Source organism: Streptococcus sp. LQJ-218 (genome assembly GCF_003428885.1).
Taxonomy (GTDB): domain Bacteria; phylum Bacillota; class Bacilli; order Lactobacillales; family Streptococcaceae; genus Streptococcus.
Window position 1 is genome coordinate 1 of sequence record NZ_QQRU01000003.1, and the last position, 230,686, is coordinate 230,686.

Sequence of the window (230,686 nt, forward strand, 5' to 3'; positions counted from 1 at the left end):
TTAACCAATTGGAACAAGCCATTGTAGACTATATTGATTACTACAACAATAAGCGAATTAAGGTAAAACTAAAAGGACTCAGTCCTGTGCAATACAGAACTAAATCCTTTGAATAAATTAATTGTCTAACTTTTGGGGGTCAGTACAAAGTATGCTAAGGTAAAAAATGCTCATCATAATAGGAACACCAAGAATAGTCTTTTCATGATAAAAAATCGTCAAATAGGCTGAAAAGACAACGCCAAGGACAAAACTACTAAGCAGGCTTACAAAGATAATCCCTTCACGTAAAAAAGGAGTGTGCTTAGTCCGGAAATAATCTCCAAAAGCCAGCATGGTCCGTTTGATATTCCCTGTCATAAATGCATTATTGTAGGCAATACCCGACACTTCTCCAAAAGCGGTTGTCACTAGTCCCATACAGAAAGCCAAGGGTGGTACTAGATAGATATTATCTACAGTTTTCGGCATAAATCCAATAACTATTGATAGGATTGCCAAAGGAATCAGTGACAAAATCGGTTTTTTCACAATTCTCAATTTTTCCTTATAAACAGTTAATAAAAAGACCCCCATCATAAAAGCTAGCAAGGTCATTACTTTCGCACTAGCATCTGACACATTGTGTTGAATCAGACCTACTGAAAGAAAGACGACATTCCCAGTTTGTCCAGCTACAAGAGTATTCCCTCGCACAATAAACGTATAGGCATCTACATAACCTGCACAAAAAGTCAAAAAAAGCGCTAGCCTCTTAGACTGACGTGATATTTTTCTGATAGGTAATAACCTCATTTTCCCTCCCATTTCATTTACTCATCTCATTATTGTACCACTTTCATTGGAAAAGACCTAGTAGCTTATTTGAAATTTTTTACCCTCTGTTGGATAGTCCCGTCTATCTATGTTATAATGAAAGAAGGATTTGAAATCGGAAAAGGAGTAACTATGCTTAAATTAGGTGTCATCGGAACAGGGGCTATCAGCCACCACTTCATAGAAGCAGCTCATTCCAGTGAAGAATACAAGCTGGTCGCAGTCTATTCTAGAAAACTAGAAACTGCGGCAACCTTTGCTTCTCGCTATCAGAATATCCAACTCTTTGATCAAGCAGAGGACTTCTTCAAGAGCTCCTTTGATGTGGTCTACATTGCCAGTCCAAACTCCTTGCATTTTGCTCAGGCAAAAGCTGCCTTGTCTGCAGGTAAACACGTCATTCTTGAAAAGCCAGCTGTCACTCAGCCACAAGAATGGCTAGATTTAGTTCAAACAGCTAAGAAAAATCACTGTTTTATCTTCGAAGCAGCTCGCAATTACCACGAGGAAGCTTTTACTACTATCAAAAACTTTTTAGCAGACAAACAAATTTTGGGAGCAGATTTCAACTATGCCAAGTATTCTTCCAAGATGCCTGACTTGTTGGCGGGACAGACTCCTAATGTCTTTTCAGACCGTTTTGCTGGCGGAGCACTTATGGACTTGGGGATTTATCCTCTCTACGCTGCCGTTCGTCTTTTTGGAAAAGCTCAAGACGCGGCCTACCTGGCTCAACAGCTTGACAATAGCATTGACCTAAATGGAGATGGAATCCTCTTCTACCCTGACTTTCAAGTTCATATCAAGGCTGGAAAAAACATCACTTCCAACCTTCCTTGCGAGATTTATACGACAGATGGAACTTTGACGCTCAACACAATTGAGCATGTTCGCTCGGCTATTTTTACCGACCACCAAGGAAATCAAGTCCAGCTCCCTATCCAACAGGCTCCTCATACGATGACTGAGGAAGTTGCTGCATTTGCACACATGATCCAGCAACCAGATCTGAATCTCTACCAAACTTGGCTGGAAGATGCAAGTTCAGTTCATGAGCTACTATATACCATGCGCCAGACTGCTGGCATTAGATTTGAGGCAGAAAAATGAAAACAAAACTACCGACTGAATGGCAAGAACTGAGTGATCAACTCGGTTTCCAAGAATTTACCCCCATTCAAACTCAACTATTTGAACCACTTCTTGCTGGAGAAAACCTCCTAGGAGTGAGCCCAACAGGAACTGGTAAGACCCTAGCTTACCTTCTACCAAGTCTTCTCAGACTACAAAAGAAAAAAGCCCAACAACTCTTGATCCTAGCACCAAATACAGAACTTGCTGGACAGATTTTTGAAGTGTGTAAAACATGGGCTGACGCTATCGGCTTGACTGCCCAACTCTTCTTATCAGGTTCGAGTCAGAAACGCCAGATTGAACGCCTAAAAAAAGGACCAGAAATTCTGATTGGAACTCCTGGCCGTATCTTTGAACTAATTAAATTGAAAAAAATCAAGATGATGAATGTGGAAACCATCATCCTAGATGAATTCGACCAATTGCTAGATGATTCTCAGATTCACTTTGTTGAGAAAATCACTCACTACGCACCGCGTGACCACCAACTCGTCTACATGAGTGCGACGACCAAGTTTGACCAAAAGAAGATTGCGCCTAACACACGTACCATTAATCTCTCTGACCAAAAATTGGACAACATCCAACATTTCTATATGCAGGTAGATCACCGTCATCGTGTTGATATGCTACGAAAACTGGCTCATGTTGAGGATTTCCGCGGTTTGGTCTTCTTTAACAGCCTGTCAGACCTTGGAAGTGCAGAAGAAAAATTACAGTATCGGGATATCTTGGCTGTTTCTTTAGCTAGTGATGTTAATGTTAAATTTAGAAAAATCATCTTAGAAAAGTTTAAAGACAAGCAGCTAACCCTACTTCTTGCAACAGACCTTCTGGCTCGTGGGATTGATATCGATAGCCTAGAATGCGTCATAAACTTTGATATCCCAAGAGATATCGAAGCCTACACTCATCGTGCTGGCCGTACTGGTCGTATGGGTAAGGAAGGTTATGTTATTACTTTCATCACTCATCCAGAAGAAATCAAAAAACTTAAAAAGTTTACAAGTGTGCGAGAAATTGTTCTAAAAAATCAAGAACTCTATATCAAATAAAGTCCCCTTTACTCTATGCACATCGAGTGTATAGAGCTTTTTTGTGTACAATTCTCCAATTTTATACTCAATGAAAATCAAAGAGAAAACTAGGAAGCTAGCCGTAGGTTTCTCAAAGCACTGCTTTGAGGTTGTAGATAAGACTGACGAAGTCAGCTCAAAACACTGTTTTGAAGCTATGGATAGAACTGACGGAGTCAGTAACCCTATCTACGGCAAGGTAACGCTGATGTGGGTTGAAGAGATTTTCGAAGAGTATTAGTTCAATATCCAAAAAAAGAACCTTGCATAGCAAGATTCTTTTAGTGTCTGACTTAAATAATTGTTCTTCTGGGAACTAAATCGAATTAAGCTTCGATTTCTGTAACCATACCTGAACCAACAGTACGTCCACCCTCACGGATAGAGAATGTAGTACCTTGTTCTACGGCGATTGGGTGAATCAACTCAACGTCGATTGTCACGTTATCACCAGGCATTACCATTTCAGTACCTGCTGGAAGTTCGATTGAACCTGTAACGTCAGTAGTACGGAAGTAGAATTGTGGACGGTAGTTGTTGAAGAATGGAGTGTGACGTCCACCTTCTTCTTTAGTAAGGATGTAGACTTCACCTTTAAATTTAGTGTGTGGGTTGATTGAACCTGGTTTAGCGATAACTTGTCCACGTTCGATTTCATCACGTTGAACACCACGAAGAAGGACACCTACGTTATCTCCAGCAAGACCTTCGTCAAGTTGTTTACGGAACATTTCAACACCAGTAACAACTGCTTTTTGAGTTTCTTCTTTGATACCAACGATTTCGATTTCGTCATTGACTTTAACGATACCACGGTCGATACGTCCTGAAGCAACTGTACCACGTCCAGTGATTGAGAATACGTCTTCGACTGGAAGAAGTAATGGTTTGTCAGTGTCACGTTCTGGTTCTGGGATGTACTCATCAACTGTGTTCATCAATTCCATAACGATGTCTTCGTATTTAGTGTCACCTTCAAGAGCTTTAAGAGCTGAACCTTGGATAACTGGAAGATCGTCACCTGGGAAGTCGTATTCTGACAATAGGTCACGGATTTCCATTTCAACCAATTCAAGCAATTCTTCGTCGTCAACCAAGTCAACTTTGTTCATGAATACGATAAGGTGTTTAACACCAACCTGACGTGAAAGAAGGATGTGCTCACGAGTTTGTGGCATTGGTCCGTCAGTTGAAGCTACTACAAGGATAGCTCCGTCCATTTGAGCGGCACCAGTGATCATGTTTTTAACGTAGTCCGCGTGTCCTGGAGCGTCGATGTGAGCGTAGTGACGTTTTTCAGTTTCGTACTCAACGTGCGCAGTGTTGATTGTGATACCGCGTTCGCGTTCTTCTGGAGCAGCATCGATAGACGCATAGTCTTTAGGTTGGTTAACAGCTGAAGGCAAGCGACGTGCCAAAACAGTTGTGATAGCTGCTGTCAAAGTAGTTTTACCGTGGTCAACGTGTCCGATAGTACCAATGTTAACGTGTGGTTTACTACGATCGTATTTTTCTTTTGCCATTTGAGTAAAAGCCTCCAATAAAATATATTTTATAGATAGACAGTAGGCAATACAGTCTAACTTTCCTTACTATTTTATCAAATTTCAGCTAAATTGCAAGTGTTTTACAAAGTTTTTGTGAATTATTCTTAATCTGCTAATCTAAACGACTCTTCTACTCCTATCACTTGACTAAAGAAAAAGAAAAATCAGGAATTTCCTGACTTTTACTTAGCTAATTCTCTTTCTCGTTCTTTCATTATTTTATGATTTTCATACAAACGTGATAAAAATTTAGAAATTTCTTTTAAGATAGAATAAGTTGGTACTGCGACAATCATACCAATGACACCATAGATATTACTTGATAACAAAAGTAATACTAAAATCGTAATTGGATGAACCTTCATCACTCCACCAACGATTCGAGGGTATAGGATGTTCCCATCTACTTGTTGAATAATTAGCATGTAAATAACTGCAATCAGCATTCTATGGGGGTCAGTAAAGACATTGGCGATAATCATCGGAATCAAACCAATACTTGGGCCTACATAAGGAATGAGATTGGCTAATCCTGAAAAGATAGCAAAGACCAAAGCGTATTTCAAACCGATTACACTATATCCGATAAAGGCCAAACAACCAATAATAATCGCATCAATTGCGACACCACTAATATATCGAGAGATTGTAGCATTCAAATTTTTTAAAAGACCTGTAATATGCAACTTATCTTGCTTTAAAACAGTACGTTCAAGCATCGGCAAGAATTTGTGACCATCTAACAAAAAATAAATTAAAAACACAGGGGTCATGATAATAATCAAAACAGTACTAAAGAGTGCAGATAAGACACTTCCGACACTATTCGTTACACTATTGAGGATATTCTGTAGAATATCTACATAGGAGAGATTTAATTCTTGAATAGTCGCTTGAATATCTAAATTTTGAAAGGCTGGATAAGTAGATAAATCCACAATCAAATCTTGCAAACGACTATAAATTGTCTGACTTGTTGCTATCAAACTGGTCAACTGATTAATCAAAATCGGTAAAAGATAGACTACCCCAATAACTAGCATCCCGACAAAGACGCACAAGGTTAGTAGAATACCAATGATACGGTTAATTTTGAAATACTTTTGTAAAAAATTTACAATTGGATTGGTCAAATAATATAAAAAACCACCTAAAAGAAAGGGAATCATTATAGTGTTTGCAACACTTACAAAAGGTGTAATAATCGCTCCCATCTCTCTCCATAAATAAAAGATAATGGTTAATAATAAAATCTCACTGGTCCAAAAAAATAATTTATTCTTACGAAACATGAGGTACCTCCATTCATCTATTTTACCACACTTTCAAAAAAGCTTCTTTCTTATATCATGAAACTGGGAATATTTTTTTCTTTATGATAGAATAAACTTACTATGAAAAAAATAATTTTAACTCTTTTAAGCCTTTCCGTTATTGGCTCAGCATCTACTGTTGCTGCTCAAGATTTTAATATTACTGCTAAACATGCAATTGCTGTTGAGGCAAATACTGGTAAAATTCTCTATGAGAAAGATGCAACCCAACCTGTTGAAATCGCGTCAATCACAAAATTGATTACGGTCTATCTTGTCTATGAAGCTTTGGAAAACGGAAGTATTACCCTATCCACTCCGGTAGATATCTCTGATTATCCATACAAATTAACGACAAATTCTGAAGCGAGTAACGTTCCTATGGAGGCTCGTAATTATACAGTCGAAGAGTTGCTTGAGGCAACCCTGGTATCTAGCGCCAACAGTGCGGCTATTGCACTAGCTGAGAAAATTGCAGGCTCAGAAAAAGACTTTGTAGACATGATGCGAGCAAAACTCTTGGAATGGGGAATTCAGGATGCTACTGTTGTCAATACGACAGGTCTGAACAATGAGACTCTTGGGGATAACATTTACCCGGGCTCAAAAAAAGATGATGAAAACAAGCTCAGTGCTTATGATGTTGCTATTGTTGCTCGCAACCTCATCAAAAAATACCCACAAGTCTTAGAAATCACGAAAAAACCATCTTCTACTTTTGCGGGAATGACAATCACTTCTACCAACTATATGTTAGAAGGCATGCCTGCTTATCGTGGTGGTTTTGATGGACTTAAGACAGGAACAACAGACAAAGCTGGAGAATCTTTTGTTGGTACTACTGTTGAAAAAGGGATGAGGGTTATTACAGTTGTTTTGAATGCAGATCATCAAGACAATAATCCTTACGCTCGCTTCACAGCTACGTCTTCACTAATGGATTATATCTCTTCTACATTCACACTTCGTAAAATCGTTCAGAAAGGCGATGCCTATCAAGATAGTAAAGCCCCTGTACAAGATGGAAAAGAAGATATGGTCACTGCCGTTGCCAAAGATGATATCAGTCTAATTGAACGTGTTGGAGGACAATCGTCCCAAACTATTCAATTCACACCTGATTCTAAGGCAATTCCAGCACCACTTGAAGCCGGAACTGTGGTTGGACATTTGACTTATGAAGACAATGATTTGATTGGTCAAGGTTACATCACTACAGAACGTCCTAGTTTTGAAATGGTAGCAGAAAAGAACGTTGAAAAAGCCTTCTTCTTAAAAGTTTGGTGGAATCAGTTTATCCGCTTCATCAACGAAAAATTATAAAAAAATCGCGATCTTAAACCGCGATTTTTTTTACAAGTTCATCTTCAAAGTCCTTGATTTTGAAGAAATCTAATACTCAATGGAAATCAAAGAACAAACTAGGAAGCTAGCCGTAGGTTGCTCAAAGCACCGCTTTGAGGTTGCAGATAAAGCTGACGTGGTTTGAAGAGATTTTCAAAGAGTTTAAAATCAAATTTTACCCGACTGATCCTTCCATCTCGTAGCTAATCAAGCGGTTCAGCTCAACAGCGTATTCCATTGGAAGTTCTTTGGTGAAGGGCTCCACAAATCCCATGACGATCATTTCAGTTGCTTCAGTCTCTGACAAACCACGGCTCATGAGGTAATAGAGTTGTTCTTCTGAAATCTTAGAAACCTTGGCTTCGTGTTCCAAAGCGACTTGTGAGTTATGAATTTCATTAAACGGAATAGTATCTGATGCTGACAAATCATCCATGATAATGGTATCACACTCGATGTGAGAAACAGATTTCTTAGAGTTTTTATTAAAGGTTACTTGTCCACGGTAGTCAACCTTACCACCGCCCTTAGCGATAGATTTAGAGACGATAGACGAGCTTGTATGTGGGGCGTTGTGGATCATCTTAGCACCAGTGTCCTGATGCTGTCCAGCATTGGCAAAGGCGATAGAAAGCATGGTACCACGCGCCCCTTCTCCATCTAAGTATACAGATGGATATTTCATAGTCGTTTTGGCACCCAAGTTCCCATCAATCCACTCAACAGTGGCATCCTTTTGAGCCTTGGCACGTTTTGTAACCAAGTTATAGACGTTATCTGACCAGTTTTGGATAGTCGTATAACGCATATAAGCTCCATCCAAAGCAAAGATTTCTACAATGGCGGCGTGCAAGCTGTTACTTGAATAAGTTGGCGCTGTACATCCTTCTACGTAGTGAACACTTGCTCCCTCATCAACGATGATCAAAGTACGTTCAAACTGTCCAGTATTTTCGTTATTGATACGGAAGTAGGTTTGAAGCGGAATATCTACCTTAACACCTTTTGGTACATAGATAAAGGTTCCACCAGACCATACTGCTGAGTTAAGGGCAGCCAACTTGTTATCCGTCGGCGGTACCAACTTAGCGAAGTATTGTTTAAACAAGTCTGGGTATTCCTTGAGGGCAGAATCCGTATCTGTAAAGATGATACCTAACTTCTCAAATTCTTCCTTCATGTTGTGGTAAACCACTTCTGACTCATACTGGGCAGAAGCTCCAGCTAGATAAGCACGTTCAGCTTCTGGAATCCCAATACGTTCAAAGGTTTCTTTGATTTTCTCAGGAACATCATCCCAAGAACGGGCTGGTTTATCAGATGGTTTTTGGTAGTAGATCAAGTCATCAAAGTCAATCTCTGACAAGTCTGCTCCCCAGGTTTGCATGGGCATTTTTTTGAAGGTTTCATAAGACTTCAAACGGAATTCTAGCATCCACTCTGGTTCTCCCTTGGCAGCTGATAGTTCACGAATGACATCTTCATTCAATCCTTTTCCTGTCGATAGGACAGGCTCTACATCATCATGGAAACCAAATTTATATTCACCAAGGTCAATTGGTTTTGGTTCTACTCTTTCTTCAGCCATAATATCCTTTCTTTCATTCTTCATTTCTACTAATTCATAAGACAAAAGAAACTTGTCTTACTTGTTTTCTTGATCTTCAATTGTTTTCTTTAGGGCATTCCAAGCTAGGGTTGCACACTTGATCCGTTGAGGGAATTTGGCAACACCTGACAAGAAGGCTGCGTCTCCAAGACTATCTTGTCTGTCATCTTTTTGCCCCTGAACCATTTCAGAAAAAATAGTCGCAAGCTCTAAGATTTCTTGCTTGGTTTTTCCTAAAACGGCATCTGTCATCATACTAGCAGAGGCAGTTGAAATCGTACAACCAGAGTTTAGAAAAGCAATATCTTCCAAACGATTCTCTGCATCAAACTTGACAGAGAGATTGATAACATCACCACAGGTTGGATTGTTAAGACTGATTTGTTCAGCATCTTCTAACTTCCCTTGGTGATGTGGATTTTTCGAATGGTCCGCTACCACTGCCATATAGAGGCTATCTAGTTTAGAAAGTGCCATTAAAAAACTCCTTTGTCTTTTGTAAGGCATCGACTAGCTTGTCGCAATCCGCCTTGGTATTGTAGATATAAAAACTTGCACGAGCTGTTGCTGGAACGTCCAAATACTGGAGCAAGGGTTGAGCGCAATGGTGACCGGCTCGAACAGCCACTCCTTCATAATCCAGAGCAGTCGCAAGATCGTGAGGATGAAGGTCACCTAGGTTAAAGGCAATGACACCTGAACGTTGAGCCAAGTCCTGCGAACCGTATATGGTCAATCCTTCAATGGCCTGTAATTTTGGATAGACGTATGCGATCAATTCCTGTTCATGGGATTCAATGACGTCCATGCCAATCTTTTCAAGATAATCCACTGCAGCAGCAAGTCCAATCGCACCTGCCATGTTGGGAGTTCCAGCCTCGAATTTCCAAGGCAATTCCTTCCAACTAGCAGATTTCTCATAGACGAAATCAATCATCTCACCACCAAATTCAACTGGTGACATTTGCTCCAGATATTTTTCTTTACCGTAAAGAACACCAATACCAGTCGGACCAGCCATCTTGTGACCTGAAAAAGCAAAGAAGTCCACATCCAAGTCCTGCACATCAATCTTCATATGAGGCGTAGACTGAGCACCATCCACCACCATGATAGCTCCCACTTCATGAGCCATTTGTGTGATTTCTTTGATTGGATTGACCACACCCAGAACATTTGAAGCGTGAGCTAGGGAAACAAATTTTACCTTGTCAGTTAATTTAGAACGCAAATCATCCATATCTAGAGCCCCATCCTTGAGATAGACATAGACAAGCTCTGCCCCGGTCTTACGACAAGCTTCTTGCCATGGAATAATATTGGAATGATGTTCCATGACTGAAATCAAGACCTGGTCATCTTCAGTCAGAATTTCCTCAGCGAAACGTGCCACCCAGTTAAGACTGGTTGTCGTTCCTCTAGTAAAGAGAACTTCCTTTGTAGACCCTGCATTGATAAACTTACGAATGGTGTCACGAGCGGCTTCATAAGATGCTGTCGCCCTTTCAGCCAAGGTATGAACACCTCGGTGAACATTGGCATTGTCCTGCTCATAATAGCGATTAATCGTTTCCAGAACTGCTAATGGTTTTTGTGTCGTCGCAGCATTGTCCAAATAGACCAATGGTTCATCGTTAACAATCTGGTCTAAAATTGGAAAATCCTTGCGAATCGCTTCTACATCTAACATAGGCTACCCCTTAGCGTTTTGACAATTTTTCTTCGATCGTCGCAATCATTTCATCACGAACTTCCTTGACTGGAATCTCAACGATAACGGAGCCAAGGAAACCGCGAACAACCAAGCGTTCTGCAGTTGCCTTATCCAAACCACGGCTCATGAGATAGTACATGTCTTCTGGGTCTACTTGACCGATAGAAGCTGCGTGTCCTGCAGTAACATCATTTTCATCAATCAAAAGAATTGGATTGGCGTCTGAACGTGCTTGGTCTGAAAGCATGAGAACACGACTTTCTTGTTGGGCATCTGCTCCCTTGGCACCCTTGATAATGTGGCCAATACCATTGAAGGTTAATGTTGCTTTTTCAAGGATAACCCCATGCTGAAGGATATTTCCGATTGAGTTGCAACCATAGTTAGTCACTCGAGTATCAATCCCTTGCACCTGACGGCCACTTGAAAGAGCTACGACTTTAAGGTCGGCATGGCTACCGTTACCAATCAAGTCGCTATCAAAATCCGCAACGACATTTCCTTCGTTCATAACACCGATTGCCCAGTCAATACTTGCATCGTTGCCTAATTTACCACGACGGCTAATGTAAGCAGTGACATTTTCACCTAGACGGTCGATCGCCGCAAACTTGACTTGAGCTCCAGAACGAGCGATAACTTCTACAGTGATATTAGCTGTTGCCTTTGCACTTCCTTCACCGCGTGACTCTAAACGCTCCAGATAACTAATCTTAGAATTTTTACCAGCGATAATCATAATGTGCTTGTTAAACGGCACATCGCTATCGCTGTCTTGGTAGAAAATTCCTTCGATTGGTTCTGTAATCTCAACATTATCAGGAATATAGAGAACAGCACCACTGTTAAAGTAAGCTGTGTGGTAGGCTGCCAACTTGTCATCGTCATACTTAACAGATGACATGAAGAATTCTTCAATCAGCTCTGGAATTTCTTCTAAAGCTGAATGGAAGTCTGTGAAGACAACACCCTGTTCAGCCAATTCAACTGGTGTTTGTGCAAAAACAGTTTGCGTTCCTACTTGCACCAACTTCAAGTGATTATCTAGAGCTGTGAAATCTGGAACATTTGCTGATGGCTCACTTTCTGTAATCGTTCCATCCCCTAGATTCCAACGGTGGAATTTGACACGCTCAATAACTGGTAATTCTAATCTCTCAATCTTATCAAAAGCTTTTTGACGGAGGTCTGCCAACCAGCTTGGTTCAGCGTGCATTTCTGAAAAAAGTTTAATAGTTTCTTTAGTCATTTACTTCTCCTAAAAGATACGAGGGAATTACAATTCTTCCTTGTAGTCATAGCCAAGTTCTTCAGCTAGTTTCGCGTATCCTTCACGTTCCAAGCGTGCAGCCAATTCTGGACCACCAGAAAGGACAACACGACCTTCCATCATAACGTGTACTACATCAGGTGTGATGTAGTTCAAAAGACGTTGGTAGTGAGTGATAATCATAGCACCAAAGCCTTTACCACGCATAGCATTAACACCTTTAGAAACAACTTTAAGAGCGTCAATATCAAGACCAGAGTCAATCTCATCAAGAAGAGCAAAAGTTGGTTCCAACATCAAAAGTTGAAGAATTTCGTTACGTTTTTTCTCACCACCAGAGAAACCTTCGTTGAGATAACGCTCTGCCATTTCTTCTTTCATGTTGAGCAATTCCATTTTCTCATCCAATTTAGTGATGAACTCACGTACTGAAATTTTTTCGTCATCTTCTTTACCAGCATTCATAGCTGCACGAAGAAATTCAGCATTTGTAATTCCAGGAATTTCTGATGGGTATTGCATAGCAAGGAAAAGTCCCATACGCGCACGCTCGTCAACTTCCAATTCAAGGATGTTTACGCCGTCAAACAAGACTTCTCCTTTGGTCACTTCATAGTTTGGATTTCCCATGATAGCGGCAGACAGAGTCGATTTACCAGTACCATTTGGTCCCATGATAGCGGCGATTTCCCCTGTTTTCAGGGTCAAATTAACCCCTTTTAAAATTTCTTTTCCTTCAATTTCAACGTGAAGATCTTTGATCTCTAATACTGACATGATAGTTCCTTTCTTTTTTAAGGCCTTTACAATGCTTACTAGAAACATATTAGTTGTCTCTAGAAAATACGATAATACTCAATGAAAATCAAAGAGCAAACTAGGAAGCTGGCCGTAGCTCACTCAAAACATAGTTTTGAAGTTGTAGATAAAACTGACGAAGTCAGCTCAAAACACTGTTTTGAGGTTGTAGATAAGACTGACAAAGTCAGTAACCATATATCTACGGCAAGGCGAAGCTGACGTGGTTTGAAGAGATTTTCGAAGAGTATAAAAGGTCAATAAATATACTTTTATAGTATAACAAAAAAAAGCCTAAAAGGCTTTGATTTTGTCTAGAAGCTGAGGACTAGTCTTTTCCTTTTAAATGCTGGTCAATGACATCTACAATCTTGCCCATCAAGTAACTAACTCGGAAATTTCTAAAGAGTAAAATAGCCCAAAAGGCTGCCATAATATAGCGACCAGTCATCCAGGCTTCATTGAAAAAATAGGTCTCAGCAGCTGTAAACAGCGCGATAATAATAAATTGTTGTCTATTCATAAACTTATTGTATCATGAAATCTTTCTTTAGTCTTCCTCTACCTTCACTTTATCAGCCAAAAATTCAAATCCTTCTGGAATCAGGCTTTCTTCTACTTCTTTTTCAGTTTGGGAGGATTTGGTTTTAGCTGAAAAGGCTGCGCGAACTTCTTTCCATTCCGCCATGGAAATAGCTAAAATCTCGGGTGAAAAACCTGCTGCCTGACTGAGGATATTGCCAAACATAGTGTTAAGATTGTCCCGTTTCATGGTTTGACCAGCATTGAAGTTAGACTCAAAAGCAAGAATAGCATGGTGTTCATTGGCCGCAACCGGTTGAGATCCGACTAGTAGAGCCTTGTCCGGCCCACCTAGACTTTCAATCACCTCTCCCCAGGCATTTTGTAAACGAATCAAATTTTGACGTGCTAAATCAGGATTTTCAACGGCCTCTTGTAGGATAGATTGCACTTTATTGCGATCCACGCGATAGACCGTCTTGCCTGCTACTGGGCGACTAGGCGCTGGATTAGTTGGCTTAGCTACAGTTCCTACATTTTCGAGTTCTTGTTTGAGACGCGCGACTTCCTGTCTCAGCGCAGATATTTCATGTTCAACTACCCCAGAAAGAGCTGGTTCAGGCTTAATATCTGCCAACCGAATGGTCATCATCTCAGCATAAATTTTGGGCTGCAAACTAGACTTAATATCTGCTAAACTGACTGTCGCCAAGCGAATCATTTCAAACAGATTTTCTTGAGGAAGTGCCAAATTTTCTACAAAGACTGGACTATGATGAGTGTTTTCTCCACCTGTTTGAACAATTAACAAATCTCTTAAATAGTGCAAAAGGTCGGTCACAAAACGAGTCATGCTCTTACCATTTTCAAAGAGAAGATTTAAGCATGCTAGGGCCTTTGGAGCATCCTGTTGAGACAAGGCAGCCACATAATCATCCAAGGCTGATAGGCTAATGGTGCCAGTAATTTCCTCAGAGATGGCATTCGTCAGTTCATTTCCTTGCGTCAAACTCAGGGCTTGATCTAAAATTGACAAGGCGTCTCGCATCCCACCTTCAGCCCGTCTGGCAATGATTTCCACAGCCTCTGGTTCAGAACTGATATTTTCTTTTTCTAAGATATAGCGAATATGTTCCTTAATATCCTGTGTCTTAATCGATTTAAACTCAAAACGTTGCACACGGGATAGAATAGTGGCAGGAATCTTGTGCAATTCAGTAGTTGCCAAAATAAAGACCACATTCTGTGTTGGTTCTTCCAGCGTCTTTAGGAGGGCATTAAAAGCCCCTGTAGACAGCATGTGAACCTCATCTATGATATAAACCTTATAACGAGCAAGGCTAGGCGCATAGGTAGATTTATCACGAATTTCACGGATTTCATCCACCCCGTTATTAGAGGCCGCATCCATTTCAATGACATCTTCTAAACTACCGTCCGTCACTGCTTGACAAATATAACAGTTATTACAAGGTTCCCCACCAACTTGATTTGGACAGTTCATAGCTTTGGCAAAAATCTTGGCTACACTGGTTTTTCCCGTTCCACGTGGACCAGAAAAAAGATAGGCATGACTTATTTTCTCTTGTTCTACTGCTTGTTTAAGAGTTTTAGCCACAACTTCCTGTCCAACCAACTGGGAAAAGTTTTGACTTCTATATTTTCGATAAAGTGCTTGATACATTAGGCTTTCTCCCCAAACATTGTAAAGTCCCATTCTGTCTTTTCAAGCAAAATAGCGACAAATTGTTCCAGATAATCTCGATCCATAGCATCATAATCATCAATTTCTGAAGAATCCAAATCTAGAACTCCAAGTAATTGACCATTCTTTATCATCGGCACAACAATTTCACTTTTAGCACTACTATCACAAGAAATATAGTTGGGATAAATTGTTACATCTCCAACAACAACAGTTTCCTGAAAGTGAGCTGCCTCACCACAAACACCTTTTCCTAGCGCAATACGGATACAAGAAACACCGCCTTGGAAAGGACCTAAAACCAATTCCTTTCCGTCAAACAAATAAAAGCCTGCAAAGACAGTATTGGAAAAGCGTGACTTTAGAAGAGCACTAGCGTTGGAAAGATTAGCCAAAACATTAGTTTCTCCTTCCAATAAAAAAGATAGCTCCTCATTTAACGTTTGATAACGTGATTGTTTTTCTGATTCTAACATAGAACTATTATATCAAAAAAAGACTTACAGACAAAAGAAAAATCCTTTGTTTTGTAAACAAAGGATTTTGTGAATTTTCAATTTGATTAAAGTTCGATATCACCGAACAAGTCAGCCATTGAGAATCCTGTTTGTGTTTCTGGAAGTTCGAAATCACGTCTTTCTTGACGTTTTGGACGACGTGGACGAGCAGCACGTTTTTCTTCTTTTTGTCCTTCTTCTTGAGCTGGACGCTCTTCAAGAGCTTTGATAGAAAGTGATACGCGCTCTGCATCTGCGTTAACATCAAGAACTTTAACTTTGACTTCTTGACCAACTTTAAGAGCTTCTTTTGGATTTTCAATACGTTTGTGTGAAATTTGTGATACGTGAACAAGTCCATCAATACCTGGCAATACTTCAACAAATGCACCGAAGTCAGTCAAACGTTTAACTGTTCCTTCAACTACATCACCTTTAGCTAATTTTTGCTCAACGCCATCCCATGGTCCAGGTGTCGTTGCTTTAAGTGAAAGTGATACACGTCCTTCTTCTTCGTTAAGATCAAGGATTTTCACTTCAATTTCTTCACCAACAGATACAACTGATTTTGGTGAAACATTACGTTCATGTGACAATTCAGTCAAGTGAACCAATCCATCAACACCACCAAGGTCGATGAAAGCACCGAAGCTTGTGATACGAGCAACTTTACCAGTTACTACATCACCAACAGCCAATTTACTGAATACTTCAGCGCGAGCTGCTGCAGTAGCTGCTTCAACAACTTCACGACGTGAAAGGATAAAGCGGTTTTCTTTAGGGTCAACTTCTTTAATTTTAGCATCAAATTCTTGACCTACAAAACGCTCAGTGTTACGTACGAAACGAGTATCCAACATTGAAGCTGGGATAAATCCACGAACACCTTCAAATTCTACTGAAAGTCCACCTTTAACGGCACGAGTTCCTTTAACAGTAACAACTTCTTCTTCACGACCAACAAGTTTGTCCCATGCTTTGCGAGCTTCAAGGCGTTTTTTAGATACAAGGTATGTAACTGTATCAGTATCTTTACCAACTACTTGACGAAGTACAAGAACATCCAATACTTCTCCTACTTTAACAAAGTCATTGATATCTGCATCGCGATCGTTTGTCAATTCGCGAAGAGTCAAGACACCTTCAACACCAGTTCCAGAGATTGCAACGTTAGCTTGAGTCGCATCAACTGTCAATACTTCAGCACTAACAACATCACCAGTCTCAACTTGGCTAACACTATTTAGCAAATCTTCAAATTCGTTCATCTAAAAAATCCTCCAACAATCAAGTTTTTCTTAAACTTGACATACTTATAATTTTTTTCCTAAGCACCCGCAAGAACATGTTCATAACGTTCACGTCTTTCAATTATAAAAATAAAATACCCTAAGATATTTTGCCTTTTATCTTGATCATTACCTAAGAACTGGGGTAGCTGGATTCGAACCAACGCATGAGGGAGTCAAAGTCCCTTGCCTTACCGCTTGGCTATACCCCATTGATGAAATGGAGAGAGAGGGATTCGAACCCCCGAACCCGAAGGAGCGGATTTACAGTCCGCCGCGTTTAGCCTCTTCGCTATCTCTCCTACAATCAACTTGAATCATTATATCATGAAAATTTCAAAAAAACAAGACTTATTTTGCTAAATTATAATTTTCAATCAAAATTTCCACAGCTTTTTCCAATTTTTTATAAAAACTATCGACATTCCCATTCTTTATGATGGCAAATTGTCCATCTAATTCGGCAATTTCCCCGATAACTTTTTTACCAATTGTCAAGGTATAGCCTTCGAAACTGTCTTTTCCTACATTAACCTTGGCATCTGCTACTTGAATTTCGATTTTTTTATCTTTCTTACTCATTTCATACCTCTCTTCACTTTTTCTATTTTACAAGAAAATCCTAAAACTAGCAAGAAAAAACTCTATATCAGGCTTCTCTGATATAGAGTTTTATATAAACAATCTCAATCGATTTAACATAGCTGGTAGTGAGTAAACAAGCATAATTGACTATTCTTTTTAGGTTATTAGTGAGTTGCACCACCTACTAACTGCAAATCCTTATCTTTGTAGTCTACAATAGCTTCAATAGCTACCTCTATGCCTCTTACAATATCACTTAGACTCATTCCTGCAGTATTCGGCTTATTTACTACTTGTTCCATCATATATGGAATATGCATGAAACCTGCTCTCATATTAGGGAATTTTTTATCTACTAAATAAAGAGCTTGGTACATCAAATGATTGCAAACAAAGGTTCCTGCACTGTTGGATACAAATGCCGGAAGTCCCTGTTTTTTGATAGCTTGTACCATCGCTTTGATAGGTAAACTACTAAAATAGGCCGATGCTCCATCAATACGAATCGGTGTATCAATTGGTTGATTGCCTTCGTTATCAGGTATGCGAGCATCATCTTGATTAATAGCCACGCGTTCAGGTGTTAAACCGGTCCTACCGCCTGCTTGTCCAATACAAAGTACAGCATCGGGTTGATATCGTAATATTTCTGCCTCTAAAACTTCTGACGACTTATAAAAAACTGTTGGAATTTCTACCCAGCGAACCTCAGCCCCATTAATCTCAGATGGTAATAATTTTACAGCCTCCAAAGCTGGATTAATCTTTTCACCTCCAAAAGGATTAAAACCTGTAACCAATATTTTCATTTTATTTTCCTTTACTAAAATGCGAGAAAGTACATTAAGAATATGTGAACAACAATCATTACTAGAGCAACACCTGCTTGAGCCTTTATAACGCCATTCTGATCTTTCATATCCATCAATGCTGCTGGTAGAGCGTTAAAATTAGCAGCCATTGGGGTCAGTAAGGTCCCACAATAACCTGCTGTCATGGCAAGAGCACCAGCCATAATTGGATTAGCTCCCAGAGCAAATACAAAGGGAACTCCAACACCTGCTGTAATAACGGTGAATGCTGCAAAAGCATTTCCCATAATCATTGTGAATAGAACCATTCCAAGAACATATGCCAAAACTCCTATAAAGCGACTATCTGAAGGAACAATACCGCTAATTAGATGAGAGATAACATCACCAACACCTGCTACAGTAAAAATAGCTCCCAAAGCCCCTAATAATTGGGGAACAATCCCACTTGTTGAAACTTGCTGAGTCATTCGATTATTTTCTGATAACAGACTCTTAGGGTGACTATTGGTAATCACAAGAACAGAAATCGTAGCAAACAAGGCGGCAATGCTAATCGAAATCTTGCTAAATTCTGGAATCATTTGCGCTAAGACCAACGCAAGTATTGCCATCAGCATAACTGGAATAAAAATTTTATTTTTCAATCTGTTAGATTCAATATTGGCTTTTATTTCATCTAAGGATGGCAAGGTTCCGACACGGACTTGCTTAAACAATGTTAACAGCGATAATAGGATTACAATAATACCAATACTCATATTTGGCATATAGGAACCACCTATAAACGTAATAGACAATAGAGTCCAAAATGCAGATGTTCCAAATCGAACTGGGTTTGTTTTATCTTTATAACTACAATAGGCTGTGTGGAGAAATTGACAACCAATCACAATATAGGTCAACTCTAATAGTTGATTTGCCAACTCTGTCATTTTTGTTCTCCTCCCCTAGTCTTTTCTGATGTCAATTTTTTATCAAATAAATAATTGTAAATCCCCACTACAATAAGTGCTATAACAGCAACAATAATAGATGCAGAAGCAATCCCTGCATAATTGCTTTCATAGCCTAACTGATCTAATGTTCCCCCTATCAATAAGACTCCCCCAGCACCTACAAACGTATTTTGAGCAAAGAAATTTCCAAAATTTTCATTCGCAGCCGCACGCGCTTTTATTGTCTCATCTTCAACCTCTGTTAACTTTCTACCTAATTGAGACTCTGCTGCTGCTTCTCCCATAGGTTGAACCAAAGGTCTGACAAACTGAGGATGTCCTCCTAGACGAATTGAAAAGAAACCAGCTAACTCTCGAATAAAGAAATAAACTGTATAGAAGTTTCCAACTGTCAGACCTTTAATCTTTCGAATCAAATCAATTGATCGTTGCTTGAGTCCAAAGGTTTCTGACAGCCCCACAAGAGGCAAGGTAACCATAAAAATCGTGAGCACTCGCTGATTGCTAAATTCTTTTCCCAAAATCTCCAAAAATTCAACGAGAGAAACACCTGAAACTAAAGCTGTAACCAAACCAGCTAAGACTACTGTTGCAATTGTATCAAATTTTAAAATAAAACCCACAACAATGATTGCTATTCCTATTAGTTTAATCCACTCCATATCAAACTCCTTTACACCCCAAATGACAGTATTTTTAAAATTTTATCAAGAGCAATACCATTCTTTATTTAATATGTTTTTCTAGTTCTTTTTGGTACTTACCATTTGATTCTAATTTGTCTTTTTGCCATTTTTTCAGTGCTTCTTCATATTCTTTTGTTGTAACGATATCTTTTTGCAATTTCATTCCTTTAAAGATATATGGGTCACCCTTAATACCAACTTGTGAGTATGGTTTTGAGAATGGCACTACATTACTTACAACTGGAGAACCACCAGATGAGGCTGTCGGCATCAATAATGAACTATCTGTCAACCAAGCTTGAGCCTTAGCATATTTTTCATAACGCTCTTCAAGATTCGTAGTTTCTGAGTCGGCTTCATCCAATAATTTCTTATACTGGTCTAAACCAAGTTGCGCTACAACATCCTTATCTTTCCCTTTAGTAATACCAAGGTGTTTCATAGCAGAACCTGATTTAGGATCCATGATATTCAAGTAAGATGCTGGGTCTTGATAACTTGGAGCCCATCCTGTACTGTTCAAATCATAGTCTTTTTGAGAAGGAACACGTGCTTGTGAAGTAATTGTTTCCTTTTCATTATCTGTCATCTGAAGAACGTCGATAACAACATTTTCAGCACCAAGAGTTGATTCAATTGACTGTTTGAAAGAATTGCTTTGTTGAACGGCGATGGTATCTGTTTGTTCAACTGGGACATCCAAGTGAATTGGGAAAGTTACTCCTTTAGATTCCAAGTCTTTTTTCGCTTTTTCAAAAGCAGCTTTAGCCTTGTCAGGGTTGTAGATAGAATCCTTACCATCAACTAGCTCCACGTCCTTCCATTGCTCACCATAGTTCACCAACTCTGCTTGAGCGATTTGACCAAAGTTCTTTCCACCTGCTTGCACAAAGTTGTCAGGAACGAGGCTGTTACGAATAATCTTATCCGCACCGTCTTCACCATTTAGCTGGGCAGCATAAGAATGGCGGTTGAAGGCAAAATTGATAGCCTGACGGAAGTCCTTATTAAGCATAGCTTCTTTTGTAGAAGTTTTTTGTTCTTCACTTGTTTTCGCAGTTTTATTGAATGACTGACGATTTACGTTAAAAGTGAAGTAATAGCTACTTGAGTCCTGTGGGCTATAAGTGATTTTATCTCCGTATTGTTCCAAAGTTGAAGCAAAGTTTGAGCTACTTGGGAAGAGGCGGGCTGTCGTATAGGCACCTGAAGAGAAACTACGAATCAAGGATTCTTGATCAGAACCATCGTAGTAAGTCAATTTAATCTTCTCAATTTTTACCTTTTCTTTATCCCAATAATTTGGATTTTTCTCGTATTCAATCAACGATTTAGACGTCAAGGTCTTCAAAATATAGGGACCATTGTAGAGAATTCCTGCTGGAGTAACTGCTCCATAATCTTTACCTGACGCCTTCAAAAACTCTTCATTCACAGGCAACATCGTTGCTGTTGTAACTTTAGAGTTCCAGAAGCTTTCTGGTTTGTTTAGGGTATATTCAACTGTATAATCGTCCAAGGCCTTGACACCAACTGTAGAGAAATCATTGGTCTCACCAGTCATATAAGCATCCAAGCCCTTGATTGAATTTTGGATGAGAGAAACACCGTCTGACTTGCCGTCAGCTACGTGTTTCAATCCTGTTACAAAGTCATGGGCTGTTACTTCTGCATATTCTTCACCTTCTGAAGTGTACCATTTAACCCCTTTACGAAGCTTATAGGTATAAGTCAAACCATCTTTTGAGACAGACCAATCTTCAGCTAAGGAAGGAATAACATTTCCGTATTGGTCGTTTTCCATCAAACCATCTACCACGTTTCCGATAATATCGGTTGTAGATGTACGAGTAGCTATGCTATAGTCCAAAGATGCTGGATCTACTGCATAGACATATGAAAATGTTGTCGGTGCATCTGCTTCTTTATCAGCTTTTCCACAAGCTACTAAAAGAGCTGTTGTACTCAGGACCACTCCTGCTGTTAAGAGCCACTTTTTCGATTTCATAAAAAATCTCCTTTAGTTAATTTTAATCTACTTTTACAATCCAACCTTCTGGCGCTTCAATATCGCCAAACTGAATTCCTGTCAATTCATCATAGAGTTTACGAGTCACAGGACCTACTTCTGTTTCACTATAGAACACATGGAAATCATCACCGTGTTGAATACCTCCAATTGGAGAAATAACCGCTGCGGTACCACAAGCACCTGCCTCTACAAAACGGTCAAGGTTATCAATCGGGACATCCCCCTCAATAGGAGTTAAGCCCAAGCGATGCTCTGCCAAATAAAGCAAAGAATACTTGGTAATAGATGGCAAGATAGATGGACTCAATGGTGTTACAAATTCATTATCAGCTGTAATTCCAAAGAAGTTAGCTGATCCGACTTCTTCAATCTTTGTATGAGTTGATGGGTCTAGATAGATAACATCTGAGAAATGACGTGACTTGGCTATTTTTCCTGGCAAGAGACTTGCAGCATAGTTTCCACCAACCTTAGCCGCACCTGTACCATTTGGCGCTGCACGGTCGTATTCATCCTGAATTAAGAAGTTAGTTGGGACTAAACCACCTTTAAAGTAATTTCCAACTGGCATAGCAAAGATGGTGAAAATGTACTCTTCTGCCGGTTTTACCCCGATAATATCTCCGACTCCAATCAAAAGAGGGCGAAGATATAAGGTTCCACCTGTTCCGTATGGAGGTACATATTCTTCATTGGCACGGACAACTGCCTTACAAGCTTCTACAAACATGTCTGTCGGAACTTGTGGCATCAAGAGACGATCACAGGTACGTTGTAGGCGTTTCGCATTTTCATCAGGACGGAACAGTTGAATACTGCCATCCTTAGTACGATAAGCTTTTAAACCTTCGAATGCTTGTTGACCATAGTGAAGACTTGGAGAAGACTCTGAAATATGCAAGGTTGCATCTTCTGTCAACTCTCCTTGATCCCATTGTCCATTTTTAAAATGAGCAATATAGCGATAAGGTAATTTCATATAGGAAAAACCGAGATTTTCCCAATCAATCGTTACTGTCATATTCCACTCCTTATTCTAAAAACCTATTTCTTTTATTCTACACTTTTTTTCTAAAATAGCAAGTATATTTTGTAATTTTCAGAAAATTTCTTCAATAAAAAAGAACCAGTTCTTAGAACTGATTCTTCATCTCACTTATTTAGCTTCCGTAAATACTTCTTTAAGATAAGCGTCAAAAACTTCTTCATCTGAAATTGTGTCAGAAATGAAGCTTCCGTTACTAGTCCGTTCTGACAGGTTCAAGTCTTGCAATCTGCTTTCATAGATTGTCCCTTTATTGGATTGAACAAGCAGCGTTTGGTCTTTCTCTTTCACTTCTGTCTTGAAGAGATCACCAACAAATCCTTGTTCTGCAACTGCTCCTGCTAAGAAGACACGATGCGGTTTGTTTTTCAACTCACGCAAGACTTGTAATCCTCGTTTGGCACGACTGGTTGCTGGAATGTCCTCACAAGAGACACGCTTCAAGCTTCCACGTTGGGTCAAGAGGTAGAAGGATGAGGTGTTACAGATAAAGGCGGATTGGAGGACATCATCTTCTTTCAAGTTCATAGCCTTGACACCCGCAGCCTTGGCACCGACAACCGGAACCTCTTCGATATTGAAACGAAGGGCATAGCCATTTTGGCTAATCAAGAGAACATCATCTAGTTTGATTGGAGCTACTGCTACAATCTGGTCTGTATCATCTTTGAGCTTAGCATACTTGACAGACTTAGACTTGTAGGTTCGCCATGGAGAGAATTCTTTGCGTTCTACCCGTTTAATGTGACCGAGACGAGTTGCAGCAAAGTAGGTTGTCGCATCATCAAACTCATCTACCACTTCTGCATAAAGGATTTCTTCGTTCGTTTCGAAGTTTGTAATAGTCTGGCTCAAATGCTCACCGATATCCTTCCAGCGAATATCTGCCAATTCATGGATTGGTCGATAAATGATATTTCCAAGAGTAGTGAACATCAAAAGATGCTGGGTTGTTTTAGTAGATTGTACAAAAATCAAACGATCATCATCACGTTTACCAATTTCTTCTAAGGTGGAAGCCGCAAAAGAACGTGGGCTGGTACGTTTGATATAGCCTGCCTTCGTCACGCTGACGTAAGTATCTTCTTCAGCGATAAGGCTAGCAGTATCAATCTCAATCACTTTTGCTGTATCTTCTAACGAACTTAAACGCGAAGTTGCAAACTTCTTCTTAACCTCACGAAGTTCTTTCTTCATAAGATTATACATAGTACGTTCATCACCGATAATCGCCGCCAGCATAGCAATTTTTTCACGAAGTTCTGCTTCCTCTTTCTGCAAGACAACCACATCGGTATTGGTCAAACGGTACAGTTGCAAGGTTACGATAGCCTCAGCCTGCTCTTCCGTAAAATCATAACTGACCTTGAGGTTTTCCTTGGCGTCAGCCTTATTCTCAGAAGCACGGATAAGGGCAATGACTTCATCTAAGATAGAGATGACACGAATCAAACCTTCCACGATATGGAGGCGTTTTTCAGCCTTTTCTTTATCAAAGCGAGAACGTGCTAAGATGACTTCACGACGGTGGGCAATATAGCTAGACAAGATTGGGACAATTCCAACCTGACGAGGTGTGAAATTGTCAATCGCCACCATGTTAAAGTTGTAGTTGATTTGTAGGTCGGTGTACTTAAGTAGATAGTTTAGAACCAGCTCGGTATTGGCGTCTTTCTTAAGTTCAATCGCAATGCGAAGACCATCACGGTCAGACTCATCCCGAACCTCAGCAATTCCAGCCACCTTATTATTGACACGAACATCATCAATTTTCTTGACTAGATTAGCCTTGTTGATTTCATAAGGAATCTCAGTGATAACGATTTGTTCCTTACCACCTTTTAGCTTTTCAATCTCAGTCTTGGAACGGACAACCACGCGCCCCTTACCAGTTTTATAAGCCTTTTTGATCTCATCACGGCCTTGGATAATCCCTCCAGTCGGGAAGTCTGGGCCAGGCAAGAATTCCATGAGCTTTTCCACCTTGGCAGTCGGATGATCAATCATATAGACTGTGGCATCGATAACTTCGGCCAGATTATGCGGAGGAATATCTGTGGCATAACCAGCCGAAATACCAGTCGAGCCATTGACCAAGAGGTTTGGAAATGCTGCTGGCAAGACAGTTGGCTCTTTCTCGGTATCGTCAAAGTTCCAAGCAAAGGGAACTGTCTTTTTTTCGATATCTTGAAGAAGGTAACCGGCAATCTCAGACAATCGTGCCTCCGTATAACGCATTGCCGCAGGCGGATCACCATCCATAGAACCATTGTTACCGTGCATTTCGACTAGAATCTCACGGTTCTTCCAGTCCTGAGACATACGAACCATGGCATCATAGATAGAACTGTCTCCATGTGGGTGGAAATTCCCCATGATATTCCCGACAGACTTGGCCGACTTACGGTAGCTCTTGTCAAAGGTATTGCCATCCTTATTCATCGAATAAAGAATACGACGTTGAACCGGCTTCAATCCATCACGAATATCTGGCAAAGCCCGGTCTTGAATAATGTATTTGGAGTAGCGACCAAAGCGCTCTCCCATAATGTCCTCCAGAGACATATTTTGAATGTTAGACATAGGATACTAAGCCCGTAAAATGAAAAGTGAAAATAGGAAATTCTTGTAGTGAACGATGCTCGCAAGAGAATTTATCTTTTTCACACAGCATTGAGGGCGTGTTCAACTCCTTTCAAAGAATGTAGAGTATGTAATGATAAAAGGATGTAGAAAGGATTAGTCCCATTTTTCAGTTACTATAAGTAACCAAACTACCCTTTCTGTAGTTTAAAGTACTTAAAATTTATTAATTCGGTTAGTATTAAGGAAATTTCACATAGCATTTAGGGCGTGTTCAACCCCTTTCGAAGAATGGAGAGTAAATATTATGGAAAAAGAAAAAATAGAGAGTAAGTGAGTTTCATCTAATTCCTGTATCGTCATTTTCACTTGAAGTGTCTACTTCACAAATCCTCGTTTATACTTGATATGACTGGCGATATTGCTATCTACATCTTTCCTATCCCAAAGTTGGAGTTCCCATGGGTAGTAAAAATTACTTTTATTTTTAAAATAGATATGAATACCGACATAGCCATCTTTATCACGTAAATACCAGTTTTTTAGTCCGTAAATCTCTTGCCAATCATCTAATTTATCCATGACTTGAGCTATCTCTTTGGAACTTAAAATCATACGAGCACCAAAAATATCATTAAGAATAGAATTCACAGGATAGCCCTCTTGACGCTCAGAAAAACGTGTAATTTTATCTAAAATAGACTCAGAAGTTTTGACACGATAAACATAAGCAATATCTTGGACATCCGCTTTCATCAGATAGTCATTAATTGACTCATGTAAATTCAGACGGTAGGCCAAAATCGCTTTAGTCGGAACTTTTGAAAAGGTATGCTTGAGATTGATTTTTTCCACCTTACCCGTTTCAAAATAATCTTTAGAATATTCTAGATGAATACGATTAATCTCTGTAATGAGGCGTTCCACTTTTTCAATCATGAGTCTTCTCCTCTCGCTTTTTCATTTTTCTAGTTATTCCCAAACTTCTTCACTCTTTCCTCAGCATACTCAATCATCTTCTCAGCCACTTCTTTATCGTAGTCAAACCCCATTTTTTGTGCAAGAGATTGAGCCTCTTGGTAGAAAAGTTGCATTGTAGCCAGTAAAGACTGAGTGATTCTCCCTATACTTGAAAAATCAAGGAGAGAGGAGAATGCCTCCCCATTCTCTATAGGTAAAGACTGGAAAAGATACTTGTAATTTTTACCGATGTCAACTGCTCCTCTATCACTTGCTACTTGCCAAGCTAAGACTTTTAGTAGCTCTTGCTGACAAATCCCATAAAGATGGTCGGTCGCGTAGATGAGCTGATTCCGACAAATCCCTTTGACAACGTAGGCCGACACCCACCAAAACTCATTACAGGCTTTTTCAAAATCGGTCTGACTAGCTAGATTCGTCCAGTAGCGCCTCGGACTAGGCGGATAAGATTCAAACAAACCTTTATCATCTTTCAAAACTGTATAATCAGCCTCACTATCCACCCACTCTTGAATTTGTTGTTTTGGACAGAGGGTTAGATCAATTCTATTTCCATCTTCAAAGAGCATGAGGTAGAGACGGCGATGTCCAAGAGTAACCTCTTGCTCAATGAGGCGTTTACCGAACTGGTCCAGCCAAGAAAGGTCATTCGTCAGATTATCAAAGTCGTCTACAACATAGACAACATCGTAATCTTGAAATTCATCTTGTGGTGCTTGTGAATTTGTCCGTGAACCAGACATAACGACGGCCTCGACTTGAAGCGTTTTTGCGGTTTTAAAAATTAAATCAAGTATTTCGGGTTCTGTTCTCATGTTTATCATTTCTTTGTTTATTATAAAAATGAATAAGGGATCTGATAGTAAAATTAAATATTGTCTATAATGTAGGATTTAAAATGTTTTGATAATTCCCACTTATAAAGAATTGATTGATAATAATCTAATTTATTGACTTAAATTAATCCTTGCGACCGTCGCCATTCATCATAGGATTCGATATCAGTATTTACCATTTTCATACACAATCCCATTACAGCCATATCATCAAAGTAGCCTGCTAACGGAATAAAATCTGGAATAATATCAATTGGGGAAAGGAAATAAATAAGTGCGCTTAAAACGGCTAAAATAGTTCCATAAGGAACCGTTGTGTATTTCCTTTGAACATAATGTTTCACTAAGGAAATCATGACTGGGATCATCGAAAATTTCTTTCCCACAAATGGCATATCGTTAATTTTTTGCTCCAAACGATACAAAAAATTATCTAATTCATCTTTATCATTTAATAAAGCTTCAGACTGCCCATATCCACTTTCAAGAGCTTCTTTTACTTGATCTTCAGACAGATTATTTGACATTGTTGTTCTCCTTTTTGGATCTTTTAAAATACTGTTGCTTCTTCCAGCGTAAACTTGACATTGTCCTCAATCCACTTACGTCGTGGTTCGACTTTATCTCCCATGAGGACATTGACGCGGCGTTCCGCGCGAGCTAGGTCTTCGATTGTGACACGGATGAGGGTACGCGTTTCTGGGTTCATAGTTGTTTCCCAGAGCTGGTCCGCATTCATCTCACCAAGCCCCTTGTAGCGTTGGAGGGTAGCGCCTTTACCGAACTGTTTGCGGAGTTCTTCTAATTCTCCGTCCGTCCAAGCGTAAGCCACGTCTTCTTTCTTGCCTTTTCCTTTGGACATCTTGTAAAGAGGTGGAAGGGCGATATAGACATGTCCTGCCTCGACTAGTGGACGCATGTAGCGATAAAAGAAGGTTAAGAGAAGTGTTTGGATGTGAGCACCGTCAGTATCCGCATCGGTCATGATAATGATCTTATCATAGTTAGCATCTTCAAGGGAGAAGTCTGCCCCAACACCCGCGCCAATAGTATAAATCATAGTATTGATTTCCTCATTTTTGAGGATATCTGCCATCTTAGCCTTGGCTGTATTGATCACCTTACCACGAAGAGGCAAAATAGCCTGAAACTTGCGGTCACGACCTTGTTTGGCAGATCCACCGGCAGAATCTCCCTCGACTAGATAGAGTTCATTCTTAGATGGATTCTTAGACTGAGCTGGGGTCAATTTCCCAGACAACAAGCCCTTGTCTTTTTTATTTTTCTTACCATTTCGACTCTCATCACGGGCCTTACGTGCTGCTTCGCGAGCATCACGGGCCTTGATAGCCTTGCGGATGAGGTTCGAAGCCAATTCTCCGTTTTCCATTAGGAAGAAAGTCAACTTATCAGTCACAATTCCATCCACAACTGGGCGAGCTAGTGGACTTCCTAGTTTGTCCTTGGTCTGGCCCTCAAACTGCAAATGTTCTTCAGGAACTAGAATAGAGAGGACAGCCGCTAGCCCCTCACGATAGTCTGACCCTTCAAGATTTTTATCTTTTTCCTTGAGAAGCCCCGTCTTGCGCGCATAGTCATTCATAACCTTGGTAATGGCTGACTTGAGTCCTGTCTCATGCGTTCCACCATCCTTGGTGCGAACGTTATTGACAAAGGACAAGATATTATCTGAAAATCCATCATTGTACTGGAGGGCCACTTCCACTTGGAAACTATTGTCTTCACCTTCAAAGTATAGAACTGGCGTCAAGGTTTCCTTGTCTTCGTTTAGATAAGAAACAAAGTCCTGTACCCCGTTCTCATAATGGAACTCGATTGCTTCATCTGTTCGCTTATCTGTCAAAGACAAGGTCACATTTTTCAGAAGAAATGCTGATTCATTAAGACGCTCTGAGATGGTAGTGTATTTAAAATCTGTCGTAGAAAAAATACTAGCATCAGGCATAAACGTAACCTTGGTACCTGTCTTATACTTGGGTGCTGTACCAATTTTCTTCAGGGTCGTGACAGGCTTGCCCCCATTTTCAAAACGTTGCTTGTAGATTGTACCATCACGGGTAATTTCTACTTCTAACCAGCTAGAAAGGGCATTAACAACGGAAGATCCTACCCCGTGAAGTCCACCTGATGTCTTGTATCCTCCTTGACCAAATTTCCCTCCGGCGTGAAGAATGGTAAAGATAACCTCAACTGTTGGGATTCCCATAGCGTGCATACCTGTCGGCATTCCACGTCCATGGTCTTGAACCGTTAAACTGCCGTCTTTATTGATAATTACATCGATACGATCACCAAATCCAGATAAGGCTTCATCGACTGCATTGTCCACGATTTCCCAAACGAGGTGATGGAGACCAGCACCATCAGTCGATCCGATATACATCCCTGGACGTTTTCGAACCGCATCCAACCCTTCTAGCACCTGAATGGCGTCATCATTATAATTGTTAATATTGATTTCCTTTTTTGACACAAGGAACCTCCTATTCGTTCATCTTTACTATTCTACAGGTTTTCCAAGGATTTTGCAAAATTTTTCTTTCTCCGGTGTGATAATTTCAGAAGAGATTCTCTGCCTTTCTTCTCCATTTCATGATATAATAGGAGTATGATTACAATAGTTTTATTAATCCTAGCCTATCTGCTGGGTTCGATTCCGTCTGGTCTCTGGATTGGACAAGTATTCTTTCAAATCAATCTGCGCGAGCATGGTTCTGGAAATACTGGAACAACCAATACCTTCCGCATTTTAGGTAAGAAAGCGGGCATGGCAACCTTTGTCATTGACTTTTTTAAAGGAACCCTAGCAACGCTTCTTCCGATTATGTTTCATCTGCAAGGCGTTTCGCCCCTCATCTTTGGACTTTTGGCTGTCGTTGGACATACCTTTCCTATCTTTGCAGGATTTAAAGGGGGCAAGGCTGTCGCAACTAGTGCTGGAGTAGTTTTCGGATTTGCGCCTGTCTTCTGCCTCTATCTAGCGATTGTTTTCTTTGGAACTCTTTATCTTGGTAGTATGATTTCACTGTCTAGTGTCACAGCATCTATCGCAGCCGTTATCGGGGTTTTATTCCTTCCACTTTTTGGTTTTATCCTAAACAGCTATGACCCTCTCTTCATTTTGATTATCCTAGCACTTGCTAGCTTGATTATCATTCGCCATAAGGACAATATCGCTCGTATCAAAAATAAAACCGAAAATTTGGTCCCTTGGGGATTGAACTTGACCCACCAACATCCTAAAAAATAAAACGCCAGTTCTGTACTGACGTTTTTTTGTATGCTTATTTTGATTTGATGTAGTTGATACCGTCTGCCTTAGGCGCAACTGCTTTTCCAAAGAAGGCTGCTAAGACAAGAATAGTCAAAACATAAGGAGCGATTTGAAGATAAACCGTAGGCACTCCTTGTAGGAACGGCAATTGAGAACCGATAACAGCCAAACTTTGTGAAAGTCCAAAGAAGAGGCTAGATAGCATGGCTCCGATTGGATTCCATTTTCCGAAGATCATCGCAGCAAGGGCGATAAAGCCAGGTCCAACAATAGTTGTCACTGAGAAGTTAACTGAGATGGATTGAGCATAAATCGCTCCGCCAATTCCACCTAGGAAACCTGAAATAATAACTCCTAAATATCTCATCTTGTAGACATTGATTCCCAAGGTATCCGCTGCTTGAGGATGTTCACCGACAGAGCGGAGACGAAGACCAAAGCGAGTCTTAAAGAGAATAAACCAAGCAAGAAATGAGAAGGCAATGGCCAGATAACCAAGTAGACTAGTTGACTTGAAGAAGATATCACCGATAACAGGGATATTAGCTAAAATAGGGAAATCAAAACGTCCAAATGTTTGCGTTAAGTTATCCGTTTGTCCCTTGTTATAAAGTACTTTCACCAAGAAAACAGCCAAGGCTGGTGCCATCAAGTTCAATACCGTACCGCTGACAACATGGTCTGCACGGAAATGAACTGTAGCCACTGCGTGAATGAGCGAGAAGATAGCTCCGACTAATCCTCCAACTAGTAGAGCTAACCAAGGAGTTGACGCTCCTAAATCTTGTGCAAATTCAAGGTTAAAGACAACTCCAGAAAAAGCACCCATAACCATAATTCCTTCAAGGCCTACGTTTACCACACCACCACGTTCAGAGAAAACTCCTCCGATACTTGTAAAGATGAGAGGTGCTGAGTAAATCAGCATAGAAGACACCAAGAGGGTGAGCAAGGTTGTAATAGACATCTTTACTTACCTCCTTTAACTTGTTTTTTGGGTTTGACAAAGCGTTCGATAAGGTAATGAACACTGACAAAGAAGATAATGGACGCTGTTACAATGCTGACAAGCTCAGACGGAACTTGAGCTGCGTTCATACCCGGCGCACCAACTTGGAGAACACCAAATAGGAAGGCTGCAAAGAGAATACCAATTGGTGAGTTGGCCGCAAGCAGGCTAACCGCCATCCCGTTAAATCCGATAGCTAATGACGATCCTTGAACATAGACGTTCTGGAAGGTTCCCAGACCTTCAACAGCTCCACCAAGGCCTGCCAAGGCACCTGAAATAATCATTGAGAGGATAATTGTTCGTTTTGCAGAAATACCAGCGTATTCTGAAGCATGTGGATTAAGACCAACTGCACGGATTTCAAAACCAAGGGTTGTTTTCTTGAGCATGAACCAAATGACTGCAACGGCAATGATGGCAAAGAAAATACCGATATTCATCCGCGAATTACCAGTCAACTCAGACAACCAAGGTGTCTGGTAGGTTGCATTAGCCCCAACACGAATGGTCGAATCTGTACTTTGCATGAAGTCTTTAGGGAAAGCATGGATAAAGGCATTTCCTACATACAAAACAATGTAGTTCATCATGATGGTTACGATAACCTCTGACGTCCCTAGATAGGCTCTCAGAATACCTGGAATCGCACCGACAATCCCACCAGCAATCAAGGCAATCGCGATGGTTGCTAGAATCATCAAGGGACGTGGCATATCTGGATGCGACAGGGCAAACCAACCACTGAGAATCCAACCTGCCAAAGCCTGACCAGGAAGTCCGACGTTAAAGAAACCAGCGCGACTGGCAACGGCAAAACCAAGACCAATCAAGATTAGAGGTCCCATAGCACGGAAGATTTCCCCAATCCCGCGTAGACTACCAAAAGCTGTATAGAACAATTCTTCGTAGCCCCAAATAGCGTCATAACCGAAGATCCACATGACAATAGCTCCGAGTAAAATTCCTAGGAAGACAGAAATCAAGGGAACCGAAATTTGTTGTAATTTTTTAGACATCACTCTTCTCCTTTCCCAAGTTTCCACCAGCCATCAAGACACCAAGTTCTTGTTTATTGGTTGTTTCTGGTGACACAATACCTTGAATCTTACCATCATGGATAACGGCAATACGGTCTGAGACGTTTAAAATCTCATCTAATTCAAAGCTGACAACAAGGACAGCCTTACCATTATCACGCTCTTCAATCAAGCGTTTGTGGATATATTCAATGGCACCGACATCCAACCCACGAGTTGGCTGGCTGACGATAAGGAGATCAGGATCTCGATCAATTTCACGAGCAATAATTGCTTTTTGTTGATTCCCTCCTGAGAGTGCCGCTGCAGGAACCAATTCACTGGCAGCACGAACATCAAATTCTTCCATTAGCTTTTTAGCATAAGAAGTAATATTTGAATAGTTCAAAATTCCATTTTTACTATGTGGTTCTTTGTAGTAGGTTTGAAGAGCAATATTTTCAGAAATCATCATTTCCAAAATTAAACCATCACGGTGACGGTCTTCTGGAACGTGCCCAACACTCAACTCTGTAATCTGACGTGGGTGCAAGCCTACAATTGAATCTCCTTTTAGTTCAATGCTACCAGATTCTACCTTGCGAAGACCTGTGATAGCTTGAATCAGTTCAGACTGACCATTCCCATCAATCCCTGCAATCCCAACAATCTCTCCAGCACGAACATCCAAGGACAGATTTTTCACAGCTGGGACACCGCGGTTTTCATTGACCACTAAGTCCTTGATAGACAAGACCACTTCTTTTGGCTGAGAAGCTTGTTTCTCTGTTTTAAAGGAAACAGAACGACCCACCATCATTTCTGCTAAATCAGCATTGGTAGCCCCTGCAATTTCGACGGTTTCAATTGATTTCCCACGACGGATAACTGTAACTCGGTCAGAAACTGCGCGAATCTCATCCAACTTGTGGGTAATCAAGATAATTGATTTTCCTTCTTTGACAAGATTTTTCAAAATAGTCATCAATTCATCAATTTCTGATGGAGTCAAGACAGCCGTCGGTTCGTCAAAGATCAGGATATCAGCCCCCCGATAAAGGGTTTTTAAAATTTCTACACGTTGTTGGGCCCCAACTGAGATGTCTGCCACCTTAGCAGAAGGATCAACAGCTAAGCCATAACGTTCAGAAAGAGCCTTGATTTCTTTGATAGCTCCAGCGATATCTAATACACCATTTTTAGTTAATTCACTACCTAAAATAATGTTTTCAGCCACTGTGAAAGCATCTACCAACATAAAATGTTGATGAACCATTCCGATTCCCAAGCTAGCTGCTTTAGATGGTGAGTCGAGATTGACAACTTGGCCGTTGACCACAATTTCACCACTGGTTGGTTCAAGAAGCCCTGCTAACATGTTCATTAGCGTGGACTTCCCAGCCCCATTTTCTCCTAAAAGTGCATGAATTTCACCTTTTCGTAAGTGTAAGTTGATTTTGTCGTTGGCAACAAATTCACCAAACACCTTGGTAATATCACGCATCTCAATGACATTTTCGTGTGCCATGTGCTCTTCCTTTCAGAGTCTTATTTTATTTCAATAAAACTTGCTAGTTTCTCTAGTAGCAAGCTTTACTGAGACAAAATGACTTTGTCTCAACTCTTAAAAAAGCGGCCCTTGGCCGCTTCCTAAGAAATGACTTCCATCCATTATTTTTCAGGAATTTTTACGCTTCCATCAAGGATTTTAGCTTTAGCATCCTCAACAGCTTTTTTACCTTCTTCTGAAAGGTTTGTTACTGCCAAGTCAACCCCTTTATCTTTCAATGAATAAACGATCACTTGACCGCCAGGGAATTCACCTTTTTCTGTCTTGTTAGCAATATCTTTTACAGTTGTACCGACTTGTTTCAAAGTAGATACAAGAACAAAGTTTGATTCTTTACCATCTTTAGAAGTGTATTTACCTTCTGCTTCTTGGTCACGGTCAACACCAATAACCCAAACTTTTTCATTTTCAGGACGGCTTTCGTTGAGTGATTTTGCTTCTGCAAAGACACCAGCACCTGTACCACCAGCTACTTGGTAAACAATATCTGCACCAGCTGCGTATTGCGCTGCTGCAATTGTTTTACCTTTAGCGGCATCACCGAATGAACCAGCGTAGTCAACTTGTACTTTGATAGATGGGTCTACTGACGCAACACCTGCCTTGAAACCAGCTTCAAAACGAGAGATAACTTCTGACTCCTGCCCACCTACAAAACCAACTTGTTTTGTCTTAGTTGTTTTAGCTGCAGCTACACCTGCAAGGTAACCTGACTCATTATCAGCAAAAGTTACGCTAACAACATTCTTTTGGTCTTTAATCACATCATCAATCAAGACATAGTTGATGTCAGTATGCTCTTTTGCTGCTTCTTCAACCGCATTGTGAAGAGCAAAACCAACACCGAAGATTAGGTTGTAACTTCCAGCCGCTTGTTGCAAGTTGTTAGCATAGTCAGCTTCACTTGTTGATTGGAAGTAAGTGAAACCTTTATCTTTTGAAAGATTATGTTCTTTACCCCAGTCTTGCAAACCTTCCCAAGCTGATTGGTTGAATGATTTGTCATCAACACCACCAGTATCAGTTACGATTGCTGCTTTTGTTTTCACATCAGAAGATGAAGCTGCGTTACGAGAAGAGCGATTACCACATGCAGCAAGTCCAACTGCTGCCACTGCAACTAGACCAAGGCCTAGCCATTGTTTCTTGTTCATTACTGAACCTCCTAAATAAGATGTGCAACGATGTTGCAAGTATGGATTGGTTGGTCACAAGGACCGTGCCACTCAGAGAGTGACTCAGACTAGTTTAAGTCTGTAAAAGAGTATGGAAGTAATTCCCCGACCGTCATCTCGACCGTCGATTTATCTTTTGCGACTAAGGTCACTTTTAGATCTTGTTCAAAAAATTCAGCCATCACTTGGCGACAAGCACCACATGGCGAGATTGGTTGTTCAGTCTGTCCATAGACAATCAATTCTGAAAACTCTCTTTGACCTTCGGAAACTGCTTTAAAAATCGCTGTGCGTTCTCCACAGTTGGTCAAAGAATAACTAGCATTCTCGATATTGACACCTGTATAAATACTACCATCTTTTGCGACTAGAACAGCTCCGACTGGAAAATGAGAATAGGGCACATAGGCATTCTTGCTGGTTTCAATTGCTAGTTCAATCAACTCAGTAGTCGCCATCTGCCAATTCTCCTTTTAAAATGGCTACCCCAGATGAAGTTCCGATACGGGTCGCACCTGCTTCTACAAAGGCAAGAGCATCTGCATAAGAACGAGCTCCACCTGCAGCCTTGACACCCATTTTAGGCCCAACTGTTTCACGCATTAATCTAACATCTGCTACCGTCGCACCACCAGTTGAAAAGCCAGTAGATGTTTTCACAAAATCAGCTCCAGCTTTTTGGGCTAATTGGCAAGCCACAACTTTTTCTTGGTCTGTTAGAAGGCAAGCTTCAATAATGACTTTCACTAACTTATCACCACTTGCTTCCACTACTGCTCGAATATCCGACTCAACCAAGGCTACATTGCCTGATTTGAGAGCCCCAACATTGATCACCATATCAATCTCATCGGCACCATTTTGGATAGCTTCTTTTGCTTCAAAAGCTTTCACAGAGGAAGTTGTTGCTCCCAAAGGGAAACCTACTACTGTGCAGACCTTTACATCTGTGCCTTCAAGTCCTTTTTTAGCATGTTCAACCCAGGTCGGATTAACGCAAACACTGGCAAAATCATACTCTTTAGCTTCAGATAACAAACAATCAATTTGATTTTCTGTCGCATCTTGTTTCAAAAGCGTATGATCAATATATTTATTTAATTTCATATTCGGATTCTCCTGCGGTTTATGAAATAATTTCTATAATTTCACGTAAACTTTGCACTCTATCATTTATTTTAACATATTTTTGAAAATCTGTAACTAGCTGAGGAGAAATTTTTCCATTTGTGTATACTTTTGCAACAATTTCTCCCTTTTGAACGGAGTCTCCAACCTTCTTTTCAAAAACAATTCCAGTTTCATAGTCCAAATCATCAGTCTTAACTGCACGACCAGCACCCAGTCTCATAGCAAAAAGCCCAAATTCCATAGCTGGAAGAGCTGAAATGACCCCCGTTTCCTGAGCAGGGATTTCCACCACATGGGCTACATCTACAGGGCGATAGAGGTCTTCCAAGTCTCCGCTTTGGGCTCGGACCATCTCCTCAAACTTAGCCAGCGCTTGACCATTTTCAAGATGTTGGCGAACTTCTTCAACTGTTTTATTTACATTTGCCAGAGAAAGCATAATCTGAGCCAATTCACAGATGAAGTGAGTAATATCCTGACGGCCTTGCCCTTGTAAAATCTCCAGTGCTTCAAGGATTTCCAGACGATTTCCAATTGCTCGTCCCAAGGGCTGGCTCATATCCGTAATAACTGCTACTGTCTTTCGGCCAACTGCCTTACCGAGTTCCACCATGGTTTGAGCCAACTCGCGTGCCTCATCAACCGTCTTCATGAAGGCACCCTCACCGACAGTCACGTCTAGCAAAATAGCATCCGCTCCTGCAGCAATTTTCTTGCTCATCACCGAACTTGCAATTAGGGGAATCGTGTCGACAGTTGCTGTTACGTCACGAAGGGCATAGAGAAGCTTGTCTGCTTTGACCAGCTGGTCTGATTGCCCGATGACAGATACACCAATATCCTGCACCTGACGAATAAAATCCTCTTGACTGCGCTCGACTTGATAGCCCTTAATGGACTCCAATTTATCGATTGTACCGCCTGTATGGCCGAGACCACGACCACTCATTTTGGCAACTGGAACTCCAAAACTCGCTACTAAAGGAGCTAAAATCAAAGTCACCTTATCACCAACACCACCTGTAGAATGCTTATCAACTTTAACGCCATCAATAGCGGATAAATCAAACTCTTGCCCCGTCTGAACCATCTTCATGGTCAAATCAGAGATTTCTCGAGTCGTCATTCCTTTGAAATAAACAGCCATAGCAAAGGCAGACATCTGATAATCGGGAACTGTTCCTGACACATAACCTTCAACTAACCATTCAATTTCACTCGAAGTCAGTTCTTGCCCGTCTCGTTTCTTTTGGATTAAATCAACTGCTCTCATTCGTTCACACTTCTAAGGATATAGTATCCCTTATCTTTTTTAACGACTTCACAATTGCCAAACACATCTTCCATCTTGGATTTGGCACTTGGAGCCCCTTGTTTTTTCTGGATAACGATTGTTAAATCTCCACCAGTTTCCAAGAAATCTTTACTTTTCACAATGATTTCATGAACCACTTGCTTGCCCGCACGGATAGGAGGATTGGAAATGACATGGTCAAATTTCCCTTCAACTTGTTCATAGATGTTGGACTGGAAAATCATCGCTTCTACTTTATTTCGTTCAGCATTTTGCCGCGCCAAATCCAAGGCACGATTATTGATATCGACCATGGTCGCCTGAACTCCATAAGCCTTAGCTAAGGACAAGCCCAAAGGTCCGTAACCACAGCCTACATCAAGGACAGTTTCTCCTTGATTGACCTCAAGACACTTGAGCAAGAGTTGACTTCCAAAGTCAACCATTTTCTTGCTAAAAACACCCGCATCCGTCAAAAAAGTCATTTTTTCTCCCAACAAGTCCACTCTCAACTCATGAATGTCGTGAGCAGCGTCAGGATTTTCTGCATAATACATTTTACTCATGAAACTATTTTACCATAATTTGCCTTAAATTGTAAATCGTTTACAAATGGATAATAAAACGAAAAAGACTGAAGAAAACTAGTCAAGAAGACCTTTTCTTCAATCTCTTTTAACACTTATAGATGAATGAAAAGCCATTTAGAACTAGAAATAGCATAATCAGGATATAACAAAAAGTTTATCATCTATAATCGGGCGTATTTATTATTACTATTGCTTAATCTTCAGATACTTAATTATCAACAAAATTCCCAACAAGATGTTTAGATAAAAGCCCAACTGATACGTTTTTGTCAGGATTTCCAAACTTGTCCAAAGTCGTATCAAATCTACTAGTGACATGCGGAAGAAATAACCCTCTGTCGCAATCCATAGGACTAAAAAGACATAACTACCAGCAGCAAGCCATTTCATCCACCGTTTTTTTAGGAAGAAAGCAAGCAAGAGCGAACAGATAAAAATAGCTGTTACAATAGCATGTTCCATTAAAAAAGTAAAACCGTAATAGATTTCCACAAAGCGTCTACCATTATTCGCATTGGCTCCTTTTATAAAAGGTAAAGCAAAACTTAAAATAAAACAGAGTTCCAATATGTAACGTTTCAAGGTTTTCATAGTACACCTCCTATAAGTTGTGAACTAAAAAGCCCCCTTTATTAGCTTATAAATCAGCAGAAACTATCTCCTATTTCATCTATAAATTGGTCAACCTCTATCTACCTCTATTATACTATATCAGCTTACTACCATCAAGAAACCGCTTTATTTTTTTAGCTTTTTATGGTAAGATAGACAAAATATCTAGGGGAAAACACATGACCAACGAATTTTTACATTTTGAAAAAATCAGCCGCCAAACTTGGCAATCTTTGCATCGCAAAACAACTCCTCCCTTGACCGAGGAAGAATTAGATTCAATTAAGAGTTTCAATGACCAGATTAGCCTACAAGATGTTACTGATATCTATCTGCCATTGGCAAATCTGATTCAGATTTACAAACGTTCCAAAGAAGACCTTGCCTTTTCAAAAGGAATTTTCCTTCAACGTGAAAGCAAATCCCAGCCTTTTATCATTGGGGTTTCTGGGAGTGTTGCCGTTGGTAAATCAACCACAAGTCGGCTCTTGCAAATTTTGCTTTCTCGTATCGTTCCTGGAGCAAGTGTTGAACTAGTTACTACGGATGGTTTTTTATACCCAAATAGTGTCTTAATTGAGCAAGATATTCTCAACCGCAAGGGTTTTCCTGAGAGCTACGACATGGAAGCTTTGCTCAATTTCCTAGACCAACTTAAAAATGGGCAGGATGTGGATATACCTGTTTATTCTCATGAAATCTATGATATCGTACCAGGTCAAAAACAACGAGTAGAAGCCGCTGATTTTGTCATTGTTGAAGGAATCAATGTCTTTCAAAATCCACAAAACGAACGTCTTTACATCACTGATTTCTTTGACTTTTCAATCTATGTCGATGCCGCAGTCGAGCATATTGAAAGCTGGTATTTGGATCGTTTCTTAAAACTTCTTAGTTTTGCTCAGGATGATCCAGGCAACTATTACTACCGTTTCACTCAACTTCCTCTTAATGAAGTGAAGGATTTTGCCCATCAAGTCTGGACCAGTATCAATCTCACAAATCTACAAAATTATATTGAACCGACCCGAAATCGTGCGGAAGTGATTCTGCATAAAACAAAGAACCATGAAATCGATGAAATTTACTTAAAAAAATAATTTTCCCTTGTCAAAACGTAAGTTTTCAGATATAATGGTATAGTTAGTAAAAATGGAGGTAAGAACATTGGCAAACATTAAATCAGCTATCAAACGCGCTGAATTGAACGTTAAACAAAACGAAAAGAACTCAGCTCAAAAATCAGCTATGCGTACTGCTATCAAAGCTTTTGAAGCAAACCCATCTGAAGAACTTTACCGTGCTGCCAGCTCAGCTATCGATAAAGCAGAAACTAAAGGTTTGATCCACAAAAACAAAGCTAGCCGTGATAAAGCACGTCTTGCAGCTAAACTTGGTTAATCATTAACTGCATACAAAATGAGCTCCTCGGAGCTTTTTTTGTGCACATTTTCCGGAGGTTATTATGAAAATAGCTATCATTGGATATTCTGGATCAGGAAAATCTACTCTGGCAGAAAAACTAGCTAGGCACTACTCTATCCCAAAACTTCATATAGATACTCTCCAATTTCAACCTGGTTGGCAAGACAGTGACCGTGACTGGATGCATAAGGAAATGAAGGATTTTTTATCCAGAAATGAAAATTGGGTAATCGATGGCAACTATTCTTGGTGTTGTTATGAGGAAAGAATGGACGAAGCTGACCAGATTATCTTTTTAAACTTCTCAGCTTGGACTTGTTTGCTAAGAGCCTTTAAGCGCTATTTAAAATACAGAGGCAAAGTGAGAGAAAGTATGGCTAAGGGATGCCCTGAGCAATTCAATTGGGAATTTATCCGTTGGATTCTCTGGGATGGTCGAACAAAAAATGCTAAGGATAGATACCAATACTTAAACAATACTTACTCAGAAAAGATGCATAATCTCCATTCTCAAGCAGAGATTGATTGTTTTTTGCAATCTTTAAAAATCTAAACAATATAGTAGCATTTCATTAAAATCAACATGTATTGATTGACTAAAAAAGAGAGTGGGACAGAAATCGGTAATTCGTTAGAATTCGATTTCGTCGTCCCACCTCCGCACAGTTGAGTAGGGCTGTAAAAGCTGATGAAATCAGCGTAGTAGAGCCCACTCAACCACTGCGTCTTGCTCGACAATTGAGAGGCTAGGACTTTTGTCCCAGCCTCTTTTCTGTTTCATTTTATTCAACAATTAAAAATAACTCGAGCAATTTATAAATCAAATTTGAGATTCCCCGATAAATAGAGAGAATCTTGTTTATAGTTTCTGAGTTCGTGATACAAAAAAACTGAAGGAAGTAAAATCCTACTTCTTTCAGTTTTTTATTGTCTCAATTTAGAAAAAACTTCTCCAATCTTACCTTCGATAACTAAATCAGCTTGACTGTCTTGAGGAGTGCTGGACTTGTTGATAAGGACAAGATTTGACCCTGAAAAATAATTGATTAGACTAGCTGCAGGATAAACAACTAAAGAAGTTCCAGCAATGATCAACAAATCTGCTTGCTGAATGGCTCGAGCTGCGCGACTAAATACATCCATATCTAGCGCTTCCTCATAAAGGGTTACGTCAGGTTTGACCACTTTTCCACAATCTAAGCAGTGGGGAACTGGACCTTCAAGTGCCAAAAAGGCAGTCAAATCATAAAAGCGATGACAGCCCAAACAATAATTACGATCTGCACTACCATGCAGTTTCAACACTTTCTGAGATCCTGCCATTTCATGGAGGCTATCGATATTTTGCGTCACAATCGCCATTAATTTACCTGTTTTTTCCAAATACGCTAGATAATCATGTGCTAAATTCGGCTTGGCATCTGGATAGACTAAATACTTTTTGTAGAAGTCAAAAAAATCCTCTGGATAGCGCTCAAACATAGTGCGTGAAACCAGTTGCTCGGCAGTAAAATGGCGCCCCAACTTCAGACTATAGACACCATCTGAACTACGAAAATCTGGAATATTAGACTCTGTAGAAACCCCTGCACCACCGAAAAAGACAATTTTCTGACTTTGATCAATAATACCTTGTAGTTGTTCAATTTTATCCATTTTGTACTCCTAGGAATTTTCAAGTTAAAAAGTTGAAAACCTTTGGCTACTGTCAACTGGGCTTTCAACTTTATTTGATTATGATTTAGATATTAAACTGACTAGTCTCGGTCCTTTGACACTATTAGGCTTTCTTCAATTTCTTTATTCTTACCTATTTCAGAATTGATTCATTGTTGGTGGTTATCATTTTGAGAACAAGAGAAATCATTCTGAATAGAGCCTACCTTTAGTCAGCTATCAATGTTTCTAGACCAACCTTCATCATATCAGTGAAGGTGTTTTGACGTTCTTCTGCAGTTGTATCTTCATCTGGATTAACCAAACTATCTGAAATAGTCATGATAGCAAGGGCGTCAACATGGTGTTGAGCTGCAAGGTAGTATAGGGCTGCCGCTTCCATTTCCACCGCTTTTACTCCCCACTTACCAAGCTCGATGTTCTTTTCAAAGTAGTTTGAATAGAAAACGTCTGATGACAAGACATTTCCTACGTGAGTAGTCATACCGAGATCTTTGGCAATATGGTAGGCCTTATCTAGCAAATCAAAGCTAGCAATTTGAGGAAAATCGTATTGAGGCCAGTCGTTGCGGATGATGTTTGAGTTGGTTGCAGCTGCTTGCGCCAAGACCAACTCACGAACGTGAACATCCTCATTCAAAGAGCCCGCAGTTCCAACACGAATCAATTTTTTCACGCCGTAATCGACAATCAATTCACGAGCATAGATAGAGATTGAGGGCATACCCATCCCTGTACCCATGACAGATACACGGTGACCCTTGTAAGTTCCAGTGTAACCAAACATGTTACGCACTTCGTTAAAGCAAACAGCATCTTCAAGAAAATTCTCAGCGATAAATTTCGCACGAAGAGGATCCCCAGGAAGAAGAATTTTATCAGCAATTTCACCCTGCTTAGCAGCAATATGGATAGACATAATATAAGATACCAAACCCGTCAAAAAGCGAAGGGAAAATAGGAGTTGAGTGCAGTGAGCGATGCTCGCTAGACCAACTATCTTTTTCCCACTGCTTTTAGGGTGGGTTCAATTCCTTTCTTTCTTAATTTTGATGATTTAGAGGAGAGCCGCCCGTATTCAGTTCGGTGAATACAGTTAACCCATCCTTTCTTTATTTTATGAAGATTAAAGAGCGACCAGAAAGAGACTGAAAATTAGAAATCTGACGAGAAATCCTGATTTCTTAGTCAAATTATCTATTTTCCGAGCTTTGCGCTCGTGTTCAAATCTGAACACACGCTCTACCTTTCTTTATTAAATGATATTGATTATAAATTTAAAATATATTTTTGATTAGAAAAATTAGAGTATTCTTATTAAGTTTCTTTTATCCTTGTCTTTGGTCGTAAGTATTTCTCCCAAGGGATTTGATCCAGTATTTTAGCACAACCAAATGCCAAGTAAGCAGTCACCAAAAGAAAAGGTATAGCCTCCAATGATTGACCAGTGAAACCCATTACCAATCCAGTTGCAGACAGGGGAGCCTTCAAGGTCACAGCTAAAAAACAAACCGAACCTAATAGTAAGACTGCTGGCTGGTTGCCACTACCTAAAATCATGGTCAAGAGTGCAGCTACTGCTATCCCCAAGGCAAAAGACGGTGTCAAGGTACCACCATAGGCACCTGCCCAAAGGGTGACTAAAACGACCAAGGCTTTCAAGACAAACAAGAGGATTACCATCTTGGCATTACTGCCGTTTAAAATCTCCTGAGCCATCATACGCCCATTTCCAAGTAGATGTGGAAAATAACTTGCCAATCCAGCAAGAAAAAGAAAAGCTGAGGGCAATGTGAGAAGTATTCGTTTATCTTTTATTCTTTTTGAAGATGCTTTTTTACTTAAGCGAGCAAAAAGCCAAGCGAGTGGAGTCAAGAAAAGAAGTAATAGAGGAACAAGCCAACTATCACCTAGTGACCAAGTCAGAGCTGGAAGCTGGTAGAGAGCATGATTTGAAACAACAAAGCCTGCTATAAAGGCTGATACATATGTAGTCAGACCGACCAAGAAAAAACGTTTGACAGATAAAGCAATTCCCAAGGTTTCAAAAACGAAAAACACACTCGTTAACGGAACCTGATAGACAGCCGCTAAACCCGCACCAGCTCCACAGGCAATGAAAAAAACTTGGTCCTTCACGGAGAGAGAAAAAATATTGGCAATAGGTCTTGCAAATAAAGCTCCAATCTCCCGTGGCGCAGCTTCCTTACCGATAGGTGTCCCTCCTCCAACCGCAATAATCTGCCAAATTGAATGAACTAGTTGTTTTAAAAAATGAAGTTTGTATTGTGATGTTTCATCCTTCATCTGCGCTTTGATGGAAAAAATCTTTGATTTTCTTTGTAAGAAATACCAGACCAAGGCAGAACTAACTCCCACGATGATTAAACTGATGCCTATCCGTGAGGAGGAAACTCCATCTGTCAAAAATCCACTATGATGCTCTGACTGACCAAAAGCTAGCCCTTCAACCAGCTCTAAAAGATAATGGAGCAAAATTCCGAATATACCTGAAACTAGTCCTATCATGATGACCGCTAGAACCAATTTGAGGTTATACGGTATTCTCTGAAGACTACTCCTCAACTCTTGTACCATGATTATAATTCAGCAAGAATAGCTTTAAGCAATCCTTTGAAGTCGCCTTTGACGCGCTCAGTTACTTCCACTACTTCTTCGTGGTTAAGTTCTTCTTGGAAACCAGCAGCATGATTAGTGATACATGAAATACCTAGTACTTTCAAGCCTGAGTGGGCTGCCACAATAACTTCAGGAACAGTGGACATACCAACTGCATCTGCTCCCAATGTCTTATAGGCACGAATCTCTGCTGGGGTTTCATAAGTCGGGCCTGTTACACCAATATAGACACCTTCATCCAGTTTAATGCCCAATTTGTCTGCTACTTGATGAGCAGTCTCACGGTATTCTGGAGTGTAAGCCTTAGACATATCAGGGAAGCGAGGACCAAACTCATCCAAGTTTTCACCCATCAATGGGTTTTGCCCTGTCATGTTGATATGGTCTGAGATAGCCATCAAAGTACCTGGGCCATAACCAATGCCACCAGCTGCATTGGTTACAATGACACCTTCACAGCCCAAAACTTTCATGACACGAACTGGGAATGTCACCACTTCAAGAGGATTTCCTTCGTAGAAGTGGAAACGCCCTTGAAGGGCCAATACTTTACGTCCTGCAAGCTCACCGTAAACTAATTTTCCCGCGTGACCGACAACAGTTGAACGTCCCCAGTTTGGAATTTCAGCGTAGTCTACAACAACTGGATTGTCGATTTCTTCAGCAAGTTCACCGAGTCCTGACCCAAGGATTAGACCAAACTCTGGCGCTTCTACTCCCTTGCTTCTCAAAAAAGCAGCAGTTTCATTGATTTTGTCTAAAAATGTCATTAGTTATCTCCTTCTTTATGTTTTAAAAATTGACTGATTTTGTCAAAGGTTTTGGCATTGCGAATCGTAATTTGGCGATAGAAAGGCATCTTTAGCAAGCGCTTGTGATAAGCTGTCTTAGAGTAGCTAGCTTCTGACAATTTACCCCAGAAAATACCAAGTTTTCCAAAATGAAGCACTTCATCGACCAGTTCCAAACTTTCAACTGTCTCAATGACTTGAGCCACATCCAATCCCTCAGTGTAAAAGAGAACATCCTTTCGTGCCAAATCTTTGGTCCACCAATCTGGCAGATTATTCAGCTCTTCTTCATAATCTTCCTGACTCAGCAAAGAAAAACTCTGAATAAATGGATAATGGACTTCAAAGAATACCTCTAACTTTTCAACCAATTGGGCTTTGGGAGCTGTCGAAGTAAAGAAAATGTTCCCACTGTTGATGTAGGTCTCAACATTTTCTAATCCCAACCCTGTCAGTTCTTGACGAAGTTGCGTCATGACTATCTTATTTTTCCCACCGACATTAATGCCCCTAACCAGTAAAGCATAGCGCGTCATCTTATACCAATTTATCTAAGAAACTTTCCCCAATCATGGCCGTTTCCACACCAAAGTTATCCGCAACTGTCGCTGAGATATCTGCAAAATGTCCAACTGGAATGACACCATTTCCCTTAAAGCTAGGGCTGTAGGCCAAAAGTGGAATGTATTCACGAGTATGGTCAGTTCCAGCATAGGTTGGGTCATTTCCATGGTCAGCAGTAATCATGAGTAGATCATCTTCTCTCATGGCTGCGATAATTTCAGGCAAGCGTTCATCAAACTCATGCAAACAATCACGGTAACCGTGAGCATTACGACGGTGGCCGTAAAGGGCATCAAAGTCCACCAAGTTTGTGAATGAGAATCCTTTTTCAAACTCAGCAAGGCCCATTGTCTTCAATAATGTATCAATTCCATGGCTATTTGACTTATTGTGTCCCATATCATGGTTGATCCCCGCACCGTTAAAGATATCGTTGATTTTACCAACAGCGTAAGTATCGATACCTGCTTCATTCAATTTATCAAGAACAGTTGGTGCAAATGGAGATACAGCCAAGTCACGACGGTTTGCTGTACGTGTGAAGTTTCCAGGTTCGCCGACATAAGGACGGGCAATGATACGACCAAGAAGAGCAGGACGCTCAAGGGTAATCGAACGCGCGTATTCACAGATACGGTAGAGTTCATCCAAAGGAATGATGTCTTCGTGGGCAGCAATCTGCAAAACAGGGTCAGCTGAGGTATAGATAATCAATTCGCCAGTTTCCATTTGACGAGGTCCAAAGTCATCTATTACAGCAGTTCCTGAGTAAGGTTTGTTGGCTTCACGAATGACCTTGCGTCCTGAAAATTCTTCGATTTTCGTCAAGATTTCTTCTGGGAATCCGTTCCAGAAAGTATCGAAAGGCTCTGTAATGTTGAGTCCCATGATTTCCCAGTGACCAGTCATGGTATCCTTACCTAGAGATACTTCTTCTAATTTTGTTGCATATCCAGTTGGATTGCTTTCTGCCGCTACAGTCTTCAAAGGAGTTTCGCGAGGAATATTTCCTAGACCGATTTTAGCCATGTTTGGGACATTCAAACCAGCTGTTTTTGAAATGTGTCCTAATGTGTCAGAAGCTCCATCTGGAACCCCTGCATTGACAAAGTTATTAGCATCTGGTGCTGCACCGATTCCTACAGAATCGAGTACCACCAAGTGAATACGATTAAATTTTGGCATAGTGTGTCTCCTTATTATGTTGATTAGTTTACTTTTGTTGAAGTTAAAATCTGAACCCCGTCTCGTCCAGCAACGATGACTTTATCCACCATTTGGTTGAATAGGCCGTGCTCTACGACGCCAACGATATGGTCCAATTCTTGTCCGAAAGTAATTGGATCTTCATTAACACCTAAATCAAGGTCAATAATGAAATTTTTCATATCCGTCACAAAGCGTAGGCCATCTTTTTCACGAAAACTTGGCTTATAGCCAGCTTTTTCAAAACGACGGAAAACCTGTTCTGCTCCGTATTGGACAACTTCGACAGGTAGTTTAAAAGCGCCCAGTTTCTCAACCATCTTGCTCTCATCTACCACCCAAATATACTGTTTAGTTGGTGTCGCAACTACTTTTTCCATTAGAAGGGCACCACCGCCTCCTTTGATACCATTAAACTGACGATCCACCTCATCAGCTCCATCAACCGTCACATCAACCTCATCCACCTCATCAATAGACTTAAGCGGTATATTCAATCCTTGTGCCTGATTCGTCGTTACACTAGAAGTCGTCACGGCTGTAATTTGAAGTCCTTCCTCCTTGATTCTACGACCGATTTCTTCTACGAAATAGTAGGCAGTCGAGCCTGTTCCCAGTCCTACAACCATTCCATCGGTTACGAACTCAGCAGCCTTGATGCCTGCTATTTTTTTCAGATTTTCCACTTAAACACCTCCAAACAAAATGCTACCTTTATTATACCATGTAAAGGCTTAATATTCATCTGAAAATTGAAACCGATAACCATTCTCGAAGAAATCTTACTCGGGTTGGTTTTTTAGCATAAAGGTGGTTAAATAGTTGAGTACAGAAATGAAGAAATAAGATGACCCCATTAGATTTGTTTAACCAAGTAAAAGAGCTAATCAAAACAAAAGATTTCGAAGCTGCAAAAACATTTGTTGCGGAAAATCAAGAACAGCTTGGAGAATACTTCTCTCAAGCTCAGCAGTTGATTTCTGGTTCTGAAGGTCTAGATGGCCTCGTTGGAAAGATTAAAGGATTTTTCTAAAAGATATAAAGGCGCCTGAAACTATCAGGTGCCTTTTTGAGATATTTTTTTCATTATTTTGGGCAGATAAGAGCTGATTTCCGTCGGCAAGACTACATAATGTTCTTGAGCTAGTTCTTGAGCAATAGCTGAATGAAGATGGGTTGCTACTGCCACACGCTCGTAGAGACTGACTTGTTTAAACTGGCTTACAAAGCCTGCAATCATTCCAGCCAGTGTATCTCCCATTCCCCCAGTCGCCTGATAGGGACCGCCAACCTGTAACTGGTAATAATCAGACTGGCCAGCTTGCCAAATACGAGTAGCTGGACCTTTCTCCACCAAAATTATTCCTTGAGGGAAGGAAGTTAGGGCACTAGCCGTTGCATCTTTGTTTTGTTTTTCAATCGTAATTCCAGATAACTTTTCCCATTCTTTTTGGTGTGGAGTTAGGATAAGCTGGTTAGATGGAAACGACAAACTTGTCTTAGCAAGAATGGTCAAGGCCCCTCCGTCTACAATCAAAACCTGATTCTTTTTTAAGCTAGCAAAGACCTGTTTGACTAGATTTTCTCCAAAAGCATCGTCTTGTAAACCAGGCCCCAGCAAGACAACTTCTGCCTTCTCCAATTGCTCTTTTAACAATTGCTGGTCTTGAAGAGAAAAGGCCATAGCCTCAGGTAAATGGCTGTGCAGAGCTGAGATATTTTCACTGTCTGTGCCAACGGTCACCAATCCTGCACCGCTTTTTACAGCTGCTAAAGCAGCCATGATAATAGCACCACCATAAGGATAAGTCCCACCCAGCAACAGCAGACGACCGTAATTTCCTTTATGACTGGTACGAGAACGTTCAATCATGACTTTTTCTAATAATACTTGATCAACCACTTTCATCGTTTTTCCCTCTCTCTTTTATTATACAACAAAAAAGAGGCGCAGACCTCCTTTTGTAATCTTACTTTTAAAATTTTCTATCCAATGTCCGAAGGGCTGCCTGATAGGTTTGCTCCATTAGCATGGTAATGGTCATAGGACCAACACCTCCAGGGACTGGCGTGATGTGACTAGCAAGTGGGGCAACTGCATCATAATCCACATCCCCACAGAGCTTACCATTTTCATCACGATTCATCCCAACATCAATGACTACCGCACCTGGTTTGACAAAGTCAGCAGTCACAAACTTGACGCGGCCAATTGCGACCACCAGAATATCTGCTTTAGCAGCTACCTTGGCAAGATTATGGGTGCGTGAGTGAGTCAAGGTCACTGTAGCATTCTTGGCTAAAAGAAGCTGGGCCATAGGTTTTCCAACGATATTGGAACGACCGATGACGACCGCATTTTTACCTTCCAAGTCAATCCCGTATTCATGGAACATTTCCATAATTCCTGCAGGTGTTGATGGAATCATGACTGGATGACCAGACCAGAGACGCCCCATGTTTAGAGGATGAAAACCATCTACGTCCTTTTCAGGATCAATAGCCAACAAAACCGCCTCTTCATCGATATGTTTTGGTAATGGTAACTGAACCAAGATCCCGTGCCAAGCTAGATCTTGATTGTATTTAGCAATCAAGTCTAACAATTCTGCTTGACTAATGGTCTCTGGAACTCGCACTACTTCACTACGGAAACCAGCCGCAAGGGCAGAACGTTCCTTATTTCGAACGTAGACTTGGCTAGCAGAGTTGTCCCCAACCAAAATCACTACCAAACCAGGTACTAGACCTGTCTCTTCTTTTAGTTTGGCAGTCTTTTCAGCCAACTGCCCCTGCAATTTGGCCGCTAAAGCTTTCCCATCAATAATCTGTGTCATATTACTTCTCTTTTCTTTCAAATATCTTCCATTATACCAAAAACTGCCAGCACCCTCTAACACTTCTTTCCTAGGCAACCCTATAGTTTCATACTATAAGAAAAAGCTCGGGTCGAGCTTTTCACTAATCTTATCTTAAAATTTTAAAATAGATTATAAAACCTTACTCAAGAAGTCCTTAGTCCGTTGTTCTTGGGTTTGTTCAAAAATCTGTTCCGGTGTTCCGTCTTCAACAACCACACCGTCTGCCATAAAGATAACACGATCTGCCACCTCACGAGCAAAGCCCATCTCATGTGTTACGATAACCATGGTCATTCCTGACTTGGCTAGGTCTTGCATAACTGCCAGCACCTCACCTACCATTTCAGGGTCCAGGGCTGAGGTCGGCTCGTCAAAGAGTAAAACATCAGGTTCCATAGCCAAACCACGCGCAATAGCAATCCGCTGTTGCTGGCCACCTGACAAACTCTGTGGATAAGCAGTTGCCTTATCAGGTAAACCAACTTTTTCCAAAAGTTCCTGAGCTCTCTTCTCAGCAACGGCCTTGCTTTCACCTTTGGTCTTGATAGGAGACAAGGTGATATTTTCCATCACAGTCATATTAGGAAAGAGATTGAATTGTTGAAAAACCATGCCCATCTTCTCACGCATGGCAAACAGGTCATTCTTCTTGTCTGTAATATCGACTCCCTCAAAGACAACCTTCCCCTTAGTCGCTTCTTCCAACAAATTCATAGAGCGAAGCAAGGTAGATTTCCCGCTCCCTGAAGGACCGATGATAACGACAACTTCTCCTCTTTTAATCTCAAGGTTGATACCCTTCAATACTTCATTCTTTCCAAATGATTTATATAAATTTTCAATTTTTATCAAGGTTTCCGTCATTATTTCTTATCTCCTTGTCCCATACGTTTTTCAAAAGCTTTCAAGGCCACTGTCAAAATAGAAGTCATAATCAAGTAGTAAAATGCAGCAAATAAAAGTGGTGTTAAAGGTAGATAGGTTGTTGTAGAAACTGTTGTAGCCCCATTCCACAACTCCATGACACCGATAGCTGACAAGAGGGAACTATCCTTGATAATAGTGATAAATTCGTTCCCCAATGCTGGCAAAATATTTTTGATAGCTTGTGGCAAAATCACGTAGCGCATCGCATTTTTAGGACGAATCCCTAGCGAGTAAGCCGCCTCTAGCTGACCTTTTGGAACCGCATTGATTCCAGCACGAACAGTCTCAGAAACATAAGCACCACTGTTCATAGAGATAATCAAGATCCCTGGAATCAAGCGAGAAAGATCAACACCCAAAATCCCAACCTGAATAGTCGGAGCATTGATATGCATAAGAGCAAAGGCAATCATAATCTGAACCATCATCGGTGTCCCGCGGAAAATCCAAACGTACAAGTTGGCGAGCCAAACAAGCGGTTTAAACTTTGAACGTTGCCCAAAAGCCAAGACAACACCTAAAATAGTTCCCAAAAAGACAACACAGATAGAAATGAGAACCGTCACAACAGCCCCATAGTTAAAATAAGGTAAATACTTAGGTAAAAAAGAAAAATTCATAGTCACACTGCTTTCTAAAATAGAATACTGTATGATTATAACATGGATTGAATTAAAATTCAAATATTTGGTTTAATTTATTCAAAAAATCTTAAAACTGGTAGAATTAGCGAGAAATCTTAGTTTTTTCTAGTCAAGTTGACCTCCTTTATGGTAAAATAGTAACGATAAGAAATGAAGGAGAATCAAAATGGAATCACATTTGGTTAGAATCATCAACCGCCTTGAAGCAATGGCAAAAGACGGAGGAAATTTAAAACGTAATTTTGAACGCGAAGGAGTTGTTGTTGCAGAAGTTGCATACAGCCGCGACGAAGAAAATGGCTCAATCTTTACCCTCCGTGATGTCGAGGCTCGCGAAACTTATACGTTTGACAGCATTGACTTGATTGCAATGGAGATTTACGAACTCCTTTACTAATACAAAACAAGCTGGGTTACACCCTGCATGTCTTACCAAAATCCTTTTTGTTTCACAAATAGGATTTTTTTATAGTTCAAATTCACAATGAATTTCATTGTAACAACTTCTCAAAGCTTCAATCTTTTTACTTGCTTTACACCTCAATCCTGTTATAATGAGAGTATAGAAATTTGACTATTTTTGACCTTTCGACAGGTCAGGCTAAAGAAAGAAATGAGGTAGATGTATGCTTTGTCAAAACTGTAAAATCAACGACTCAACAATTCATCTTTATACCAATCTCAATGGAAAGCAAAAACAAATTGACCTCTGTCAAAACTGCTATAAGATTATCAAAACAGATCCTAACAATAGCCTCTTTAAAGGTATAACGGATCTGAACAATCATGACTTTGATCCCTTTGGTGATTTCTTCAATGACCTAAACAATTTTAGACCTTCTAACAACACTCCTCCGACTCCCCCAACCCAATCAGGTGGAGGTTACGGTGGAAACGGCGGTTACGGTTCCAAAAATCGTGGACCTGCTCAGACTCCACCACCTAACCAAGAAAAAGGCCTGCTGGAAGAATTTGGTATCAACGTAACTGAAATTGCCCGTCGTGGAGATATTGACCCTGTTATTGGACGCGACGATGAAATTATCCGTGTCATCGAAATTCTAAATCGCAGAACCAAAAATAATCCTGTCCTTATCGGTGAACCAGGTGTCGGAAAAACTGCAGTTGTCGAAGGTCTAGCCCAGAAGATTGTCGATGGCGATGTTCCACACAAACTCCAAGGTAAACAAGTCATCCGTCTGGATGTGGTTAGCCTAGTACAAGGAACAGGTATCCGAGGACAATTTGAAGAACGCATGCAAAAACTCATGGAAGAAATTCGCAAACGTGAGGACATCATCCTCTTTATCGATGAAATCCATGAAATTGTCGGCGCGGGTTCTGCGGGCGATGGCAATATGGATGCTGGAAATATCCTCAAGCCAGCCCTTGCTCGTGGGGAACTGCAACTGGTCGGCGCTACTACCCTCAATGAGTATCGTATCATTGAAAAAGATGCTGCCCTAGAACGTCGTATGCAGCCTGTTAAGGTAGATGAACCAACTGTGGACGAAACAATTACTATCCTCAAAGGAATTCAAAAGAAATACGAAGATTACCACCACGTTCAATATACCGATGCTGCAATTGAAGCAGCGGCAATTCTTTCCAATCGTTACATCCAAGATCGCTTCTTACCTGACAAGGCCATTGACCTCCTAGATGAAGCTGGTTCTAAGATGAACTTGACCTTGAATTTTGTAGATCCTAAAGTAATTGATCAGCGCTTGATTGAGGCTGAAAATCTCAAATCTCAAGCTACACGAGAGGAGGATTTTGAGAAGGCCGCCTACTTCCGCGACCAAATTGCCAAGTATAAGGAAATGCAAAAGAAAAAGGTCACAGACCAAGATACTCCTATCATCAGCGAAAAAACCATTGAGCACATTATCGAGCAGAAAACAAACATCCCTGTTGGTGATTTAAAAGAGAAAGAACAATCCCAACTCATCCATCTAGCCGAAGACCTCAAGTCTCATGTTATTGGCCAGGATGATGCAGTTGATAAAATTGCAAAAGCTATTCGCCGTAATCGTGTTGGACTTGGTACGCCTAATCGTCCAATCGGAAGCTTCCTCTTTGTTGGGCCAACTGGTGTCGGTAAGACAGAACTTTCTAAACAACTAGCTATCGAACTTTTTGGTTCTGCTGACAGCATGATTCGCTTTGATATGAGTGAATATATGGAAAAACACAGTGTGGCTAAATTAGTCGGCGCCCCTCCAGGTTATGTCGGCTACGACGAGGCTGGGCAATTAACTGAGAAAGTCCGCCGTAATCCATATTCTCTTATTCTCTTGGATGAAGTAGAGAAAGCCCATCCAGATGTTATGCACATGTTCCTCCAGGTCTTGGACGATGGTCGTTTGACAGATGGACAAGGGCGCACCGTTAGCTTCAAAGACGCCATCATCATCATGACTTCAAATGCTGGAACTGGAAAAGCCGAAGCTAGCGTTGGATTTGGGGCTGCTAGAGAAGGACGTACCAACTCTGTTCTCGGTGAACTCGGTAACTTCTTTAGCCCAGAGTTTATGAATCGTTTTGATGGTATTATCGAATTTAAGGCTCTCAGCAAGGAGAACCTCCTTCAGATTGTCGAGCTTATGCTAGCAGATGTTAACAAACGCCTCTCTAACAACAATATTCATTTAGATGTAACAGAAAAGGTCAAAGAAAAATTGGTTGACCTTGGCTATGATCCAAAAATGGGTGCACGCCCACTTCGTCGGACTATTCAAGACTATATTGAGGATGCAATCACTGATTACTACCTTGAAAATCCAAGCGAAAAAGATCTAAAGGCAGTTATGACCAGCAAGGGAAGTATTCAAATCAAGTCTGCCAAAAAAGCTGAAGTAAAAACTTCTGAAAAAGAAGTATAAATCCTATAGAAAAGGAGTAGAAAATGAAAATTTTCTACTCCTTTTTACTAAAATAACAATAAGTTCTTGACAGCTCAGCCTTTGTCCATTAAGATAATAATAAAGATATTAGATAATGAGGAAAATGCAATGGCAACCCCAACTTTCGGAGAAAAAAAAGAGAATGTGACCTACCAGCACCGCTATGGTGTCTACGCAGTTATTCCTGATCCTGAAAAAAAACAAATAGTTTTAGTTCAAGCTCCCAATGGTGCCTGGTTCTTACCAGGTGGCGAAATTGAAGCAGGTGAAAATCATCAGGAAGCCCTAAAGCGTGAATTGATTGAAGAGCTTGGTTTCACAGCTAAAATTGGTATCTATTACGGGCAAGCTGACGAATATTTCTACTCTCGTCATCGTGACACCTACTATTACAATCCTGCCTACCTCTATGAAGCGACTTCTTTCAAAGAAGTGCAAAAACCACTAGAGGACTTTAATCATATCGCCTGGTTCCCTATTGACGAGGCTATTGAAAATCTCAAACGTGGTAGCCATAAATGGGCAATCCAATCTTGGAAAAAACAGCATAAGATTGACTAAATCATGCTACTTTATTCAAAAAGTGCTATAATAGAATTAGAAAATCGGAGGAAATGTTATGAAGCTTATCAATACAACAAACTCACACTCGCAACTTGTAAAAAGCCAGCTAGAAAGTACCGATGCAACCCTTGTTGAGGTCTATTCTGCGGGAAATACAGATGTTATTTTTACCCAAGCTCCGCTTCACTATGAAATCCTCATTTCAAACAAACATCGCGCTATTCGCGAACCTGAAATCGAAGCGATTCAAGAATTTTTCTTGAAACGTAAAATTGATAAGGACTCTATTGATGAGGCCAATATCAAAACCCTCTATTCAGAAAAATTAATTGGAATTTCGATTCCAACCAAATAAAATCTTAAAGAGATTAAAAAGTCTTTTGAACCTTATGGGACAAAATAGGTTTATTTTGATTTTTAAATCGTCTCTAATTTTTTATCTTGAAATTCTATCATACACGATTTTATAGATAACAAAGGAGACAAGCATGGGAGACATGATATATCAAGAGGCAAGACTTGAAGAATACGAAAACATTGGAAAACTACAAGCCAACTCCTTTCTTGACTCTCCCTTTTTAACGATTATAACTGATGTCTTAAAGAAATCTGATTATTACCCTGCTTTTGTAGAAACATAGAAAATTTTGCTCACTAGAGTCTACATTAAAAAGGGACATTGTTTAATTGCGTAACAAGAAGGGTAATGACTAGCAATTACCCTTTTGTAAGAAAAAGATTTCTGCATACTAACCTATTTACGAAATGGTGAGACAAATATTTTTCGCTACATTCAACCACGAAATCTTTTTAAATACTTTGATTTTATAAAACGTTCAAAAAAGCATTTAGAACAATCAGAAGAGTTTGGCCGGTATCTAATGACTTTAGCTGTTAATACAGCAAGTACGGGTCAGAACATAGGCAGAACTTTTCTGACACATGGGATTGAACCCTATGTCAAATCAAAAGGCTCTAAGCACTTGGTTTTCTTTACCTGAACAGCTAAAAATGCCTCATTCTACGAAAAAATGATGATGTCCTACTAGAGTTTATGGACATAGAATACGGTTCAAAATCAATTGCTAACTGGGAATTTTTTAAACAAGGAATAAATAAAAAAGATTTGGTTCTGCTTCTCTCAGAACCAAATCTTTTTTATTATGTTAGAAACGAATCGTTTCACGTGTTTTTTCGTATGAAGTGACAAAACGGTTGGTTACACCTGGTTCTGCAACTTCCAAAGCTTGCGAAATTTTATCAAATGAAGCATGATAATCAAATTCTTTTTCAAAAATTTCTAATGATTCATTAAAGGCTTCTTGAATTCGATCATCAAATGAGCGATAACGGTTCGAATACTGTAGCAATTGTTCTGTCAATGTTGCATATTGAACAATATTATAGGTTCCTTCTTCAAGTGCTTCCATATCACTTGTTGTAATTTCAAGCATACGGTTCACAACTTCGATATTGACCCGAGCTTCTTCTAGCTCAGCCATCAACTCTTCAGTATGGTTACTTGCTGTAAAGAACAACTGTAAGAAATTCTGAGGAATACCTGGAAGATTGCGTTTTTCCATATATCGCTTAATTGTATGAAGACGATTAACATAAACATTTGCTTTCTGACGAGCATTGATATCATCTTTTTCAATCTGAGCAAGACGTTGACTAACCGCAACTTGTTCATCTTCAATTTCCTTCAAAGTCGCTTGTAAGTTTTCCAAATGATCTTCAAGAAGTGAATAAGGTTCAGAATGTTCATCTTGTTCAGAAGTTAATTCCAATACCGATTCTTCTAAAGATTCTAACTCAGCTTGTAATCTATGAACATGACTAATATCCGTTTCAGATAGTAGATAATTGTTACTTAATCGTTGAAGATCTTCCACTAAAACAGCATTACTATCTTTCATGTGTTTCAAATATGTAGGAAGCGTTGCAACTAAGCCTTCTACTACTTTTTGAGCAGCGATTTCTCGTGTAAAGATATCATAGAGTGAATTAATTTCTTCTTGAACTTGAGTATTTTCATACTCAGCATTATCCAACTCTATTTGTGCAATATTTTCGTGGTTTTTCTTCAAAGCTTCATAAAGCAATTGGAATCGAGATTCAATATCCGTTTCAGCAAAATGATAGTTAGCCTCTAAAAGCTTACGATAACCGTCCTCCAAGTCTTCCAATTGATCAGGTAGTTCTTTAGATAATGTGTTTACAATCGCTGGCAAGCGGTCAACAATGTGACTCAAAGCCAAGATATGATTTTCAGCATTATCTAAAATCACAGCAGCTTCTACCGGGTCACCTGAAGTATTCAAAGTAACAAACTGAGAAAACTCTGATTGGATATTTTCCAATTGTTTTTCAATTTCAGATAAACCTTGACCATATTCTTCAGAATGATCAGCAACTCGATGTTGCAACTCTTCAAACAAGTCCAAGATATGAAGAACACGTCCACTATTTTTAGACTCTTGTTTCTCCAAATCTGCCAAAGCATTACGAATTGCCGCGAGATCTTCTTCAATCAAGCTAATTTGACTCTCGATTTGGTCAATTTTATGACTGGCTTTGAAAAAACGGAATGAATTGTTATAGCCTTCTGCCTCAAAAAGATTATTTTCGATATCTGCAAAAGAATTAAGAGATAGGTCAACCCATTTTTGGTTCCATTCGCGAAAAGTCACCTGACTTTGTCCAATCAAGTGCATGTTTTTTACAGCTTCGACTTCATCGTTTACTGGAAGATTGTACAGCTCTTCTTTTTTCTCTTCTAAAATTGCTAATTTACTTTCATTGCGTTTTCGTACGTAGATTGCGATAGCATAGGCAATCACTAAGAAAACTGCAACAGCAATTGCAAGATAAATTACTAGTGTACCAGACATATTAAACTCCTTTTTTACTTGAAACAATCGTAATGATTATATCATATTTTTTAGACCAAGGGAACTACTTCTCCCGATTTTTTAGACATCAAGTGTACTATAGACGGCATTTTCTTCGATAAACTCACGACGAGGCTCAACTCGATCCCCCATCAACATATCAAAGATTTTATCTGCTTCCGCAGCATCATCCACAGAAACTCTAGCCATTAAGCGGTGTTCTGGATCCATGGTTGTTTCCCATAACTGATGATCGTCCATTTCACCAAGACCTTTATACCGCTGAATAGTTGGTTTGGCACGACCTTCACTGTGGCGGGCTAAGGCTTCTTGAAGTTCAATTTCTTGATCTACTCCTGGCTGGATATATTCTTTAATCTCACTTCCAACCTTAACACCGTAGATTGGAGGTTGGGCGATATAAACATAGCCAGCTTCTAGGATTGGTTTCATATAACGATAAATCAAGGTTAAAAGAAGGGTACGAATGTGGGCTCCATCGACATCGGCATCGGTCATCAAAACGAGTTTTTGGTAACGAGCTTTTGAAACATCAAATTCTGCGCCAAATCCTGTTCCCATCGCTGTAAAAAGACTTCTAATTTCTTCATTAGCAAGAATCTTATCCATACTTGCCTTTTCAACATTCAAAATCTTTCCGCGAATTGGAAGGATAGCCTGGAACTCACGGTTACGACCAGATTTGGCTGATCCACCAGCTGAGTCTCCCTCGACGATGAAGAGTTCTGTTTCAGCAGGATTGTTAGAAGAACAGTCTGCTAGTTTCCCTGGAAGGTTGGAAATTTCCAAACCAGATTTTTTACGAGTGACTTCACGCGCACGCTTGGCAGCCACACGAGCCTTAGCTACCAAAATCCCTTTTTCCACGATACGTTTGGCAATCTGTGGATTTTCCATGAGGAAATCAGAGAAGGCATCACTGAAGAGGCGATTGGTTATCTTGACCACTTCACTATTCCCCAGTTTGGTTTTGGTTTGTCCTTCAAACTGTGGATTTGGGTGTTTAACTGAGATAACCGCAGTCAGTCCTTCACGGACATCTTCTCCTGTTAAGTTGTCTTCATTGTCTTTCAGTAACTTATTCTTACGAGCATAATCGTTGATCACACGTGTCAAGGCTGTACGGAAACCTTGTTCGTGCGTTCCACCTTCATGGGTGTGAATATTGTTTGCGAAACTCATGACATTTTCATGATAACCCGTTGTGTACTGCATAGCTACTTCAACTGTAATATCATCCATCTCACCGTCTGTATATATTGGTGTATCAAAGATTACATCCTTATTCTCGTTGATATACTCAACGTAACTAGCAATCCCACCTTCATAATGGTAATGTTTGGTTTGTTCCAAACCTTCACGCTTATCTGTGATGGAGATTCGAAGACCACGATTTAGAAAGGCCAACTCTTGAATCCGTTTATTTAATTTATCGAAATCAAATGTTGTTGTTTCAGTGAAAATTTCTGGATCCGGTGTGAAGTGAACTGTTGTTCCCGTTTGATCGGTATCTCCAATCACCTCAAGATCAGCAACAACATGACCACGACGGTATTCTTGGTAATGAATCTTACCATTTTTGTGGACATGAACGTCTAATTGAATGGAAAGAGCATTAACTACTGAAGACCCCACTCCGTGAAGACCACCTGAGACCTTATATCCACCACCGCCAAATTTTCCTCCAGCGTGAAGGACTGTAAAGACAGTTTCAACGGCAGGTCGACCTGTTTTTTCCTGAATATCGACTGGAATACCACGCCCATCATCGACAACAGTAATCGAATCATCTGGTTCAATGAAGACTTGAATATGGCTGGCAAATCCTGCCAATGCCTCGTCAATTGAATTATCAACAATTTCCCAGACTAGATGGTGAAGACCTTCTTTTGAGGTTGATCCGATATACATTCCTGGACGCATACGAACAGCCTCTAAGCCTTCTAAAACTTGAATTTGACTGGCATCATAATCTTGTGCCTGCAGATTTTTGATTTCTTCTGTCATCTTATTCCTTTTTCTTACATGTCTAATACTTGTCTTAAATTCACGATACTGGTAAACAAGTGGGTAGCTAGTCCTGCAGCTTGACCTGCTTCAATATCAATCAGTCGATCACCAATAACTATTCCTGAACTAATTTGATACTTTTCTCTTAAATAAATCATGGACTCAGGGTTTGGTTTTCTCTTAAAGCCTGAGCTAGAAGTCACCACTTCTGTAAAGTAGGCTGCTATAGAGGTTTTTTCTAAAATTTCCAAGACCTGATCATCTCGGTGAGAGACCAAAAAATGACGGCCACCTTGATTTGAAATATCTTTCAATAAATCAGAAACTCCATCAAACAAAATCGGATGTTCTAACTCTCTGGCTTCATTTTCCTTGTATTTTTCTAAAAAATGTTCTAAATTGGGAGCGAATGTCTCAATCGCAAAATCCGTAGAAACCTTTAAAGCCTGATAGACACTGTCATGGTCTTGTGTGATACCATACAGCGCTAAAGTTTCAACAAATGCAGCTGTTGAGGTTTCATAATTATCTAGTAAAGTTCCACCTAAATCCCAGATATAATCGTGATATTTCATAGCTTTCATTATACCATTTTTTCATTAAAAAAGCGATGATTTCCCTGAGTTTAGCACATAAAAAAACGAGAGTTTGACTCCCGTTTTACTGATTTTTACCAAAGACATCTCGATAAAGCATTCCTGTTCGTAAACTCTCTGCGTCTCCTTCTAATTGCTCCACCAGCTCGTAGGCAAAGGCAAGGGCTGTTGAGGGGCCACGACTGGTTGTCAAATGACCATCTACCACTACTGTTTCCTTAACGTAGTGACCATCAAGGATTTGCTCCTGAACGCCATCATAGCAAGTGTACTGCTTGTTTTTCAATAGCCCTGCTTGATTGAGGGCAATTGGTGCCGCACAAATGGCTGCTATTTTCTTCCCTTCTTGCTCGAAGCTTTGCAATTCTTGAATCAAGGCTTGATTGTCGCGCAAATGTGCAGAACCAGGCATCCCTCCAGGAAGGACAATCATATCATAATCTGATAAATCTCTATCAAAGACACGATCTGCTCTGACTTGAATTGCATGCGAACCCGTCACTTGCTCCTCAAAACCAATCATATCACAAGTGATATTGGCACGACGCAAGACATCGACAACTGTCAAAGCTTCAATTTCTTCAAAGCCCTGAGCTAACATAACTGCTACTTTAACCATGATTTTCTCCTTATTTGATTCGTTTTAATACTACTTTTTTCCGTTTGACAGGGACTTTTCCGCTCCTTTCTTCAGCTAGATTGGTCTGGTAACTCATTGATAAAAGTAAGCCAATGCCAATTAAGTTACTAATAATAGCCGACCCCCCTTGAGAAATGAAGGGCAATGGAATCCCGGTCAAAGGAAGTAAGCCTGTCACAGCACCGATATTCTCAAAGATATGGAAGAGTAACATCATAATCAAACCTGTGGAAATATAGGTGTAGAACTGATTATTGGATTTAAGAGTAATCTTTAACATACGATAAATCAGCATGAGATAAAGGGCGATAACAAGGACAGAACCAATAAAGCCAAAATCTTCTGCAATGACCGTGAAAATCATATCCGACTCTCGAACTGGAATAAGCAAATTAGAAGCATTAAATCCTTGACCAAACAAGCCACCACTCCCAATCGCGATTTGCCCTTGAGCCTGCTGGTAAGTAGTCGTTTGAGCAAAGTCAAATGGATTAAGCCAAGCCAAAATACGGTTGATTTGGTAGGTCGGCATTCCCAGTTGATGGAGAAAGGCACGACCGTCCTTGCTGATAAAAATAGCTAAGAAAGCAGCAATTCCTGTTACAGCAGTCACAAATACCGGGATAATAATTTTCCAAGAAACCCCCGATAATAAAACGATTCCTGAGAAAATAGCCACAAAAACCAAGGCCGTCCCTAAATCACTTTGAAGTGCCAAAAGAACTAGGACTGGAATGGTAAAGAGAATCATCCAAAAAATTAGCAAGAAGTCCAAGGAAACTGTACGTCTCCATTCCTTATGTTTTTTTGTAAACTGGACAATCACACGAGCTAGCATGAGAATATAGGATATCTTCATAAACTCTGACGGTTGAAACAAGGTGATTCCATTTACTGAAATCCAGTTTTTAGCACCCGTAGATGCAACTAAGCTTGGATTATAAAAGACAATAGGTAAGACCATAAGACCTAAACCTAAAATATATAGAAAGGGGGTCACCTTCCAAAGAAATTCAGTATTAAAGAGCATGACCACAAAACCAATCACAAGCCCCAAGGCAATCCATGCGACTTGCTGCCCTAAAATGGGCAAAATATTATTTGGATAATCATGACTAACGGCTATATAAATAGCCACCACGCCAATAACCAGTAGAAAAAATACTGGCAAGAGCAAACTATAATCGACTCTAGAGTCGAGAGAACGTTTCATATATACTAACCTTATACTTTCATACTATACTATTTATCAAACTTCATTTAAAAATGTATCAATAGCCTCATCAACTTCGGATTGAGAGACGGTTTTAACAGTCGCTTCTTTTGCTAGAGAAGTCACAATTTGTTTGCCATATCGCTTTCCGACAATCCTCCTATCCAAAATAAGAGTTAAGGTACGTTGGTGTTCCCGTCGCATACTTCTTCCCAAAGCTTGCTTTAAACGAATAATGGCCATTGGCAATTGATAATCATAAAAGGCATTTTTTCCTTCTTGATTCAGTTCCTGATTAATCTTTTTCGTCAAGGGCTCTTGAGGATTTTGGAAAGGAAGTCTTGGTATAACTTGAATCACAAAAGGATGACTTGAAAAATCCACTCCCTCCCAGAAACTTCCTGCACCAAGCAGAATTTGTTGTTCACCTTTTTCAAAGCGTTTCTTAAGCTGATAAACATCCCCATTTTTATACTGGGCTAAGTGACTTACAGGAAGCATATCTGAAACTGCTAGAAGCATGTCTTTAGCGGTAAAGAGAACTAAGATCGGTTGTTGGAAAGCTTGAACATCCATCAGCAAATTAGCTACCTCTTTGGCGTAAACTTCTAAGGAGGTTTCTGTCACCAGAGGAAAATCTTCGACTAAGATCACTTCTTGCTCCTGTTTTCCTCGAGCTTCAATCTTGACAAATTTGGCTTCAGGATAGCCTAGAAGGTCTGCCAAAGAAACTTTCTGACTAATCTCAAGAGTGGCTGACACTCCCAAAACTTGACATGAATTAGGTATTAAAGAAGATAGAAGAATACGACCTGATTTTGTAGAAGAAATCTGAATTTTCTTTTGACTCGTTTCAGTTGCTTCAAGCCAGTAATCTCGTTCAGCTGTAAAATAGCGAACCAGCTTCTCAAAGCCTCCTACTTCTAATTCTGAGAAGTACTGATGGAGATTGGCCAGAGAATCTAAGATAGTTTTCCTAGATTTTCCAGACTGAAATTGTTCTATCAAGTAGAGACACTCAAAGCGAATACTTTCTAGTATTCGTTGCTGAACCATATTTTGCTCCTCCAGTAAAGCCTTATCAAGCAAATCGATAATAGACTGGATATCGTGAGTCTCTTGAAGCAGATTTTCTAGAGCCAACAAAATCTTTTGAACTTCATCAATAATCAATAAACGGTCGCTGACAAATTCAGGATTATCTTCCAGTCTGGTTACAAGATAGGCATGATTGGTCACTAAAAGCTTGCAAGTTTGTGCCCTTTCTTGACTACGTTTCCAAAAATCTTCCGTCACAAATAAGCTTTCAGATGATAAATTCCCATCATGACGAAGGTCTTTTAGAAAATGTTGGTAACGGTAAAGTTGCCCGATTTCATCCAAATCTCCTGTCTCTGTCTCAGTCAGCCAGACCAAGAGTTGCATCTTAAAGCGTCTAAATAAACGATTTTCATCATTTTCCTGCAAGGAACGATAAAAGGAATCCAGCTTCAAATAATTTTGTGGTCCCTTTAAGCTATGAATATCTGTATGGAACACTTCCTTGAGACGTTTACCTTCTTCTTCCATGATTTGATTTTGAAGAATCTTTGTCGGAACACTAAGAACAATTTGACGCTCTTTGGCTTGAGATAAAGCGGGTAAGAGATAGCCATAGGTTTTTCCAATCCCTGTCGGCGCTTGAATCAGAGAGACAGGCTCATCTTTTAATAGCAAGCCAACCTCTTTAGCAAAACTTTCTTGTCGTTCCCTCGCTTCAAGATTCAACAAAGAAATATTTTTAGAAAAATCTTGCGATAGTTTTCGTGGCTCCAGGGGAGCTACAGTTTTCTTGAAATAGAGTCCTTGAACTTCTACCAAGTTTGGAGCACTCAGGATAGATTGACTGCTATAAATTTCTTCAATAACTAGGTAGGACTCATATAAGAGAGCGTCAGCCATTTCCAGCAAGCGTTCCAAGAGACCTTTCGGAAGCTGGGTCATCTTTTCTCGTAAAAAAAGAAGTAATTCTGCAGTAGCTTGGGCATCTGAAAGGGCTGTATGAGCGTGTTTTAGAGAAATTCCTAATTCTCGACACAATATCGGTAAGCTATATTTTTCCAGTTCAGGGAAAAATACCTGGGCCAATTCGACTGTGTCAACACGGGGATTTCTTAGCTCATAGCCTTCAAAAAATAAATTTTCGGCTAAGAGATTAGCATCAAACTGAACATTATGAGCTACAAAAATCCCATCCTCCAACAAGTCAAAAATTTTTCTAGCAACTTGCGAAAAATCAGGTGCTTGGGCCAGACGTTGGTCAGTTATCCCTGTCAATTCTTTAATATGAGCATCCAAAGGTTCGTGGGGATTGACATCCGTCGTATAGTGATCGACGATTTTTCCGTCCTCAATCACGACAATTCCCACTTGGATAATTTTAGCTTTACTACCTGTGCTAGTTGCCTCTAAATCAACCACAACATAGCGATTACCAATCGTTTTCATTATAAAGAATTATACCAAAAAAAGGGCCATTTGGCACCTACAAACATGGGATAATTTTCAAACTCAAAGAGATCACTTTTCTTAAAAACTCCATCAAACAGAGCATCCTAGCCTGATGATTTTTTAAAAAAGGTGAAGAAATAAGAAAAATTGAGAGAAGAAATGTCTGCACCTTCCTTCTCTCAACTATCCATTTACTTTATTTAACCATGTCAGGATCGTAGTCATAAAATCCTGTATCAAGGAAACGATTTTTAGGGTGTAATTTACGCACTTCTTCATCCAGCAAGAAGGCTTGGTCATGGCTAAAGTTACCCTCTTGAGTCAAGCTACGTGCTTGGATAAAGAGTTTTGCAATCTCAACAAAGTTCTGACCAGGAGTGTAGAGCCCTTCTAGTTTCCAGTGAGTAAAACCATGCTCTACTAATTCTGTCAATTTAGTCATCAAATCAAGGTCATTGTTGGCAAAGATGTGGGTACCATGATTGTCTTCAAAAATGGAATAGTGGCTCTCTGGGTCACTTGGCTCAGCCAAGAAGAGGTCACGCTTGCGCGTTTTTTCATCATCGATATGCGTAAAATTATAGTAGTTTTGCAAGAGCGGACGTTTGGAATGGTGAATAACACTAGCACCATACACCAAAACTTCAGCAGGAATTTCCAAAATCTCTGACATTTTGAAAAGTTCAGCTGATGGAATTTCACGCGCCAAAACAGCTTCAGACGCACCAGCCTTTTGTCCCCAGAAGTTAATCTGACGACTGCTAGTTACCATAGTCGAAGCATCATAGATGGTTTTAAAGGAATAACCATCGCGATTGACCACGTAAAAGACACCCGCATCTCCTACTGTAATATAGTCTGTTTTGATTTCTTCCAAGAAATCTAAGAAAGGCTTGATACGGTCCATCATATCTTGGTGCATGAGGGCATTGACTGCAACAATCAATTCCTTACCAGCGTCATGAACTAGCTTAGCGATTTCACGCAATTGGTCATGACTAAAGGTTGTTGGCAGACGAAGGCCAAAATCTTTCTCACCGACATAGATACGGTCTACGCCTGCTTCGAGAAGTTGTTTAACTTGTTCAATACTTTCAGCAGTTGCTGTAATGATAATCTTTTCCATAAGAAAAATTATACCATATTTCTCAAAAATCAGCTATGAATACTGGGAGTTTTCTAAAAAGTCAAAGTCATTTTTAAAGTTTATACTCAATGAAAATCAAAGAGCAAACTAGGAAGCTAACCGTAGGCTGCTCAAAATACTGTTTTGAGGTTGCAGATGGAAGTTGACGTAGTTTGAAGAGATTTTCGAAGAGTATTACAATCAAAAAGTGAACAGTAACCAGTACCGTTCACTTTATTTTATGCATGTGTTTTTTCAACTAGGTGGCCATCATTCATAACATAAACACGGTCAACCTTATCAAGAAGGCGTGTATCATGTGTAATCATGACAACTCCTCTACCTTGTTCGTGGGCAATAGCGGCCAACATCTCCGTTACTTGGTAGGCACGCTGGGTATCCAGACTAGCTGTTGGCTCGTCTGCAAGCACGATACTTGGATTGTTATAAAGTGCTCTAGCAATTGCAGCCCGTTGACGTTCTCCACCTGATAAAGACTTGGGATACTGATCTTGTACCTTTTCTAAATCCAACAAGTCAAATAACTCTTTTCGATCACTTTTACTCTTTTTTCCTTTGTCCAGTCTGTCAACCAAATCCAGCTGTTCCTTTACAGTAAGAAAAGGAATTAAGTTAGAAGCCTGAAGAATGAAGCCAAACTCTCTAAAACGGAGATCTGTTTTCTCCTTCTCCGTCAAACTTCCTGTTTCCTTCCCCTTTACCAAAATCTTTCCACTCGATGCTTCCTGAAGTTGTCCTAGAGTCGTTAGAAAGGTCGTCTTTCCAGATCCTGAAGGCCCAACGATAGCCACGAACTCTCCTGCATTTAGCTGAAAATTCGTCTCATGCAGGGCAACGACTTTCATCTTTCCTTCCCCGTAGGTTTTTGTCACTTGAGTCATTTCAATCAATGCTGTCATACTATTCTCCTTATCATTCTGCAATCGCAGTAATCGGGTCCACCTTTAGCAAGCGTGGAAGTGAAATGACACCACCTAGAAGGGCCATCAAGGAAATTATCAAGCTTAGGACAGAATAGGCTATCCAACTTGGGTAGAAAAAGAAGGTAGCTGGTAAGACTAAAATCACTCCACCAATAGCCAGCAAGGCTAAAGCAATCCCCATACCAGCTAGGAGGAAGATTTGACAAAACAGAGACCATACAATGGTTTTGATCTGTATTCCCTGAGCTCGCATTATTCCATAAAGTCCTAGTTTTTGGATGGTAATGATATAAACAAATATACCCACAATCAAGCCTGTAATGACAAACATAGCAAGAATCATTCCTGAAAATACATTAACCTGAGGTGTGTAACCAGGAATTTTCGATATCATTTTTGGAATAGAAATCTGTTTCAGTCCATCGCCAGCCACTTCTATATCATTTTTCAATACCAAGGCAGAGATGGAACGATTGGCTTTCAAGGTTCCTTGTAAGGTCCAATAAGTTGTCAGACTCGTAAAGACAACAGGCTCAGTGAAAAATTTATTTCCTTGAGTCAGGCCTACAATCTTGTAACCTGTCTCACTTCCATTCAGCTGAATGGCATCACCTAGCTTCATTCCATAATTCTCAAAGGACTGATCCACGACAACCTCATCATCTTCTTCGGGATAACGACCCTCCGTCAAACTAGGTGAGATAAAAGCGTTCCAGTCTTGAGCAAAGATAGAAACATTAACTTTTTCACTACCATCAACTAAATTGGTTACAGCGAACATATAGCCCAATGGAGCAGCCTCTTCTGAACTCTTATCCTTGTAGTCCTTTTCAGGAATAAAGGATGCTGTCAAGTTATCATTTGCGTAGTCAGATAAAACCACACCCGTCGCTTGCCAATTATCAATAGCAGCTCGGTTGTTTCGCACAAGACCAAGAGCTAAACTGGTCATAAAAAAGACCATGAAAGCGATAAGAAAAATGGTAGTTAAAATCAAACTATATCGAAGTTTGTTTTGTAATATTTCTTTGATAGCAAGATACATGCTTATCTCCTTTAACGTTTCCAAGAGGTATCAATCAGACACCCCACTACTATAAAAATAGGAGACAGAAAATCTGTCTCTGTATTCAAAACAAATCTCACTAATTACATTAAATAAAATCAAGAAAATAATGAAATAAATTTTCGTAAAAAAATCATTTAGTAGCTTTATTTCCTTGCGAATATAAGTAATTATGAATATTAATAAGTATTTGCTGTCCATCCATCTTATCATTTTCACATTATCGTGTCAAGAAAAGTTATTTTGAAAAGGGACCTTATTCTTTTTGTAACCTTTCTGTAATAATTCTCTGCTGAAAAAATGATAAAATAGGTATGTGCTGTTAAGGAGAGAATAATGCCCGTAAGAAAATTACAATCCTATGAGATAGACCATCAAGAAGAATTAAACCATCAGGTTCCTCGCTATCAAGCTTATACACCTGAAGAGCAATCTGATGCCAACCTCAAGGAAATCCTATTTTTTGTTAATATCGCTGTTTTTTGTATTTGTGTTGCTATCTTTAGTTTTATCTTTTTAGCATTAAAATTATCAACTGCTCTTGCCTTTGTTGCAGCAATCGGATCCAGTTTACTTGTCTTAAAAGTACAACGATCTATTATCAAACGAAAACGTAGAAGATAAATCCAAAATATCGCCCCAGCTGGAGCGATATTTTTATTTTTTCTTTTTAGATGGTGTCTGAATGGCAATCTTCACTTCAAAGATTGTTCCTTTTGGTTTGTTATCTTTAACAGTAATGCTTCCTTTTAAGGCATCTACAATTTGCTTAGCTAGGGATAAACCTAAACCAAAGCCACCTTTTTGACGGGTTCTAGCCTTATCCACTCGATAAAATCGATCAAAGATTTTCTTCTTATCTTCTGCGGAAATACCGACTCCATTATCAGAAACAAGTAAATACAGATTTCGATCAGTCGCTGAAATCATAAAATCAATTTCACCATCCTCCTCGGTATATTTGATAGCATTATCAAATAGGATGGTCATTAGTTGTTTTAAAAGAAGCTGATCTGTGACAATCGTTCGATGGATCCGATTTTCAAAACGGAAGACACGGTCATTTTCAGAAGCAATCATCTCATAGTTTGTGAAAGTCGTATTAAAAAAACTGGTTGGAACTTCTGCAAGTTCAGGCTTAATACCATCATCTCTACGAGCTAAATTCAACAAGTTTGTCGTCAAAAAACGCATATTTCGGACTTCTTCCAAACTAGACGCAATACTTTCACTTACATCCATAATGGTTGCTTCTGGCTTACGAAAAAGGGTCTCTAAGCGATTTTGCAGAACTGCAAGTGGGGTCCGTAACTCATGACTAGCATTTTCCACGAAAGACTGTTGCTTCTGCATGCTCTCAAGCAAAGGCCGAACACTGACTCTAGCTAGATAGAGACTGGCGAGCAAAGACAGAATCCAGAAACTAGCCATCACAATCACAATCAATTGCTCATGCTTTTGACTGGCTTGCTCCAACTGACTGGTATTAATCAAGACAGCTGCATACTTGATATTGGTTGAAACCGAACTAATATTGGTTTCCATCAAAATCATGCGATAAATTTCTTCTTGTCCATAGCTATTAAAAACTTGAATCTGATAGATATGTCCTAGTTCTTTTTTTTCTAACTTAATCTTATCCAATCCCAGAAATCGGTTTCCAGAAAGGAGTTGGGTAAAATTCTTATCAAAAAGAATAACCTCTGTATTGGAACTAACATTGGGTTTTACATCAGTCTTGCTAGTATCTGTAGCAGCATTCTCTAAATCTTTAATCTCTTCTGTTGCCCTATTTATAGCAAGCTGAATAACTGCTTGAGGATTTTCACTCAGTCCATGAAGCTTATCATCCACCGAAGTATAAAGACTCGAATGCATAACCTGTAAAATAATCAAGGTCATGGTAGAGAAAATCAGAGTGAAGACACCAAAGTTGCGGATAAAATAACTAAAGTCATCCGCATACCATGTTTTTTTTAATTTACTGAACATCTTTTAAAATATACCCAACACTACGCAAGGTTTGCAAATTCTCTGCAAAAGTGGTTCCTTTTAATTTCTTACGGACTTTTGAAACATAGACTTCGACAACTGAAATCGTTGTGTCACTATCAAATCCCCATAGACGATCAAAAATCTGAGTCTTAGGCAAAATAACATTTTGATTTTGAAGGAAATAAACTAGTAAATCGAACTCTTTCCCCAGCAATTCGACTGGAGTATCTTCGACTTTAACGGTATTGGTTGACAAATTAACTACAATATTTCCATAAGTCAAGGTGTTTTCATTAAATTTACCTGAACGTTTGAGAAGGGCTTGAATCCGCATTTTGAGTTCTTCTAGGTAGAAAGGTTTGGTCAGATAATCATCCGCTCCCAGTTCAAATCCATGTCCCTTGTCATCCAAACTTTCCTTGGCAGTCATGATCAGAACTGGAGTCGTAATTCCCTTTTCACGCAATTCTTTCAAGACTTGGAAGCCATTTTTTTCAGGCAACATCAAATCGAGCAAAATCAAGTCATAGACGCCACTCTCAGCTTCGTAGAGACCTTCTTCCCCATCAAATACCTGCATGACATCCGCAAAATCGTCTAAAAAGTCAAATACCGAATTTGACAGGCCTAGGTCATCCTCAACCAATAAGATTTTTATCATGAGAAACTCCTCCTTATTAAAACCATTATACCAAATTTGCCTTAAAAAAAACTCAACTCTCTGCATTTTACATGAGATAGCTGAGTTTTCTTTTATTTAGTCTTAATTATTTAGTTCCGTATTGAAGAACGACTGCTTCCACTGCAGCTTTTTCACGGTTAATCAAATCAACACGCGCTGCAATTTCCTTGATTCCCATACCGATGTTACGGCTAAGAGCAAGGTCAGAAAGTTGTGGTTCAAAGAATTCCTTGTACTCTGCCAAGCGTTGCTGAGTCTTAAATACATGGGCAGGAAGGATGACAAAACTATCAAAGCTCATATCTCCTCCAAGGGCTGCCTTAATCCAAGCCCAGTTTTCACGTGCCCAAGACCAAGCTGTTTCCTGAGTTGCTTGATGACCTAGGAATTGGTAATACCAAGCAGACAAGTCTTGTGGTTTAACCACAAATTTGTCCTTCCAAGAAGTAATCAAGGTTTGGATATTATCCGTATCTTTACTGTAGGCAAGAGCGGCTGCCAACTGGCGTTTAAAGACAGCATCTGTTGCGTGAGTATAAGTATCAAGATAAAGTGCTAACAAGTCTTTAGTCTCATGATGTTTCATTTCATTGATCAGGACTTGTGAGCGAATAGCTGCTGGAAGTCCTGCAAGATTCTCTTTGTGAGTTGCGAAGATTTGGCTAGCAACTTGACTAGCTTCTGCATCATTTGAGCGAATCATCATCGAAACAGCCAACTGACGAACCAACTCATCCTCATCTGATTCGCTATCTTTGGCTTCAAAACCAAGACGGTCATAGTTATGACGAGCCAATTTAGCAACCAAGGCTTTGAAGGCTCTTTCAGCATCTGTTCCTTCATCGATAAAGCGCTCAAGGGCAGAAATCACTTGAGAAACAGCTGAAACAACAAGGTAAGATTCTTCCTTAGCAAGTTTATCAAGGACTGGAAGCAAGTCTGCATAAGAAATGTGCCCTGCCTCAGCCAACAAACGACGTTCTTGAACAATTTGCAGTTTGCTTGTGTTATCAAGTGTCTCTAGATCAGCAAGAACAGCCTCTAACAAGTCTCCTTGATAGTCGGTAATATAGTGGGCTGTATTTTCAGTGTTGAGACGAAGAGCTCCATCATTTTCAGCAAGAAGGGCTGCGTAGCCTGGAATTTCAATACTTTCAGTTTCAAGTGTATCAGGCAAGCCTTTCCAGTTGTTATTGAGTGGCACAACCCAGAGACGGTTCTTATCTTCGTTCTCACCGATGAAGAATTGTTTTTGTGAAATCTTCAAGACATCATTTTCAACTTTGACAGTGAGGACTGGATAACCAGGTTGCTCCAACCAAGAATCCATGAAGGCTGCGACATCACGTCCAGACGCTTGACCAAGAGCATCCCAAAGGTCACGACCAATGGTATTTCCGTATTGGTGTTTTTCAAAGTAAGCATGTAAACCTTTAGCAAAATCAGCATCCCCTAACCAACGACGAAGCATGTGCATGAGGCGACTTCCTTTGGCATAGACGATAGCACCGTCAAAGAGCGTATTGATTTCATCTGGATGGTTAACTTCGACGTGAACAGATTGAACACCATCAGTCGCATCACGTTTTAAGGCAGACGGAACACCACCTGTTTGGAAATCTTCAAAGATATTCCAGCTTGGTTCAATAGCATCTACACAGACGTACTCCATCATGTTGGCGAAACTTTCATTAAGCCAGAGGTCATCCCACCATTTCATCGTTACCAGGTTACCAAACCATTGGTGAGCCAATTCATGAGCCACAACAAGGGCAACTTGTTGACGGCTAGCAAAGGTTGAGTTCTCATCCACAACCAAGTAAACTTCACGGTAGGTCACAAGACCCCAGTTTTCCATAGCACCAGCTGAGAAGTCAGGAAGGGCGATGTGGAGAGATTGAGGGATTGGGTACTTAACTCCGTAGTAATCTTCGTAAAATTCGATTGAGCGAACGGCGATATCCAAAGAGAAATCAAGATTAGATAGTGGATGAGCTTTGGTTGAGTATACTCCTACGAGGGTACCGTTTTTAGTTTTAGCCGTCACACCTTGCAAATCACCCGCAACAAAGGCCAACAAGTAAGAAGACATGCGAGGTGTTGTCTCAAACTTCCAGATACCTGTTTCCTTACGGTTTTCAACATCGATTTCAGGCATGTTTGACAAGGCCAATTCACCTTCTGCTTGGTCAAAACGTAGAGAGAGATCAAAAGTGGCTTTGGCTTCTGGCTCATCCACACATGGGAAGGCTTCACGCGCAAAATGGCTCTCAAATTGAGTTGACAAAACTTCCTTCTTGACTCCATCAACTGTGTAGTAAGAAGGGTAAATTCCTGTCATGTTGTCTGTGATTTTACCTGAGAAAGCGATAACCACTTCAACTTGACCTGCTTCCGCAAGTTCTAAATGAAGGGCTTCATTGTCATGATCGACTGTGAATGGACAAGCTGCCCCTGCAACTTCTACAGAAGCGATTTCTAAGTCCTTTTGGTGAAGGGAAATTCGGTCACTTTGAGCTTGACCAGTAATAGTTACTTTTCCTGAAAAAGTCTTGGTCTCACGACTCAAGTCTAAAAACAAATCATAATGTTCAGGAACAAATTGCTTAATAAAATGTTCAACTGCTTGCATAATTTTCTCCTATTCTAAATTTAAGAGCTAGAGCTCTTCTTCAAACAAACTTATTATATCATGTTTTGCTGGAGAAAAAAGGATTGGACGGCGATTTCCAAAACTTTCTTCCGTCTAACAGTCTACAGTGGGTAGACCTTGCGAAATTCTTCTAAAACAACCTTACTTTCAGGTGTAAAAGTCAGTCCTGCTTCTTTCAGCCACTCGGCGAAACACTCCTCATGAACCTGGCGCCAATAGGCTAAGGATTTGTCTCCCTCCCCTTCCTTATAGGCATGTTGAGCAGAAACTTGATTGAAGGGCTGGACAGAAACCTTTGTAATTTCGACAATACAGACAGCCTGATTTTGACTATCTAAAATGATGTCAAAAGTTCCTTCTTGCGGCAGGGGTTCATTATCAACTGCATAAAGATTATATGCTGATGCAGTTGCCGTCTTTTCGCCTCTTAAAACCAAATCTGCCAAGAAATCGGCATCTACTCCAAAAGCCCAGGCATCGATTTCATCTCCTATAGAGGGGGTAATTTTCTTGTATGCATTCCACATTTCCTGCGGTGTCATGGGTTGCTCCTTTGTAATTTTTTACTCTCTTCTTTTATGAGTTTGAGATGGTCTGGATGGTCAATTTCTAAATCAAAAATCTCTGGAATAGAACTATAGTGGATAATGCACTCAATTCCTACATGATTCATTTTTTGTATGAAAGAAAGATTCAGATAGCCTGCTACAGCAAAGTCAATCTTTTTCATCCTTGCTTTATCCTGCATCTGTCTCAGCATATCTAACATTATTGGACTTTCCATATCATGCCATTGACTGTTCCTCACAGTCGCAAAAACAAAAGAAGTCAAATCATTCATTCCAACTACAATCTTTGAAATGCCCGTTTCCAGCATCCTGTCTAGGTCAAAATAAGCTGACGGTAATTCGATCATCGTGCCGACTTTACCAGTAAAGCTATGCTGACGTAACACTGTAATAGCTCGTTTTAATTGGTCGGCATCATTTACAAAAGGAAAAATAACAGACAAATTGGGATTATTCTGATAAACATCTGTAACGACATTTGCCTCAGCTTGAAATTCATCTGGACACGCCAACAAACGCCTGATTCCTCTATAACCAAATAAGGGGTGGCGTTCATCAAGATACTCTTTAGTCCCATCCAGACTATTTGCTTCTGCATTTGTTAACTCTGAAAAGCGATACCAAACTTCTTCATCTGAGTACAAATGACAAATAGTGTCTAGATAATCTTTTACAAATTGCTGACAACTTGGTAATAGGATGTTTTGACTGAGCTCTCTCAACAAATATTCTCCACGAATCATTCCGACGTGGTGAAATAGTTGAGGGTAAACTTTTTCAATAATTTTTTCGCCACTAAGGGCTAGCTGGTTTTTCATAGCCATTCACCTCGTCTTAAAAGACACAACATAATATATTATCATTTTGTGCTTTCCTCTAGTTCAAAAGCTTCATAAGGTTCAACTAACTCATATCCTAAAAATTCTGCTACTTTTTTGGAAGCCTCGTTATGAGCATCCCAAAGTGGAAACATATCTCTATTTAAACTCTCTAGAATCATTGCAGCACCAAGCTTTTTAGCAAAGCCATTTCCTTGTTCGTTTGGTCTAGTTGCAACTTCCACTTCAACTGCTCCACGGTAAACTAACCCTGAGGAAATCCCAGCAATCAGTTCTTTATTTTTAAGAACCACAAAACCAAATCCACCTTTTAAAGAAAAATCCTGATAGGACTCAAAATCTCCCTTTAAATCTGGTGACCATTCCTCCTCAGAAAAGCAGTTATAAATATAATTATCAATAGGTACAATATTGTAACCTTCCTCTATATGAGTAACTAGATTATTTAAAAATTCAACTTGAAAATTTGCCTTATCTTTAAAAGAATAGCGAGTAAAAGAAATTAGCTCCACTTTCTGATGCAGAAAATCTTGCCAATTGGTTTTTTCTGAAATAATAATCTTATAATCTAAACCATATTTCCTAACAAAATCTTCCCAAAATCTGGAATCCAACTCCCCTGCTAGGAATAGAAAATTCCCAACATCATAAAAACTTGTTGTCCTATCACTGTTTCGGTAGACAGTTCCGATTTGAGATTTAAGACCATAGAGAACCATATTTTTCTTCCATGTTTTAAATAGTTCCATAATTCCCCTTCTTCACCTTCCAATTCATGTAAGAGGTCTTATCTAATTCTGGAAATCCTAGCAACTCTGCCTTGGCCTTCAATACTAAAGGCGAAGCATTGTCTGCAGTAATCTCTTCTAAATTCAACCAAAGTACATTTGCTGAATCATTACTTCCATCAAGAAGTTCTTGAGAAAGAGATTTTTGAAAGCGTTCGAAATCGAGCACCACATCATAAAAGGCCATGATATGATGTACTGCAAAGTCTTGTCCTTCTTTCTGAACCAGCACATCATAGATTCTAGGGTTTGAATAATCGCTAAGAGTATATCCTGTCTCTTCCAGAACTTCTCTCTTGAGGGTCTCTGTCAACCCTTCACCGAGTTCCTGACTACCACCCGGTAGATCAAAACGATGCTGATAATGGCCTCTCTTTTTTTTCAATGCAGAGTAACTTCCCATTTTCAAAGCAGACAGCGTAGACTCCAAAGTGTCTTTTGATTTCCATCAGATCCCCCTACTTCAAAGACCATCCACCGTCAATTGTCAAGATTTGCCCTTGCATAGCGCTTGCTTTCCCACTTGCTAGGAAAAGTGTGAAGTCTGCTATTTCCTCTGGCTCAAGCCAGCGTTTGATGGGTGTCTCGCTAGCCACCCAGTCTGCTAAGCCACCTGGTTCAAAATCTGCAGAGGTCATAGCTGTCTTGACAGCGCCAGGAGCAATGCCAAAGACCTGAATCCCAGCTTCTGCATAGTCTAGAGCCAACTGCTTGGTAAATCCAGCCAAGGCGTGCTTAGATGAGGTATAGGCGTGACCACCACCTCCTGCTAGATTTGAAGCAATAGAGCACATATTGATAATGATTCCCTTTTTATTTTCCAGCATTTGTGTCAAATAATACCGAGTCAACTCAACAGGAGTCACGTAGTTAATTTCAAAAATCTCTTGAATTTCCTGCGCCGTTTGTTCCAAAAGTGGTTTGTAATCATCCAAAACTCCAGCAGTATTGCACAAAACATCCACCTGATAACACCAGTCAAAAATAGGTTCCAAGTCCAAGGTTAAATCCCTCTGTAAAAAGTGGAAATCACCCTCTAAGAGTGGATTTTCATCTTGGTCAACTCCGTAAACTTCATAGCCCTCCTCTAAAAAGAGGCGAGCTTGAGCCAGACCAATCCCTGAACTCACTCCTGTAATGAGTACACGACTAGTCATGCACTTCTACCCAATCTGTCGCCAAAACATCACAAGGTGTCGGGCTCCACATGGAAAAACCTTCTCCTTCTCCAGATACGTTGATTAGGAAATAAGGTGTCACTTCAAGTGCAACCCCGTTTTGTTCAATGGTGTCAAAAAGCTGAACATAGTTTTCAGCTCCACCCCAGCCAGTACGCACATATTTCTTTTTCGCCTTTAGTCCAGGCAGAATTTCTTCAAATGTCATGGTTTTCTCCTTTTATATCGATAAATCTTCACTTCATTATAACAAAAAAACCGCTTTGCAACGGCTTTTTGACTGTGATTTATTTACATCTGCTTCTACTTACGGCAAATCATTCCCTGCAGCAAGATAAATTTCATACCATTCTTTTCGAGTTAGGTTAACATTACTTGCTTGGCTTGCTTCTATCAAATGTTTTGGATTAGTTGTGCCAACAATGGCCTGCATCTTAGCTGGATAGCGTAACACCCAAGCGATAGCAATAGCTGATGGGCTCAAACCGTATTTTAAAGCTAATCGATTTAGGACTTGGTTTAGTTGTTGGAACTTCTCATTGCCGACAAAATTCCCTTTGAAATATCCGAACTGCAAGACTGACCAGGCCTGAATAACCATGTCGTTTAATTTGCAGTATTCAAAGACGCTACCATCACGCAAAGCTGCCTTGTTCCCTTCCATATTGACATGAAATCCTGCTTCAAAACCAGGCGTGAAAGCTGCACTTAGTTGTAATTGATTGATAGCTAGAGACTGTTTGACTTCTTTCTTCAACAACTCCATCATCATAGGATTTTGGTTGGACACACCAAAATCTCGAACTTTGCCTGATGTGTGGAGAATGTCAAATGCATCTGCTACTTGGTCAGCTTCCATCAAAGCATCTGGACGGTGAAGAAGCAAGCTATCTAAATAGTCAACCTGCAATCTTTTTAAAATACCATCTACTGATTCTAGAATATACTCTTTTGAAAAATCAAAATAGGTAAATTCTTCAATGCGAATGCCACATTTGGACTGAATCCACATCTTTTCTCGCAAATCAGGGCGATTTTTTAGGACAAGACCTAACAGTTCTTCGCAACGACCGCGACCATATATATCAGCCAAGTCGAAGGCATTGATTCCTACAGATAGGGCTGTTTCTACAAGCTCTTCAACTTCTTTGACAGACTTGTCACTGATTCGCATCATGCCTAGAACGATTTCGGACAATTCTCTTTTCTCTTGACCAAGACTTATGTATCTCATCAAATTTTTCTCCTTTGATTCTACATTCTTCAATTAATTATAACAAAAAACCGCTTTGCAACGGCTTTTTGACTATATTTCACTCCATTTTATCTTCTTAAACCCACGGAACAAGAGAAAAATGCCAATAAAGAGAACAACTAAAGGAATGATTTTTGTAAGGAAAACATTTGAAATGCCCATCCACTCATTGTAACGGAGCAGAGAACCTACAATAAGGTGGGCAACAATCATACTGTTAAAGGGACGAAAAATCGGTTCTTTCCAATTCCAAATACTGATGACCAGCGAAATCGTAAAGACAAGGAAACTATCCCAGGGAGCCGGAAGATAAAATGCTCCTTCTTGTACAAAACTTCCTATTCCTACACATCCCAGAACAACTAACAGAACAAGAATCCCAACGACAATATAGGTACCAATTTTCATTTTAGGAGAATCTTGGACTAAGCTCCAACGTAAGATTGTAGTCACAAGTCCAAATCCAATCAGAAAAAGAAGAAGTTGTCCCAAAAACGTAAGCAAATTGACTGTTAAGAGAGGACCTTTAGAAAAATCACCTAGTAATTGATAGTAACGTAATACCGCTAGGACGAGAATTGGCGTCAAAAGGGACTCCTTGATAGAACTCCGTGGTGCTTCCTTGAGCATCTCTTTCATTAATTTTTTAGGATTCTTACCCAGATAATCCTCTGCACTCATGCCATCTCGTTCTGCTTCTGAGAAATCAAGCATCATCACATAAATCTGCTCTCTGAGATAGTCCTCATCATAGAGGAATCCAGCAAGATTAAAACTATCCCACAGTTCCTCAAAATACTGCTGATTCTCCTCAGAAAACTCATGTAGCAAAGCGCTTGTTTCTTTGTAATACTTCATTTTCTTCATGGTTTACCCTCCATTCTTAATCCCTTCTACTTTTTGACTCAAATCGTCCCATTGTTGCCAAAAGACTGAGACACGTTCTTCTCCTTCTTTGGTTAACGAAAAATACTTCCGATCTGGACCATCTGGCGACGGGCGCATGTCACCTCTTATCCATTGATTTTTTTCTAACTTTTGCAACAAAGGATAAATAGTTCCTGGAACGATAGTGTCAAATCCAGCCTCTCGCAAAGTCTGAATCAACTCATAACCATATCGCTCTTTTTGACCAATCATATCCAAGACACAACCTTCAAGAATACCTTTTAATAGCTGAGTTTCTTTCATCACTTCCCCCTTCTGTCTATTTTGTAATACCTACTAGTAGCTTCATCTATAATATACCACTTTCACACTAGTTTGTAAAGCATAATAGTCAAAATAAAATAAAAAAACAGAACTAGCATAAACTAGTCCTGTCTATTGTTACCCAATCACACTACCGTTTGGTACAGTTGGATCAACTGTGAGAAGGGTTAATTGTCCATCATGCTCAGCTGAGAGAATCATCCCTTGACTGACATATTTTTTCATCATCTTGCGTGGTTTGAGGTTGGCAACGATTTGGACTTTCTTGCCGACCAATTCTTGTTCATTTGGATAGTATTTTGCAATTCCTGAGAGGATTTGACGGTCTTGACCATCACCAGCATCCAAGCGGAATTGAAGCAACTTATCAGAACCTTCTACTTTAGAAACTTCTTTTACTTCAGCAACACGAATTTCAACCTTATCGAAGTCTTCAAACTTGATTTCTTCCTTGTTTAGTTTGAGTTCGACTTCATCTGGATTCCATTCTTTCTCGACAGCAGGCTTATTACCTTCCATTTGTTCCTTGATATAGGCGATTTCTTCTTCCATATCCAGACGTGGGAAGATTGGTGTTCCTTTAGCAACTACAGTTACACCTGCAGGTAAATCAGCTAAGCTCAAGTTTACAAGGCTAGAAACTTCTGCTAGACCAAGTTGTGTCAAGACTGCACGACTGGTTTCCATCATAAATGGCTCAATCAAGTGAGCTACGACACGTAGGCTAGCTGCCAAGTGGCTCATCACACTTGCCAATTGGTCACGGTGCGCTTCGTCCTTAGCAAGTACCCATGGAGCTGTCTCATCGATGTATTTATTGGTACGTGAGATAAGAGTCCAGACTGCCTCAAGTGCACGTGGATAGTCAACTGCTTCCATGTAGGTATTGTAGTCAGCGATTGATTGTTCTGCCACTTGAGCAAGTTCATTGTCAAAGTCTGTTACACCTTCTACATAGGCAGGGATTTGACCATCAAAATACTTGTTAATCATTGAAACCGTACGGTTGAGGAGGTTTCCAAGGTCATTTGCCAATTCATAGTTGATACGACCTACATAGTCCTCTGGAGTGAAGGTTCCGTCTGAACCAACTGGAAGGCTACGCATGAGGTAGTAACGAAGTGGATCTAGTCCAAAACGCTCTATCAACATTTCAGGATAGACAACGTTCCCTTTAGACTTAGACATCTTACCATCTTTCATGACAAACCAACCATGACCAATCAAACGTTCTGGCAACTTGATATCCAACATCATAAGAAGGATTGGCCAGTAGATGGAGTGGAAACGAAGGATGTCTTTTCCAACCATGTGGAAGACTGTTCCATTCCAGAACTTGTCAAAGTTAGCGTGATCCTCTTGACCGTAACCAAGAGCTGTCACATAATTTAGAAGGGCATCAAACCAAACGTAGACAACGTGTTTAGGATTTGATGGGACTGGTACACCCCAGGTAAAGGTTGTACGAGATACTGCTAAGTCTTCCAAGCCTGGCTCAATGAAGTTACGCAACATTTCATTGAGACGTCCATCTGGAGTGATGAAGTCAGGATGTGATTTGAAAAATTCGACCAAGCGGTCTTGGTATTTGCTGAGGCGAAGGAAGTAAGATTCTTCTGAGACCCATTCAACTTCGTGTCCTGATGGAGCGATACCACCCGTTACATTTCCAGCTTCATCGCGGAAAACTTCTGCAAGCTGGCTTTCTGTAAAGAATTCCTCATCTGAAACTGAGTACCAGCCAGAGTATTCACCTAGGTAGATGTCATCTTGAGCAAGCAAGCGTTCAAAAATTTGCGCTACCACTTTTTCATGGTAATCATCTGTAGTACGGATAAATTTATCATATGAGATATCCAGTAATTGCCAGAGTTCTTTAACTCCAACTGCCATCCCATCAACATAGGCTTGTGGTGTAATGCCTGCTTCTTCTGCTTTTTGCTGGATTTTTTGACCATGTTCATCAAGACCAGTTAAATAAAAGACATCGTAGCCCATCAGGCGTTTGTAGCGAGCTAGGACATCACAGGCAATAGTTGTGTAAGCAGAACCGATATGAAGTTTACCAGATGGATAGTAAATCGGTGTTGTAATATAAAAATTCTTTTCAGACATAATATTTCCTTTCCAGGCAAATGAAACCTGTTTTTCTAACACTTCATTATATCATATTTTAATGATTTTCGATAAGGAAATCCAACCAAAAACAAGATAGACAAGTGTCCATCTTGCTTATTCTATTCATAACGAAGGGCTTCGATTGGATCAAGCTTCGATGCCTTGTTGGCTGGCAAGACTCCAAAAATCATACCCACGCTAGCCGAAACTGCAAGACTAAATAGGGCAACTGGAATGGATACTCCAACTTCTATCCCCGCAATCAAACCTTGCAGTAACAAACCTGCTAAGGCAGTTATACCACTTGCAATTGTCAAACCAATTAATCCACCTAACAAGGTCAAAATCATAGATTCAATCAAAAACTGAATTAAAATATTGGCACGCGTTGCACCCAAAGCCTTACGGAGACCAATCTCACGAGTACGCTCTGTCACCGAAACCAGCATGATGTTCATAACACCAGTCCCTCCAACAAAAAGGGAAATTCCTGCAATGGCACTAATAATCGTAGTTATGAAGCCAAAGAGTTGTTGAACTTCTTGGAAGGCTTCAGTCGCATCTGCCACCTGATACTCCCCTTGCTGAAGACCAGCAATCTCGGTCATTTTTCTAGCTAATTCTGGTCCCACCGTTGGTGTCAAGCTGGTATCGTTAACACGGAAGACGATATCAGAAATTTCATCCATATTGAAGTTATTAGCAAGAGAAATATTAGTTGTAATCGGAAGTCCACCAATACCAAAAGTCTTGGCAGCCTTGGACTCGTCGCTAGTATAGACACCAATGACACGATAACTAAAGTCACCAACATCTATAATCTGGTTAACAGCTTCCTGAGCAGATCCAAACAGACTATTAGCAAGTTCTTGGTCTAATAAAATGACACTGGCTACATCTTTATAATCCTGAGCTATGAAACTGCGGCCTGCAACAATTTCATTGTTAACAGCCTTCATGTAGGTACTATTCCCACCTGTCAAGCTGGCGCGCTCCACTTTTTTATCTTTATAAGACAAGGTGGTATTTGTTGAGTTGGTTACATAGTAACTATCCACTCCCTTAAGCTTGGCAGCTTCCTTGACCCAGGATTCTTGTGGTTTTGGTGGTTCCACAGGAACGTCCTCTTCTTTCCCAGACACTGTCAAAGCTGATTGTTTTTGGGTAAAAGAGCCATCTTTACTTTTAATAGGTGAGAAAAAAACACGGATATTCTTCTGTGACTTGGTCATGTTTTTATTAATCTGACGAGACATGGAATCCCCCAGAGCCATAATCACAACAACCGATGATACACCAATGATAATCCCTATCATAGTGAGAAAAGAGCGCATCTTGTGTGCCATGATAGATGAAAAGGCAAATTTCAGATTCTGCATCTTAGCTTTCCCCCTTTTCTAACTGAGCACTATCAGACGAAATAACTCCATCTCGAATGACAATCTGGCGTTTAGCATAAGCAGCGATTTCTGGCTCATGCGTTACCATGATAATAGTTTTTCCTTCTTTGTTCAAGTCAACCAATAGTTGCATGATTTGATTACCTGTTTTGGTATCCAAGGCTCCTGTCGGTTCGTCCGCTAGAATGATAGAAGGATTGTTTACCAAGGCACGCGCAATGGCTACACGTTGCTTTTGACCACCAGATAATTCTGAAGGTAAATGGTGACTACGCTCAGTCAATTCAACCTTATCTAGATATTCCTCAGCTAACTTCCGACGTTTTGAAGCCGAAACTCCTGCGTAAATCAAGGGCAATTCTACATTTTGTAGAGCATTGAGTTTCGATAGAAGAAAGAACTGCTGAAAGACAAAACCGATTTGTTGGTTGCGGACCTTGGCTAGTTGTTTTTCGCCAAGTCCAGCTACTTCTTGGCCTTCAAGATAATACTCTCCACTGGTTGGTGTATCCAACATCCCAATCGTATTCATCAGAGTAGACTTACCAGAACCAGATGGTCCCATAATGGCGACAAACTCACCTTCTTGAACTTCTAAGTTAATATTTTTTAGGACTTGCAGTTCTTGGTCACCATTACGGTAGCTTCTGCAGATATTTTTTAGATTAATTAGTTTCTTCATCACCCTTCACCTCTTTTCCTTCCTCTAGAGAAGACGTTGGGTTACTGATGACCTTGACTCCATTTGTCAGACCTGAAGTGATTTCTTGGTTGTCTGCATCAGCATTTCCCAAACCAACTTCCACTTTCTTGGCCTTTTTCTGCTCGTCAAGTACCCAGACATAGTTCTTATCATTTTCAGTCACAACACTTGTTAGAGGAACCAAAATCGCTTTACTTTTATTTTTGACCTCAACACTTACTGAGAATCCTTGTTTCAAGTCACCAATTTCACTTGTAACATCAATGGTATATGGATATTTAGAACCAGAATTGCCAGCTGCTGCGGCAGCAGCTGCACTTGCTGCTTCGCCATTGGTTTTAGGGTAATCAGAAATATAGCTAATCTGACCTGTCCAGCTCTTATCTTGGTAAACTTTAGAAGTAAAAGTTACCTCTTGACCTACAGATAAGTTGGCAAGATTATATTCAGATAGTTCTCCCTTAACTTGCAAGTTTTCATTACTTACGACATGGACTACCACTTGGCTAGCTCCTGTTGGAGATTTAGAAACATTGTGATTGACTTCGACCACAGTTCCCTCTAGGGTACTGAGTACCGTCATGGCATCTAACTGACTCTGAGCTTTGTTCAATTGTGCTTCTGCATCTGCACGGGCATCACGGGCATCACCTAGTTGTGCATCAATAGATGAAACTGAATTGCCTGAGACTTGCGCTGTTGCACCTTCGCCTCCTGCTGGCGCTGGTAACTGTGGAGCTGAAGCTGAAGCGGCTTCATTTCGTGCTTGATTAAGTTCGTTGATATGACGGTCTGCCTTAGCTACTGCTCGGCTAGCTGAATCATAGGCCGCCTGGACTTCAGAACTACTGTACTTGACTAAGGCCTGCCCTTCGCTGACCTTATCACCCACAGAAACAAGGATTTCATCTAAATCTCCCTTGCTAGCATCAAAATAAACATACTGTTCATTTTTTGCCGTTACTGTCCCTGATAATAAAACAGAGGATGCCACGCTTCCTTCCTTAGCAACAACAAGATGAGTAGCTTCATCTTTTACAGCGCTCTGAGATGGTTGTCTAAAGAGCAAAATCCCTCCAGCCCCCAATACAACTACACTGGCAGCACCGATTGCTGCATACAATTGCCACTTTTTAGCTTTACGATTCTTCTTCATAATGAAACTCCTTTTTGATTTAAAGTCCTTAACAATATTATACAAAAATTACAAAATATAAACAATAACAGTTCAGAACAAAATAATGACATTTCAGGATTCAATAAATGTTCGGAATTTATTCCAACTATCATTGTACTAGTTATATAATACACTTTATTTTTTCTTTTTGCAAGCCTTTTCTTTAATTTTTTTGAACGTAGCAGATTTTTGCAATCAAATCAAAAAAAAGATAGAATATGACTATCAAAAAATGACACTCTACTATTTCAAAGAGTACAAAGGAGTTTACAATGAGAGAATATGATATCATTGCTATCGGTGGAGGTAGCGGAGGAATTGCTACCATGAACCGTGCTGGTGAACACGGAGCCAAAGCGGCCGTTATTGAGGAAAAGAAACTAGGTGGAACCTGTGTCAACGTCGGCTGTGTTCCTAAAAAAATCATGTGGTACGGAGCACAAATCGCTGAGACTTTCCATCAATTTGGAGAAGACTACGGTTTTAAAACTACTGATCTTAACTTTGACTTTGCAACCCTACGTCGCAATCGTGAAGCTTACATCGATCGCGCTCGTTCTTCTTATGATGGCAGTTTCAAACGCAACGGTGTAGACTTGATTGAAGGTCATGCTGAATTTGTAGATTCTCATACTGTCAGCGTAAATGGTGAACTGATTCGTGCTAAACATATCGTGATTGCGACTGGTGCCCATCCAAATATTCCAAATATTCCTGGTGCTGAACTAGGTGGCTCTTCTGATGATGTATTTGCTTGGGAAGAATTGCCTGAATCTGTAGCCATTCTTGGAGCAGGTTACATTGCTGTCGAATTGGCTGGAGTGCTCCATACCCTTGGTGTTCAGACAGATTTATTCGTCCGTCATGATCGTCCTTTACGTGGTTTTGATTCTTACATCATTGAAGGTTTAGTCAAGGAAATGGAAAGAACAAACTTACCACTTCATACTCACAAAGTCCCTGCCAAGTTAGAAAAAACTGCTGAGGGCATTACCATTCATTTTGAAGATGGTACTAGTCATACAGCTAGCCAAGTTATCTGGGCTACAGGCCGCCGTCCAAACCTTAAGGGCTTGCAACTTGAAAAAGCTGGAGTGACTCTGAATGAACGTGGCTTTATACAAGTAGATGAATACCAAAATACCGTTGTTGAGGGAATCTACGCTCTAGGTGATGTAACAGGTGAAAAAGAACTGACCCCAGTTGCTATTAAGGCTGGACGTACTTTGTCTGAACGTCTCTTTAACGGAAAAACAACTGCTAAAATGGACTACTCAACTATTCCAACCGTTGTCTTTTCACACCCTGCTATCGGAACGGTTGGTCTGACTGAGGAAGAAGCTACTAAACAGTATGGACAAGAAAACGTTAAAGTTTATACATCAAAATTTGCGTCTATGTATTCTGCAGTTACTAGTCACCGTCAAGAAGCTCGCTTTAAACTAGTTACAGCCGGTGCAGACGAAAAGGTAGTTGGCCTTCATGGTATCGGCTACGGCGTTGATGAAATGATTCAAGGTTTTGCTGTAGCAATCAAGATGGGAGCTACAAAAGCTGACTTTGATGCAACTGTGGCGATTCACCCAACTGCATCTGAAGAATTTGTAACTATGCGTTAATCGAAATAAAAGAAGCTGAGCAAAAAACACTTCTAAATATCAAAAAGCGAGTATTTCCGTAGTTGGAAATACTCGTTTTCTTATGTCCTATTTTTATAGTATGTTGAAATAAGATATGCAAAAATCAATTAACAAACCATAGCAAAATACAAGGATTATAATACAATCATTTATTCTTTTCTTTAAAAGATTCATATATTTTTTTATATAATTCTTTTATATCTTTTTTCTGAGAATTTAACTCTTCTTTACCGTAGTCAAAGTTTGCTACCACAAATCCCTCGCTATCATCAGAAAAAGTAAAAAATTCTATTTCAATTAGTTTATTATGCTTAGAGTCCTCTATAGTGTCTCCTAAACTATTATTGAATTTCTTCACTTCTTCTTCACGAACTCCGAACCCCGTAGCGGCTCCATTTGCAATGATGTTTGCAAATACTTCTTCTGAAGACGCTACTTCTTTCACAGTTATGAAGTATGTGGCCTCTTCTGTTTCTACTTGTCTCACTTTATTCCATTTTTCAGTATCACCAGAAGAAACCGTATAAACTGTTAACTCCAGTGTTGGTTTAATGGTATTTTCTTTTTTGATCATTTGTTTTCCAAAAAGGAAGATAGCAAGTAACCCAGCTACAAAAATCGAAGCAATATAAATTATCTTTTTCATACATTATCCCCTATATCTTTCATATCAATGATCACATCAACTTTGTTATAGACAGCTGGATCATGCGTCGCTATAATGACATATTTATCTTCAGCTATTTCATTCAATAATAAACGAATGATTTCTTTTCCAATCTTACCATCTAAAGCTCCTGTGGGCTCATCTGCTAAGATAATTTTACATGGTTTCATTAACATTCTGGCAATAGCTACACGTTGAGCCTGCCCTCCAGACAATTCATATATTTTTTGATGTAAATAGTCACTCGACAGTCCTACTTTTTCAAGTACATCAGTTATTATTTTTTTGTCTTTAGTGATAAGTTTCAGATTATCATATACTGTTTTGTTTTCGATTAAAGAATAATTCTGAAATACATATCCAACAGTATTTTTAAAGAAGGTTCTTTCTTTTATCTTCCAAATATCTTGTTTATCAACTAAAACATTCCCACTGTCAATTTTTTCTAATCTTCCTATAATATTAAGAAGGGTGCTTTTACCGGAGCCAGAACCTCCAATCAACGCATAGCTTTTTCCAGATTCAAATCTTAAATTTAAGTCTGTAAAGATCTTCTTTGAGCCGAAACTTTTTGAAACGTTCAAAAGGTCAATTGTCATGTTTCATCTCCTTTTAAAATTTTAGTGTAGCTTTCAGATAATTTTCTAAAACTCATGATTATTGACAACATCAAAACTAGCAGAGAAGCCGCTCCAATATATAGCAGCTCTATTTGACCTGTCATAAGAAATGTAAATAGGATAACCAGTGTAATTGTCATCATAAAATACTTGAGGCTTGAAATTGCTATAGATGTTTTTGACAGACCCAAAATGATTTTTTTCACATATTCATTCTGTTTTAGAGTAATATAAAGTTGGACATATTGATAAATGAGTATAAAGACAATACTGTAAATTATCTTTTGCAAGATTTGTGACAGTAGAATTTGGTGCTCTAAGGATCGGATCTTCAACTTCACAATTTGGTAAACATCTACTGGATTCATTGAAAAATTCGACTGGATAGCCATTTCATTTATTTTATTTACCGCCTCAGGACTAAAAAGAGATTTATATAGTATATTACTAGCCAAAGAAAACTTGTTATTTTCAATCATTTTGTCCGTATCTAACACAACAACTATATTATCTTTGCTATCTGCTAGACTTGGCAGCGGTAAAGTCTCTTTATTTTTATGATCGATATCAGCATCCTCATTGAAATAAAAAATTTTATCACCATCAGGAATTATTTGTACTGCAAGCTGTTCTTTTGTATAGTTTGTTCCAATAAATTGTTCTGCTACAACTGTATTCTCAATGGATTTCTGGTTTTCTTTCCATTTTTCAGGAATATAAATGGTTGCTATCTTATTATCTAAAAGATGATAGTTTGTTCCATTCACTTTATTTTGTAGGTTAGCACCTGTTTGATTAATATAAATCAACTCTTTATTTATTTCTGGATTCGTTATTCCGTCATTTTCTAATTGTTTAGAAAAGCCTTCTAAAGCATGAGAAGTTTTCATAAAATCTGGAACATATGCCGAAGATCGTTCTATATATAAAAAATCTAAGTTTTTTAAGGCAGCAGCTATCTGTAGATACTGACCATCCGAATCGCTTACTTCTCCATTTTTAGCAGAGTTATTTTCAATTCCAAGGAACTCAATCCTTCTCCAATCTTTTACTGTATCCCATGGTACTAAATTCTGTATCTGAATGTTAATACTGGATTGACTACTCTTTGTTTCTTGTAAAAAAATTCCTGAGATAAGGATGATAATCGAAATAATAGCAAGCCATACGACAAAAATAAGCTTGTTTTTTGCCTTGTTTTTGATAATTTCAATGGGCTTTTCAATCTGAATCGTCAACCAAAATAAAACAAAAGTAATAAGATCAATGATTTGAAATAGTATAAAATTCGTTAAAAGCAGAGAGAAAAATAACTTAGAACTATAAGTGAAGAAACCATTTCCCAAAAAAGAACTGTAAGAAATCATCAATAAAACCATCATAATCAGTTCAAAAATAAGTGAAATCACATAATCTCTTCTAAGGTCGTATACAGGCAATCCCAAAGAACGTCGTATCACTCCTTCTTTGATCTGTCTCGTCCTAACAACAAATAAAACAACTAATAAAGTTAAGTAAATGGAGCTCATTAACAGTATTCTTAAAGTTCCAGTGAATTGTAATATTCCTCCTATATACCAAGGATAAGCCATATAGACTGTTTGTAGCCCCGTCATAGTAAGTGGTTTCAAACTGTCTACATCCATTTTCCCAAGTGTGTAATACATCCCTACTATTGGTGCTGTCTTTAATTGTTCATTATTTACATCATCAAACTTTACATACTTCAACTGACCCGAACTCTGAACGATTGGTTTATAAATGGTAACCTTTTCCGTTTTTGATAAGTCACGAACCATTTCGTATATTTCGTTATTAGAAAGATTACTTTTCCCTTGAATAGAAAAAGCACCATCAATTGGTAAAGGTATGGGGATTTCGGTATCACTAATAGCGACCAAACCAATTGCAGCAATCAAACAAAAGAAGAATCCAATGATACATAATTTTAATTTCATAAGCAATTACCATATTACAAAAGACCCTATTTTATAATTGGGTCTCCTGTTTTCATAAATTATTTTTAAAATCTATAATAATCCCAATATGCATTTAAGCGAACATCGTTCCAAGATTTTCTTGCACTTGAATATGCCCATCCATAATCTTTTTTATCCTGAGCTTTAACTGTTCCCCAAAAATTCGTTACTGAAGATTTTGATCCAATATTATCTGGAGAACTAACAAAGTAATTCGAATAACCATAGTTATCATTTACACCATATTCCCATACATCAATAATGGGACTTGGAGCAGGGTGTGCCGTTACTACGTTAACGACACTAGCTGTAGTAGCAAATCCAAAACTGAAAAAACTTGCAACTAGAAAAACAGATGCTTTCTTATTAATTCTTTTTTTATTTTACTTCTCCTTGAATTTAAATATTTGATGAAGATTAAATAATAGTCCCTTTTTGGTCCCTCCATATTACTTTAATATGAATTGATTATATTTAGGTTTTTAATCGCCGTTATGGTATCTAGAGTCATTAAAATATCTCATAACTACCCCTCCTTTTGAAATTGAACATCTCTTATTGTATCCGCTTACAACTGTTATCATAACACTTATTTTTTAGTTTGTCAAGTATTTATAGTATATTTTTTATTGATAAAATGGGATTATCTATAAAGGCGATTTACAAATCAACAAAACAATTATCCAACTTAACCAGTCATCAAAATCGGCCGATACAGTTTTTGTTACCTTTGCTATAAAAATAGGTTGACAATAGTTACTCTACGAGTATAATAGTTACTATGAATTAAAAAAGAGGTTAACTATTATGAAAAAAGCACATATTTACGCTATCCCTGCTATTGGGGCTGCTCTCATTGCTGTTTTGGCACAAATCAGTCTTCCAATTGGACCTGTTCCCTTCACTCTGCAAAATTTTGCAATCGGCTTGATTGCTACTGTCTTTAGACCGAGAGAGGCTGTACTTTCTGTTGGTCTCTATCTTCTTCTAGGTGCTATCGGTCTTCCTGTCTTTGCAGGAGGTGGAGCTGGTTTTCAGGCTTTAGTTGGCCCTACTGCAGGCTATCTTTGGTTTTATCTCGTTTACTCTGGACTTACTTCCTCTCTAACCAACAGCAAGAGTGGTGTTGTCAAGATTTTTCTTGCAAACCTCTTGGGTGATGCCCTTGTCTTTGTCGGCGGAATTCTCAGCTTGCATTTTCTAGCTGGAATGGCATTTGAAAAAGCTCTTGTTGTGGGTGTTCTTCCCTTTATCATTCCAGACCTTGCTAAACTTCTGGTTATTAGTTTTATTGGCCGTTCGCTACTTCAACGCCTTAAAAATCAGGCTTACTTTGCTAACTAAAAAAGGATATCGAGTTGCATGACTCTGTATCCTTTTCTTTCATTTTGAAAACCTATACTCAATGAAAATCAAAGAGCAAACTAGGAAGCTAGCCGCAAGTGCTCAAAGCACTGCTTTGAGGTTGTAGATAAGACTGACGAAGTCAATCACATGTATAATCCATGGCGAAACTGACGTGGTTTGAAGAGATTTTCGAAGAGTATTAGTTGCCTTTAAAGGCATCTACCATCGTTTGAAATTCTTCATTGGAAAGAGTAATTCCCTTGCCCATCTTCGTATGGTCTGGGCTCCAAGCACGAATATCAAACTTTGCAGGGGCACCATTAAAGCTCACACGGTTGATTTCCTTTGTCCAACCTTTTTCGTTTTCAGAAAGAGTCAACAAATGCTCTTCGATTTCAAATGTAAATTCTGCCATTTTCTTCTCCTTTTTTAGCTTTCATTAGTTTATTCGTAAAATCTTGTAGATTTTAGGAAAATTTTATATAATATTGATATAAAAGAAGGGAGGCCAATATGAGACATAAATTCCAGCAAGTTCTCGATAAAATACATGACTTTTTAAATGGACATGAAGAACCTGACCAGACTGAAAGCAACTCCCTTACCGCTACTATTGAAGAGGCTATCCAGAAACAAACTGCTGTTCACCTTATCTTGTCTGAGACAAGTTTTACAGGTGACATCATCAAATACGATCAGCAGCGCCAACAAATTATCGTGAAAAATTTTGCTAAAAATGTGACCCGTATTATCCGCATAAGCGACATTCAACGTCTTCGTTTTGTCCCTTCAACCGTCCAAACAGCCCAAAAAAATAGATTTAAGAAAGAGTGAGATGTAGTTGCTTCATCCCACTCTTTTTTCTTAGCGAACTTGTTCAAAATGCAAATGAACGGCGATATGATCCCCATAACCACTTCTTTCCAAGTCACGTTGTAAACGATAGGAAATATAGTGTTCTGCAATGGTAATGTAACCTGCACCCAGTAAACGATGTTCAACCAAAGACTGAATCATGCTGATGGTAGCACGTTCTACCTTGGCTTCTTCCAAATCCAAAACCACTTTCTTAGTGACTTGTGCAAGGTTTTGACGCAAATCATCTGTCAATACATAGACAGTCTGGGCTGCCTTTAAGATAGCTTGATAAATCTTGTCTGGATTAAATTCAGCAATTTCTCCATCACGTTTGATTACTTGCATAGCTTTCTCCTTTATTCTTTGTTTTCTTTAATTTCTGCCAGCATTTTTTCTTCTTCTGCTGTCAGTTGATACTGTTCAAGCAAATCCGGTCTGCGCTCATAGGTTTTCTTTAAACTCTCATACAGGCGCCACTGACGAATTTTTTCATGGTGTCCGCTCATCAGTACATCTGGGACAACCATGCCTCGATAATCATAGGGACGTGTGTACTGAGGGTATTCGAGAAGGCCTGAAGAAAAACTATCATCTTGGTGGCTAGACTCCTTGCCAATCACTTCTGGTATCAAGCGTACCGTAGCATCTATCATGGTCATAGCCGCCAACTCTCCACCAGTCAAGACATAGTCGCCTAAGGAAATCTCATCTGTCACCAAGATCTTAATACGCTCGTCATACCCCTCGTAGTGCCCACAGATAAAGATCAGTTCTTCTTCTTTAGCCAAATCCTCAGCATAAGCCTGATCAAACTGCTTTCCAGCTGGGTCTAGGAGAATGACGCGCGGATTTTTCTTTTCAATAGCATCAAAGGCATCGAAAATGGGTTGGGCTCGGAGCAACATCCCCTGACCGCCTCCGTAGGGCTCATCGTCGACATGGCGGGCCTTTTCAGCATTTTCTCGAAAATTATGATACTGGATATCTAAGAGCCCTTTTTCTCGAGCCTTTCCAACGATTGAATGCTCTAACGGAGAGAACATCTCCGGAAAAAGGGTTAAAATATCAATCTTCATCGTCTAACCCTTCTAAGAGTTCTACATCGACCCGTTTATTAGGAATATCAACATTGACAACCACCGGTGGAATATAAGGCAATAACAAATCGCGCTTGCCTTTTCGCTTGACCACCCAGACATCGTTAGCACCTGGTTGCAGGATTTCTTTGATGGTTCCAAGCAAGTTATCATCTTCATAGACTTCCAAACCGATAATCTCGTGATAATAAAATTCACCATCGTCTAGGTCGTTCAAATATTCCTCAGCAACTTTGAGACTGTAACCTTTGTACTTTTCGATAGCGTTGATATGGTACATATCTTTGAATTTAATAATGTCAAAGTTCTTCTGTTTACGGTGGCTAGCGATGGTCACTGTTTGGACAAACTGATCTTTTTCATCAAACAAAGCCAGCTCAGTACCTTTTTTAAACCGTTCTTCTGCAAAATCCGTCACAGACAAGACTCGCATCTCACCCTGCAACCCCTGCGTATTGACGATTTTCCCAACATTAAAGTAGTTCATCTTGTCTCCTGTGTATGTTTCTATCTTTATTTTATCACGTTCCAGGGATTTTCACAAGTTGGAGGAAAATCAGTTATAATCCCAAAAGTGCTAGTAGTTTCCTCTTTAATGTCAATTTATATTTAAAAGAAGAAATATTTATATTCCCGTTATACATATTACTATAAAATGTATACTCCCCAATTTGACCCTGACTTGTCTTCCATTTCATCCTTAAACTAGGCATATTCTCAGGTAAATTTGTATGAATCAATAGACATGTATAATTCCTTAAATTTTTAACTGTATGCAGTTTATCATTAACAGCTAAACGATTACTTTTTGAATCATAGATTAAAGAATAAAATTCTATAATTTCAATATCAACTTCCTTTGGATAAAAAATCAAATGGTTATAATGTTTATCATTTTCATCATGTTTAAACTCATATATATGATGAAATCTCGTATGTAAGGAATCAAATTCGATTGGTATAATTACCTGAATTTCGATATTATTGATATAGGCCTTATTCTGAAAACTAATTTTTAAAATTACACCTATAAAAGTAGAAATCTGTAAAATTCGCAATAACCAATCAATGTACATTGCCCAATCTATATTTAAAATACAATCAATGTTCATTCTTTTCCAGTCCCCCTTTCAAAAATCCTTCCAACTCCCGATTATGCTATTACTTGATGGATGCTGTTTTACACTTCTCCACACAAAAAGCGAGACATTCGTCCCGCCCTTCTTATCTTTCGTCAATAACGATTCTTACTTTTTTGTCTTCAGTTGGGATAGAGTAGACAATCGTTCTTATCGCAGAAATAGTGCGACCCTTACGACCGATTACACGACCCACATCACTTTGATCAAGATCCAAATGATATTCCAAAAACTCTGGTGTATCTTCAATCTTGATAGTTAAGGCATCTGGTTGTGAAATCAAGGGTTTCACAATCGCAATAATGAGATTTTCAATCGTATCCATCTGTCAACCTACTTTAAACTTATTTTGAGAATTTAGAATCGTGGAATTTCTTCAATACGCCTTCTTTTGAAAGGATGTTACGTACTGTATCTGAAGGTTGAGCTCCATCAGCCAACCATGCAAGAACGCGGTCTTCTTTCAAAGTTACTTGGTTTTCAGCAACAAGTGGGTTGTAAGTTCCAACTGTTTCAATGAAACGTCCGTCACGTGGTGAACGTGAATCTGCTACGTTGATACGGTAGAAAGGTTTTTTCTTAGAACCCATACGAGTCAAACGGATTTTAACTGCCATTTTTAAAGTCTCTTTTCTTATTTTTTATTTCGGTGAAATAGCTGAGCTATTTAGCACATGTTCTATTATAGCAGATTTCTGACAGGTGTCAAGAAAAAAACTTGACAGACTATAAAATTTTTAAACCATTTAGGAATTTGTTAGAAGTAGGAAATAAATGTTTAAAAGAGGCTATCCGTGAACACTATTTTATACTCAATGAAAATCAAAGAGCAAAATAGGAAGCTAGCCGCAGGTTGCTCAAAACACTGTTTTGAGGTTGCAGATAGAACTGACGAAGTCAGTAACCATACACATACGACAAGGCAAAGCTAACGTAGTTTGAAGAGATTTTCGAAGAGTATTAGAAACATTTTATAAAGACCATCAACTCAAGTCCTTCATCTCACCTGAACGAGATTTGGATGCTTGGTTCCTAAATCCCAAGCCCGTTCTCAAGCGAAATATCAAGGATTTTAAGATCGATATCTACTAATTAATTTATAAAATATGAATTAATAGATTCTAAATAGGGGAATAATTTAGTTCTGTAAAAATTAACTTCTACACCTACAAAGCTTATTCTGACAGACTTTATAACAGTCTAAGAAAAAAAGTAGAGATTCATACAGCATCTAGGTTTTCCAAAAATTCTTTATCATCAAATATTATTAACAAAACTATCCAAACCAAATCCGATGCATTGCTTCAAAGAATACTTTAGTTGTTTGACTAGCGAGGGTTTTTATTAAAAATTTTTTTCAAATAATTACCACATTGACACATAAAATTCTTGCTTTCTAAATTTAAGTGTGATATATTTATAACATAACATTTAAATGTTATATATTTATAACACAAAAAGGAGTCTATCATGAAAAAAAGTCAAAAAATGCGTGGCCTCATTGCAATGATTGCCGTAGCTCTCTTTATTGATTTTATTGTTTTATTTGGTTCTAATCTTAGTTGGGGACCCAAGTTAGTTATTACTGGTATTTCAGTGCAAGGTCAAATTGTAGCTATTTGGAGCTGGCTACATATGAAACTATGGTCTCATAAAAGTCAGAAAGGTAAGGGAAAGATTATTTTTGACTTGTCTGCTAAGCTTTACACGATACTTTTGTTTGCAGCAAGCATTTTTTATACAGTAGGAATTTGGGTTGCGACCCCAAGCGAAAGTTCTGGTATTAAAGAATGGATTTTGGGAATGGGCCTCGTTATTGAAGTGATTGCATTTGGTTTTTTCTCTTTAAAAAATGTCAAGGAAACTCCGGACGAACGCTTTTATGCTAATTTAGCAAAGGCAGCTAGCTTGATGTTTGTTTTTATGCTAGGTGCACTGATGATCCTAGCAGTTAGCATTGGATATATAGGGTCTCTCACGCTTTACATGGGCCAGATCTTTATTAGCATAGCTGCCTTGATTTTAATCTTTGCGGTTGTCTATTTTATCTTGGAACGGAGAGGATAAGCATGGCCAAAGAAAGCAAGATTATTACTAATCTCAAATCTGTTCGTGAGTCCACAGGCATGACCCAGCAGGAGTTAGCCGACCTCATCGGCATGCGACGCGAGACAATTCTGCACTTGGAAAATAACCGTTACAATCCTTCGCTGGAAATGGCTCTTAAAATTGCTCAAGTTTTTAATCTGAAAGTAGAAGACCTCTTTGAACTCAGACAGAAAGAGGAAACGTAATTCTTTTCGAGACCTAGCATTCAGTTCATTGATTAATTAGGAATTGAATCCAAAAGAAAAAATCCTTTGAAAATGTGCTCTTTTAAAATATAGTAATTCTTTCGAATTAATGTTTACTAATTGTGATGCTTTACGAGCTTTCTTAAGATCTGGTTCCCTAAATACTTTGAGTACACTTATGGAATTGATGCCCCTAAGCATCTAAAAACTCTGGTGGAAAAAAGTTATGCTGGCATTGAAACGGCTTTTGATTCACTTGACCATCTGAATGCTACTATGAAAAAGAATATTCTGAAAAGCAAGGGAATTACAGGCCTTTCTAAAATGAAGATTGCAGATTTTGACCAAGCCCTTTATGACAACTTTTCAGAAGAGGAATTAGCTAGTCTCTTTTCGATTCGCGGTTATAAAATAACTCCCAAAGGAGAACAAGCTCTCAAGGAACATCAAGCAATCATTGACCGTCATCCAAAGAAAAATCTCTAATCAAGTGACTTTGGGGTTGATTTTCTCTAAAACTGTCTTGTCACTAATATTTGAAATCCCCTTCCTTTTAAGGTACAATGGTAGAAATGAATTTTTGAAAGGATTCCCATGAAAAAACTAGCAACACTTCTATTAATCTCAACTTTTGCCCTAGCTGGGTGTAGCAGCATCCAACGTAGTTTGCGTGGTGATGACTATGTAGATTCTAGCTTGGCCGCTGAGGAAAGCTCCAAAGCAGCTGCCCAATCTGCCAAGGATCTTAAAGACGCCTTGACAAATGAAAATGCCAATTTCCCACAACTATCTAAAGAAGTTGCTGAAGACGAGGCTGAAGTCATTCTCCACACAAGTCAAGGAGATATCCGCATCAAACTCTTTCCAAAGCTAGCCCCTCTTGCGGTTGAAAATTTCCTAACTCACGCTAAGGAAGGCTACTACAATGGCGTTCCCTTCCACCGAGTGATTGATGGCTTTATGGTTCAGACTGGTGATCCAAAAGGAGATGGTACAGGTGGCGAATCCATCTGGCACGATAAGGACAAGACTAAAGACCATGGAACTGGTTTCAAGAGCGAAATCTCTCCATATCTCTATAACATCCGTGGTGCTCTTTCTATGGCTAATACTGGTCAACCAAACACCAACGGTAGCCAGTTCTTCATCAACCAAAACTCAACAGATATTTCAGCTAAACTCCCTACAAGCAAGTATCCAAAGAAAATCATCGAAGCCTATAAAGAAGGAGGAAACCCTAGTCTAGATGGCAAACACCCTGTCTTTGGTCAAGTCATCGAGGGCATGGACGTTGTAGATAAGATTGCTAAAGCAGAAAAAGATGAGAAAGACAAACCAACTACTGCTATCACAATCGACAGCATCGAAGTGGTGAAAGACTAAGGTTTTATACTCAATGAAAATCAAAGAGCAAACTAGCCGCAGGTTGCTCAAAGCACTGCTTTGAGGTTGTAGATAAGACTGACGAAGTCAGTTACATATATCTACGGCAAGGCGACGTTGACGCAGTTTGAAGAGATTTTCGAAGAGTATTAAATCTTAAAAACCAAAGAAATACAGTATCCATATTCGGTACTGTATTTCTTTTACTCTCATTCTTAGGTTAGATTGTTAAAATCCCAGATTTGATCCATCCAGCCTTCATAGAAGTCTGGTTCGTGGCAGACCATAAGGATAGATCCTTTGTATTCTTTAAGAGCACGTTTGAGTTCATCCTTGGCATCCACATCCAAGTGGTTGGTCGGCTCGTCCAGCACTAAAACGTTGTTTTCACGATTCATTAAGAGACAGAAACGAACCTTGGCTTGTTCCCCACCTGACAAGACCTGAATTTGACTCTCGATATGCTTGGTTGTCAGACCACAGCGGGCAAGGGCTGCACGAACCTCTGCTTGGTTAAGTGCAGGAAAGGCATTCCAAACAGCCTCTAGTGGTGTTTGGCGATTACCGCCTTCTACTTCCTGTTCAAAATAACCGAGTTCTAGGTAGTCACCGCGTTCCACTTCCCCAGCGATTGGTGGAATAATGCCCAAGAGAGACTTCAAGAGAGTTGTTTTCCCGATACCATTGGCACCAATAATGGCAACCTTCTGATTGCGTTCAAAGGTAAGATTTAAAGGCTTGGTCAGAGGACGGTCATAACCAATTTGCAAATCCTTGGCTTGGAAGATAAAGCGCCCAGGTGTACGAGCCGGTTTGAAATCAAAGGATGGTTTTGGTTTCTCACTTTGCAGTTCGATAATATCCATCTTATCCAATTTCTTCTGACGAGACATGGCCATGTTTCGTGTTGCAACACGCGCCTTGTTTCGAGCCACAAAATCCTTGAGATCCGCAATTTCTTTTTGCTGACGTTCGTAGGCTGCCTCTAGCTGTGATTTCTTCATGGCATAGACTTCTTGGAACTGGTAGTAATCACCAGAATAACGTGTCAGCTGTTGATTCTCTACATGATAGACGATGTTGATAACGTCGTTCAGAAATGGAATATCGTGTGAAATAAGGACAAAGGCATTCTCATAGTTTTGGAGATAGCGCTTGAGCCAGTCAATGTGCTCGGCATCCAAGTAGTTGGTCGGCTCGTCCAAAAGCAAGATATCAGGCTTTTCAAGGAGGAGTTTAGCCAAAAGCACCTTGGTTCTTTGCCCACCAGACAAAGAAGTTACATCTGTATCCATGCCAAAGTCCATAACACCAAGGGCACGCGCTACTTCGTCAATCTTAGCATCCAAGGTATAGAAATCACGACTCTCCAAACGGTCTTGAAGTTCACCAACTTCTTCCATGAGAGCATCAACATCCGCTCCGTCTTCAGCCATTTCCATATAGAGGTCATTGATACGAGCTTCTGCTTTAAACAGCTCATCAAAAGCAGTACGGAGAACATCACGCACCGACTGCCCTTCAGCAAGAACAGAGTGCTGATCCAGATAACCTGCGGTTACATATTTAGACCACTCTACCTTCCCTTCATCTGGCAACATCTTACCAGTCACGATGCTCATAAAGGTTGATTTTCCTTCACCATTGGCACCGACCAGACCGATATGTTCTCCCTTGAGGAGACGGAAGGACACATCTTCAAAAATTGCACGGTCACCAAAACCGTGACTCAGATTTTTAACTTCTAAAATACTCATTTTAATTCCTTATCTTGTTTTTATGTAATCGTTTATAAAGTAGCCAAGCCAAATAGCCACCCAAGGTATTGGTCCACAAATCATCAATTTCAAAGACACGATTAAAATCAAAGAAAAAGTCCAAGACTAACTGCGTACACTCGATTCCAAGACTCACTAGAAAACTGAAAAAAATCACTTTTCTTGTTTTTCGCAAATTTGGAAGGAGATAAAGGAGTTGGAAAATCAGAGGAAAAAGCAAGAAAATATTTAGGATATTTTGTAGAAAAATCCAACATAATTGTCCAATGTCACTTACCTCACCCAGTTTCCAGAGAGAATTGAAAGGAGTCAAAAGAAAAACCAGGCGTCCAAGATGCTGAATACCTGGAGTTTCCACTCCCAGAGGAGATTGTTCTTGAGGAGTAAAGCAAAAGTAAATGATACAAATGCTATAGAAAATGACTCCCCAGACCAAAACATGATTATACGTTTTCTTCATCATTAAGGATTGACTGCTGCGACTGCTTTCTGGCGATCACGTTTCATTGTATTAGAACGCAATTGTCCACACGCTGCATCAATATCAGTACCATGCTCTTGACGAACCACACAGTTGACCCCTTTTTTCTTAAGCGTATCATAGAAGGCCAGGACGCGCTCTTTAGGACTACGGCTATATTGGTCATGCTCACTAACTGGGTTATAAGGAATCAAGTTTACATAAGACAATTTCTTAATGTTTTTGAGCAATTCAGCCAATTCTAAGGCTTGTTCTACACCGTCATTAACTTCATTTAGCATGATATACTCAAAAGTTACACGGCGATTGGTTGTTTCGATGTAGTACTCAATAGCAGCAAAGAGTTTTTCAATCGGAAAGGCACGGTTAATCTTCATGATGCTTGAACGTAATTCATTGTTAGGTGCGTGAAGGGAAACTGCAAGATTGACCTGAACCCCTTCATTAGCAAAATCACGAATTTTATGGGCCAAACCTGAGGTTGAAACCGTGATGTGACGAGCACCGATAGCCATTCCCTTGTCATCGTTGATAGTACGGACAAAATTCAAGACATTGTTGTAGTTATCAAATGGCTCACCAATTCCCATAACAACAATATGACTGACGCGTTCGTCCTGACCACGCTCATCAAAATACTTCTGAACCAACATGATTTGAGCTACGATTTCACCGTTATTGAGGTCACGTTGCTTCTTAATCAAACCAGAGGCACAGAAGGTACAACCGATATTACAGCCGACCTGAGTGGTTACACAGACAGACAAACCATAGTGCTGACGCATGAGTACTGTCTCAATCAACATACCATCTGGCAATTCAAAAAGATATTTGACTGTCCCATCAGCAGACTCTTGAACGATACGTTGTTTCAAGGGATTGACCACAAACTGGTCATTAAGCTTAGCAATCAAATCTTTTGATAGGTTAGTCATCTCTTCAAATGACTGGACACGCTTACGGTAGAGCCATTCCCAGATTTGATCTGCACGGAATTTCTTTTCTCCTTGCTCCAAAACCCATTCCTGCATGGTTTGACGTGTTAAACTATAAATTGACGGTTTCATTTCTTCTCCTTATTCTCTACTCACTTCTGACGAATGACAAAATGACGTTGTCCCTTGTCCTCTTTCTGAGAATGCTGGTCTTTCTGACGACGTCTATTTTTCTTATCTGCATTCGGTTTTCTCTTGTTTTGAGAAGGTTTCTTTCCTTTTTTAGAAGGTATTTCATCTTCCTTCTTACGCATTTTCTTGTCAAATGATGCTCGCTTAGGTGCTTCATTTTCTAAGACAAAATAGGCACAACCATAACTACAATACTCTAAAAGATAGTCTTGTAAACGACTGATTTTTTCAAGTTTTTCTTCTGTTCGGTTATCCTTGTAAAAACCTCGTAGGCGAAGCTGTTCGTTGCTCCAGTCTCCCACGATATAATCAAACTTGGTTAAGACTTCTGAAAAACGCTGATTAAAAGCCGTCACATCAAAGGCATCCTTGCTATTTTCCACCAAGGAAAAAGCTATCCCTTCCGTTTCGACCTTGTCCCCATGTAATTGGAACTCAGGACCAGGAAACTTGTTATAGTTGTATAATTCAGGTGCAATTTCTTTTCGCATAGATATCCTTTTTTCACGATTACTTAATACTTTATTATTCTACCATAATTTCTAACACTTAGCACGTTTCTCTTAAAAAATGAAAAAAGTCTGACGATTTTGTCAGACCATAATCATATAACCTAAAAAAGAGAAGAACAATTCTTCCCTCCAACTATCATTATTTAGCAGCTGCGTACAATTCATCTACTTTGTTCCAGTTGATTACTGAGAAGAAAGCTTTGATGTAGTCAGGACGCACGTTGCGGTATTTCACGTAGTAAGCATGTTCCCAAACGTCCAAGCCCAAGATTGGTTTTTTACCTTCTGAGATTGGTGTGTCTTGGTTTGCTGTCGAAGTTACTTCAAGTTTACCTTCTTTGTTGACAACCAACCATGCCCATCCTGAACCGAAACGAGTTGTTGCTGCTGCAGTGAAGGCTGCTTGGAATTCTTCAAATGAACCAAATGTTGCATCGATTGCTGCTGCAAGTTCTGCTGATGGAGCTGTTTTCTCAGGAGTCATCAATTCCCAGAAAAGAGCGTGGTTCAAATGTCCACCACCATTGTTAATAAGCGCTTGACGGATATCAGCAGGGATAGATTCTACGTCAGCAAGTAAAACTTCAAGGTCTTCACCAATTTCAGGGTGTTTTTCAAGAGCTGCATTGGCATTGTTGACATAAGTTTGATGGTGTTTGTCATGGTGCAAGTGCATTGTTTCCGCATCGATGTATGGTTCCAAAGCGTCGTATGCATATGGAAGATCTGGTAAGATAATAGCCATCTGTAATACCTCTTTTTCTTTCTATATGAAAATGATAACGCAAACATTCAGTTTTTTCAAGTTTTTTGCTTATAGATAAAGAAATCACTGAAATAATTTCTAATAAAACAAGCAAATCAGCAAGAAACCCACGAAAAGATCATCTTGACGCGGGTTGTAGTTTCAACAAATGTCAATTGACCTGGCTAGCAATCTGAAGGAGTGCCTTTTCAAAAAGGAAACCCTTTTCATAAAGACCTGTCTTAATCTGATAATCTGTCTCAATCAAATAGAAAATAGCTTGCTTCAAAAAGCTAAAGGAAAGTCCTCTTGAATCTCTCAGCGCAAACTTGATTTGATAGGGATTAGGATTGCGTCCGAGAAAACTTCCTAGACTACTTGCAATCTGCGATTCTGTTTGGCCAGATTCCGCCAAAATCTTCACCTGAGTAAAAGTCCGAAATTGCCCTAACATGACAGCTATGAGCTTAATTTCGTCTTCCCCTTGCAAGGTCAAGTCTCTAACCAATTCACGCGCGTGATCCATCTTTTTAGTCAGAATAAACTGAGTTAAATCAAAAATATTGTCCTGCAAGGTCTTAGGAATAGCGTTGACAATATCCTCTTCCTCGATAATAGAATCTGCCTTATAGGACTGTAAAAAAAGGAGATTTTTCTGGATTTCGCTAAATTGAAAACCAGATTTGATAAGGAGATTTTCAAAAGAATGATTGGCAAACTGCAGACCTTCTTTCTGACTCCACTTTTGGAAATACTGGCGCAGTTCTTGTTCTTTAGCTTCTACTGCATCAAAGACCTTGGCATCACGCTTCAGTAATTTAACCAATCGTCTTTTGCTATCCAGCTTTCCTTCTGCAAAGATTAACAACTTGGTTGTTGGGGAAGGATTGTCAAGGTATTCTTCAAACGACTTGAGCTCATCTTCTGTTAAAAAGCGCTTTTTAGCGGTCGTGATATCGACAAAATGATCCAATATCACGATTTTCTCATCCGCAAAGAAAGGAAGGCTGACCAACTCCAGTTCCACATCCTTGTATACTACTTCTTTCATATCAAAGTAGGAAAAGTTGAGGTCAGCAGAATCATAACCAACCTGCTTTAACACTTGACTCTTCATCACTTCAAACTGACCCTGATCTGTCCCTGTAAATAGGCTCAGACTCGGTAAATTTGATAAAGTCAACTTCTCACTTTCTTCAATAGCTAGCATCGTCACTCCTTTCTTCTGATTTTTTAATTCATTTAATCGATATAGCGCAATTTCCCACGGAAATCTTCTAGGGTCTCGTACCCTCTTTCTGCCATGATTGCTTTCAGTTCATTGGTAATGCGGTCAAAAGCACCAACTCCTTCTTTATGGAGGGTAGTTCCTACTTGCACCATACTGGCACCACATAGGATATGTTCAAAGGCATCACGACCAGTCAACACGCCACCAGTTCCGATAATTTGGATTTCTGGATTCAAGCGTTGATAAAAGGCATGAACATTAGCAAGGGCTGTTGGTTTGATGTATTCTCCACCGATTCCACCAAAGCCATTCTTAGGACGAATCACGACTGACTCATCTTCTATATAGAGACCATTTCCAATAGAGTTGACACAATTAACAAACTTGAGCGGATATTTGTTGAAAATAGCTGCTGCCTGGTCAAAGTGAACAATGTCAAAATATGGTGGAAGCTTAATTCCTAATGGTTTTGTAAAATACTCAAAGACTTCTGACAAGATACGGTCTGTTGTCTCAAAATCATAGGCAATCTGAGGTTTACCGGGAACATTTGGACAGGAGAGATTGAGTTCAGTTAGACCACGAAAATCACTCTCTTGAACCTTTTTCAAAATGGTATGAGTTTCCTCTGGAGACATGCCAACTAATGATAAAAAGAAGGTACGATTTGCTTCCTTTTCTTGTAACTCTAAAAGATAGTTTAAGTAATAATCTAAACCATTATTTGGTAGCCCCATAGAGTTGATAGAACCGAGTGGAACATCTTGATAACGTGGTTCCGGATTTCCCTGACGAAATTCCAAGGTTGCTGTTTTAGTGACAAAGGTTCCTGCTGCTGAGTTTTTGACACCTTCCAACTCCTCAACTGTCATACAAGCAACTCCTGCTGCATTCATCAAGCAATTGTCAAACTCAAAACCAGCAATCTGTGTTTTAGTTGATACCATGATTCTGTTCCTCCAGATTCCTTTTATTTTTAATATTATACCATACTTTGACTTTTGCCTTTCAATAAAAGCATTTCAATAGAAAATGTTCGTTATTTATCCATTTTCAGAAAATCTGAAAAACTAAATTGAAAGAATTTTTAGAAAATTTCTGTTTTTTCTTTACAGTAAAAAAAAATTCTGCTATAATGTCTCATGTAATAAAATATGACAACAAAAAGGAGAACGATATGACATCTGCTAAAGAATATATCCAAAGCGTGTTTGAAACTGTAAAAGCTCGTAACGGGCATGAGGCTGAATTTCTCCAGGCAGTTGAAGAATTCTTCAGCACTTTGGAGCCTGTCTTTGAAAAACACCCTGAGTATATTGAAGAAAATATCTTGGCACGTATCACAGAACCTGAGCGCGTGATTTCTTTCCGTGTTCCTTGGGTTGACCGTGATGGAAAAGTTCAAGTTAACCGCGGTTACCGTGTTCAATTCAACTCAGCTGTTGGACCATATAAAGGCGGACTTCGTTTCCACCCAACTGTAAACCAAGGGATCTTGAAATTCCTCGGATTCGAACAAATCTTTAAAAACGTTTTGACTGGACTTCCAATCGGTGGAGGTAAAGGTGGATCAGACTTTGATCCTAAAGGCAAAACTGATGCTGAAGTGATGCGCTTCTGCCAAAGCTTTATGACAGAATTGCAAAAATACATCGGACCATCTCTTGACGTACCTGCTGGTGATATCGGTGTTGGTGGACGTGAGATTGGCTACCTTTACGGTCAATACAAACGACTTAATCAATTTGACGCTGGTGTCTTGACTGGTAAACCTCTTGGATTTGGTGGTAGCTTGATCCGTCCAGAAGCAACTGGTTACGGTTTGGTTTACTACACAGAAGAAATGCTTAAAGCAAACGACAACAGCTTTGCTGGTAAGAAAGTTGTGATTTCAGGTTCTGGTAATGTAGCACAATACGCTCTTCAAAAAGCAACTGAACTTGGTGCAACTGTTATCTCTGTATCTGACTCAAACGGTTATGTCATCGATGAAAATGGTATCGACTTTGACCTTCTGACAGATGTTAAAGAAAAACGTCGCGCTCGTTTGACTGAGTACGCTGCAGAAAAAACAACAGCTACTTACTACGAAGGTTCTGTATGGACTTACACTGGAAACTACGATATTGCTCTTCCATGTGCGACTCAAAACGAGATCAACGGTGAAGCTGCGAAACGCTTGGTTGCTCAAGGAATTATCTGTGTATCTGAAGGAGCTAACATGCCTAGCGACCTTGAAGCTATCAAAGTCTACAAGGAAAATGGAATCCTATACGGACCTGCCAAAGCTGCCAATGCTGGTGGCGTAGCTGTATCAGCTCTTGAAATGAGCCAAAACAGCCTTCGCCTTTCATGGACACGCGAAGAGGTTGATGGACGTCTCAAAGACATCATGACTAACATCTTTAACACAGCTAAAACAACTGCAGAAACTTACGATCTTGATACTGACTACCTTGCAGGTGCAAATATTGCAGCCTTTGAAAACGTAGCAAACGCTATGATTGCACAAGGGATTGTTTAAGATCCATTTGCTTAATCCTCAATCGCTTCGATTGGGGATTTTTATGTTGAATTAAACAGTTGGAACATTATAGTAAACTGAACCAAAAATAGTACACAATGTGCTGTAATCTTCTTATGGAATATTCAATAGATTTTCGTAAAAAAGTTCTCGACTATTGTGAGCAAACAGGTAGTATAACAGAAGCATCACACGTTTTTCAAATCTCACGTAATACTATTTATGGCTGGTTATAAAAGAGAAAACCGGGGAGCTAAACCATCAAGTAAAAGGAATAAAACCAAGAAAGGTTGATAGAGATAGACTTAAAAACTATCTTACTGACAATTCAAACGCTAATTTAACTGAAATAGCTTCTGAATTTGGTTGTCACCCAACTACCATCCACTATGCTCTCAAAGCTATGGGATACACTCGAAAAAAAGAATCACACCTACTATGAACAAGACCCAGAAAAAGTAGCTTTATTTCTACAGAAGGAACTAGCAAGCATTGTCACTAAAAAATGCATCAGGTTATCCTGTGCATTTTTTTTACCAAAATAATCAATCTCCTTTATGACCTAATTCTTCTCTACAAGTTCTTTGGAGCAGAGCAACTGTAAGTATGAAAACCACACATAAAACCGAGATACTTCCCTCAACCCCAAAAACACCACCAGTCTATAAATCTTGACCCGTTAAATTTGTGCTAAATAAACTAAAAGGAACTTTTATCTCACTCATATCCATTCCTAGAGCAATACACGGTACGCTATTTCAAATAAAATGAAATCCACTGCTAAAAGAGAGATTTTTTGTAAAAACACTGAACAATGTAACAAATGAGATAATTGTGAAACCACCATTCAAAGCATGGCCAAATGTAAAGGTAAAAGCTAAGATTCCACTGATGATATACCAGTTAAAGTTTTTCAATAAAATCGTTAAAATTTGACCTCTGAATAATAATTCCTCTACGTAACTTTGTACAACAAATCCGATTATTACTAATAAACATACTGAAAAATTATGTATAAAATAATAGCTAGTATTTACTTTTATAATAAGAAGTAACAAATTTGAATATTGAAAAAAATATATCTAACAAAAGCGACCTAAAGTTCCCACAAATAGTAAGATAGAAAAAACCACTAATTATTTTACAGGAAATGGCATAGAGTAAAACCATAAAAGTTGCTCTTAATGATTCTCTACTTGCCTTTTTTTATAGGTGTATTCTTTATCAAATCATCTTTTTTAACTCTATCAATTAAAATACTAATTGTAAAACAAACTAAAACTACGACACATAAAGTCAGAAGTACTATAATTAAATTGTTTAATTGATATAGGTAAGCTACAAAATTCCCCATAATTGACACAATTATTATAGATACAATAATGGGAACATTAATTGATTGTGTCATTTGGCCTACTAGAATTGAAGTTAACACTACGATAAGTACAAAAAAGCCTGCAAACATAGCTACGAAGATAGCTTTTAACACATATACAAACAAGCCAATTGATAAAACACCAAGAGAGAGTCCTATAAAATAAAAAATAAGATTTTCAAGGAACAAAACAGGAACCAGACTTAATAAACAATGAATAGACAAAGAAATAACTTTACTTAGAAATATCTCAAATCTACCTCCTGGAAATAAAAAGATAATTTCCCTTGCATTTCCAATATAATCTTTTAATAACAAGCGATTTAGAATGACAACACCATAAATAGCAGCAACAGATACTGTTAATGTTGAAGCCAAAGTCATTATGCCTGCAGAGTCAGTTAAAATAGAGTTTTGATCAGATGACTCAAAATGTCCTACCAAACTGAAAAAAATCAAAGCTGATAAGTTGACTAATATATTTGTCCACATAATGCCCCTAAAATAACGACCATGGGTAGTGAACTCATAAATGATCTGTTCCTTCATACACCGTATTCCTCTTTTATTTTTCTATAGAATTGTTCAAAAGTTTCAAAACCTTGTCGCTTAATTTCTAAAACATCTGTATCCACTAAAATTTCTCCTTGCTGAATAAAAATAAGGCGATCGGTTATCTTCTCTAATTCAGCAAATGAATGGCTTGAAATAATAATCAACTTCTCTTGTTTTTTGAAATCCAGCAAAAGATGCTGAAGAAAAAGAATCCCATCTCTATCCAAACCATTAAATGGTTCATCTAGTATCAATATCTCTGGATTATGCAAACATGCTAAGGCAATATTAAGGCGTTGCTTCATACCTAAAGAAAATTTACAAATCATATCTCCTAAGTAAACATTTAGTCCAAATTTTTTTAGATAACTTTCAACATCCACAGATTGACAAGCATAATAACGTGTATGATTGTCAAAAACCTCTTTTACAGTATAAGCTCCAAAGCTATCTGGAAAAGGAAAGACAACACCGACTTTTTTAAGGAATTCGTTATAATTGAAAGAATTTACGATTTTATCGTCGAGAGCAACGGTTCCAGTAGGTTTACTTAATCCCAAAATACATCGGAATAGTGTTGTTTTTCCTGCACCATTATCTCCTATAAGACTATAGACTTGCCCATAGTTCAAGGAAAGGCAGACGTTATTTAATAGCATCTTGTTCTTTACAACTTTTGTTAAATTAGAAACTGTTAACTTACTCATAACTATTTCCTCCTAGATAATGTTATTAGTGATAAAAAAAATCCAAAGCAAGCCCAAACTATTAGTGTGGAAAAATTCTGGCTGTCAACATACTCTAGTCTAAAAATGGATGAACGGATTATCTGACTAGCTGGTACAAAAGGAAAATACTTATATAAAGTTATTGTCCATGAAGGTAGTCTATCTGTTGCATAGATAATTGGAGAAAACATCAATCCACCAATCATAATTAGCTGTGTTACTAAGGGAATAACATTTGTTGGTAGAATATAGGCAATCGCAAAACCAACTAATAACAAGGAAAAAATAATCAATAATACAGATAAGATTGAATTAATACCAATTGAAACATCTAAGCCAAAACCAAATTTGCTAATCAATACACTTGATAAGATTCCTGGTAGACATAATAATCCCCAAATTAATAAATCAGACAACAGTATCTCTACTCTCGAAACAGGCAATGTTTTCTGATATTCGTAAACACCATTTTGCTTAGCCTCACTAACAATTTGAGGTGCTAGCACACAAGTAACAGCAATCACATTTATAGCCATAGCTCCTGTACAAAGATAAGACCTCTCTGCTTGATTAGTTGAATTAGTAATGAATAGAAAACCATAAATGACAGCAAATGATAAAATGATTTGAACCACAACAAAGACTGGGATATAAAACCTGTGACGAAGTAAGCTCCATTTTACTAATCCAACGAATTTAGATAACCTTTTTTGACTATTATTCATTTATGTACTCCTCGTAGTCATCAGAGAGAGTTCTCAACTTTATCTCATAACTAACAATTCTATCTGTTTTCAGTAAATCAAAAATAACCGATATTACCTCTGTAAAACAATCTTCACTGACTGTAAAAATCAAACGTTTTTCAACATCATCATATTTCAAGTTATTATGATTCAAGAAATGAAAAAGTTCCTCTTTATTAACACCTGATAGCGATACTTGATGCTTTAACTGACGAGCATTTTTAGACTCTGATACAAGCACATCTCTTTTAATACGCCCTTTATCAAATAGTAAGTATCGATCAGCATACCTCCCTACCTCAAATAAATTATGACTGACAATGATAACTGTTGTTCCTAAATTTGCAAGAGAACGCAAGTAACGCCATATCAAAGTCCTTCTAAATGGATCAACATCATTAGTTGGCTCGTCCAGAACTAAAATAGATGGGATATCGACGACTGACATCGCAAAAGATGTTAATCGCTGAAGTCCACCTGAAAGCTTTTCGCCAGCTGTATGCTTCCATTGGTTAATCTCTAAGAAATCAATTAATTCTTTGGTACGACTTTCAACCGCTGAAGAATTCATTCCTTTTACAGCACCAATGCATTTAATTGCTTCCTGTACTGTGACTCCCTTAATGGGTACTTGAAACTGCGGCATGGAAGAAACAAGTTCTCTCGCTTTTCCAGGTTGTTTGGTTACATCTACTCCTTTAATATGTATTTTCCCCTCATCTGAGGCTACTGTGCCATTTATTTGATTCAGAAACGTACTCTTTCCAGCTCCGTTATGACCTACAATTGCAACGATCTGACTACTATAAAAAGTAATACTAATGTCATCTGTAACATTTTTTTGACCGTAAGACTTTTTCAAATGTCTTACAACAATAGTTTCTTGTTTCATGAATACCTCACAATCTGTGCTACAAAAAATAAAAGAAGTAATAATAGCAAGATAGTTATAATAGTGCTAAAAATACGACATGCTCTCCATACTATCTTTTCTTTATTTGTTAAAGAATCTCTATTATTATCAAAATTATTTTTCAAGAATGGATTATCAAATAACATATATATCAGTAATCGGCCATCAGTATGTTCTGTAAGTCGTAATTGCCACAATAATCTAAAAATCATAATATAAATGGATATTGTTATATATGGACTAAAAAAATAATCACTTATTAGGTAAAAACAAGACAAGATAATACTGTCAAACAATGGGCCTGCTAAAATAGCCATACTTCTTTCAAAAAGTGGCCAAAGCCAAACATGTGTCAAATCAACTATTGCTACTGATTTCTTCCAAGAAAAACGTAGAACTTTCCCTATATTTGTAACATTATTTGAAAACAAAATATGCATTCCTTCATGTATTATTGTGGTAAACAATGAGAAGAACACTCCAAATATTAGAAGCAAAATTTGGTTCTCTCTACCAAAATCATATTCAAGAAAAGGGAGTTTCGTTATACAAAATAAATTGTAAACTATAGCACCTCCTCCAAAAATGATTGCTAAAATTCTAAGAAAAAGTAAGTAGTTATTATCAGAATTCGGGATAGAGTTACCACTTTCAAAGAAATGATTCTCTTTCAATAATTCAAATAAAGGATCCCCGATTAATTGATGAGGTAACGATTCTATAATAGATTCATCCCATGTAATTTCATCAAAGACTAATAGTTTCGAGCCTGTTGAATAAAGTAAGTAATCATTTTTACGAGTTTTCTTAAAGTAAATTTCTTGATTGAGTGACTCTATAACAATTACTTCAGTATTATTTTTTGTCATAATACCTGAAAATTTCCCATTTTTTAGCATCCCCATTCCCACATGTTGGACAATCATCAGCGTATCTATCCCACGATGGGTGAGTAAACGAAGAGTCGTCCTCGTAGTTAATCTCATATTGTGTACTAAGGCTACTTGGTCTTGCATAGCCTGTCAGGACTCGAACTGCCTCATCAACAATAGCTGCCGTCAATTGAAAAATAGCTGGTGCATAGGCAATTGTCGGTGGATTAAAATCAATATTTCTAAATCCCACAAACTGTTCGACAAATTTATCATCATGCAAAGTATAATGGATATTCAAACAATCAAAGCATCCCGTCACTTTTGGAATGACAGAAAATACCCTACCTCGACTAACCTGCGACGCACCAAACACACAAGGCAAACCTGCTTTTATAATTGCTTGATTTACCGTTTTTTGTGCTTGGAAAGGCGGTTCGTCAATAACACAGATGACCAAATCAATACCTTCTGTAAATTCTAGTACATCTTCTGGTGTCTCAATTTTCTTGTTAAAACCTTCGACATTAATTGTAGAGTTCATTTCCCGTAATGCATTAACAGCTACATCTACTTTAAGTTTACCTAAATCAGACTCTCTATATAGCAATTGCCTACCCAAATTACTTCTTTCAACTCTATCATAGTCGACAACCCGTACTGTTTTTGGCCCTAATCCAGACAGTAGTGTCAAAATGTTCGATCCACCACCCCCAAGGCCAAGTAATAAAATCGAACTGGATCTGATTTTTTCTTGTATATCCATTGGGTTTCTGTCATATGGCATGTATCGACTGAAATACCTAATATTTGGATGGTAACGCTCATCCAAATATTCCAAGACTTTATTAGGTGTTTCTTCAATAAGATTCTCTGCACTAAGAATATCCAATCCATCTACGACATCTTCTGGAGTTAAATCTGGAAAAGTATTAATCATGTGCTTGACTATTTCAGCCATCTCTCTACCATCGAGAACCTTTACCAACTCAAGCAACTTTCCTTCTGGGTCTTCAAACTCAGTTGTAATAGAAAGTTGCGCCCCTATGCGAAATAACTCATCATCTAACTAATATACTGGATAAATTGGTTTTATTCTTGGTTTAATGTATTGAAAGTTCATACTTTACCTCTTCTATAAATCCTGTAAAATAAAAACGCATGAATACCTTTCCATGCGTTAAACAAAATGTTGTACAAAATTATTTAACAAATAGCTAGCTATTTTAACACAATAAAGGCACTTCTACAAACTAATAGCTTGCAGAGGCATATGTAATAACGTCACGATAAATCAGACGATAATCCACCAAGCTGTAGCATTGGCACTTTCAGCCTTACGTACTTTGATATTTTTCATACGCTTTTCATCTCCTTTTTAATTTATCTGATCAATCATTTTAAGTAGGACATGTCCTACCACATACCATTAGTATGTGGTTTGATTTTAACATACCTTTGGTATGTTGTCAACTACTTTTTTAGATTTTTTAATAAAAAATAGTTATAGAAAATAATTTCAAAATGCAATTAACAAAAATTATTAGGCAAGCTATGTATAAGTGTGTTATAATGATTAATTGGTAACTCTATCAACAGTAATTGTGTACTAATTCCATTGACATAAATAAATTGAAAGGAGAGTTATTTTCTAAAATATGGAAAACACTAAAGAAAAAATACTTGAAGTCGCAACTAATCTTTTCTTAACAAAGGGATATGAACAAACTACCATTTCTGATATTATAAACGGCTTAGACGGTTTAACAAAAGGAGCAATTTATCACCATTTTGAATCTAAAGAGGATATTTTTGAAGCAGTTGTCAAAAATATAGGTTTACAGAATAAACTTATTTTTGACAAAATCAAATTTTCCAGAAATATAACTGGATCTGAAAAAATAACACAACTAGTTTCTATTAGTTTAGCTAATACTAATATGGAGACTATAGTTACAATTTCTCCTAAGTTACTGGATAGTCCTAAGTTATTTGTTTCATTTTTAAAACAAATGCAAGAACTCACAATCCCTGATTATTTTTATCCAATTATCGTAGAAGGAGTTGAAGACGGCTCAATAATGACAGACGATCCTCAACAACTTGCAGAATTAATAGCTATTTTACTGAATATTTGGCTAAATCCTTTGATATTTGAAAATTCTAAAACTACTATTGTCTCAAAAATAGATATGCTAAACAAATGCTTGGAAAGCTTCAACATTAAATTTGATTTAAATATGTAAAAAATAATTCTCTTAGTCACATTCTGAGATGATTTCTACTTTCTCATATCCAGATACCTTGACAAAAGAGAAAATAAATCTTCAAAATCTATTTGAGGCCAAATTTAACTTTATTTGGATAGTTTTTATGTTAGAGAGAAAATAGTGATTGACTAATCGTTTACACAAATTTCACTAATCATCGAACTTTATATTCATAATCATCAGTAGACTTTATTATTTGTTTATGTTGTCTATCTGCTTCTCCACCTGATCCAGTTTGAAAGCCAATCTTAAATCAATCTTGGAATAATCATACCTATCTGGTTTGCGATTCTTGGAACTGAGTTATTAATCCAAATTATTCATATCTCACACAGACTACTGCAAAATTAAAAAACACCAGAAAGATAGTTGCATGAAGGCTCTATAATATTTGTAGTGGGTAAATCCTCCATAGATATTATGGAGAGTATTTTGTTGTAGAAAAAAAGTCCCATATGACCTATAATGAAAAGTGACCAAACCATCATTAGAAAGAATCATATGGAACAATTACATTTTTTCACAAAACTACTTGATATTAAAGACCCAAATATCCAAATTATAGATATCATCAATAGCTCGAAACGACTGGCATGCTTACTAGAATTCTCCTTAGAAAACGCCGCTTTAGGTGCTATCGTTGCTCAAAAATGATGGTCGCTGAGACTTCTCTCGTCAAGAAGAATCACCAAATCCCTCGTATCATCAACCAAAAGATTGCTCAGAAGCTAATTGAAAAGACTTCTATGACTGATATTGCTCATCAGCTGTCCATTTCAACTTCAACTGTTATTCGTAAGCTCAATGACTTCCGTTTTAAGCATGATCTTTCTCGTCTTCCTGAAATTATGTCATGGGACGAGTATGCCTTCACTAAGGGAAAGATGAGTTTCATTGCTCAAGAACAGTGATAATCTTAATATTATCACTGTTCTTGAAGGTAGAACACAAGCTATCATTCGAAATCACTTTCTTAAATATGATAGAACCGTCCGATGTCGAGTGAAGATCATTACGATGGATATGTTTAGCCCTTACTATGACTTGGCCAAACAGCTTCGCTTTCGAATTTCTAGGCTCAGGCTGAAACAGTCTCCCAGACTGTTTCATTCCCATGTGCTAAAATCGTTCTTGATCGCTTTCACCCTTCGTTATTCTATTTCTAAACTCAGGCTAAAACAGTCCACTGGACTGTTTTACTCCAACATCTTAGCCGTGCTATGAGTCGTGTGCGTGTCCAAATCATGAATCAGTTTGAACGAAAATCCCATGAATACAAGGCTATTAAGCGCTACTGGAAACTCATTCAACAGGATAGTCGTAAGCTCAGCGATAAGAGATTTTATCGCCCTACTTTTCGTATGCACTTAACCAATAAAGAGATTTTAGACAAGCTTTTGAGCTATTCAGAAGACTTGAAACACCACTATGAACTCTATCAGCTCTTGCTTTTTCACTTCCAGAATAAGGAACCAAAAAAGTTTTTCGGACTTATTGAGGACAATCTGAAGCAGGTTCATCCTCTCTTTCAGACTGTCTTTAAAACTTTTTTCAAGGATAAAGACAAGATTATCAACGCCCTTCAACTACACTATTCTAACGCCAAATTAGAAGCAACCAATAATCTCATCAAACTTATCAAGCGCAATGCCTTTGATTTTCGGAACTTTGAAAACTTCAAAAAAAGAATTTTTATCGCTCTGAACATCAAAAAAGAAAGGACGAATTTTGTCCTTTCTCGAGCTTAGCTGACTTCAACCCACTACAGTTGACAAAGAGCCCTTTTTTGCCCCTTGGCACATAAAAATAAAAACCGCTAGTCCTAAGAATAGCGGTTTAATCATGTTTTTAAGCTACTAATGTAGTCGCTCTATTATTTAAGAGTAACTGAAGCTCCAGCTTCTTCCAATTTAGCTTTGATTTCTTCAGCTTCTGCAGTTGCAACGCCTTCTTTGATGACACCTGGTGCACCATCAACAAGTTCTTTAGCTTCTTTAAGACCAAGACCTGTGATTTCACGTACAACTTTGATAACGCCGACTTTCTTGTCGCCTGCAGCTGTCAATTCAACGTCAAATGAATCTTTAGCAGCTTCTTCAGCACCACCAGCAGCAGCTACAGCTACAGGAGCAGCTGCAGTTACACCAAATTCTTCTTCGATAGCTTTTACAAGGTCGTTCAATTCAAGGATTGAAGCTTCTTTAATTTCAGCAATAATGTTTTCAATGTTCAATGCCATTGTTATTTCCTCCAAATAAGTTTATATTTTATGTTTATATTTTTGTAGCTAGGCTACGCTGCGTAGCTTAAGATTAAGCTGCGTCTTCTTTGTTGTCTGCAACCGCTTTGACTGCAAGAGCAACGTTGCGCACTGGCGCTTGAAGTACAGAAAGGAGCATAGAAAGAAGTCCTTCGCGGTTTGGAAGAGTTGCAAGAGCAACGATTTCTTCTTTTGATGCGACAGCGCCTTCGATTGCACCACCCTTGATTTCAAGTGCGTCAGCAGTTTTAGCAAAATCGTTCAAGATTTTCGCTGGTGCGATAACATCTTCGTTAGAAAATGCTACAGCAGATGGTCCAACAAAAACAGATGCCAATTCTCCAAGTCCAGCTTGTTCAGCTGCACGACGTAAGATTGAGTTTTTGATAACTTTGTACTCAACTTCGCTTCCACGAAGCTCACGACGAAGAACTGTATCTTGTTCAACTGTCAAACCACGAGCGTCTACAACGACGATTGATGCAGCAGCTTTCATTTTCTCAGCTACTACGTCAACTAGTTCCGCTTTTTTAGCAATAATTGCTTCACTCATTAGTGTGTTCACCTCCGTAATTATTTTGCTTGGGGAATTTTTCCAAAAGAAAAACGCGCCCAAACCTAGACACGAAAGTACAATACGCTTCTTTTACATGATACGTTTTGTCCTCGGTAGGATACTTATGAGTCGAGCTCCCCTACTGTCTTAGGCAGTTTTTTCAAACCGTATATAAGTATAGCATAGTCAAAAAAAGAATGCAAGATTTTTGCAAACTTTTTTTAATTTTTTCGTGATTTCAGTGATTTTTCTTTTAAAGTTCCACTGTCAAGACTTGACCTTGCTTCACAACTTGTTCTCCAGCAATATAGACATCATCAATATCACTGGATTTGACAGCATAAACCAGATGGGAAAGCATATTTTCTTGGGGTTGGAGATGGATTTTTCCTTGTGGTTGAATGACGAGAAAATCTGCTTGTTTACCTACTTCCAGACTTCCTATCTGATTTTCTAGTCCTAGAACCTTAGCCCCTTCGATTGTTAGTGCTTTGAGAGCTGTTTCGATCGGGAATTGGCTGGCATCCCCACTTTTCATCTTCTGAAGAAGAGCTGCAGTTCGTCCTTCCTCAAACATATCAAGATTGTTATTGGAAGCAACCGAATCTGTTGCAATTCCCACTGCTATTCCCGCTTTTTGGAGCTGGATTATTGGAGCGATTCCTGAGGCCAGTTTGAGATTGCTGATAGGATTGTGCGCAATAGCCACTTGAGAGGTTGCCAAGCGTTCAATTTCTCTCTCGTTTAGTTCGACCCCATGAGCAAAGACAGACGGATGCTCTAAATAACCCAGTTCTTCTAGAAAGGCGAGGGGGCGTTTGCCGTATCGTTTCAGGATAATTCCTGACTCCTCCTTGGTCTCCGCCACATGGATATGGATAGGAATGTCCAGCTCTTTTGCCATATCTAAGCTTTCTTCCAGCAAGTCTCTACTACAGCTATAAGGAGAATGTGGAGCTACCATAACCTTGAAATTTGTATTTTCACATCCTAAGATTTCCTCTATAATGGCACGTGTTCTGCTTATGGTCTCAGCAGTTGTCTCTGCCTCTGAAGAAAAGAGAGTCGGTGAGAAATAACAACGCATCTTGGAATCTTTCACTGCCTGATAAATCTGCTCAATATCTACACCATTAGGATTATACATATCATTAAAGGTTGTTGTTCCTGACTGGAGCATCTCTGTCAGAGCTTCTTTGACCGCCTTGGTAGTCATATCGGGAGTAAACTCAGCTTCTGCTGGCCAGATATAGTCATTGAGCCATTCATGGAGATTGCTATCATCTCTAATTCCTCTCAATCCTGTCATAGCAGAGTGGGTATGGCAATTGATCAAACCAGGCATGATCCAGGCTCCCTGATAGTCTATAATCTGCTCAGCTTGCTCTATAATCTCTTGCTCCTCTTGGCCGACATAGACGATTTGAGAATCCTTAACAGCCAAGATACCATCCAGATGCACATGGAAATTTTGGTCACAAGTCACGATATTTGCATGCTGATAGACTTTCATTATAGGCTCCTTTTCTAAAAGACAATTTATACTCTTCTAAAATCACTTCAAACCACGCCTGCTTTGCCTTGCCGTAGATATTTGAGCTGACTTCGTCAGTCTTATCTATAACCTCAAAGCGGTGCTCTGAGCTGACTTCGTCAGTCTTTTCTACAACCTCAAAACAGTGTTTTGAGCAACCTACGGCTAGCTTCCTAGTTCTCACTTTAAGTTTCATTGAGTATGACAGTGAATAATTTTTCTAGCTATTGTAACAAAAAAGTCACCCAAAGGCAACTTTTTTTGTCCATAAGATTTCAAAGTAGATAAGATTATTCAGAACTAAAAGCTGCAGCTTGCTGCATTTGGTAATACTTGCCCTTTCTTTCCATGAGTTCCTTATGATTGCCATGCTCCACGATGTCGCCATCCACCAAGACAAGAATCAAATCCGCATCCTGAATGGTTGACAAGCGATGGGCGATGATAAAACTTGTGCGCCCCTTCATGAGTTTTGCAAAGGCATCTTGAACGAGTACTTCAGTCCGTGTATCAATGGAAGAAGTCGCCTCATCTAAGATAAGAATCTTGGGAATAGCCAGAAAGACTCGGGCAATGGTCAAAAGCTGGGCTTGACCAACAGAGAGAGATTCTCCAGCATTTTCCAACTTGGTATCATAGCCTTGAGGTAACTGTTGGATGAAAAAATCTGCATTGGCTGCTTTGGCAGCGGCAATAACCTGCTCTCGACTTGCTCCAGGATTGCCAAAAGCAATATTATCATGAATGGTTCCTTGCTTGAGCCAAGTTTCTTGAAGTACCATCCCAAACTGCTGTCGAAAAGAAGCTCGAGCATAATCATAAATGGAACGACCATCTAGCAAAATATCTCCTGAGTTAATAGGATAAAAACGCATGAGGAGATTGATAAGGGTTGATTTTCCAGCACCTGTCGGCCCAACGATAGCCACCTTGCTACCAGCTGGAATATCAATAGATAAATCCTTAATCAAAATCTTTTCAGGTTGGTAGCCAAAAGTTACATATTTAAAGGAAATAGCTCCCTTGACTTGGTCACTGGTCAAATCTTCTTTACCACTTTCAGCCACCTCAGGACTTTCTAAGACAGCATAGACACGTTCTGCACAAGCGAGAGCACTTTGCAACTCAGCTAACACTGAAGAAATATCGTTAAAAGGCTTGGTATACTGTTGAACATAGTTCAAAAAAGTCACTAAGCGTCCAATGGTCAAGGTAGAGCCTATCATGATACGATAAGCTCCCACTCCAGCTAGAAGGGCATAAATGAGTGCATTGACAAAGCGAGTTGAAGGGTTGACCGTTGAAGAATAAAAGATAGCTGACTGCGAATAACCTGAGTAGTTGTCATTAGCCTCACGCAGCCTTTGGATAAATTCTGCCTGAGCATTAAAGGACTGGATAATCGTCTGCTGGCTAAGCGATTCTTCAATCAACTGAGTCTGAATCCCCCTCGTCTCTGTTTGCTTCTGAAAGAGATGATAGGAGCGTTTGGCAATAAAGCGTGAAATCACCATAGACAGTGGCGTCAACAACAAAACTAAGAAAGTCATGAGGAGATTAATCTGAAGCATGGCTAGAATACTAACCAAAATCATCAAGACGCCAATGAAGAATTGGTTAAAAATCATGGTCAAGCCAGCTGCTAACTGTTCAATGTCTGTGGTTACACGACTGACCATCTCCCCACTGCCTTGCCGATCCACAAAGGCAATCGGTAAACGATGGAGCTTATGGATGATTCGCTCTCGCAAGTCTTTGGCATAAGAAAAGATTAGACGATTGTAGAGGAGAGGATTGACCCACTGCACAAGGGTATTTCCTATGACCACCAAAATCATTTGGATAAAAATCTGCCAAAAAACTGGTGCAGAGCCAACTACCAGGACTTGGTCTATGACCTGTCCAATCAGGATAGGTAGATAAATTGATAAGCCAACTTGGACAATAGTTCCTAGAAAGGCTAGGAAAAGGAGGAAGGGATGACTTGCTAAATCTACGGCTAAACGTTTAAGCGTTTGGTTTGCAGTTTGTCGTCTCATGCTAGTCCTCCTTTCCGTGTTGAGATGCATTGATTTCGCGATAAACTTGACTAGATTTCATCAAGTCCTCGTGCTTACCTATGGCTAGTAACTCACCTTTTTCTAAGAGGAGAATCTGGTCAGCCATCTGTAAAGTCGAGGTTCGTTGAGAAATCAAAATTAAGCTCGTATTTGGCAGATTTTCTCGGATAGCTTTCAAGAGCTTGGACTCGGTAATAGTGTCGAGGGCCGAAGTCGCATCATCTAAGATGAGAAAAGGAGCCTGACGCAAGACTGCTCGTGCGATAGACAGCCTTTGTTTTTGTCCACCTGAGAAATTTCGTCCTCCTACCTCAACTAGGGCATCCAAAAGTCCTTCCTTATCACTGACAAAATCATTTGCTTGCGCAATCTCCAAAGCCTGCCAGAGTTCTTGGTCATATACTTCTTGATTGAAACCCAAAGTCAAGTTGGAACGAATAGTTCCCTTAAAGAGCTCGACTTTTTGAGGCACATAGGCAATCCAAGACCGCCACTCCTCCAAATTAAGAGGACTACGTCCATCTCGATAAAGGTCAATGCTCCCCTTGTCTGCTGTATAAAGTCCAAGGATGAGTTGCACCAAGCTTGACTTACCGGAACCCGTTCCCCCAATGATACCCAGGATTTGTCCTTGAGTCATACCAAAGGAAATATCTCTCAGAGAAGGCTGGGCCGCATCAGGATAGGTAAAGGTTAGTTCTTGGACTTGTAAAACCTGATTGCTGGTAGTTTGCTTTTGTTCTAATTCTGAATGGATGTCTTCTGGAGCTTCGGCAAAGACTTCCTCAATTCGCTTAGCTGAGATATAGGATTGGTTGAGAGAATTTATCAGCATAGCTAGTTTGACCAATTCCACCAAAATCTGCAAGAGGTAATTGATAAGGGCAATGAGAGCACCTTGACTGAGCAAGCCTCCTTGAATAGAAATATAGCTCTGCCAGATAATAAAAAGAAGAGTTCCATTGACAATCAGATAGGTCAAAGGGGTTAATAAACTAGACCAGAAACCTGTCTTTTCTTGTAATCTAGCATAGACTTGGTTAAGAGTTTGAAAAATCTGTAACTCTCGTTTTTCTTGACCAAAAGCACGAATAACTCTCATCCCTTGTAATTGCTGGCGTGTTTCCTGAACTAGTTGGTCCGTTTTCTTTCTGAGACTACTGTAGAGAGGATTAACCAATCGAGAGAGCCCTACAATGACGATGGTCAAAATGACAACCATGACCAAGAACCAAAAAGTCAGCTCAGCTGAGATGCGATAGGCCATAAAGATAGCCCCAAAAACGATAATGGGCGCTCGCAAAAAGAGACGCAGAAATTGATTGATACCAGTCTGAATCTGATAGGTGTCCGAAGTCAAGCGAGTCACCAAGCTCGAAGTTGTCAGCCGGTCTCTGCTGTCCTTGGGCAATGAAAGAATATGACGATAAAGGTCGTTTGTCAGTTCCTTGGTAAACCCAACCGCAGCCTTAGCTGAGTAAAACTGAGCTACCAAGGCCACTACAACGCCAATCATTGCAAAGATAAGGAGCAAACCAATCTGCATCCAGAGATGACCCTGATTTTTCTGGGGCAAGGATTGGTCAACAATTCCAGCAATCACCATAGGAACCAAGAGCTCAAACACAGCTTCTAGTAACTTGAACAAGGGTGCTAAAATTGATTCCTTGATGTAGGGTTTAAAGTAAGATAATAGGTGTTTCATAAATCCCTTCTATTCGTTTTCTAGAAATGAAGAAAGTGGGAAGCACCCACCCTCTATGATTTATTTGTTTAAGTAAGGTAGTAGATAGCCATATCCTGCTTCTTCCATCTCATCCTTGGCCACAAAGCGCAAGGAAGCAGAATTTATACAGTAACGGAGGCCACCTAATTCCCGAGGTCCATCTGTGAAAACATGACCCAAGTGAGCATTTCCTGACCGAGAACGAACTTCGATTCGCTCCATTCCATGGCTGAGATCCTTGTAATAATGAATCAATTCCTTGGAAATTGGACGACTAAAGCTTGGCCAACCACAACCTGAGGCAAACTTATCCTTGGCAAAAAAGAGTGGCTCACCCGTCGTAATATCTACATAAATCCCTTCTTCAAAGGTTTGGTCATAGGCATTGGTAAATGGAGCCTCTGTAGCAGCTTTTTGGGTAACACGATAGGATTCTTCTGATAAGCTTTCCTTTAACACTTCTTGGCTAGGCTTTTCATAGTTAGAGGCATCAATCAATGGCTTCTCAGCATCGGTCACATCGATATGACAGTAACCCGAAGGATTCTTCTTAAGATAGTCTTGGTGATAGTCTTCAGCTAAAATATAGTGGCGAAGTTTCTCCACCTCTACTGCAATCTTTCGCCCAAGCATGCGCTCCTGTTCCTGCACCACTGTGTAGATAGCTGGCAGATCAGTTTCATCTTGGTAATAAATTCCGGTCCGATATTGGCGACCACGGTCATTCCCTTGCTGATTGATTGACAAGGGGTCGATGACACGGAAATAATAAAGCAAAATTTCTCTAAGTGACACTGCTTTCTCATCGTAAATCACTTGAACTGTTTCTGCATGGTCTGTTTCTTTGATCAACTGGTAATTGGTCGTTTCGACTTGACCATTAGCGTAGCCGACACTGGTAGCTAGCACTCCAGAAATGCGTGAAAAATATTCCTCTAAACCCCAAAAACAACCACCTGCTAGATAAATTTCTGCCATCTTTATTTCTCCTTTATCAAGTTTTTAACTAATACTCTTTGAAAATCTCTTTAAACCACTTCAGCGTCCATCTGCAACCTCAAAGCAGTGCTTTGAGCTGACTTCGTCAGTTCTATCCACAACCTCAAAACAGTGTTTTGAGGTTGTGGATAGCTTCCTAGTTTGCTCTTTGATTTTCATTGAGTATAAACTTCTTTTCAAAAAAAGGATAGGAAGCCCTCTGGTCGAAAGTTTCCCCATCCTATCATCTATTCTTTATTTTGCTTCGACACGAACACCTTGGGTGTCAACTTTCAAGTCATGAAGTTTGCCTTTGAAAGGCTGCTTTTCTAATTCTGCCTTAATCGTTGGCATCTTGTCATGAGAAGCCAATACCATAACTGTTGGCCCAGCACCAGAGAGGTAGGTTGCATAGGCACCATTTTCTTTGGCTACTTGCTTAATCGTCGCAAATTCTCTCACCAAGTCCTGACGATAGCGCTCGTGGAAGAGATCTCCTTCAATTGCTTGCCCAGCAGTCACCATGTCTCCTGCCAACAAGGCCGCAACTGCCACATTGGCGATAGAACTGGCCGCAACAGCTTCCTTATAAGACAATTTTTTGGGCAAGACACCACGGCTGTCTCGAGTGCGCAATTCATAGTTTGGAATATAGGCTAGGAAATCACATTCTGGGAAATCTGCTACAATAGCAGAAACTTGTCCATCAACAGAGCTTGCAATAACGAGATTACCATAAATGGCTGGAGCCACATTGTCTGGATGCCCTTCAATCTTGGTCGCTAACTGCAATTTTTTATGGTCTGACAGATTGAGCTGGCCCAATTGATTTGCTAGTTCAATCCCAGCTACAATAACCGAGCTGGAAGAACCCAAACCACGTGCCAAAGGAACATCACTGGTCATTTTCAAACGTCTTGGCTGCAAGTCTGGTACAATTTGCAAAGCAATTTTGAGCAAGAGATTACGCTCGTCATGTGGAATCCATTTGCCAATCTGGTGTTCAATCAACCACTCCTCTCGTTCTTCGCAGACCTCAATTTGAAGATACTTGGTTACAGCTACACCGACCGAGTCAAAACCTGGCCCGATATTGGCACTGGTTGCAGGTACAATAATCTTCATCTTATTCTCCTAACACCTTGAAGGTATTCAAGAGGTCAAATTCTGAAGCTTTGGCTAACTCAGCTGAAACATTCTCAAGTTGTGCTTTATTGATTTTATGAGTAATAATCACAACACGCGCCTTGTCATCTTCTTTACCATCTTGGAGGATTTGCTTGAAGGAAATATCTTGAGCGTTAAAGATTTCAGCCAACTTCAAGACCTGACCTTTTGAGTCTGGAGCCAAGATTGAGAAGTAGTAATTAGCCTTAACATCCTCTGGATTAGCTAAGAGCAAGTCACGGCTATATTCGTTGAAGTCTTTGCCAATGGTACCATCATTTAAGCGACGAACGATACGGACAATATCTGCCACAACACTTGTTGCAGTTGGTTTTTGACCAGCACCTGGTCCATAGTACATAGACTCACCAATACCGATAGATTCTACAAAGACAGCGTTCATTACCCCATTCACGCTAGCAAGTGGGTGTGCTTTAGGAAGGAAGGTCGGAGTTACTTCTGCAGCAATACCTGAAGGAGTTTCTTCGATAGAACCAACCAATTTCACTACATAGCCAAGGTCTTGAGCCACAGCTACGTCTTCTGGTGTGATATTGCGGATTCCCTTGTGGGCTACATCGTCAAATGCTACCTTCATACCAAAAGCAAATTGGCTCAAAATCACCATCTTGTAGGCGGCATCAATCCCATCCACGTCATTTGTCGGGTCGCTTTCTGCAAATCCTAGTCGTTGCGCTTCCGCAAGAGCATCATCGTAAGACCAACCTTCTTCCACCATTTTGGTCATCATGAAGTTGGACGTTCCGTTAACCACTCCAAGCACGCGCGTGATTTTATCAGATGCCAAGGAATTTGCTAGCGTACGAAGAATTGGAATCCCACCAGCAACTGCTGCTTCGTAGTAAAGTGCTACCTTGTTAGCTTTAGCGATTTCTAGCAATTCTGCGCCATGGACAGCCAAAAGATCCTTGTTAGCAGTAACAACGTGTTTTCCAGCTTCTAAGGCACGAGTGATAAAGGTCTTAGCAGGTTCGATACGCCCCATTAATTCCACTACTATGGTAATGTCTGGATCTGATAAAATATCATCCACATTGGTGACAAAGTTAAAGTCATTCCCTGCCGCAAGCAAGCGATTCTTTTCATCTTCATCTTTGACCAACACCTTGGCAACTTCAATTTCTGAATGTGCTGATTGATTGATTTTTTCTCCATTTTCCTTTAGGAGGAAGGGCACGCCACTTGCAACGGTACCAAATCCTAGTAAAGCAATTTTAACTGTCATGTTTATCTCCTCGAAATTTTCTAATATAGTCATTATAACAGAATTTTGTGAAAATTCCTATTATAGTAAATCACTCTTTCAGTCTAGAAAAGAAAAAACGAATCAGACGATTCGCTCTTCTTAAAATCTAGAAATAGCTTTCCAGAAAGGATTATCTAATCTTTTGCAGATTGAGTACGGCATCGTGATTCATCAAGACTTGACCATACTCTTGCAAGACTGAACGACTGATGTCACTATCGTCTGCAAACTCCCGCATACGGGCCAATAGCCAAGCTGGATACGGACTTGGATGATTTTCAATATCTACTAAAATAGTCAAATAATAGCGCTCATTCATCTTGTAGAGTTCAGAAGTTTCCATCTCAAAAGTCACTGTCTTGGCAAAAGCCACCAAGTCAGCTAATTTTTCAAAAGAAAGGATGTAATAGATGTAAGGCTCCTTCTTGTTTTCAATTTCTTGTTCATCCTGCTCTTGCTCTTCTTCCTTGGCTTCGACTTGCTCTAGAGATTGAATCGCTTCAATATCATCCTTAGTCTTGTCCGCGATACTTTTTTCCAGGGTTTTGATAAATTCATCTGGCGACATTTGAGCTAATTCTTCCATATCTGGTAAATCCGATAAGTCTTCAAAATCTAGATTTTGGTCAATCTTTGATTTGGTTACAAAGACATCTACCTTATCAGGTTTTGGAGTTACACGGAAGCTCAACATGCCTGTATCCAAAAAGCTCTCCGGCATCTCTAATTCATCCAAGATAGCATAAAAGAACTCTTCTGTTTTTTCTTGAGGAACGAGAAAGTCAGCAATCTCCATTCCTCGATCCATCAAATCCTCTAAAGACATCGTGATTTTTAAAGTTGTATCACTGATTTGTTTCATTTTCATTGCTAGTAACCTCATACTTTCAGTTCTATCTATTATACTAGATTTTTACGATTTTATCAAAAGAATGAAGCGAGAATATGATATAATACTAGAGACCATTTTACAATACAAGAAAGAAAGTACAATGAAAAATATAAAAGTTAACGCACTGGCTAGCTTACTAGTCAATGTTCTCAATATCGTTTTTCCGCTGATAACTAATCCTTATCTAACTCGGATTCTCAGCAAATCCAACTACGGTTATTTCAATACCGCCAATACCTGGGCTAGCTTTGTTATTCCTTTAGCCGCCTTTGGAATCTATAACTACGGGATTCGAGCTATCAGTAAGGTTAAGGATGATAAAAATAAAATCAACTATGTTTTCTCTAAATTATTCTATTTTTCTCTGATCACTTCAGTCTTCATAACAGCTATCTACTTCCTTTTTATTTATTTCGACACCAGCATTGTCAATCTAAAAATTCTATATTACATCCTAGGGATCCAAGCTCTCTTCCAATTTCTTAATATTGAATGGATGAACGAAGCCTATGAAAACTACACTTTCATTCTCTATAAAACCTTAATTATCCGGATTTCTATGTTAGTTGGAATCTTCACCTTTGTAAAAACAGCAGATGATATTGTTCCTTATGCCATTGTCATGAGTGCCACCACCATCCTAAATTATCTACTTAGTTTTCTTTGGATTAAGAGAAAAGTTTCATTCGTTAAGATTAGTTTTGTGGAATTAACCAGAGAATCTAAACCTCTCTTTACTATGCTACTATTGGCAAATTCCAGTATGCTCTATACTCTGCTCGATAGAATGTTTATAACCAAGGGACCTGATGAAAACTACATTTCTTATTATGCGATTGCTTCTAACATCGTTATGTTAATTGCCGGTGTCCTAGGTGGAGCTATAAACGTAAGCGTTCCACGTCTCGGCTACTATCTTGGAAAAAAAGATTACAATTCCTATAGATCTCTTGTAAATCAAGCAGCATCATTATTCTATTTCCTCATGATTCCAATAAGTATTGGAATTATGATTTTAGGGAGTTATGCAACCGTTATTTATTCTTCTGAAAAATATCTTGAGGCGGGAATCATTACTAGCATCTTTGCTTTTCGAAGTGTTATCTGGGCCATTGAGTTGATTCTTGGTAGACAAATTATATTTATTAATAATCACGAAAATCGTCTAACTGCCTATTACTTTATTGGTGGTGGATTAAATTTCCTACTCAACTGCTTCTTGTATTTCAATAATATATTTTCACCAGTATACTATCTCATTACTACTATAGGTGCAGAAATCATAGTCGTTCTACTAGAAATTCACTTTATTAAAAAATATCAATTACTTGAATTGAAAGAAATTTTCTCGTCTCTTATGCGCTATAGCATTGTCTCACTAGGATTTATTCCTATTTATCTAACTTTTAAAACGGTCTTCCAAATAACGTCTTATACAGTAACTTTGAACATGATTTTCATGATTCTCTCTACCATTGTAGGTTGTATTATCTACTACCTCTTAACACTCTTTATCACAAAAGATAAAACACTACACTATGCCCTAAATCTTGTACTAAGTAAGATTAAAAAAACAACCAACTAATCATTGTTGTTATTAGTAAATTTGCAATAAAAGCGAATTCTTTTAGCTCTTTGTCAACTGTAGTGGGTTGTAGAAAAGTTAAAATCTAGAAAGGACGAATTTCGTCCTTTCTTTTTTGATATTCAGAGCAATGAAAATACGTTTTTGAAGTTTTCAAAATTTTGAAAGTCAAAATCATTTTGCTTGATAAGTTTGATGAGATTATTAGTAGCTTCCAGTTTAGCGTTGGAATAGGATAATTGAAGAGCATTAAAAGTTTTCTCTTTGTCCTTGAGAAAGATTTTAAAAACAGCTTGAAAAAGAGGATAAACCTTCTTTAGATTATCCTCAATAAGTCCGAAAAATTTGTCAGGCTCCTTTTTCTGAAAGTGAAAGTTATTGATCTTGCGAATAACAGTTGAAGTTGAAATGGGAAACTGATGGACAATATCGGTCATAGTGTTCATTTCAATTAGCTTTTGAGCAATCTTTTGGTTGACGATACGAGGGATTTTGTGATTTTTCTTGATGAGAGAGGTCTCGTAGACCATCATTTTAGAGTACTGATAGTATTTAAAACGGCGTTTTCTAAGGAGAATCATAGTAGGCATACCAGTCGTTTCAAGGTAAGGAATCTTAAACGTTTTTTGAAAGTCATATTTCTTCATTATTTTGATATAAGAGTTTTTAATGTCTAATAATTTTGTGATAAAATGTAATTGTTCCATATGGTTCTTTCTATTGAATCTTTTGATCGCTTTTCATTATAGATCATATAGGACTTTTTTTTCTATACAAAAATAGGCTCCATAATACCTATAGGAGATTTACCCACTAAAAATATTTCAGAGCCATTTTATCTCTCTAAACATCAAAAAAGAAAGGACGAAATTCGTCCTTTCTAGATTTTAGCTTTTCTTCAACTCACTACATTTGACAAAGAGCTCTATCAATAGGGAATTTACCCACTACAACTAGTATAGAACCGAAAATTCAAGATCATACTTTCCTTTAATTTGACATAATTTACAAATTATATGTAGCAACGCCTAGAATATTTTTGTTTAGGTTTTTAATTACTTGAAGTTGTTCTTCAAAGTTTTTATATCTAGTTATACCATACTCTTCTACAAATAAAATGTTGTCAGAATCTAATACAGACTTAATGTTATTTATATTTCCAATGACAGTATTTTCTGGCAAGGCTTTAGCATATTGCTTAGAAAATTTATCAAAAACATTTTTATTCGTTGCTATCACTAATAAGTTCTTATTTCCATTCTTATATTGTATAACATCTTTAAAATTAGCTACAGTATCTAATTTCACTACAAAATCTACACCATATTTTTCATAATCTCCAGCTCTATTAATAGTTGGATTAAAGATATACGCTGCTACGTTAACAAATATTACTAAAAACAGAGCACCAATTCCGAGTATAATCACACGAATGAATAAAGTAACTTTATTTACTCCAGATTCTATGTCATTTTTTTCAAGTTCTTTTGAATAAACTGTCTCCAATTTTTCAATTGTGACACCAGAGTATGTCTGTTTATATTTATCAATCAAATAATCCAATTTCTGCTCAATAATATCATTCGCCAATTTACTTGGTGTTAATATTTTTACTGTAATTCCCACATTATTTAATAAAGAATTTACTTCTATCTTTTTGTTCCAAAAATCAAAATTTGAGTTTTTAAGTGTAACCTCAGATGTCATTAATTCTGACGCAATTTTTTTCATATCTGATTCTGATTGGTCATTGAACAAATAAGCTCCATTTAAATTGGCTTGAATCAAACGTCCATAGAAATCACTATATCCTCCAATCGTGTTACTATTAGGAGTTTTAGTTTCAACTTCTGGCGCTATGATCTTATACGAAAGATAACTAGAATAATTACTAGTATCCTTTACAACAGACTTTGTTGTAAGTACTTTATAAGAGTATGGTATAGCTAAACAAAGAAATAAAACTATTAGTGAAATTAGATTTAATACTCTTCTCTTATAAATATTTGCAAATAAATCTGCAATCGAATAATTATCAAACATTATATATCTCCTTTATTATTAACTGTGTATTTTACTTTTCTTTCTATTAGGGTTGCTGCAAAAAATATAACAAAAACAATTCCCCAATATTGCAATGTAACTAAATTAAAGAAACTCTCTGTAAAGCCTCCTCTCGGCATAAAGAATAGATTATTTAAAATTAATAACGTAATACCGAATAATAGTACTCTGGATTTATAAGCTGATTTTATCATAAATATGAAACCTATCCCCATTAGAATACTCAACAGAAATAGTCCAAGCATTCCATAATCAGTATACATTTCCATTATATAGCTTCCACCTATGCCATGACCTGCCAAATAATCCTGTTTCAAAACAATATACGAAATATTGTGAGCGTATCTGTCACTTTCAAGAGCTAATTCTAGACTATTATTAGCACTAGTAAAGGGAGTTCCACCAAATAAAATTCCTAAATTCCCTCTAGTGATATACTCAATTATAGGACTAAATGTATAATTTCTAAACTCTTTTATTGGCAAATTACTTCCATATAAGTATCCCCTTGCTAAAACACCAAAGCTAGTTCCTTGTTTATAGATAAAATCTAAAAAAAGTTCAGAAATACTCATATTCCCAATCCCTGCTCCATCACGGGCATAATTCAAAAATCCCATAACAAGCATCATGATAGGAGCACCTATATAGAACATAGATTTTTCTTTTACACCTATCCATATCCCTTTTTCTGTTTGATTTCTCATAAAATAATAAATAAAAGAAAATATCAAACTTAATACAAATGGATTTCTAGTTCCTATTAAAAGATTAATCACATTCCCAACGACAAACATACCTAACACTATTGTTGAATGACGTTTGTTAGGCTTGGTAGCTAAATAGATACACATAGCATAAACTACAAACGTTGATAAAGTATAGGTAAAATAAGGTAGCTCGCTTTTGAAATCTGCATAATACTCATAATATGATACATTTACTCTATACATTAGCCGTTCGATTAACCTAATTAAATAGAACGGATATGAAATTAGAAATACTGCTAGAGATACTTTTCTTATACTATTTATAAATAATCTAGATTTTTGAGTTTTATAGCCCTCTTTTTTATTATTTTCTTTTTTAGAAATCAATAAACCTCCTATTGTTAATCCAATAATAGAAACAATAACAGCCAAAAATGAAAATCTATAGACATCTTCCTGATAAGTATTTATTAACCCCTGCTTGAAATAATCTATGGTTGGTCTAGACACTAAAAATAGAAAAATTGTAATGTAAAAAATAAGGTGGATTATATAATACTTTATATTGTTAAAACAGTATAGGATACTACTTATAATAAGCATAACTAAAGTTATCAATAACGTAATAATCGAATTGTTATATATATATGCAATACCTAAAAAAATAGTTATAACATAGCTAAATAGCGTAATTAGATAATACACTCTTTTCCAATCTAATATCAAATACTCACCTCATTCCTCTACACGGTAATTAAAAAACATCCCCAGTAGAAACAATACGTTTCTTAAAATTATATAGGTACTCTGATAATTCTAACTCTATCATTTCTACTTCCTCCCTGTATTTATCATCTCTATTGTAAACTTGTAAATTATTCACAGAAATAGCTGGGTTGAAATACTCTAACTTTGCTTTATGATGAACAGAATCTATACCGATGAAATTTTCTATATCTTGTTTTGTTTCCTCATAATTCAAAACCAAATCCTCAAAATTTAATCGTAATGCTAAAGTACTTGTCTTTTTCTCATTTTCTCTCATCATTTTGTAATAATTACAAAATTCCTTAACATCGGTTGGATATGGCACCTCTTGATTTCTTGGCTTCCAAAAGTATTTATTCATTATAAATACATCTCGAGGATCTCTAGAAATTATTATTGGAAATAACTCTTCAATTTTATAATTATCAATTATATTAAGATTATGAGGCAATAAAAGCTGATCTAGAACTATATAGTCTTCTTTATCTGAAATTTCTTTTATTACGTTTAAAATAAATTTTCTACTTTTTTCATAGAAATAATCCGATGTTACCATACTCATTTCTAATTGCACTTGTTTTAGCTTTGTTGTCTTTTTAAAGATAATTCTCTTTATAACTCTCATAAGCCAGGCAATTTTTGAAGGTTTTTGATGATAATACCAAATCCCCTGATATTTACTAGTTATTATAGAATCCAAATAAGATTCTACCACATTCATGAAGTTATGCGATATTTTATCTTTATAATTAGCTATTCCCCAACCATCATAATGATACAACTTTTCCATGAGTTTTCTAAAATTCTTTATGGCTTCATCACTTCTTATAGCATTATTATTATATAGTAATTTATATTCTAAATCAAATAATCCATCGGGTGCATATAAGAATACATACTCAAAGTCTGAATTTTTTGTGTTTATTCCTTCATATTCTTTTAATAAATCTGTCACAGCAGAAGATCCACTTCCCATATAACTCATAGGAACTATGATTTTATCCATATTTTTATCATCCTATAATTCTTTAATGATTTTTTTTATACTAGCAATTTGTTTATCTAAGGAAAATTTATCTACATGTTCTCTACACACTTCCGACTTAATTATTCTATTTTCCTTATTTTTACTAAGTTCTTCTACAATATAATTAGTGATTTCTTCATTGTTGTCTGAAACAAAGCCACATTTTTGAGAATTATATAGTTCATTTGTTCCCCCCACAGGTGTACTAATGAATCCCTTTCCCAAAGCTAAACTTTCGACTAAAACGGTAGGAAAGCCCTCTGCTTCTGATAATAAAATGACATAAGAAGATTTTTGTATGTATGGATATGGGTTTTTAACATAACCCAACATAAAAACATTGTTCTCTAATTGATTATCAAGTATAAATCTACTAACATATTCCTCTAAATCACCTTTGCCTAATAGATATAATTTTTTATCAGGAATCTTTTCAACCACATTCTTAAAAACTTCTAACAGTCTCTTTATGCCTTTTGATTCTTCTATTCTTCCTATATAGATAAGACTATCCTCTTCAAATTTAATTTTCGCATTTTCAAGAGATTTAGCATTGATATCATTAAAATCATATCCATTATATATTAGTTCTATTTTTTTCTTATACTCAGGATAAATTTCTTTGATGGATTCTTCTGTTTTTTCTGAAATAGCTATTATTTTATTAACAGATTTTAGTTTTTTACCTTGTCTAATCCTAGATATTTTATGATTTTGCAAATTATAAATTGTTCCATGGTTCCACGAAATTGTTTTCACATCATCATTAAGTAAATAAACTGGATAAAGATAATTAAAAGCAATCTCATAATCGTATTTTTTTCGAATTATTCTATTTCTAAAAAATTTTGGAAAGAACAAGAACAATTTCCATTTAATGTTTTTAAAAAGACTAGTATTTTCTAAATTTTTAAATACAGGTTCTAATACATTAATATTTTCATCATCACTCACTGCAATACCATGATGATTTATCTCTAAAACATCAATATCATATTCATCGCTTAAGCCTTTAGAAATATTTTCCAGAATTTTTTCAGCTCCGCCCCCCATACTAAATGACCAAGTTATAAACAAAATTTTCTTTTTATCCATACCTCACCTATTTCAAAAGTTTTTTCACTATTTTTTTTTGATTATATTTTATCAAATACATTAGTATTTTTCTCTTTAAAGGTTGACTCTTTAAATATTTATTTTTTATCCAATTTGGATATTTAATTTTAACTTTTTTTAGATATTCATCTAGTAGAGGAGAGGTTTCATCTATTCTTAAGATATTTGCATATCCTCCGTATAAAATATGGTACCAGTTAAAATATTCTAACTCTTCTTTATATTCTCCTGGATAATTTTCTGCATAGTATTCTTCTACACTCTTTACCATAATTTCTATATCTCTTATTTTATTTATAGTAGTGCCACCACGCATAATAGAACCTTCTGTTAAATAATATTTGTATATGCTAAAATTAAAATATTTTGCTTTACTTACATTAGGCCATAATTTTGCCACAAACTCAAAATCTTCATATAAATAGCCACTTTTAAAGGTTACTTTAGTTTTTCTTAAAAATTCTAAATCATATATATAATGCCAGACAGCATTTGTCAGAGTGAAAAGTTTCTTTTCTTTATTAGGAATAAGTATCGTATTTTCTTGTATTCCCATCCTTATAGTCTCTAGTTTACTATTCTCATATCCTACTCTATAATCAAATATATTTACTTCTTCTAATTTTTGATTAGCTATAAATTCTATCGCTCCTTCATCTATCTCATCATCTACATCAACAAACCATAGATATTCTCCACTAGCCTCTTCTAAAATTATTTTTCTTACCTGAGCAATTCCTGCATTATCTTGAGTTACAACTTTTATAAATGATAATTTATCACTATATTCTTTTAATATCGTTTTACTTTTGTCTTTTGAACCATCGTTTACTATTAACAATTCTAACTCTATATTTTCTTTTGTTTTCTCATACTCTTTGAGTATAGAATCTATACAACGGGATATATATTTTTCTCCGTTGTATACTGGTATGCCTATTGTTAATTTCATTCTTTTTTTCCTATTATTTCTTTTATAAATCTATATACTCTTTTAGAATTTCTGTCATCGTATATTCTAAAAAACTTTTCAATTTTTTCTTTGTATCTATCTTCCAAGATCCACTTATTATTAAATTGTTTTTGAATATCTGATATTAATTCATCTAGGGTATCTATTGATTTTCCGAAGCCATCTTTATAGTCATAGTATCCTTCTTCGTACTGACCCTCCCTAAATTTTTTATAATCAAATTGATAAAACAAAACTGGCTTTCTCATATAAGCAAAATCCATAAATACACTTGAATAATCTGTAATTAAAAAAGCTGACTCTTTTAATAATTCTTGTATATCATATTTTTTCCAATCTGCCAATATGATATTATCAGAAGAAGTTTGAAATTCTTGTAAATTATCTTGCATATTTCTATGCGGATAAAAAATTAACGTTAAGTCATTTTCTTCTAAAAAAATTTTTAGGTCTTTACTTAATAAAAACTCATTCCATTTTTTAAAATATTCACTATCTGTAAAAATACTGCCTTCATTAAAGCTAGTTCTAGCTTTAGTGTTTAGGTTTAACCATTCTCTCCATGTAGGCATTGCAAGAATTTGATTATTTTTTACAATGTTATTATGGAGGTTGTCAAATCTAGGAAAACCTAAATATTGTACATACCCACTAGGATAACCAAATTTTTCCTCTATTTCCTTGTACTCTTGTTCTGCTCCACATATAAAGCCACGCATCTTTGTATTTTCATAATATAGCCATTTAGCATCTGAAACTGTTATTCCATGTTGTAAAAACACTTTATTGGTTTTTAATCCTAAATATACTTCCATAAGATTAAAAACAGCTGCGTTAGGGTTTCCTGCTTTCTGTGTACTTACATTTACTCCTGCACTTAGATAATAAATCCAGTGTCTCAAAGACCAAAACTGTATACATTCTCCTAACTCTTTGACTTTTTGAGCATCAGGAGATTTCAAATCAATAACATATATTACATTTTCCTCTGGGTGATTTTCTCTAATATATTTAAACAACCAATAGCCATTATCTCTAGCTTCTTTTTCACTTTCACATATTAGTATTAGATTCTTATTCTTGCGTCTAAAGAAAAGAGAAATAACATAGGCTATAGGAAAAATAAATATAAGAGAAATAATATCTCTTATAGAAATTAATCTTAATTTTTCAAAAAAATTTCTACTCATCTTAGTACCTCCTCATATACGTGCTTATAGTTTAATGAAAATTTCTAACTTATTCTCTTTTTTATTAGAGCAAAAATCTGATGTTTGGAAAAGTAATCCAAAGGCAACACATCCAAGGCCAAACCATGTGGCAAATCCAAATCTTGCTGATAAGGTTTGATACAGGTGGTTTCCTTGTCACGAATGGTAATAAAAAGATTGCGGTCGACAAAATCCTTATTACTCTTTGACAAGAAATAACGTTCATCTGCATAACGAGGCCATAATTCTGCTAATTTCTCATAATCTTTACGAGGCATAAAAAAGTCTAGGTCGTCGTCCCAAGGAATGAAACCTTTGTTTCGAAGGGCACCAATAGCACCTCCACCACAAAGATAACAAAGCAAATCATGTTCTTTACAAAAGGCCACAAAATATTCAGCCATCTCCAGACTTCGAGCCTGAATTGCTTTTAAATCAGTCATATTGTTCATTATTCTTTCTATCGTATCATTTCATTATACCACAAATAAGGGATGAAAATCTATTCCAGACTGTAAAAAATCAAAGCTTGACAGCTAGATAAATAGCCTTCAAACTTTGATTTTTCTATCTTATCTCATTCCCATCTGAGACAATGTATTCTGATATTTGTTTTGATCGACAAGCAAGCCCAAGCCTCCATAGACATCATAGGCATCGACCCAGTCACCTAGTTCTGGAACTGTTAATCTCTCAATGCCATTTTGCGCTCCATCTAGGAAGGATAAACCATTGGTCAATAAGAAACTATAAGGAACATTCGTCGAAGTCATCCCAAAGACCTTACCTAGTGCTTCTGATCCAGTAAAGAGTTTAGTTGGATCCTTAAGTTGCTGCAGAACAGCTGTCAACACTTGCTGTTGTCTCTTGGTACGACCATAATCACCCTCGTCATCATCACGGAAGCGAGAATAATTGAGCAAAGTTGATCCATTCATCTGCTGTTTTCCGACTTTAATCGTCTGGGTTGGAGACTCAGTCTCAGTAGCATGTAAATCATCTCCCACTGTAGCTTCTGTTAGTGGACGCCCATTTAATGTTGAAAATTGGGCATCAATTGTCACACCATCAGGGAAAAGCGTGTCAATTGCTGTTGCAAAGGCCTCGAAGTCTACCAAAGCGTAGTACTTAATGTCCAAGTCAAAATTGTCTTTCAAGACTTGACGAACCATTTCTGCCCCTTTTTGCCCCTCTTGTTCCCCCAACTCATAGGCAACATTTAACTTGTTATCGGACTGCTTTCTCCCGTTAATCACTTGGCTATAACCGTCTATATAAACTAAATTGTCACGCATGAAGCTGACTAGCTTAATTTTTTTATCTGTGCCGCCAATATTTAGTACCATGATAGAGTCTGTTCTCGTCTCAGCACTATTTTGGCCAATCCGTCCATCCGTCCCCATAATCAAAATATTAACCCCATCCTTGGTATCTTGACCATGAAAAACTTCTACTTGAGCTGCCTTAGCATTGGCAGGTTTGTTTGGATCCGCATTTGAATAGCCTTTTAGGAACATAAAAATCATGCCAAAACCGACACAGGCTAGAAGGGCAAGTAATCCTGCAAAAATGCGCCCCCAACGAATCTTACGTTTTTTGGACTTAACCTTTGGAAGAGGATGACTTTTCTGGTATTTTTTTGTACGACTATGGTTTCCATAAGATGGAAGAGGAGACTGATTGACTGATTCCATGAAAGACTCCTCCATATCGTAATTTTCATTATGAATTTCTGGAGAAGTTTCACTACCGCTAGCTACATTTAACTTAGCTTGCAAGTAAGCAAACTCTTTTTTCTCTCGCTCATTGAGGTAATGAATATTCTTAAAAAGATAGTCATAACGCAACTGCTCGTGATAGCTTAAAGGATTTTCTTTACTCATCTTCTCTCCTTTCCATGATCTGATATTAAATAAATAGGATAGGCACCCAGTACTTTATATTGGATTCCAATCGCTTCTAATTCTTTTTGGGCAAAGTGGACTAGATTCTTGTCAGTATAGTCCACATCGATAATGAAAAAATATTCTCCCAGTGCTGTCTTGAGTGGCCGACTTTCAATTTTTGTCAGGTCAATTCCCCGCCAAGCAAAGGTCGACAAGGCCTTATAAAGTGCACCTGGAAGGTTATCAGGTAGGGTCAAGGCCAAACTCATTTTCTCAGTTTGTGTTTTCAAGGGAATACTAGGCTTTTCAGCTCCTAAAACCCAGAAACGTGTGAAATTGGCTTCCATCTCCTGAATATCCTCAGCAATCAGTTTCAAGCCATATTCTTCAGCAGAACTTCTTGGTGCAATGGCTGCAAAAGGCTGGTCAGGATGTTCGGAAATAAAGCGGGCTGCATAAGCTGTACTAGCTGTTACCTCTATTTGAGCCTCTGGATATTGTTCATCGATAAATTTCTTTCCTTGAGCCAAAGCCTGTGGATGAGAAAAAATCTTTTCTATCTTAGTATGACCTGGAACCACCATCAACTGCTGATGAATAGGCTGAACAATTTCTGCCACTGCTTGGATGCGAGCCTGATGAAAAAGATAGTCCAAGGTTTCATGCACACTACCCTCGATAGAATTTTCAACTGGCACCACCGAATAGTTCACCAAGCCTTGCTCATAAGCCTTGATGACATCTGTAATGTTGGCAAAGGCCTGCAATTCCTCATGAGGAAAAGCTGTCTGCACAACGTAGTGTGAAAATGATCCCTTGGGACCTAGATAAGCAATTTTCATCTCAGTTCCTCTATAATTTCCTCTGGGCTTAGCTTGGTCACATCCAAAACCCGACTGGCCACTTCTTCATACCAAGCCTGTCTTTCTTGGAAAAAAGCTGCTAGTTCTTCCTTGCTATTCTTTAGAAAAAGTGGGCGCTGATTGTCCTTATCAGTTGCAATACGTTGATAAAGCGTTTCAAAATCTGCTTTCAGGTAGATGTTATCAGAATTGGTCTTAAGTAAGTCACGATTTCGCTTAGAAATGACCACTCCACCGCCAGTTGACACAACTTGATCCGTTTTTAGTAACTCCGCTAGAACTTCTGACTCTATCTGACGAAAGGCCACTTCGCCCTTTTCAGCGAAAAATTCCGCAATGGACATACCTAAGCGTTTCTCAATCAGAGCATCCATATCAAGGTAATTAGGGTCCAATCCTCTAGCAATTGTAGATTTCCCAGCACCCATAAAGCCTAATAAAACTTTAGCCATGAATCAAGCTCTCCAAATCATCAAAGAAGTTAGGATAGCTGGTATTGATGGCTTCAGCACGGTCAAGCTCTACTTCTCCATCTACAACCAAAAGGGCCGCGATGGCTGTCATCATGCCGATACGGTGGTCGCCAAAAGTATTGACCCTAGCACCGTGAAGTGCTGATTTTCCTTTGATAATCATTCCATCTGCTGTAGGAGTAATATCTGCTCCCATACTATTTAAAGCGTCTGCCACAACCTGAATGCGGTCTGTTTCCTTGACCTTAAGTTCCTCAGCATCCTTGATAACTGTTACACATTGGGCTTGGGTCGCAAGTAGGGCGATAACTGGCAATTCATCAATCAAGCGTGGAATCAAGGCACCACCAATCTCTGTTCCTTTCAAGTCAGAAGACTCAACAGTCAAGGTAGCAGATTTAGCGACTGGGTCAATTTCAGTAACTTCTAATTTTCCACCCATGGCACGAATGGCGTCTATGATACCGGTACGCGTTTCGTTGATGCCCACATTCTTCAGCACCAGACGAGAATTTGGAACAATCAAACCTGCGACCAACCAAAAGGCTGCACTGGAAATATCTCCTGGAACAACCACCTTTTGTCCTGTCAATTTTTGTGGTCCTTGGACTGTGATTTTCTTGCCATCCACACTTAAACAACCACCAAATTGTTGCAACATATCTTCAGTATGATTACGGGTGCACTCTTTTTCGATAATAACAGACTCCCCCTGAGCCTGCAATGCCGCAAACATCAAGGCTGACTTAACCTGGGCAGAGGCAATTGGTAATTCATACTGAATAGGTCTTAGGGTTTTCGTCCCCTTTAAGTGAAGAGGAGGCAGGTCTCGCTCAGTTTGCCCTGAAATGCTAACACCCATTTGTTTCAATGGAATCGTCACGCGGTCCATAGGACGTTTGGAAAGACTGTCATCTCCAAACATTTCTACTTCAAAATCTGCACCAGCAAGAACACCTGAAATCAGGCGAATCGAAGTTCCAGAATTTCCCATATCAAGGGCATTTTGCGGAGCTTTTAAACCATCCATACCGACACCTTGAATGGTAATAACGCCATTTTTATCCTCAATCTCAACACCAAGGTCACGAAAAACTTGCATGGTCGAAAGGACGTCTTCGCCACGCAAAATATCATAAACCTTGGTCTCACCCTCAGCCAAACTTCCAAAGATAATGGAACGGTGGCTGATAGACTTGTCACCTGGAACACGGATACTGCCGTGTAAGTGGCTAATGCTTGTTTTTAATTTCATACTGGACCTCATACTTGCAACACTTTTACCTATTTTATCATAAAAAGCCAGAAATTCCTTAAAAATTCCTGACTTTAGGATAGTTATTTTCTTATTTTAGCAATTCTGAAACTGGTTCGAAAACAATTTTTTCAATGTCAGAAAGGTAAATTGCCAATTGTTGTTGCTTAGTAAAGAATTCTGACAAGAGGCTATTCCCCTGAATCTGCTTGCCAAAGCCTTCCATTTTCGCTTGAAAGGATGCGTCTGGCATTTGACCTGTCTGGGCTAGTTTTTGAATTTCCTCTTGAAAGGCAAGATATTCTGTAAAGATTTTACTTGCCTCAGCATCTGCTGAAATCGCATCTTTAGCTGCTTTAACAGCCTTGTATTCAGGTAATTCGCGTAACCCGCGGCTGAGTTCATTTGCACTATCGTAAATATTTGACATGATTTTCTCCTTATTTGATAACGACTGTATAGTCGGTGTTTTCTGTTATGAGGTGCTCTGCTCGTTCCAAGTCTTGAGCATTTTTAAATGAAATTTGTAGGATCCCGTGAATATCCTCACGGTTTTCCTCGTTGATGTGGATATTAACCAAGGAAGTTCCACGTAGCAGTTCCAAAATCCTTAGGATGACATCTTCTTCATCGGGAACGTCGACATAGAGGTCATAAGAGCTATCCACACCACCACGCTTATGAATTTCCATGGCCTGACGTTGCTCACGTGCTTGGTTAAAAAAATTCCAGATTTGCTCCTCATCACCCTTACTGATAGCTTGTCCAATCTCATCCAAACGCTCCTTGAAATCCGCAATTCGATCCAGAATAGTTTCACGATTGAACAAGAGAATGGAGGTCCACATACCCGGCTCGCTTTCCGCAATCCGAGTCATATCTCGAAAACCACCGGCAGCAAAGCGTCTTGTCATCTCATGTTCTTGAGCATAGATCGCGGTCTGCTCCATGAGACTGGAAGCCAAAATATGAGGAAAATGGCTAATCTGTGAAGTTACACGATCGTGCTCCTTGGCATCAATCTCGATAAAACGGGCATGAAGGCCTGAAAGTAAATCCTTCATTTCCTCAAGTGTGTCAGGACTTGTCAAGCTCGAAGGCGTGAAGATATAATAGGCATTTTCAAAAAGATTGACATCCGCAGAGGCAGCTCCTGTCTTGTGGCTACCAGCCATGGGATGGGCCCCGACAAAGCGAACAGATTTGCCAGCCAAATACTGCTCCGCTGCATCTACAATAGCTGACTTGGTCGAACCAGCATCTGAAATAATGACGCCTTCTTTCAAGTTCAAACCTGCCAACTCCTGAATAAAAGCAATGGTCTGCTTGATTGGCAAGGTCAAGATTATGACATCTGCCAGAGGAGCAAAACTGGCAAAATCATCCGTTCCACGGTCAATTATCCCCCGCTCCAAGGCAATGTCTCTCGAAGCCTGACTGCGATTGTAACCTAGAATTTCGTAATCGGGATGATCGCGCTTGATACCAAGCGCCATCGAGGCACCGATCAAACCGAGACCTGCGATATAGATGGTTTTTGCCATAGAGACTCCTTAATAGTTCTTTGTATACTCACGGTGTTTGGCTACCGCTTCTTTTAATTCCTCTAGGTTGTCCGATGAGAATTTTTCAAGAATTTCCTGCGCCAGAACTGTTGCCACAACAGCCTCCATGACCACACCTGCTGCTGGAAGAGCCGTCGGATCACTTCTCTCCACGGTTGCCTTGTAAGGTTCGTGAGTCTCGATATCCACACTCATCAATGGTTTATAGAGAGTGGGAATGGGTTTCATAACACCTCGAACAACGATGGGTTGCCCATTGGTCATACCACCTTCAAACCCACCTAGATTATTGGTACGACGAGTATATCCGTCTTCTTTAGACCAGAGAATTTCATCCATAACTTGGCTGCCTTTTCGGTAACCCGCCTCAAACCCAAGACCAAATTCCACTCCTTTAAAGGCATTGATAGAAACAACTGCTTGGGCCAATCGCGCATCTAGTTTTCTGTCCCATTGAACATAGGAACCGAGGCCAACTGGAAGACCTCCGACGACTGTCTCCACAACCCCACCGATGGTGTCACCGTCACGCTTGATTTGGTCGATATAATTCTTGATTTCCTGTTCTCTTTCTTGGTTGACAATAGAAACTTCAGACTGGGCAGCTCTTTGCTTAATCTCAGCGACTGTCAGATTTTCAGGTACATCGATTTCCTTACCACCAAAGACCACGACGTGGTTGGCAATCTCCATATCTAGCTCAACTAAGAGGCGTTTGGCCACTGCCCCAACTGCCACTCGCATGGTGGTTTCACGAGCTGATGAACGTTCCAAGGAATTTCGCAAATCATCAAAACGGTACTTGATACCCCCGACCAAATCGGCATGTCCTGGGCGAGGATGAGTGATTTTCCGCTTGCTTTTAAGACGGTCTTCAATGTCCTCCGCAGACATGATATCTAGCCATTTTTGGTGGTCTTTGTTGATGACATCCATGGTAATGGGGGCCCCTGTCGTCTTCCCGTGGCGAACGCCTGAGGTAAAGACAACCTGATCACTCTCAATCTTCATACGACCACCACGTCCGTATCCGCCCTGACGACGTTTCAAATCCTCATTGATGTCCTCTGCTGTCAAAGGAAGTCCAGCAGGAATTCCTTCAATGATAGCTGTCAGACGGGGTCCGTGTGATTCTCCTGCAGTTAAATATCTCATAGGCTCTCCTTATTTTACCAAGTAGTCTTTCATCTCTTCTAAGGAAACAGGGTGAATGCTCGCCGTACCAAGCTCTGGCACCAAGACCAATTTCAAGGTGTTTCCACGCGCTTTTTTATCATGGGTCAAAGCCTGATAAAGCTTGTCAACATCCCATTTTTCATAGTCAACTGGCAAACCAAATTTCTGACACATTTCCGTGATGGACTGGGTCATTCCTTCCGGCATGAGGCCTTTCTCCTCAGCAACCTTGGAAATCTGCACCATTCCCATGGCTACGGCTTCTCCATGCATGACTTTGCCATAGCCGGCAGTCGCTTCTATGGCATGGCCAATGGTGTGGCCAAAATTTAGGTAAAGGCGGACCCCATTGTCCAATTCATCCTCAACCACCATCTTGCGCTTCACCTGACAAGAATGTTCAATCAAGGTCTCTGCATGTTCCAAAATGCTCTCAACAGAACCATCTAGCTCCGTCAAGAGAGCCCACAGTTCTGGATCCTCAATCAAGCCGTACTTGATAACCTCACCCATTCCTTCAATCAACTCTCTTTTTCCGAGTGTTTCAAGGACAAGCGGGTCAATCAGAACCCCATCTGGTTGGGCAAAAGTTCCCACCATATTCTTAGCAAAAGGAGTATTAACACCTGTCTTTCCACCGATAGAGGAATCAACCTGGGCTGTCAAACTGGTCGGAATCTGAACAAAGTGAATCCCACGCATATAGGTCGAAGCCACAAAGCCAGCCAAGTCCCCAACGACACCACCACCAAGAGCCACGATTCCATCGCTACGAGTCAGACCTTGCTTGACTAGAAATTCATAGACCTTCTGAACAGTCGTTAAATTCTTTCGTTCTTCGCCTTCTAAGAAATCAAAAACAGCTACCTGAAAACCAGCATCTTCTAGGCTGAGTTTAACCTTCTCTGCATAGAGAGAAGCTACATGGTTATCTGTTACGATAACCACTTTTTGAGGTTGCCAGAGTTCTCGCAACCATTGACCTGCTTGCGATAGACAACCTTTTTCAATCTGAATATCATAAGGATGATGCGGAATATCAATTCTGATTTTCATAGTAGGTTCTCCTTTTCATTATTGGTATTTTTCTGTCAAGGACTGCCAAATCTCTTCTGTTGGCATTTCTTTACCTGTCCACAGTTGAAAAGCTTCAGCAGCTTGATAGAGCAACATTCCCAGACCATTGACGGCTGGATTGCCCAGGCTTCTAGCCCATTTCAAAAATGACGTCTCAAAGGGTTGGTAAATGATATCTGCCACCAAGAGAGTTTTTGGTAAGACTATGCTTTCAGGAACTGGGGATGATTTGCCATCCATGCCCACACTGGTGGCATTGACTAGTAAGTGCGAATCGGCAATCCTTGATTGCAATTCAGAAAGATCTTCTAAAGCATACAAGTCCACTTTAAAGCCCGTTTGCTCCTGCAACTTGTCTAGGTAAGGTCTTGTTTTTTCCATGGAAACTGAACGAACAAAAACTGAAATCTGACTGACGCCATCCAAAATAGCTTGCGCCAAAATGGATTTGGCCGCACCACCTGCCCCCAGCAGGGTCATCTTCTTACCTGTAATTGTAAAAGAAGGCAAGCTCTTAAAAAATCCCTTGCCATCTGTATTATATCCAATTAAATTGCCATTATCATTGACAACCGTATTAACCGCACCAATCAAGCGCGCTTCATCACTTAGCTCATCCAAATAAGGAATCACCTGCTCCTTATAGGGCATGGACAGGTTGATGCCAAACATCTGGTAGCGACGAATATTGGCCACTGTTTCTGCTAAGTCACTCGCTTCAATCTCCCAAGCTACATAAGCACCATTTGTAGCTGTCGCCTCAAAGGCACTATTGTGAATAAAGGGGGAAATAGAATGCTTAATAGGATTGGCAACAACGGCGGCTAAACGCGTATAGCCATCAAGCTTCATCCAATATCTCCCTGATTTTTTTCATGCTAGCTAGGGAAATCTGGCCTGGGGCACTTGCCTCATCTAGACTAGCAAAGGACCAGCTAGAACCCGTCACATCTGCAGTGATACGAGAGACCTTACCCACCTTGCCCATAGAAATGGTCACATATTCCTGCTCAGGATTGAGGGTTTTAAATCCTCGTGTATAGTTCATCAAGTCTAGCACATCCTGCTCCGTGTGAGCCATGACTGCAACCTTAACAAGTTTTGGATTTAAGCTCGTCAACTCTGACAAGATTTCCATCATATTTTCAGGTGTTTCTTGGAAATTGTGGTAACTCAAAATAAGATTTGGGAAGTCCAGCATCTCCTCAAAAACATCCCTGTAGCTATAGTACTCAAAATCAATATAGTCTGGTTGATAGAGTTGCGCCACTTCCTTGATTAGATGGATATATTCTTCTGGAGAAAGGTCGATTTCTCCCCCTTCAGAGCGAGTTCGCAATGTGAAAACCAACTCACGGCCTGCGAATTTTTCAAAAATAGCTGGAGCTACCTGCAAAATCGCTTCTTTAGGCAGATAGTCGGCACGCCATTCAATGATGTCAGCATCCAGATACCTCGTGGCATCCAGAGCCTGAGCCTCCTCTAAACTTCTTGGCATTACTGAAACGATTAATTTCATTTACTAACCTTCATACTAATCACCTTGAGGTAATTACTACTTTCATCTTTTTTATTATAGGCGAAATCTGCTGGAAGACCGTATTTGTTTAAAATTTGGTAACTTCTTTCTGCAAAGCCTTTATCAATTTGTTCTGTAAATTTCTGGCGGGATACATTGGCAGCATTGGTACTGGCAATGATAATCCCTCCCGGATTTAAAATCTCAAGACTCTGGGAAATCAACTTATGATAATCCTTAGCCACAGAAAAGGTCTGTTTTTTATTCCGAGCAAAGCTAGGAGGATCTAGGACAATCACATCATAAGTCAAGCCTTTTCGTTTGGCATATTTAAAATATTCAAAGACATCCATGACGATAAAACGATGGTCGTCTGTGCTAATTCCATTAGCCTGAAAATGCGCTTGAGACAATTCTCGTGAACGTTTAGCTAGGTCAACCGAAGTAGTCTGGCTTGCTCCTCCCATGGTCGCAGCTACTGAAAAGGCTGCTGTATAAGAAAACATATTGAGCAAGGATTTACCCATAGCTAAACCATCAACCAAGCTACCACGAACCTCATGCTGATCTAGAAAAATCCCAGTCATCAAGCCATCGTTCATAAAGACTTGATACAAGACACCATTTTCCAGAACAGTGAAAAAGTCAGGTGCTTCTTGACCATAAACATGGGCAGATTCATAATCCAAACCCTTAAAGCGAATCTTCTCATAAGTCCCTAACACCTCAGGAAAAACCTGTCTAAAAGCTTCTGAGATAAGCTTGCGAATCTGATAAACATAAGAGTTATACCAAGAAAAGACAGCATAGTCGCCATAAAGGTCCACTGTCAGACCCCCAAAGCCATCACCCTCTTGATTAAAGAGACGAAAAGCAGTTGTCAAATCATCTTGAAAGTAGGCTTTTCTCTTGTCTTTGGCTTGTCTAAACAGCGTTTCAAAGAAAGCTTGATTAAAGGCCACCTTGTCTTTACTGACAAACCAGCCCAAGCCCTTATTTTGCTGAGAAAGGTAGGCAGTCCCAAGAAAGTTTCCATCTTGACTATGGACTTCTACTTCCTGATCCTTGAGATTGATATTCTCAAGATCGCTGGCTTCTAGTAAAACTAGCCCTTTAGCGAGCTTCTTTTCAACCCGTTTGCTGACTCTTATTCTATTCATAATCCCTATTATAGCAAATTTTATGATAATTCTCAAAAAAAGAAACTAGACTTGCTTTTTTACTTTCGTTTTACAAAATGCTACACTAATACTAATAAAAACTTAGAAAGTAAATGTGTAAGAATTACAATAAAAGATGCTCTTCCGTCTTGGAGGAGCATTTCTTTTTATAAAATAAAATTCAACGAAAATCAAAGAACAAACTAAGAAACTAGCCACAGGTTATACTCAATGAAAATCAAAGAGCAAACTAGGAAGCTAGCCGCAGGCTGTACTTGAGTACGGCAAGGCAAAGCTGACGTGGTTTGAAGAGATTTTCGAAGAGTATTAACTTTGAGATTGTAGCTAGAGAGGCTGTACCTGCAATATGTGTCTGTCAAATTTAGTGACAAAAATATTATAGAAGAAAGATGAAGAAATAAATCAGCTTCAGCAGGTATCTGGAAAATTTGTTTTTATAGAGAAGCCTTTTGTTACAAACTCAATATACCATCGATAAATAATATTATAGAAGCAACAATAATTATAATTTCACCTATCTGCATAATCCTATTTCGAACTCTAAATATATGTTCTATCAAAAATACTTGGATCACACACATTATAGGAATTAACGTTTTTGAGACTGAAAAATATCCAAATAAATAAACTATAAACAACAATAATAGAACTATGTTATATTTCTTATTCAAAACATTCCTCCTTATATATTTTTGATTAGCAATTTAATATTTTACAACTACATTCTAACAAACTATGAAAGTATTTTGTCAAATGAAATTTATCAAGCAAGCGACCAACTAGCTCATCTTTTTCCTATTTCTGCCAATATGCGTGACAGATAGTAATGATAGCTAAATATAGCAAGGCCAAGCAGAAGGATAAGAGCTCCTACTCCCAAGCTGATGGCAAAGATAGTGGAGAGAGACTGAACCAAGAAGATGCTCCCAATTACAAGGCCCCCTAGGATTACACTATAAATAAGCAATAGAACCATTGTAATTATGCCATTTGAACGATTCACCAGGTCTGTAATGCTACTCCAATTGGTTGACAGATTTTTCACATCCTTAAAATAATGGTGACAAGAAAGGATGACACTGGCAAGGAACCATGCCACAAGAAGATAAATCATCGAAAGAATGGGCAATCCTAAATAAAGGGAAAGACCAAGTAAAGTCAAGATAGGTAAAAAGGATTGAAAAGCAAATATAATCCAAAATTTCACTTTCACATAACGAGCAAAGTCAAAGGGCAAACTCTTTAGAAAATCAAAATTTTCCCTCTCTAAGGACATGCTAATTGAATGCAGGCTGGTGATATTGTTATTGACAACTGCTATTAACACTCCTACAAAAAACAAGGGTAACCAGTATGGAGGATGAATGTCTGGAACTAACTGAGAATCTCGAATTTTGGAAATCAATCCGATCATCATGAGATAAGGAAGAAAGGCACTTGTAAAAAGCACTGTAATCACGCCAGTTCCCTGTCCCAAGAGAGAAAGGTTATAACGTAAAATCATACGGAAAAAGCCCTTTTTAGTGGTTGAAATTCCCTCTTTACTACGACGTTCTTTTTTGACCTTCTCCTCACTGTTAAGCAGGATAACGTCATAAAAATGAGGAAGAACCTTCTTTTTGGTCAGATAAAGCAAGAAGATAGTTAGTCCTATCCAAGCGAGCAGACCCAGTATGGCTTCTGTCGAAAAAGGCTCCACTGCTATTTTGTAAAAGAGATGAAGAGGATAAAGGAGAAATGGAATGCCTCTAACTCTGTCAACTATATCTCCAGAAGTCGACTGTAGAAAGAAGACAAATAATAAAGGTGCGAGAACCCCAATCCCAATCATCACATTTGAAAAAATAGACTGATACTTTCTGAAGACCCTAGTCTGAGCCATGGAATGTACTGCCACTACCATCACTAAAGTAACAGAGACAAATAATAAGGCCAAGGACAGCAGCATCAAAGGCAAGCCCAGCCACAGAGAAGGAGCTAGCCTAATGTAGAGGACTAGAAAATAAGCTAGGATTGGTACAATTCCAGTTAGAGCTGGCAAGAGAACAGACAGTCCTTTAGCAATTATAATCTCTGATTCTTTAAAAGCATAGGGCCTATAAGATGCCAAGTCCTTACTCTCATAAAAGACATTGTAAAAGGCAGTGAAAGAAGCTGAAAAGGTAAGCACTAGAAAAATAGCAACCATGAAACTAAAATGAACAGGGCTTTCCTCAAAAGGAATACGAAAGGCTATATTACTAAAAAAGATAAGAAATACAAGACTGGAAAAAATGTAAGAACTGAGGACTCTAGCGGAAACATTTACTTTTTTTCCAGGATTCTTAGCCTGCTTCTTTCGTAGGTTAGCCAGATTAGCTTCCTTAGATGAATAGAGGATATTGATATCAACTAATTTTTTAATGACCTTGAGACGCATCTGAAACCTCCTCTTTTCTACCAGCAAGGCTAAGGTAGATACTTTCCAAAGACTGGTCTGGGTGGTCTTTTCTCAAGTCCTCTACGCTACCACAATAAATCAAATGTCCCTTTTTCAAAATAGCAATCCGATCACAGACTTGCTCTGCCACCTCTAGGACATGGGTTGAAAACAAGACTGTCTTGCCTTTTTGCGCATGCTCCTTCATCATCTGCTTCAAATCAAAGGCAGCCTGGGGATCCAAACCAGTCAAGGGTTCGTCCAAGACCCAAATATCGGGATCAGACAAGAGTGCTCCGATGACAAAGACTTTCTGACGCATTCCGTGAGAAAGGGTTTCAATAACCTGATAACGGTTTTCAGCAAAATCAAAAACACTCAATAGCCTAGTTAGACTAGCTTCCAAGTCAGAGCTAGTCAGATCATAGGATGAAGCAATCAATTCCCAAAATTCATTGGCTGTTAAACGCAAAAATAAGTCAGGCGAGTCTGCTACGTAGCCAATCTTTCGTTTAATCGCCAAGCGATTTTCCGATAGCTCCTGACCGTCTACCAAGATACGACCACTGCTGGGTGAAATGATACTGACTAAGGATTTTATGGTGGTTGATTTTCCAGCCCCATTATGGCCAATCAAGCCCATAATCTCCCCATTTTCAATCTGCAAATTGAGATTGCTCAAGGCCTCTTTATCACCATATAACTTACTGACATTTTGAAATTCGATCATGGGATGACTCCTATATTTATGTTTTTTATTGTTATATTAACACTTTAGGACAGATTTATCAACACTTTTGATAAAATAGTCAAAAACTTATTATTCAGTTTTACGCAAACGTTTGAGCTAACCGATACTTTATGATAGAATAAAGAACAAGATTGACAAGTAAGAGGAAACATCATGCAAAATCAAACACTCATGCAATACTTTGAATGGTATCTGCCCCACGACGGCCAGCACTGGACGCGTCTGGCTGAAGATGCTCAACACCTTGCTAATCTCGGTATTAGTCATGTCTGGATGCCACCAGCTTTCAAGGCGACAAATGAAAAAGATGTCGGCTATGGAGTCTATGACTTATTTGACCTAGGAGAGTTTAATCAAAAAGGTACTGTCCGCACCAAGTATGGTTTTAAAGAAGACTATCTACAAACCATTCAAACCCTTAAAACGCAGGGAATTCAACCTATGGCCGATGTGGTACTCAATCACAAGGCTGCTGCTGACCACATGGAAGCCTTTCAGGTTATCGAAGTGGATCCAGATGACCGTACAGTTGAACTTGGAGAACCCTTCACTATCAATGGCTGGACTAGCTTTACCTTCGATGGACGCCAAGATACCTACAATGACTTCCACTGGCACTGGTACCACTTCACCGGTACAGACTATGATGCCAAACGCCGCAAGTCTGGGATTTATCTCATCCAAGGGGATAACAAAGGCTGGGCTAACGAGGAATTGGTCGATAACGAAAACGGTAACTACGACTACCTCATGTATGCCGACCTAGACTTTAAACATCCCGAAGTCATTCAAAACATCTATGACTGGGCTGAGTGGTTCATGGAGACGACTGGTGTGGCTGGTTTCCGCTTGGATGCCGTCAAACACATTGACTCTTTCTTCATGAGCAATTTCATCCGAGATATGAAGGAAAGATACGGTGACGATTTCTATGTTTTTGGTGAATTTTGGAACGCCGACAAGGAAGCCAATCTAGACTATCTTGAAAAAACAGAAGAACGCTTTGACCTTGTCGATGTTCGTCTCCACCAGAATCTCTTTGAAGCCAGTCAAGCTGGCGCAAACTATGACCTTCGTGGTATTTTCACAGATAGCTTGATTGAACTCAAGCCCGACAAGGCTGTAACTTTTGTCGACAACCACGATACCCAACGTGGTCAGGCTCTTGAGTCTACTGTTGAAGAATGGTTCAAACCAGCAGCTTATGCCCTCATTCTATTACGCCAAAACGGCCTTCCATGTGTCTTTTACGGAGACTACTATGGGATTTCAGGAGAGTATGCTCAAGAAGATTTCAAAGAAGTCCTTGACCGCCTCCTAGCCATCCGAAAAGATTTGGCCTATGGAGAACAAAATGACTACTTTGATGATGCTAACTGTATCGGTTGGGTACGTTCAGGTGCTGAAAATCAATCCCCAATCGCTGTCCTTATCTCAAATGACCAAGAAAACAGTAAGTCGATGTTTATCGGCCAAGAATGGGCTAACCAAACCTTCGTAGATTTACTTGGAAATCACCAAGGTCAAATTACAATTGATGAGGAAGGTTATGGACAATTCCCTGTCTCAGCTGCTTCTGTAAGTGTCTGGGCAGTTAATACGATCTAAAAAACTAAGCTAAGTCCACTAGGATTTGGCTTTTTTGTAGTTACAAAAAGACCTACCCAAATGGATAGATCTTTACTTGATTACAATTTACCTGCTACTGCATCCAGCAATTCTTGGATTTTCGCTTGGTTGCTTCCTCCTGCCATGGCCATGTCTGGTTTACCACCGCCACGTCCATCGACGATTGGTGCCAATTCTTTGACAAGGTTTCCTGCATGAAGGTCTTTTCTCTTACTTGCTACAAGGACATTGACCTTGTCACCGATAGCAGCAACTAGGACAAGGAGATCAGAGTAATCTTTTTGTTTCCAGTTATCTGCAAATGTACGAAGGGCACCAGCGTCAGATACAGACACTTGGCTAGCAATGTAACGGTGACCATTGACTTCCTTCACATCCTTGAAGATATCGCCTGCGGCAGCTGCTGCTGCTTTTTCCTTCAACTCAGCATTTTCTTTTTGCAATTGACGAAGTTGTTCTTGAAGTCCTTCTACTTTATGAGGGACTTCCTTGACTTGAGGTGCTTTCAAGGTTGCTGCGACTGCTTTCAGCGCATCTTCTTGTTCACGGTAGGCTTCAAAGGCTTCCTTACCAGTCACTGCCAAGATACGGCGAGTTCCTGAGCCAATCCCTTCTTCTTTAACAATCTTGAAGAGACCGATTTCAGAAGTGTTGCCAACGTGGGTACCACCACAAAGTTCAACTGAGTAGTCACCGATAGTAACAACACGAACTTCCTTGCCGTATTTCTCACCAAAGAGGGCCATTGCTCCCATTTCTTTAGCAGTGTCAATATCCGTTTCAACTGTCTCGACTGCAATTGCTTCCCAGATCTTCTCGTTGACTTGCTGTTCAATGGCACGCAATTCTTCAGCAGTCACAGCTTGGAAATGGGTAAAGTCAAAGCGAAGGAATTCAACTTCGTTCAGAGACCCTGCTTGTGTCGCATGGTTTCCAAGGATATTGTGAAGGGCAGCGTGAAGCAAGTGAGTCGCAGTGTGGTTTTTCATAACACGGTGACGACGATTTGTATCAATTGCCAGCGTATATTCTTGCTTCAAGGCAAGCGGTGCAAGAACATCAACAGTATGAAGAGCTTGTCCGTTTGGTGCTTTTTGAACATTTGTCACAGTAGCAACAAGGTTTCCTGCAGCATCCAAGATTTGACCGTGGTCAGCTACCTGTCCACCCATTTCAGCATAGAATGGCGTTTCCGCAAAGATCAGTGATGCAGTGCCTTCTGAAACAGCTTCTACTTCTGCATTATCAGCTACGATAGCCACTAACTTAGAGGACAATTGGCTAGCGTTGTAGTTGAAGACACTTTCAACTGTAATGTTTTGAAGGGTTTCATTTTGCATTCCCATTGAGCCACCCTTGACAGCTGACGCACGCGCACGTTCTTGCTGCTCTTTCATGGCTGCTTCAAAACCTTCACGGTCTACAGTCATACCAGCTTCTTCAGCGATTTCTTCTGTCAATTCAACCGGGAATCCATAAGTGTCATAGAGTTTGAAGACATCTTGTCCAGCGATAACCGTTTGGCCTTTTTCTTTCAAGTCTGCTACGATAGTTTCTGCAAAGTGTTGACCTGAGTGAAGAGTGCGGGCAAATGACTCTTCCTCGCTCTTGACAATTTTTTCGATAAAGTCACATTTTTCGAGCACTTCTGGGTAGTAGCTTTCCATGATTTTTCCAACGGTTGGAACCAATTTGTAAAGGAAAGGCTCGTTGATTCCCAATTTTTGACCATGCATAGAAGCACGACGGAGAAGACGACGAAGGACATAACCACGACCTTCATTTCCTGGAAGGGCACCATCTCCGATAGCAAATGAAAGTGAACGGATGTGGTCAGCGATGACTTTAAAGCTCATGTTGTCGCCATCTTGGTCATAAACCTTACCAGACAATTTCTCCACTTCACGAATAATCGGCATGAAGAGGTCCGTTTCAAAGTTGGTCTTAGCCCCTTGGATAACCGCCACCAAACGCTCCAAACCAGCGCCCGTATCAATGTTCTTGTGTGGCAGTTCCTTGTATTCGCTACGAGGAACAGCAGGGTCTGCATTAAATTGTGACAAAACGATGTTCCAGATTTCGATATAACGGTCGTTCTCAATATCTTCTGCAAGCAGACGAATACCGATGTTTTCTGGGTCAAAAGCCTCTCCACGGTCAAAGAAAATCTCTGTGTCCGGTCCAGAAGGTCCCGCACCGATTTCCCAGAAATTGTCCTCGATTGGAATCAAGTGACTTGGATCCACTCCCACTTCAATCCAGCGGTTGTAAGAATCTTTATCATCTGGATAGTAGGTCATGTAAAGTTTTTCAGCAGGGAAATCAAACCATTCTGGGCTGGTCAAAAGCTCATAAGCCCAAGTGATGGCCTCGTCACGGAAGTAATCCCCGATAGAGAAGTTCCCCAACATTTCAAACATGGTATGGTGACGTGCAGTCTTCCCTACGTTTTCAATATCGTTGGTACGGATAGCCTTTTGGGCATTAGTAATACGTGGATTTTCAGGAATGATGGTTCCGTCAAAGTATTTCTTAAGAGTTGCTACCCCAGAGTTGATCCACAAAAGAGTTGGGTCATTTACAGGAACCAAGCTTACTGATGGTTCTACTGAGTGACCTTTGGTCGCCCAGAAATCAAGCCACATTTGGCGTACTTGTGCACTAGATAGTTGTTTCATATTGTCTCCTTATTTACTTGTTTAATGTGATTGGCTTTCCAGCATTTCCACATAGTCAATCGCGACACAGAGGGAAATGACTAGGTCTGCATAAGCGTCCTCAAGGACCGTTACATTATAGGTAGAGGTCAGATGGAAGAATTCCTTCTTGATTTCCGCAATCAGCTGATCGCGATCATCCAGCAATTTGAAATTCAAATCCCAGATATTGCCCTCGATACGAAGTCCTAGGTTGTCAAATTCATACTTATCTCTAAAAAAAGTCAACTTCTTTCGGATATAAAAACTATCTCCATTACGGAGCTGAATCTCAAAACGAGGTAGAAAGGTCAAGATTTCTTTACTGATCTGACTGACCTGTTCACCAGTCGCATCATAGATGGTAAAAGTTTTGGGAATCTTAAAAAATGATCCCTCCACCTGATAGGCGATTTCTCCCCTGTTATCCTTGATAGCGAAGCGTTCGCCTCCAAGACGAAACTTTTGTTTGACAAGAAATGTTTTCATCAACACCTCCAAAAATAAAAGACAAGCTCATATCACGAAGGGCGAAAAACCGCGGTACCACCTTCATTCAATGAACTTGTCATTCTCTTGTTCTTATGCAATTGTATGATTGAGTAGCATGACTTCCTAGCTTAGATGGCTCGCAGCACCGCCATTTCTCTGGACTAAGACAAGTGAAAATCAATTCTCAACATTCCTATTATAACGTTTTTTAAAGTCTGCGTCAACTGGAAATGATTCCCATTTAAGAAACCCCATTCCCTATATCTATGCTTACTTTTTCAGGATATATTTTTTCTTACTGCTATCACTCTTTTTATCCCAACTTTTATCCCACATTTTCGAATTGCTAAAGATAGCTACGAAAATATTTGCAAATATAAAGAACCCTATCACCAAATGTATAGAATCCGTTGTTAGGTATTGTCGATCCAAGCCATCCTTTAAATAGAATAGTATAATTGTTTGGTCAACAATCAAAAAGGTTGGCCAGTAACTTTTTTTGAAAAAAGTAGACATTTTCATGATTTGTTACCGCTTTCCATATAGATAAACTTAGTATACTACTAAGAAATAAAATAAGCAAATAGGATAGTAAAAATATACAGTTATATAAATTACGTTCTATTCAAAAAACGAACCAGCTCTAACTGATTCGTTTCGTTACTATCACTACTTCCGATACATTTTAAACTGTAGGAAGAGGTCGCTGTAGATTCCTGTCCATTTATGGTCAAACTTCTCATAAACTTCTAGGTGTTTCATTGTATCTGCATCAGGATAGAAGGCTTTGTCTTCTTTTTTCTCCTCTGGGAGCAATTCCTTAGCTGGTAGGTTTGGTGTTGAATAGCCGACATACTCTGCATTCTTGAGAGCATTTTCAGGCTTCAACATAAAGTTAATGAAGGCATAGGCCGCATCCTGGTTCTTGACAGTTTTAGGAATAACCATGTTATCAAACCAGAGGTTACTTGCTTCTGTCGGAACCACATAGCGTAGATTTTCATTTTTCTCCAGCATTTGGCTGGCTTCTCCTGAGAAGGTCACACCGATGGCAGCATTGTTCTGAATCATGTAACCCTTCATCTCGTCGGCCACAATAGCCTTTATATTTGGAGTCAGTTTGTAGAGCTTATCCACTGTCTCCTCCAACTGCTGGGTATCCTTGGAGTTAAGGCTATAGCCTAGTGAGTTAAGACCTAAACCAAGCACTTCACGCGCCCCATCAAAGAGCATAATTGAGTTCTTATATTCTGGTTTCCAAAGGTCGTCCCAGTGTTCAGGCGCTTCATCTACCATGGTTTCATTGTAGACGATCCCCAAGGTTCCCCAGAAGTAAGGAATGGAGAATTTATTGCCTGGGTCAAAGGACTGGTTGAGAAACTCTGATCCGATATTTTCGATTCCTTCAATTTTTGAATAATCAAGTGGCACCAAGAGGTCTTCGTCCTTCATCTTGTTAATCATGTACTCACTTGGGATAGCAATATCATAGGTCGTTCCACCCTGCTTAATCTTGGTATACATGGCTTCGTTGGAGTCAAAGGTCTCGTACTGGACTTGGATCCCTGTTTCTTCTGTGAATTGCTCCAAGAGTTCTGGATCGATGTAGTCTCCCCAGTTGTAGATAACCAGTTTTTGACTATCTCGGCTATTGATTTTACTATCTAGATGAGTCGCAATTCCCCACAAAACCAGGATAATGGCTACAATTCCTGCTAAAAATGAATAGAGTTTTTTCATGCTTGCTCCTCCTTCTCACGTGAAATGAAGTAATATCCGACAACTAGGATAATACTAAAGAGAAAGACAAGGGCAGACAGAGCATTGATTTCCAGCGAAATCCCCTTGCGAGCACGAGAATAAATCTCGACTGATAGGGTTGAAAAGCCATTTCCCGTCACAAAGAAGGTCACGGCAAAGTCATCTAGCGAATAGGTGAAGGCCATGAAATAACCTGCAATGACAGACGGAGTCAGGTAAGGAAGCATGATTTCCTTGAACATCTGAAATTGACTGGCACCCAAATCATAGGCCGCATGAATCATGTCACCATTCATTTCCTTAAGACGTGGCAAGACCATCAAGACTACGATAGGAATGGAGAAAGCTACGTGACTAGATAGAACCGTCCAAAAACCAAGTGAAAACTTGAGTTGGGTAAAGAGAATCAAGAAGCTAGCACCAATCATAACATCAGGCGCAACCATGAGGATATTATTGAGTGAAAGAAAGGCTTCTTGGTATTTCTTACGAGACTGGTAGATGTAAATAGCACCGAAAGTCCCGATAATAGTAGCAATCAAGGCTGATAGAAAGGCCAAGAAAAAGGTTTGGGTGAGGATCAACATGAGACGACCATCACCAAACATGGTTTTAAAATGGCTCAAGCTAAAACCAGTAAAGCTATTCATATCATCACCAGCATTGAAGGCATAGCCGATCAGGTAAAAGATTGGCAAATAAAGGACGATAAAGACAAAGGCTAGGTAAAGATTCGATAATTTTTTCATCGTTCTCTCCTTTCCTTGGTCACCCACATAGTGATAAACATGGTCAGGATGAGAATCACACCGATGGTAGAACCCATACCGTAATTGTCGTTAGTCAGGAAGTTCTGCTCAATAGCCGTCCCCAAAGTAATCACTCGGTTCCCCCCAATCAAACGCGTCAACATGAAAAGACTCAAGCTGGGGATAAAGACGGATTGAACCCCACTTCGCACACCATTCATAGACAGAGGGAAGATGACATGACAGAAGGTCTCCCACTTGGTTGCACCAAGGTCATAGCTGGCATTGATGAGATTATTATCCATATCATCCAAAACGTTGAAGATAGGCAAAATCATAAAGGGAAGCTCGATGTAGCTTGCGACAAAGATAAATGAGAAATCCGTAAAGAGTAACTGTTGCGAACCGATTCCGATGAATTCCAAGAATTGGTTAATAGAGCCATTCTGACCAAAAATCCCAATAAAGGCATAAGCCTTAAGGAGCAAATTGATCCATGTTGGCAGAATAATCAGCATGAGCCAGAGTTGACGGTGCTTGAGACGGGTCAAAAAGAGGGCTGTTGGATAGCTGATAAGAAGCGTCACTAGAGTTACAATCCCAGCATAAAGAACCGAGTTAAAGCTCATTTTAAGATAGGTTAAGTTTTGCGACGCAAAGTAGGATTTATAGTTTTCTAAACTGAACTGCCCTTCGATGTTGAAAAATGATTGACCGAAAATCAAGACCAGGGGTGCTAAAACAAAGAGCGCAATCCAAAGCATATAGGGCACTACAAAGAGTTTAGAGGTTGTTTTCTTCATCTCTTTCCTCCTCAATAGCGTTAATCAAACCTGCTTCTTGCTCTTCGATTTCAACGTATTCTTCGATACGAGCATCGAACTCTTCTTCTGTTTCATTGAGACGCATGATGTGGATATCTTCTGGTTCAAAGTCAAGACCGATTTCCTCACCCACGATGGCTTTACGCGTTGAATGGATCATCCATTCATTGCCAAGCTCATCATAGGCGATAATCTCATAGTGAACCCCACGGAAAAGCTGCGTGTCAACCTTAACTTGGAGCTTGCCCTCTTCAGGAAGGGTAATGCGCAAGTCCTCTGGACGAATCACGACTTCAACAGGCTCATTCGGCTTCATCCCACCATCGACTGCTTCGAATCGTTTGCCGTTAAACTCAACCAAGTAGTCCTCAATCATGGTACCTGGTAAGATATTTGACTCCCCGATAAAGGTGGCAACAAAGTGGTTGATTGGCTCGTCGTAGATGTCTACTGGCGTTCCAGACTGGACAATCTCACCGTCATTCATGACAAAAATCCAGTCACTCATGGCGAGGGCTTCTTCCTGATCGTGAGTGACAAAGACAAAGGTGATCCCCAAGCGTTGTTGCAATTCACGCAGTTCATACTGCATGTCTGTTCGTAATTTCAAGTCCAAGGCTGACAGAGGCTCGTCCAAGAGTACCACACGGGGTTGGTTAATGATAGCACGCGCAATAGCCACACGCTGGCGTTGTCCTCCAGATAGTTTACGGATGGAACGTTTTTCGAAACCTTCCAACTGTACCATTTTGAGAACTTCCTCTACACGTTGCTCGACTTCTTTTTTGTCAATCTTACGCAAACGCAATGGAAAGGCAACATTTTCAAACACATTCATATGTGGAAACAAGGCGTAAGATTGGAAGACCGTATGAACATCACGTTTGTTGGTTGGAATGTCATTGATCCGTATCCCATCCAGTAAAATATCTCCAGTCGTTGCATCCAGCAAACCTGCAATAATGTTTAGGATGGTTGATTTTCCTGAACCAGATGCTCCCAGCAGTGTATAAAATTTCCCTTCTTCCAACTCAAAGTTGATATCTTTGAGAACCTTGGTGTTGCTGTCTTCAAAAACTTTAGAGACATTTTTGAATTCAATAATTGGTTTTTTCAATTGGCATAAATTCCTTCTTTTTCATAGATTAACAGATCAGGGCTCTGTCAGGCCGCCACTACCTCTTGCAGAGTGTAAAACCACCTGCATACATCTGCACTAACGATAGGCTTTCACCCCCTTTCCATGACATAGCAGCAGCTTTTCAAACACCGCTTCCTACTGGCTTTCACCTAAAATACGGACTTCTCTCTCAAGAGTGACGCCAGAGTGTTCCTTGACTTTTTCAATCACAGACTCAATCAAGTCCTCATAGTCTTTGGCCGTTCCATCTGCGACATTGATCATAAATCCTGCATGCTTTTCTGAGACTTCTACGCCACCGATACGATAGCCTTTCAAGCCAGCTTCTGAAATTAATTGACCTGCAAAATGCCCGACTGGACGCTTAAAGACCGAACCACAAGATGGGTATTCTAGAGGTTGCTTGAGTTCACGGAGGTGGGTCAAGCGATCCATTTCTTGCTTGATGATCTGATGGGTTCCTGGAGCTAGAGCAAATTTAGCTGACAAGACAACTGCACCAGACTCCTGAATGGCTGAGTGGCGATACCCGAAAGCCAAGTCTTTGGCAGACAGGGTCTCGATTTCTCCATCCTTGGTCAAGACCTGACAAGACTGTAAGATGTGGGCAATCTCGCCACCATAGGCACCTGCATTCATAAAGACAGCACCACCGACACTCCCTGGAATGCCGCAAGCAAACTCAAAACCAGTCAAACTATGACGAAGGGCAATGCGAGTTGTTTCAATCAAGTTGGCACCAGCTTCAGCTTCAATAGTATAGCCATCAACAGAAACGTTATTGAGCTTGTCACACAAGATGACAAATCCACGAATCCCGCCATCACGAACGATAATGTTGCTAGCATTTCCAAGAACCATCCAAGGGATATTTTCTTGATTTGCAAATTTAACAACGCGAGCCAACTCAAAACGGTTTCGTGGAAAGACCAGATAATCAGCCTCTCCACCTACTTTTGTATAACTATAGCTATGCAAGGGTTCTTTGAAACGGATATCGATTCCTTCCAAGATTTCAAGCATTTTTTCTCTTACTGACATGTCACTCTTCCTTTTACAAAATTCATTCCATTATACCATTTTTAGAGGCATTTGACGACCCTAAAAAATCTTGGACTTATTTTAAACAAAAAAGAGGTTTCTCCCTCTTTTTTCTTATGATTTTTTGCAAAAGATAGCCTTGGTTCCATAGGCAACTAAAACAAGTTCAAGTGCTAGGACAACTTCAACCAAGACTGGATTTGTCAGCCAACCAACTTGGGCAAGAGATGGAGCCAGGTCAACGAAGGCATGTAGACCATAGGCTGCTAGGAGATAAATCCATTTCTTCTGGCGAACAGCTTGGTAAACCCAAACTGTCAAGAGTACTTGGAAACCTAGGGCCAAGATTCGCTCAAAACCAAGCAAATAAATCTGCCAGACTGATAGCGACTGAATAGTTTTTAACATATTTTCAGACAGCAATTGCATGACCTGTGGATTCTGAGTTTGAACTGCCGAAAGTACGATGTAAAGATTAATCAAACTAGTAAGACCAAGGAAAATCAACTCCAAGCCACCATGCCCCAAGCCATAGGCCAAGGCATCTGCCTTTTCCAAACTTCTCTTTTTCTCCAGCCATTTGAAGAAAACAAGGCGAGCAGTTTCCTCAAAAAAGGCTGCCATGGCTAAACCATAGATAATATAGAGAAGTGGGTTGTCTTGCAAGAGTGCAATACTACCGTCTTTTTGAGGATGCAAAACCAAGATATGCACCAGTTTTTCCAAAATTTGTGAGGAGACAAAGAAGGCAACAGCCCCCAAGCCCAAGATAGCTAGATTAATCTGATATTTCTTTTTGGCATACCAAATGCTCCCTATCAAGAAAGCCAGCAACAGCACCATGGTAATGATAATATGAATGGTCATTTTCTTCTCCTATTCTGCCTTTTCAATATCTTTTTTCATCTCGTCAACATTGAACTTAGCAAACAAGTATTGACGATCTTGGACTGGGAAACGTTGGTCCAACTGGTCAACCGCTCCCACCTCGATAATCCCTTCCTTGATGACAAAGTCCATGACATGCCCACCAAAGGTTAAATCATCTGAGATAAAGTGGAGATGGTAACCTGCCACACTAACCCCTTGGAAAATCTCTGGCGTCCAGAAACCAACGATGGTTCCTGCGACATTGTCACGACGATATTCAGGCTGATGAGTTGCGACCTCAGCAAACTTGGTATCTGGTGTTGACTTAGGAATCATGCGCACATGCATATGTAAAAATTCCCCACGAATCTTAATAGAGCGAAAAAGATTTTCCCCATCATAATAAGACTCGATTCGTTCTTCCAATTCCTTATCTGTCATCTCAAAGCGCTGGCGGAAAATAACCTCCGCCTGATGCGGTACCACTGCAGCATAAGGAATAAGGGCATCTGGTGATACTTCTACAATTTCTGGTTGTTCTCCTGAGCCTTTGGCCTGATAGGCCTTGCCATCCAAGACAATCAATTCTCCATCAATGGAATCCAAGGTTCCCAAACCAAGGTCACCATGTTCTAGCAATTCTCCTACTGTCATGGTACCACCATAAAGGCCGGCCATCAAGGCTCCAAGGGTATTGTATTGAAATAATTTCACTGGTTCCTGCACGTTCTTATCCATTCTCTTTCTTGTCTGTTATTTTATAAATCTTACTCCTAAGTATACCACATTTGCCTCTAGATGTGAACGAGAGAAATACTCTAGACATTGCCAAGAAGGAAAAAAAAGGGTACAATGTAACAAAATCAAGGGAGGTCTGGAATGAAGAAACAAAGCAAGTACCAAGAGGTCGTTTACTATTTAAAAAACGGTATCGAGTCTGGACGATTTCCGACGGGAAGTCGCCTGCCTTCTATCCGTCAACTGAGCTTTGACTTTCACTGTAGCAAGGATACCATTCAGAGAGCCTTGCTGGAATTACGGTACGAACAATACCTCTATGCCAAGCCCCAGAGTGGCTACTATGTCTTAGAACAAGGGCAACACCAAGACCTAGAAATCGAGGTTACGGACGAACATGCCAGCGCCTATGACGATTTCCGACTCTGTGTCAATGAAACCTTGATTGGCCGGGAGAACTACCTTTTCAACTACTATGATAACCAAGAAGGATTAGAAGACCTAAGACAGTCCATTCATAAACTCCTCTTTAACCAAGCCCTCTACTGCAAGGCTGACCAACTGGTATTGACTTCTGGAACCCAGCAAGCCTTGTTTATTCTTTCTCAAATATCCTTCCCTAGCCAAGCCAAGGAAATATTGGTGGAACAGCCGACCTACCATCGGATGAATCGCCTCTTGATTGCTCAGGGTCTGGACTATCAAACAATCGAACGAGGCATTGAGGGAATTGACTTGGATGAACTGGAAGGCCACTTCAAAACTGGAAAAATTAAGTTTTTCTATACCATTCCTCGTTTTCACTATCCTCTGGGGCATTCCTATTCAGAGCAGGACAAACGGGCTATTCTGGACTTAGCTGCCAAGTATGGTGTCTATATCGTCGAAGACGATTATCTGGGGGATTTGGACTCCAAGAAGGGCCAGACCTTCCACTATCTGGATACAGAGGAGCGTGTCATTTATATCAAGTCCTTCTCAACCAGCCTCTTTCCAGCCCTTCGTATTACAGCACTCATTCTGCCAAATACTATCAAAGAAGCATTTGTGGCCTACAAAAATATCCTAGATTATGACAGCAATCTCATCATGCAAAAGGCCCTTTCACTCTATATCGACAGTCAACTGTTTGAGAAAAACCGTCTAGCTCGCTTGTCCAATCAGGAAGACTACCAAAAACAAATCGAGGAAATACTAGCTAGCACACCTTGTCCCCTTCCTCATTATCCCCTACACGATGGTTTATTGCTAGACCTCAGACAGTACCCTAAAATCGCCAGTCTCAAACACAGTCAGCTGAGCTTGGACTTCTTTGAAGAGGCTTACTTGGGTGCTTGCCCTTATCAATTTGCCAAGGTGTCCCTAGACAATCTAGAAAATGTTTTAAACTATTTAAAAGCAGAATTGGAATGACTTCCAACTCTGCTTTTTCTTATTGTTCTACTTCTGTTAGGCTTGCTGCTTTTTCAAGATAGCTTTGGTAGGTACCGTCATCCTTGAGTTTTTGGATGACCTTGTCCACCACTTCTTTCAAATCAGCACTATTTTTTCTAAGTGCAACGGCATTGGCTTCGCCGTCCTTCATCTTCAAGCTGACAGTTGCGACAGCTAAGTCAGCGTTTTTAGCAGCATAGCTAAGGGAAACAGGCTCATCCATATGAACAGCATCTACTTTTCCAGCCTGCAATCATTGACAGCTTCACCCATATTAGCTAGGGAAGTTAATTGAGCTTTTGGCAATTGTTCTTTGACCATTGATTCTGGAACAGTTCCTTTTTGGGCTGTAATATTAGCACTTTCAAGACTGGTTAGATCCTTGTATTTTTCTACATCCGCCTTACGAACCAAGAAACTAATCTTGTTTTCATAATAAGGAATTGAAAAATCAAAAACTTCTTTTCTCTCATCAGTAGCGCTAATTCCCGCAACTGCTAGATCAGCCTTACCTGTCTGAAGACTAGTCAAGACATTGTCAAAACTCATGCTTGAAATTTCCAACTTCACCCCAAGTTCATCAGCAATAGCCTGGGCCATATCAATATCCGCACCGACTACCTTGTTTTTTCCGTCAACCAAGGCTTGGAATTCAAAGGGTGCATAGTCAGGACTGGTCGCCACAACTAATTTCCCCTTTTGCTTAATAGCCTCAAGAGCTGACTGAGAACCATTAGAGCCCGACTGGCAAGCCACTAAGAAGAAACTTACAAGCAAACTACATAAAACAAATATCCATTTTTTTGATTTCATAAATAAACAACCTCTCTGTTAATTTTGTATAATTATAACGCTATCCAAGTTGCTTGTCAAGTGTTTTTTGAATTTTTATCTCAAAAATATTTTTTTCATTCAATAAAAGGAGCTGTCAATTGATTTCAAGCTCCTTTTTATACAGAATGAATCTGTTTTATAGTTCGACAATCTTACCTGTTTCAAAGTAAACAACCCATTCACAGATATTCTTGGCATAGTCTCCAATACGTTCCAAGAAAGAAATGACTTGGAAGTAATCACGGCCTGTAACAATGGCATCAGGATTTTTCTTGATTTCTTCTGTAGCCAAGTCACGAATGCTATCAAAGTAATGGTTGATTTTTTCATCCTTTGCTGCTACTTCATAGGCTTGGTCTACTGAACCATTCAGATAGAGTTCAAGGGCTGCTTCGACAAAATTCTTGACATCGCGACCCATTCTCTTGATTTCTTCTTCAACAGCTGGAATACGTTGTTCTCCCTTCATACGAATGGCTGCTTTTGCAATGGAAACAGCATGATCACCCATACGTTCCAAGTCAGATACAGCCTTCAAGACTGTTAGAACAGTACGCAAGTCTTGAGAAACGGGTTGTTGAAGGGCAATCATTTCAAATGATTTCTTCTCCAATTTCACTTCGTATTCGTTTACTTCTGCATCGTCTTCGATAACTTCTTTGGCCAAATCACGGTCATGCGTAACAAAGGCACGCACTGTCCGATTGATTTGGGATAACACTTCTTGTCCCATAGCATAGAACTGGTTGTGCAATTTCTCTAAATCTTCCTCAAATTGAGAACGTAACATCATTTATCTCCTTATCCAAATTTTCCTGAAATATAATCTTCTGTTTCCTTGTGTTGTGGGTTGAGGAACATCTTCTTGGTATCGTTAAACTCGATTAAATCTCCATCTAGGAAAAATCCTGTCTTGTCAGAGATACGAGAGACTTGTTGCATGGAACGCGTAACCAAGAGCATGGTGTATTTATCTTTTAGAGCATACAAGGTTTCCTCAATCTTCCCAGCCGAGATAGGGTCCAAGGCTGAAGTCGGTTCATCCAAGAGGATGATTTTAGGACTGGTTGCCAAGACACGGGCAACACAAACACGTTGTTGTTGTCCACCTGAAAGCCCAATAGCTGAATCATGCAGGCGATCCTTGACCTCATCCCAGATAGAAGCTCGTTGCAAGGCTTTTTCGACCGCTTCATCCAGAACCTGCTTATCCTTAACTCCATTGATACGAAGCCCATAAACAACATTTTCATAGATAGACATAGGGAAGGGGTTTGGTTGTTGGAAAACCATACCGATTTCCTTCCGCAATTCAACCGTATCGGTACGTGGGCTGTAAATGTTGTGGCCGTTGTATACCACCGAACCAGTTGTGGTCACCTCTGGATTGAGGTCTCCCATACGGTTGATAGCCTTGAGGAGAGTTGACTTCCCTGATCCAGATGGACCAATCAAGGCTGTAATTTCCTTGGGTTGGAATGATAAGGAAACACTATTTAAGGCCTTTTTTTGATTGTAGTAAACGGACAGGTCTGACACCTGTAAAATCGCTTCTGTCATACTGTTTCCTTTCTATCCAAAGTGTCCTGTTACGTAGTCATTGGTTGACTGTAGTTTGGCATTTTGGAAAATATTAGAGGTCTTATCATACTCAATCAAGTCACCCAAGTAGAAAAATCCTGTGTAATCACTAGCACGCGCAGCCTGCTGCATGCTGTGGGTCACGATGATAATGGTAAAGTCCTTCTTCAATTCCAACATGGTTTCTTCAAGCTGGGCTGTCGCAATCGGATCCAAGGCTGAAGCCGGCTCATCCATTAAGAGGATATCTGGTTTAACAGAGATAGCACGAGCGATACAGAGACGTTGCTGCTGACCACCTGATAGGGTCAAGGCTGACTTGTGCAAATCGTCTTTGACCTGGTCCCAAAGGGCAGCTTGACGAAGAGAGGTTTCCACAATTTCATCCAAGACTTGCTTGTCCTTAACCCCTGCACGTTCATGGGCAAAAGTGATGTTGCGGTAGATAGACTTGGCAAAGGGATTTGGTCGTTGGAAGACCATCCCGATGTGCTTACGCATCTCATAAACATTGATTTCTGGACGGTTAACATCAATCCCTTGATAGAGGATTTGACCTGTTACCTTGGCAATATCAATAGTATCATTCATGCGGTTGAGACTGCGGAGGTAGGTTGATTTTCCTGAGCCAGAAGGGCCAATTAAGGCCGTAATTTTATTTTTTTCAAATTGCATATCGATGCCCTTAATAGATTCATTTTTACCGTAGTAAACATGTAAATCCTTAGTAGAGAGGGCCACTTTCTCTTCAGGAAAGGTGATGATATGCTTTTCATCCCAATTATATTTTGACATGGCTTCTCCTTTAGGCAGCGGTTAATTTCTTATGTAGGTAGCTTCCGAGTTTGCGAGCTCCAAAGTTAAAGATGAGAATAAAGATGAGGAGCACGGCTGCAGAACCTGCTGATACGATTGTTCCATCAGGAATAGTACCTTCACTATTGACTTTCCAGATGTGGACAGCCAAGGTTTCTGCTTGACGGAAGATAGAGATTGGGCTGGTTACACTGAGAATGTTCCAGTTAGACCAGTCAAGGGCTGGAGCGGATTGTCCTGCTGTATAGATGAGAGCAGCCGCCTCACCAAAGATACGACCAGAGGCCAAGACGACACCCGTCACAATACCTGGAAGAGCTTCTGGAATGACCACATGGACCACTGTCTCCCAACGTGAAATCCCAAGGGCCAAGCCGGCCTCACGTTGCGTGTGGTGAACGTGTTTCAAGCTGTCTTCAACATTACGAGTCATCTGAGGTAAGTTAAAGACTGTCAAGGCCAAGGCACCTGAAATGATTGAAAATCCATACTCAAACTGAACTACAAAGATCAAGTAACCAAAGAGACCCACAACCACTGATGGCAGTGAAGACAAGATTTCAATACAGGTTCTGACAAAATTAGTCACAGGACCTTTTTTAGCATATTCAGCTAGGAAAATCCCAGCCCCCATAGATAAAGGCACAGAGATAATCAAGGTAATGACCAGAAGGAAAAAGGAATTATAGAGCTGAATTCCAATCCCTCCGCCTGCTTGGTAAGAAGATGATTTGCCAGTCAAGAAAGACCAAGAGATGTGGGGCAAACCACGAACCAAGATATAGAGAATCAAGGATGCCAAGATGGCTACAATAATTCCTGCAATCGAGTAGAGGACAGCTGTTGCAATTTTATCTAATTTCTTAGCGTGCATAGTTTTTCTTTCCTCTTTCTTTCGTAATCAATTTAATCACACTGTTAAAGGCCAAACTCATCAAGAGCAAGACTAAGGCCAGTGACCAGAGTACATTATTATCAACTGTACCCATAACAGTATTTCCGATACCCATGGTCAACACAGAGGTCAAGGTCGCAGCAGGTGTTGTCAATGAAGTTGGGACAACGGCTGAGTTTCCGACCACCATCTGAATGGCCAAGGCCTCACCAAAGGCACGCGCCATCCCAAAGACCACTGCGGTGAAAATCCCTGAACGCGCTGCCTTTAAGGTCACGCGCCAGATGGTTTGCCAACGAGTGGCACCCATAGCCAAACTAGCTTCGCGGTAGTGACGAGGCACCGCACGCAAGCTATCGGTTGTCATAAAGGTTACCGTCGGTAAGATCATGACAAAGAGAACAAAAATCCCTGACAAGATCCCAAAACCAGTTCCACCAAAGACACTACGGACAAAAGGAACTACGACCTGCAAACCTATAAATCCATACACGACGGAAGGAATCCCAACTAGGAGTTCAATAGCAGGTTGCAAAATCTTTGCCCCTTTTGGTGAAACCTCGGTCATAAAGACTGCAGCCCCAATGGCAAATGGTGTTGCGATAAGTGCTGATAGGATGGTGACAATAAAGGAACCCAAAATCATAGGAAGGGCACCAAATTGTTTACCTGAAGGATTCCAAGTTTGGCCAAATAGGAAATCAAAGATATTAACCCCATTTACAAAGAAGGTCAACAAACCTTTTTGAGCTACAAAAATCAAAATCATAGCCACAATGATAACAATCAAAGACAGACAGGCAAAGGTCAAGCCTTTTCCTAGTTTCTCTAGACGAGAGTTCTTTGAGGGAGAAAGTAATTTTTTAGCTAATTCTTCTTGATTCATTAGTGACTCCCTTCTATCGCTGTCACCGTTCCGACAGCATCTTTTTCAACCTTCATTTCCTTAACAGAAATATAGCCCATACCCTTAACGATTCCACTTTGCGCTTCATCAGAGAGGACAAAGTTGAGGAATTCTGCCACCAATTCGTCTGGCTGCCCTAAGGTGTACATGTGTTCATAAGACCACAAAGGCCAGTTATTGCTTGTAACATTTTCTGCAATCGACTCATAGCCATTCAACTTCATGCGTTTCACCGAGTCATCCACATAGGCAAAGGCTAGGTAAGAAATAGCTCCTGGTGTCTGGGAAACAATGTTTTTGACCATCCCATTTGAATCCTGTTCTTGACTCTGCACGGCAGATTGACCATCCATGATAACACTATCAAAGGTTGCACGCGAACCAGAACTTGCTGCGCGGTTGATAATGGAAATGGCTAGGTCTTTCCCACCGACTTCTTTCCAGTTAGTCACTTGACCTGTGAAGATGCTACGGAGTTGTTCTGTTGTCAGATTTTCAACATCAACTTCCTTATTTACAATCACTGCCAAGCCCGCTACAGCTACCTTATGGTCCACTAGAGCGGATGCGTTGATACCGTCTTTTTCCTCGGCAAATACGTCTGAATTTCCTACATCAACGGCTCCAGATTGAACCTGAGACAGACCTGTACCAGATCCTCCACCTTGGACGTTGACTGTTTTCCCAACGTGCATAGAGCCAAATTCATCTGCTGCTGCTTCGACCAAGGGCTGAAGAGCCGTTGAGCCAACAGCTGTCATGGATTCTCCACGATCAATCCAGCTAGCACATCCCGCCAAAGAACCTGCTAGCAAAAAAGCCGCAAGGGATAGAGCGAGTTTTTTCCTTTTTTTCACTGTTTTTCTCCTTGAAAATAATGGTGAATGCTGTGAATTTTTTCAACTATTTATTTATGTTTTTCTTTTGAAAATGGGGAGTCAACTAAAGTTAATAGCTTAATTTTACTAGAAATTTGCTCAGTTACCTTGTCCACCAATTTTGACTGAAAATAAAAGACAATTTGAAAAAAATCCATACTTCCACTATAACATAGACAAGCTACTTTGACTAGCATTTTTACTTGAATCTGAGGCCTTTTGGAAAATAATTTTTCAAAACATTTCCAGTCACCTTAGCAAAGCCCAAACCATTTCCTTGAACCAAAACTTGGTACCAACCATTTGGCAGACTTTCCGCCAGCTGAACGGTTTCTCCAGCCACATACTTTACAAACGCTTCTTGGTCAATTTCAACCGACTGCTTGACCTGACTTGGTTTCAAGGCTAGACCAAGAGCAAAACTAGGCTCAAAGCGTTTCTTCTTAAAAGTACCTAGATGCAGCCCATTGCGAGCGATCCTGAGCTTCCCTAAATCTGGCAAGATTTCTGGCAAGAGATAGAGTTGGTCTCCAAAAGTCTGCAAGGTCCCCCTTAGATTGACCTGCAAATGTTTTTGGGCAAATTCCTGCCACAAAGCAACTTGTTCTCGGTTGAGATTACTCTTACTTTCCTTATATTTCGGTGCTGGATTTTCGCCCTTAAATTGTAAATGAGCGACAAACTGACCCTCTCCCTTAAACTGATGAGGATACATCCGAGCCGTTTCTGGCAGGTCAATACCAGCTACCATTCCATTGATATGCTCTACTGGTAATAAATCAAAATCATACTCTTCCAGCAACCATTTGACAATCCCTTCGTTTTCCTCAGGTGCCCAGGTACAGGTTGAATAAACCAATCGACCACCTTCTGCTAGCATGCTCACTGCATCTGCTAGAATTTCTCTTTGAAGACTGGCACATTGACTTGGATAATCTAAGCTCCAATAGTCCATAGCATCTGGTTGCTTACGAAACATCCCTTCACCAGAGCAAGGGGCATCAAGAACAATGAGGTCAAAATAGCCTTTAAAGACCTTGGCCAAACGGTCAGCAGATTCATTGGTCACCACAACATTTGTCGCTCCAAAGCGCTCCATGTTTTCAACCAGAATCTTAGCTCGTTTGCTTGAAATTTCATTGGAGACGAGAAGACCATCCCCTGCTAGATAGGCTGCCAGTTGAGTTGATTTGCCACCCGGTGCAGCTGCCAAGTCTAGGACCTTCATACCAGGACTGGGCTTGGCTACCTGAGCCACCATTTGAGCAGCGGGTTCTTGCGAGTAAACCAAACCAGTAGCATGTTCCGGAGATTTTCCAGATACCTTACCATAGTGGCCCCAAGGGGTTTGAGGAATGGGATCAGAAAAGGAAACTGACGCTTCTTTTAAAGGATTGACCCGAAAGGCCGAAACTGCTTCCTCCTCAAAAGAGGCAAGAAAATCTCTTGCCTCATCTCCTAGTATCTCTTCATATTTTTCAACAAATCCTTCTGGAAATTGCATCTAAGTTCTTTTCCTTTCGTAAATATAGGACTGAATTTCCTCCTGCATCTCAAGAGGTAGCATCATGACCGGCTGTCTGGTTTGAAAATTAGGAGTTTCACCAGAAAGAGTCACAACCCGATAGCCCAGACTTTCCCCTAAAATACTAGCGGCAGCATAATCCCATGGTTGCAGATAGGTAACATAGGTCAACAAACGCCCTGACAAAATCTTGGCAAAACTAATGGCCGCACTCCCATAGACACGAACACCAAGTACCGCTCGACTCAAATCAGCCAGACCCCATTCATTGGTTTCCAGCATACCGCTATTCCCTGCAATGAGAAAATCTCCAAGTGGTTTTGCTTTAAAGGGAGTTAGGGGCCTATCATTTAGACAAACTGGAAATTCCCCACCACCGTGATAACAATCCCCTTTGACCACATCATAAATCAGTCCAAACTGCCCCTGACCATTTTCAAAATAAGCCATCATAACAGCAAAATCTTCCTGCTGGGCGACAAAGTTATTGGTACCATCAATTGGATCAATGACCCAGACCTTGCCCTCTTGAACCGAGGCTCGCAGACAACCTTCTTCAGCACAAATCTTATCCTCAGGATAACGAGACAAAATCTCACCAACCAAGAGTTCCTGAACTTCCTTGTCCAGTCTGGTCACCAAATCCGTTGGAGAGGACTTGGTTTCAACACACAAATCTTCCTGCATGTGGTCAAGAATGTACTGGCCTGCTTTCTTGACAAGCTCTTTAGCAAATTCAAATTTACTTTCCAAGAGAAATCTTTCCTTCCCCTTTTTCCTTGGCAGCCTGAACTGCTCGATAAAGCGAATAGCCACTAACTGTTTCAAATTCTCGTCCCAAACGTTTCTCTTCACTCTTGCTTGGCACGACCACCTTAAATCCCTTATAGGAATCCAGTAGCTTTTTAGCCTCCACCTTGCCTTCATAGGCAGCTTCAACATCATTAAAAAAAGAAAGCACTGAAGCAAGTTCTTCAGTGCTCCACGACAAATCTAGTGGGTAACTATACTGTTTGTTCATTAACTAATACCAGCTCTCATTCTTGCTTCTTTTAGTTCTTGCTTACGGTAACTACGAGGGAGAAAAGCACGAATCTCATCTTCATTAAAACCGATCTGCATACGTTTGGCATCGATAATAATTGGGCGACGCAAAAGACTAGGGTACTGCTCAATCAAATGAAGCAATTCCGATACCGAAATACTTTCTACATCAATATCTAATTTTTGAAAAATTTTTGAACGAGTTGAAATGATGTCATCAGTACCATTTTCGGTCAAGGAAAGAATATGCTGCAATTCTTTTCTTGTTAAAGGACTAGTCATAATATTATGCTCCTCAAAAGGAACTTTATGTGTCTCTAACCAGGCCTTCGCCTTACGACATGAAGTACAGCTCGGTGATAGAAATAATGTAATCATGCTTTTCTCTTCTTATCTATACTTTGCTACTTCTATTATACAAAAAAATAAAGCGCTTGACTAGGTGTTTTTAGAAAAAAAACTATTTTTTTCAAGAAAAATAGACTGTTCGCAAACGATTGACACAATTGGCTTTGGTTCATTCATTCTTAACGATGGTTTCAAATGATATACATTTTTATATAGAGCAATTAAAAACATCTTTCGTTTCACTTCCTACGACTTTTCAGATAAAGATAGCCAAAGAAGCTTTCATAGAAGACAAAAAAGAGGAGGAAGGCATGGAGGAAGAAGGTCTCTGGCAAAATCAAAATAACCGGATCCTTGGCTGGATCAAAAAGCCAGGTATCATCTCCCACAAAGAGAATTTGATGGAACAGAGTAAAGAATTGGTCAAAACCAATCAACACTCCCCCAATACCGATCAGAAAAGGGAAGACAACTAGAGCTAGGAGACTTTTACGATAGAGAGATAAAAAGCCCTTTTTCACAATTCCTTTGACAAAGAAATAAAAACTTGGTAGTGTCACTAAAGCCACTAGCTGCACTAAGTGAAAGAGGTTCTTGACCACCGCAAAGTGGTGCAGACCGGCTGCTGACGAACGAAAATCAGGCATCTGTAAGACCTGACTAAAAGGATTGGTCAGGTAATTCATCAAGATATGAAAGTTGTACTGAATGGTTTCTGGTTTTAGATAAACCCGATCTGTTAAGTTCAGCCACTGAATTTCCAGCGGATAAAAAATCCAAGCCAGATAGATAGTCAGAAGGATCGAGAGTGAGAGGAGAAAGAGCATAGAGCTCCAAAAGGTCAGTTTAGTTTTCATCAAAATCCCACTCCGCAAGACTAGAAACCACATGAGTTGGTACGATTGGCAAATCTGCTACTTCTTCTGCCTTGGTAAAACCTGTCGTCACCAAGAGTGTTGGAATGCCATTGTCAATCCCTGCTCGGATATCCGTCAGATAATTGTCCCCAACCATGATTAATTCTTCACGTTCCAAACCTAAGTGCTCAACCGCCTTGTCCATAATGATGGCATTTGGTTTTCCAATATAAACAGGCTTCACTCGTGTTGCTACTTCAAGAAGCGTAATCAGTGAACCAGCACCTGGCAAAAGACCGCGTTCTGTTGGGATGTTGAGGTCAGGATTGGTTCCGATAAAATGAGCTCCTTTTTGAATGGCAAGAGTTGCTATTGCAAATTTTTCATAGTCGACTTGCCAGTCCAATCCTACTACCACATAGGCTGGATTATCCTTGTCTTCCACATAACCAGCAGCCTTGATGGCTTCCTTGAGTCCGGCTTCTCCGATGACATAGACCGTCTTTTCAAGCCCCAAGTCATTCATATAGTCGATAGTCGCCAAAGTCGCTGTGTAGACAGTCGACAGGGGCGTATCGATATTAAAATTCTGAGCCAACATTTCCTGAACACTTTCAGGAGTGCGAGTTGTATTGTTGGTCACGAAGAGATAGGGAATGTCCCGCTTTTGCAACTCATGGACAAAAGCCTCTCCTGCTGGGATTCGGTCTTTCCCCTTATAAATGGTTCCGTCTAAATCAATTAAATAGCCTTTATATTTCATATTTCCCCTAATCCTTTTTTATTTCTTGCCAAGTGATAATTGCTTGGGCATTGGTCGCACCGTCACTTGTAATCTCATGCTTGCTTTCCAATCCAGTCCGTTCAACAGACGATGTGATCACCCCACCTGGTCGAACTTCCTTGACATACTTGAGGTTGATTTTCTTAGGAATATAGTGGATCAAAAAATCCGCTCCCATGACCTCAAAAATCCAATCCAGGTATTTACTATTATTGACATGACCATTCATATCCAAATCGTAAAAACGGACATGGTAATCCTTGCTGACTGGCTCTTCTAGATTTGCATACTTTGGTCCACGGATCAGTTTTTTATCAAACTCAGACTGGTAAGGAGCCACAATCTCAGGTTCAACAGCATGGACTTTTCGACTATCTCGATCCATGAGAACAAAGGTCGCCATCATATGGATAAGATCCTGACCTGCTTCATCATAAATGGTAAAGCGACGGTAGCAAAAGAGTCGATTGTAGCTCAAAGCTTCTGTTTCAATAGTAATTTCTTCCGCAAAACGAGGCAAACGAATCACCTCAATATCATAGTCTGTGATAATCCAGACCAGATTATAGTTTTCCAAAATGGCCTTATCACTAACTCCCAGTTCAATCGACTGCATCCCTGAAACTTGCAGGGATAGTAAAATCACATCTGGAAGCTTGATATGACCGTTCATATCAGCCATATCAAAAGGAATTTTCATTTTCATTTGATAAGTTAAGCCCATCATCCTACTCCAAAATAAATCGTTCTGCTACCGTGTCTCCTAAAAAGAGACCTCTTTTTGTCATGCGCACGCGATCACCGTCTAGTTGCATGAGACCTTTTTGAACCAAGTCTCTGACGATTTCGCCATATAGTTCATCGAAAGACCGTCCAAATTTTTCCTCAAATCGCGCCATGGAGACTCCTGATTTCTTGCGGAGTCCCAGGAACATTTCTTCTTCCATTTGCTCTTTTTGACTCAGATGTTCTTCTGTGATGCGAGCATTGCCTTCCTCAACTGCACTGAGATAATGACGAATGGGACCATGGTTTTTATAGCGAATCCCATTGACATAGCCAGACGCTCCAGCACCTATGCCATAGTATTCAGCATTGTCCCAGTACATGAGATTGTGACGACTTTCAAAACCAGGCTTGGAGAAATTAGAAATCTCATAATGCTCAAAACCAGCTCGCTCCAGCTCAGTGATGATATACTCAAACATCTCAGCTTCTAACTCTTCCTTGGGCAGGGGCAATTTTCCACGTCGCATACGGTTCATAAAGACCGTATGGTTTTCTAAAATCAAGCTATACAGACTCATATGGGGAATATCCAGTCCAATGGCCTTAGCCACATTTTCCTTAACCTGCTCCATGGTCTGACCTGGCAGTGCATAAATCAAATCAATAGAGATATTGTCAAAACCAGCCAGTTTTAGTCGGTCGATATTTTCATAAATATCCTTCTCCAAATGACTGCGCCCAATCTTTTTCAACATCTTATCATCAAAGGTCTGCACACCTAGCGAAACACGATTGACAGCCGAGTTTTTCAAAACAGCTATCTTGTCCGCATCCAAGTCGCCTGGATTGGCCTCAATGGTCAACTCTTCCAAGACTGACAAGTCCAAGTTTTTAGTTAAGCCATTCAATAACACCTCCAATTGTGAAGCTGACAAAGCTGTCGGCGTGCCACCACCGATATAGAGGGTTCTCAACTTTTGAATATCATAAGATTGAAACTCTTCTAACAGATGTTCCAAATAACTATCTACCGGCTGATTCTTGATAAAAACTTTTGAAAAGTCACAATAATAACAAATCTGAGTACAAAATGGGATGTGCACATAGGCTGACGTTGGTTTTTTCTGCATAGTAATTATTATACCACAAAGACAGGCTAGGAGAAAAAAATCACCATCCCCAGATACATAGTCTGTCCAGAGATGGCGATGGGTTATTCTTCTGTTATGTTAATAACAATCTCTTCTGGTTCATCAAGAGTTTCGACTTTTTCTTGCCATTGCTCCTTGAGATTATTAAATCGATCTTTTGATGCTTCTGTCGCATGACGGGCACATGATTTGGCTTGAGCAAGTACACTGTCTACAGTGATTTCACCTGACTCAACCTGTTCTTTAGTTTTAAGAACAAAATCTGTAGCCTGCTCCTTGACTTCTGTCAGTTTTTCACAGACCTGCTCCTTGGCATACTCCGGATCTTCTCTCAAATCAGCTAGAAAATCTTGAGCTTGACTGCAAACTTGTTTGCCCTTGTCACTTGTTAAAAACAAGGCAAGAGCTGTACCTGAAACGGTTCCTAAAAGGATTGAGGATAGTTTAGCCATAAGAATTCTCCTTTTTTATTTTTTGAAAAATTTACTTGCAAGACGAAGAGCTGACAAACTTGCACCAGTCTTCAGTGTTTTTGAACCAGCTGATGAAGCTTTCTTGCTCAAGACACGCGCTTGGTCATTGAGGTCGGAAACAGATAGAGATAAATCTGCAACAGCACTAAAGAGTGGATCAATTGTTGCCACCTTGACATTGATATCATCTGCCAAGACATTGACCTTAGCCAACAATTCATTGGTATGATGCAAGGTCACATCCACATCTGAAGTCAAGGTTTTAATCGTCTTCTCTGTTTCATCGATAACACGTCCAAGCTTTTGTACAGTAATGATTAGATAGACTAAAAATACAATCAAAGCAAGGGCAACAAGAATATATGCAACTTCTAACATTTAATTTTCCTCCTCTGTAATATAGTAAGGGGCCTTCTTTCGATTTTGATATAGAATGATAAAAATACCCAGTCCGATAAGAACAACTGAAAGCCATTGAGACACTCGAAGGCCAAAGAACATGAGACTATCTGTCCGCATACCTTCGATGACCATACGACCGAAACCATACCAAATCAAATAGAAAGCAGTGATATGACCTCGTCTGAGGCTCTTCCATTTTCGTCTGAAAATCAGAATTAAGGCAAATCCAAGTAGATTCCATAGGGACTCATAAAGGAAGGTCGGTTGACGGTAGCTCCCCTCAATATACATCTGGTCACGGATAAAGCCAGGTAGATAATCCAGATTATCCACTGCCGCACCATAAGCTTCTTGGTTAAAGAAATTACCCCAGCGTCCCACACTTTGGGCAATCATGACGCTAGGCGCCGCAATGTCTAGAAAATCCCAAGTATTGATGAGTTTACGATCAGCAAAGATATAGAGCACAAGGGCCCCTGTTATCAAACCTCCGTAAATGGCCAAACCACCATTCCAAATGGCAAAAATTTCTCCTAAATTCTGACTATAGTAATCAAAACGGAAAATAACATAGTAGAGACGAGCTCCTAAAATAGCCAAAGGAAAGGCTATCAAGATAAAATCTAAAATATCGTCTGGTATGATCTTCTTTCTAGGCGCTTCTTTCATGGTCAAATAAACCGCAAGAATCAAGCCCGTTACAATACACAAGGCATACCAACGAATGGCTAGAGGTCCTAGATGAATAGCAATTGGATCAATCATTAGGCACCTCATTCTGAGCAATGAGATTTGTCAAACGTTCTTCGAACAAACGAGTCGCATCAAAGCCCATCTCCTTGGCACGATAATTCATGGCAGCTGCCTCGATCACGACAGAGATATTACGACCTGTTTTCACTGGAATACGGATACGAGGAATGGCTACGCCAGAAATTTCTATTTCCTCTGCATTGTTTCCAAGACGATCAAATGTCTTATGCGTATCGTAATTTTCCAAGTAAACAGCCAGCTGGACTTGTGAAGAATCTTTGACCGCACTCGCACCGTAGAGACTCATAACATCGATAATCCCAACACCACGAATTTCAATCAAGTGTTTCAAAATCTCAGCTGGTTCACCCCAAAGAGTAATCTCATCCTTGGCAAAGATATCGACACGGTCATCAGCTACCAAGCGATGACCACGTTTGACAAGCTCTAGTCCTGTCTCACTCTTACCGATGCCACTATCACCCTGAATCAAGACACCCATCCCATAGATATCCATCAAGACACCGTGCACACTCGTCCGTTCTGCCAAACGAGAATCCAGATAACTAGATAACTCTCCAGATAAACGACTGGTCGCCGTACGGCTGGTTAAAATGGCAATCTTACATTCTCTTGCTGCCTTTAGCATCTCCTCTGGAACTACCAAACCACGAGCAACAATGACCGCAGGTGTCTCAGGTAAAAACATTTTTTTCAAGACCTGGTAGCGGTTGTGAGAGGACATCGAAACAAGATAAGACCACTCCTTCATCCCCAAGAGTGGAATCCGCTCTGGCGTATAGTAGTCAAAGTAGCCTGTCAATTCAAGACCAGGTCGCGTAATGTCCGCAGTATTAATTTCCTTTTCAAGTAATTCTGGTTCGCCATAGACAATGTCTAGTCTAAGCTTTTCAATCACTTCTTTTACTAAAACCGACATCATTTCCTCCTTCAATCTAGTTCTTTTTACTATTATATCAAATTGTAGGAGGATATTTGAGATTTTTGCAAGCTTTGAAGTATTTATTTATACTCAATGAAAATCAAAGAGCAAACTAGGAAACTAGCCGTAGGCTGCTCAAAACACCGTTTTGAGGTTGTAGATAAGACTGACGAAGTCAGTCACATATATAATCCAAGGCGACGTTGACATGGTTTGAAGAGATTTTCGAAGAGTATTAAAAGAAAAAGGACTAGATTTCTCTAGCCTCTCATTTCTAATTAGAATTTTTTACGTTTACGAGCTGCTTCTGATTTACGTTTACGTTTTACAGAAGGTTTTTCATAGAATTCGCGTTTGCGTGTTTCTTGAAGAGTACCAGCTTTAGTAACCGCACGTTTGAAACGACGAAGTGCATCGTCAAGAGATTCATTCTTACGTACTACTGTTTTAGACATTTTTTTCACTCCCTTCAAGTTCAAGATTTATTCTATTTTACACGTAAAAGGAATAATTGTCAAGAAAAAATGCAGGTTAATTTTGATTTTTTTCTCTATTTATACAAGTCTTCAAAACATTCAATTGTAAAACTGAAGGGGTTGTTTTTTTATTTTTCAAGTAAGCTGAGCGCTTCAGCATCTGCAATAATCGTCACATCTGGGTGGTTTTGTAGGCTACTTGCTGGTAAGTTCTCAGTCACTGGACCAGACACGGTTCCGGCAATAGCTTCTGCTTTTGATGCACCATAAGCAAAAAGAAGGATTGACTTAGCATCCAAGATATTTTTAATCCCCATTGAAATAGCTTGGGTTGGAACGTCTTCGATCTTGTCAAAGAAGCGTGCATTGGCTTCGATGGTAGACTGGTCAAGTTCTACTAGATGTGTTTGACTGTCAAATGGAGTACCTGGCTCGTTAAAGCCGATGTGTCCATTGCGACCAATTCCCAAGATTTGGAGATCAACTGGATGGTCAGCCAAAATTTGATTGTAGCGTTCAACTTCAGCTTCAGCATTGTCCTTAACACCACGAGGCAAGAAACTTTCTTTAAATGGTTTTTGGTTGAACAAGTTTTCTTGCATGAAGTGACGGTAAGACTGAGGATTGTCTCCATCAAGGCCTACATACTCATCAAGGTTGACACTGGTTAGATTTGAAAAATCAAGGTCACTCTCAACAATTTTCTTGTAAAATTCAAGTGGACTACTTCCTGTCGCAAGTCCTAGCGTTTGAGCTCCATTGGCCAATTTTTCCTTCAAAATTTCAAAAGCGACTTTTCCACCTTCGACTTGGTTTTCAACTTTAATAACTTTCATTCTTTTATCCTCCGTTTTAATCTATATTTATTATATGGTATAGACCAATTTTTGTCAAGTGAAAACGGTTTAATTTCTAAAAAAAGAGCGTCCAATCTTGAAACGTGTTATAATGGATAGGATTAGAATTTAGAAAGAATGAACAGATATATGAATACAGCTGATTTTGATTTCCACTTGCCTGAGGAATTGATTGCCCAAACACCCCTTGAAAAACGAGATGCCTCTAAACTCCTCATCGTCAACCGTGAGACGGGAGAAATGCAGGATAAACACTTCCACTCTATTATCGATATGCTGGAACCTGGTGATGCTCTTGTTATGAACGACACCCGCGTTCTCCCTGCCCGCCTCTATGGTCAAAAAGAGGAGACAGGTGGTCATGTGGAACTTCTCCTGCTCAAAAATACTGCTGGTGACGAGTGGGAAGTTCTAGCTAAACCTGCCAAACGCCTCAAGGTCGGTACTCGTGTTAGCTTTGGTGATGGTCGCCTTAGCGCTGTCGTTACGGAAGAATTGACTCACGGAGGCCGCATTGTCCGCTTTGAATACCAAGGAATTTTCCTAGAAGTTTTAGAAAGTCTGGGTGAAATGCCATTACCGCCTTATATCCATGAAAAATTGGATGACCGTGAACGGTATCAAACCGTTTACGCCAAAGAAAGTGGCTCTGCTGCAGCACCAACTGCTGGACTACACTTCACGAAAGAACTGCTAGCAGAAATCAAAGCTAAGGGTGTTCATCTGGTCTATCTGACTCTTCATGTCGGGCTTGGAACTTTTAGACCTGTCTCTGTGGACAATCTGGACGAACATGAAATGCACTCAGAATTCTACCAACTTTCTGAGGAAGCTGCTGTCACCCTTCGCTCTGTTAAAGAAAACGGTGGTCGTGTCATCGCTGTCGGAACCACTTCTATCCGCACCTTGGAGACCATTGGTTCCAAGTTTGATGGGCAAATCCAAGCAGATTCTGGCTGGACCAATATCTTTATCAAACCTGGGTATGAGTGGAAGGTCGTGGATGCCTTCTCAACCAACTTCCACCTGCCAAAATCAACTCTGGTCATGTTGGTTTCTGCCTTTGCCGGCCGTGAATTGATCTTAGATGCCTACCACCATGCCATTCAAGAACGCTACCGCTTCTTTAGTTTTGGCGATGCCATGTTTATCTATTAATTTTCATAATCAAAAAAAGCGCATATTATCAAGGTTTTATAAAGCCTGATAGTATGCGTTTTGTAATGGATAAAAAATGAGTTAATCTATTCTAAAGCTCGGATCTTTCCAACTCTGGACACTGGCATTGATAACTGCGCCGACAATCAAAATCTTAGCGATGAGAATAAACCAGACCATCATGACCACCACGACAATGGAACTGAAAAAACGGACGTCCACTAGATGGTTGACATAATTGTTAACATAGGCTGAAAAGATATTGAGTAGTGAGACCAAGGTCAACAAGACAAAGACACTACCTGGTAATACAGAGCGAATTCGTCGAACCTTAACATTTGGCAGGAAATAATAAAGCATGACCAAGACAGCAAAAATCAAGGAATAGACCAAGGGACCTGTTAGGTCTTGCAGATAATCAAAAAGAGGACTATCCGATTTCCAGTAGCTTTTGATAAGGTTGAGAAGCATGCGGCCAAAAACGCTTAGAAAGAGAGCCAAAGCAAAGAGGATTTGCAAGCCAAAACTGACAAACAAACTCATGAGCTGATGGGAAATCATGCCACGATTTTTAGCTACTCCGTAAGCTTTATTAAAGGCTTTCTGTAGGAAATTCATGGATTTTGAAAAGGTCCAGATGGCTGACAAAACCGCAAAACTCAATAACCCTGTTGACGGTTGGGTCAGCACTTCTGTAATAATCTTTGCGACCACATCATACATGGTATCGGGCAAGTATTCATTGACAACCTTTAAAAAATTAGAAACTGGAATTTGAAAATAGGGCAGGATATTGACCACCACCAAAAGCAAGGGGAAAATCGAAATCAACCAATAGTAGGCTACTGCGACACTGGTCAGCTCACTCTCTGATGCTTGATAATAATGCAAAAAGGCTTTTAATAAAGGCTTGTCTATCAGCTCTTTCCACCACTTCTTCATGTCACACTCCTTCATTTACAATCTTAATTAATTTCTTCTTACCAATTCCATCATATCATAAGGCAGGGTATTGGCAGCTTCCTTCAAGGAATAGTTCTCTAAGTTATTTACATTTTGCCGTAATTTCTTGGCATACTTGGTCGTAATCAATCGTTTTTCTTCATATTCGAAAATCAACTTGCGCTCCAGATAATAGCCTCTTAGCATCTCATCGATATTGTTGGGCTTGACGCGATTGATAACCCGTTCGACAAAGGCACCACTGGTAATAATAGCTGTTTCTCGGAGACGAGAATCCTGCACGAAGCTGATCAAAGAACTCTTATAAACCCCTTTAAGGTTCTCCAAACTTTCGATAATCATCTCAGTATTTTCTAAATAGAGCTCTGCAATTTGGTCATAGTCAATGTCTCTGAGTTTCTGTGATTCTTCATTTTTCCAACTGCGAAAGGTCTTACCAAAGGTAAAGACTTCGTGAAGGAGAAAACGTAAAATTCGTAAGGAAACGAGGAAATAATAGGTCAATCGTGAAACAAACTTGCGATTGATGCTTTGTTCCATGTTTTTCAGATAACGTTGGTAAACTCGATAGGCACGGTCACTCATCTTGTCCTCTTCGTAAGCCTGTTCTAAACCATCACTTTCAATACTGAGGATGAGAAGTTTCAAGGCCTCCCAGTCTGCTTGAGCTCCCTTATTTTCTTGACTCAGAATGAGATTTTCAATACGTCCATGATAATTGTCAATAGCCGCATAGAGGGGAAGTTTATTTCTAGTGCATTCCAACTCTTTTTCTAACTCTAGCGTCACTTCATTCAAAATGCTGATATGCATGAGATAATCCTTGCTTTCTTCCTGTTCATCAGAAAGATGAGGAAGAACCACGAGGCCTGTTAAAAAGCTTACAAGCGTCACACCTGCAACAAGGAAAAGCAAGAGAGGATACTTCTGTTCTAGATTACTTGGTATCAGAAGGATCGTAGCAATGGACACCGTTCCCTTGACACCTGAAAAGGTCAAGAGAAGCATATCCTTCATATACTTATTTAGCTTTTTCTTGAGACGTCTGGTTCTATAGGCATAATAGCCATAAATCATGACAAAACGAATGGCAAAGAGGACAAAGGTAAGAGCGACAAGAGATAGCAATAAGAGTAAGGGATTATAGATTGGATTGGTCAAGATAGGTTCTGCTATTATTTCCAACTCCATCCCTAAAATCACAAAGACAGAACCGTTAAGCATAAAGTTCACTGTATGCCAGACTGTCTCGGTCACCGTATCCACTTGGGCTTCGAGAAGCGTAATTTTCTTAAACCGGCTTGCCTTTAAAATCCCCGCAACTACAACGGCGATAATCCCTGAAACATGGACTTCTTCTGCCAGGAAGAAAGTCACCAGAGGCAAACTCAATTCTAATAAAAGTTCGCTAGCAATATCCGTTGCTCGCACACTCAGCAAAAAGGTATGGAGGAAACGGTTGGTCATGGCTGTTAAAAAGCCAATCAAAAAACCTCCTAGAATTGAAAAGAAGAGTGAACTACTAGCTTGCCCAAGGGAAAAAGCTCCTGTTGTCCAAGCTGTCAAAGCTACCTGAAAGGCAACCAAGCCAGAAGCATCATTCAAGAGTCCTTCACCCTTAAGAATATTGGACACACGCTTAGGAAAGCTAAACCGCTCCGAAAGAGAAGCAAAAGCTACCAAGTCCGTAGGTCCAAGGGCCGCCCCAACAGCCAAGCAAGCTGATAAGGGAAGGCTAAGCCAAAGTAGATGGGCCAAGCCACCCAAACTCAGGGTCGAGATGAAAATCACTGGAAATATGAGATAGACAATGATTCGCCAGTGTTTTAAAATAGCTGTAATATCAGCTTCTTCCGACTCTCGGAAAAGCAAGGGACCGATAACCAGGGCCAAAAACAACTCTGTATTGAGGTGAAAGTCGGTATTGGGTAAAAAGAGACCAATCACAATTCCTAAAAGAATTTGCACCAAAGGAAGAGGCAAAAAGGGTAAGAGCTTATTGGTTGTACTTGAGACAATCAAAACCAGCAAAAATAGGATGAGGTAAATCAGTAATTCCACACATGTCCTCCTTAATCTTTTTTACAGCAAGATTCAAATATCTCCTTTTGCTCTTTGATTTTTTGGTCAATCTTGGAACAGTCTTTGTGCTCAATTTTTTTCTGACACCGTTCCATTTCAAGAGCAACTAATTTTTTCTTGATTTTAAGCATTTTTTTACTCATATGCGCCTGATCTAGCGCATCCACCGCTCGTTCGTGGTGGGGTGATTCAACGAAATTCTGGCGCATAGCATCCAGCTTTTCACGTAGGTATTGTTTATCCATGTCTATATCTCTCTAATTTTTCAATCATCACTAAAAATGGTGGGTTGTTAACTTGGTTTACAGTTCGGTAAATGGCAGCTGTGTACTCTTGTTGGTTCAACTGGCTAACAAACTCCAAGACAGCATCTTTCTCGAGGTCGCCTCCTTCATGACCATAGTAGATCATGATGGCAATCCGTCCTCCTTTGACAAGTAAATGACACAGCTTTTCTAAGGCTTCGATAGTAGTCTGAGGTCTGGTAATGACAGACTTATCAGCTGACGGCAGATAGCCCAGATTAAAAATCCCTGCCTTGGCTTCTGTCACAAACTGGTCCAGTGTCTCATGACCTTGCAAGAGTAACTGGGCATTTGTCAGGCCAGCCTGATGCAAACGTTCTTGGGTCTTTTCCAAGGCTTGCTCCTGAATATCAAAGGCATAGACTTGCTTAGCTAGCTTGGCTAGAAAAAGCGTGTCATGACCATTTCCCATAGTTGCATCCACTACGATATCCTCTTTTGTCACTACCTCAGCCAAAAAATCATGTGCAATCTCAAGTGGTCTTTTCATTTTCAAACTCCTGTTTTACAGCCTTGCATCCTTGAACACTTCCACGACGTCGCATTTCAGCTTCAATAGCATTTAGCACTTCCCATTTATTGAGGCTCCACATAGGACCAATCAGCATATCTCTAGGTGCATCTCCTGTGATTCGATGGATGACGATATGTTTAGGAATGATTTCCAATTGGTCGCAGATGACCTTGACATATTCGTCCTGACTCATCAATTGCAATCGTCCTTCGTGGTAATCTCGTTGCATCCGTGTATTGGTCATAAGATGAAGCAAGTGCAGTTTAATCCCTTGAATATCATTATCCGTGACACAGCGACGGACATTTTCAATCATCATCTCATGAGTCTCACCAGGCAAACCATTGATCAAATGGGAAACAATCTCAATCTTGGGATACTTTCTCAAACGCTTGACCGTTTCCACATACAATTCATAGGAGTGGGCACGGTTAATCAGATCAGAGGTTGCTTCAAAAGTGGTCTGTAAGCCTAATTCTACCGTCACATGCATGCGCTCCGATAAGTCAGCCAAATATTCAATGGTTTCGTCTGGTAAACAGTCTGGCCGTGTTCCGATGTTGATGCCTACTACACCTGGCTCATTGATAGCCTGCTCATAGCGCTCTCGGATGACTTCCACCTTTTCATGGGTGTTAGTAAAATTTTGAAAATAAACTAGATACTTCTGAACATCCGGCCACTTGCGGTGCATAAAGTCAATTTCCTTATAAAATTGTTCACGGATAGGCGCATCCGGTGCTACGATAGCATCTCCAGAACCTGAAACCGTGCAAAAAGTACAGCCCCCATGAGCCACAGTCCCATCACGATTGGGACAGTCAAACCCCGCATCAATAGGAACTTTAAAGGTCTTTTCTCCAAAAAGTTTTCGATAATAATCATTCAAGGTATTATAAGATTTCATTACTTTCATTATAACAAAAACATTCACAATCTCAAAAGCTTGACTTTCCTATAAATTCCTCTATTTCTCGTTTCCATTAGCCATTTTTTATGATACAATATGGGTATGATTTTAATGAAATTAGCATCTATTTTATTATTGATACTGACCTTAGTCGTCTGCATTATCATAACCAAACTTTTTAGATTAAAAAAACTAGGACGAAACTTTGCGGATTTGGCTTTTCCAGTCTTGGTATTTGAATATTACCTTATTACAGCTAAAACCTTTACCCATAATTTTCTCCCTAGACTGGGACTAGCCCTCTCACTCCTAGCCATTATTCTCGTTTTTTTCTTCCTTCTGAAAAAACGCAGCTTTTACTATCCTAAATTCATCAAATTCTTCTGGCGTGCAGGATTCTTATTAACCCTTGTCATGTATATCGAGATGATTGTTGAATTGTTCTTAATGAAATAGTCCAATCCCTAGAAAGTTAAGGCCTAGGGATTTTTATACTCAATGAAATGGAAGTAACTATTTCCACAATAAAACGCATAATATCAAAGTTTTTCAACACCTGATATTATGCGTTTTGTAATTTTAAAGACTTTTTCTCAGCCTCAATACATTGTTTTAACTTTCATCAAAACAAATCAGTTTTTAAAGATCTCTAATCTTCTTTTTTTTCCTTTAGTGGCTACTAAGCCTGCACTCAAACCTAGAAGAGCTAAACCTGCTGCTACTGCTGCCTGTTCTGCCTCTGTTCCAGTGTTTGGCAAGTGATTCTTTTCATCTTGCTGGGCTTCAACTGAACGTGAGCTCACTTGTTTTACATCCATTTTCTCAGTTTCTACTTGTTGTTTTGTAGATTCTTGAGATTCTGGTTTTTGAACTTCTTGATTTTGTGGCACAGACTTACTAGCTTCTTTAGAAGTTGCTTTAGGCTGTGCTTGAGGGGCTGATTTTGTATCTTTTATCGCTGTACCAACCTCTATGATACGGTTTTCAGCCATAACTTTATCATAGCTTTCTTTCTCAGTTCGCTTGCCATTTTCTACTTCAATCAAGTGAACACGAATACCTTGTCTTCCTTCTTGGAGGATACGAGTTTCACCTAGATATAACTTGTCAGACTTACGTTCTTCAATCTTGAAGTCAATTGCTTCTTCTTCGATTACAAGTTCTGGTCTGTTAAGGACTAGGTTCTTCACTCCATCTTCTGGGAGGGAGGTTCCTGGTTTGGTTCCAACCAAGACGATGCGGTCTGTTGGAGTCTGTATTACTTCACGGAATTTTTCTTCCTTACTTCCACTAGGATTAACCGCTGTATAGATACGTTCCTTACCAACTTTACCTTCTTGTAATAGACGAACTTCTCCTTCAAACAGAGTATCGTCTTTTTGTTCAAGAGTTTGGAAGTTTAATTCTTTGTCTACCACTTCAAGACTTGGCAAATCATATTGAGCAGGTGCTACAAGTTTTCCATCTATCACTTTTTCCTTAGTCAATTTAATCCGGTATTCTTTGACATTCTTACCACTCTCTGATACCAGACGGACTAATACAGGAAGATTTTCATTTCCACTATCCACAATTGTAAATGTGACTTGATCTTTCCCTTCTACAGTGATTTTTGGACGTTCCCCTTTATAAATCAATTCATAGTCCAAACGATTTTCAGAGAAGTCAGGGAGCTCTTTACCATCTACTAAAATTCTTCCCTCTGTGCTCTCTTTTGCAAGCTCACTTGGTGCTCGGAAACTTAATTCAGTTAAAGCAACCCCATTTTTATCTGTTTTTCTATCCATGCGCCATCTCATAGCTTTGGTAGTCACAGGTTTAAATGTCACATTAATCTCGTCTCCAGCTTGAATTTCTTTGTCTGCGTAATAAGGAACAAGTTCCCAATTATCAGGGTTATTAAATGGATGATTTGATTCGTAGCTGTAATTTGAATAGTAAACCGGAACATCAAAGTCAGGACCGATGTATCGTTCCAATACAAGTTTAGCTGGGGCATCTGTTCCACTATCTGCAAAGAAGTTTAGTTTAGCCTGTGAAACCTTTCTATCCACAATTTTACCATTCTTTTTAAAGATAACACCAACTGATACTTCTGGATTAGCGGATGGAGTAGCGGACCAGTTTGTCCAACGGTTGTCTTGATTTCGGTCATTATCATTTAAATAGTCTACACGGTCGTTCGAATTATCATCCAAATCATTAGTAGCTGAAGCAAAAGCCTGACTATGAGTAGCAAGATAATCTGGATTGTCAGAAAGTGATCTACCGACCTTGTCCGTTACTCGCACAGATAATTCTACTGGGACTTCACTACCAACCACATGGCCTTTAATTGTATATTCCCCAGCTTTGTTTAAGGTAGAAGCAGGGACTTGTTCCCATTCAACTGCCAAATCTTTTACATCATAACCGCTCTTACCTGCGAAATAAACTGGAACCTTATTTGGCAATTCCAAAGGTTGACCTAATTGCAACAATTGAGACTGTTTGGCAGCAGCAATTGGTTTACGAGCCAACAAATCTCTATCTTTTGTAAAGTGAAGGTTGTATTCTCCAAGAATATCGCCATTTTCTGCTTTCACAATAACACGGACAGGATCGCCCTCTTTCACACTAGGAACCACTGTAGCAAGTCCATTATTTGTGATACTAGCTGTTACTTCTGGAATTTTTCCATCACTATAGTCTAAATAGTAATCTGTTAAGTCTGGATTAAAGTGAGGAAGATCTTTTCCAGCCACCTTAATATTAGTAGTTGCCTCTTTAGCTGGTGCTACCTTTTTAGAGAAAACTTGTAATTCTGTAATTGATGTTCCAAGTTTATCATCAGCTCTTGTCATGCGAATACGTACCGCGTAGGTATCCACCTTGTCAAAACTGAAATGATTCATTCCTCCAGCTTTTAACTGATCTGGAGCCTTAAGATTTGTAACTGGTTTCCAATTTTTACTGTCATTAAATACGTGGTTTTCACCCTCTACATAACCAGGATTCTTCGGTGTAGTTGGAGCTTTTTCACCAACATAATACTCAATGACGTAAGACTTTGGAGTACCTACACCACTATCTTCATAAAAGGCTACATTCAAGTTATCAACCGAACGTTTTGTCAAAATACCTGAATCCCCAAATAGCACCCCTACTGAGGCTTCTTCAGAACGTTTCCAGTTTGACCAACGATTTGCAGGCTGGTTACCGTAAGAAATCACTTTATCATTTACATTAGATACTGGGTCATAAGAATGAGAATCTGATGCAAAGGCAAGTGGTAATTCTGAACCTGTCCATTGATCTGAAATATTCTTCCCAATTTCTGTTTGACTCGATACACGAACATGTAATTTCGTGGTTAGTTGTGTTCCTTCTACATGACCTGTTACAGTAAAGATTCCCTCTTTTGCATATTGGCTTGCATCAATAGTATCCCAAGCTACCTTAGCTGAAGATACTTGGCCATTTGACTAATAAGTTCGGACACTTTCTGGCAAGGTTGGTGCCTCAGAAATTGGTGTTGTGATGCTCACATCTTCAACTTTTACAATTCCTTCTACTGATATTGACGCACGCGCTTCTTGGTTCAATCCTTCAACCTTACCAAGAACTTCAAAAGTATGATATTGATTTAACTTTTCAGCTGGAATCGAATCCCAAACTACCTTATGAACTTTTGGAAATCCTTTATCGTACTCAACTGTTACTGTAGATGGAAGATTTGGTGTTTGGTGCAAATCTGTCACAAGGCTAACTGGGCGAATGGCCTGAACAACTTTATCTTCAGTATTTGCTGTAATCGTTAGAGGTAGTTCTCCTTTTGCACCTTCATATTGAGCTTGTAAAGTGAGACTACCCGGTTTATGCAACTCTAGCATTCCCTTATTAACAGAGACTACTCCCTCGCCTTGGCTTGAGAAAGTCACCTTTTCAGTTGGTAAAACAGCTTCAGTTCCATCCTGATAACGGGCTAAAACTGTCACTTTAACAGTTTGATCTTCTTTGAGGCTAGCAGCTTGATCCACTCTGAGACTCAAACTTTCAATTTTTGGAGAATCAACAAGGAACTGAACAGCATAGGTTTGTAACTGTCCCCCATCTTTAGGCTGAATGTAGATACTAGCACGCATTCCATTGGATTCATTTGCCTGAATCACGTTTACATCGGCATTTTCAGCACTAGCACTGACTTCTGGAATTTTTGCACCATAAGAAAGTTTGTGATAATGTACAGGATGCTCTTTTGAAAGTTCCGTAACACTTTCACCACCTACTGCTATAGTTGGTGCAACTTGAGCCAATTCCTTACCATCATCAACTATCAAAGTAGCGTGGATGGTTCTATCTCCTAATTGGCTAGTCATCTGAATATGTGCCCCTGGAGTAGATAACTTCTCTTTATCTTCTGGTGAAATTTCCCAATTTTCAACTTCATAATTGTGAATACGACCATCTGTTGAGACAAGTGAAACAAGTTTATCCACAGAACTCAAGTCTGTTCCAGGTGTAATGCGTTTAACAGCTGGAAGTTCATTTGCAATTGTAAGTACTTCGACACGAGCCTCAACTTCACGCCCATCAGACATACCTTTTACAGTTACAATTCCAGCTTGACTGACATCTGCTTGAGACCAGGTTACAGGACGTTTTTCACGACTACCATCACTATATACAAATGGCACTGTCTGAGGCATTTTAAGTTTTTGTCCTAAAACTGTACGTACTTTTGGTATTTCTGTGCCTAAAACAGTTTTTTCTGACTGGTCTGACTTACCTGTAAAAATCGTAACTTGATCTGATTTCAACAATCCCGAATAAGCTGTAAGGGTAAATTTACCTGCTTGATCAGTCGATTTAACAATCGCTACCCCTTTACCATTAAAGGCTCTACGAATCCAAGAACCATCTGCTTGTTCTTTATACCGTTCACGACTAGCTTGCTCACCATTATCCACACCAACCAATTGACCTTGTCCATGAAGTTGGAAGTGAACTAGATTGTTAGCAGTTGGCACAACATTGCCCTTACTATCTACAATTTCATAATAGATATAAGTCAAATCTTTTCCATCTGCAGCGATAGCGTTCTCTTCCTTAACCAGACGAACACCAGCAGGCTCACCAGCAGTCACTATCTTATCTCGAGCAATTTCCTTACCAGACTCATCTCGAGCAACTGCTTCTAAAGTTCCTGGTTTATAAGCAACTTTCCACTCCAAATATAGTTCGTGAGGATTTTCACCTTCTTGGTATGTACGACCATCACTCGTTTGTTTTTTGTTGAATTTTTTAAGACCTAGTGACTCATTATTTAAAAACAACTCAACACTAGCAGCATTGGAATAGGCTCTAACCGGGATTCGATTTTCAGCATCTGCAACATTGTCTGCCAATTCAGTCTTTTCCCAGTTCCAATGAGGAAGTAAATGAACCATTGGTTTTTTCTTAGCAGAAACCCACTGACTTTGGTAGAGATAATAGTCATTTTTTGGAATCCCTGCGGTGTCTACAATACCAAAGTAAGAGCTTTTTACAGGTGTACTATTTTGATTGTGCCATGGAGTTGGTTCTCCAATATAATCCGTACCAGTCCAAATGAATTGTCCAGCATATCCTGGATGATCTCTATCGAAAGTCCATGATGCTGTAGCAGTTTTACCCCAACCAACACGATCATTACCATAATCGGATTGTTCGTAATTACGCCAATATTGGTTACTTCCTACCCACTCACTCTCTGGATGGAAATAACTTCCTCTTGTACGAGTTGCTGAAGATGTTTCTGAACCATAAATGAGCCATTTCGGATGTTTTGCATGAAGAGTTTGATAATTTTCTTCCGAGTAATTCAATCCAACTGCATCCAGTTCATCTGCAATCTTTTCATGATCTCCAGTTCCATCTCCGAAACGGAATTTATCAGCTCCCATGGTTACATAACGTGTATTATCAACAGATTTAATCACTTTTACTAAGCGTTTGACAGTTGCTAGTGAATGGGCTTTCCCATCTGCTTCACCGATTTCGTTACCAATAGACCACATAAAAACAGCAGGATTATTTTTATCTCTTTCTACCATTGTTCGAAGATCGTAATCAGACCATTTTTCACCTTTTCTTGCTTCAGGGTGGGTAGCATCTTTTTCAAAGAAACGACCATAGTCGTATGGTTTCTTACCTCCATACCAAGTATCAAAAGCTTCTTCTTGTACAAGCAAACCGAGCTCAGCTGCAATCTGCAAAGTCTGAGGACTTGCTGGGTTGTGAGTCGTACGAATCGAATTCACTCCCATTTCCTTCATCTGTTTCAGACGACGGTATTCAGCCTTATAGTTCTCCTCTGCTCCAAGCGCTCCATGATCATGGTGCAATGAAACACCGTGGAACTTGATGTGTTCACCATTTAAAGAGAAACCTTGGTCTGGAGTCCAGTTATAGTAGCGATAACCAAATAAATCTTTCTTAGCATCTACAAGCTGACCATCCTTGTAAACACGAGTTACCATCTCATATAAAGCAGGTTTGTCAGATGACACTGTCCACAATTTTGGTTTTTCAACTTCTAATGCTGAATCCAAATGAAGTGTTTCCTTAGCTTTTAGAGTTTTACTCTCAGTTCGAACAAGTTCTGTAACTGCCTTACCACCTCGTTCAAAAATTTGATACTCCGCTACAATTTCATGGTCTTTATTGTCTGTATTAACAATTTTACTGCTTACTTGGGTTTCAACTTTTCCTCCTTGTTGACTTTCTAGTTTTGGAGTTAAAATAGTTGTTCCATTTTTTTCAACATGAACCTTGTCGGTTACCTGCAATGATACGTCTCGATAGATACCACTTCCTGAATACCATCTACTACTTGGTTGCTTATTAACTGCATGAACAGAAATGACATTTTCTCGTCCATCTTTATGGAGATAGTTACTAATATCATATGAAAATTGATTGTAACCATTTGGATAGTGACCAACTAGTTGGCCATTGACAAATACTTGTGAATCCATGTAAACACCATCAAAGGTTACACGAACATCTTTATTCAAGTCTTTTTCGTCTAATTTAAAGGTTTTCCGATACCAACCATCTCCACCGTTCAATTGACCGCCTTCGTTTTGAGCTGGTGAATCATGGTCAAAATCAAAATGAATACTCCAGTCATGAGGAAGATCCATTTTTTTCCATGAAGAAATATCTGCGTCTGGTTTTACAGCTTCCTTTGCATTGGCATTTAGTTTAAAGTGCCAATTCTGGTTGAAAGAAATATTTCTATCTTCAATTAACTTATCAACTACTTCATTCGTAGCAGATTTGAATTCTTGCTTATCTTTTGAAACAGAACGATCTTGTGATTCTGCTTTATTTGTTTCTTCAGATTCCTTCTTATCCTCAGGTTTATTTTTATCTTCAGATTTATCCGTTACCTCAGTCTTATTTGTTTCTTCAAGCTTATTGCTATCCTCAGGTTTGTTCCTTTCTTCTGTTTTGTTCTCGACTTCAGCCTTACCTTCTTCTAAAGGAACTGGTTGATGATTGGCAACTGAAACCAAAGGTTGATCTGCTTGAGGTTTTACTACAGCATCACTACCATCCGCATTTTCCTTTAGAGATACATTTTCAGATGTAACAGGTTGCTCACTGGATTTTTCAGATATAACTCCTTCAACTTTATGTTCATTTGAAATATCAGTAGCTTCCTTATTTTCAGGCTGGTGCTCAGTCCTATTTATCGCCACAATCTCTTCAGCATTTTCGTTGGCATATACCGAAGAAGATAGACTAACGCTCGCCCCTAATAATAGAGCACATGTCCCTATAAGCACCGAGCAAGCACCGACTGAAAATTTTCGAATACTATACACTCTTTTTTTGTTCCAATTACCTTTTTGCATATAATCCTCCTTTTAGCAACCGCTTTCATTTTATCTGAGAGCAATCTACTTATTATCATTATCTTATAATACGATTTTATAACCAATAAAAAATTTGTCAATCGAATACAGATAAAAACAATGTTTTGGATTGGTTTTTATAAAAATTGGAGAATTTTTAAAAAGTATTGAAGTAGAATTTATTATAATAAAAATGATATCCGACTTTCTTTAAAATTTTAAGACGGAATAGTTTTTTATTATCCCAAATAGAAAAAATTTTTCTTAAAGATTTAAACATATAAAAAGAGCAAACGAATAGTTCAGTTTTTTCCTGATTTCATTAACTCTTAATTCTTATTTTATCTTATAAGTTTTGATTAAATTCACCGTATTACTAAACCTTAATATCCAGCTACATCATGTCAAATCGCTATTTTAAAATTCTTATTTTCCTTCTTTAGCAGGAAAGATTTATCCAATACCAATGCAATTTAGTACGCCCGCTCCAATTACCAAGCCACTTGAAATTGGCAAAAGGTTCAAAATTGCATTCGCAATAATAAAGGTAACAATCAAACACATGAGACTAGCCTTGTAGTCTTTTTCAAAAGATTCTCTAGAGTGAAAAGAGGAACAGCCCTACCGGAAACAGTGACCAAAGGTTGACATCTAAACTTGGTCATCCAACAGAACCAAAATACACTACTGTCGCTGCTACTAAAAATACAATTCCCAATAATTTTTTCATTTCTTTATCTCCAATTTCTTTTTTAGGAACTTTAGTTATCCGATAGTGACTCCTCACGTCCCTTACAAAAAAGATTATAACAGAGGTCAGTGTCAAGAACAAGTGCTTTTGCCTATCTGGTCTCTATCTCTGTCTAAATGGTTCAATAATTAAGAAAAAAAGAAACCCAGTAGAATGAGTTTCTTCACTTTGCCGATTGCAGGGCTTGAACCTGTGACCTAGGCTTTACGAGTGTCTTGCTCTAGCAACTAATACTCAATGAAAATCAAAGAGCAAACTAGGAAACTAGACGCAGGCTGCTCAAAACACTGTTTTGAGGTTGCAGATAAGACTGACGAAGTCAGTCACATATATACGGCAAGGCGAAGCTGACGTTGTTTGAAGAGATTTTCGAAGAGTATAAGCTAAATCGGCGATTGCACTTACAATATAGCACTCTGAGAATAGGTGTCAAGAAATTTTCATCTCTATTAAAAAAAGCCTATCCTGAGACAAGGCTTTGATAGTATTCAACTTAAGAACCTGCACTTTCGTAGGAATCTAAGCCCCTATCCCAAAGTTTAAGGGAAATGACAAAGAAAACAAGGGAAATCAACATCAAACCTCCGATGTTAAAGATTACATCCTTGTCCTGCAAGAAATAGCTAGCAGGATAGTAGGCCGTAAAGGCAAAAGGCACGATAAAACTAATCAACCAGCGAAGGACTGAATTGTAAATGGAAATGGGATACTTGGCAAAATCATTAAACATATAGAAAATGTAGATCATGGCGCCTGACTGCTTGGTCCAAAAAGCAATACTGGCTGTCGCAATTTTCAAGGAAGTATAAATCAAGGTCGCAAATGGTATGCAGACTAGGAAAAGCAGGAATTTTGGAAGAGTCCAAGCAATGCTAGTCACTGTTGTTCCCAATAGGATACCACCGACCAAGAGTTCTCCCAAAGCATCAATCTGAAAAGTCTCAACTAGAATATGAAAGAGAGGATTGATAGGACGAGTCAGATACTTGTCAAACTCACCTTTTCGGACTAGGCGTTGCCCTAATGCCCAGAGATTATCAAAAAAGAGATGGTCCAAGCCCTTGGGAATCAAGGAAAAACCATAGATAAAGGTAATTTCTTGAAAAGTCCAACCTTCTAGGGATGGGATGTGTTGAAAGATGACATTGAGAAACAAGAGGTTCAAGCCTTGAGTCAGAAATACTCCCAGTACTCCAACCACAAAATCCACCTTGTATTCCATGATTTGTTTGATGTATTGTCTGATAAAAATCAGATGCATGCGTTGATATTTTTTCATCCTAACCTCCTTGAATGGTGATAAATGACTGGACTCGTTTCCAAATCAACTGAGACAAGCCCACCATCACTAAGAGCCAGAAAAACTGCAAAGCGAGCGCCTGAAGAATCTGACTGGCATCGTATTTCCCAACAATAATCATGACCGGAGTGTAAATCAAGGATGAAAAAGGCAGGAAGGACAGAATATCTGAAACAACCTTTGGAAAGAAAGCCAAGGGAATCAAACTGCCAGACATAAAAGCCACTATGGAAGTCTTAAGTAAGTTGGAACCCCATAGATTTTTAAATACAAAGGCAGAAAATCCAAAGCAGATATTAAAGAAAAAGTTAATCAGATAGGCCAGCGTTAAGCTAAAAAGATAAAGGGCAGTTAATCCCAGCACTTCTACAATACCTTGTCCAGATACGATTTTCATCAAAACAATGACACTTAAAAATGGCAGTCCAACGCTGATAAAAATCAACCACTTGGATCCCAGTTCGGTAAAAAGATAAGAGGCTGCAAAATGCACTGGTCTCAACAAGCGCATGATAATAGAGCCATCCTTGACCTCCTCCCCAATCATAAAAGAGCTATCAGACCTGGTCAACAGATTGGTCACAAAACTCATGATGATGTAGAGGGTGATATCTGCCATACTGAATCCCTGAATCAAAGACTCCTGGGAGGAATCAAAGACTGCCTTCCAGAGATAAAAAGCTACAAAAGCTCCCATGACATCGCCAATCCGATAGAGAATAAAGTTGACTCGATAGGTGATCAACTCCTGAATTCCTGCATTGATAAAAGGTTTATAACGTCTCCACAATTTGACCATCTTAGAGCTCCTTTCGATAGAAGCGGCGGATAATTTCCTCGATATCCGTATCCACCATCTTCAAATCGCGGATTTCAAAATCAGACAAGGTCTGCTTGATAATATCAGCTGACTGGTAGTGTGAACTATCAAATTCAATGTTGAGAATATTCCCCTGTCTATCAATGCTCATATCAGGTAGACCTTCATAATGAGAAACGAGATGACTTTGGCCTGGTAGCAGTTCAAAGGACAGCGTCTTCATCTTTCCAAAGGTTTCCTTGAGTTGGCTAACCGTTCCATCAAAAATCTCTCGCCCCTTGTCAATCATAAAAATCCGATCACAAAGTTGTTCAATATCGCTCAGGTCGTGAGTGGTCAAGAGAATAGTTGTTTCTTCCTCTTGATTGATTTGGGTAATAGCCCGACGAATGTTGTCCTTAACGGACACATCCAAACCAATAGTCGGCTCATCTAAAAAGAGAACCTTGGGATTGTGAAGCAAGGAAGCCGCAATATCCGCCCGCATCCGTTGACCCAGTGAAAGAGTCCGCACAGGATCCTTGATAAATTCCTTCAAATCCAAGACTTCATTCAAAAAGTCCATACGCTTATGGAAGAGCGAGTCTGGGACATCGTAAATTTCTTTTAAGACCGTGTAAGTCTCTTGCAGTGCCAAATCCCACCATAGCTGGGTACGTTGTCCGAAAACGACTCCAATATCCTTGACATAATCTTGGCGATTATCCTGTGGAATCTTGCCATTAATCCGACAAAAACCAGATGTCGGTTTTAAAATCCCTGTCAGCATTTTGATGGTGGTCGATTTCCCAGCACCATTTGCCCCGATGAAGCCTAGAATCTGCCCCTTGGGCACCTCAAAGGTTAAATCCTTGACCGCTTCAAAGGTCTGCTTTTCAGGATGAATAAAGGAACGCAAAGCCCCCTTCAGGCCCGGTTCCTTAACAGTCTTCACAAAATTTTTCTGAAGATGTTCCACTTCTATCATTGCCATATCTAAATCCTTACTTCTTATTCCTTCTCAAGGTTAATATTACAGAAGGCTTTATACCAACCTATTATAATCCAATAAAAAAAGGAATGCAAGCGCTTGCCTACAGTTTATGAAATTAGAGATTTTTCTCTTAAAGTAATACTTTTAATCAAAAATTCTGGTTTGATAATTTCTTAAAACACCAAAAAACCCACCCAATGGGCAGGTTTCATCTGTATTGTTCAGCTAGATTAAGCTTTACCTTCTGAACCGAATACGTCGATACGTTCTTCAACTGATGCTTGGATAGCTTTTACACCGTCAGCCAAGAATTTACGTGGGTCGAAGAGTTTTTTCTTGTCGTATTCTGCTTCGTTTGCTTCGTAGTCACGAGCAAATTTACGAGTTGCGTTAGCGAATGCGATTTGGCATTCAGTGTTAACGTTAACTTTCGCAACACCAAGTTTGATAGCTGATTGGATTTGCTCATCAGGAATACCTGATCCACCGTGCAATACGATTGGGAATCCTGGAAGAGCTTCTGTCAATTTTTGCAAGTGGTCAAGGTCAAGACCTTCCCAGTTTGCTGGGTAAGGACCGTGGATGTTACCGATACCAGCTGCCAAGAAGTCGATACCAGTTGCAACCATTGCTTTAGCGTCTTCGATTGGAGCCAATTCACCTTTACCGATGATTCCGTCTTCTTCACCACCGATAGTACCAACTTCAGCTTCTACTGAGATACCTTTAGCGTGTGCTTTTTCAACAACTTCTTTAGCCAATTTAAGGTTTTCTTCAACTGGAAGGTGTGAACCGTCAAACATGATTGAAGTGTAACCAACTTCGATACACTCAAGTGCATCTTCGTAGTGACCGTGGTCAAGGTGGATAGCTACTGGTACAGTGATACCCATTGACTCAACAAGGTTAGCGATCAAGTTGCGAGCAACTTTATAACCACCCATGTATTTAGCAGCACCCATTGAAGTTTGGATCAAAACTGGAGCTTTTTTAGCTTCTGCTGCGCGCAAGATAGCTTGAGTCCACTCAAGGTTGTTTGTGTTAAATCCACCAACTGCATAACCGTTGTCACGAGCTGCTTGGACAAATTTTTCTGCTGAAACGATTGCCATTTTATCAGGCCTCCTGTATATTTTTATGGGATATCCCATTTACATTGTTCATTTTATCACTTTTTGATAAAAAAAGCTAGTTTTTCCCGTAGTTTCGATTGAATTTCTTCTAGCTTCATTTATGTAAACCCTTTCTCTCCCTAGTCTTGGTAGACTTTTGGAAAAGCTATGAAGAAGGTCAAACGATTCTCCTGCATCTCAAAATGATAAGGTAATTTCTCGTGTTCTAATAAACTTTTGACCACAAAGAGTCCCATTCCCGAACCCTTGACCTTGCGACTAGCATTGTCAGAAAAAGACTGGGCCAGTTTTTCTTGTTCTTCAGGACTAGAGCTATTCTCGATAAAGAGTTCTCCTTCTCTTTCTCCAATGCGAACCAGGCCACCTGGAGTGGAGTGCTTGATAGCATTACTGATGAGATTCGATAGGATTAATTTCATGACAGATGGGTTTATGTAGGCCTGCTGATGGGTTAGGCTAATGTCTACCTGAAGTTCTCTCTCCTTAGCTAGCAAGGCATAATCCTTAACCAGACTTTGCGTCATCTGGTGTAGATCAATTTTTTCCCTATCATCTCGTAATTCCTGTACAGACGAGAGAGAAAGTATCTGGAGAACGTGGTGATTGAGCTCATCCACAATACCTAAGGCTACTCCCAGATAGTGGTCTCTATCCTTATAACGACCGACATTTTCTTTCATATTTTCGATCAGGATTTTCAAACTAGCCAGGGGTGTTTTCAATTCATGAGAAGCCCCTCGTAGGAACTCGACTTTCATCTTCTCCAGCTGGAGAATGGCTTCATTCTTGTCATGCAAGTCCGCAATGACAGTCAAGAGATGCTGGTAAAGGCTATTGATTTGTTCTTTGAGATCACCTATCTCATCCTTAGAGTCCACACGCAACCGCACTTGGGCATCCAAATCCATCATCCGACGAGTCACTCGCTTAATTTCTAAAATCGGGGCAACAATGGTCCGAGCATAGATATAGGCTACCAAGAGGGAAATCAGAAAGGATGCCAGTAAGGTATAGGGAAGAAATTGGAGACTGATTTGCTCTGCTTCCTTTTGCAAATCCATGGAAGCTAGAAACTGGAGAGTCATAGTACCACCGTCTTGCGTTGTCACCTCACGTTCCTCGATAAAGAGGGAGGTGGTCTGGCGATTCGCGTCTAGTGGAAGACTGTCCTTGACTTCTAACTTATCCTCGGTCATCTCGCCCTTAATGGCCCCCTTGATATCACTAGTCTGGGAATACAAGTCTAAGACTTGCTCGATACTCTGCCTGTCTTTCCCTTCTAGGGACTGGGCAATGGCTGTTGCTTTCTGACCAATGGTTTCCTGACGGTGGCTCAGATAAGTCGAAGGAAAAAGAAAATAAATAGCTAAATGAAGGCAGATAACCAGAACACTAAAAATCGAGAAGGTGTAGAAAAATATTTTTGTAAATAAACCTGTTCGTTTCATTTTCGCTCCAATTTATAACCAACATTGCGCACAGTGAGGATGCAGTCCAAGCCTAGCTTTTTCCGCAGTTCCTTGATATAAACATCAATGACACGGTCAAAGGGAACCTCATCTGTCACTTTCCAGACAGCATCAATAATCTGAGACCGGGTCAAGGCCCTTCCTTCATTTTTAACCAAATAATCAAGAATTTCCAACTCTTTGGCATTGATAGCTACTTCCTCACCTGCTAGACTTGCACTGTAGCTTTCAAAGTCCACCTTGGTATCCTTATAAGAGAAGATTCGTCCTGTATCGTAGTAGCGCTTGAAAATAGCGTCCACCCTCACTTTTAAGAGGGACAGAGAAAAAGGCTTTTCCAGATAGCCATCTGCCAGAGACGCAAAGGCACTCATCTTGTATTCCTCATCCTGAAAGGCGGTCAACATCAAGACAGGAACCTGGCTGGTTTTGCGAATCTCAGCTAGCACTTCTAGACCATTGAGCTTAGGCATCTGGATATCCAGTAAAACCAAGGCTACTTCATAGCTGGAAAATTTTTCCAAGGCTTCTTGCCCATCTGCCGCCTCAATGGTTTCATAACCACAATCCGTCAAATAATCACTGACCCCCTCACGGATCATTTCTTCATCTTCTACAATTAAAATTTTCATAGAAAAACGTTTCACATTCCTTTAAATTTCTTGTAAATTATCTCAGTTTCATCCTGAAAGAAAGAGGCCTTAGCAAGATGAAACAGATAAAAATGCTACCTATATTATACCCCATTTGGGGGAGAATAGGTAGCAAGTTTGTTATTCGCTATCCAGCAAGAGTTCTTTTGGTTGTTTTCTGAGGAGATTGCTTGAAGCAAGCGCCATAACGAGAACCACTAGAACCAAGGCAAGGACAAAGACGATGATAAAGTCTGATGTCTGAATAGAAATATCTAGGCTCGACAAGGTCTTGCTAAAGCCATCTACTTCAGCACCACCACCAAGGTTAGAGGTTTGAGCCGCCTTGCTAGCCTGTTTGGCAACACCTGAAGTGACATTGGCAAGAACAGTATTTCCGATTGCACGCGCTGTGTAAGTAGCTAAGAAGTAAGCAGAAACAAGAGCAGGGATGGCAATCAAGATGGATTCAGTGATAAATTGACCCAAGATACTTGCCTTCTTGAGACCGATAGAGAGGAGAATTCCCACTTCCTTACGGCGGGCGTTGATCCAAAGGCTAAGCAGGAGGGCAAGGAGAAGAACTGAGAAACTCAAGCTACCCCAGAAGAGGAGGTTGGCCATCTTGTACATACCAGAGATGGATTGCTCAAGAGCTGGGTAGTTAGATGAGCTCTTAACGAGAGTGTAGCTCTTCCAGTTGATACCGCTGATACCATTCAACTCTTTCATGACGTCATCTAAGTTCTTGTCTGCTGTTACAAAGAAGGTTGCGTCCCCATAAATGGCTGTATCTTCTGTGTATCCATAAAGTTTTGCAGCAGTGTGAATGTCTGTGATAGCTGTGTTTTCATAGAGTTCTTGTGAGTAGGTTACTGCTGACTTATTGTGACCATCAAAGAGTCCCTTGATTGTCACTTCGACTGTTTCCTTGGCTCCTTTTTCATTATCGGCATCATAGATATTGGAGTCCAGTTTAACCTTGTCTCCTACTTTCCAGCCGTATTTGTCTGCCAAGTCCTTGTGCAGGAGAATCTTGTCCTTGTCGTCGTTGGTTAAATGCTCTCCTTCGACCAGTTTATAAGAACCAGAGACAAACTTGTCTTCTTTAGAGGAGTCATTGACACCTGTAATCATCAAGCTACTTCCAAAATGTTTGGCACGGTCAGGTGTCAGATTTTTCTTGGTTTCTGGCGTTTCGATCAGTTCATATCCAGTCAAATCTCCGATAGCGTTGATGCGTTTCACATAAGACTCGATGGCCTTATTTTCCGTAATTTTTTTGATATCTTCACCCTTGATATTCCCAGCACCACGTGGCGTTCCTTGATTGACGCGACGATTGATTTGCATGGAGAAACTATTGGTGATATTTTTAAAGGTCTCCTGAGAAGCCTTGGCAGTAGCTCCCTTGATTGACAAGCCAACCAAACTCAAGCTCGCCATAAGGAGAATAATCAGGAAGATGACAATCGATTTGAAAAACTTCCTTGTAACGTAGGCAAATGCGTTGTGTAACATAGGTTCCCTTTCTAGATTTGATTTAATAATTCTATCAAAACAAGCTCATCTTATTTTGTAGTGTTGCGAGTTTCAGTCAGTTTCTTGTCCTTCAACTCAAGTGTAATATCTGACGCTTGCGCCACTTCTTTACTGTGCGTAACGACGATTACACATTTACCAGTTTTCTGGGCAAGTGATTTGAGCAATTCGACAATATCTCCAGCAGTCTTAGGATCCAGATTACCTGTTGGCTCATCAGCCAAGATAACTGGAGCTTCTGATACCAAGCTACGAGCAATGGCAACACGTTGTTGTTGACCACCTGATAGCTGGAGAACATTTCGCTTGATCTGACTTTCATCCAGACCAAGTTCAAGAAGTGTATCCTTGCTTGCCTTTTTGTTGACCAAGCGGACATTTTCCAGTGGAGAAAGATAATCTATCAAGTTATAATTTTGAAAGACCAGGGAAATATGGTGCATGCGATGGTAAGAATATCCCTTATTCCGAATGTCCTCTCCTTGGAAAAGGATAGAGCCTTCAACAGGACTATCTAGACCAGCAAGGAGGGACAAGAGAGTGGATTTTCCTGCTCCTGACTCCCCAATAATACTGTAAAATTTTCCAGGTTCAAAATTATAATTGATCTGATATAGGACTGCCTCAGCAGTGTTCTTATAACGATAAGTAACATCTTGTAATTGTAATAAAGTCATGATTTCTCCTTCTTAACTAATAGATGATAAAATTTCTTTAGGCGATTTTCTAAATAAGAATAGGAAACAAAGGGCTACTGACAAGCAACTAATCAACAACAGAAAGATATAGGATTCTGCAAACGATAGGATGCTGGTTGATAGACTGCTTGCTTTGGCTAGTGTATCTTGTAAGCTTGCCTGATCTCCACTTGCTAACAAAGTTTGGAGTAGGTAAGTTGTGATTGCATTGCCTGAAGCAAATGCTGGAAGCAAAGCACCGAGAGAGACCAAAACTACCTCTAAACAGAACTGTAGGAAGATCGAGCTCTTGCCTTTTCCAAGTGCCAGTAAAATCCCCACTTCGTAGACCCTTTCTCTCAACCAGAGAGACAAAACCAAAATTAAGGCACCTGCTCCAGCTATCAACATCCCATAAAGGAAGATGGTGAGGAAGGTTTGGAAGGTAGCAACTGAATCTTTGATTTGTTCAAAGGCCTTGTTTTCCTTTTCGACTTGATATCCTTGATTTTCCAAGGCCAAGTTTTCTACCTGCTCCATGAGTCCGTCCATTTCCTTAGGATTTTCTACATAGAAGCGAGCTGCACTGACTTGAGCTTCACCATTACCCAAAAGGCTTTGGCTACTTTCATAGTCTGTAAAGACTTGGTTTTCACTGAAGTCTGAAGACAAGCCTGTGAATTTCTCCTGTTTTTTACCAGAAAAAATGCCGATAATCTCAAACTCTACTGTTTGTCCTTTTCCAGCTTCTGACTGTCCAGCATCCAAGCTAATCTTGTCATGAAGTGAAAGACCGTTCTTCTTAGCCAAATCTTCGTGGATAAGGATTTTCTTTGCATCTCCTTTTTGAAGGTGTCGCCCTTCTTTTAAGTTGAAAGCTGAACTGGTAAAGGTCACATCCTTGGATGAATCCTCAAGAGCCGTTAAGCTAACCAAGTTCTTGTCCGCAGCTGACAAATCATCACGTTCAACGCTCTGCTCGCCACTCACTGCTTCCTTGTCTTTTAGTTTTGCGATGGTTTCGAGTTCAGGAGAAACAGTTTCTAGTCCCTTAATCTTGCTTACAGATGCTAGGTCTGACAACCTGAAGGTCTGACCATTTTCTATCTTCTTAATAGAAAAAGAGGTATTCAGAGATTTGTAAAGATTGGTTTCTACTGTCTTGTTGGACTTCATCAGAGTCAAACAGGCTGAAATTCCAGCCAATAGGACCAATAAAATCAGAAATAAAATAAAACTTCTCAGTCGTTTTCTGCTGACATAAGCCCAAGCTCTTTGGATTGGATTCATTTGTCACCTCCATATTTGTAAGACTATTATAAAATCTAAATATGAAATGTTTATGAAATACAAAAAAAGAGCAAAAATTTTTTTGCTCTACTTGAATTTGATAAAAAAGAGCTAGCCTAAGCTAACTCTTATCCTATGCGGAGAGAGGGACTTGAACCCTCACGACCTAAAGCGGTCACAGGATCCTTAGTCCTGCGCGTCTGCCAATTCCGCCATCCCCGCGTCGATTACTTTACTAGTATATCAACTTTTGGGAATCTTGTCAACACTTTTTTTCAAAAATTTTTCATTTCATCAATCAAATTACTCTGAAATTTCATTTAGATTTTCATCTACCAACTTAGCCCCAAGTGAATTTTTGAAATGACCTAGGGCAAATTGATGATTTTCAGGCCAGATGGAAGCAACAGCTGGTTTAACAATCTCGATATCATATCCTAGATTATAGGCATCTATAGCTGTATGAAGGACACAGATATCCGTCAAGACTCCGGTTAAAATAACTGTAGAAATTCGACGCTCTCTCAAACGAATATCCAGGTCAGTCCCTGAAAAAGCTGAGTAATGGCGTTTATCCATCCAAAAGATACGGCTATCTGAACCATGCTCTTGATAAAAGGTCCCCAAATCTCCGTATAAATTGCGTCCACTAGTCCCAATCAAATTGTGAGGAGGAAATAGCTTGCTTTCTGGGTGGAAACAATCATTTTCTTCGTGAGCATCGATGGTAAAGAAGATGTAATCTCCACGTTCAAAAGCCAATCGAGTCACCTTGCTAATGGCATCCGAAATAGCCTGAGCTGGAGCACCTGCTGTCAGCTTCCCACTATCAGCCACAAAATCTTCTGTATAATCAATCGAAATTAAAGCCTTAGTCATTAGTAATCTCTTTTCTTTACTTCTTCAAAAATATCTGAAATCAAGACCTTAAGATAGGTTCCCTTCATTCCAAGTGAGCGACTTTCAATAATCCCTGCAGACTCAAGTTTACGAAGGGCATTGACAATCACAGAGCGGGTGATTCCGATACGGTCTGCAATCACAGATGCGGTCAACTGCCCTTCATTTCCATTTAATTCCTCTAAAATTGCTGAAACAGCACGAAGTTCAGAATAGGAAAGAGTATTAACCGCCATGGTAACAGCCGTACGGCGACGGATATTTTTCTCATCTTCTTCACGCTGGAAATTAAGGAGTTGAATCCCAACAACGATACTTGCAATCTCAACAAGGATCAAGTCCTCATCTTCGAATTTTTTATCATTGCGCCAAATAATCAAAGAGCCAAGGCGAATCCCTGATACATGAATCGGTGCAATGGTCGTCAAGCCATCTGGAAAGTCAGAACGACTCTCGACAGGGAATATACTCAAATCATGATCAACTGTCAGATTAGCTTCTGTATCGTAGATCATGTTCGCACCTTGAATGTAGTCATCCGGGAAAATCTTAGTTTGAAAGAATTGTTCCACGCGATCTGTATTGGTTTTGTAACGCATAAAATAGCCAAGGAGACGTCCCTTGCTATTAACGATACAGGCGTTACAGTCAATAATATCTGCCAATTGACGGGTAATTGCATTGTAGGGAAGTTCTTCCTGCAACTGCTCGTCTGAACGCTTCAGGATAGAAGTAATTTTTCTAGTTTTTTCTAATAAATGTGCCATTTTTCACCTCGAATTTAATCGCTATCATTATAACATAAACAGCTTGAATTTTCAATTATTATCTGAAAATTGCTTATTTATTTGCAATTTGAAAAAACAAGAATATTTTTAATTAAATTGCTTCTTTTCTATTGACAAGCTCCCTTTTTCTGTGAATTCTAACTTCACAAGGAGATAATATTTATCTTCTTTTTCTATTCGGTCTTCTTATATAAAAAAACGATTCATTTTGAACCGCTTTTTCTTATTTATCGCCCTTGTTACGAATAACAAAACCTGTTTGTTTTTCGCTTGAAGTATTGCGTGGTTTTTTATTGTCTTTATTACGATAACGTCTGTCTTTATCAAAACGATCATTGCCACGACTTCCTTTTTTGAAATCATCACGACGACCACCACGACGGTTGTCTCCTCGGCGATTATCACGACGGTCATCCCCACGACGGCCTCCACGACTTCCCTTACCTTTACCACCGAAGCCACTACCTGATGGTTTAAACGGTAATGGTTTTTCACGCGCAATCTCCACTTCAGGCAGACTATCTGGATCTTGAACAGTCAGACTCAAGATATACATTGCCAATTCTTCTGGAGTAAATTCAGCAGCTAGTTTACGAGCATCCTTGCCAAATTTCTCAAAGTTGGCACGAATGGTTTCATCTGCAAAATCACGTTCGATTTTCTTGAGAGCTACCTGTTTTTTTGCTTGGAAGGCTTCTTCTGCACTTGCAGGTTTGAGACCTTTCATGCGTTTCTTAGTCAAGTTTTCGATGATTTGGAGGTAGCCCATTTCATTTGGTGATACGAAAGTAATAGACTGACCTGACTTACCAGCACGACCTGTACGCCCAATACGGTGAACATAACTTTCAGGATCTTGTGGAATATCGTAGTTGTAGACATGAGTCACACCTGAAATATCCAATCCACGCGCTGCAACGTCTGTCGCAACCAAAACATCAAGATTGCCATTTTTAAAGTCACGAAGGACACGAAGACGTTTGTTTTGGTCTAAGTCTCCATGAATTCCTTCGGCACGGAAGCCACGAATTTTAAGTCCACGAGTCAATTCATCCACACGGCGTTTGGTACGACCAAATACGATAGCGAGTTCTGGTTGCTCCACATCCATGAGACGAGTCATAGTATCAAATTTTTCTTGCTCCTTGACACGGAGGTAGTACTGATCAACCAATTCTGTCGTCAATTCCTTGGCAGCAATCTTCACATGCTCAGGTTCTTTCATAAACTGAACACCGATACGTTTGATGGCATCTGGCATAGTTGCTGAGAAAAGCAAAGTTTGACGACTTTCAGGGACACGAGAAATGATCGCTTCGATGTCTTCTAAGAAGCCCATGTTGAGCATTTCATCTGCTTCGTCAAGGATAAGAGTTTCAATATCTTGTAATTTCAAGGCCTTGCGTTTAATCAAGTCCAAGAGGCGACCTGGAGTTCCCACTACGATATGGGCACCAGATTTAAGAGCCTTAATTTGTTTTTCAATACTTGATCCGCCATATACTGAGCGGACTTTGACTCCCTTACTACGACCAAAGCGGAACAATTCTTCCTGACTTTGGACAGCAAGTTCACGTGTTGGAGCGATAACCAAAGCTTGGATGGTCGCTTCTTCTGTGCGGATTTTTTCAAGGGTAGGCAAGCCAAAGGCTGCAGTTTTTCCTGTACCAGTCTGAGCTTGACCAATAACGTCCTTGCCTTCAAGGGCCAAGGGAATGGTTTGTTCTTGGATAGGACTGGCTTCAACAAAACCAGCTTTTTCAATCTCTGCTAGCAAATCAGCAGACAAGTTTAATTCATTAAATTTCACGGTATTCTTCTTTCTAAAGGTGGTGCGAAGCCACCCTATAGGGCTTAGTTTATACTTTTCTTTTTATGACGTATTTTCATATACTGGATACAAAATCGTGTTGCCTCTTTTCCACAAAAGAAAAGTACTGTTTTCTTTGCAACCTATATAGTATAACACAAGACCAGAACAAAAGATAGCCTAATTTCTCTAGAAAATCATGTAAGCGGTTTTTGACTCTCCTTTTTGATTGAACGACCTAAATAATAAGACAAAGCCAAGGCTATACTATATAAAATAATAAAAACGAACAAGGTTTGTGTGTAAGAATGAGCTATTTTATATGTCTCTGCTAATAAAATAGGCCCTGCTAAACCAGCCATTGCCCAAGCTGTTAAAATATATCCATGCAGAGCAGCCAACTCCTTGGTTCCAAAAATATCACTGAGATAAGCTGGAATCAAAGAAAAACCAGCTCCATAGCAAGTCATCAAAATAGACATAGCCACTACAAATAAAACGGAATTTGTAAATAGCCAAAGTAAGAGCGAGAAGAAAAGATTGACAAGCAGTAATATACTAAAGGTTAGAGGACGACCGATATAGTCAGATAAACTCGCCCAGAGCAAGCGACCAAATCCATTGAAAATCCCTAAAACGCCCACCATTACTGCTGCATGACTTGTAGACAAGCCAGCCATCTCCTGTGCCATTGGCGATGCTGCTGAAATTAAGCCTAAACCACAAGCTATATTGATAAAGAAAATAATCCAAAGTATATAAAACCGATTGCTTTTCAGAGCCTGATTCGCAGCCATTCCTTGCGTCAAAGAGGCTGTTTTTTCTTTCCCTGAAACAGATAAAATTGCAAGCTCTTGCTCATTTGGACGCTTAATGAATTGTGAAGCTAGGAGCATGATAATAAAGTAACTTGCACCTAAAATATAAAAAGTTTCTACAAGACCTACCTTTGCGATGAAATGTTGCGCTATGGGACTAGTCAATAAAGAAGCAAAACCAAATCCCATAATCGCTAAACCTGTTGCGAGACCACGCTTATCAGGAAACCATTTTATAATCGTTGACACAGGGGTAATGTAGCCTGCTCCCAAACCAAGCCCACCTAAAATGCCATAAGCGAGATACAACAACCACAGTTCCTGACGGTCTATTGCAAATCCTGTTAAGATATTTCCACCTGCGTACAGAAAAGCAGATAGACTTCCCATGACTCTCGGACCAAATTTTTCTACCAAACGCCCCATAAATGCAGCCGATAATCCCAAACAAAAGATTGCCAGACTAAAGGCGAAGGCAACAGAAGCCTGATCCCATCCCGTTTTTTCAATAATAGGATTGCGATAAACACTCCAAGCATACGTGGACCCCAGCATTAAATGCAAAATGACTCCAGCAAAGGCAATAACATAACGATTCGATTTCATAAATCCTCCTATTTTCGAACATTTATCCTATTTTATATAAAAAAAGATAGGATTTTAGTTTATCAAGATTGTTGAAAAATTACTAGTTTTTTGCCTGGAAAGCGTTTTTATATTTTCTTTCCTTTTCGTAGCAGAATTGTGCAAAAGTTTTTTTCTTGTGCTAGAATGAAATGCGAATAGGAGGAACTCTAAATGTTAACTTATGATTTAATCGTTATCGGATTTGGTAAAGCTGGTAAAACACTAGCAGGTAAATTGGCTTCAGCTGGTAAAAAAGTTGCCCTTATCGAACGTAGTAAGGCTATGTACGGCGGAACTTGTATCAACATTGGTTGTATCCCAACTAAGACCTTGTTAGTTGCTGCTGAGAAAGACTTGTCTTTTGAAGAAGTGATTGCTACCAAAAACACTGTCACTGGTCGCCTTAACGGTAAAAACTATGCTACTGTAGCTGGTACAGGCGTTGATATCATTGATGCTGAAGCTCACTTTGTTTCTAATAAAGTCATCGAAATTCAAGCTGGTGATGAAAAACAAGAACTAACTGCTGAAACAATCGTTATCAACACTGGTGCTATTTCAAACGTCTTGCCAATTCCTGGACTTGCTACAAGCAAGAACGTCTTTGATTCAACAGGTATCCAAAACTTGGACAAATTGCCTGAAAAACTTGGAATTCTTGGTGGCGGAAATATCGGTCTTGAATTTGCTGGCCTTTACAACAAACTTGGCAGCAAGGTTACAGTTCTAGATGCCTTGGATACTTTCCTACCTCGTGCAGAACCTTCCATCGCAGCTCTTGCTAAACAATACATGGAAGAAGATGGTATTGAATTGCTTCAAAACATTCATACTACTGAAATCAAAAACGATGGTGACCAAGTGCTCCTTGTAACTGAAAACGAAACTTACCGTTTCGATGCCCTTCTCTACTCAACCGGACGTAAACCCAACGTAGAACCACTTCAACTTGAAAACACAGATATTGAACTAACTGAACGTGGTGCTATCAAAGTAGACAAACATTGTCAAACAAACGTTCCTGGTGTCTTTGCAGTTGGAGATGTAAACGGTGGCCTTCAATTTACTTACATTTCACTCGATGACTTCCGTGTTGTTTACAGCTACCTTGCTGGAGATGGCAGCTACACACTTGAAGACCGTCTCAATGTACCAAACACTATCTTCATCACACCTGCACTTTCACAAGTCGGATTGACTGAAAGCCAAGCAGCTGATTTGAAACTTCCATACGCTGTTAAGGAAATCCCTGTTGCAGCAATGCCTCGTGGTCACGTAAACGGAGACCTTCGTGGAGCCTTCAAAGCTGTGGTTAACACTGAAACAAAAGAAATTCTTGGAGCAAGCATCTTCTCAGAAGGTTCTCAAGAAATTATCAACATCATCACTGTTGCTATGGACAACAAGATTCCTTATACTTACTTCACAAAACAAATCTTCACTCACCCAACCTTGGCTGAGAACTTGAATGACTTGTTTGCGATTTAAGTTGAGCTTAATCGTATCTAACAGCCCTCTGAGGGCTGTTTTCATTTCTGCGAAATCTCATACTCTTCGAAAATCTCTTCAAACCACGTCAGCTTCACCTTGCCGTATATATGTTACTGACTTCGTCAGTTCTATCTACAACCTAAAAGCAGTACTTTTAGCAACCTGCGGCTAGCTTCCTAGTTTGCTCTTTGATTTTCATTGAGTATCAAATCTGTCTTTTCCCTCTTTTGTGATATAATAGAAACATGAAATTAAAAACTACTTTGGGCCTTCTTGCTGGGCGTTCTTCTCATTTTATTTTGAGTCGTCTTGGACGTGGAAGTACGCTCCCTGGAAAACTTGCCCTTCAACTTGATAAAGATATTTTACAAAACCTAGCTAAGAACTACGAGATTGTTGTGGTCACTGGAACCAACGGAAAAACCCTGACAACTGCCCTCACTGTCGGCATTTTAAAAGAGGTCTATGGTCAAGTTCTAACCAACCCAAGCGGTGCCAACATGATCACAGGGATTACAACTACCTTCTTGACTGCAAAATCGTCAAAAACTGGAAAAAATATTGCTGTCCTAGAAATCGACGAAGCTAGTCTCTCACGTATTTGTGATTACATCCAGCCTAGCCTTTTCGTCATCACCAATATCTTCCGTGACCAGATGGACCGCTACGGTGAAATCTATACGACTTACAACATGATTTTGGATGCTATTCGGAAAGTTCCTACTGCTACTGTTCTCCTTAATGGGGACAGTCCACTTTTCTACAAGCCTGCAATTCCAAATCCTGTTCAGTATTTTGGTTTTGATTTAGAAAAAGGTCCAGCGCAACTTGCTCACTACAATACTGAAGGTATCCTCTGCCCTGAATGTCAAAGTATTTTGAAATATGAGCTCAACACTTATGCCAACTTGGGAGCTTATATTTGTGAAAATTGTGGATGTAAACGTCCTGACTTGGACTACCGTCTGACAGAACTGGTAGAGTTAACTAACAATCATTCTCGCTTTGTTATCGACGGTCAGGAATATGGTATTCAAATCGGCGGTCTCTACAACATCTACAACGCCCTAGCTGCAGTAGCCATTGCTCGTTACCTCGGCGCTGATTCTCAACTGATTAAACAAGGATTTGACAAGAGTCGTGCTGTCTTTGGACGCCAAGAAACCTTCCATATCGGTGACAAGGAATGCACACTGGTTCTTATTAAAAATCCTGTTGGTGCTACCCAAGCTATCGAAATGATCAAACTAGCTCCTTATCCATTTAGCCTATCTGTCCTCCTAAATGCCAACTATGCAGATGGAATTGATACTAGCTGGATTTGGGATGCTGATTTCGAACAGATCACTGACATGGACATTCCCGAAATCAACGCTGGCGGTGTTCGCCATTCTGAAATCGCTCGCCGTCTTCGAGTAACTGGTTATCCAGCTGATAAAATCACTGAAACAAGTAGTCTGGAACAAGTTCTTAAAACCATTGAGAACCAAGACTGCAAGCATGCTTATATCCTTGCGACCTATACTGCTATGCTGGAATTTCGCGAACTGCTGGCTAGTCGTCAGATTGTTAGAAAGGAGATGAACTAATGGTTTATACTTCACTTTCCTCAAAAGCTGGCAATTACCCCTATCAGCTCAATATTGCCCACCTCTACGGAAATCTCATGAATACCTACGGGGACAATGGAAACATCCTCATGCTCAAGTATGTGGCTGAAAAGCTAGGAGCTCATGTGACCGTTGACATCGTTTCACTTCATGATAACTTTGACGAAAATCACTACGACATTACCTTTTTCGGTGGCGGTCAAGACTTTGAACAAAGTATCATTGCAGACGACCTACCTGCTAAAAAAGAGAGCATTGACAACTACATCCAAAACGACGGTGTGGTTCTCGCTATCTGTGGTGGCTTCCAACTATTGGGTCAATATTATATTGAAGCTTCAGGGAGACGCATCGAAGGACTAGGAGTCATGGGACATTATACCCTCAACCAGACCAATAACCGTTTTATCGGTGACATCAAGATTCACAATGAAGATTTCAATGAAACCTATTATGGATTTGAAAATCATCAGGGCCGTACCTTCCTCTCAGATGACCAAAAACCACTGGGACAGGTTGTCTATGGAAATGGAAATAACGAAGAAAAGGTCGGCGAAGGGGTTCATTATAAGAATGTCTTTGGTTCCTACTTCCACGGACCTATCCTCTCTCGTAATGCCAATCTAGCTTATCGCCTCGTCACTACTGCTCTCCGAAAAAAATACGGTCAGGACATCCAACTCCCTGCCTATGAGGACATTCTCAGCCAAGAAATCGCTGAAGAATACAGTGATGTCAAAAGTAAGGCTGACTTTTCTTAAACAAAGTGAAACTATATCAAAGAACTCCGTTATCTTGTCGGAGTTTTTTTGTCTGTTCTTTTACCCTTCTCCCTTGCATTTTCTCTCATTTTTTGCCAAAATAGAAGGGTAGAAAGAAGGTAGCATATGTCTAAATTACAACAAATCGTAACATATCTTGAATCAGAAAAGCTAGACGTCGCTGTCGTATCTGACCCCGTCACAATCAATTACCTCACTGGTTTTTACAGTGATCCCCATGAACGTCAAATGTTCCTTTTTGTTCTAGCGGATCAGGAACCCCTCCTCTTTGTCCCAGCCCTTGAAGTGGAGCGTGCAAGTAGCACTGTTTCCTTCCCAGTTGTGGGCTATGTAGATTCTGAAAATCCATGGCAAAAAATGAAAGATGCTCTTCCACAACTTGACTTCAAACGTGTCGCTGTTGAGTTTGACAATCTCATCTTGACCAAATATCATGGTTTAAAAACCGTCTTTGAAACCGCTGAGTTTGAAAACCTCACTCCTCGTATCCAACGTATGCGCCTCATCAAATCAGCTGACGAAGTGCAAAAAATGATGGTTGCAGGTCTCTATGCGGACAAGGCTGTTAAGGTTGGTTTTGATAATATTTCTCTTGATAAGACTGAGACAGATATCATCGCTCAAATTGACTTTGCCATGAAACGTGAAGGTTATGAAATGAGCTTTGATACCATGGTCTTGACTGGTGATAATGCCGCAAACCCGCATGGCATTCCAGCAGCAAACAAAGTTGAAAAGGATGCCCTTCTCCTCTTTGACCTCGGTGTCATGGTTAATGGTTACGCATCAGATATGACTCGTACAGTCGCTGTCGGTAAGCCAGACCAATTCAAGAAAGACATTTACAACTTGACTCTTGAAGCCCAACAAGCTGCTCTTGACTTTATCAAGCCAGGAGTGACCGCCCATGAAGTGGACCGTGCTGCCCGTGAGGTCATCGAAAAAGCTGGTTACGGCGAGTACTTCAACCACCGTCTCGGTCACGGTATCGGTATGGATGTCCACGAATTCCCATCTATCATGGAAGGAAACGACATGGTCATCGAAGAAGGCATGTGCTTCTCTGTTGAACCAGGTATCTATATCCCGGGTAAAGTCGGTGTCCGCATCGAAGACTGTGGCGTTGTAACTAAGGATGGCTTTGACCTCTTTACAAGCACCAGCAAAGACTTGCTTTATTTTGATTAATATTTATCTAATACTTAATTAATATTTATCTAATACTTAATGAAAATCAAAGTGCAAACTAGGAAACTAGCAGCAGGTTGCTCAAGGCACCAATTTAAGGTTGTAGATAAGACTGATGAAGTCAGCTCAAAGCACTGCTTTGAGGTTGTGGATAGAACTGACGAAGTCAGTTACATATATCTACGGCAAGGCGACGTTGACGCAGTTTGAAGAGATTTTCGAAGAGTATAAAATCTTCCCACAATAAAACGCATAGTATCAAGCTTTCAACACCTGATACTATGCGTTTTTCTTATTTGAAAGACTTTTGACTCAGCCTCTTTACTTAATCTTCTTGATACTTTGACTAAGAATAAATCCTACAATCATCCCTACCATATTTTGCATGAAATTTGGTAAGATTTCAGGAAGGGCTGCCGCCCAGCCATTCATCAATGTAGAACCCAAGGCGTAACCCCCTACCATGGCAATTGTTGCTAAGACAAGGCCTAACCACTGAGTTTTTCCTTTAAATCCTGCGAAAAATCCCTGCAAGCCATGGTTGACCAAGCTAAAGAACATCCACTGAGGATAGCCTGATAAGAGGTCAATCAAGAAACCTGCTAGTCCTCCGACTACAGCCCCTTCACGACTACCAAAGTAGAAGGCTGTAAAGAAGACACCCGCATCTAAAAGAGTTAGAATTCCTGTCGGTGTTGGAATTTTTAAGAAATAACCTAGAACCACAGAGAGGGCGGTTAATAAGGATACAAGGGCGATTTTAGTTGTTTTTGTTTGCTTCATATTGTCTTACTCCATACTGATCTGCTTGTGCAATGGCACGATAAACGAAAGCCTTAGAACTTTCTACTGCTGGCAAAAGTTCATCACCTTTGACCAGGTGACTGGCAATGCTAGAGGCAAAGGTACAACCTGCACCAGCATTTTGTCCTTGAATAACGGGATTTTCTAGGACTGTAAAGGTTTGTCCATCATAAAATACATCTACAGCCTTATCCTGACTAAGGCGATTGCCTCCCTTGATAATGACTGCTGGCGCTCCTAATTCATGCAATTTCTGCGCTGCCGTTTTCATGTCTTCCAAGGTTTTAATTTCCTGACCAGCTAATAATTCTGCTTCAGGGAGATTAGGCGTAATGACACTGACATGAGGGAAAAAGCGAATCAACTCTTGACATAGCTCACTTACAGCTACGTCGTGCGTTTCCTTGCAGACCAAGACAGGATCCAGAACTACAGGCACTCCTGGGCGTTGCTTGATAAAATCCAAGGCCTTCTCAGCTACGCTGACAGTTGGTAAAAGACCAATCTTAATTCCCCCAAACTCTACATCATGCAAGCTATCTAATTCATGTTGAAAAATGGTATCGTCAGTCGGAAAGACCTCAAATCCCTTTTCTGTCAAGGCTGTCAAGCAAGTCACTGCTACAAAGCCATGCAAGCCGTTCAAGGTATAAGTCGCCAAATCAGCGGACAAACCACCACCACTAAAAATATCATTTCCAGAAAGTGCTAAAATACGATTATTCTTCATAACAAATCTCCTTTAAATACAAACCATTTGGTGCTGCCGTTGGACCTGCAAGCTGCCTGTCCTTTTTCTCCAAGATGAGGTCAATCTGCTCTACTGGCATGCGGTTATTGCCGATTTTGAGCAGGGTCCCCACCATATTGCGAATCTGCTTATACAAGAAACCATTTCCTGAAAAGGTAAAGGTCAAAAACTGGCCTGTCTCATCAACCCTAAGACTAGCTTCTGTAATAGTACGAACCTTGTCCTCCACACTAGACCCAGAGGCTGTAAAGCCGGTAAAATCATGGGTTCCCTCAAGCTTTTTGATTGCAATCTGCATGCGTTCCACATTGAGCGGATAGGGAAAGTGAGTAGCATAGTGACGACGCATCGGATTTTTAGGACGGCCCCTATCTACGATAAATTCATAGGTCTTACTGTGCTTGGCATAACGGCAATGAAAATCACCCGCCACAAGCTCAATTGAAATCACATCAATATCTTCAGGGGACTGAGTGTCCAGAGCAAAACGGAGCTTCTCCTCATCCATCTGATAAGGTAAGTCAAAATGAATGACCTGTCCAAGGGCATGGACCCCACTATCCGTCCTACCAGCACCATGAACAGTAATGGCTTGCCCTTTATTTAACCTAGTCAAGGTTTTTTCAATTTCTTCCTGAATACTACGCGCATGAGGCTGGCGCTGAAAACCAGCAAAGGCGTAACCATCATATGAAATAGTTGCTTTATATCTCGTCATAACTTCTATTTTATCAAGAAAATAATCTGTAAACAAGGTTCTAAAACAAATATTGTCTGGGTACAGAATTTACAAAAAGAAAAACTTAGGAATCAATCCTAAGTTCTCTTTTGAAGTAGGTACATGACAAAGATAGAGGTTAGAATTAACCAAGATCCTAAGATAGCAAAGACCAACGTCCCATTTTGTGTTAGTAAGCCAATTGCACCTAGAACAAATGGGGTCATAAAGGCTCCAAAACTACAACCTAATACAGCAAAGGAAGTTGCTTGATTGAGGAGTTTAGCTGGAATTTGCTCAGAGACAAGTTGAAAGACTGTCGTCAAGGCTACACTGTAGGCAAATCCAGCCAGAATACTTCCTGCCATTACCACCCACAAGGATGGAGACAGGGCAATCACAATTTGTCCCAAACCAAAGGTAATACCAGACCAGAGAAGCAATTTCTCTTTAAAGATAGAAATCAAGAAAGAAAAACTCACACCAGCCACAATCCCGATCAACTGCATGACACTAAGAACAAAACTAGATAACTGGGCATCTCCTAGTCCTCTTTCCACCATCAAACTTGGAATACGGATGGTAATAGCTGTATTGGTACAAACTACAACCGCCGCTTCAATAGCTAGGATAAAAATCAAGCCTTTCATTTCCCCAGTTAAGCGACTTGCATCCTTCTCTTTTTTCTTAACTTCTTTCTTTTCTTTTCCATAAGGAACAAAGAGCAAATAAAGGATCAGCACCAAAAATCCAGCACTATAGGCTAGGAAGGTCGCTGTCCAACCAAAGGCCAACAACTGGCCGACTGCCAAGGTAATGAGAGAAGCTCCTACTACCTCTGCAGAGCCACGTAGCCCTAGCATCTGTATTCGCGTTTTTCCTTGATAACGTTCACTGATAATCGAAATGGCCTTGGCATTAATCATCCCAACACCCAAACCAAAAAGAATCCGTGTTCCAAAGACAAAAGGATAGGCTTGGTACCAAAAGGGGGCCGTTCCACTGAGTGATAAAATCAGCAATCCCAAACTAATCTGTAAGCGCTCAGGAAATATTTTTTCTAAGAAACCATTTAGCAGTAACATAATCATAATTCCAAAGGATGGCAAGCTTGCCAAGAGCTCAATTTGTTCCTTAGGATAACCTTGATAATAGTCAAACATGGCTGGCAGGGCACTCGAGATGGAAAAGGAGGTAATCAAAATGAGGGAGAGAGCCAAAATACTGGCCCGTTCTAAAAATTGTTTCATGAAATCTCTTTCTATATTTCTATTAATCTTCTACTTTTTTGATAAGTATCAAACAAGCAAGAAAAGAAGAAGCCTCTTTCGTGTATAGACTCCTTCTTAAACTCGAAAATGAATCTCTTGTGTATTAGAATGACTTCCTCTTGATTTGCTTAATAAAGTAGAAGATTAATCCTGCTACCATATAGGCAACAAAGATAATCAGACACCACTTGAGCACGACATCCCACCCCTTGTTCACATTCAAAAAGAAGTAAGGGAAGGGACTATCCTTAGAATTAGGAACATCAAGCTTCAATATCAAGCCATTAAAAAGAGCAAAAATCATATACAGCAAGGGTAAAATCGTCCACACAACTGGATCCCAGATTTTGTATTGACCCTGTTTGTCAAAAAAGAGGGTATCTGCTAAAAACCAAAGCGGAACGATATAGTGGCAAAGGAAATTTTCTAGAGTATAGAAATTAGGCGCAATAGGCGCTAAGAGGAAATGGTAAATCACACAGGTAATCATGATACTCATGGTGACCCCACCTTTTAAGCGCAAGAGACTTGGTCTTTGCCAGTTTTCACCTAAACGGCTCATAGCCTTTAGGAGATAGAGCGTAAAAATCGCGACTAAGAGGTTGGACAGCACCGTATAATAGAGCAGCATCCCAAATCCACCATGCTTTGCGATTTCAAGATAAACTCCCGTAAAAGCCGCTAAAAACAAGAAGATACGGCTATAAAATACTAGTTTGTAGTTCTTTGACATACTTAAATTTTCTTCACAAACTCTGATTTGAGCTTCATGGCACCAAAGCCATCAATTTTACAGTCGATATTGTGGTCACCTTCTACAATACGGATATTTTTCACACGCGTCCCTTGTTTCAAATCTTTTGGCGCACCTTTTACTTTCAAGTCCTTGATGAGAGTTACTGTATCACCGTCAGCCAATTTATTTCCGTTGGCATCGATAGCGACAAGGCCTTCTTCTACATCTGCAACTTCAGCAGGATTCCACTCATAAGCACACTCTGGGCAAACCAGTAGGGCACCGTCTTCATAGACATACTCTGAGTTACATTTTGGGCAATTTGGTAGGTTGTTCATGTTTTCTCCTAATAATCATTCACTATTCTTTGAAAATCAAAATTTCTCGAACAGCAACTATTATACCTTAAAATCAGTATTTTGACAAATATAGAAAAAACCGATATCAATCTATCGGCTTTTCTACATTTACATTCTTTTTTCAGCTTCTGCTTTGATTTTTTCAACTACTTCTTGAATATTCAAACCAGTTGTATCAAGGTAGACAGCGTCCTCTGCTTGTTTGAGAGGTGAAGTCTCACGATGACTATCCTTGTAGTCACGCGCAGCGATTTCTTCTTTTAGCGTTTCAAGATCTGTTTCAATTCCCTTGGCAATATTTTCCTTGTAACGGCGTTCTGCTCGTTCATCAACAGAAGCTACTAGGAAAATTTTCAATTCTGCTTGTGGTAATACAACGGTTCCAATATCGCGACCATCCATAACAATCCCGCCTTGCTGGGCGATTTCTTGCTGGAGAGAAACTAGTTTCTCACGAACTTCAGGAATTGCTGCAACAGCAGAAACATGATTGGTCACTTCATTTTCACGAATAGGATGAGTAATATCCACATCCCCTACAAAGACAAGCTGTTCTCCCGTTTCTGAGCGTCCAAAACTGATTGGATGCTGGTCCAATAAGGCTATGAGTTCTTCAACTTGTTCAACTCCTAATTGGTTCTTGAGAGCCATATAGGTCGCTGCACGATACATAGCACCTGTATCTAGATAGGTGTAACCAAAATCCTTGGCAATAATCTTTGCGACTGTACTCTTACCACTTGAAGCAGGACCGTCAATAGCAATTTGAATTGTTTTCATATCAACTCCTATTTGATTTTGACAACATCACCTGGATTAGCAAACCAAGATCCTGAAGCCATATGGCCAGGATTCAAAGCCTCTAACTGAGCAATCGAGATACCTGCACGAGCGGCAATGGCTGCTTCTCCTTCTCCAGCCAAGACTTTTGTAGTTCCTTCTGAATCAGTTGGATGTTCTGAGCTACTAGATGACTCTTCTACCTTCTCCTCTGAACTAGAAGCTGCCTGCTCTGAACTACTACTAGAAGTAGAAGAAACTTGCTCTACTTTTGTATCTGAATCGTGAAAATCTTTCAAGGCTGCCGTGCGATTACTCTCACCCGATGAAAGATAGATAAGAACAATAATCATCACGACTACAATCACAAAGAAAATACTTGCTAAAATCGTCAAGATACGATTAGCCAACACTCCTCCACCTTGTTCTCTCTTACGACGTTCTGTTCTTGTTTCTTCTTGATTCTCATAAATATCTTCTTGCCACGGTTCTTTTGCCATACCTTACTCCTTGTTTTTTTTTACTTTTCTTATTACAATATAAATATGAAAATCACACTTATACCTGAACGTTGCATTGCCTGTGGGCTTTGCCAAACTTATTCTGAATTATTTGATTACCACGATAATGGAATCGTGCGCTTTTACGATGACCCTGATCAACTAGAAAAAGAAATTTCTCCTAGCCAGGACGTCGTAGAAGCTGTTAGAAACTGTCCGACACGTGCCTTGATTAAAGATTAACTCTACTATCGACAAGAACGTTCTACTTCTTCTAGTTTAGCATATTTCCATGCAAAATTATAGTCTTTTTTCTTTATTTTTTTCTGTAAAATCAGGAAGTCCACTTTTTTCTTTGATAAGATAAAGTGGTCTTTTTTTGGTCTCTAGATAAATCTTACTAATATACTTGCCCAGAATCCCAATGGTCAAGAGTTGAATTCCCCCAAGAAAGAGAATGACAGCCATCAAAGAGGTCCAACCTGATGTCGGATTGCCCAAAATGAGAGTTCGAACCACAACAAAAAAGGTCATCAGCAGAGAAATAAAACAGGATAGGAGACCAGCCACAAAGGCTATAATCAAAGGAAAATCCGAAAAATTAACAATTCCTTCAATGGAGTAGAAAAAGAGTTGTCTAAAACTCCAACTGGTCTTGCCAGCCTGCCTTTCGACATTTGGATAGTCCAGATAGTGGGTTTTAAAACCGACCCAGGCAAAGAGTCCCTTCGAAAAACGATTGGACTCGGTCAAGCTTAAAATGGCATCGACTACAGGCCTTCTCATCATGCGAAAATCACGGACACCTGATGGCAGGTCAACAGGACTAATTTTTTGCATGAGGTGGTAAAAGAGATCAGCACAGAAACTACGAAAGAAGGGTTCTCCCTCACGACTGATTCTCCGTGTTCCAACACAGTCTAAGTCTGCATTTTGGTCTAGTAAAGCTTTCATCTCAAGCAACATACTCGGAGGATCCTGGAGATCTGCATCCATCACCACCACTAGGTCTCCTGTCGCATATTGCAAGCCTGCATAGAGGGCTGCTTCTTTGCCAAAATTTCGAGAGAAAGAAATATAATGAACTGCCGTATTTTGCTCCCGATAGGACTTTAAGAGTTCCAAAGTCCCATCGCTTGAGCCATCATCGACAAAGACATACTCGATTTCTACTCCCAACTCAGGAATCAAAACTTCCAAAGCCTGATAAAAAAGAGGAAGTACTTCCTCTTCGTTTAAACAGGGGACAATGATTGACATCACCATCTTAGTCTTCAAATCCATTTGGATGCTTGCTTTGCCAACGCCATGCGTCTTCACACATTTGGGTGATGCCTAGTTCTGCTTCCCAGCCCAGTTCTGCTTTAGCTTTTGCAGGATCTGAATAGCAGGCTGCGATATCCCCTGGGCGACGTTCTACAATGCGGTAAGGAATTGGACGTCCCACTGCTTTTTCCATGTTTTGGATAATTTCAAGAACTGAGTAACCTTTACCTGTTCCAAGGTTATAAATGTTTAGACCTGAACCTTTTTGGATTTTTTTCAGAGCTGCGACGTGACCTTTAGCCAAATCAACAACGTGGATATAGTCACGAACACCAGTTCCGTCTTCCGTATCGTAATCATCTCCAAACACTTGCACTTGCTCTAATTTTCCAACGGCTACTTGCGTCACATATGGCAAGAGATTGTTTGGAATACCGTTTGGATTTTCTCCCAAATCTCCACTCTCATGGGCTCCGATTGGGTTGAAGTAACGAAGTAAGACCACATTCCATTCTGAGTCTGCCTTGTAGATATCTGTCAAAATTTCCTCTAGCATAAGCTTAGTGCGGCCATATGGATTGGTCACTGAAAGTGGGAAATCTTCTAAGATTGGTACTGTGTGGGGATCTCCGTAAACTGTCGCAGAAGAACTGAAGATGATGTTCTTACAGTTGTTTTCTTCCATGACCTTCAAAAGACTAAGAGTTCCAGCGATATTGTTGTCATAATAGGCAAGAGGGATACGGGTAGATTCACCGACAGCCTTCAAACCAGCAAAGTGAATGACCCCTGTTGGTTCTTCCTGTTTGAAAATGTCACGAAGAGTATCTGTATCACGAATATCTGCTTCATAGAAAGGCACTTCAACTCCTGTAATTCTCTCAACAACTTCTAAACTTTTACGATTGCTATTGACAAGGTTATCCACCACAACAACCTGATGACCTGCTTGGATTAACTCAATAACAGTGTGGGTTCCGATAAAACCTGCTCCACCCGTTACCAAAATCTTTTCTTGCATCTTCTTTCCTCGATTCTCGGATTATTTTTTCTTATTTTACCATTTTTGATAGGGAATGTCATTTGCCATCCTAGAGGGTAGGATAAAATTTCAGTAAAATGCTTATACTCTTCGAAAATCTCTTCAAGCCACGTCAACGTCACCTTGCCGTAGATATATGTAACTGACTTCGTCAGTTCTACCCAAAACCTCAAAGCAGTGCATTGAGCGGCCTGCGGCTAGTTTCCTAGTTTATTCTTTGATTTTCATTGAGTATTATTCGCTTTTTACTCGTTTGACATAGTTTTCAATTGGGTAGTTTAGAGGGTCCAAGGTCAACTCCTTGCCTTGGATTAGTTGAGCCAGATGGTAGCCAATGATAGGACCAGTTGTGAGTCCTGAAGAACCCAATCCACTAGCAGCATAGACACCTGCTAATCCAAGTACTTGCCCAAAGAAAGGGGAGAAATCACTGGTATAGGCACGGATTCCCACACGCTCAGTTCTTGAATTCGCTTTAGATAAAACTGGATAATGGGGCAAGGCTACCTCCTCCATTTTCTGGAGCAAGGTTTCATCTACCGTCAAATCAAATTCCATGTCATTTTCATGAGTAGCTCCTAGGGACAATTTCCCACCTGCAAAAGGAATCAAATCCCACTCCCCTTCTGGCATAACAACAGGATAAGCTTCCATGTCTTGGGCAAGTTGATAATCTCGGAGTTGCCCCTTTTGGGGACGAACATCTACTTCATAATCTAAAGGCTCTAACAGGTGTCCCAACCAAGCTCCAGTCGCCAAAATAACCTGATCAAACACCTCTCCGCCAATCTGGTAGCCTGATGCTAAAGGTGTCAGAGTCACTTTTTCTTTCACCAGCTTGACCTGACTGGCTTCTAGCAAACGAGTGACTAAAAGCTGACCATCCACTCTTGCTCCACCAGAAGCATAGAGCAAGCGATCAAATCCCTGCAAACCAGGGAATAATTCATTTGCTGATGCTTGGTCCAGAATGGCTAATTGCCCTATCAATTGAGATTCTTCCCTGCGCTGGAGGGCTAGTTGATAGAGTTCTTCCAACTTAGTTTCATCCTTTTTCAGGAGAAAGACTCCCGAACGCTGGTAAAAGTCGATTTCTTGCCCCGACTTCTCTAAATCAGACAACAAATCCACATAAAAGTCAGCCCCCAAGCGCGCCATCTTGTACCAGGCTTTATTACGACGTTTGGAAAACCAAGGACTGATAATTCCTGCTGCGGCCTTGGTTGCCTGACCTTTTCCATGGTCAAAGACGGTTACCTCTAGGTCACTTTCTTTCGAGAGGTAGTAGGCAGCAGTTGCCCCTACAATCCCTGCTCCAATAATGGCAACTTTTTTCATTGTGTTCACTTTCTAACTAGATATGGTGGAAAGGATTGGTCGATGCTTGACTAGGTACAATATCGATTGCCCAGCCCTTTTCTTCCTTCCATTGATTAAGAAGCTCTGCAATTTTTTCTACAAATAAAACTTCGATATAGTGGCCTGGATCTAACGCTAGCAAACCATCAGACAACATATCTTGAGCTGTGTGGTAATAAATATCTCCAGTGATATAGACATCTGCTCCCTTAGCTAAAGCATCTTTATAAAATGACTGCCCGCTACCACCACAGATCGCCACTCTTGAAATAGGCTTCTGCCAATCATTCTCTTGATAATGCACCATTCGAAGACTATCTAGACCAAAGACTTTCTTGACATGTTGGGCCAATTCCCCAAAAGTCTGAGGCTGAATATTTCCAATACGTCCAATCCCACGTTCAGAACCTGTTTCCTGCAGATAAGTCGTCTCCTCAATGCCTAGCATCTGACAGAACCAGTCATTGAGACCATTTTCAACAATATCAATATTGGTATGGCTGACATAAACTGCAACATCATGCTTGATCAGATCAATGTAAATCTGATTTTGCGGACGGTTGGCTACCAAGTCCTTGATGGGACGGAAAATCGGCGCGTGCTTGACGATAATCAAGTCCACACCCTTTTCAATGGCCTCTGCCACCGTCTCTTCACGAATATCGAGAGCCACCATGACGCTTTGGATATCCTTGTCTAAAGTACCAATTTGTAGGCCACGACTGTCTCCCTCCATGGAAAATTCCTGAGGGCAAAAGGCCTCGTATGCGTTAATTACTTCACTTGCTAACATGGAGCACCTCCTTAATGGCTTGAATCTTATCTACTAGAACTTGACGTTCCTCCAGATTTTTGTCTGGAATTTGTCCGAGAGCAAATTCTAGCTTAACAGCTTCTTTTTGCCATTTTTGGACAAAGACTGGGCTGACTTCTTTGGACAAGAAAGGTCCAAAGCGAACATCACTGGCAGATAACTTCATTTGTCCTGCTTCCACTACCAAAATCTCGTAAAACTTACCAGCTTCTTCTAGAATGCTTTCTGCCACAATCTGGAAACCATGGTCTTGCAACCAAATGCGCAAGTCGTCTTCACGATTATTGGGCTGGAGAATCAAACGCTCTACATTTGCTAGCTTGTCCAAGCCTTCTTCTAAAATCCTGGCAATCAAACGACCACCCATACCTGCAATGGTAATGACAGATACTTGGTCTGCCTCTTCAAAGGCTGCCAAGCCATTGGCTAAACGGACTTGGATTTTCTCCTTTAGGCCGTGAGCCTCAACATTTTTAACTGCAGATTGGTAGGGACCTTCCACCACCTCACCTGCAATGGCACTTTTGATTTTTCCTCTTTCGACCAAGTCGATCGGCAGATAAGCATGGTCACTCCCCACATCTAGTAAAATGGCATCCTGTGGCACGAAGGAAGCCACTAATTCTAATCTCTTTGAAATCATCTTCTCTCACTTTCCAAAACTCTATTACCTCTTATTATACCACATTTCAGCTAGCAATCTTACACCTAAAAAGACCGCAATCCACAGATTGCAGCCTTTCTTTATTTTCTAGCTTGATAGCGACTAGTCAGGATGAAAATCACGGTAAAGATCAGCATCATGGCTCCATAAACAGGTAATGTTTGTCCAGTCAAGGTTGAAATTTCAAGCAATTTTTGAATTATTGGGAAAAGAGCTGTAGCTAGGAAACCTCCTACAGACCAGACAATCAAGAGAACACGCCAGAGGGTAAATGGCATACAGGCTCTAAATACAGATAAGAAACCAATTGACCCCAAGAGATAATAGAGGAGGGTTGACATTTCTAACTCAGACCAGCCTTGGCTACTTCCAAATAGTTTCACGAAAAGAACGCTGAACACAACCATGAGAGCACTTGGTAGAGCACGAATCAAGGATTTTCTGAGGAAGTTTGGCTCAACTGGTTTGATATTTCGCTCAAAAGTTAGAACGAATGGTGGGAAACCTTCCACGAACTGGTCGATCATGGTAATCTGAATCGGGATGAAAGGGAAAATCAAAATCCACTCAGACCGACCTAATAAAGCACTAGCAATACAAATGACTGCGAGCAAGAATGAGTAGATGGTCTTTATCAAGAAAATTGGTGCAATATGAGCAATGTTATTGACCACGCGACGACCCTCAAAGAGAATCTCAGGAACATCATTAAAATCAGAGTTTAAGAGAACCAGATTGGCAATCTGACGGGTCGCAGGATCTCCCTCAGCCATTACGATAGAACAATCCGCCTCGCGAAGAGCCAAGATATCATTGACTCCGTCCCCTGTCATAGCCGTTGTATGCCCTGCTTTTTTCAGCGTTTGGATGATGAGTTTCTTTTGATGAGGGGAAACACGTCCGAAAATAGCTGTCTCTTCAGCCACAGCAATCAATTCCTCATCCGTAATTTTCGAGCAATCTACATAGCTGTGATAGTCCGCAAAACCAGCCTTCTGGGCAATACTGGATACAGTGACCGGATTGTCACCAGAGATAATTTTGAGTCCCACTTCCTGAGAACGAAGATAGTCCAGGGTCTCTGCTGCCCCTTCTCGAATAGGATCTAAGATTTCCAGCAAGGCTAGAGCCTGAATATCAGAAGGTTTCTGTGGTTTGTGAAGGTCCAGTTTTTCCTGACTGAGAGCCAAGACCAAAACACGTGACCCTCTCTCCAAGGCCTCTCTGGCTTCTGGGACTTCAGAGTCCAGCAACATCTCAGGCGCCCCTAAGAAAACTGTCCCCAAACCGTCCAACTCCATAGTCCCCCACTTACGGTCGCTTGAGAAGGGGAGATTGGAAATCATAGGATAAGCAGCTTCTCCCACAAAACGCTGTCGAATGGCCTGAGCTGTTGGATTTTTATCATCACTATGAGCCATATAGCTGGTCAAAATGCTGGCAATAGCCTCTTCACCGTAAATTTCCGTCAGTGGAAGAATAGCCTCTACCTGCATCTTTCCTTGGGTGATGGTGCCCGTTTTGTCCAAACAGAGCATATCCACGCGCGCCAAGGTCTCAACAGAATACATCTCCTGCACCAAGACCTTTTTCAAACCCAACTTAATCACTGCAGTCAAGAGCGAAGTAATGGTCAAAAGGGCAATTCCCTTGGGCAACATTCCCAGAAGGGCTGTCGACGAATTTACAACGGACGACTTAAGAGGCAAGCCTTTTAAAAGTAAGGCTTCCAGCAAGAGAGCTAGACCAAAAGGAATGATAATTTTCCCAGTAAAACCTGCTAACTTGTCCAGCGATTTCATGATCCGAGAGTTAATGGGTTTAACGGTCTTGGCTTCCAGCATGAGTTTGGCAGCATAGTTGTCGGCACCAACATGGTGAACTTGAGCTAAAACTGACCCACTAGCTAGGAAACTTCCTGACAAAAGCAAGGCATCCACTTCCTTTTGCACTAAATCACTCTCACCCGTCAACATAGCTTCATTGACTTCCGCAAAGCCTTCCAAAACCCGCGCATCACTAGGAATCTGCTCCCCAGCAGAGAGACGAATGACATCACCCAGCACCAATTCTTCTGGATTAAGAGCGACTTCTTGGCCATCACGAATGGTTTTAACTTTTTCCTTGGTCATAAGATTGAGCTTGTCCACCATGTGTTTGGCTCGTAGTTCAGTCACAATCCCTGAAAAAGCGTTAAAGCAGATAACAGCAAAGAAGACCAAATTGCTCCAAGCCTGTACAAAGGCTAGCGCCAAAGCAATGGCAAAGTTCAAAGCGTTAAAAAGGGTAAAGACATTTCGTTTGATGATTTGCCAAGTGCTGGTACTAGCCGAAGCAGTAAAATCATTGACCAAGCCCTTAGCCTGTCTTTCCTTGACTTCTCTTTGGGTTAATCCCATAATCTTATTTTTATCCATAAATTCTATCATATCATTTTTTCTAAAAGAATTCTAATTCTATCCAAAAACTATCCACTAATAACTGAAAAAGTTTGCCTGTAGTCTTTCGATAAGGTATAATAATAAAAGCAATACAATCGAAGGAGATTTCATGTTTTATACTTATTTGCGTGGACTAGTCATGCTGATTTTGTGGTCCATCAATGGCAATGCCCACTATCACAATACGGATAAAATTCCTAATCAAGATGAAAACTATATCCTCGTCGCACCTCATCGTACCTGGTGGGATCCTGTTTACATGGCCTTTGCGACCAAGCCAAAACAATTTATCTTTATGGCTAAAAAAGAACTCTTTACCAACCGTATCTTTGGCTGGTGGATTCGTATGTGTGGTGCCTTTCCTATCGACCGTGAAAATCCTAGCGCTTCTGCCATCAAATATCCCATCAATGTTCTCAAAAAAAGTGACCGCTCGCTCATCATGTTTCCAAGTGGGAGCCGTCACTCAAACGATGTAAAAGGTGGCGTAGCTCTGATTGCCAAGATGGCCAAGGTCCGTATCATGCCTGTCACCTACACAGGTCCTATGACTTTGAAAGGCTTGGTTAGCCGTGAACGTGTGGATATGAACTTTGGAAATCCTATCGATATCTCAGACATCAAGAAAATGAATGATGAAGGGATTGAAATGGTTGCAGACCGTATCCACGCAGAATTCCAACGTTTGGACGAAGAAACCAAGCAATGGCACAATGATAAAAAACCCAATCCACTCTGGTGGTTTGTCCGCATTCCTGCCCTCATCCTTGCCATTATCCTCGCTATCCTAACCATCATCTTTAGCTTTATTGCAAGTTTCATCTGGAATCCAGATAAGCAAAGAGAAAAACTTAGTTAAATACATACAACAATCCCTTGGCTTTTGCCAAGGGATAAATCTTTTATTTGATTTTCCATTTTTGGGCCAACCAGCTGGAAAAAGTTAGGAATCGCTCAGCTAATTGTTCATGGTGTCCATAAGGATCAAAGACAAACTGACCGTTCGGATAGCGTTTCTGAAGACTGGTATAAATCTGCTCAGCATAGGCTGGTGCTTGAGCCAAACGATTGGTATGATGGGCTCCTTCTGTTTGACCGTTCTGTAAATACAGTAAACAGTCCAAATTTTTCACATTTTCTTCCTTGCAGTAAGCCACAAAATCAGGGTACCAAAAGGAACCGCAGATCGAAAAGACACAGGAAACCTTGTCAAAACTGAAAAGACTATAGACTGCCGCCAAGCCACCTAGTGAATAACCTCCGTAGGCAAGGCGAGTTTCGTCCAGACGATAAAGCGACTGCAACTTATCTAAAAGACCTCCAAATAAATGATCATGATAGTCGTTGGCCTGACCTCCAAAATCTGGAGCTCCATCTCTCAGAGCAGCTGCCTTCCAGGGAGTGTAGTCGTCTAGGCGATTTTTAGAGGTCAAGCCCACTAAAATCACAGATTCGGAAAGGGACGATAAGAAGTCCGAGTTTCCATCATTCAAGAGAATCGCTGGATAGGTTTGATTGGGATTGTAGTTAGAAGGAAGGCTGACCTTGACTTGGATTCCTTCCCAATCAAACTCATTATTTATTGATAAAGTCATTAATTTTCTCAAGGGAATCAATCACTGCTGGACCATAGTCCATCAATTCATCGTAAGAGATAGTCATGATTTTTTGATTCTTAATGGCAGGTACGTTTTCCAAAACTTCATTTGCTTTCATCAACTCTACTGCGTTGGCATCCAATTTTTTATTGCGGTCACTAGTTACATAGATAATCAATTCAGGATCCATTGACACGAGGTTTTCTAAGGTCAAGCCTGATGTTCCAGTGGCCACGTTGGTATAACCAAGTTGGTTCAGCAAACTTTCTTGCAAAGCAGACTTGTAAGCACCGAAGGTTTCGTCGTTATAAGCAACCATAATCAAAGCCTTTTTCTTTTCACCTTGGCTTGCTGGATTGGCTTTCTTAACAGCGTCAATTTTGGCTTGTAATTGGGCTGCGTATTCATTGGCCTTGTCCTGCACATTAAAAATCATTCCAAGATTTTTGACATCTTCTACGATATTTCCCAAATCTTGCTGAATCGTTGAGAGAGAGGCTTTTTGCGTATAGACTGGGATTTTATTTTCATTCCAAGTGCTAACTGTCCCCAAGGATTTTTCAGAAAACATCATGTTTCGCCCCATCACCGCATCTGGCTCATAAGAAAGGACTGTCTCTTGTGACACTGTTTTTTTATCCCCGATTTGAGGAATAGCTGCAATAGCGTCCTTGTATTTGTCCGTCACAGCATTATCAGGATTGAGCATGCCAGCAATTTTATCCTTCAGCTCTAACTCCAATAAGATTTCAGTGGTTGAAAGATTGTTGGTGATAACTTTTTCAGGGGCCTTGTCAAAGACTTGTTCGACTTCATTTCCCTTAGCATCATAGGTTTTAACCGTTAGTGGATAAGTCGTCTCTGTGCTCGCCTTTTGACTTGTTTCTGTGCTAGATTGTGTAGTAGCTTTTTCTGTAGTAGTATTGCCACAAGCTGCCATGGTTAGGGTAGCTACTGTCACGAGTAAAATACTGAGTGTTTTTTTCATTTTGTTTTCCTTTTCTTTCTTATAAATAGTGAATCATGGCTTGCTGATCCTCGGTCCAAGTCACCTGACTTTGAACTCCGTATACAGTTTGCAATGACTCAGGTGTGATGGTCTCCTTTGGAGTCCCTTGGTAAAGGATTTCCCCCTCTTTCATCAGATAGAGATAATCCGAATAGCGACAAGCAAGTTGAATATCATGCAGGACAGCTAGAACATTGACCCTAAGCTCCTTCACAATGGCCAACAAGTCTAGCTGATACTTGATATCCAGGTGATTGGTTGGTTCGTCCAGGAGCAAGAGAGTCGGTTCTTGCGCCAAGGCTCGGGCTAGTAAGACTCGCTGTTTCTCTCCCCCTGACAGGGACGAATAGAGACGAGTTTTCTTCTCCAGCATATCCACCTTAACGAGGGCATCTCGAACGAGCTTAAAATCCCTTTCCCTTTCCTTCTGTAAAAAAGTGAGGTGAGGAGTTCTTCCCAGCAAGACGATTTCCTCAACTGTACAATCAAACTGCAGCTGGTTAAACTGGGTCACAACTGCCATTTGCTTGGCTGTTTCTTTGAGTGACCAATATTCCAGCGGCTTTCCATCTAGGCTTATCAAGCCTTTGTTCGCCTTTTCCTGACGATAGAGGAGTTTAAGAAGACTGGTTTTCCCACTTCCATTTGGTCCTAGTATCGTGTGAAATTGATGCCCCTCAACCTTAAGAGAAACTCCTTTGAGGATTTTTTTCTCTCCTAGTCCAAAGTGGACATCCTGACAAATCAAGTCCATATCAGCCCCTCACCTCCCTTCGCCTACCTCCAACAATGTAGATAAAGAAGGGGGCACCTACTAAGGCTGTAAAAATACCAATAGGCAACTCAGCATTTTGAATGATGGTACGAGAGAATACGTCTGCCCAAATGACGAAGAGGGAGCCTAGCAAGGTTGCAACAGGAAAAAGCCTCTTGTAATTCGTTCCCACTAACCCCCGAGCTAAATGTGG

General features: G+C 39.8%; 219 protein-coding genes, 3 tRNA genes, 12 pseudogenes and 1 other annotated feature (1 of these 235 cut by a window edge). Of the genes and pseudogenes, 38 read left to right on the forward strand and 196 right to left on the reverse strand.

Annotated features, from left to right (window positions below; all coding sequences use genetic code 11):
- Positions 1 to 116, forward strand: a 116-nt coding sequence (locus D2908_RS02910) for an IS3 family transposase (protein ID WP_165847425.1), incomplete at its 5' end; no start/stop codon positions are given.
- 1 nt (position 117) lies between these two features.
- On the opposite strand, the gene D2908_RS02915 is transcribed toward D2908_RS02910, so the two are convergent.
- Positions 118 to 807, reverse strand: a complete 690-nt coding sequence (locus D2908_RS02915; protein WP_117304746.1) for a YoaK family protein — start codon at positions 805 to 807, stop codon at positions 118 to 120.
- 141 nt (positions 808 to 948) lie between these two features.
- On the opposite strand from D2908_RS02915, the gene D2908_RS02920 reads away from it, so the two are divergent.
- The 3 genes from D2908_RS02920 (at position 949) to D2908_RS10085 (ending at position 3,267) form a co-directional block, all read left to right on the forward strand.
- A complete protein-coding gene (locus D2908_RS02920) occupies positions 949 to 1,926 on the forward strand; it encodes a Gfo/Idh/MocA family oxidoreductase (RefSeq protein WP_117304748.1) in 978 nt (325 codons plus the stop codon).
- Positions 1,923 to 3,005, forward strand: a complete 1,083-nt coding sequence (locus tag D2908_RS02925; RefSeq protein ID WP_117304750.1) for a DEAD/DEAH box helicase — start codon at positions 1,923 to 1,925, stop codon at positions 3,003 to 3,005. The genes D2908_RS02920 and D2908_RS02925 overlap by 4 nt, the downstream gene beginning before the upstream one ends.
- 70 nt (positions 3,006 to 3,075) lie before the next feature.
- Positions 3,076 to 3,267 carry a hypothetical protein gene (locus D2908_RS10085; RefSeq protein WP_117304752.1) on the forward strand — a complete coding sequence of 64 codons (192 nt, stop codon included), beginning with the start codon at positions 3,076 to 3,078 and terminating at the stop codon, positions 3,265 to 3,267.
- Between the two features lie 85 nt (positions 3,268 to 3,352).
- Here D2908_RS10085 and tuf read toward each other — a convergent pair whose 3' ends face one another.
- A complete protein-coding gene (tuf, locus tag D2908_RS02935; RefSeq protein ID WP_001040721.1) occupies positions 3,353 to 4,549 on the reverse strand; it encodes an elongation factor Tu in 1,197 nt (398 codons plus the stop codon).
- A gap of 206 nt (positions 4,550 to 4,755) precedes the next feature.
- Positions 4,756 to 5,865, reverse strand: a complete 1,110-nt coding sequence (locus D2908_RS02940) for an AI-2E family transporter (protein WP_117304754.1) — start codon at positions 5,863 to 5,865, stop codon at positions 4,756 to 4,758.
- Positions 5,866 to 5,967: 102 nt separating this feature from the next.
- Here D2908_RS02940 and pbp3 point away from each other — a divergent pair, with 102 nt between their 5' ends.
- Positions 5,968 to 7,209: a D-alanyl-D-alanine carboxypeptidase PBP3 gene (gene pbp3 / locus D2908_RS02945; RefSeq protein WP_117304756.1), complete on the forward strand. Its 1,242-nt coding sequence runs from the start codon at positions 5,968 to 5,970 to the stop codon at positions 7,207 to 7,209.
- A gap of 196 nt (positions 7,210 to 7,405) precedes the next feature.
- On the opposite strand, the gene sufB is transcribed toward pbp3, so the two are convergent.
- From sufB to parE, 22 genes are all read right to left on the reverse strand, one after another.
- Positions 7,406 to 8,818, reverse strand: a complete 1,413-nt coding sequence (gene sufB, locus D2908_RS02955; protein ID WP_117304758.1) for a Fe-S cluster assembly protein SufB — start codon at positions 8,816 to 8,818, stop codon at positions 7,406 to 7,408.
- 57 nt (positions 8,819 to 8,875) lie between these two features.
- Positions 8,876 to 9,316 carry a Fe-S cluster assembly sulfur transfer protein SufU gene (sufU, locus tag D2908_RS02960; protein ID WP_117304760.1) on the reverse strand — a complete coding sequence of 147 codons (441 nt, stop codon included), beginning with the start codon at positions 9,314 to 9,316 and terminating at the stop codon, positions 8,876 to 8,878.
- Positions 9,303 to 10,529, reverse strand: a complete 1,227-nt coding sequence (locus tag D2908_RS02965) for a cysteine desulfurase (protein WP_117304762.1) — start codon at positions 10,527 to 10,529, stop codon at positions 9,303 to 9,305. Before D2908_RS02965 ends, sufU begins: the two co-directional genes overlap by 14 nt.
- Before the next feature lie 10 nt (positions 10,530 to 10,539).
- On the reverse strand, positions 10,540 to 11,802 hold the full coding sequence (gene sufD, locus D2908_RS02970) for a Fe-S cluster assembly protein SufD (protein WP_117304763.1): 1,263 nt from the start codon (positions 11,800 to 11,802) through the stop codon (positions 10,540 to 10,542).
- Between the two features lie 27 nt (positions 11,803 to 11,829).
- On the reverse strand, positions 11,830 to 12,600 hold the full coding sequence (gene sufC, locus D2908_RS02975) for a Fe-S cluster assembly ATPase SufC (protein WP_117305089.1): 771 nt from the start codon (positions 12,598 to 12,600) through the stop codon (positions 11,830 to 11,832).
- 349 nt (positions 12,601 to 12,949) lie between these two features.
- Entirely contained in the window at positions 12,950 to 13,144 is a 195-nt protein-coding gene (locus D2908_RS02985; RefSeq protein ID WP_001081602.1) for a DUF3272 domain-containing protein, read from the reverse strand.
- Positions 13,145 to 13,171: 27 nt separating this feature from the next.
- Positions 13,172 to 14,827, reverse strand: coding sequence for a DNA polymerase III subunit gamma/tau (gene dnaX / locus D2908_RS02990; protein WP_117304765.1), 1,656 nt, complete (start codon positions 14,825 to 14,827; stop codon positions 13,172 to 13,174).
- The gene (locus D2908_RS02995) at positions 14,827 to 15,324 is read right to left on the reverse strand and encodes a GAF domain-containing protein (protein WP_117304766.1); all 498 of its coding nucleotides are present in this window, start codon (positions 15,322 to 15,324) and stop codon (positions 14,827 to 14,829) included. The genes dnaX and D2908_RS02995 overlap by 1 nt, the downstream gene beginning before the upstream one ends.
- An 86-nt stretch (positions 15,325 to 15,410) precedes the next feature.
- Positions 15,411 to 16,613 (reverse strand): 30S ribosomal protein S1, encoded by a 1,203-nt coding sequence (rpsA, locus tag D2908_RS03000; RefSeq protein ID WP_117304768.1) that lies wholly within the window; start codon positions 16,611 to 16,613, stop codon positions 15,411 to 15,413.
- Between the two features lie 161 nt (positions 16,614 to 16,774).
- A tRNA-Gln gene (locus D2908_RS03005) sits at positions 16,775 to 16,846 on the reverse strand.
- A 9-nt stretch (positions 16,847 to 16,855) separates the two neighbouring features.
- Positions 16,856 to 16,936: transfer RNA gene (locus D2908_RS03010), tRNA-Tyr, on the reverse strand.
- A gap of 49 nt (positions 16,937 to 16,985) precedes the next feature.
- Entirely contained in the window at positions 16,986 to 17,216 is a 231-nt protein-coding gene (locus D2908_RS03015) for a DUF2969 domain-containing protein (RefSeq protein WP_000037113.1), read from the reverse strand.
- A 167-nt stretch (positions 17,217 to 17,383) separates the two neighbouring features.
- Positions 17,384 to 18,028: a pyroglutamyl-peptidase I gene (gene pcp / locus D2908_RS03020; RefSeq protein WP_117304770.1), complete on the reverse strand. Its 645-nt coding sequence runs from the start codon at positions 18,026 to 18,028 to the stop codon at positions 17,384 to 17,386.
- Between the two features lie 14 nt (positions 18,029 to 18,042).
- Positions 18,043 to 18,966 (reverse strand): DUF979 domain-containing protein, encoded by a 924-nt coding sequence (locus tag D2908_RS03025; RefSeq protein ID WP_117304771.1) that lies wholly within the window; start codon positions 18,964 to 18,966, stop codon positions 18,043 to 18,045.
- Positions 18,963 to 19,652, reverse strand: a complete 690-nt coding sequence (locus D2908_RS03030) for a DUF969 domain-containing protein (RefSeq protein ID WP_117304773.1) — start codon at positions 19,650 to 19,652, stop codon at positions 18,963 to 18,965. Before D2908_RS03030 ends, D2908_RS03025 begins: the two co-directional genes overlap by 4 nt.
- Before the next feature lie 64 nt (positions 19,653 to 19,716).
- Positions 19,717 to 21,684: a peptide ABC transporter substrate-binding protein gene (locus D2908_RS03035; RefSeq protein ID WP_117304775.1), complete on the reverse strand. Its 1,968-nt coding sequence runs from the start codon at positions 21,682 to 21,684 to the stop codon at positions 19,717 to 19,719.
- 22 nt (positions 21,685 to 21,706) lie between these two features.
- Positions 21,707 to 22,729 carry a branched-chain amino acid aminotransferase gene (locus D2908_RS03040; protein ID WP_117304777.1) on the reverse strand — a complete coding sequence of 341 codons (1,023 nt, stop codon included), beginning with the start codon at positions 22,727 to 22,729 and terminating at the stop codon, positions 21,707 to 21,709.
- A 135-nt stretch (positions 22,730 to 22,864) separates the two neighbouring features.
- Positions 22,865 to 25,336 (reverse strand): DNA topoisomerase IV subunit A, encoded by a 2,472-nt coding sequence (parC, locus tag D2908_RS03045; protein ID WP_117304778.1) that lies wholly within the window; start codon positions 25,334 to 25,336, stop codon positions 22,865 to 22,867.
- Positions 25,337 to 25,714: 378 nt separating this feature from the next.
- Positions 25,715 to 26,275 (reverse strand): GTP pyrophosphokinase, encoded by a 561-nt coding sequence (locus D2908_RS03050; protein ID WP_117304780.1) that lies wholly within the window; start codon positions 26,273 to 26,275, stop codon positions 25,715 to 25,717.
- Positions 26,276 to 26,304: 29 nt separating this feature from the next.
- Positions 26,305 to 27,132 carry an aminoglycoside 6-adenylyltransferase gene (locus D2908_RS03055; protein WP_117304782.1) on the reverse strand — a complete coding sequence of 276 codons (828 nt, stop codon included), beginning with the start codon at positions 27,130 to 27,132 and terminating at the stop codon, positions 26,305 to 26,307.
- Positions 27,133 to 27,272: 140 nt separating this feature from the next.
- The gene (locus D2908_RS03060; RefSeq protein WP_117304783.1) at positions 27,273 to 27,680 is read right to left on the reverse strand and encodes a YkvA family protein; all 408 of its coding nucleotides are present in this window, start codon (positions 27,678 to 27,680) and stop codon (positions 27,273 to 27,275) included.
- A gap of 23 nt (positions 27,681 to 27,703) precedes the next feature.
- On the reverse strand, positions 27,704 to 29,647 hold the full coding sequence (gene parE / locus D2908_RS03065) for a DNA topoisomerase IV subunit B (protein WP_117304785.1): 1,944 nt from the start codon (positions 29,645 to 29,647) through the stop codon (positions 27,704 to 27,706).
- Between the two features lie 135 nt (positions 29,648 to 29,782).
- On the opposite strand from parE, the gene plsY reads away from it, so the two are divergent.
- Positions 29,783 to 30,424: a glycerol-3-phosphate 1-O-acyltransferase PlsY gene (gene plsY / locus D2908_RS03070; protein WP_117304787.1), complete on the forward strand. Its 642-nt coding sequence runs from the start codon at positions 29,783 to 29,785 to the stop codon at positions 30,422 to 30,424.
- A gap of 34 nt (positions 30,425 to 30,458) precedes the next feature.
- Here plsY and D2908_RS03075 read toward each other — a convergent pair whose 3' ends face one another.
- From D2908_RS03075 to D2908_RS03115, 9 genes are all read right to left on the reverse strand, one after another.
- A complete protein-coding gene (locus tag D2908_RS03075) occupies positions 30,459 to 31,415 on the reverse strand; it encodes an ABC transporter permease (RefSeq protein WP_117304788.1) in 957 nt (318 codons plus the stop codon).
- A gap of 2 nt (positions 31,416 to 31,417) precedes the next feature.
- Positions 31,418 to 32,476 (reverse strand): ABC transporter permease, encoded by a 1,059-nt coding sequence (locus D2908_RS03080; protein ID WP_117304790.1) that lies wholly within the window; start codon positions 32,474 to 32,476, stop codon positions 31,418 to 31,420.
- Positions 32,469 to 34,004 carry an ABC transporter ATP-binding protein gene (locus D2908_RS03085; protein ID WP_117304792.1) on the reverse strand — a complete coding sequence of 512 codons (1,536 nt, stop codon included), beginning with the start codon at positions 34,002 to 34,004 and terminating at the stop codon, positions 32,469 to 32,471. Before D2908_RS03085 ends, D2908_RS03080 begins: the two co-directional genes overlap by 8 nt.
- A gap of 143 nt (positions 34,005 to 34,147) precedes the next feature.
- Positions 34,148 to 35,200, reverse strand: coding sequence for a BMP family protein (locus D2908_RS03090; RefSeq protein WP_117304793.1), 1,053 nt, complete (start codon positions 35,198 to 35,200; stop codon positions 34,148 to 34,150).
- An 89-nt stretch (positions 35,201 to 35,289) separates the two neighbouring features.
- Positions 35,290 to 35,679 (reverse strand): cytidine deaminase, encoded by a 390-nt coding sequence (locus D2908_RS03095; protein ID WP_117304795.1) that lies wholly within the window; start codon positions 35,677 to 35,679, stop codon positions 35,290 to 35,292.
- Complete coding sequence (deoC, locus tag D2908_RS03100) at positions 35,666 to 36,328, reverse strand: deoxyribose-phosphate aldolase (RefSeq protein ID WP_117304797.1); 663 nt, start codon at positions 36,326 to 36,328, stop codon at positions 35,666 to 35,668. The genes D2908_RS03095 and deoC overlap by 14 nt, the downstream gene beginning before the upstream one ends.
- Positions 36,329 to 36,347: 19 nt before the next feature.
- Positions 36,348 to 37,625, reverse strand: coding sequence for a pyrimidine-nucleoside phosphorylase (locus D2908_RS03105; protein WP_117304799.1), 1,278 nt, complete (start codon positions 37,623 to 37,625; stop codon positions 36,348 to 36,350).
- Positions 37,622 to 38,212, reverse strand: a complete 591-nt coding sequence (locus tag D2908_RS03110) for a class I SAM-dependent methyltransferase (RefSeq protein WP_117304800.1) — start codon at positions 38,210 to 38,212, stop codon at positions 37,622 to 37,624. The genes D2908_RS03105 and D2908_RS03110 overlap by 4 nt, the downstream gene beginning before the upstream one ends.
- A 210-nt stretch (positions 38,213 to 38,422) precedes the next feature.
- Positions 38,423 to 38,827 (reverse strand): hypothetical protein, encoded by a 405-nt coding sequence (locus D2908_RS03115; RefSeq protein ID WP_117304802.1) that lies wholly within the window; start codon positions 38,825 to 38,827, stop codon positions 38,423 to 38,425.
- A 200-nt stretch (positions 38,828 to 39,027) separates the two neighbouring features.
- Between D2908_RS03115 and coaA the strand changes: the two genes are divergently transcribed.
- From coaA to D2908_RS03130, 3 genes are all read left to right on the forward strand, one after another.
- Positions 39,028 to 39,948 (forward strand): type I pantothenate kinase, encoded by a 921-nt coding sequence (gene coaA, locus D2908_RS03120; RefSeq protein ID WP_117304803.1) that lies wholly within the window; start codon positions 39,028 to 39,030, stop codon positions 39,946 to 39,948.
- 52 nt (positions 39,949 to 40,000) lie between these two features.
- A complete protein-coding gene (gene rpsT, locus D2908_RS03125) occupies positions 40,001 to 40,249 on the forward strand; it encodes a 30S ribosomal protein S20 (RefSeq protein ID WP_029689628.1) in 249 nt (82 codons plus the stop codon).
- 64 nt (positions 40,250 to 40,313) lie between these two features.
- Positions 40,314 to 40,826, forward strand: coding sequence for a DNA topology modulation protein (locus tag D2908_RS03130; protein ID WP_117304805.1), 513 nt, complete (start codon positions 40,314 to 40,316; stop codon positions 40,824 to 40,826).
- Between the two features lie 371 nt (positions 40,827 to 41,197).
- Here D2908_RS03130 and D2908_RS03140 read toward each other — a convergent pair whose 3' ends face one another.
- The 7 genes from D2908_RS03140 to rpiA form a co-directional block, all read right to left on the reverse strand.
- A complete protein-coding gene (locus D2908_RS03140; RefSeq protein WP_117304807.1) occupies positions 41,198 to 41,929 on the reverse strand; it encodes an NAD-dependent protein deacylase in 732 nt (243 codons plus the stop codon).
- Positions 41,930 to 42,158: 229 nt separating this feature from the next.
- Entirely contained in the window at positions 42,159 to 42,869 is a 711-nt protein-coding gene (deoD, locus tag D2908_RS03145) for a purine-nucleoside phosphorylase (protein WP_045763751.1), read from the reverse strand.
- A 398-nt stretch (positions 42,870 to 43,267) separates the two neighbouring features.
- Positions 43,268 to 44,548 carry a chloride channel protein gene (locus D2908_RS03150; RefSeq protein WP_117304808.1) on the reverse strand — a complete coding sequence of 427 codons (1,281 nt, stop codon included), beginning with the start codon at positions 44,546 to 44,548 and terminating at the stop codon, positions 43,268 to 43,270.
- 2 nt (positions 44,549 to 44,550) lie between these two features.
- Positions 44,551 to 45,360, reverse strand: coding sequence for a purine-nucleoside phosphorylase (locus D2908_RS03155; protein WP_117304810.1), 810 nt, complete (start codon positions 45,358 to 45,360; stop codon positions 44,551 to 44,553).
- The gene (locus tag D2908_RS03160) at positions 45,360 to 45,917 is read right to left on the reverse strand and encodes a DUF1697 domain-containing protein (RefSeq protein ID WP_117304812.1); all 558 of its coding nucleotides are present in this window, start codon (positions 45,915 to 45,917) and stop codon (positions 45,360 to 45,362) included. Before D2908_RS03160 ends, D2908_RS03155 begins: the two co-directional genes overlap by 1 nt.
- A gap of 1 nt (position 45,918) precedes the next feature.
- The gene (locus tag D2908_RS03165) at positions 45,919 to 47,130 is read right to left on the reverse strand and encodes a phosphopentomutase (RefSeq protein ID WP_117304814.1); all 1,212 of its coding nucleotides are present in this window, start codon (positions 47,128 to 47,130) and stop codon (positions 45,919 to 45,921) included.
- Positions 47,131 to 47,153: 23 nt separating this feature from the next.
- Complete coding sequence (gene rpiA, locus D2908_RS03170) at positions 47,154 to 47,837, reverse strand: ribose-5-phosphate isomerase RpiA (protein WP_117304816.1); 684 nt, start codon at positions 47,835 to 47,837, stop codon at positions 47,154 to 47,156.
- A 161-nt stretch (positions 47,838 to 47,998) separates the two neighbouring features.
- Here rpiA and D2908_RS03180 point away from each other — a divergent pair, with 161 nt between their 5' ends.
- Entirely contained in the window at positions 47,999 to 48,184 is a 186-nt protein-coding gene (locus tag D2908_RS03180; protein WP_117304817.1) for a hypothetical protein, read from the forward strand.
- 24 nt (positions 48,185 to 48,208) lie between these two features.
- Here D2908_RS03180 and D2908_RS03185 read toward each other — a convergent pair whose 3' ends face one another.
- The 4 genes from D2908_RS03185 to D2908_RS03200 form a co-directional block, all read right to left on the reverse strand.
- Entirely contained in the window at positions 48,209 to 49,060 is an 852-nt protein-coding gene (locus tag D2908_RS03185) for an NAD(P)H-hydrate dehydratase (protein WP_117304819.1), read from the reverse strand.
- A 67-nt stretch (positions 49,061 to 49,127) separates the two neighbouring features.
- On the reverse strand, positions 49,128 to 49,988 hold the full coding sequence (locus D2908_RS03190; protein WP_165847426.1) for a bifunctional methylenetetrahydrofolate dehydrogenase/methenyltetrahydrofolate cyclohydrolase: 861 nt from the start codon (positions 49,986 to 49,988) through the stop codon (positions 49,128 to 49,130).
- Between the two features lie 153 nt (positions 49,989 to 50,141).
- On the reverse strand, positions 50,142 to 50,876 hold the full coding sequence (locus D2908_RS03195) for an amino acid ABC transporter ATP-binding protein (protein ID WP_117304823.1): 735 nt from the start codon (positions 50,874 to 50,876) through the stop codon (positions 50,142 to 50,144).
- Positions 50,876 to 51,559, reverse strand: a complete 684-nt coding sequence (locus tag D2908_RS03200) for an amino acid ABC transporter permease (RefSeq protein ID WP_001011642.1) — start codon at positions 51,557 to 51,559, stop codon at positions 50,876 to 50,878. Before D2908_RS03200 ends, D2908_RS03195 begins: the two co-directional genes overlap by 1 nt.
- A 190-nt stretch (positions 51,560 to 51,749) precedes the next feature.
- Between D2908_RS03200 and D2908_RS03205 the strand changes: the two genes are divergently transcribed.
- From D2908_RS03205 to D2908_RS03225, 5 genes and pseudogenes are all read left to right on the forward strand, one after another.
- Positions 51,750 to 51,980 carry a DUF1797 family protein gene (locus D2908_RS03205; RefSeq protein ID WP_117304825.1) on the forward strand — a complete coding sequence of 77 codons (231 nt, stop codon included), beginning with the start codon at positions 51,750 to 51,752 and terminating at the stop codon, positions 51,978 to 51,980.
- A gap of 229 nt (positions 51,981 to 52,209) precedes the next feature.
- A complete protein-coding gene (locus D2908_RS03210; protein ID WP_117304827.1) occupies positions 52,210 to 54,468 on the forward strand; it encodes an ATP-dependent Clp protease ATP-binding subunit in 2,259 nt (752 codons plus the stop codon).
- Positions 54,469 to 54,597: 129 nt separating this feature from the next.
- Positions 54,598 to 55,050 (forward strand): NUDIX hydrolase, encoded by a 453-nt coding sequence (locus D2908_RS03215; RefSeq protein WP_117304829.1) that lies wholly within the window; start codon positions 54,598 to 54,600, stop codon positions 55,048 to 55,050.
- A gap of 58 nt (positions 55,051 to 55,108) precedes the next feature.
- On the forward strand, positions 55,109 to 55,408 hold the full coding sequence (locus D2908_RS03220) for a DUF1827 family protein (RefSeq protein ID WP_000767189.1): 300 nt from the start codon (positions 55,109 to 55,111) through the stop codon (positions 55,406 to 55,408).
- A gap of 133 nt (positions 55,409 to 55,541) precedes the next feature.
- Positions 55,542 to 56,173: pseudogene (locus D2908_RS03225) on the forward strand (GNAT family N-acetyltransferase); the annotation flags it as partial.
- Between the two features lie 46 nt (positions 56,174 to 56,219).
- On the opposite strand, the gene ezrA reads toward D2908_RS03225, so the two are convergent.
- The 9 genes from ezrA to D2908_RS03270 all read right to left on the reverse strand — a co-directional run bounded on the left by ezrA (position 56,220) and on the right by D2908_RS03270 (position 68,032).
- Positions 56,220 to 57,947 carry a septation ring formation regulator EzrA gene (gene ezrA / locus D2908_RS03230; protein WP_117304831.1) on the reverse strand — a complete coding sequence of 576 codons (1,728 nt, stop codon included), beginning with the start codon at positions 57,945 to 57,947 and terminating at the stop codon, positions 56,220 to 56,222.
- 81 nt (positions 57,948 to 58,028) lie between these two features.
- Positions 58,029 to 59,975: a DNA topoisomerase (ATP-hydrolyzing) subunit B gene (gyrB, locus tag D2908_RS03235; RefSeq protein ID WP_117304833.1), complete on the reverse strand. Its 1,947-nt coding sequence runs from the start codon at positions 59,973 to 59,975 to the stop codon at positions 58,029 to 58,031.
- A 14-nt stretch (positions 59,976 to 59,989) separates the two neighbouring features.
- Positions 59,990 to 60,553 (reverse strand): HAD family hydrolase, encoded by a 564-nt coding sequence (locus tag D2908_RS03240; protein WP_165847427.1) that lies wholly within the window; start codon positions 60,551 to 60,553, stop codon positions 59,990 to 59,992.
- An 85-nt stretch (positions 60,554 to 60,638) separates the two neighbouring features.
- The gene (locus D2908_RS03245) at positions 60,639 to 61,193 is read right to left on the reverse strand and encodes a DJ-1 family glyoxalase III (protein WP_117304836.1); all 555 of its coding nucleotides are present in this window, start codon (positions 61,191 to 61,193) and stop codon (positions 60,639 to 60,641) included.
- 10 nt (positions 61,194 to 61,203) lie between these two features.
- Entirely contained in the window at positions 61,204 to 62,427 is a 1,224-nt protein-coding gene (locus D2908_RS03250; protein WP_117304838.1) for an FtsW/RodA/SpoVE family cell cycle protein, read from the reverse strand.
- Between the two features lie 36 nt (positions 62,428 to 62,463).
- Entirely contained in the window at positions 62,464 to 64,914 is a 2,451-nt protein-coding gene (locus D2908_RS03255) for a bifunctional DnaQ family exonuclease/ATP-dependent helicase (RefSeq protein WP_117304840.1), read from the reverse strand.
- 199 nt (positions 64,915 to 65,113) lie between these two features.
- Complete coding sequence (locus D2908_RS03260; RefSeq protein ID WP_117304842.1) at positions 65,114 to 66,043, reverse strand: peptidase U32 family protein; 930 nt, start codon at positions 66,041 to 66,043, stop codon at positions 65,114 to 65,116.
- Positions 66,044 to 66,282: 239 nt separating this feature from the next.
- Positions 66,283 to 66,963: an ABC transporter ATP-binding protein gene (locus D2908_RS03265; RefSeq protein ID WP_117304843.1), complete on the reverse strand. Its 681-nt coding sequence runs from the start codon at positions 66,961 to 66,963 to the stop codon at positions 66,283 to 66,285.
- A gap of 13 nt (positions 66,964 to 66,976) precedes the next feature.
- Complete coding sequence (locus D2908_RS03270) at positions 66,977 to 68,032, reverse strand: ABC transporter permease (protein WP_117304845.1); 1,056 nt, start codon at positions 68,030 to 68,032, stop codon at positions 66,977 to 66,979.
- Between the two features lie 357 nt (positions 68,033 to 68,389).
- Between D2908_RS03270 and D2908_RS03275 the strand changes: the two genes are divergently transcribed.
- On the forward strand, positions 68,390 to 68,677 hold the full coding sequence (locus D2908_RS03275) for a DUF3270 domain-containing protein (protein ID WP_117304847.1): 288 nt from the start codon (positions 68,390 to 68,392) through the stop codon (positions 68,675 to 68,677).
- Between the two features lie 33 nt (positions 68,678 to 68,710).
- On the opposite strand, the gene ciaH is transcribed toward D2908_RS03275, so the two are convergent.
- The 16 genes and pseudogenes from ciaH to D2908_RS03355 all read right to left on the reverse strand — a co-directional run bounded on the left by ciaH (position 68,711) and on the right by D2908_RS03355 (position 84,604).
- The gene (ciaH, locus tag D2908_RS03280; protein WP_117304849.1) at positions 68,711 to 70,045 is read right to left on the reverse strand and encodes a two-component system sensor histidine kinase CiaH; all 1,335 of its coding nucleotides are present in this window, start codon (positions 70,043 to 70,045) and stop codon (positions 68,711 to 68,713) included.
- Complete coding sequence (gene ciaR, locus D2908_RS03285) at positions 70,035 to 70,709, reverse strand: two-component system response regulator CiaR (protein WP_000590639.1); 675 nt, start codon at positions 70,707 to 70,709, stop codon at positions 70,035 to 70,037. Before ciaR ends, ciaH begins: the two co-directional genes overlap by 11 nt.
- 106 nt (positions 70,710 to 70,815) lie before the next feature.
- Positions 70,816 to 73,362 (reverse strand): M1 family metallopeptidase, encoded by a 2,547-nt coding sequence (locus tag D2908_RS03290; RefSeq protein WP_117304850.1) that lies wholly within the window; start codon positions 73,360 to 73,362, stop codon positions 70,816 to 70,818.
- 122 nt (positions 73,363 to 73,484) lie between these two features.
- Positions 73,485 to 73,925 carry an ASCH domain-containing protein gene (locus tag D2908_RS03295; RefSeq protein WP_117304852.1) on the reverse strand — a complete coding sequence of 147 codons (441 nt, stop codon included), beginning with the start codon at positions 73,923 to 73,925 and terminating at the stop codon, positions 73,485 to 73,487.
- Positions 73,867 to 74,770: pseudogene (locus D2908_RS03300) on the reverse strand (putative PEP-binding protein). The gene D2908_RS03295 and the pseudogene D2908_RS03300 overlap by 59 nt, the downstream one beginning before the upstream one ends.
- Positions 74,771 to 74,811: 41 nt before the next feature.
- The gene (locus tag D2908_RS03305) at positions 74,812 to 75,540 is read right to left on the reverse strand and encodes a GNAT family N-acetyltransferase (protein WP_117304855.1); all 729 of its coding nucleotides are present in this window, start codon (positions 75,538 to 75,540) and stop codon (positions 74,812 to 74,814) included.
- Positions 75,527 to 76,028 (reverse strand): annotated as a pseudogene (locus D2908_RS03310) (NUDIX hydrolase). The gene D2908_RS03305 and the pseudogene D2908_RS03310 overlap by 14 nt, the downstream one beginning before the upstream one ends.
- A 9-nt stretch (positions 76,029 to 76,037) precedes the next feature.
- Positions 76,038 to 76,736 carry a 3-oxoacyl-ACP reductase gene (locus D2908_RS03315; protein WP_117304857.1) on the reverse strand — a complete coding sequence of 233 codons (699 nt, stop codon included), beginning with the start codon at positions 76,734 to 76,736 and terminating at the stop codon, positions 76,038 to 76,040.
- On the reverse strand, positions 76,729 to 76,965 hold the full coding sequence (locus tag D2908_RS03320; RefSeq protein ID WP_000141913.1) for a DUF2829 domain-containing protein: 237 nt from the start codon (positions 76,963 to 76,965) through the stop codon (positions 76,729 to 76,731). Before D2908_RS03320 ends, D2908_RS03315 begins: the two co-directional genes overlap by 8 nt.
- Before the next feature lie 99 nt (positions 76,966 to 77,064).
- Positions 77,065 to 77,991 (reverse strand): aldo/keto reductase, encoded by a 927-nt coding sequence (locus D2908_RS03325; protein ID WP_117304858.1) that lies wholly within the window; start codon positions 77,989 to 77,991, stop codon positions 77,065 to 77,067.
- Positions 77,992 to 78,063: 72 nt separating this feature from the next.
- A complete protein-coding gene (locus D2908_RS03330) occupies positions 78,064 to 78,879 on the reverse strand; it encodes a hypothetical protein (RefSeq protein WP_117304860.1) in 816 nt (271 codons plus the stop codon).
- A gap of 3 nt (positions 78,880 to 78,882) precedes the next feature.
- Positions 78,883 to 79,203: a PadR family transcriptional regulator gene (locus D2908_RS03335; RefSeq protein ID WP_165847428.1), complete on the reverse strand. Its 321-nt coding sequence runs from the start codon at positions 79,201 to 79,203 to the stop codon at positions 78,883 to 78,885.
- 138 nt (positions 79,204 to 79,341) lie between these two features.
- Positions 79,342 to 81,339, reverse strand: a complete 1,998-nt coding sequence (gene metG, locus D2908_RS03340) for a methionine--tRNA ligase (protein WP_117304863.1) — start codon at positions 81,337 to 81,339, stop codon at positions 79,342 to 79,344.
- A 122-nt stretch (positions 81,340 to 81,461) separates the two neighbouring features.
- The gene (locus D2908_RS03345) at positions 81,462 to 82,721 is read right to left on the reverse strand and encodes an ABC transporter permease (protein ID WP_117304865.1); all 1,260 of its coding nucleotides are present in this window, start codon (positions 82,719 to 82,721) and stop codon (positions 81,462 to 81,464) included.
- A gap of 1 nt (position 82,722) precedes the next feature.
- Entirely contained in the window at positions 82,723 to 83,424 is a 702-nt protein-coding gene (locus D2908_RS03350) for an ABC transporter ATP-binding protein (RefSeq protein ID WP_117304866.1), read from the reverse strand.
- Positions 83,408 to 84,604, reverse strand: coding sequence for an efflux RND transporter periplasmic adaptor subunit (locus D2908_RS03355; protein ID WP_165847438.1), 1,197 nt, complete (start codon positions 84,602 to 84,604; stop codon positions 83,408 to 83,410). The genes D2908_RS03350 and D2908_RS03355 overlap by 17 nt, the downstream gene beginning before the upstream one ends.
- Before the next feature lie 290 nt (positions 84,605 to 84,894).
- Here D2908_RS03355 and gor point away from each other — a divergent pair, with 290 nt between their 5' ends.
- A complete protein-coding gene (gene gor, locus D2908_RS03360) occupies positions 84,895 to 86,241 on the forward strand; it encodes a glutathione-disulfide reductase (RefSeq protein WP_117304870.1) in 1,347 nt (448 codons plus the stop codon).
- A 166-nt stretch (positions 86,242 to 86,407) separates the two neighbouring features.
- On the opposite strand, the gene D2908_RS03365 is transcribed toward gor, so the two are convergent.
- The 4 genes from D2908_RS03365 to D2908_RS10265 all read right to left on the reverse strand — a co-directional run bounded on the left by D2908_RS03365 (position 86,408) and on the right by D2908_RS10265 (position 89,899).
- Positions 86,408 to 86,908 (reverse strand): hypothetical protein, encoded by a 501-nt coding sequence (locus D2908_RS03365; protein ID WP_117304872.1) that lies wholly within the window; start codon positions 86,906 to 86,908, stop codon positions 86,408 to 86,410.
- Positions 86,905 to 87,528, reverse strand: coding sequence for an ATP-binding cassette domain-containing protein (locus D2908_RS03370; RefSeq protein WP_117304873.1), 624 nt, complete (start codon positions 87,526 to 87,528; stop codon positions 86,905 to 86,907). The genes D2908_RS03365 and D2908_RS03370 overlap by 4 nt, the downstream gene beginning before the upstream one ends.
- A complete protein-coding gene (locus tag D2908_RS03375) occupies positions 87,525 to 89,507 on the reverse strand; it encodes an ABC transporter permease (protein ID WP_117304875.1) in 1,983 nt (660 codons plus the stop codon). The genes D2908_RS03370 and D2908_RS03375 overlap by 4 nt, the downstream gene beginning before the upstream one ends.
- A gap of 65 nt (positions 89,508 to 89,572) precedes the next feature.
- Positions 89,573 to 89,899, reverse strand: coding sequence for a hypothetical protein (locus D2908_RS10265; protein WP_117305090.1), 327 nt, complete (start codon positions 89,897 to 89,899; stop codon positions 89,573 to 89,575).
- Positions 89,900 to 90,335: 436 nt separating this feature from the next.
- Between D2908_RS10265 and D2908_RS03385 the strand changes: the two genes are divergently transcribed.
- Positions 90,336 to 90,872, forward strand: coding sequence for a biotin transporter BioY (locus D2908_RS03385; protein ID WP_117304877.1), 537 nt, complete (start codon positions 90,336 to 90,338; stop codon positions 90,870 to 90,872).
- 202 nt (positions 90,873 to 91,074) lie between these two features.
- Here D2908_RS03385 and D2908_RS03390 read toward each other — a convergent pair whose 3' ends face one another.
- Positions 91,075 to 91,290: a YdbC family protein gene (locus D2908_RS03390; RefSeq protein ID WP_000807422.1), complete on the reverse strand. Its 216-nt coding sequence runs from the start codon at positions 91,288 to 91,290 to the stop codon at positions 91,075 to 91,077.
- Positions 91,291 to 91,388: 98 nt separating this feature from the next.
- On the opposite strand from D2908_RS03390, the gene D2908_RS03395 reads away from it, so the two are divergent.
- A complete protein-coding gene (locus D2908_RS03395; RefSeq protein ID WP_001216102.1) occupies positions 91,389 to 91,709 on the forward strand; it encodes a hypothetical protein in 321 nt (106 codons plus the stop codon).
- Positions 91,710 to 91,739: 30 nt separating this feature from the next.
- Here D2908_RS03395 and D2908_RS03400 read toward each other — a convergent pair whose 3' ends face one another.
- The 6 genes from D2908_RS03400 to rpsP form a co-directional block, all read right to left on the reverse strand.
- Complete coding sequence (locus D2908_RS03400; protein WP_001196039.1) at positions 91,740 to 92,078, reverse strand: ATP cone domain-containing protein; 339 nt, start codon at positions 92,076 to 92,078, stop codon at positions 91,740 to 91,742.
- Between the two features lie 11 nt (positions 92,079 to 92,089).
- A complete protein-coding gene (gene trmD, locus D2908_RS03405; protein WP_117304878.1) occupies positions 92,090 to 92,809 on the reverse strand; it encodes a tRNA (guanosine(37)-N1)-methyltransferase TrmD in 720 nt (239 codons plus the stop codon).
- Positions 92,799 to 93,317, reverse strand: a complete 519-nt coding sequence (rimM, locus tag D2908_RS03410) for a ribosome maturation factor RimM (RefSeq protein WP_117304880.1) — start codon at positions 93,315 to 93,317, stop codon at positions 92,799 to 92,801. Before rimM ends, trmD begins: the two co-directional genes overlap by 11 nt.
- Positions 93,318 to 93,390: 73 nt before the next feature.
- Positions 93,391 to 93,942, reverse strand: coding sequence for a hypothetical protein (locus tag D2908_RS03415; protein ID WP_117304882.1), 552 nt, complete (start codon positions 93,940 to 93,942; stop codon positions 93,391 to 93,393).
- Positions 93,943 to 94,054: 112 nt separating this feature from the next.
- Complete coding sequence (gene kphA / locus D2908_RS03420; RefSeq protein WP_117304884.1) at positions 94,055 to 94,294, reverse strand: RNA-binding protein KphA; 240 nt, start codon at positions 94,292 to 94,294, stop codon at positions 94,055 to 94,057.
- Positions 94,295 to 94,313: 19 nt separating this feature from the next.
- A complete protein-coding gene (gene rpsP / locus D2908_RS03425) occupies positions 94,314 to 94,586 on the reverse strand; it encodes a 30S ribosomal protein S16 (protein ID WP_000268760.1) in 273 nt (90 codons plus the stop codon).
- 853 nt (positions 94,587 to 95,439) lie between these two features.
- On the opposite strand from rpsP, the gene D2908_RS03430 reads away from it, so the two are divergent.
- The 4 genes from D2908_RS03430 to D2908_RS03445 all read left to right on the forward strand — a co-directional run bounded on the left by D2908_RS03430 (position 95,440) and on the right by D2908_RS03445 (position 97,646).
- The gene (locus tag D2908_RS03430) at positions 95,440 to 96,036 is read left to right on the forward strand and encodes a DUF3796 domain-containing protein (protein WP_117304886.1); all 597 of its coding nucleotides are present in this window, start codon (positions 95,440 to 95,442) and stop codon (positions 96,034 to 96,036) included.
- A gap of 2 nt (positions 96,037 to 96,038) precedes the next feature.
- A complete protein-coding gene (locus D2908_RS03435; RefSeq protein ID WP_117304888.1) occupies positions 96,039 to 96,263 on the forward strand; it encodes a helix-turn-helix transcriptional regulator in 225 nt (74 codons plus the stop codon).
- A gap of 213 nt (positions 96,264 to 96,476) precedes the next feature.
- A complete protein-coding gene (locus D2908_RS09915; RefSeq protein ID WP_240628270.1) occupies positions 96,477 to 96,749 on the forward strand; it encodes a hypothetical protein in 273 nt (90 codons plus the stop codon).
- Between the two features lie 108 nt (positions 96,750 to 96,857).
- Entirely contained in the window at positions 96,858 to 97,646 is a 789-nt protein-coding gene (locus D2908_RS03445) for a peptidylprolyl isomerase (RefSeq protein WP_117304890.1), read from the forward strand.
- 215 nt (positions 97,647 to 97,861) lie between these two features.
- Here the strand turns inward: D2908_RS03445 and D2908_RS03450 are convergent, their stop codons facing one another.
- The 7 genes from D2908_RS03450 to D2908_RS03480 all read right to left on the reverse strand — a co-directional run bounded on the left by D2908_RS03450 (position 97,862) and on the right by D2908_RS03480 (position 104,467).
- Positions 97,862 to 99,403, reverse strand: coding sequence for an ABC-F family ATP-binding cassette domain-containing protein (locus D2908_RS03450; protein ID WP_000025378.1), 1,542 nt, complete (start codon positions 99,401 to 99,403; stop codon positions 97,862 to 97,864).
- 1 nt (position 99,404) lies between these two features.
- A complete protein-coding gene (locus D2908_RS03455) occupies positions 99,405 to 99,887 on the reverse strand; it encodes a VanZ family protein (protein WP_117304892.1) in 483 nt (160 codons plus the stop codon).
- Positions 99,887 to 100,972, reverse strand: a complete 1,086-nt coding sequence (gene rlmN / locus D2908_RS03460; RefSeq protein WP_000804760.1) for a 23S rRNA (adenine(2503)-C(2))-methyltransferase RlmN — start codon at positions 100,970 to 100,972, stop codon at positions 99,887 to 99,889. The genes D2908_RS03455 and rlmN overlap by 1 nt, the downstream gene beginning before the upstream one ends.
- A 20-nt stretch (positions 100,973 to 100,992) precedes the next feature.
- On the reverse strand, positions 100,993 to 101,523 hold the full coding sequence (locus D2908_RS03465) for a YutD family protein (protein WP_117304894.1): 531 nt from the start codon (positions 101,521 to 101,523) through the stop codon (positions 100,993 to 100,995).
- A 160-nt stretch (positions 101,524 to 101,683) separates the two neighbouring features.
- The gene (gene sodA / locus D2908_RS03470; RefSeq protein ID WP_094753210.1) at positions 101,684 to 102,289 is read right to left on the reverse strand and encodes a superoxide dismutase SodA; all 606 of its coding nucleotides are present in this window, start codon (positions 102,287 to 102,289) and stop codon (positions 101,684 to 101,686) included.
- Between the two features lie 172 nt (positions 102,290 to 102,461).
- On the reverse strand, positions 102,462 to 103,499 hold the full coding sequence (holA, locus tag D2908_RS03475; protein WP_117304895.1) for a DNA polymerase III subunit delta: 1,038 nt from the start codon (positions 103,497 to 103,499) through the stop codon (positions 102,462 to 102,464).
- Positions 103,500 to 103,531: 32 nt separating this feature from the next.
- Positions 103,532 to 104,467 (reverse strand): dihydroorotate oxidase, encoded by a 936-nt coding sequence (locus D2908_RS03480; protein WP_117304897.1) that lies wholly within the window; start codon positions 104,465 to 104,467, stop codon positions 103,532 to 103,534.
- Between the two features lie 230 nt (positions 104,468 to 104,697).
- On the opposite strand from D2908_RS03480, the gene gdhA reads away from it, so the two are divergent.
- Both gdhA and D2908_RS03490 read left to right on the forward strand, forming a co-directional pair.
- Entirely contained in the window at positions 104,698 to 106,044 is a 1,347-nt protein-coding gene (gene gdhA, locus D2908_RS03485) for an NADP-specific glutamate dehydrogenase (protein ID WP_117304899.1), read from the forward strand.
- 116 nt (positions 106,045 to 106,160) lie between these two features.
- Positions 106,161 to 106,538, forward strand: a pseudogene (locus D2908_RS03490) (IS630 transposase-related protein); the annotation flags it as partial.
- Between the two features lie 264 nt (positions 106,539 to 106,802).
- On the opposite strand, the gene D2908_RS10090 reads toward D2908_RS03490, so the two are convergent.
- From D2908_RS10090 to D2908_RS03530, 7 genes and pseudogenes are all read right to left on the reverse strand, one after another.
- Entirely contained in the window at positions 106,803 to 107,102 is a 300-nt protein-coding gene (locus D2908_RS10090) for a CPBP family glutamic-type intramembrane protease (protein WP_240628271.1), read from the reverse strand.
- A 134-nt stretch (positions 107,103 to 107,236) separates the two neighbouring features.
- Positions 107,237 to 107,968 carry an accessory regulator AgrC gene (locus D2908_RS03500; RefSeq protein WP_117304901.1) on the reverse strand — a complete coding sequence of 244 codons (732 nt, stop codon included), beginning with the start codon at positions 107,966 to 107,968 and terminating at the stop codon, positions 107,237 to 107,239.
- Positions 107,965 to 108,681 (reverse strand): ABC transporter ATP-binding protein, encoded by a 717-nt coding sequence (locus D2908_RS03505; RefSeq protein WP_117304903.1) that lies wholly within the window; start codon positions 108,679 to 108,681, stop codon positions 107,965 to 107,967. The genes D2908_RS03500 and D2908_RS03505 overlap by 4 nt, the downstream gene beginning before the upstream one ends.
- A 2-nt stretch (positions 108,682 to 108,683) precedes the next feature.
- On the reverse strand, positions 108,684 to 109,427 hold the full coding sequence (locus tag D2908_RS03510; protein WP_117304904.1) for an ABC transporter permease: 744 nt from the start codon (positions 109,425 to 109,427) through the stop codon (positions 108,684 to 108,686).
- Positions 109,420 to 110,340 (reverse strand): ABC transporter ATP-binding protein, encoded by a 921-nt coding sequence (locus D2908_RS03515; RefSeq protein WP_117304906.1) that lies wholly within the window; start codon positions 110,338 to 110,340, stop codon positions 109,420 to 109,422. Before D2908_RS03515 ends, D2908_RS03510 begins: the two co-directional genes overlap by 8 nt.
- Positions 110,337 to 111,230 carry a lantibiotic ABC transporter permease gene (locus tag D2908_RS03520; RefSeq protein WP_240628272.1) on the reverse strand — a complete coding sequence of 298 codons (894 nt, stop codon included), beginning with the start codon at positions 111,228 to 111,230 and terminating at the stop codon, positions 110,337 to 110,339. The genes D2908_RS03515 and D2908_RS03520 overlap by 4 nt, the downstream gene beginning before the upstream one ends.
- Positions 111,217 to 112,356, reverse strand: a pseudogene (locus D2908_RS03530) (ThiF family adenylyltransferase). The gene D2908_RS03520 and the pseudogene D2908_RS03530 overlap by 14 nt, the downstream one beginning before the upstream one ends.
- Before the next feature lie 535 nt (positions 112,357 to 112,891).
- On the opposite strand from D2908_RS03530, the gene D2908_RS03535 reads away from it, so the two are divergent.
- Together D2908_RS03535 and D2908_RS03540 are read left to right on the forward strand one after the other, a co-directional pair.
- Positions 112,892 to 113,479, forward strand: coding sequence for a TetR/AcrR family transcriptional regulator (locus D2908_RS03535; protein WP_117304908.1), 588 nt, complete (start codon positions 112,892 to 112,894; stop codon positions 113,477 to 113,479).
- A gap of 525 nt (positions 113,480 to 114,004) precedes the next feature.
- Positions 114,005 to 115,251 (forward strand): annotated as a pseudogene (locus D2908_RS03540) (transposase).
- Positions 115,252 to 115,376: 125 nt separating this feature from the next.
- On the opposite strand, the gene rplL reads toward D2908_RS03540, so the two are convergent.
- The 10 genes from rplL to mecA form a co-directional block, all read right to left on the reverse strand.
- Positions 115,377 to 115,742, reverse strand: a complete 366-nt coding sequence (gene rplL, locus D2908_RS03545; RefSeq protein ID WP_084888469.1) for a 50S ribosomal protein L7/L12 — start codon at positions 115,740 to 115,742, stop codon at positions 115,377 to 115,379.
- A 73-nt stretch (positions 115,743 to 115,815) separates the two neighbouring features.
- Positions 115,816 to 116,316, reverse strand: a complete 501-nt coding sequence (gene rplJ, locus D2908_RS03550) for a 50S ribosomal protein L10 (RefSeq protein WP_049495187.1) — start codon at positions 116,314 to 116,316, stop codon at positions 115,816 to 115,818.
- Positions 116,317 to 116,354: 38 nt separating this feature from the next.
- Positions 116,355 to 116,489 (reverse strand) — a sequence feature (ribosomal protein L10 leader region).
- Positions 116,490 to 116,572: 83 nt separating this feature from the next.
- Positions 116,573 to 117,832, reverse strand: coding sequence for a TRZ/ATZ family protein (locus D2908_RS03560; protein ID WP_117304910.1), 1,260 nt, complete (start codon positions 117,830 to 117,832; stop codon positions 116,573 to 116,575).
- Entirely contained in the window at positions 117,795 to 118,049 is a 255-nt protein-coding gene (locus tag D2908_RS10095; protein WP_117304912.1) for a hypothetical protein, read from the reverse strand. The genes D2908_RS03560 and D2908_RS10095 overlap by 38 nt, the downstream gene beginning before the upstream one ends.
- Before the next feature lie 94 nt (positions 118,050 to 118,143).
- Positions 118,144 to 119,892: an ABC transporter ATP-binding protein gene (locus D2908_RS03570; RefSeq protein WP_117304914.1), complete on the reverse strand. Its 1,749-nt coding sequence runs from the start codon at positions 119,890 to 119,892 to the stop codon at positions 118,144 to 118,146.
- Position 119,893: 1 nt separating this feature from the next.
- Entirely contained in the window at positions 119,894 to 121,618 is a 1,725-nt protein-coding gene (locus D2908_RS03575; protein WP_117304916.1) for an ABC transporter ATP-binding protein, read from the reverse strand.
- A gap of 60 nt (positions 121,619 to 121,678) precedes the next feature.
- Positions 121,679 to 122,617: a peptide-methionine (R)-S-oxide reductase MsrB gene (gene msrB / locus D2908_RS03580; protein WP_117304917.1), complete on the reverse strand. Its 939-nt coding sequence runs from the start codon at positions 122,615 to 122,617 to the stop codon at positions 121,679 to 121,681.
- Between the two features lie 255 nt (positions 122,618 to 122,872).
- Complete coding sequence (gene thrB / locus D2908_RS03590) at positions 122,873 to 123,742, reverse strand: homoserine kinase (protein WP_117304921.1); 870 nt, start codon at positions 123,740 to 123,742, stop codon at positions 122,873 to 122,875.
- A 1-nt stretch (position 123,743) separates the two neighbouring features.
- Positions 123,744 to 125,030: a homoserine dehydrogenase gene (locus tag D2908_RS03595; protein ID WP_117304922.1), complete on the reverse strand. Its 1,287-nt coding sequence runs from the start codon at positions 125,028 to 125,030 to the stop codon at positions 123,744 to 123,746.
- Between the two features lie 151 nt (positions 125,031 to 125,181).
- Entirely contained in the window at positions 125,182 to 125,919 is a 738-nt protein-coding gene (mecA, locus tag D2908_RS03600) for an adaptor protein MecA (protein WP_117304924.1), read from the reverse strand.
- Between the two features lie 124 nt (positions 125,920 to 126,043).
- Here mecA and D2908_RS03605 point away from each other — a divergent pair, with 124 nt between their 5' ends.
- Complete coding sequence (locus tag D2908_RS03605) at positions 126,044 to 127,528, forward strand: oligosaccharide flippase family protein (protein WP_117304926.1); 1,485 nt, start codon at positions 126,044 to 126,046, stop codon at positions 127,526 to 127,528.
- 78 nt (positions 127,529 to 127,606) lie between these two features.
- Here the strand turns inward: D2908_RS03605 and D2908_RS03610 are convergent.
- The 21 genes and pseudogenes from D2908_RS03610 to D2908_RS03720 form a co-directional block, all read right to left on the reverse strand.
- Positions 127,607 to 128,235 (reverse strand): annotated as a pseudogene (locus D2908_RS03610) (transposase).
- A gap of 298 nt (positions 128,236 to 128,533) precedes the next feature.
- On the reverse strand, positions 128,534 to 129,571 hold the full coding sequence (locus tag D2908_RS03615) for a prephenate dehydratase (RefSeq protein WP_117304927.1): 1,038 nt from the start codon (positions 129,569 to 129,571) through the stop codon (positions 128,534 to 128,536).
- Positions 129,571 to 131,025 (reverse strand): O-antigen polysaccharide polymerase Wzy family protein, encoded by a 1,455-nt coding sequence (locus D2908_RS03620; protein ID WP_165847439.1) that lies wholly within the window; start codon positions 131,023 to 131,025, stop codon positions 129,571 to 129,573. The genes D2908_RS03615 and D2908_RS03620 overlap by 1 nt, the downstream gene beginning before the upstream one ends.
- Positions 131,026 to 131,056: 31 nt before the next feature.
- Positions 131,057 to 132,076, reverse strand: a complete 1,020-nt coding sequence (locus D2908_RS03625) for a hypothetical protein (RefSeq protein WP_117304931.1) — start codon at positions 132,074 to 132,076, stop codon at positions 131,057 to 131,059.
- Between the two features lie 12 nt (positions 132,077 to 132,088).
- Positions 132,089 to 133,192, reverse strand: a complete 1,104-nt coding sequence (locus D2908_RS03630) for a glycosyltransferase (RefSeq protein ID WP_117304932.1) — start codon at positions 133,190 to 133,192, stop codon at positions 132,089 to 132,091.
- Between the two features lie 7 nt (positions 133,193 to 133,199).
- Positions 133,200 to 134,165 carry a glycosyltransferase gene (locus D2908_RS03635; protein ID WP_117304934.1) on the reverse strand — a complete coding sequence of 322 codons (966 nt, stop codon included), beginning with the start codon at positions 134,163 to 134,165 and terminating at the stop codon, positions 133,200 to 133,202.
- Positions 134,162 to 135,376: a CDP-glycerol glycerophosphotransferase family protein gene (locus tag D2908_RS03640; RefSeq protein WP_117304935.1), complete on the reverse strand. Its 1,215-nt coding sequence runs from the start codon at positions 135,374 to 135,376 to the stop codon at positions 134,162 to 134,164. The genes D2908_RS03635 and D2908_RS03640 overlap by 4 nt, the downstream gene beginning before the upstream one ends.
- A 50-nt stretch (positions 135,377 to 135,426) precedes the next feature.
- Positions 135,427 to 135,849: pseudogene (locus D2908_RS03645) on the reverse strand (LicD family protein); the annotation flags it as partial.
- Between the two features lie 120 nt (positions 135,850 to 135,969).
- Positions 135,970 to 137,280: an LCP family protein gene (locus D2908_RS03650; RefSeq protein ID WP_117304939.1), complete on the reverse strand. Its 1,311-nt coding sequence runs from the start codon at positions 137,278 to 137,280 to the stop codon at positions 135,970 to 135,972.
- Complete coding sequence (pheA, locus tag D2908_RS03655; protein WP_117304947.1) at positions 137,277 to 138,125, reverse strand: prephenate dehydratase; 849 nt, start codon at positions 138,123 to 138,125, stop codon at positions 137,277 to 137,279. Before pheA ends, D2908_RS03650 begins: the two co-directional genes overlap by 4 nt.
- Complete coding sequence (locus tag D2908_RS03660) at positions 138,122 to 138,598, reverse strand: shikimate kinase (RefSeq protein WP_117304949.1); 477 nt, start codon at positions 138,596 to 138,598, stop codon at positions 138,122 to 138,124. Before D2908_RS03660 ends, pheA begins: the two co-directional genes overlap by 4 nt.
- A complete protein-coding gene (aroA, locus tag D2908_RS03665) occupies positions 138,591 to 139,874 on the reverse strand; it encodes a 3-phosphoshikimate 1-carboxyvinyltransferase (protein WP_117304951.1) in 1,284 nt (427 codons plus the stop codon). The genes D2908_RS03660 and aroA overlap by 8 nt, the downstream gene beginning before the upstream one ends.
- Before the next feature lie 91 nt (positions 139,875 to 139,965).
- Entirely contained in the window at positions 139,966 to 140,304 is a 339-nt protein-coding gene (locus D2908_RS03675) for a YlbF/YmcA family competence regulator (protein WP_117304952.1), read from the reverse strand.
- 10 nt (positions 140,305 to 140,314) lie between these two features.
- Positions 140,315 to 141,418, reverse strand: coding sequence for a prephenate dehydrogenase (locus D2908_RS03680; protein ID WP_117304954.1), 1,104 nt, complete (start codon positions 141,416 to 141,418; stop codon positions 140,315 to 140,317).
- A gap of 9 nt (positions 141,419 to 141,427) precedes the next feature.
- Positions 141,428 to 142,594, reverse strand: coding sequence for a chorismate synthase (gene aroC, locus D2908_RS03685; protein ID WP_117304956.1), 1,167 nt, complete (start codon positions 142,592 to 142,594; stop codon positions 141,428 to 141,430).
- A gap of 9 nt (positions 142,595 to 142,603) precedes the next feature.
- Positions 142,604 to 143,671, reverse strand: coding sequence for a 3-dehydroquinate synthase (aroB, locus tag D2908_RS03690; protein ID WP_117304958.1), 1,068 nt, complete (start codon positions 143,669 to 143,671; stop codon positions 142,604 to 142,606).
- 18 nt (positions 143,672 to 143,689) lie between these two features.
- Positions 143,690 to 144,544, reverse strand: coding sequence for a shikimate dehydrogenase (locus tag D2908_RS03695; RefSeq protein WP_117304959.1), 855 nt, complete (start codon positions 144,542 to 144,544; stop codon positions 143,690 to 143,692).
- A complete protein-coding gene (gene aroD, locus D2908_RS03700) occupies positions 144,534 to 145,211 on the reverse strand; it encodes a type I 3-dehydroquinate dehydratase (protein ID WP_117304961.1) in 678 nt (225 codons plus the stop codon). The genes D2908_RS03695 and aroD overlap by 11 nt, the downstream gene beginning before the upstream one ends.
- Positions 145,208 to 146,371 carry a class I SAM-dependent rRNA methyltransferase gene (locus D2908_RS03705; RefSeq protein WP_165847431.1) on the reverse strand — a complete coding sequence of 388 codons (1,164 nt, stop codon included), beginning with the start codon at positions 146,369 to 146,371 and terminating at the stop codon, positions 145,208 to 145,210. The genes aroD and D2908_RS03705 overlap by 4 nt, the downstream gene beginning before the upstream one ends.
- A gap of 805 nt (positions 146,372 to 147,176) precedes the next feature.
- A complete protein-coding gene (locus D2908_RS03715; RefSeq protein ID WP_117304965.1) occupies positions 147,177 to 148,811 on the reverse strand; it encodes a hypothetical protein in 1,635 nt (544 codons plus the stop codon).
- Entirely contained in the window at positions 148,792 to 149,541 is a 750-nt protein-coding gene (locus D2908_RS03720; protein ID WP_117304967.1) for an ABC transporter ATP-binding protein, read from the reverse strand. Before D2908_RS03720 ends, D2908_RS03715 begins: the two co-directional genes overlap by 20 nt.
- A gap of 174 nt (positions 149,542 to 149,715) precedes the next feature.
- Between D2908_RS03720 and D2908_RS03725 the strand changes: the two genes are divergently transcribed.
- Complete coding sequence (locus D2908_RS03725; protein WP_117304969.1) at positions 149,716 to 151,170, forward strand: alpha-amylase; 1,455 nt, start codon at positions 149,716 to 149,718, stop codon at positions 151,168 to 151,170.
- An 80-nt stretch (positions 151,171 to 151,250) separates the two neighbouring features.
- Here the strand turns inward: D2908_RS03725 and alaS are convergent, their stop codons facing one another.
- The 10 genes from alaS to budA form a co-directional block, all read right to left on the reverse strand.
- Complete coding sequence (gene alaS, locus D2908_RS03730) at positions 151,251 to 153,869, reverse strand: alanine--tRNA ligase (protein ID WP_117304970.1); 2,619 nt, start codon at positions 153,867 to 153,869, stop codon at positions 151,251 to 151,253.
- A 21-nt stretch (positions 153,870 to 153,890) separates the two neighbouring features.
- Positions 153,891 to 154,376: an LURP-one-related/scramblase family protein gene (locus D2908_RS03735; RefSeq protein ID WP_117304972.1), complete on the reverse strand. Its 486-nt coding sequence runs from the start codon at positions 154,374 to 154,376 to the stop codon at positions 153,891 to 153,893.
- 273 nt (positions 154,377 to 154,649) lie between these two features.
- Positions 154,650 to 154,901, reverse strand: coding sequence for a hypothetical protein (locus tag D2908_RS03740; RefSeq protein ID WP_117304974.1), 252 nt, complete (start codon positions 154,899 to 154,901; stop codon positions 154,650 to 154,652).
- Between the two features lie 147 nt (positions 154,902 to 155,048).
- Positions 155,049 to 156,119: an ABC transporter substrate-binding protein gene (locus tag D2908_RS03745; protein WP_117304975.1), complete on the reverse strand. Its 1,071-nt coding sequence runs from the start codon at positions 156,117 to 156,119 to the stop codon at positions 155,049 to 155,051.
- A complete protein-coding gene (locus D2908_RS03750; RefSeq protein ID WP_117304977.1) occupies positions 156,116 to 156,889 on the reverse strand; it encodes an ABC transporter permease in 774 nt (257 codons plus the stop codon). Before D2908_RS03750 ends, D2908_RS03745 begins: the two co-directional genes overlap by 4 nt.
- Positions 156,886 to 157,692 carry an ABC transporter permease gene (locus tag D2908_RS03755; RefSeq protein ID WP_117304979.1) on the reverse strand — a complete coding sequence of 269 codons (807 nt, stop codon included), beginning with the start codon at positions 157,690 to 157,692 and terminating at the stop codon, positions 156,886 to 156,888. The genes D2908_RS03750 and D2908_RS03755 overlap by 4 nt, the downstream gene beginning before the upstream one ends.
- Positions 157,673 to 158,830 carry an ABC transporter ATP-binding protein gene (locus tag D2908_RS03760; RefSeq protein WP_117304981.1) on the reverse strand — a complete coding sequence of 386 codons (1,158 nt, stop codon included), beginning with the start codon at positions 158,828 to 158,830 and terminating at the stop codon, positions 157,673 to 157,675. Before D2908_RS03760 ends, D2908_RS03755 begins: the two co-directional genes overlap by 20 nt.
- Positions 158,831 to 158,989: 159 nt before the next feature.
- Positions 158,990 to 159,895, reverse strand: coding sequence for a UDP-N-acetylmuramate dehydrogenase (gene murB / locus D2908_RS03765; RefSeq protein WP_117304982.1), 906 nt, complete (start codon positions 159,893 to 159,895; stop codon positions 158,990 to 158,992).
- A gap of 114 nt (positions 159,896 to 160,009) precedes the next feature.
- On the reverse strand, positions 160,010 to 160,762 hold the full coding sequence (locus tag D2908_RS03770; protein ID WP_117304984.1) for a YhfC family glutamic-type intramembrane protease: 753 nt from the start codon (positions 160,760 to 160,762) through the stop codon (positions 160,010 to 160,012).
- Positions 160,763 to 160,771: 9 nt separating this feature from the next.
- Entirely contained in the window at positions 160,772 to 161,503 is a 732-nt protein-coding gene (gene budA / locus D2908_RS03775; protein ID WP_117304985.1) for an acetolactate decarboxylase, read from the reverse strand.
- Positions 161,504 to 161,644: 141 nt separating this feature from the next.
- Between budA and D2908_RS03780 the strand changes: the two genes are divergently transcribed.
- On the forward strand, positions 161,645 to 162,916 hold the full coding sequence (locus D2908_RS03780) for a PLP-dependent aminotransferase family protein (RefSeq protein ID WP_117304987.1): 1,272 nt from the start codon (positions 161,645 to 161,647) through the stop codon (positions 162,914 to 162,916).
- 19 nt (positions 162,917 to 162,935) lie between these two features.
- On the opposite strand, the pseudogene D2908_RS03785 reads toward D2908_RS03780, so the two are convergent.
- The 21 genes and pseudogenes from D2908_RS03785 to D2908_RS03885 form a co-directional block, all read right to left on the reverse strand.
- Positions 162,936 to 163,750: pseudogene (locus D2908_RS03785) on the reverse strand (ABC transporter substrate-binding protein).
- Positions 163,751 to 163,907: 157 nt separating this feature from the next.
- Positions 163,908 to 164,561 carry a phosphate signaling complex protein PhoU gene (gene phoU / locus D2908_RS03790; RefSeq protein ID WP_117304989.1) on the reverse strand — a complete coding sequence of 218 codons (654 nt, stop codon included), beginning with the start codon at positions 164,559 to 164,561 and terminating at the stop codon, positions 163,908 to 163,910.
- Positions 164,562 to 164,572: 11 nt separating this feature from the next.
- Positions 164,573 to 165,331, reverse strand: coding sequence for a phosphate ABC transporter ATP-binding protein PstB (gene pstB / locus D2908_RS03795; protein ID WP_117304990.1), 759 nt, complete (start codon positions 165,329 to 165,331; stop codon positions 164,573 to 164,575).
- 12 nt (positions 165,332 to 165,343) lie between these two features.
- On the reverse strand, positions 165,344 to 166,147 hold the full coding sequence (pstB, locus tag D2908_RS03800) for a phosphate ABC transporter ATP-binding protein PstB (RefSeq protein ID WP_000049848.1): 804 nt from the start codon (positions 166,145 to 166,147) through the stop codon (positions 165,344 to 165,346).
- A gap of 10 nt (positions 166,148 to 166,157) precedes the next feature.
- Positions 166,158 to 167,042, reverse strand: a complete 885-nt coding sequence (pstA, locus tag D2908_RS03805) for a phosphate ABC transporter permease PstA (protein ID WP_000543046.1) — start codon at positions 167,040 to 167,042, stop codon at positions 166,158 to 166,160.
- Positions 167,032 to 167,949 carry a phosphate ABC transporter permease subunit PstC gene (gene pstC / locus D2908_RS03810; RefSeq protein WP_117304992.1) on the reverse strand — a complete coding sequence of 306 codons (918 nt, stop codon included), beginning with the start codon at positions 167,947 to 167,949 and terminating at the stop codon, positions 167,032 to 167,034. Before pstC ends, pstA begins: the two co-directional genes overlap by 11 nt.
- A complete protein-coding gene (locus D2908_RS03815) occupies positions 167,949 to 168,827 on the reverse strand; it encodes a phosphate ABC transporter substrate-binding protein PstS family protein (RefSeq protein WP_117304994.1) in 879 nt (292 codons plus the stop codon). Before D2908_RS03815 ends, pstC begins: the two co-directional genes overlap by 1 nt.
- Positions 168,828 to 169,047: 220 nt before the next feature.
- Positions 169,048 to 170,352: an RsmF rRNA methyltransferase first C-terminal domain-containing protein gene (locus tag D2908_RS03820; protein WP_117304996.1), complete on the reverse strand. Its 1,305-nt coding sequence runs from the start codon at positions 170,350 to 170,352 to the stop codon at positions 169,048 to 169,050.
- Positions 170,353 to 171,126 (reverse strand): inositol monophosphatase family protein, encoded by a 774-nt coding sequence (locus D2908_RS03825; protein ID WP_117304998.1) that lies wholly within the window; start codon positions 171,124 to 171,126, stop codon positions 170,353 to 170,355.
- A complete protein-coding gene (locus D2908_RS03830) occupies positions 171,116 to 171,394 on the reverse strand; it encodes a UPF0223 family protein (RefSeq protein ID WP_117304999.1) in 279 nt (92 codons plus the stop codon). The genes D2908_RS03825 and D2908_RS03830 overlap by 11 nt, the downstream gene beginning before the upstream one ends.
- Positions 171,394 to 171,795 (reverse strand): Spx/MgsR family RNA polymerase-binding regulatory protein, encoded by a 402-nt coding sequence (locus D2908_RS03835; protein ID WP_049495116.1) that lies wholly within the window; start codon positions 171,793 to 171,795, stop codon positions 171,394 to 171,396. Before D2908_RS03835 ends, D2908_RS03830 begins: the two co-directional genes overlap by 1 nt.
- Before the next feature lie 209 nt (positions 171,796 to 172,004).
- Positions 172,005 to 172,622: a TIGR01906 family membrane protein gene (locus tag D2908_RS03840; RefSeq protein ID WP_117305001.1), complete on the reverse strand. Its 618-nt coding sequence runs from the start codon at positions 172,620 to 172,622 to the stop codon at positions 172,005 to 172,007.
- Complete coding sequence (locus D2908_RS03845) at positions 172,612 to 173,385, reverse strand: TIGR01457 family HAD-type hydrolase (RefSeq protein ID WP_117305002.1); 774 nt, start codon at positions 173,383 to 173,385, stop codon at positions 172,612 to 172,614. The genes D2908_RS03840 and D2908_RS03845 overlap by 11 nt, the downstream gene beginning before the upstream one ends.
- A 7-nt stretch (positions 173,386 to 173,392) precedes the next feature.
- The gene (locus D2908_RS03850; protein WP_117305097.1) at positions 173,393 to 174,130 is read right to left on the reverse strand and encodes an acyl-[acyl-carrier-protein] thioesterase; all 738 of its coding nucleotides are present in this window, start codon (positions 174,128 to 174,130) and stop codon (positions 173,393 to 173,395) included.
- A gap of 4 nt (positions 174,131 to 174,134) precedes the next feature.
- Entirely contained in the window at positions 174,135 to 175,265 is a 1,131-nt protein-coding gene (gene hemW / locus D2908_RS03855) for a radical SAM family heme chaperone HemW (RefSeq protein ID WP_117305004.1), read from the reverse strand.
- Between the two features lie 83 nt (positions 175,266 to 175,348).
- Positions 175,349 to 175,738 (reverse strand): YtxH domain-containing protein, encoded by a 390-nt coding sequence (locus tag D2908_RS03860; protein WP_049495108.1) that lies wholly within the window; start codon positions 175,736 to 175,738, stop codon positions 175,349 to 175,351.
- Positions 175,711 to 176,137, reverse strand: a pseudogene (locus D2908_RS03865) (DUF948 domain-containing protein). Before D2908_RS03865 ends, D2908_RS03860 begins: the two are co-directional and overlap by 28 nt.
- Positions 176,138 to 176,926 (reverse strand): prolipoprotein diacylglyceryl transferase, encoded by a 789-nt coding sequence (gene lgt / locus D2908_RS03870; protein WP_117305008.1) that lies wholly within the window; start codon positions 176,924 to 176,926, stop codon positions 176,138 to 176,140.
- The gene (gene hprK / locus D2908_RS03875; RefSeq protein ID WP_165847432.1) at positions 176,919 to 177,854 is read right to left on the reverse strand and encodes an HPr(Ser) kinase/phosphatase; all 936 of its coding nucleotides are present in this window, start codon (positions 177,852 to 177,854) and stop codon (positions 176,919 to 176,921) included. Before hprK ends, lgt begins: the two co-directional genes overlap by 8 nt.
- 281 nt (positions 177,855 to 178,135) lie before the next feature.
- Positions 178,136 to 178,312 carry a 30S ribosomal protein S21 gene (gene rpsU, locus D2908_RS03880; RefSeq protein WP_000048054.1) on the reverse strand — a complete coding sequence of 59 codons (177 nt, stop codon included), beginning with the start codon at positions 178,310 to 178,312 and terminating at the stop codon, positions 178,136 to 178,138.
- A 149-nt stretch (positions 178,313 to 178,461) separates the two neighbouring features.
- Positions 178,462 to 179,169 (reverse strand): glucosamine-6-phosphate deaminase, encoded by a 708-nt coding sequence (locus D2908_RS03885; protein WP_117305012.1) that lies wholly within the window; start codon positions 179,167 to 179,169, stop codon positions 178,462 to 178,464.
- A gap of 150 nt (positions 179,170 to 179,319) precedes the next feature.
- On the opposite strand from D2908_RS03885, the gene queA reads away from it, so the two are divergent.
- On the forward strand, positions 179,320 to 180,348 hold the full coding sequence (queA, locus tag D2908_RS03890; RefSeq protein ID WP_117305013.1) for a tRNA preQ1(34) S-adenosylmethionine ribosyltransferase-isomerase QueA: 1,029 nt from the start codon (positions 179,320 to 179,322) through the stop codon (positions 180,346 to 180,348).
- Positions 180,349 to 180,429: 81 nt separating this feature from the next.
- On the opposite strand, the gene D2908_RS03895 is transcribed toward queA, so the two are convergent.
- Genes D2908_RS03895 through D2908_RS03915 form a run of 5 tightly spaced genes read right to left on the reverse strand, consistent with a single transcriptional unit; the run spans position 180,430 to position 185,128 of the window.
- The gene (locus D2908_RS03895) at positions 180,430 to 181,290 is read right to left on the reverse strand and encodes a YihY/virulence factor BrkB family protein (RefSeq protein ID WP_117305015.1); all 861 of its coding nucleotides are present in this window, start codon (positions 181,288 to 181,290) and stop codon (positions 180,430 to 180,432) included.
- Between the two features lie 27 nt (positions 181,291 to 181,317).
- Positions 181,318 to 183,372, reverse strand: coding sequence for a sodium:proton antiporter (locus D2908_RS03900; RefSeq protein WP_117305017.1), 2,055 nt, complete (start codon positions 183,370 to 183,372; stop codon positions 181,318 to 181,320).
- 11 nt (positions 183,373 to 183,383) lie between these two features.
- Entirely contained in the window at positions 183,384 to 183,638 is a 255-nt protein-coding gene (locus D2908_RS03905) for a hypothetical protein (protein WP_117305018.1), read from the reverse strand.
- The gene (locus D2908_RS03910) at positions 183,631 to 184,188 is read right to left on the reverse strand and encodes a class I SAM-dependent methyltransferase (RefSeq protein WP_165847433.1); all 558 of its coding nucleotides are present in this window, start codon (positions 184,186 to 184,188) and stop codon (positions 183,631 to 183,633) included. The genes D2908_RS03905 and D2908_RS03910 overlap by 8 nt, the downstream gene beginning before the upstream one ends.
- Positions 184,172 to 185,128 carry a TIGR01212 family radical SAM protein gene (locus D2908_RS03915; RefSeq protein ID WP_117305021.1) on the reverse strand — a complete coding sequence of 319 codons (957 nt, stop codon included), beginning with the start codon at positions 185,126 to 185,128 and terminating at the stop codon, positions 184,172 to 184,174. Before D2908_RS03915 ends, D2908_RS03910 begins: the two co-directional genes overlap by 17 nt.
- Before the next feature lie 90 nt (positions 185,129 to 185,218).
- Between D2908_RS03915 and D2908_RS03920 the strand changes: the two genes are divergently transcribed.
- Positions 185,219 to 185,578 carry a DUF3397 family protein gene (locus D2908_RS03920; RefSeq protein ID WP_020902455.1) on the forward strand — a complete coding sequence of 120 codons (360 nt, stop codon included), beginning with the start codon at positions 185,219 to 185,221 and terminating at the stop codon, positions 185,576 to 185,578.
- Between the two features lie 176 nt (positions 185,579 to 185,754).
- Here D2908_RS03920 and D2908_RS03925 read toward each other — a convergent pair.
- From D2908_RS03925 to D2908_RS04005, 16 genes and pseudogenes are all read right to left on the reverse strand, one after another.
- A pseudogene (locus D2908_RS03925) lies at positions 185,755 to 193,005 on the reverse strand (Ig-like domain-containing protein).
- A 453-nt stretch (positions 193,006 to 193,458) separates the two neighbouring features.
- Positions 193,459 to 193,735 (reverse strand): annotated as a pseudogene (locus D2908_RS10100) (hypothetical protein).
- A gap of 514 nt (positions 193,736 to 194,249) precedes the next feature.
- Positions 194,250 to 195,035 carry an ABC transporter permease gene (locus tag D2908_RS03935; RefSeq protein WP_117305023.1) on the reverse strand — a complete coding sequence of 262 codons (786 nt, stop codon included), beginning with the start codon at positions 195,033 to 195,035 and terminating at the stop codon, positions 194,250 to 194,252.
- A 1-nt stretch (position 195,036) separates the two neighbouring features.
- Positions 195,037 to 195,855, reverse strand: coding sequence for an ABC-2 family transporter protein (locus D2908_RS03940; protein ID WP_117305025.1), 819 nt, complete (start codon positions 195,853 to 195,855; stop codon positions 195,037 to 195,039).
- 1 nt (position 195,856) lies between these two features.
- Positions 195,857 to 196,849, reverse strand: coding sequence for an ATP-binding cassette domain-containing protein (locus D2908_RS03945; protein ID WP_117305026.1), 993 nt, complete (start codon positions 196,847 to 196,849; stop codon positions 195,857 to 195,859).
- Between the two features lie 230 nt (positions 196,850 to 197,079).
- Positions 197,080 to 197,961, reverse strand: a complete 882-nt coding sequence (locus D2908_RS03950) for a class II fructose-bisphosphate aldolase (protein ID WP_117305028.1) — start codon at positions 197,959 to 197,961, stop codon at positions 197,080 to 197,082.
- Between the two features lie 140 nt (positions 197,962 to 198,101).
- The gene (vncS, locus tag D2908_RS03955) at positions 198,102 to 199,430 is read right to left on the reverse strand and encodes a sensor histidine kinase VncS (RefSeq protein ID WP_117305029.1); all 1,329 of its coding nucleotides are present in this window, start codon (positions 199,428 to 199,430) and stop codon (positions 198,102 to 198,104) included.
- Positions 199,427 to 200,083: a response regulator transcription factor VncR gene (gene vncR / locus D2908_RS03960; protein ID WP_117305031.1), complete on the reverse strand. Its 657-nt coding sequence runs from the start codon at positions 200,081 to 200,083 to the stop codon at positions 199,427 to 199,429. The genes vncS and vncR overlap by 4 nt, the downstream gene beginning before the upstream one ends.
- A 141-nt stretch (positions 200,084 to 200,224) precedes the next feature.
- Positions 200,225 to 201,604, reverse strand: a complete 1,380-nt coding sequence (gene vex3 / locus D2908_RS03965) for an ABC transporter permease subunit Vex3 (RefSeq protein WP_117305033.1) — start codon at positions 201,602 to 201,604, stop codon at positions 200,225 to 200,227.
- A 50-nt stretch (positions 201,605 to 201,654) separates the two neighbouring features.
- Positions 201,655 to 202,302, reverse strand: coding sequence for an ABC transporter ATP-binding subunit Vex2 (gene vex2 / locus D2908_RS03970; RefSeq protein WP_117305035.1), 648 nt, complete (start codon positions 202,300 to 202,302; stop codon positions 201,655 to 201,657).
- Positions 202,303 to 202,314: 12 nt separating this feature from the next.
- Entirely contained in the window at positions 202,315 to 203,592 is a 1,278-nt protein-coding gene (locus D2908_RS03975) for an ABC transporter permease (RefSeq protein WP_117305037.1), read from the reverse strand.
- Between the two features lie 136 nt (positions 203,593 to 203,728).
- Positions 203,729 to 203,814, reverse strand: a tRNA-Leu gene (locus tag D2908_RS03980).
- A gap of 81 nt (positions 203,815 to 203,895) precedes the next feature.
- On the reverse strand, positions 203,896 to 204,471 hold the full coding sequence (locus D2908_RS03985; protein ID WP_117305039.1) for an isochorismatase family cysteine hydrolase: 576 nt from the start codon (positions 204,469 to 204,471) through the stop codon (positions 203,896 to 203,898).
- Positions 204,471 to 205,259, reverse strand: coding sequence for a GTP-sensing pleiotropic transcriptional regulator CodY (gene codY, locus D2908_RS03990; RefSeq protein ID WP_117305040.1), 789 nt, complete (start codon positions 205,257 to 205,259; stop codon positions 204,471 to 204,473). The genes D2908_RS03985 and codY overlap by 1 nt, the downstream gene beginning before the upstream one ends.
- 244 nt (positions 205,260 to 205,503) lie before the next feature.
- A complete protein-coding gene (locus tag D2908_RS04000; protein ID WP_117305042.1) occupies positions 205,504 to 207,090 on the reverse strand; it encodes a DEAD/DEAH box helicase in 1,587 nt (528 codons plus the stop codon).
- 197 nt (positions 207,091 to 207,287) lie between these two features.
- The gene (locus tag D2908_RS04005) at positions 207,288 to 208,514 is read right to left on the reverse strand and encodes an OFA family MFS transporter (protein ID WP_117305043.1); all 1,227 of its coding nucleotides are present in this window, start codon (positions 208,512 to 208,514) and stop codon (positions 207,288 to 207,290) included.
- Between the two features lie 192 nt (positions 208,515 to 208,706).
- Between D2908_RS04005 and D2908_RS04010 the strand changes: the two genes are divergently transcribed.
- From D2908_RS04010 to D2908_RS04030, 4 genes are all read left to right on the forward strand, one after another.
- The gene (locus D2908_RS04010; RefSeq protein ID WP_117305045.1) at positions 208,707 to 210,023 is read left to right on the forward strand and encodes an FAD-containing oxidoreductase; all 1,317 of its coding nucleotides are present in this window, start codon (positions 208,707 to 208,709) and stop codon (positions 210,021 to 210,023) included.
- Positions 210,024 to 210,271: 248 nt separating this feature from the next.
- Positions 210,272 to 211,615, forward strand: a complete 1,344-nt coding sequence (gene murT / locus D2908_RS04020) for a lipid II isoglutaminyl synthase subunit MurT (protein ID WP_117305048.1) — start codon at positions 210,272 to 210,274, stop codon at positions 211,613 to 211,615.
- Complete coding sequence (gene gatD / locus D2908_RS04025; protein WP_117305050.1) at positions 211,615 to 212,397, forward strand: lipid II isoglutaminyl synthase subunit GatD; 783 nt, start codon at positions 211,615 to 211,617, stop codon at positions 212,395 to 212,397. Before murT ends, gatD begins: the two co-directional genes overlap by 1 nt.
- A gap of 126 nt (positions 212,398 to 212,523) precedes the next feature.
- Positions 212,524 to 213,606: a Xaa-Pro peptidase family protein gene (locus D2908_RS04030; protein ID WP_117305051.1), complete on the forward strand. Its 1,083-nt coding sequence runs from the start codon at positions 212,524 to 212,526 to the stop codon at positions 213,604 to 213,606.
- A 321-nt stretch (positions 213,607 to 213,927) separates the two neighbouring features.
- Here the strand turns inward: D2908_RS04030 and D2908_RS04040 are convergent, their stop codons facing one another.
- From D2908_RS04040 to D2908_RS04075, 8 genes are all read right to left on the reverse strand, one after another.
- Entirely contained in the window at positions 213,928 to 214,389 is a 462-nt protein-coding gene (locus D2908_RS04040; RefSeq protein WP_084888661.1) for an ECF transporter S component, read from the reverse strand.
- A complete protein-coding gene (locus tag D2908_RS04045) occupies positions 214,367 to 215,140 on the reverse strand; it encodes a bifunctional hydroxymethylpyrimidine kinase/phosphomethylpyrimidine kinase (RefSeq protein ID WP_117305053.1) in 774 nt (257 codons plus the stop codon). The genes D2908_RS04040 and D2908_RS04045 overlap by 23 nt, the downstream gene beginning before the upstream one ends.
- Positions 215,130 to 215,879 (reverse strand): tRNA pseudouridine(38-40) synthase TruA, encoded by a 750-nt coding sequence (gene truA / locus D2908_RS04050; protein WP_117305055.1) that lies wholly within the window; start codon positions 215,877 to 215,879, stop codon positions 215,130 to 215,132. The genes D2908_RS04045 and truA overlap by 11 nt, the downstream gene beginning before the upstream one ends.
- Positions 215,880 to 215,977: 98 nt before the next feature.
- Positions 215,978 to 217,129 (reverse strand): MFS transporter, encoded by a 1,152-nt coding sequence (locus D2908_RS04055; RefSeq protein ID WP_117305057.1) that lies wholly within the window; start codon positions 217,127 to 217,129, stop codon positions 215,978 to 215,980.
- 124 nt (positions 217,130 to 217,253) lie between these two features.
- Positions 217,254 to 217,883, reverse strand: a complete 630-nt coding sequence (locus D2908_RS04060) for a Pr6Pr family membrane protein (RefSeq protein ID WP_117305059.1) — start codon at positions 217,881 to 217,883, stop codon at positions 217,254 to 217,256.
- Positions 217,884 to 217,885: 2 nt separating this feature from the next.
- The gene (locus tag D2908_RS04065) at positions 217,886 to 218,224 is read right to left on the reverse strand and encodes a zinc ribbon domain-containing protein YjdM (protein WP_001061596.1); all 339 of its coding nucleotides are present in this window, start codon (positions 218,222 to 218,224) and stop codon (positions 217,886 to 217,888) included.
- A gap of 129 nt (positions 218,225 to 218,353) precedes the next feature.
- Positions 218,354 to 219,025 carry a (d)CMP kinase gene (cmk, locus tag D2908_RS04070; RefSeq protein WP_117305061.1) on the reverse strand — a complete coding sequence of 224 codons (672 nt, stop codon included), beginning with the start codon at positions 219,023 to 219,025 and terminating at the stop codon, positions 218,354 to 218,356.
- Positions 219,026 to 219,033: 8 nt separating this feature from the next.
- Complete coding sequence (locus tag D2908_RS04075) at positions 219,034 to 219,525, reverse strand: SAG1386/EF1546 family surface-associated protein (protein ID WP_165847434.1); 492 nt, start codon at positions 219,523 to 219,525, stop codon at positions 219,034 to 219,036.
- A 45-nt stretch (positions 219,526 to 219,570) separates the two neighbouring features.
- Between D2908_RS04075 and D2908_RS04080 the strand changes: the two genes are divergently transcribed.
- Positions 219,571 to 219,768, forward strand: a complete 198-nt coding sequence (locus D2908_RS04080) for a ferredoxin (RefSeq protein WP_004235080.1) — start codon at positions 219,571 to 219,573, stop codon at positions 219,766 to 219,768.
- 57 nt (positions 219,769 to 219,825) lie between these two features.
- Here the strand turns inward: D2908_RS04080 and D2908_RS04085 are convergent, their stop codons facing one another.
- The 6 genes from D2908_RS04085 to D2908_RS04110 all read right to left on the reverse strand — a co-directional run bounded on the left by D2908_RS04085 (position 219,826) and on the right by D2908_RS04110 (position 227,087).
- Positions 219,826 to 220,791 (reverse strand): glycosyltransferase family 2 protein, encoded by a 966-nt coding sequence (locus D2908_RS04085; protein WP_117305064.1) that lies wholly within the window; start codon positions 220,789 to 220,791, stop codon positions 219,826 to 219,828.
- A gap of 1 nt (position 220,792) precedes the next feature.
- Positions 220,793 to 221,812 (reverse strand): UDP-glucose 4-epimerase GalE, encoded by a 1,020-nt coding sequence (gene galE / locus D2908_RS04090; RefSeq protein ID WP_117305065.1) that lies wholly within the window; start codon positions 221,810 to 221,812, stop codon positions 220,793 to 220,795.
- A 255-nt stretch (positions 221,813 to 222,067) separates the two neighbouring features.
- A complete protein-coding gene (locus D2908_RS04095) occupies positions 222,068 to 223,171 on the reverse strand; it encodes an FAD-dependent oxidoreductase (protein ID WP_165847436.1) in 1,104 nt (367 codons plus the stop codon).
- Positions 223,172 to 223,187: 16 nt separating this feature from the next.
- The gene (locus D2908_RS04100; protein WP_117305069.1) at positions 223,188 to 223,985 is read right to left on the reverse strand and encodes a Nif3-like dinuclear metal center hexameric protein; all 798 of its coding nucleotides are present in this window, start codon (positions 223,983 to 223,985) and stop codon (positions 223,188 to 223,190) included.
- Positions 223,972 to 224,649, reverse strand: coding sequence for a tRNA (adenine(22)-N(1))-methyltransferase TrmK (locus D2908_RS04105; protein ID WP_117305071.1), 678 nt, complete (start codon positions 224,647 to 224,649; stop codon positions 223,972 to 223,974). Before D2908_RS04105 ends, D2908_RS04100 begins: the two co-directional genes overlap by 14 nt.
- Positions 224,650 to 224,750: 101 nt before the next feature.
- Complete coding sequence (locus tag D2908_RS04110; protein ID WP_117305101.1) at positions 224,751 to 227,087, reverse strand: cation-translocating P-type ATPase; 2,337 nt, start codon at positions 227,085 to 227,087, stop codon at positions 224,751 to 224,753.
- A 133-nt stretch (positions 227,088 to 227,220) separates the two neighbouring features.
- Here D2908_RS04110 and D2908_RS04115 point away from each other — a divergent pair, with 133 nt between their 5' ends.
- Positions 227,221 to 227,970 (forward strand): 1-acyl-sn-glycerol-3-phosphate acyltransferase, encoded by a 750-nt coding sequence (locus tag D2908_RS04115; protein ID WP_117305073.1) that lies wholly within the window; start codon positions 227,221 to 227,223, stop codon positions 227,968 to 227,970.
- A gap of 43 nt (positions 227,971 to 228,013) precedes the next feature.
- On the opposite strand, the gene D2908_RS04120 is transcribed toward D2908_RS04115, so the two are convergent.
- The 4 genes in view from D2908_RS04120 to D2908_RS04135 are tightly spaced (at most 19 nt apart) and all read right to left on the reverse strand, a layout consistent with a single transcriptional unit that may run on beyond the window.
- On the reverse strand, positions 228,014 to 228,706 hold the full coding sequence (locus D2908_RS04120; RefSeq protein ID WP_117305075.1) for an alpha/beta hydrolase-fold protein: 693 nt from the start codon (positions 228,704 to 228,706) through the stop codon (positions 228,014 to 228,016).
- Positions 228,687 to 229,697, reverse strand: coding sequence for an ABC transporter substrate-binding protein (locus D2908_RS04125; RefSeq protein ID WP_117305077.1), 1,011 nt, complete (start codon positions 229,695 to 229,697; stop codon positions 228,687 to 228,689). The genes D2908_RS04120 and D2908_RS04125 overlap by 20 nt, the downstream gene beginning before the upstream one ends.
- Positions 229,698 to 229,716: 19 nt before the next feature.
- Positions 229,717 to 230,472 (reverse strand): ABC transporter ATP-binding protein, encoded by a 756-nt coding sequence (locus tag D2908_RS04130; RefSeq protein ID WP_117305078.1) that lies wholly within the window; start codon positions 230,470 to 230,472, stop codon positions 229,717 to 229,719.
- Between the two features lies 1 nt (position 230,473).
- A protein-coding gene (locus D2908_RS04135) for an iron ABC transporter permease (RefSeq protein ID WP_117305080.1) crosses the window boundary here: on the reverse strand, positions 230,474 to 230,686 show its 3' portion. Its footprint extends 834 nt past the window's final position; only the last 213 of its 1,047 coding nucleotides appear in the window; its start codon lies beyond the right edge, outside the window; its stop codon occupies positions 230,474 to 230,476.

What these genes read in the sequence shown, in the direction of transcription:
- D2908_RS03385 (WP_117304877.1), top strand. Translation starts at nt 90,336, where the DNA reads ATGAAAAAAGCACATATTTACGCTATCCCTGCTATTGGGGCTGCTCTC.
- D2908_RS03910 (WP_165847433.1), bottom strand. Translation starts at nt 184,188, where the DNA reads ATGAAAAGACCACTTGAGATTGCACATGATTTTTTGGCTGAGGTAGTG.
- gyrB (WP_117304833.1), bottom strand. Translation starts at nt 59,975, where the DNA reads ATGACAGAAGAAATCAAAAATCTGCAGGCACAAGATTATGATGCCAGT.
- parC (WP_117304778.1), bottom strand. Translation starts at nt 25,336, where the DNA reads ATGTCTAACATTCAAAATATGTCTCTGGAGGACATTATGGGAGAGCGC.
- pbp3 (WP_117304756.1), top strand. Translation starts at nt 5,968, where the DNA reads ATGAAAAAAATAATTTTAACTCTTTTAAGCCTTTCCGTTATTGGCTCA.
- D2908_RS03505 (WP_117304903.1), bottom strand. Translation starts at nt 108,681, where the DNA reads ATGAGTAAGTTAACAGTTTCTAATTTAACAAAAGTTGTAAAGAACAAG.
- D2908_RS03050 (WP_117304780.1), bottom strand. Translation starts at nt 26,275, where the DNA reads ATGATTGAAAAAGTGGAACGCCTCATTACAGAGATTAATCGTATTCAT.
- D2908_RS03480 (WP_117304897.1), bottom strand. Translation starts at nt 104,467, where the DNA reads ATGGTATCAACTAAAACACAGATTGCTGGTTTTGAGTTTGACAATTGC.
- D2908_RS04125 (WP_117305077.1), bottom strand. Translation starts at nt 229,697, where the DNA reads ATGAAAAAAACACTCAGTATTTTACTCGTGACAGTAGCTACCCTAACC.
- D2908_RS03535 (WP_117304908.1), top strand. Translation starts at nt 112,892, where the DNA reads ATGGAAAACACTAAAGAAAAAATACTTGAAGTCGCAACTAATCTTTTC.
- D2908_RS03035 (WP_117304775.1), bottom strand. Translation starts at nt 21,684, where the DNA reads ATGAAATCGAAAAAGTGGCTCTTAACAGCAGGAGTGGTCCTGAGTACA.
- D2908_RS03835 (WP_049495116.1), bottom strand. Translation starts at nt 171,795, where the DNA reads ATGATTACATTATTTCTATCACCGAGCTGTACTTCATGTCGTAAGGCG.
- D2908_RS03905 (WP_117305018.1), bottom strand. Translation starts at nt 183,638, where the DNA reads ATGGATAAACAATACCTACGTGAAAAGCTGGATGCTATGCGCCAGAAT.
- D2908_RS03075 (WP_117304788.1), bottom strand. Translation starts at nt 31,415, where the DNA reads ATGTCTATTACAACCTTGCTCACCCTCTTGGTGTCTTCTATGCTGATT.
- D2908_RS03255 (WP_117304840.1), bottom strand. Translation starts at nt 64,914, where the DNA reads ATGAAAACGATTGGTAATCGCTATGTTGTGGTTGATTTAGAGGCAACT.
- murT (WP_117305048.1), top strand. Translation starts at nt 210,272, where the DNA reads ATGAAATTAAAAACTACTTTGGGCCTTCTTGCTGGGCGTTCTTCTCAT.
- truA (WP_117305055.1), bottom strand. Translation starts at nt 215,879, where the DNA reads ATGACGAGATATAAAGCAACTATTTCATATGATGGTTACGCCTTTGCT.
- D2908_RS03450 (WP_000025378.1), bottom strand. Translation starts at nt 99,403, where the DNA reads ATGAGTATTTTAGAAGTTAAAAATCTGAGTCACGGTTTTGGTGACCGT.
- D2908_RS03705 (WP_165847431.1), bottom strand. Translation starts at nt 146,371, where the DNA reads ATGAATAGAATAAGAGTCAGCAAACGGGTTGAAAAGAAGCTCGCTAAA.
- mecA (WP_117304924.1), bottom strand. Translation starts at nt 125,919, where the DNA reads ATGAAAATGAAACAAATCAGTGATACAACTTTAAAAATCACGATGTCT.
- lgt (WP_117305008.1), bottom strand. Translation starts at nt 176,926, where the DNA reads ATGATTGATCCAATTGCTATTCATCTAGGACCTCTAGCCATTCGTTGG.
- trmD (WP_117304878.1), bottom strand. Translation starts at nt 92,809, where the DNA reads ATGAAGATTGATATTTTAACCCTTTTTCCGGAGATGTTCTCTCCGTTA.
- D2908_RS03770 (WP_117304984.1), bottom strand. Translation starts at nt 160,762, where the DNA reads ATGACCATTCATATTATCATTACCATGGTGCTGTTGCTGGCTTTCTTG.
- ezrA (WP_117304831.1), bottom strand. Translation starts at nt 57,947, where the DNA reads ATGTCTGGTACACTAGTAATTTATCTTGCAATTGCTGTTGCAGTTTTC.
- D2908_RS03250 (WP_117304838.1), bottom strand. Translation starts at nt 62,427, where the DNA reads ATGAAACGTTCTCTCGACTCTAGAGTCGATTATAGTTTGCTCTTGCCA.
- D2908_RS03945 (WP_117305026.1), bottom strand. Translation starts at nt 196,849, where the DNA reads ATGGCAATGATAGAAGTGGAACATCTTCAGAAAAATTTTGTGAAGACT.
- dnaX (WP_117304765.1), bottom strand. Translation starts at nt 14,827, where the DNA reads ATGTATCAAGCACTTTATCGAAAATATAGAAGTCAAAACTTTTCCCAG.
- D2908_RS03985 (WP_117305039.1), bottom strand. Translation starts at nt 204,471, where the DNA reads ATGACTAAGGCTTTAATTTCGATTGATTATACAGAAGATTTTGTGGCT.
- D2908_RS04095 (WP_165847436.1), bottom strand. Translation starts at nt 223,171, where the DNA reads ATGAAAAAAGTTGCCATTATTGGAGCAGGGATTGTAGGGGCAACTGCT.
- D2908_RS03630 (WP_117304932.1), bottom strand. Translation starts at nt 133,192, where the DNA reads ATGGATAAAAAGAAAATTTTGTTTATAACTTGGTCATTTAGTATGGGG.
- pheA (WP_117304947.1), bottom strand. Translation starts at nt 138,125, where the DNA reads ATGAAAATTGCTTATCTAGGTCCCAAGGGATCATTTTCACACTACGTT.
- D2908_RS03750 (WP_117304977.1), bottom strand. Translation starts at nt 156,889, where the DNA reads ATGAAAAAATTATCGAATCTTTACCTAGCCTTTGTCTTTATCGTCCTT.
- D2908_RS03180 (WP_117304817.1), top strand. Translation starts at nt 47,999, where the DNA reads ATGACCCCATTAGATTTGTTTAACCAAGTAAAAGAGCTAATCAAAACA.
- D2908_RS02920 (WP_117304748.1), top strand. Translation starts at nt 949, where the DNA reads ATGCTTAAATTAGGTGTCATCGGAACAGGGGCTATCAGCCACCACTTC.
- rplL (WP_084888469.1), bottom strand. Translation starts at nt 115,742, where the DNA reads ATGGCATTGAACATTGAAAACATTATTGCTGAAATTAAAGAAGCTTCA.
- gor (WP_117304870.1), top strand. Translation starts at nt 84,895, where the DNA reads ATGAGAGAATATGATATCATTGCTATCGGTGGAGGTAGCGGAGGAATT.
- vncS (WP_117305029.1), bottom strand. Translation starts at nt 199,430, where the DNA reads ATGAAACGAACAGGTTTATTTACAAAAATATTTTTCTACACCTTCTCG.
- D2908_RS03350 (WP_117304866.1), bottom strand. Translation starts at nt 83,424, where the DNA reads ATGAAGAAACTAATTAATCTAAAAAATATCTGCAGAAGCTACCGTAAT.
- ciaH (WP_117304849.1), bottom strand. Translation starts at nt 70,045, where the DNA reads ATGTTCAGTAAATTAAAAAAAACATGGTATGCGGATGACTTTAGTTAT.
- D2908_RS04040 (WP_084888661.1), bottom strand. Translation starts at nt 214,389, where the DNA reads ATGAAGCAAACAAAAACAACTAAAATCGCCCTTGTATCCTTATTAACC.
- D2908_RS03820 (WP_117304996.1), bottom strand. Translation starts at nt 170,352, where the DNA reads ATGCAATTTCCAGAAGGATTTGTTGAAAAATATGAAGAGATACTAGGA.
- D2908_RS03895 (WP_117305015.1), bottom strand. Translation starts at nt 181,290, where the DNA reads ATGAAGAAGTGGTGGAAAGAGCTGATAGACAAGCCTTTATTAAAAGCC.
- D2908_RS03845 (WP_117305002.1), bottom strand. Translation starts at nt 173,385, where the DNA reads ATGAAATATAAAGGCTATTTAATTGATTTAGACGGAACCATTTATAAG.
- D2908_RS03500 (WP_117304901.1), bottom strand. Translation starts at nt 107,968, where the DNA reads ATGAAGGAACAGATCATTTATGAGTTCACTACCCATGGTCGTTATTTT.
- D2908_RS03455 (WP_117304892.1), bottom strand. Translation starts at nt 99,887, where the DNA reads ATGATGAAGAAAACGTATAATCATGTTTTGGTCTGGGGAGTCATTTTC.
- D2908_RS03105 (WP_117304799.1), bottom strand. Translation starts at nt 37,625, where the DNA reads ATGAGAGCAGTTGATTTAATCCAAAAGAAACGAGACGGGCAAGAACTG.
- D2908_RS03860 (WP_049495108.1), bottom strand. Translation starts at nt 175,738, where the DNA reads ATGGCTAAACTATCCTCAATCCTTTTAGGAACCGTTTCAGGTACAGCT.
- D2908_RS03370 (WP_117304873.1), bottom strand. Translation starts at nt 87,528, where the DNA reads ATGACAATTGACCTTTTGAACGTTTCAAAAAGTTTCGGCTCAAAGAAG.
- D2908_RS03445 (WP_117304890.1), top strand. Translation starts at nt 96,858, where the DNA reads ATGAAAAAACTAGCAACACTTCTATTAATCTCAACTTTTGCCCTAGCT.
- sodA (WP_094753210.1), bottom strand. Translation starts at nt 102,289, where the DNA reads ATGGCTATTATCTTACCAGATCTTCCATATGCATACGACGCTTTGGAA.
- D2908_RS03085 (WP_117304792.1), bottom strand. Translation starts at nt 34,004, where the DNA reads ATGGCACACGAAAATGTCATTGAGATGCGTGATATTACCAAGGTGTTT.
- D2908_RS02985 (WP_001081602.1), bottom strand. Translation starts at nt 13,144, where the DNA reads ATGAATAGACAACAATTTATTATTATCGCGCTGTTTACAGCTGCTGAG.
- deoC (WP_117304797.1), bottom strand. Translation starts at nt 36,328, where the DNA reads ATGAAATTAAATAAATATATTGATCATACGCTTTTGAAACAAGATGCG.
- D2908_RS03200 (WP_001011642.1), bottom strand. Translation starts at nt 51,559, where the DNA reads ATGAATTTTTCTTTTTTACCTAAGTATTTACCTTATTTTAACTATGGG.
- pstB (WP_117304990.1), bottom strand. Translation starts at nt 165,331, where the DNA reads ATGACAGAAGCGATTTTACAGGTGTCAGACCTGTCCGTTTACTACAAT.
- D2908_RS03185 (WP_117304819.1), bottom strand. Translation starts at nt 49,060, where the DNA reads ATGAAAGTGGTTGATCAAGTATTATTAGAAAAAGTCATGATTGAACGT.
- D2908_RS03625 (WP_117304931.1), bottom strand. Translation starts at nt 132,076, where the DNA reads ATGGATAAAATCATAGTTCCTATGAGTTATATGGGAAGTGGATCTTCT.
- D2908_RS04080 (WP_004235080.1), top strand. Translation starts at nt 219,571, where the DNA reads ATGAAAATCACACTTATACCTGAACGTTGCATTGCCTGTGGGCTTTGC.
- D2908_RS03270 (WP_117304845.1), bottom strand. Translation starts at nt 68,032, where the DNA reads ATGTATCTTGCTATCAAAGAAATATTACAAAACAAACTTCGATATAGT.
- D2908_RS03090 (WP_117304793.1), bottom strand. Translation starts at nt 35,200, where the DNA reads ATGAACAAGAAACAATGGCTAGGCCTTGGTCTAGTTGCAGTGGCAGCA.
- D2908_RS03570 (WP_117304914.1), bottom strand. Translation starts at nt 119,892, where the DNA reads ATGAGACGACAAACTGCAAACCAAACGCTTAAACGTTTAGCCGTAGAT.
- budA (WP_117304985.1), bottom strand. Translation starts at nt 161,503, where the DNA reads ATGGATAAGAACGTGCAGGAACCAGTGAAATTATTTCAATACAATACC.
- D2908_RS03330 (WP_117304860.1), bottom strand. Translation starts at nt 78,879, where the DNA reads ATGAAGAAAATGAAGTATTACAAAGAAACAAGCGCTTTGCTACATGAG.
- kphA (WP_117304884.1), bottom strand. Translation starts at nt 94,294, where the DNA reads ATGGATACGATTGAAAATCTCATTATTGCGATTGTGAAACCCTTGATT.
- D2908_RS03840 (WP_117305001.1), bottom strand. Translation starts at nt 172,622, where the DNA reads ATGAAAACTAAACTGACCTTTTGGAGCTCTATGCTCTTTCTCCTCTCA.
- D2908_RS03850 (WP_117305097.1), bottom strand. Translation starts at nt 174,130, where the DNA reads ATGGGCTTAACTTATCAAATGAAAATGAAAATTCCTTTTGATATGGCT.
- rpsP (WP_000268760.1), bottom strand. Translation starts at nt 94,586, where the DNA reads ATGGCAGTTAAAATCCGTTTGACTCGTATGGGTTCTAAGAAAAAACCT.
- rpsU (WP_000048054.1), bottom strand. Translation starts at nt 178,312, where the DNA reads ATGTCTAAAACAGTAGTACGTAAGAATGAATCTCTTGACGATGCACTT.
- queA (WP_117305013.1), top strand. Translation starts at nt 179,320, where the DNA reads ATGAATACAGCTGATTTTGATTTCCACTTGCCTGAGGAATTGATTGCC.
- D2908_RS03115 (WP_117304802.1), bottom strand. Translation starts at nt 38,827, where the DNA reads ATGAAAACCTTGAAACGTTACATATTGGAACTCTGTTTTATTTTAAGT.
- D2908_RS04075 (WP_165847434.1), bottom strand. Translation starts at nt 219,525, where the DNA reads ATGGCAAAAGAACCGTGGCAAGAAGATATTTATGAGAATCAAGAAGAA.
- cmk (WP_117305061.1), bottom strand. Translation starts at nt 219,025, where the DNA reads ATGAAAACAATTCAAATTGCTATTGACGGTCCTGCTTCAAGTGGTAAG.
- hprK (WP_165847432.1), bottom strand. Translation starts at nt 177,854, where the DNA reads ATGTCGGTTTTAGTAAAAGAAGTGATTGAAAAGCTTAGACTAGACATT.
- D2908_RS03885 (WP_117305012.1), bottom strand. Translation starts at nt 179,169, where the DNA reads ATGAAAGTTATTAAAGTTGAAAACCAAGTCGAAGGTGGAAAAGTCGCT.
- D2908_RS04105 (WP_117305071.1), bottom strand. Translation starts at nt 224,649, where the DNA reads ATGATTTCAAAGAGATTAGAATTAGTGGCTTCCTTCGTGCCACAGGAT.
- D2908_RS03920 (WP_020902455.1), top strand. Translation starts at nt 185,219, where the DNA reads ATGGGTATGATTTTAATGAAATTAGCATCTATTTTATTATTGATACTG.
- D2908_RS03305 (WP_117304855.1), bottom strand. Translation starts at nt 75,540, where the DNA reads ATGGAACTATTTAAAACATGGAAGAAAAATATGGTTCTCTATGGTCTT.
- D2908_RS03415 (WP_117304882.1), bottom strand. Translation starts at nt 93,942, where the DNA reads ATGAACATTGATTGTATTTTAAATATAGATTGGGCAATGTACATTGAT.
- D2908_RS03130 (WP_117304805.1), top strand. Translation starts at nt 40,314, where the DNA reads ATGAAAATAGCTATCATTGGATATTCTGGATCAGGAAAATCTACTCTG.
- D2908_RS03510 (WP_117304904.1), bottom strand. Translation starts at nt 109,427, where the DNA reads ATGAATAATAGTCAAAAAAGGTTATCTAAATTCGTTGGATTAGTAAAA.
- aroA (WP_117304951.1), bottom strand. Translation starts at nt 139,874, where the DNA reads ATGAAATTAAAAACAAGCATTAGCCACTTACACGGCAGTATCCGTGTT.
- D2908_RS02925 (WP_117304750.1), top strand. Translation starts at nt 1,923, where the DNA reads ATGAAAACAAAACTACCGACTGAATGGCAAGAACTGAGTGATCAACTC.
- D2908_RS02995 (WP_117304766.1), bottom strand. Translation starts at nt 15,324, where the DNA reads ATGTTAGAATCAGAAAAACAATCACGTTATCAAACGTTAAATGAGGAG.
- D2908_RS03220 (WP_000767189.1), top strand. Translation starts at nt 55,109, where the DNA reads ATGAAGCTTATCAATACAACAAACTCACACTCGCAACTTGTAAAAAGC.
- D2908_RS03095 (WP_117304795.1), bottom strand. Translation starts at nt 35,679, where the DNA reads ATGGCGACTACTGAGTTGATTGAACTAGCAATTGAAACCAGCAAGAAT.
- D2908_RS03695 (WP_117304959.1), bottom strand. Translation starts at nt 144,544, where the DNA reads ATGAAGCTTGATGGCTATACGCGTTTAGCCGCCGTTGTTGCCAATCCT.
- D2908_RS02915 (WP_117304746.1), bottom strand. Translation starts at nt 807, where the DNA reads ATGGGAGGGAAAATGAGGTTATTACCTATCAGAAAAATATCACGTCAG.
- deoD (WP_045763751.1), bottom strand. Translation starts at nt 42,869, where the DNA reads ATGTCTATCCATATTGCTGCTAAGCAGGGTGAAATTGCTGATAAAATT.
- D2908_RS03155 (WP_117304810.1), bottom strand. Translation starts at nt 45,360, where the DNA reads ATGACATTTTTAGACAAAATCAATGAAACTGCTGCTTTTTTGAGAAGC.
- D2908_RS03635 (WP_117304934.1), bottom strand. Translation starts at nt 134,165, where the DNA reads ATGAAATTAACAATAGGCATACCAGTATACAACGGAGAAAAATATATA.
- D2908_RS04115 (WP_117305073.1), top strand. Translation starts at nt 227,221, where the DNA reads ATGTTTTATACTTATTTGCGTGGACTAGTCATGCTGATTTTGTGGTCC.
- D2908_RS03575 (WP_117304916.1), bottom strand. Translation starts at nt 121,618, where the DNA reads ATGAAACACCTATTATCTTACTTTAAACCCTACATCAAGGAATCAATT.
- D2908_RS03950 (WP_117305028.1), bottom strand. Translation starts at nt 197,961, where the DNA reads ATGGCAATCGTTTCAGCAGAAAAATTTGTCCAAGCAGCTCGTGACAAC.
- D2908_RS03320 (WP_000141913.1), bottom strand. Translation starts at nt 76,965, where the DNA reads ATGACATTTGAAGAAATTCTGCCTGGACTAAAGGCGAAAAAGAAATAT.
- D2908_RS03755 (WP_117304979.1), bottom strand. Translation starts at nt 157,692, where the DNA reads ATGAAGAAAACAACCTCTAAACTCTTTGTAGTGCCCTATATGCTTTGG.
- D2908_RS03110 (WP_117304800.1), bottom strand. Translation starts at nt 38,212, where the DNA reads ATGAGTAAAATGTATTATGCAGAAAATCCTGACGCTGCTCACGACATT.
- D2908_RS03560 (WP_117304910.1), bottom strand. Translation starts at nt 117,832, where the DNA reads ATGAAAGTCTATCAGCATGCAAATATCGTGACTTGTGACCAAAATTTC.
- rpsA (WP_117304768.1), bottom strand. Translation starts at nt 16,613, where the DNA reads ATGAACGAATTTGAAGATTTGCTAAATAGTGTTAGCCAAGTTGAGACT.
- D2908_RS03210 (WP_117304827.1), top strand. Translation starts at nt 52,210, where the DNA reads ATGCTTTGTCAAAACTGTAAAATCAACGACTCAACAATTCATCTTTAT.
- D2908_RS03215 (WP_117304829.1), top strand. Translation starts at nt 54,598, where the DNA reads ATGGCAACCCCAACTTTCGGAGAAAAAAAAGAGAATGTGACCTACCAG.
- vncR (WP_117305031.1), bottom strand. Translation starts at nt 200,083, where the DNA reads ATGAAAATTTTAATTGTAGAAGATGAAGAAATGATCCGTGAGGGGGTC.
- holA (WP_117304895.1), bottom strand. Translation starts at nt 103,499, where the DNA reads ATGCTAGCTATTGAAGAAAGTGAGAAGTTGACTTTATCAAATTTACCG.
- D2908_RS03080 (WP_117304790.1), bottom strand. Translation starts at nt 32,476, where the DNA reads ATGTCTAAAAAATTACAACAAATTTCGGTTCCCTTGATTTCTGTCTTC.
- D2908_RS03140 (WP_117304807.1), bottom strand. Translation starts at nt 41,929, where the DNA reads ATGGATAAAATTGAACAACTACAAGGTATTATTGATCAAAGTCAGAAA.
- alaS (WP_117304970.1), bottom strand. Translation starts at nt 153,869, where the DNA reads ATGAAACAACTATCTAGTGCACAAGTACGCCAAATGTGGCTTGATTTC.
- D2908_RS04085 (WP_117305064.1), bottom strand. Translation starts at nt 220,791, where the DNA reads ATGGTGATGTCAATCATTGTCCCCTGTTTAAACGAAGAGGAAGTACTT.
- hemW (WP_117305004.1), bottom strand. Translation starts at nt 175,265, where the DNA reads ATGCAGAAAAAACCAACGTCAGCCTATGTGCACATCCCATTTTGTACT.
- D2908_RS04045 (WP_117305053.1), bottom strand. Translation starts at nt 215,140, where the DNA reads ATGAAGAATAATCGTATTTTAGCACTTTCTGGAAATGATATTTTTAGT.
- sufU (WP_117304760.1), bottom strand. Translation starts at nt 9,316, where the DNA reads ATGGCACTTTCTAAACTAGATAGCCTCTATATGGCAGTGGTAGCGGAC.
- D2908_RS03395 (WP_001216102.1), top strand. Translation starts at nt 91,389, where the DNA reads ATGAGACATAAATTCCAGCAAGTTCTCGATAAAATACATGACTTTTTA.
- D2908_RS03150 (WP_117304808.1), bottom strand. Translation starts at nt 44,548, where the DNA reads ATGGTACAAGAGTTGAGGAGTAGTCTTCAGAGAATACCGTATAACCTC.
- D2908_RS03735 (WP_117304972.1), bottom strand. Translation starts at nt 154,376, where the DNA reads ATGAAAACATTTCTTGTCAAACAAAAGTTTCGTCTTGGAGGCGAACGC.
- D2908_RS03935 (WP_117305023.1), bottom strand. Translation starts at nt 195,035, where the DNA reads ATGAAAAAATATCAACGCATGCATCTGATTTTTATCAGACAATACATC.
- D2908_RS03430 (WP_117304886.1), top strand. Translation starts at nt 95,440, where the DNA reads ATGAAAAAAAGTCAAAAAATGCGTGGCCTCATTGCAATGATTGCCGTA.
- D2908_RS04110 (WP_117305101.1), bottom strand. Translation starts at nt 227,087, where the DNA reads ATGGATAAAAATAAGATTATGGGATTAACCCAAAGAGAAGTCAAGGAA.
- D2908_RS03260 (WP_117304842.1), bottom strand. Translation starts at nt 66,043, where the DNA reads ATGGAAAAGATTATCATTACAGCAACTGCTGAAAGTATTGAACAAGTT.
- gatD (WP_117305050.1), top strand. Translation starts at nt 211,615, where the DNA reads ATGGTTTATACTTCACTTTCCTCAAAAGCTGGCAATTACCCCTATCAG.
- pstC (WP_117304992.1), bottom strand. Translation starts at nt 167,949, where the DNA reads ATGAATCAAGAAGAATTAGCTAAAAAATTACTTTCTCCCTCAAAGAAC.
- coaA (WP_117304803.1), top strand. Translation starts at nt 39,028, where the DNA reads ATGACCAACGAATTTTTACATTTTGAAAAAATCAGCCGCCAAACTTGG.
- D2908_RS03595 (WP_117304922.1), bottom strand. Translation starts at nt 125,030, where the DNA reads ATGACAGTTAAAATTGCTTTACTAGGATTTGGTACCGTTGCAAGTGGC.
- ciaR (WP_000590639.1), bottom strand. Translation starts at nt 70,709, where the DNA reads ATGATAAAAATCTTATTGGTTGAGGATGACCTAGGCCTGTCAAATTCG.
- D2908_RS04065 (WP_001061596.1), bottom strand. Translation starts at nt 218,224, where the DNA reads ATGAACAACCTACCAAATTGCCCAAAATGTAACTCAGAGTATGTCTAT.
- rlmN (WP_000804760.1), bottom strand. Translation starts at nt 100,972, where the DNA reads ATGAAACCGTCAATTTATAGTTTAACACGTCAAACCATGCAGGAATGG.
- pcp (WP_117304770.1), bottom strand. Translation starts at nt 18,028, where the DNA reads ATGAAAATATTGGTTACAGGTTTTAATCCTTTTGGAGGTGAAAAGATT.
- D2908_RS03720 (WP_117304967.1), bottom strand. Translation starts at nt 149,541, where the DNA reads ATGATCGAATTTCAAAATGTCAGTAAGTTATATGGTGATAAAGAGGCC.
- rimM (WP_117304880.1), bottom strand. Translation starts at nt 93,317, where the DNA reads ATGAACTACTTTAATGTTGGGAAAATCGTCAATACGCAGGGGTTGCAG.
- D2908_RS03240 (WP_165847427.1), bottom strand. Translation starts at nt 60,553, where the DNA reads ATGAAATATCACGATTATATCTGGGATTTAGGTGGAACTTTACTAGAT.
- pstB (WP_000049848.1), bottom strand. Translation starts at nt 166,147, where the DNA reads ATGTCAAAATATAATTGGGATGAAAAGCATATCATCACCTTTCCTGAA.
- D2908_RS03325 (WP_117304858.1), bottom strand. Translation starts at nt 77,991, where the DNA reads ATGAGATACATAAGTCTTGGTCAAGAGAAAAGAGAATTGTCCGAAATC.
- D2908_RS04060 (WP_117305059.1), bottom strand. Translation starts at nt 217,883, where the DNA reads ATGTCAAAGAACTACAAACTAGTATTTTATAGCCGTATCTTCTTGTTT.
- D2908_RS03780 (WP_117304987.1), top strand. Translation starts at nt 161,645, where the DNA reads ATGAAGAAACAAAGCAAGTACCAAGAGGTCGTTTACTATTTAAAAAAC.
- D2908_RS03975 (WP_117305037.1), bottom strand. Translation starts at nt 203,592, where the DNA reads ATGAATCCAATCCAAAGAGCTTGGGCTTATGTCAGCAGAAAACGACTG.
- gdhA (WP_117304899.1), top strand. Translation starts at nt 104,698, where the DNA reads ATGACATCTGCTAAAGAATATATCCAAAGCGTGTTTGAAACTGTAAAA.
- aroC (WP_117304956.1), bottom strand. Translation starts at nt 142,594, where the DNA reads ATGAGATATTTAACTGCAGGAGAATCACACGGACCCCGTCTGACAGCT.
- D2908_RS03275 (WP_117304847.1), top strand. Translation starts at nt 68,390, where the DNA reads ATGCCCGTAAGAAAATTACAATCCTATGAGATAGACCATCAAGAAGAA.
- D2908_RS03745 (WP_117304975.1), bottom strand. Translation starts at nt 156,119, where the DNA reads ATGAAAAAACTCTATTCATTTTTAGCAGGAATTGTAGCCATTATCCTG.
- D2908_RS04005 (WP_117305043.1), bottom strand. Translation starts at nt 208,514, where the DNA reads ATGAAATCGAATCGTTATGTTATTGCCTTTGCTGGAGTCATTTTGCAT.
- D2908_RS03375 (WP_117304875.1), bottom strand. Translation starts at nt 89,507, where the DNA reads ATGAAATTAAAATTATGTATCATTGGATTCTTCTTTTGTTTGATTGCT.
- murB (WP_117304982.1), bottom strand. Translation starts at nt 159,895, where the DNA reads ATGTCAGTAAGAGAAAAAATGCTTGAAATCTTGGAAGGAATCGATATC.
- D2908_RS03515 (WP_117304906.1), bottom strand. Translation starts at nt 110,340, where the DNA reads ATGAAACAAGAAACTATTGTTGTAAGACATTTGAAAAAGTCTTACGGT.
- D2908_RS04100 (WP_117305069.1), bottom strand. Translation starts at nt 223,985, where the DNA reads ATGTTAGCAAGTGAAGTAATTAACGCATACGAGGCCTTTTGCCCTCAG.
- D2908_RS03615 (WP_117304927.1), bottom strand. Translation starts at nt 129,571, where the DNA reads ATGTTTGATAATTATTCGATTGCAGATTTATTTGCAAATATTTATAAG.
- vex3 (WP_117305033.1), bottom strand. Translation starts at nt 201,604, where the DNA reads ATGTTACACAACGCATTTGCCTACGTTACAAGGAAGTTTTTCAAATCG.
- D2908_RS03265 (WP_117304843.1), bottom strand. Translation starts at nt 66,963, where the DNA reads ATGACAGCATTGATTGAAATGACTCAAGTGACAAAAACCTACGGGGAA.
- vex2 (WP_117305035.1), bottom strand. Translation starts at nt 202,302, where the DNA reads ATGACTTTATTACAATTACAAGATGTTACTTATCGTTATAAGAACACT.
- D2908_RS03190 (WP_165847426.1), bottom strand. Translation starts at nt 49,988, where the DNA reads ATGACACAGATTATTGATGGGAAAGCTTTAGCGGCCAAATTGCAGGGG.
- aroD (WP_117304961.1), bottom strand. Translation starts at nt 145,211, where the DNA reads ATGAAATTAATCGTTTCAGTAATGCCAAGAAGTTTAGAGGAGGCTCAG.
- D2908_RS04010 (WP_117305045.1), top strand. Translation starts at nt 208,707, where the DNA reads ATGTTAACTTATGATTTAATCGTTATCGGATTTGGTAAAGCTGGTAAA.
- D2908_RS03055 (WP_117304782.1), bottom strand. Translation starts at nt 27,132, where the DNA reads ATGAGAACAGAACCCGAAATACTTGATTTAATTTTTAAAACCGCAAAA.
- D2908_RS03940 (WP_117305025.1), bottom strand. Translation starts at nt 195,855, where the DNA reads ATGGTCAAATTGTGGAGACGTTATAAACCTTTTATCAATGCAGGAATT.
- D2908_RS03165 (WP_117304814.1), bottom strand. Translation starts at nt 47,130, where the DNA reads ATGCCAAAATTTAATCGTATTCACTTGGTGGTACTCGATTCTGTAGGA.
- D2908_RS03725 (WP_117304969.1), top strand. Translation starts at nt 149,716, where the DNA reads ATGCAAAATCAAACACTCATGCAATACTTTGAATGGTATCTGCCCCAC.
- aroB (WP_117304958.1), bottom strand. Translation starts at nt 143,671, where the DNA reads ATGAAAATCAGAATTGATATTCCGCATCATCCTTATGATATTCAGATT.
- D2908_RS02940 (WP_117304754.1), bottom strand. Translation starts at nt 5,865, where the DNA reads ATGTTTCGTAAGAATAAATTATTTTTTTGGACCAGTGAGATTTTATTA.
- D2908_RS03290 (WP_117304850.1), bottom strand. Translation starts at nt 73,362, where the DNA reads ATGCAAGCAGTTGAACATTTTATTAAGCAATTTGTTCCTGAACATTAT.
- D2908_RS03520 (WP_240628272.1), bottom strand. Translation starts at nt 111,230, where the DNA reads ATGACAAAAAATAATACTGAAGTAATTGTTATAGAGTCACTCAATCAA.
- D2908_RS03465 (WP_117304894.1), bottom strand. Translation starts at nt 101,523, where the DNA reads ATGCGAAAAGAAATTGCACCTGAATTATACAACTATAACAAGTTTCCT.
- D2908_RS03650 (WP_117304939.1), bottom strand. Translation starts at nt 137,280, where the DNA reads ATGAGTAAAGAAAATCCTTTAAGCTATCACGAGCAGTTGCGTTATGAC.
- D2908_RS10085 (WP_117304752.1), top strand. Translation starts at nt 3,076, where the DNA reads ATGAAAATCAAAGAGAAAACTAGGAAGCTAGCCGTAGGTTTCTCAAAG.
- metG (WP_117304863.1), bottom strand. Translation starts at nt 81,339, where the DNA reads ATGTCTGAAAAGAATTTTTATATTACAACACCGATTTACTATCCATCT.
- D2908_RS03675 (WP_117304952.1), bottom strand. Translation starts at nt 140,304, where the DNA reads ATGTCAAATATTTACGATAGTGCAAATGAACTCAGCCGCGGGTTACGC.
- D2908_RS03740 (WP_117304974.1), bottom strand. Translation starts at nt 154,901, where the DNA reads ATGAAAATGTCTACTTTTTTCAAAAAAAGTTACTGGCCAACCTTTTTG.
- D2908_RS03040 (WP_117304777.1), bottom strand. Translation starts at nt 22,729, where the DNA reads ATGACAGTAACGATTGATTGGGAAAATCTCGGTTTTTCCTATATGAAA.
- D2908_RS04120 (WP_117305075.1), bottom strand. Translation starts at nt 228,706, where the DNA reads ATGACTTTATCAATAAATAATGAGTTTGATTGGGAAGGAATCCAAGTC.
- D2908_RS04055 (WP_117305057.1), bottom strand. Translation starts at nt 217,129, where the DNA reads ATGAAACAATTTTTAGAACGGGCCAGTATTTTGGCTCTCTCCCTCATT.
- sufC (WP_117305089.1), bottom strand. Translation starts at nt 12,600, where the DNA reads ATGTCAGTATTAGAGATCAAAGATCTTCACGTTGAAATTGAAGGAAAA.
- D2908_RS03365 (WP_117304872.1), bottom strand. Translation starts at nt 86,908, where the DNA reads ATGAAAAAGATAATTTATATTGCTTCGATTTTTGTAGCTGGGTTACTT.
- rplJ (WP_049495187.1), bottom strand. Translation starts at nt 116,316, where the DNA reads ATGAGTGAAGCAATTATTGCTAAAAAAGCGGAACTAGTTGACGTAGTA.
- codY (WP_117305040.1), bottom strand. Translation starts at nt 205,259, where the DNA reads ATGGCACATTTATTAGAAAAAACTAGAAAAATTACTTCTATCCTGAAG.
- D2908_RS03390 (WP_000807422.1), bottom strand. Translation starts at nt 91,290, where the DNA reads ATGGCAGAATTTACATTTGAAATCGAAGAGCATTTGTTGACTCTTTCT.
- D2908_RS03435 (WP_117304888.1), top strand. Translation starts at nt 96,039, where the DNA reads ATGGCCAAAGAAAGCAAGATTATTACTAATCTCAAATCTGTTCGTGAG.
- D2908_RS10095 (WP_117304912.1), bottom strand. Translation starts at nt 118,049, where the DNA reads ATGAAACTTAAAGTGAGAACTAGGAAGCTAGCCGTAGGTTGCTCAAAA.
- D2908_RS03335 (WP_165847428.1), bottom strand. Translation starts at nt 79,203, where the DNA reads ATGAAAGAAACTCAGCTATTAAAAGGTATTCTTGAAGGTTGTGTCTTG.
- sufB (WP_117304758.1), bottom strand. Translation starts at nt 8,818, where the DNA reads ATGGCTGAAGAAAGAGTAGAACCAAAACCAATTGACCTTGGTGAATAT.
- plsY (WP_117304787.1), top strand. Translation starts at nt 29,783, where the DNA reads ATGATTACAATAGTTTTATTAATCCTAGCCTATCTGCTGGGTTCGATT.
- D2908_RS02965 (WP_117304762.1), bottom strand. Translation starts at nt 10,529, where the DNA reads ATGTTAGATGTAGAAGCGATTCGCAAGGATTTTCCAATTTTAGACCAG.
- D2908_RS03205 (WP_117304825.1), top strand. Translation starts at nt 51,750, where the DNA reads ATGGAATCACATTTGGTTAGAATCATCAACCGCCTTGAAGCAATGGCA.
- thrB (WP_117304921.1), bottom strand. Translation starts at nt 123,742, where the DNA reads ATGAAGATTATTGTACCTGCAACCAGTGCCAATATCGGGCCAGGTTTT.
- D2908_RS03640 (WP_117304935.1), bottom strand. Translation starts at nt 135,376, where the DNA reads ATGAGTAGAAATTTTTTTGAAAAATTAAGATTAATTTCTATAAGAGAT.
- D2908_RS03605 (WP_117304926.1), top strand. Translation starts at nt 126,044, where the DNA reads ATGAAAAATATAAAAGTTAACGCACTGGCTAGCTTACTAGTCAATGTT.
- D2908_RS03060 (WP_117304783.1), bottom strand. Translation starts at nt 27,680, where the DNA reads ATGTCAAATAATCTGTCTGAAGATCAAGTAAAAGAAGCTCTTGAAAGT.
- tuf (WP_001040721.1), bottom strand. Translation starts at nt 4,549, where the DNA reads ATGGCAAAAGAAAAATACGATCGTAGTAAACCACACGTTAACATTGGT.
- D2908_RS03345 (WP_117304865.1), bottom strand. Translation starts at nt 82,721, where the DNA reads ATGCAGAATCTGAAATTTGCCTTTTCATCTATCATGGCACACAAGATG.
- D2908_RS03400 (WP_001196039.1), bottom strand. Translation starts at nt 92,078, where the DNA reads ATGCAAGTAATCAAACGTGATGGAGAAATTGCTGAATTTAATCCAGAC.
- D2908_RS03030 (WP_117304773.1), bottom strand. Translation starts at nt 19,652, where the DNA reads ATGGAGTGGATTAAACTAATAGGAATAGCAATCATTGTTGTGGGTTTT.
- sufD (WP_117304763.1), bottom strand. Translation starts at nt 11,802, where the DNA reads ATGACTAAAGAAACTATTAAACTTTTTTCAGAAATGCACGCTGAACCA.
- msrB (WP_117304917.1), bottom strand. Translation starts at nt 122,617, where the DNA reads ATGGCAGAAATTTATCTAGCAGGTGGTTGTTTTTGGGGTTTAGAGGAA.
- D2908_RS03195 (WP_117304823.1), bottom strand. Translation starts at nt 50,876, where the DNA reads ATGACGGAAACCTTGATAAAAATTGAAAATTTATATAAATCATTTGGA.
- D2908_RS03315 (WP_117304857.1), bottom strand. Translation starts at nt 76,736, where the DNA reads ATGACTAGTCGTGTACTCATTACAGGAGTGAGTTCAGGGATTGGTCTG.
- D2908_RS03295 (WP_117304852.1), bottom strand. Translation starts at nt 73,925, where the DNA reads ATGACACCGCAGGAAATGTGGAATGCATACAAGAAAATTACCCCCTCT.
- D2908_RS03025 (WP_117304771.1), bottom strand. Translation starts at nt 18,966, where the DNA reads ATGACAGAGTTGGCAAATCAACTATTAGAGTTGACCTATATTGTGATT.
- pstA (WP_000543046.1), bottom strand. Translation starts at nt 167,042, where the DNA reads ATGCACGCTAAGAAATTAGATAAAATTGCAACAGCTGTCCTCTACTCG.
- phoU (WP_117304989.1), bottom strand. Translation starts at nt 164,561, where the DNA reads ATGTTACGTTCTCAATTTGAGGAAGATTTAGAGAAATTGCACAACCAG.
- D2908_RS03915 (WP_117305021.1), bottom strand. Translation starts at nt 185,128, where the DNA reads ATGAAAGTAATGAAATCTTATAATACCTTGAATGATTATTATCGAAAA.
- D2908_RS03715 (WP_117304965.1), bottom strand. Translation starts at nt 148,811, where the DNA reads ATGCGTCTCAAGGTCATTAAAAAATTAGTTGATATCAATATCCTCTAT.
- D2908_RS03160 (WP_117304812.1), bottom strand. Translation starts at nt 45,917, where the DNA reads ATGACGCGCTATGCTTTACTGGTTAGGGGCATTAATGTCGGTGGGAAA.
- D2908_RS04030 (WP_117305051.1), top strand. Translation starts at nt 212,524, where the DNA reads ATGTCTAAATTACAACAAATCGTAACATATCTTGAATCAGAAAAGCTA.
- D2908_RS03680 (WP_117304954.1), bottom strand. Translation starts at nt 141,418, where the DNA reads ATGGCAAAAACCATCTATATCGCAGGTCTCGGTTTGATCGGTGCCTCG.
- D2908_RS03660 (WP_117304949.1), bottom strand. Translation starts at nt 138,598, where the DNA reads ATGGCTAAAGTTTTATTAGGCTTTATGGGTGCTGGGAAATCTACAATT.
- galE (WP_117305065.1), bottom strand. Translation starts at nt 221,812, where the DNA reads ATGCAAGAAAAGATTTTGGTAACGGGTGGAGCAGGTTTTATCGGAACC.
- rpsT (WP_029689628.1), top strand. Translation starts at nt 40,001, where the DNA reads ATGGAGGTAAGAACATTGGCAAACATTAAATCAGCTATCAAACGCGCT.
- D2908_RS03245 (WP_117304836.1), bottom strand. Translation starts at nt 61,193, where the DNA reads ATGGTTAAAGTAGCAGTTATGTTAGCTCAGGGCTTTGAAGAAATTGAA.
- D2908_RS03830 (WP_117304999.1), bottom strand. Translation starts at nt 171,394, where the DNA reads ATGAACAAACAGTATAGTTACCCACTAGATTTGTCGTGGAGCACTGAA.
- D2908_RS04130 (WP_117305078.1), bottom strand. Translation starts at nt 230,472, where the DNA reads ATGGACTTGATTTGTCAGGATGTCCACTTTGGACTAGGAGAGAAAAAA.
- D2908_RS03015 (WP_000037113.1), bottom strand. Translation starts at nt 17,216, where the DNA reads ATGAGTAAGAAAGATAAAAAAATCGAAATTCAAGTAGCAGATGCCAAG.